Genomic DNA, 222,647 nt, shown 5'->3' with positions numbered 1-222,647 from the left:
GACGAATTCGAGAAACTCGCTATGACCGAGCCGTCCGCGGGCTTCGGCCTGTGTCGCCGTGGTCGCCAGCGCCGCAAGGAGAACGAGCGCCGGAATGGATCTGGGGTGCATGACAGGCTCCAACTCAAACTCAAATAGGCCCGGGCGAGACGCCACGGGCCTATCGAGAATCGCTGTCATTTGCGGCCTGAATAGGGCTCTAACCCGGCAATTGTTTACCGGGCGACCCTCAATCAGGCGTGGATCGCACCGTCACCGCAAGCCAGTGCCGCCTCGCGCACCGCCTCCGAGAAGGTCGGGTGGGCATGGCAGGTCAGCGCCACGTCCTGCGCGGAGGCGCCGAATTCCATCGCCACGCAGATCTCGTGGATCAGGTCGCCGGCGCCGGGGCCGATGATGTGGCAGCCGAGGATACGGTCGGTTTCCTTGTCCGCGATCAGCTTCACGAAGCCTTCCGACTGGAACACCGCCTTGGCGCGGCCATTGCCCATGAAGGAGAACTTGCCGACCTTGTAGGCGCGGCCCTCCTGCTTGAGCGCTTCTTCGGTCTTGCCGACCGAGGCGACCTCGGGGGTGGTGTAGATCACGCCGGGGATCACGTCGTAATTGACGTGGCCGTGCTTGCCGGCGATGACCTCGGCCACCGCCATGCCCTCGTCCTCGGCCTTGTGCGCGAGCATCGGGCCGACGATCGCGTCGCCGATCGCGTAGATGCCCTTCACATTGGTCGCCCAATGCGCGTCGGTCTTGATCTGACCGCGCGGCAGCATCTCGACGCCCGCGCCCTCAAGACCGAGGCCCTCGGTGTAGGGCTTGCGGCCCGTTGCGACGAGCACGGTTTCGGCGTCGAGGGTGGCCTCGCTCTCGTCCTTGCGGAGCTGGTATTTGACGGTCGCCTTGCCGCCTTTGACCTCGACACCCTGCACGGCGGCGCCGAGCACGAATTTGAGGCCCTGCTTGGACAGGATCTTCTGGAAGTTGCGGGCAACCTCGCCATCCATGCCGGGGGTGATCGCGTCGAGATACTCGACCACGGTCACCTCGGCGCCGAGGCGGGCATAGACCGAGCCCATCTCAAGGCCGATGACGCCCGCGCCGATCACCACCATCGACTTCGGCACTTTCGGCAGCGAGAGCGCGCCGGTCGAGGTCACGACGGTCTTCTCGTCGATCTCGATGCCGGGCAGCGAGGCGGGCTCGGAGCCGGTCGCGATCACGATGCTCTTCGCGTTGTGGACCTCGTCGCCGACCTTCACCTGACCGGCAGCCGGGATCGAGCCCCAGCCCTTGAGCCAGTCGATCTTGTTCTTCTTGAACAGGAACTCGATACCCTTGGTGTTGCCGTCGATCACGTCCTGCTTGTAGGCCTGCATCTGCTTCCAGTCGACCGAGGGAGCTTTGCCCTTCAGGCCCATCTTGGCGAAGTTGTGCTCGGCCTCGTGCAGCGAATGGGTGGCGTGCAGCAGCGCTTTCGAGGGGATGCAGCCCACGTTGAGGCAGGTGCCGCCCAGGGTCTCGCGGCCCTCGACACAGGCCGTCTTGAGGCCCAGCTGCGCGCAGCGGATGGCGCAGACATAGCCGCCCGGGCCGCCGCCGATCACGATCACATCATAGTCTGCCATTGGTCTTGCTCCTTGAAGTCTTGGCGCGCGATCTCGGCGCGCGGAGTTTGTCTTTGCGCGGCAGCCCCGCGCGGGTGTCAGTTTTGCGCGGAGACCCGCGCGGGTGTCAGATCAGCGCGGCCACGACCAGCGCCAGGATTGCGAAAAACGAAAAGCCCCAGATGAGCGAGCGCCACGGCACAAGCCCCATCAGATAGGCCGGAATATAAAGGATACGCGCGATCAGGAAGCACACCGCCGCGCCTGCGGTAACCTGGTCGGCCTGACCCGAGAGCACCACGATCAGCACCGCAGGGGTGAAGAGGATCAACCCCTCGAAGGAGTTGTTCACCGTGCGCTGCAACCGCCCCAGCAGGACCGATATCTCAGGTGCTGCCTTGTCGCGCGGGCTCAGCGGGTAGCGCGTGCCCAGCTCGCGATTGGCCGTGATCGAATAGGCGACCATCAGGCCGAGATGGAGAAGCAGCGCAAGGGCGAGGGTGGTGAGTTCGGGGGTCATGTGTCGCTCCCGGTGGAGAGGGCGGACCGGGGGGCTGCCTGCCCCCCGGACCCCCCGGGGATATTTGGACCAAGAGGAAGGGGCAGGGACTGCCGCCTTCGTTCCTGTCTTTACAGATCCATCAGCAGGCGGCGCGGGTCTTCCAGCGCTTCCTTGACGCGCACGAGGAAGGTCACGGCGCCTTTGCCGTCGACGATGCGGTGGTCGTAGCTCAGCGCGAGATACATCATCGGCTTGATGACGATCTGGCCGTTTTCGACCATCGGACGCTCTTGGATCTTGTGCATGCCGAGGATGCCCGATTGCGGCGGGTTGAGGATCGGCGAGGACATCAGCGAGCCGTAGACGCCACCGTTCGAGATGGTGAAGGAGCCGCCCTGCATCTCGGCCATCGACAGCTTCCCGTCGCGCGCACGCACGCCGTATTCGGCGATCTGCTTCTCGATCGAGGCGAAGCTCAGCTGGTCGGCGTCACGCACGACCGGCACGACGAGACCATTGGGCGTGCCCACCGCCACGCCCATATGGACGTAGTTCTTGTAGACGATTTCGTTGCCGTCGATCTCTGCGTTGACTTCCGGCACTTCCTTGAGCGCGTGGCAGCAGGCCTTCACGAAGAAGGACATGAAGCCGAGTTTGACGCCGTGCTTCTTCTCGAAGAGGGTCTTGTACTCGTTGCGCAGATTCATCACGCCCGACATGTCCACCTCGTTATAGGTGGTGAGCATCGCGGCGGTGTTCTGGCTGTCCTTGAGACGCTTGGCGATGGTCGCGCGCAGGCGGGTCATCTTCACGCGCTCTTCGCGGCTGGCATCGTCTGCATTGACCGGCCCGCGCGGAGCCTGTGCCGGGGCCGGGGCCACGGCGACGGTCGCCGGTTTCGGAGCGTCGGCCGCCTTGGCCACGTCTTCCTTCATGATCCGGCCATCCTTGCCAGAGCCCTGAACCGAGGCCGGGTCGATGCCCTTCTCGGCCATCAGCTTCTTGGCCGAAGGCGCATCTTCGACGTCCTTGCCGCCCGCCGACGCCGGAGCGGCTTCGGCCGGAGCGGCGGCGGCGGGTGCAGCAGCCCCAGCCGAGGCGCCCTCGGAGATCACGGCGAGCTTGGCCGAAGCGTCGACGGTCGTGCCTTCCGCGGCGACGATCTCGGTCAGCACGCCCGCGGCGGGGGCGGGAACCTCGACCGAGACCTTGTCGGTCTCGAGTTCGCACAGCATCTCATCGGCCGCGACCGTGTCGCCGACCTTCTTGAACCACGTCGAAACCGTTGCCTCGGTGACCGATTCACCAAGGCTGGGCACCATCACATCGACCATCTTTCCCTCGTTCGATTGGGGTTGGGCGGCTGCCGCCGCCGGTTTGTCTTCCTGCTTCGGAGCGGCGGCCGCAGCCCCCGCCTCTTCGATCGTGGCGAGAAGGGCTGCAACGCCCACCGTGTCGCCTTCGGCGGCGACGATCTCGCCAAGCGTGCCGGCGGCGGGCGAGGGAACCTCGACCGTCACCTTGTCGGTTTCGAGCTCGCAGAGCATCTCGTCGGCGGCGACCGCATCACCCGGTTTCTTGAACCAGGTGGCGACGGTGGCTTCCGTGACGCTCTCTCCGAGCGTGGGAACGCGGACTTCAGTGGACATCGGTTCAACCCTCCAGTGCATCGTTGACGAGCGCGTCCTGCTCGGCCTTGTGGCGGCTGGCCAGACCCGTTGCGGGCGAGGCCGAGGCCGCGCGGCCAGCATAGCGCGCACGTCCGTGTTTCGCGTCGATCTTGGCCAGAACCCATTCGATATAGGGTTCGACGAAGGACCAGGCGCCCTGGTTCTTCGGCTCTTCCTGGCACCAGACGATCTCGGCATCCTTGAAGCGCGTGAGCTCTTTGGTCATCGCCTGGGCGGGGAACGGGTAGAACTGTTCCAGACGCAGCAGGTAGACATCGTCGAGGCCACGTTCGTCGCGCTGCGCGAGCAGGTCGTAATAGACCTTGCCCGAGGAGATCACGACGCGCTTGATCTTGTCGTCCGACTTCAGCTTGAGATCCGAATTGCCCATCTCGGCATCGTCCCACAGAACGCGGTGGAAGGTGGAGCCGGTGGTGAACTCCTCGGCCTTCGACACGCATTTGGGGTGACGCAGCAGCGATTTCGGCGTCATCAGGATCAGCGGCTTGCGGAAGTCGCGATGGATCTGGCGGCGCAGGATGTGGAAGTAGTTGGCCGGCGTCGAGCAGTTCGCGACGATCCAGTTGTCTTCCGCCGAGAGCTGAAGGTAGCGCTCGAGACGCGCCGAGGAGTGCTCGGGGCCCTGACCTTCGAAGCCGTGCGGCAGCAGGCACACGAGGCCCGACATGCGCAGCCATTTGCGTTCGCCCGAGTTGATGAACTGGTCGAACATGATCTGCGCACCGTTGGCGAAATCGCCGAACTGGGCTTCCCAGAGCGTGAGCGCCTTCGGCTCGGCCAGCGAGTAGCCGTATTCGAACCCGAGCACCGCATATTCCGAGAGCATCGAGTCGATCACCTCGTAGCGCGCCTGCCCCTCACGGATATTGTTGAGCGGGTAGTAGCGGTCTTCGGTGTTCTGGTCGATGAAGGCGGAGTGACGCTGCGAGAAGGTGCCGCGCGTCGCGTCCTGACCCGACAGGCGCACCGGGTAGCCCTCGGTCACCAGCGAGCCGAAGGCGAGCGCCTCTGCGGTTGCCCAGTCGAAGCCGGTCCCGGTCTCGAACATCTGCTTTTTGTTTTCGAGCAGACGCGTGACGGTCTTGTGCATCGCGAAGCCATCGGGCGCGGTCACGAGCGCCTTGCCGACCTCCTGGAACGTGTCGGGCGCGATTGCGGTGCTGCCGGGCTCGTATTCGCCCTTCTCCTGCTCCATGCCCGACCAGCGGCCATCGAGCCAGTCGGCCTTGTTGGGCTTGAAGACCTTCCCGGCTTCGAACTCTTCGTTCAGGTGCGACTGGAAGGCGGCCTTCATGTCCTCGATCTCGCCTTCGGGGATCAGCCCGTCAGCCACGAGACGTTCGGTGTAGAGCTGCAGCGTCGTCTTGTGGGTCTTGATCGACTTGTACATCACCGGGTTGGTGAACATCGGCTCGTCGCCTTCGTTGTGACCGAAGCGGCGGTAGCAGAAGATGTCGAGGACAACGTCCTTGTGGAACTTCTGGCGGAACTCGATCGCGACGCGGGCAGCGTGCACGACGGCCTCCGGATCGTCGCCGTTCACGTGGAAGATCGGGGCTTCCACCATCAGGGCGATGTCGGTCGGATAGGGCGAGGAGCGCGAGAAGTGCGGCGCGGTGGTGAAGCCGATTTGGTTGTTCACGACGATATGGATCGTGCCGCCGGTGCGGTGGCCGCGGATGCCCGAGAGCTGGAAGCACTCGGCCACGACGCCCTGGCCCGCGAAAGCCGCATCGCCATGCAGCAGGACCGAGAGCACCTTGGTGCGATGCTCCTGATCGTTGAGCTGGTCCTGCTTGGCGCGCACCTTGCCGAGCGCGACGGGGTTCACCGCTTCGAGGTGCGAGGGGTTCGCCGTCAGCGACAGGTGGACCTTGTTGCCATCGAATTCACGGTCGGCCGACGCGCCGAGGTGATATTTCACGTCGCCCGAGCCGTCCACGTCCTCGGGTTTGAACGAGCCGCCCTGGAATTCGTGGAAGATCGCGCGGTAGGGCTTTTGCAGCACGTTCGCGAGTACCGAGAGGCGGCCGCGGTGCGGCATGCCGACCACGATCTCTTCGAGACCGAGCTGGCCGCCCCGCTTGATGATCTGCTCCATCGCCGGGATCAGCGCTTCGCCACCGTCGAGGCCGAACCGCTTGGTGCCCATGTATTTGACGTGCAGGAACTTCTCGAACCCTTCCGCCTCGACGAGCTTGTTGAGGATCGCCCGGCGTCCGGTCTTGGTGAAGGTGATTTCCTTGCCGTAGCCTTCGATGCGCTCTTTCAGCCAGGCCGATTGCTCGGGGTCGGAAATATGCATGTATTGCAGCGCGAAGGTGCCGCAATAGGTCCGCTTGAGCACGTCGATGATCTGGCGCATCGACGCAATCTCGAGGCCGAGCACGTTGTCGATGAAGATCGGACGATTCATGTCGGCATCGGTGAAGCCGTAGCTCTTGGGGTCGAGCTCGGGGTGATGCTCATGCTCGCGCATGCCCAGCGGATCGAGATCGGCGTTCAAATGGCCGCGAATCCGGTAGGCGCGGATGATCATCAGGGCACGGATCGAGTCGAGCACGGCGCGTTTGACCGCCGCTTCGTCCAGCGCGATACCCGCCTCGGCGGCCTTCTTCTTGATCTTCTCGCCAGCGGCCTTGCCCTCTGCCATCACCGGCCATTCGCCGGTCAGCGCGGCGGTGAGGTCATCGGCGGCGACCGGCGGCCAGTCCGTGCGTTCCCAGCTCGCGCCCGTGGCGGATTTCCTCACATCCTGATCGGGATCGCCGAGCGAGGCGAAGAACGCGGCCCAAGCGGTATCGACCGAGGAAGGATCCTCGACGAATTTCGCATAGAGCTGCTCCACGTACTCGGCATTCGCGCCTTGCAGGAACTGCGAGGCATTGAACTGGTCGTTGGGGGATTGGTCTGTCATTTTCCTCACCTCGGTGCGGTGAACATCAAACTGTGTGGCGGTCCGGTCAGGGATGGGCCGCGTGTGTGAGCGGGGGTGCGATATCGGGTGTCACGTGGTTGCCGCCCGGTGCGATCGCAAGGGGGCACGCAACGGCAAACGGGACAATGTGGATTTGAGCGGAGCAGGGCATGGCAGGGAACTCCGGCGTGCGGCACATCATGACAGGCACTCCACGACGAGCACCTGCACCCCCGGAGCATTGTCCTCCGGACGCGTGATGTAAGAGCTTTGCACCGGGCTGCCGCGCTTCGCGCAGATCCGCGTCGGGGCCTGATCAACCGTGCCGGGCTGGGCTGCGACGGGATCGAACCAGACATAGGCGGGTTTCGTGCCGAGCTGAACGGCCGCGACCGCGTCGCCATTGATGCCCGTCAGGGTCTGGAACATGCCGTGCGAACGCTCGTCGCGCGGCACGGCCGGGGCAGGGGCATGCGCAGTCAGATCAGAGGCCTGCGCGCCTGCGGGAGCGAGAGTGCCCCCCGGCCCGATCGAGGCGGACCGGCTCTCCACGCAACCTGCCAGCAGAGCGCAAGCAACCAGCCCCGTAAGCGGGCGGGTGGTGCGCCGTGCTCTGGCGAGTGGCATGGGTCCGGTCCTTTCGTCGTGAGACCGGAGCCGCGCGAACGCGGCCCCGCTTGTCTTCAGTTCGGGCTTATTCGCCCTTGATCGCCTTCATCACGGCTTCGCCGAGCGTGGCGGGGCTGTCAGCGACGACGATACCGGCCGATTTCATGGCTTCGATCTTCGACTCTGCATCGCCCTTGCCGCCCGAGACGATCGCGCCGGCATGGCCCATGCGGCGGCCCGGAGGTGCTGTGCGGCCCGCGATGAAGCCAGCGGTCGGCTTCCAGCGGCCCTTCTTGCGCTGCTCGGCGAGGAATTCCGCGGCTTCTTCTTCCGCCGAACCACCGATTTCACCGATCATGATGATCGACTGGGTTTCCGGATCGTCGAGGAACATGTCGAGCACGTCGATATGCTCGGTGCCCTTGATCGGGTCACCGCCGATGCCGACGGCCGACGACTGGCCGAGGCCCATGTCGGTGGTCTGCTTCACGGCCTCATAGGTCAGCGTGCCCGAGCGCGACACGACGCCGACCGAACCGCGCTTGTGGATGTGGCCGGGCATGATGCCGATCTTGCAGGCGTCGGGCGTGATGACACCGGGGCAGTTCGGGCCGATCAGGCGCGACTTGGAGTCGATCAGCGCGCGCTTGACCTTCATCATGTCGAGGACCGGGATCCCCTCGGTGATGCAGACGATCAGTTCCATTTCCGCGTCGATCGCCTCGAGGATCGAGTCGGCCGCGAAGGGCGGGGGAACGTAGATCACGGTCGCGTTCGCTTCGGTCACGGCCTTGGCTTCGTGCACCGAGTTGAAGACCGGCAGGTCGAGGTGCTTCTGACCGCCTTTGCCCGGGGTCACGCCGCCGACCATCTTGGTGCCGTAAGCGATCGCCTGCTCCGAGTGGAACGTGCCCTGCGAGCCGGTGAAGCCCTGACAGATGACTTTGGTGTTTTCGTTGACGAGAACTGCCATGATATTAGCCCTTCACCGCTTTGACGATTTTCTCTGCGCCATCCGACAGGTTGTCGGCGGCGATGACGTTGAGGCCGGAATTGGCGATGATTTCCTTGCCCTTCTCGACGTTGGTGCCTTCGAGGCGCACGACGAGCGGGACCTGCAGGCCGACTTCCTTGACCGCGGCGATAACGCCCTCGGCGATGATGTCGCAGCGCATGATGCCGCCGAAGATGTTCACGAGGATGCCTTTGACGTTCGGATCCGACGTGATGATCTTGAACGCCTCGGTCACTTTCTCTTTCGTGGCGCCGCCGCCGACGTCGAGGAAGTTCGCGGGCTCGGCGCCGTAGAGCTTGATGATGTCCATCGTGGCCATCGCGAGGCCCGCGCCGTTCACCATGCAGCCGATCTCACCATCGAGCGCGATGTAGTTGAGGTCGTACTTGGAGGCTTCGAGTTCTTTCGGATCCTCTTCGGTCTCGTCGCGCAGCGCGGCGATGTCCGAGTGGCGGTAGACGGCGTTGCCGTCGAAGCCGAGCTTGGCGTCGAGAACCTTGAGATTGCCGTCGGTCATCACGATCAGCGGGTTGATCTCGAGCATCTCCATGTCCTTCTCGGTGAAGGCACGGTAGAGATTGCCGAGCAGCGCGACCATCTGCTTGACCTGCGGGCCTTCGAGGCCCAGCGAGAACGCGACGCGACGGCCGTGGAAGGCCTGGTAGCCCGTGGCCGGGTCGATCGAGAAGCTCAGGATCTTTTCGGGGGTCGAGGCCGCGACTTCCTCGATGTCCATGCCGCCTTCGGTCGAGGCGACGATCGAGATGCGCGAGGTGGCGCGGTCGACGAGCAGCGCGAGATACAGCTCGCGCGAGATGTCCGAGCCGTCTTCAATATAGATGCGGTTGACCTGCTTGCCGGCCGGACCGGTCTGGTGCGTCACCAGGGTCTTGCCGAGCATCTGCTTGGCCAGCGTCTCGGCCTCTTCGACCGACTTGGCGAGGCGAACGCCGCCCTTTTCACCCGCTTCGGGCTCCTTGAAGTGACCTTTGCCACGGCCGCCGGCGTGGATCTGAGCCTTCACGACCCAGAGCGGGCCGTCGAGCTCGCTCGCGGCGGTTTTGGCTTCTTCAGCCTTGAGAACGACGCGGCCATCCGAGACCGGAGCGCCGTAGCTCTTGAGGAGCTGTTTGGCCTGATATTCGTGGATATTCATCCTTGGATACCCCATGCTGGTGCGATTTGCAGGGGTTCTAGGCGCTTTGAGACTTCACTCAAACTGAAATCGCGACAATTCGCCTCGCTCGGCCTGAAAAAACGACATATGTGATCACAGGCCCAAAATGTGTGATCACAAATGCCAAAATGCTGCACTGTGGCATGCGGGCACTGGCACGACTCGCGAAAATCGAGTCAGTTGCGGGAAAGGGACAGTCGAAGCATGACAGGCGTATGACGCAAAGTGAAGAGATGCCGCGCTGGGGCGTCGTGGCCACCGTGGATGAGCCCGCAGCGCTGGTCGCGGCCTATGTCGCGCATCACCGCGCGATCGGGGCGAGCGAGGTTCATGTGTTCTTCGACCGGCCCAACCCCGAGGCCGAGGCTCTGATCGGCGGGGTCGACGGCGTGTTCGTCCACCATTCGGGCGAAGATGGCTGGGCGCGGGGCTGGCGCAACAAGCGACCGGCGCGCCATCAGGGACGGCAGAAATACAATGCGACCCGGACCCTGGCCGAAACCGATCTGGATTGGCTCATCCATTGCGATGCGGACGAGTTCGTGAGCCTCGCGCGCCCGCTCGAATGGGAACTGGCCAAGACCGGGGAGCAGAAGGCGTGGCTGCGGCTCGAGGTGGACGAGCGCTGTTATCTGAGCAAGGCGCCCGGCGCCGATATCTTCGCGGGTGCCTTCCGCCGACGCTGGGATGGTTTCGCCGAGGAAGGGCTGCTGTTCTATGGTTTGCGCGCGCGCTACCTGCACAAGGGGCTTGCAGGCCATGTCGCGGGCAAGCCGGTGGTGCGCTCGGGGCGCGGCTATGCGATCGGGGTGCATTTCCCGCTCAGCCATTGGGACAGCACGGTCAACGATCTGCCCTATCGACCCAGCTACAACGCGCGGCTGATGCATTTCGACGGGCTTACGCCGCTGCATTTCCTGCTCAAGATGCTGCGTCGGGTGACGACCAAGGTGACGGGGCAGCCGGTGCCCTATGTCAATTCGCGCACCGCCCAGTTCAACGAGGCCGCCTTGCGCGCCGAAGATCCCGATGAGCTGATGCGGCTGTGGTGGGACGTCCAGGGCCTGCGCGATTACGAAGCCGAGGAACTGGCGGCGCATGAGCTGTTGATCCGCCCGCAGCTGGCCATCGCCGAGGAAACACACGCGCTCTTTGGAGATAAGGTCGATCTGAGCCCAGCAGGGTTCGATCGCGCGCTGATCCGTCACGAGGCGGATCTGATCGGCCGGCTGCACGACGCGTTTGGCTTTGACCCCGAGCCGCTCGTCAGTTCAGCGTGACCATCATCGCCCTGACGGACTCGCCGGCCAGAAAACGCAAAGAGCGCGCCCGAAGGCGCGCCCCAAATTCGGATCAGGCTTGATTTTCGATCAGGCGAGGGTGCTGTCGATGCCCTTGCAGGCTTCCACGAGGCCCTTCACCGCGTTGACCGAATTGTCGAACATCGCCTGCTCGTCCTTGTTGAGCTTGATGTCGATGACCTTCTCGATGCCGCCAGCGCCGATCACAGTCGGCACGCCGACATAGAGACCGTCGAGGCCGAGCGCGCCTTTGACGTAGGCTGCGCAGGGCAGGACGCGCTTCTGGTCTTTCAGGTAGGCTTCCGCCATCTCGATCGCCGAGGTCGCCGGGGCGTAGAAAGCCGAGCCGGTCTTCAGCAGGCCGACGATCTCGGCGCCGCCGTCGCGGGTGCGCTGGATGATCGCGTCGAGCTTCTCCTGGGTGGTCCAGCCCATTTCGACCAGGTCGGGCAGCGGGATGCCGCCAACGGTCGAGTAGCGGGCGAGCGGCACCATCGTGTCGCCGTGGCCGCCGAGCACGAAGGCGTTGACGTCGCGCATCGAGACGCCGAATTCGACCGACAGGAAGTGGCGGAAACGCGCGGAGTCGAGCACGCCGGCCATGCCGACGACTTTCTCGGCCGGCAGGCCCGAGAACTGCTGCAGAGCCCAGACCATCGCGTCGAGCGGGTTGGTGATGCAGATCACAAATGCGTTGGGCGCGTGCGCGGCAATGCCTTCGCCGACGGACTTCATGACCTTGAGGTTGATGCCCAGCAGGTCGTCGCGGCTCATGCCCGGCTTGCGCGGAACGCCGGCGGTGACGATGCAGACATCTGCGCCCGCGATGTCGGCGTAATCATTGGTACCCTTGAAGGTGCCGTCGAAGCCTTCGGAGGGGCCCGATTCCGCGATGTCGAGGGCTTTGCCTTGCGGCGTGCCTTCGGCGATGTCGAACAGCACGACGTCGCCGAGTTCCTTGATGGCGGCGAGATGAGCGAGCGTGCCGCCGATCTGACCGGCGCCGATAAGGGCGATCTTGGGTCTGGCCATTTGGTCCTCCGGGTGGGTGGATTGGGTAAATCTGACGCGGTTCAACTAGCTCTTTGGTTCCCAAAGGGCAAGGGTGCTGCGCTGCGGCGGGGCGCGGAAGCGAAAAAATGTATGCAAATGTATGCCGAAGCGGTCCGCTTTCGGACTTTGCTTACATTCTCTTTTCGGGGCTGCGGTTCCCTTCGACCCGTCCCCATGCAACTCAGGGACAACGGTCGGGCAGGGCGATTCTCGATCGGGAGGGAAAACGCGATGTTGGAACTGAGTGTGACGGGCTGGGCCCTGGCACTTCTTGCTGCGGTGATGGTCGGCCTGTCGAAGGGCGGTATCCCGATGGCGGCATCGATCTCGGTTCCGGTGTTGGCGATGGTGATGGATCCGGTCGCGGCCGCGGGGCTCTTGCTGCCGGTCTATATCGTCGCGGACATTTTCGGCCTCTGGGCCTATCGCAAGGCGTTCGACCGGCGTGTGCTCGCGATCATGATTCCCGCCACGACGATCGGGATCGGCATTGGCTGGGCCACCGCCGAGATCGTGTCCGAGCGTTGGGTGACGCTGATGGTGGGGACGATCGGTGCGGTGTTCGCGCTCAACGCGCTGTTCCGGCATCGGCCCGGCGCGCGCCAGGAGGCGAAGGTCGCGCCGGGGCTGTTCTGGGGCACGATTGCGGGCTTCACCAGCTTCGTCAGCCATTCCGGCGCGCCGCCCTTTCAGACCTACACGATCCCCCTCAACCTCCCCAAGCAGGTATTCGCGGGCACAGCGACGGTGCTGTTTTCCTATGTGAATCTGGCCAAGCTCGGCCCCTACATCGCTTTGGGCGAGGTGAACTGGGATTCGTTGGGCACGGCGATGATCCTCGCCGTTCCGGCCTCGGGAGCGGTGTTTCTCGGGGTTTGGCTGGTGAAGCGGATGCCCACCGAGATCTTCTACAAGATCGTGATCTGGGCGCTGCTGCTGATTTCTCTAAAGCTGATCCACCAGGCGATTTTCGCCTAGAGCGCGGTGTCCTGAGCCGGCAGCGTTTCGGCAAGCGCTTCGAACGCTTCACCCGAGGCGATCAGGCAGCTTTGCCCGTTCGCGCGCGTAACGAGGATCGTCCAACTCCCGCTTTCGGAGGCGAAGATCTCGAGCACCGCGTTGTTTTCCGCCAGCGCGATGGCGCGGCGGGTCTCGAGATAGCGGGTCTGGAGTTGCGACACGAGATCGGCGCGCTGGCCGCAAGAGGCGGTTTCGGCGGGCGCGCGCTGCGCAAGCGCAACCACCAAAGCGAAGCCGAGGGAGAGGCCGATCATCTTTTGCAGCATAACGCGCCCTTTCGTCACAGAAGTTCCGAGCCTGCGCCGCGAGATGCGAAAATAGGGTTAACCTCCCGCGCGAGCGCCGCGCAGCGCCCCGCAAAACGGCGATTTTTCTGCGTTGCGGCAAATCGGGGCTTGCCGATTCTGTCTCGTTTGTGCGATCTGGCGAAAGAAAATTGCGAGATGGAGAATCAAATGGCCCGCCCGACCCGTTCCGTGCTCTACATTCCCGGCTCGAAAGAGCGTGCGCTGGAGAAAGCCACGGGGCTGGCCTGTGATGCGATCATCTTCGATCTCGAGGACGCCGTTGCCATTGACGAGAAGGTGAATGCCCGCGCGCTGCTGGCGAAGACGCTGGCCGAGGCCGATTACGGTCCGCGGATGCGGATTGTGCGGGTGAACGGGCTCGACACCGACTGGGGCCGCGAGGACATCCTCGCCTTTGCCGAGGCGATCCGCGCAGGCGCCAAGGTCGATGCGATCCTGATCCCGAAGGTCTCGACGACCGCCGATCTCGACGCGGTGGCCGATCTGATCCCGGGCGTGCCTCTCTGGGCGATGATGGAGACCGCGCTGGGGATGCTCAACGCGGGCGTGATCGCCGCGCATCCGCGGCTCGCGGGCATGGTGATGGGCACCAACGATCTCGCGAAGGAACTCGGGAGCCGCTTCCGCGCCGACCGTCTGCCGATGCAGGCGGGGCTGGGCCTGTGCCTGCTGGCGGCCAAGGCGCATGGCAAGATCATCGTCGATGGCGTCTATAACGCGTTCAAGGATGACGAGGGGCTGAAGGTCGAATGCGATCAGGGTCGCGACATGGGCTTCGACGGCAAGACGCTGATCCACCCGGCGCAACTGACGGTCTGCAACGCCGCCTTCGCGCCTTCGGAAGCCGAGATCGATCTCGCCAAGCGTCAGATCGCGGCCTTCGAAGAGGCAGAGGCCGCGGGGCAGGGGGTTGCGGTCGTGGATGGTAAGATCGTGGAGAATCTGCATATCGTCACCGCGCGGCAGATCCTCGCCAAGGCGGAGGCGATTGCCGCGCTTGGCAGCTAAGAGGCAATCGCAATGGCACTTCTCATCCTCGGCGTCCTGATCTGGTCGCTGGCACATCTCGCGAAACGGATCTTCCCGGGCTTCCGGCGCGCGCTCAAGGGCGCGGAGCGTCCGATGGTGGCCGCACTCGTTCTGATCAGCGTCGTGCTGATGTTCATCGGCTGGCGCGCTGCCGATCCGGTTTTCTATCTCTGGACGCCGAACGCGGCGCTTAAAGGCGTCAACAACCTGCTGATGCTGTTCGCGGTCTATCTGTTCGCGGTCTCGGGCATGAAACTGTGGCTGAGCGGCAAGATCCGTCACCCGCAGCTGACCGGGGTGAAGACCTGGGCGCTCGCGCATCTTCTGGTCAATCCGACTCTGCCGGGGATCGTCCTGTTCGGCGGTCTGCTGGCTTGGGCGGTGCTGGAGGTGATCCTGATCAACAAGCAGAGCAAGCCCGCCAAGCCCAACCCGCAGGTCAATATCGGTAAGGAAATCGGTGGCATCGTCGGCACGCTGATCGTCTATGGCGCGATCGCAGGCATCCACTACTGGTTCGGCTACGCGGTTTTCGGGGCGTAACATGGCATTGATCTATCGTTTGCTTACCGAAGACGACACCTCGGCCTTTTGCCACAAGATCAGCCTCGCGCTGTCGAAGGGCTGGGCGCTGCATGGCGATCCGCAATACGCCTTCGATCAGGCGAAGGGCGTGATGCGCTGCGCGCAGGCCGTGACCAAGGAAATCGCGGGCGAATATCACCCCGACATGAAGCTGGGAGAGCAATGATGGGCAAGACCAATCCGGGCCGTTTCTTCGAGGATTACAAGATCGGCGACGTGATCCGCCACGCCGTGCCGCGCACCGTCGCGGAAGGGGAGCGCGCGCTTTATCACGCGCTCTATCCTGCGCGCCATGCGCTCTATTCCTCGGACGAATTCGCGGGCGCCTGCGGTCTCGACGGCTCGCCGCTCGACGATCTGATCGCCTTTCACGTGGTCTTCGGCAAGACGGTGCCGGATGTCTCGCTGAACGCGGTGGCGAACCTTGGTTATGCGGAAGGGCGCTGGATCAAGCCGGTCTACCCGGGCGATACGCTGCGCTCCGAAAGCGAAGTGATTGGGGTGAAACAGAACTCGAACGGCAAATCCGGGGTGGTCTATGTCCGCACCCGCGGCTTCAACCAGATGGATGAGGTCGTGCTGGAATATGTGCGCTGGGTGATGGTGCGCAAACGCGACTTTGACGCCCCCGCGCCCGAGACAGTGCTGCCCGAACTGGCGAAGGTCGTGGCCCCTGAGGATCTGGTTGTCCCTGAGGGGCTGAGTTTCGAAGGCTACGATTTCGACCTCGCGGGCGAACCGCATCGCTGGGGCGATTACGAGATTGGCGAGAAGATCGACCATGTGGACGGCGTCACGATCGAGGAAGCCGAGCACATGATCGCGACGCGCCTGTGGCAGAACACCGCCAAGGTGCATTTCGACGCCACCTTCCGCGAGGATGGCCAGCGCCTGATCTATGGCGGGCATGTGATCTCGATGGCCCGCGCGCTCTCGTTCAACGGGCTGGCCAACGCGCAGATGATCGTGGCGCTCAATGCCGGCGCACATGCCAACCCGTGTTTCTCGGGCGATACCGTCAAAGCCTGGTCGGAAGTGCTCGACAAGGCAGAGACCGGTGTGCCGGGTGTCGGCGCGATCCGGCTGCGTCTGGTCGCGTTGAAACAGGGCGCGAGCGAGTTCGCCTATAAGGGCGAAGACGGAAAATACCTCCCCGAAGTGCTGCTCGATCTCGATTACTGGGCGCTGATGCCGACCTGATCGCGGCGGGAGACTCACTCGCGGGGGCTGCGGTCTCCGCGAGCGTTAACATGTGATCACGCTCAGAATTTATGTGATCACAAAGCGAATTTTTCACCCCTGTTTGAGCGCAAATCACAGTTTTTCATGCTCTGAGCGCGTGACTTGGGGGAAAATTGCGTTAGTAACAAACCCAATTCCGGCCAGCTCCGCGCAAGCCCGGACCCCGTTCATGGGGCGCTGCTTGCGTCGAGCCCAGCGAACAAAGGGACCGATCATGGCTGAAGTGAAACAGGTTGAGCGCCCGCTTTCCCCGCACCTTCAAATCTACCGCCCGCAGATGACGTCGTTCTCGTCGATCATGACGCGGATCACCGGCAACGGGATCATCGTCGGCGTGCTGCTGCTCGTGTGGTGGCTGCTCGCCGCCGCGACGAGCCCTGCCTATTTCGACTTCGTGAACGCGATCGCGACCTCGTGGTTCGGCGATCTCGTCTTCACCCTGTCGCTGCTGGGCGTCTGGTATCACTACCTCGCCGGGATCCGGCACCTGATCTGGGATACCGGTCGTTACATGGACATCAAGACCGCCGAGATGCTCGGCTGGATCTGTGTCATCGGCTCGGTCGTGCTGACCGCGCTGACCCTCATCATCATTCATCTGTAACGGAGGCCGAGATGCGTTACCTCACCGACCGCAAGCGCGCCGTTGGCAAAGGTGCCTCGGGCACCGGTACCGAGCATCACTGGTGGATGTCGGCATCCGCCGTGGCGCTTGCCTTCATGATTCCGACCTGGCTCTACATCGTCGGCACCACGCTGGGCGCTGACCAGCAGACCGTAATCTCCACCTTCGCGAGCCCCTTCCCGGCGATCCTGACCGCGCTGATTGTGATCGTCGGCATGCAGCACTTCGCGAAGGGCACCGAAGTCTGGATCGAAGACTACGTGCACGGCACCGCCGGCAAGGCGCTCAAGATCGCGATGCATTCGCTGGCTTACGTGATCATGGCGACCGCACTCTATGCACTCGGCAAGATGGTCTTCATCGGCCTTCTGCTGGGCAACTGATAACGGGACGAGGCAAATGGCTGCATACGAATACGAAACCCACAATTACGACGTGGTCGTGGTCGGTGCCGGTGGCTCGGGCCTGCGCGCCACGCTGGGCATGGCCGAACAGGGCCTGCGCACCGCCTGCGTGACCAAGGTCTTCCCGACCCGCTCGCACACCGTCGCCGCGCAGGGCGGTATCGCCGCGTCCCTGGGCAACATGGGCCCGGACAGCTGGCAGTGGCACATGTATGACACGATCAAGGGCTCGGACTGGCTCGGGGATAACGACGCGATGGAATACCTCGCGCGCGAAGCCCCCAAGGCCGTCTACGAGCTCGAGCATTACGGCGTGCCGTTCTCGCGCACCGAAGAGGGCAAGATCTACCAGCGCCCCTTCGGCGGCCACACCACCGAATACGGTGAAGGCCCGCCCGTGCAGCGCACCTGTGCCGCCGCTGACCGCACCGGCCACGCGATCCTGCACACGCTCTACGGACAGTCGCTGAAGAACAACGCCGAGTTCTACATCGAGTATTTCGCGATCGACCTGATCATGTCCGATGACGGGCAGTGTCAGGGCGTCGTCTGCTGGAAACTCGACGACGGCACGATGCATGTCTTCAACGCGAAGATGGTGGTTCTGGCCACGGGTGGCTACGGCCGCGCCTATTTCTCGGCTACCTCGGCCCATACCTGCACCGGCGACGGTGGCGGCATGGTGGCGCGGGCTGGCCTCGCGCTTCAGGACATGGAATTCGTGCAGTTCCACCCGACCGGCATCTACGGCTCGGGCTGCCTCATCACCGAGGGCGCGCGCGGCGAGGGTGGTTACCTGACCAACTCCGAAGGCGAGCGCTTCATGGAGCGTTACGCGCCGACCTACAAGGATCTGGCCTCGCGTGATGTGGTGTCGCGCTGCATGACGCTAGAGATCCGCGAAGGCCGCGGCGTGGGCGAGCACAAGGATCACATCTTCCTCAACCTCAGCCACCTTCCGCCGGAAGCGCTGGCCGAGCGTCTGCCGGGGATCTCGGAATCGGCGAAGATCTTCGCCGGCGTCGACGTCACCAAAGAGCCGATCCCGGTTCTGCCGACCGTGCACTACAACATGGGCGGTATCCCGACGAACTATCATGGCGAGGTCATCAACCCGACCGCCGACAATCCCGATGCGATCGTGCCCGGCCTGATGGCCGTGGGCGAGGCGGGTTCGGCTTCGGTGCATGGTGCAAACCGTCTGGGTTCGAACTCGCTGATCGACCTCGTGGTCTTCGGTCGTGCCGCCGCGATCCGCGCCGGTCAGATCGTCGATCCGAACAGCGCCAACCCGATCATCCCGAAAGCCAAGATCGACGCGATCTTCGACCGCTTCGACAAGGTGCGTTACGCCGATGGCGGCACGCCGACGGCCGAACTGCGCCTCGAGATGCAGCGCACGATGCAGGCCGACGCGGCGGTGTTCCGCACCGACAAGACGTTGGCCGAGGGTGTCGAGAAGATGAAGGTCGTGGCTTCCAAGCTGGACGATCTGAAGGTCACCGACCGTTCGCTCATCTGGAACTCGGACCTGATGGAAACGCTGGAACTCGAGAACCTGATGCCGAACGCTCTGGCGACCATCGTCGGCGCCGAGGCCCGCAAGGAATCGCGCGGTGCGCATGCGCACGAGGATTACCCGGATCGCGACGACGCGAACTGGCGCAAGCACTCGATCATGCATGTCGATGGCAACGAGGTGAAACTCAGCTTCCGCGCGGTCCATCTCGATCCGCTGACGCCCGAGGCCGATGGCGGCATCGAGCTGAAGAAGATCGCGCCCAAGAAGCGGGTCTACTGATGCGCCTCGGACCGGCATATGGGCTGATGGCGGCGGGGCTCGGCCTCGCTGCCTGCGGTCCCATTCCGGTCGAACAGGCCGAACGCCAGTGCTACGCCCAATATGCTCCGAAAGCGCCGGTCACCGGCTCGGCGGGCATGGGCGTCACGAACGAGGGTTTCCACTCCGAAGTGGAACTCGACTTCAATCTCGGCGTCACGGTTCAGGGCGATCCCTCAGAGGCCTACAACGCCTGCGTTTACAGAAAATCCGGCCGGATGCCCACGCGGCCGCTCTATTCGTACTGACGGAAAGGGGACCAATCATGGTTCAGTTCACGCTTCCGAAGAATTCCAAGATCCGCGTCGGCAAGACCTGGCCGAAGCCGGATGCCAAGAACGTCCGCAAGTTCCAGATCTATCGCTGGGACCCGGACACCGGGGAAAACCCGCGGCTCGACACCTATTTCCTTGATATGGACAAGTGCGGGCCGATGGTTCTCGACGCGCTTCTCAAGATCAAGAACGAGATCGACCCGACGCTGACCTTCCGCCGCTCGTGCCGCGAAGGTATCTGCGGCTCCTGCGCGATGAATATCGACGGGATCAACACGCTGGCCTGTATCTATGGCCTCGACGAGATCAAGGGCGACGTGAAGATCTATCCGCTCCCGCATATGCCGGTGGTGAAGGACCTGATCCCGGACCTGACGCATTTCTATGCCCAGCACGCCTCGATCATGCCCTGGCTGGAAACCAAGACGAACCGCCCCGAGAAGGAATGGCGCCAGTCGATCGAGGATCGCAAGAAACTCGACGGTCTCTATGAGTGTGTGATGTGCGCCTCCTGCTCGACCTCGTGCCCGAGCTACTGGTGGAACGGCGACAAATATCTCGGCCCGGCGGCGCTTCTTCACGCCTATCGCTGGATCATCGACTCGCGCGATGAGGCGACCGGGGAGCGTCTCGATGCGCTGGAAGATCCCTTCAAGCTCTATCGTTGCCACACGATCATGAACTGCACCAAGACCTGCCCGAAAGGCCTGAACCCGGCCAAGGCGATCGCCGAGATCAAGCGGATGCAGGTCAACCGCGTGGTTTAAGCCACAGTGCATATAGCGGGTGGCCGAAGTGCTTACCCCAATGGATTGTAGAAGGGCGGCGCAAGTCGCCCTTTTTGCTGCGTTGCAGCGAGCGCATATCGCACATGCGGCATTTTCGGGTTTGATTTTCCGCGGATGAGCCTAAATGTCCTCGCAGGGAGGAACTCGCAACTGGAGAGAGTTCCATGGTGGAAATCGTCAAATTCCCGAAAGGGACGCAACCTGTTCAAGTCGCCGAAGAGCATCTGGCCTATTACACCCCCGAGAAATCCGCGACCGTACTGATCGCGCCGGCAAAGCCGCGCAAGGAAACCGGCCTCGAGGCGGTTGAACTGATGTACGAATATTACAACGCCGCCTGAGCGTTGTAGCGAAAAGCGTTCTGTCGCGACTGCCCCGGTCCTGGACCGGGGTTTTTCTTTACGTTCGGGAAGGGCAGAGTGGCGCAAAAGAGGAGCCTTTCATGCACCCGAGACCCGAACATGAGCCGCCCGAGAACGCAGAAGCGCGCAAGTCCCTCGCCCCGGTGATCTGCTACCCGGTTGAAACCCTACCTGAGCCCGACCTCAGCGCCTATCGCTCTGCCCGGAACGGTTGGGAAAAGGTCGCGGACCTGCGCGTGCCGCCACGCGAAGCCCTGGCCTTCGAGGTTCCCGCCGGACATTTCTTCCGCATCACCTCGCTCGAGGGGCCGCAAGTTGGCGATTTGAACCTGTTTTCCGCGGACCTGTCCGAGCGGTTCTATTCGGGCAAGACCCGCGCGCTGCATGGCACCCATCTCAGCCGGGGTGACCGGATGTGGTCGGGCTTTCCGACGCTTCGGCCCATGGCAACGATCACCGAAGATACGCTCGACTGGTATGGGATCGACCCGTTCGGTGGCTCGGTCCATGACGTGATCGGCACGCGCTGCGATCCCTATACGCATTGCCTGCTTTCCGATGGCGGGCAGTATCACCATTGCTGCCATTCGAACCTGACGCGCGCATTGGCCGAGGCGCGCAACCTTTCGCCGCGCGAGGCGGAGGCGCTGGTGCATGACGTGCTCAACGTCTTCATGTGCACCGGCTTCACCCGCGAAACCGGGCAGTATTTCATGAAGGCCAGCCCCGTTCGGCCCGGCGATTTCCTCGAATTCTTCGCCGAGATCGACCTGCTGGGGGGTCTCTCGGCCTGCCCGGGCGGGGATTGCTCTTCAGAGCACAGCTCGGACACGGCGGCCTGCTACCCTCTGGGCGTGGAGATTTACCGCCCCGCGCACGCGCCCGAGGGCTGGGTCCAACCGGCGGCCAACCGATACGACCGCAGCCACGGGTTGTAAGCGGGCAGGCTCAGCGCGACGAGGTCAGCGAGACGAAGACCTCTTCCAGCCCCGGCTGTTCGCTTGCGATATCGCGGATCTGGATGCCGGCGGCGCGCAGCGCGTCGAGGATATCCTCGGCCGAGGTCTCGTTGCGCGAATAGGAAAATGCCATCTCCCCACCCGCGCGGGTCTCCATGCTCACCCCGTCCGGCAAGCGGATTTCCTGGCTGACAGCGTTGCGCGGCTCGACGACCAGCGCCTTGCGGTCCATGCGCTTGAGAAGGTTCGGCGTGGTGTCGCGGATGATCAATTCGCCGTGGTTGATGATCGCAATCTCGTCGCACATTTCCTCGGCCTCTTCGAGGTAATGCGTGGTCAGGATGATCGTCATTCCCTGCTCGTTGAGCTTGCGCACATTGCGCCAGAGCATCGCGCGCAGCTCGATATCGACGCCTGCGGTGGGCTCGTCCAGCACGAGGATCTGCGGCCGGTGCACCAGCGCCTTGGCCAGCAGGAGCCGCCGCTTCATCCCGCCCGAGAGGTTGCGCGCATAGGCCTCGGCCTTGTCCGTGAGCCCCACCAGTTCGAGGATCTCATCGGTCCAGCGTTCGGATTTCGGCACGCCATAGAGCCCCGCCTGCATCTCCAGCGCGGCACGCGGGGTGAAGAACGGGTCCATGTTGAGCTCTTGCGGCATCACGCCGATCGCCGCGCGCGACTGGCGCGGGTTCACGTCCTGATCGAAGCCCCAGATCACCACGCGGCCCTCGGTTTTCTTCACCAGCCCCGCGAGAATGTTGATCAGCGTCGATTTTCCGGCCCCGTTTGGCCCCAGAAGCCCGAAGATCGAGCCCGCCGGGATCGACAGATCGAGCCCCTTCAGCGCCTCTTTCGGTTCCTGTTTCTTGCCGCCCGCATAGGTCTTGCGCAGCCCGGAGACCTCGATTGCCTGCTGTTCCAACTTGCCCCGCCTTTCGCGATTGCTAGAATGCGCCTGAATGACAGGCGCGGGTTCTCGTGCCTTATATAGACGGAGCTTCCATGACTGCCACCCATTCGCCCAATGCCCCCGAGGCGCCGGAAACCGAGATCGTCACCACCTGGAAAGTCGCCTGCGATGGCGGCGAGGGTGCTTTGGGCCATCCGCGCGTCTGGCTGTCGATCCCGCGCGATACCGGCTTCGTCGAATGCGGCTATTGCGACAAGAAATACGTGATCGACCGCGACCACGCGCATGACGATCACTGAGCCACTCTTGCCGCCCGAGCGGGCGGCTCGGGTGCGTGCGAGTGCCGAACATCTCGACTTCGAAGACCCGGCGCTGTTTCGCGACACTTTCGCGCGGCTTTACGCGGTCCATCCCGAACTTGATCAGCTGCTGCCCAACAGCGAGGGCGGGCAGCAGCTGAAATATGCCGCGATGATGGAGGTGATCCTTGCGACCCTCGATCCGCCCGAGGAGCAGGAACTGGAACTGCCGGGCCTCGGCCAGATGCATGTGCTCTTCGGGGCCGAGCCGGACTATTATGCCTGGCTGTCAGAGGCCGTGATCGCAGGGATCGCGGCCAAGCTGGGAGATCTCTGGACGTCCGAGCTGGAGGCCGACTGGGCCGAGCTTCTGAGCGGGGTGTCGGCAAAGATGATTGCCGGCGCCGAGGCGCTGGAGGCGGACCTCTGAACGCGGGCCCTCACTTGCCCTTCTTCGCCGCCGCCTTCATCCGTGCCAGCAGTTCGGCCTTGGGGTCTTTCTTGCCGTAAGGCGTCTTGTCGGTGCCATAGGCATTGTGCTCGGCGTGCTTGGGCGTGTTCTTGGGCTGTTTCGCCCCGCCCATCTTGGAATAATCCATCGGTTCGATCCTTTGTCGTTGTGGTTGAGATGGGGGATTTCGGGGCGTCTGGCAAGGGCTGTGCGTTCATCCCTTCGCCCGGGCGACCAGCCCCTGGCCGCGCCCGACCCTCACACCGGGAGGGCGCGTTGGCGAAGTTTCGCGGGTTCAAGCGACCTGCGGGCGTTTGAGATAAAGCGCCAAGCCACGCGCGGAACACAGCGCCCACCCGAGGCTATGGCGCGCCCCTTTACGCCCAGCCGCCCCCGATCCTCTTTCCCTCCGCACCCCCCTGTGGCACAACCGGGCCCAACGCGTGAAGGAGGGCCTCGCAATGGCATTCGGCAAAGGTTGTCACCTGCATCTGATCGACGGCTCGGCCTTCATCTTCCGCGCCTATCACGCGCTGCCGCCGCTGACGCGCAAATCCGACGGGCTGCCGATCGGGGCGGTCTCGGGCTTTTGCAACATGCTCTGGAAATATATCGAGGACGCCAAGGGTTCGGACGCGCCCACCCATGCTGCGGTGATCTTCGACAAGGGCAGTCATACCTTCCGCAACGACCTTTACGATCTCTACAAGGCCAATCGCGAAGCGATGCCAGAGGAGCTGCGCCCGCAGATCCCGCTGACCCGGGAGGCAACCAAGGCGTTCAATATCGCCTGCGAGGAACTTGCGGGCTACGAAGCCGATGACATCATCGCGACTCTCTCGCGTCAGGCGCGCGAGGCGGGTGGGCGCGTGACGATCATCTCGTCCGACAAGGATCTGATGCAGCTCGTGGGCGGCGGCGTCCAGATGTTCGACGCGATGAAGAACCGGGCGATCGGGGTCGAGGAGGTCGAGGCGAAGTTCGGCGTCGGCCCGGAGCGCGTGATCGACGTTCAGGCGCTTGCGGGCGACTCGGTCGACAACATCCCCGGCGCGCCCGGGATCGGCGTGAAAACGGCGGCGCTGCTGATCAACGAATTCGGCGATCTGGAAACGCTTCTCGCCCGCGCGGAAGAGATCAAGCAGCCCAAGCGGCGCGAGACGCTGATCGAGAAGGCCGATCAGATCCGGTTGTCGAAGCGGCTCGTGACGCTCGACGAGCAGACCCCGATCGAGTTCACCCTCGACGATCTGGAACTGCGTGAGCCAGATCCCGACCAGTTGATGGATTTTCTCAACCGGATGGAGTTCCGCACGCTGACCCGGCGTGTGGCCGAGAAATTCGGCACCGAGCCGCCACCCGTGCCCGAGGTTTCGGCAGTGCCTGCGAGCCACGACGAACCGGCGCAGGAGATCGAGCAGCCTGCCTTCGAGCCTGACAGCTACACCTGCATCCGCGATGCAGGTGAGCTTGCGAAATGGCTCGACGAGGCGCGCGCGAAAGGCTGGGTTGCGGTCGATACCGAGACCACCTCGCTCGACGAGATGCAGGCCGAATTGGTGGGCGTCTCGCTTTGCATCGAGGCGGGCAGGGCCGCCTATATCCCGCTGGGGCACAGCTCGGGCGGCGACGACCTTTTCGGCGGCTCCGAGCGTGTCGCGGGCCAGATGGATTTCGATGAGGCGTTGACGCTCCTGAAACCCGTGCTCGAAGATCCGGCGATCCTGAAGATCGGGCAGAACATGAAGTATGACTTCAAGATCTTCGCCCGCCACGGCATCCGCGTGGCCCCGATCGACGACACGATGCTGATGAGCTACGCGATGTTCTCGGGGCTGCACGGCCACGGGATGGATGCGCTTTCGGATCGCTATCTCAACCACCAGCCGATCCCGATCAAGGAGCTGATCGGGACAGGGAAAAGCCAGGTCACCTTCGACAAGGTCGAGATCGAAAAGGCCACCCGCTACGCCGCCGAGGATGCCGATATCACCCTGCGCCTGTGGCAGCTGTTCAAGCCGCGCCTGCATCGCGAGCACGTCACCACCGTCTACGAGACGCTCGAGCGTCCGCTCGTGCCGGTGCTGGCCGATATGGAGATGGCGGGGGTGAAGGTCGACGCTTCCGTTCTGGCCCGCATGTCCAATGCGTTCGCGCAGAAAATGGCGCAGCTCGAAGACGAGATCGGCCAGATCGCAGGCCAGCCCTTCAATGTCGGCTCGCCCAAACAGTTGGGCGAGATCCTCTTCGACACGATGGGCGTCGAGGGCGGCAAGAAGGGCAAGACCGGTGCTTACGGCACGGGCGCCGATGTGCTCGAGGACGTGACCACGATGGAGGACACCAACCCGCAAGCTGCGAAACTCGCTGCCCGCGTGCTCGACTGGCGCCAGATCTCGAAGCTGAAATCGACCTATACGGATGCGCTCCAGACCCATGTGAACCCCGAGACGGGCCGCGTGCATACGTCCTATGTGATCTCGGGGGCCAATACCGGGCGCCTCGCGTCGACCGATCCGAACCTGCAGAATATCCCCGTGCGTTCGGAAGAGGGGCGCCGCATCCGCGAGGCTTTCGTGGCGCGCGAGGGCTGCAAGATCGTCTCGCTCGACTATTCCCAGATCGAGCTGCGCATCCTCGCCCATGTCGCAGACCTGCCGGAGATGCGCGAAGCCTTCAAGGAGGGCCTCGACATTCACGCGGCCACCGCCTCCGAGATGTTCGATGTCCCGCTCGATAAGATGACGCCCGAGATCCGCCGTCAGGCGAAGGCGATCAATTTCGGGGTGATCTACGGCATTTCCGGCTTCGGTCTGGCGCGTAACCTGCGCATCCCCCGCGCCGAGGCCCAAGGCTTCATCGACCGCTATTTCGAGCGCTTCCCCGGTATCCGCAAATACATGGACGACACCGTGGCCTTCGCGAAGGAACACAAATTCGTCCAGACGCTGTTCGGCCGCAAGATCCACACGCCGGACATCATCGCCAAGGGCCCCTCAGCAGGTTTCGCCAAACGCGCCGCGATCAACGCGCCCATCCAGGGCGCGGCCGCCGATATCATCCGCCGCGCGATGGTGCGCATGCCCGAGGCGATCGAGGGGCTTCCGGCGAAAATGCTGCTCCAGGTTCATGACGAACTGATCTTCGAGGTCGAGGACACGGCCGTGGAGGACCTGATCACCGCCGCCCGCGCCACGATGGAAGGGGCGGCAGAACCTATGGTGAAGCTCTCGGTGCCGCTGGTCGTCGATGCGGGGCAGGGGGCGAGCTGGGCCGAGGCTCACTGAGCCGCGGTCTGGCGCACGAGCCTGTTGGTCACGCGCCGCGCGATCGGCGCGACGATCAGCACCGCCGGATAGGCCAAAGCCCAACTCGAAAGCCAGCTCGATGCCCAAAGCGCGGCGAAATTCTCGACCAGCCCCGCCGCGCGCAAGGTCGCAATGCCCGATACCAGCAGTGACATGATCCCCGAGAGGATCAGGCTGAAGATGAAATGTGCATAGCGGGCGGGGATCATCGGGTCACCTCTTGAGCGCTCGGAGCGGGAAGCTCTCATTTTGGTGAAGGCGGCGTGAGGGGCAACGCACAAACCCGTGTGAGGATCCGCGCAGAACGCCGCGAACGCATTGACCTCGCGGGCGTGCAATGTTGAGACTGCGGGAGCCTTCGGCGGGGATATTTTGGCCAACTCGAATGAAGCGCCTATGCTTCGCCTTGGCTCAAATATCCCCCGCGGAGCGTCCCACCGCGCCACAGGCGCAGAGGATAGAGAAAGACGTAGATGCCCCACGATCACTCCCACCATCATCTCGACGAAACTGCGAGTGACAATCGCGTGCTTTGGGCCGTGGTCGTCAATGTGGTGCTCACATTCGCGCAGGTCGCGGGGGGCGCGATCGCGGGCTCGATGGCGCTGATCGCGGATGGGGTGCATAATTTCTCCGATGCTGCGGCGCTGGTGATCGACCTTGCGACCGCCGCGCTGACCTATGCGCTCTCGAAGCACAGCCTCAATATTCGTGCCGCCTTCCTGCACAACCTCGCCGATGCGGGGGCCTCGGTCGCGGTCATCATCGGTGGCGTGGTGATCCTGCTCTATGACTGGCGGCTGGTCGATCCGATCCTGACGATCGGGATTTCGGTGTTCATCCTCTGGCATGTGTTCACCGATCTCAAACCGGTGCTGCGCATCCTGATGCTTGGCGCGCCGCCCGAGAAGGATTGCACCGAGGTGCGCGTCGCGCTGGGCGCGGTCGAGGGCGTCGAGAGTGTCCATCACGTCCATCTGTGGCAGATCGACGAGCGCCGGATCTCGGTCGAGGCGCATCTGGTGCTGGCGGAGGGGCAGGATTATGCGCCTGTGATCGCGCGGGCGAAGGGGATGCTGGCGCATCGCTTCGATATCCACCACGCGACGCTGGAGCCCGAAAGCGCGGTCTTGGGCTGCGCCGATCATCCGGCGCATTGAGGGCTCAGGGTCTCGGCAACCAAGCCAGCGTTTCACGCGTGTCCGACTGCGGTGTATATTCGGCCGAGGCATGGCCCGCATAGCCCTCGGCATCGAGGGTCGCGAAAAAGACGGCAAGATCGATCTCGCCCGACCCCGGCCCGCCGCGTCCTGGCGCATCGGCGAATTGCACATGCACCGCGCGGTGCCCGTGCTCGGCCCAGGTTCCCGCCACGTCCTCGGTCAGCATCTGCGCGTGATAGGCGTCGAATTGCAGATGCAGGTTGGGCGCGCCGACCTCCTCCAGAACCTCGGCCGCCAGATCGAAGCTGTTCAGGAAGTAGTCTGGCATGTCGATCGGGTTGATCGGTTCGATGGTGAGAGAGCGCTTGGGCGCACGCGCGGCGGCCCATTTCAGGTTCTCGACATAAGTCTTGCGCGCGACCATCCCCTCGGCCTTGCCTGACATGATGTGGATATGGCGCGGCTTGAGCACATCGGCGAAGCGAATCGCCCGGTCGAAATCGCGCCGGAAGCGCTCCTCGCAACCGGGCACGGCGGCAAAGCCGCGATCGCCGCCCGTCCAGTTCGGCGGCGGCACGTTCATCAGCACGAAGGTCAGATCGTTGCGGATCAGCTCGTGGCGCATTTCCTGCGCCGAGAACTCGTAGGGAAACAGCACCTCGACCGCGTCGAATCCGGCCTGTTTGGCCGCCGCGAACCGCTCGATGAACGGCAGTTCCGTAAAGAGGAACGTCAGGTTGGCGGCGAATTTCGGCACGTTACAGCTCCGCTTCGGGCAGGATCGGGAAGAAGCTGCCACAGGAGATCACGCCGAGCCAGTCCTGCCCCTCATGTTTGCGGGTGACCGCCAGATCGACGAGCCGGTAGAAGCTCTTGCGGTCGATCAGTGCCTCGAGCCCGCGCCGCACATGCAGATAGGGGCGGGGCTCGCCATCTTCGCTATGTTCGACCCGGATCGCATGGTCTGCATCGGCGAGAACCGCGTCGCCCACATTCGTGGTGAAACGAATCGTCTGGGTGTCGCCGTCACCCTCCACTGTGAAATCGACGGCGATGAAGGGCGCGTCCTCGACCTGGATGCCGACCTTCTCGACCGGGGTCACGAGGAAGTATTTCCCGTCTTCGAGTTTCAGAATCGATGAAAATAATCGCACCAGCGCCTCGCGCCCGATCGGGGTTCCCAGATAGAACCAGGTGCCATCGCGGCGGATCTCCATATCGAGATCGCCGCAGAAGGGCGGATCCCACAGATGCACTGGCGGCGGGCCTTTTTTGCTGGCCTTTTTCGCGGCGGAGGCGAGCCCGTCTGCCGTGGGGGAATGGGCGGAAACTGTCTGTTTGTGATCCGTCATGCGAGTTTTGCCGTTGGTCGGAGCGTGGATATCTGCTTTGCTGGCAAAGATAGGCATCAACGGGGAGATTGTCATGGCCGAGCCCGAAAAGCTGATGGAAGATATCGAGCGCCTTGGCGGCAAGCTCGCGCAGGCGCGGGCCTCGATCGACCGGCGCTTCATCGGGCAGGACCGGGTCGTCGAGCTGGTTCTCGCCGCGATGCTCTCGGGCGGACATGCGCTTCTGGTGGGCCTGCCGGGGCTCGGCAAGACGCTTCTGGTCGAGACGCTCTCGACGGTGATGGGGCTGAACTCGAACCGGATCCAGTTCACGCCGGACCTGATGCCCGCCGATATTCTGGGTTCCGAAGTGCTGGAAACCGCACCCGATGGCAGCCGCGCTTTCCGCTTTCTCGAAGGGCCGGTTTTCTGTCAGCTCCTGATGGCCGACGAGATCAACCGGGCCTCGCCCCGCACGCAATCCGCGCTGTTGCAGGCGATGCAGGAGCGCGAGGTGACCATCGCCGGCCAACATCGCCCGCTTGGCCCGCCTTTCCATGTCCTCGCCACCCAGAACCCGATCGAGCAGGAGGGCACCTATCCGCTGCCCGAAGCCCAGCTCGACCGCTTCCTCGTGCAAGTCGACGTGGATTACCCGGACCGCGAGACCGAACGCTCGATCCTGCTGGCGACCACCGGCGTCGTGGCCGAGGGGGCGCATGCCGTCTTCACCCCCGCCGAGCTGATCGAGGCGCAGGGGATCGTGCGGCAGATGCCGGTGGGCGAGAAGGTCGTCGATGCGATCCTCGATCTGGTGCGCGCCTGCCGTCCACGCGAGGCCGAAGCGCCCGAGTTCATCCGCGGTGCGCTGGCGTGGGGGCCGGGGCCGCGAGCCGCGCAGGCATTGATGCTGACGGTGCGGGCACGCGCGCTGATCAACGGTCGCCTTGCGCCGACGATCGAGGATGTGCAGGCGATGGCGCGCCCGGTGCTGATCCACCGCATGGCGCTGAGCTTCGCGGCGCGCGCCCGTGGCGAGACGCTGGGCGATCTGATCGACCGTGCCGTTGCCGAGATCACCGGGCCGAGCGCTGCCGGGGCTGCCGCTTGAGCGTAACGCCCGATACGGAGGCGCCGGGGGTGATCCCGGCGCTGCGTCTGCGCCGCGAGGCGGAAGGGGCAGCCTCTGCGCTGCCGCCTTTGCTGGTCGCGGCCGAGCATCTGGCGGCCACCGTCCAGATGGGCGCGCATGGCCGCAGGCGGGCGGGCTCAGGTGAGGAATTCTGGCAATACCGTCCCGCCCATGCGGGCGACGAGTTGCGCTTTGTCGATTGGCGGCGTTCGGCGCGGTCGGACAATCAATATGTGCGTGAACGCGAATGGCAGCTCGCGCAATCGGTGCATCTGTGGATCGATGACGCGGCCTCGATGGGGTTCACCGGGGCCGAGACAGGCCGCAAAGCGCGGGTCACGAAATCCGAGCGCGCGCGGGTTCTGGGCCTTGCGCTCGCGGTGCTGATGATCCGGGGCGGCGAGCGGGTCGGGCTGACCGGCCCGCTTGCCCCGCCGCGCCCGGGCCGGGCGCAGCTGATGGAGCTTGCAGGGCTCTTGTCGCGCGCAGGCAGCACGCAGGATTACGGCGCGCCCGAGATCGCGGGCGTCACGCCGCAATCGCGTGTCGTGCTGCTGTCGGATTTCTTCGGCGATCTCGGCCCGATCGAGGGGGCTCTGGGCCAGCTTGCCGACCGGGGCGTGTCGGGCGTGATGATGCAGGTGCTCGATCCCGACGAGGAAGCGTTCCCGTATGACGGACGCACGATCTTTCAGTCGATGTCGGGCGCGTTGGTGCACGAGACCCGCAAGGCGGGTGATCTGCGCGCACGTTACCTCGACCGTCTGGCGGCGCGGCGCGATCAACTGGCGGGGCTTGCGCGCAACGCGGGCTGGCAATTCTCGACCCATCACACGGGCGACCCGGCGCAAGGCGCACTCCTGTGGCTTTACTCCGCGCTTGAGAGGGGGCGGTGATGTGGATGCTCGGCCCCATCGGCTTTACCGCACCCTGGCTGTTGCTGGGGCTGATGGCCTTGCCGGTGATCTGGCTGATCCTGCGTGCGGTGCCCCCCGCGCCGATCCGCCGGAGGTTCCCGGGGGTCGCGCTGCTTCTGGGGCTCAAGGATGAAGAAGTCGAGGCCGCCCGCACACCGTGGTGGCTGCTGGTGCTGCGCCTGCTCGCGCTCGCCGCCGCGATCATCGGTTTTGCCGGACCAATCCTGAACCCACAACGTGCGGTGCCGGGGCAGGGACCGCTGCTGATCGTGGTCGATGGCAGCTGGGCCTCGGCGCGCGACTGGCCGCGCCGGATCGAACGGATGGCGACGGCACTTCAGGATGCCCAGCAGGCGGGCCGTCCCGCGGCGGTGATCTCCCTTGCCGATCCGCCGCCTGCGCAGGTGACTTTCTCGGATGCCGGGGCCGTTCTGCAATCGCTGCCAGGGACCAAGCCCGAGCCATGGGCGCCGCAGGCGTTCGACACGGCCAACCTGCCCGAAGGCGGGTTCGAAACGCTCTGGCTCTCGGACGGGCTTGCGCGCGACAGCCGCGCGCCGCTGCTGCAAACCCTTGAAAGCCATGGTCCGGTCAAGGTGTGGCAGCCGCAATTTCCGGTTCTGGCACTTGGCGCGGCCCGGATCGAGGATGGTGCGCTTGTCGTGCCTGCCTATGCCTCCGCCGCCCTGCCAAGCCCGCGCGAGGTGGCTGCGATCGGGCGTGATCCGGCGGGGATCGAGCGCGAACTGGCGCGTGAGCCGCTCGATTTCGCGGACAAGACCGCGACCGAATTGCGCTTCGATCTGCCTCCCGAACTGCGCAATCGGATCAGCCGCATCGAGATTACCGGGGCGCGCTCGGCCGGGGCGGTCAGCCTGACCGACGACGCGGTGAAGCGGCGCAAGGTGGCGATCCTCTCGGCCGCGCGCGACCGCGAAGGCCTCGAGCTTCTCTCGCCCACCCATTACCTGCATCAGGCGCTTGGGCCCACGGCCGACCTGATCGAAGGCACGCTGGCCGATGTGCTGACGGCCGACCCGGATGTGATCATCCTCGCCGATATGGCCGATCTGCCCGAGCAGTCGAAGCTGCAAGACTGGGTCGAGAAGGGCGGGCTCTTGATCCGCTTCGCAGGACCGCGCATGGCCAATTCCGATCTCGATGTCGATACGCTTCTGCCGGTACAACTGCGCGCCGGGGGGCGCTCGCTGGGCGGCACGATGAGCTGGGGCGACCCGCGCGCGCTGGCGCCCTTCCCGGAGGGCTCGCCTTTCGCGGGGCTTGTGATCCCCGAGGACGTGACGGTCAAGGCGCAGGTCATGGCCGAACCCGCGCCGGACCTGTCAGAGCACACGATTGCCGCGCTGACCGATGGTACGCCGTTGGTGACGCGCGCGAAGATGGGGCAGGGGGCGGTTGTCTTGTTCCATGTGACGGCCAATGCCGAATGGTCGAGCCTGCCGCTGTCGCTCCTCTTCCCGCAGATGCTGGAGCGGCTTGCGGTCTCGGCGCGTCCGGCCGCGCCCGAAGAGGCTGATCTGGCGGGGCAAACCTGGGTGCCGCAGAAGCTGCTCGACGGGTTCGGGCGGTTGCAGGATGCCGGCGATGCGCCGGGGGTACCGGGTGAGGATCTGGCCAAGGCGGTTCCGGGGCCGAAGCTGCGTCCGGGCATCTACACAGCCGATGATCGTTCCGTGGCGCTCAATGCCTTGCCGCGCGACGCTGTGCTGTCGCCCGCGACATGGCCCGCGAGCGTCCCCGTCGAAGGAGCGGCGGAACAGCGCGAGATGCCGCTCAAGGGCTGGCTGCTCGCGGCGGCGCTCGCGGCGCTTCTGATCGACATCCTCGCGACGCTTGCGCTTTCGGGCAAGCTCTGGGGGCCGCGCGCGATGAAAGCCACCGCGATGATCGGTGCAATGATCTTCGTGGGTCTCGCGCCCCCTCAGGCGCGCGCGGAAATGGACCCGGCCCGGGCGATCGAGGCTGCCTCCAATGTGGTTCTTGCCGCTATGCCCACCGGCGATCCCGAGATCGACCGGGTTTCGATGGCGGGGCTAACGGGGCTTTCGGGAGTGCTCAATCGTCGCACCACGGTCGAGCCTTCCGAGCCTATGATGGTCGATCTCAAGAATGACGACCTCGCGGTCTACACCTTCATCTACTGGCCGATCACCGCAGATCAGCCCGCGCCCAGCCCGATGGAATACGCCAAGCTCAACCGCTACCTGCGCGGCGGCGGAATGATCCTGTTCGACACCCGCGATGCAGATGTCGCGGGCTTCGGCGAGGCGACCCCCGCCGGCAAGCGCTTGCAGGCGCTGGCCGCACCGCTCGATATTCCGCCGCTTGCGCCGATCCCGGACGATCATGTGCTCACCCGCACGTTCTACCTGCTTCAGGATTTCCCCGGCCGCTATGATGGCACGATCTGGGTTGAAGCCCCGCCCGCCGATGCCGAGCGCGCCGAGGGCATGCCGTTTCGCAATCTCAATGACGGAGTGACGCCGGTGGTGATCGGCGGCAATGACTGGGCAGGTGCCTGGGCGATCGACGCGCGCGGCATGCCGATGTTCCCGGTCGGGCGCGGCCGCACCGGAGAGCGCCAGCGTGAGATCGCGGATCGCTTCGGGGTGAACCTGGTCATGCATGTGCTGACCGGTAACTACAAATCCGATCAGGTCCATGTGCCCGCGCTTCTCGAAAGGCTCGGGCAATGAACGGGTTGTCGGTGATTTTCGCGCCGCTGCTGCCTTGGCCCGTGATCTGGGTCGGGGGCGGAGTGGCGCTGGTGCTGCTGGCGCTGGCGCTCTGGCGCGGGCTGCGCGGCTGGGCGCTGCGGGCTCTGGCCGCGCTTGTGCTGCTCGCGGCGATTGCGCAGCCCTCCCTGCAACGCGAAGAGACCGCGCCCCTTTCCGATATCGTTCTGCTGATCGACGACCGGTCGGCGTCGCAGCGGCTCTCGGACCGGGCGGATCAAACCGATGCGGCGGTCAACGCGCTTCAGGCGCAGCTGGCCGCCATGCCCAATATCGAGACCCGCCGCATCAGCGTGCATGACGGCGCCGACAATGCGGGGACGGAACTTGGTGCCGCGCTGGCCGAGGCGCTTGCCTCCGAGCCGCGCGCCCGGGTGGCAGGCGCGCTGATGGTCACCGACGGGCAGGCCCATGATGCAGCTCTTGCACCTGTGCTCCCCGCGCCGTTGCAGGTGCTTTTGACGGGAAAGCGGTCCGACTGGGATCGCCGCATCCTGATCGAGACCGCGCCTGCTTTCGGCATCATCGGCGAGGAGACCGCGATCCGGCTCAAGATCGAGGATATGGGCGATGTGCCTGCGTCGACCGGCGGCACGGCCCAGATCACCATCTCGATCGATGGCAAGGACCCCAAGAGCTACACCGTGCGCACCGGGCGCGATCTGGAACTGCCGTTGACGCTCGATCACGGGGGGCAGAACGTGGTGCAATTCTCGCTCGCGCCCGTCGAGGGCGAGTTGACGGATCGCAACAATGTCGCCACCGTGCAGATCAACGGCGTGCGCGACCGGCTGCGGGTGCTGCTGGTTTCCGGCCAGCCCCATGCGGGCGAGCGCACCTGGCGCAACCTGCTGAAATCCGATGCGGGCGTGGACCTCGTGCACTTCACCATCCTTCGCCCGCCGGAGAAACAGGACGGTGTGCCGGTCTCGGAGCTGTCGCTCATCGCCTTCCCGACGCAGGAGCTGTTTGTCGACAAGATCGACGAGTTCGACCTGATCATCTTCGACCGCTACGGCGCGCGCGGCATCCTGCCCTCGGCTTATTTCGACAATATCAAGGATTACGTTGAGCGCGGTGGCGCGATCCTCGTGGCCGCCGGGCCGGAATTCGCGACTGTCGAAAGCCTGTTCCAGACCAGCCTCGGGGATATCATGCCCGCCCGGCCGACCGGCCGGGTGATCTCCGAAAGCTTCCTGCCGCGCCCGACCGATATTGGTCTGCGCCATCCCGTGACCGCGGGGCTCAAGGGCGCGCCCAAACCCGAAGGCGAAGGCGACGATACAGGTCCCCATTGGGGCCACTGGCTGCGCCAGATCGAGCTCGCCAATCCGACGGGCGAGGTCGTGATGTCCGGGGCCGAGGGCAAGCCGCTTCTGGTGCTCTCGCGCGAGGGCAAGGGGCGGGTCGCGCTTCTGGCGTCGGATCACGCCTGGTTGTGGGACCGTGGTTACGACGGTGGCGGGCCGCAGCTCGAATTGCTGCGCCGGATCGCGCATTGGGAAATGAAGGAACCCGAGCTTGAGGAAGAGGCCCTTTTTGCCGAGATCGAGCCCGGGTCCCTCTCGATGCAGATCGTCCGCCGCTCGATGGAAGAGAGCGTGCCGCCGGTGACGATCACGCTGCCCGATGGCTCCACGCAGGAGATCACGCTGAACGAGACCGCGCCGGGACGTTTCACCGCTCGCTGGAGCGCGCCCGAGGCTGGGCTCTACCGCCTCAAGGATGGCGATCTGGAGCGCGTCGTCGCGATGGGTCCGGCCTCGCCTCGCGAATTCGAACAGACCATCGCCAGTGCTGACCCGCTCGCCGCTGCGATCGCGGGCTCGGGCGGTGGCGTGACGCGGCTCGAAGATGGCATCCCGCGTATTCGCGAGATCCGTGCGGGACGTCCCTCGGCAGGGCGCGGCTGGATCGGCATCACCCCGCGCGGGGCGACAGCAACAACCGATATTCGCGTCCAGCCCTTGCTGCCGGCTTGGGCGTGGCTGCTGCTCGCAGCGCTTCTGACCGTCAGCGCCTGGCTTGTCGAGGGCCGCAATCGGCGCGGGGAGGGCGGGGCCGCCGCTTGATCCGGGGCCTGATCCGAGGCGGCTGCAGCAGATGAGGGGATTGCCCGACAAGTCCTTCGCGTGTAGCAGATGTTAGCGGTATCGGCCCAAAGATAAGACGGAGGAGACCCCGATGATCCTGAGCTGCGGCGAGGCGCTGATCGACATGCTCCCGCGCGAAAGCGCCCAAGGCGAGGCGGCCTTCGCGCCCTATCCGGGTGGGGCCGTATTCAATACCGCGATCGCATTGGGACGGCTGGGCGCGCGTTCGGGCTTTCTCTCCGGCCTCTCCGAGGATCTTTTCGGTCAGATGCTGATCCGTTCGCTCTCGGATAGCGGCGTCGATGCGGGGCTTGCGGTGCGCTCGGACCGGCCTACGACGCTGGCTTTCGTGACGCTCACCGACGGCCATGCGAGCTACGCGTTCTATGACGAGAACACCGCGGGCCGGATGTTAAAGATCGAGGATATGCCCCGGATCCCGGCCGATGTGACGGCGATGTTCTTCGGGGGGATTTCCTTGCCGGTCGAGCCATGCGGGGCGGCTTACGAGGCACTGATGCTGCGTGAGGCCAAGACCCGCGTGACGATGATCGACCCGAATATCCGTCCCGGTTTCATCCGCGACGAGGCCGCCTATCGCGCGCGGCTCGACCGGATGATCGCTGCGGCCGATATCGTGAAGGTCTCGGACGAGGATCTGCGCTGGCTGGAAGGGCCGGGCGCGATTGCGGATCTGGCGCGGGGGCTGCTGCGCAAAGGGCCGAAGCTTGTCTTCATCACCGAAGGCGCAACCGGCGCGCATGGATTTTCCGCCGAGTGCGAGATCTTCGTGCCTGCGCGCAAGGTCGAGGTCGTCGATACCGTCGGCGCGGGCGATACGTTCAACGCGGGCGTTCTCGCCGCGCTGGATCGGGCCGGGGCGCTCGACAAGGGCCGGATCGCGCGGGCGGATGAGGGGCTGATCTCTGACTGTCTCGAGCTTGGCGTCAGGGCGGCCGCCGTCGTGGTCAGCCGCGCAGGCGCGAACCCGCCCTGGGCGGAGGAACTCGCATGAGGGCTTTGATACAGCGCGTCTCGGAAGCCTCCGTCACCGTCGACGGAAACCGCATCGCCGAGATCGGGCCGGGCCTTCTGATCCTCGCCTGCGCGATGCAAGGCGACGACGAGAAAACCGCCGAAAAGCTGGCCGAGCGAATCTCGAAGCTGCGCATCTTCAAGGATGACGCCGACAAGATGAACCGCGCGGTGGGCGATGTCGGTGGGGCCTGTCTGGTGGTCAGCCAGTTCACGCTGGCCGCCGATACCTCGCGCGGCAATCGCCCCGGCTTTTCCAGCGCAGCGCCGCCCGAGATCGGCAATCGTCTCTATGAGCATTTCGCGGCCCATCTCGCGGGCCTTGGCCTGCCGGTTCAGACCGGAGAATTCGGGGCGGATATGAAGGTGGCCCTGCTCAATGACGGGCCCGTCACGATCTGGATGGACAGCGCTGACCGGCCATAGGCCTCAGATCAGCGTCCCTTCCTCGAGCTTCAGCTTTACTTCGAGCAGCACTTCCTGAAGCGCCTGCGCCTCTTTGAGCATGCGCTTGGCCTCGTTGAGGCTGATCGTGCCGTCGGCGATCGAAGCGTGATATTCGGCCATCAGCATCGCGAAACGCTGGCTGAGCGCGACGACGTCGGAATTGATATTGCCCTCGGAGGAGTTACGCTTGGATTCCTTCCAGCTCACGGTGATGCCCGACAGATCGGCCAGCGCCACCGTCACATGCGGGAATTCGGCTTCGGCCTCGAGCCGGGCGACCACGTCGATCGGCATGAAGCGATCGCCGTTTTCGGGATCGTTCGAATAATAGCGCCCGAGAGTGGCCTTCGACTTGCCACAGAGCGCCGCGGCCTTCTCGATGCCGATGTCCTTCACCAGCGCTTCGCTGTGCTTCTTGAGATAGCTGCCGATGTGATCGCCCATAGCGCGCCTCCAGGGGGGAAAGCCGTTTGCGCTTTCCCCTTAGCCCCCGCGACGAAATTTGTCACATCATAAGTGTTAGGAAATGCGGGATTTCCCGCCTGTAGAGTACGAGTTCGCCCTGGAACCCCCTAACTTCCCGGGGCGGCGGGCTTCGCCGACGGAGCACAGGCCGTCTGGCGAAGCCTTGCCGTACTTTACGGCTTTGGCTAAGCCAAGGCATGGCCAAGCTCTATTTCCATTACTCCACCATGAATGCGGGCAAGAGCACGATCCTCTTGCAGGCGTCCTACAACTACATCGAGCGCGGGATGCAGACCTTGCTCGTCACGGCGAAGCTCGATGACCGGGCTGGGGATGGTCAGATCGCGAGCCGAATCGGGATCGGGGCAAAGGCCTCTTGCTTCACCGGCGAGACCGACATGTTCGAAATGATCAAGTCTCGGCTCGATCGCGGGCCTTGCGCTTGCGTATTTGTGGATGAAGCACAATTTCTGAGCGAGACACAGGTCTGGCAACTGGCCCGTGCGGTCGACGATCTGCGCGTGCCGGTGATGTGCTACGGGCTAAGGGTGGATTTCCAGGGCAAGCTCTTCCCCGGCTCGGCGGCGCTTCTCGCGCTGGCCGACGAGATGCGCGAGGTGCGCACGATCTGCCATTGCGGCAAGAAGGCCACGATGGTCGTGCGCATGGGGGAAGGCGGCCAGGCGTTGCGCGACGGCGATCAGGTTCAGATCGGTGGCAACGAGACCTATGTGAGCCTCTGCCGCCGCCACTGGCGCGAGGCGATGGGCCGCGACTGACCGCCTATTCGGTCGCTATCGGGACGAAGTCCGGGGCGATCACTCCCGACAACGTGTCGAGATATATAGTGCTGCCCGTAATTTCGCGCACGATCGCCTCCACGGCGGGCTCGCCTGTCGCGCCGTCCGCCTTGATCTGGGCGATGGCCTTGTCGAACTGGGTCTTGAAGGCGCGGGTGTCGTAGATCTCGGGCTCACTCTCATAGACCGCGACCATGCCGTAGCGCCGCACGCAGACCTCGCCGATGTCGCAAGGGGTGCCCTGAAGGCGGACGATCCATTTCTTCGAGCCGATCAGGACGGCGGCGTAGAGGATCGCGGCCAGTTCCGGCTCGACATGTGAGTCGAGCAGGACGTCATGGAACATGCGCTGCGTCTGGAGCCAGCCATAGACCGGCCGCACCGATTTCGAATAGTGGTCATGCAGCACCGCCGCAGGCAGGTATCGCAGCGTCATCGGACCACCCACGAAGGGCTGCGCCCATTGCGGGATCGAGGCGCCGTCGGTGCAATCGCCCTTCACGGTCAGCCAGCCGGTGCCGCTTTCATCGATATAGCCGAAGCGCTCCTGCACCTGCCACGGGCCGGGGAAGGTGCATTCCGCGTCTTTCTTCAGCTTGAGTTGACCCACGAACTTGCCCGAGGGCACAAAGGGTTCCGCGCAAGAGGACTGCGCGGTGAGAAAGGGCAGGATCAGGATCGTTCGGACAAAGCGAAGCATCATGGTCACTCCCCCCGCCATCCATTCTGCGGGCGGCGTCATGGGAGTGTAGCACGAGGCAGCCGCTTTCGGCGCTTAGATCCGTTCGACGACGACCGAGCCCACCGAATAGCCCGCCCCGAAGGAACAGATCAGCCCGATCTCGCCCGGCTGGAAATCGTCCGAGTATTTCGCGAAGGCGATGATCGACCCGGCCGAGGACGTGTTCGCGTAATCCTGCAGGATGTTGGGTTGCTCATCCGGTTCAGGGTCGCGGCCCAGCACCTTCTTGCCCAGGAAATCGTTCATCGTCTTGTTGGCCTGATGCAGCCAGAGGCGGTGCAGATCGTCCGGCTTCACGCCGGTCTCCGACAGGTGTTCGTGGATGTGTTTGGCCACCATCGGCATCACTTCCTTGAAGACCTTCCGGCCCTCCTGCATGAACTGCATGTCGCGCCGGTCGGCCACGCCATCGGGGCGGGTGCGGCGCAGGAAGCCGTTGTTGTTGCGGATATTGTTAGAGAATTCGGTGGCGCAACGGGTGGAACGGATGAGGAAGCCGTGCGGCGCATCCTCGCGCCGTTCGATCAGCGTCGCGGTCGCGACATCGCCGAAGATGAAATGGCAATCGCGGTCGCGCCATTCCAGGTGTCCGGAGGTGATCTCGGGGTTCACCACCAGCGCGCGGCGCACCGAGCCCGTCCGGATCATGTCGGCGGCGGCCTGAATGCCGAACGTGGCGGAAGAACAGGCCACGTTCATGTCGAAGGCAAAGCCACCCGCACCGAGCAGTTTCTGGATCTCGATCGCGACAGCAGGGTAGGCGCGCTCCATGTTCGAGGCCGCGCAGATCACCAGATCCACCTCTTCGCCGGTGCGGCCCGCCATCGCCAGCGCCTTGTGGCAGGCGTCGAGCGCGATCTCGGCCATGATGCCCGGCTCGTCATCCGAGCGCTGGCGCAGGCGCGGATACATCCGGGTCGGGTCCAGCACGCCGTCCTTGTCCATCACGTAGCGCTGCTCGATGCCAGAGGCTTTCAGGATGAACTCGACTGAGCTGTGATCCTTCGCCTGCACCTCGCCCGCGGCGATGGCCTCGGCATTCTCGGCGTTGAACAGATCGGCATAGGCGTTGAACGCCTCGACCAGTTCGGCATTGGTGATGACGTCCTGCGGAGTGAAGACCCCGGTTCCGGTAATGACAGGTTGATGCATCGGCTCCTCCTTGGCAGACCCTCCCGCCAAGGAGGCAAAAGATCAAGCCGTGACGCGGTTCGGAGGTTCCTTGCCGTCGCGAAAGGCGATCAGGTTATCGACCGCCATATGCCCCATCGCGTCGCGCACCTCAAGCGCGGCGGTGCCCAGATGCGGGAGCAGCGTGACATTGTCCATCCCGCGCAGCGCTTCGGGCACGAAGGGCTCGCGCTCGTAGACATCGAGGCCAGCCCCCGCGATCGCGTTCGATTGCAGCGCCGCGATCAGCGCGGCCTCGTCGACGATATCACCGCGTGCGATATTGATCAGATGCGCATGGGGCTGCATTTTCGCGATTTCTGCCGCACCGATCAGATGGTGGGTGGCGGGGCTTGCAGGCACCGCGATCACCACGAAATCGGCTGTTTGCAGCAGTTCGTTCTGGCTGACATGTTGCGCGGGGAAGCCCGGATCGGTGGGCGTGCGCTTGGTGTAAAGCACCTCCATTCCGAAGCCGAAATGGCAGCGCCGCGCGATGGCTGTGCCGATCCGGCCCATGCCGATGATCCCCACCTTCTTGCCCGACACGTGATGGCCGAGGAATTGCGTGGGAGTCCAGCCGGTCCAATCGCCGCGCCGCACGTAACGCTCGCCGGCGCTGGCGCGCCGCGCGCTCATCAGGACCAGCATCATCGCGATATCGGCGGTCGCATCGGTCACGGCGCCCGGCGTGTTGGTCACGGTGACCCCATGCGCTTCGGCTGCGGCCACGTCGATATGGTTATAGCCCACCCCGAAATTCGCGACGATCTGGGCGCGGGGAATATCGGCGAAGGCGCGGGCCGAAAGCTTGTCGCCCAGCGTCACCAGAAGCGCGTCGTAATCGGCAAGCGCCTGATGCGCCTCCTCTTCGGTCATCGGGGCCGAGCCGTTGCGGAAGGTCGCATCGAATTCCTTCGCCACACGGGCTTCGACCTCGTCGGTCAGCTTGCGGGTCACGAGCAGTTTCATCAGAACATTCTCCCGCCGATTGGCACATCCTTGTCGGGCGTCAGCAGCACCACCTCGCCCGCCTCATCGGGCACGCCAAGCACCAGCGCCTCGGACATGAAGGGCCCGATCTGGCGCGGCGGGAAATTGATCACGCCGAAGACGAGTTTGCCGACCAGCTCCTCGGGGGCGTAATGCACGGTGATCTGCGCCGAGCTTTTTTTCACGCCGATCTCGGGGCCGTAATCGACCCAGAGCTTGATCGCGGGTTTGCGCGCCTCGGGGAAGGGCTGGGCGTCGGTGATCCGGCCGCAGCGGATATCCACCTTCATGAAGTCATCAAAGGAGATCGTCATTTCCCGAGCTCCCGGTTGCGCGCGATATTCGCGGCGACGGCGCGGCGCATCAGCGGCGGCATGCCGGTCTCCGGATCCATCAGCACCTCGAGCGCCGCAGCCGTGGTCCCGCCCGGAGAGGTCACGTTCTCACGCAGTTTAGACGGGGTTTCGTCGCTGTCCTCGGCCAGCTGACCCGCGCCGCCGACGGTCGCCTTTGCAAGTCGCATCGCAAGATCGGGGTCGAGCCCCTCGGCCACGCCCGCCGCCGCCATCACCTCGATCAGGTGGAAGACATAGGCGGGGCCGGAGCCCGAGACGCCGATCACCGCATCCATCTGGCCTTCATTGTCGAGCCGGACGACCTGACCCACCGCGCCCATCAGCGCCTCGGCCGTGTCGAGATCGGCCGGTGTCGCATTCGGATTGCCGACGATCGCCGTCACGCCGCGCCCGATTGCGGCGGGCGTGTTGGGCATCGCGCGCACCAGACGGGTCTGGCCGCCCAGCATTTTTTCGTATCCTGCGATGGTGATCCCGGCCGCGACGGTCACGAACAGCGTATTTCCCTGCGCCATTGCCGAGAGCCGCGGCAGCGCATCGGCCATCATCTGCGGCTTCACCGCAACGAGCACGACGGCAGGATTTTCAGGCAATTCGGCGTTCAGATGCACGCCCGCGCCGTTCAGCCAGTCGGACGGGTGTGGATCGACCACCCAGACGGAGTTGGCGGAAAGCCCGCCCTTCAACAGCCCCTGAAGGATCGCGCCGCCCATGCGTCCACAGCCCAGAATGACGAGGCCACGGTCGGAAATGTTCTCAAAACTCATGCTTCCGCCTTTGGTTCGAGGGGGAGATTAGGCGCGCCCGTAAGCCTCCGCAATGGCGACCTGCATCGCGTCTTCGGGATCGCGTTCGCCCCAGGTCGCGAGCTGGAAGGCGGGGTAGAAACGCTCGGAAGCGACAACCGCCGCGCCGATCAGCCGGTCGAGCTGTTCGGGGCCGGGCAACTGACCGCCCGAGAGCACCAGCCCGTGCCGCCACACCATCAGGCGTTGATCGGGCCAGAAGGTGAAGGCGCCGGTCCACACCCGGTCATTGACGCGATTGAGCAGGTCATAGAGCGCGCCTTCGCGGGCGCTCGGCGGGTCCATCTCGAAGGTGCAGATCAGGCGCAGCGTCTCGTCCATGTCCGACCAGGCGAGGGTGATCGAATAGGTTCGCCACTGGCCTTCGACCGCCATCGCGATCTGATCGTCGGTAACCCGGTCGAATTCCCATTGATGCGCCTCGGCCAGCGTCTCGACGATGTCGATCGGGTGGAGTTCCTCGGCGTTCAGATAGTCTTCGCTCAGCGCCATGCTCGTATCCCCCTGCCTGTTTTGGCGCCCTGGAGTACAGCTCCCCTAGGGCTTGTCGGCTTTACAAGAAAAGGCGGTGGCAGCCGCCTGTCCCTACCAGATATCGTGTAGGCGGAGGGGCGATCTGTAAAGCAATTTATGGTGGATAAAGTGGGGGTGGCCCACGAAATCTGGGGATAGATCATCCACATTGCAGAGGCGCGGCGCGCGGGTTTGTGGATAAGTCTTTGACAAGGCTTGGAAATGCAAAAAGCGCCCGAATATCGGGCGCTTTTTGGAAGACGGTTTGGTGGAGCCTAGGGGGATCGAACCCCTGACCTCGTCATTGCGAACGACGCGCTCTCCCAGCTGAGCTAAGGCCCCTCACCGTGGCCGGGTATTTCGCGCAAGGCGCCGGGCTTGTCAAGCGGCCCGCCCCGGCTTGCGTGAATTTTTTCGCCCCGGCCGGTGGTTAAGGATCAGGCGGGGATCGAAATCTTCGATTTCACGAAGGCCACGAGATCGGCCGCCGGTCTGGCCCCTGCCGCGCGGGCGGCTTCGCGCCCCTTGTGGAACAGGATGAAGGCGGGGATGCCCTGGATCCTGTAGCGCTGAGTCGCGGTCGGGTTGACCTGGGTGTTGATCTTGGCGAGGCGCACATGCGGCGCCAGAATGCCGGCGGCTTGCTGGAATTGCGGGGCCATCGCGCGGCAAGGCCCGCACCAAGGCGCCCAGAAATCCACCAACAGCGGCAGATCGTCTTTCTCGGCCTTCGCGAGCGTCGCGAAATCGACCTCGGCCACCTTGCCGGAGATCAGCTTGTTCCCGCAGGTGCCGCATTTCGGTCCGGCCGAGAGCTTGTCGGCGGGAACCCGGTTCGCCTGCCCGCAATCGAAGCAGGTCACTCGGTAGGATTGGGTCATGTCACCGGTCCTTTGCATTCAACTTGCACAATATATCAGAATGGCTTGTCGCGAATACAAGGAGACGACATGACGCGCTGGACCGAGCTCACGCCCGAGCGGCAAATGGATCTGCGAGCCGCCTATGAGGTGGAAATGGCGAAGCAGGGCGCGACCTGCTCGCTCGACGAAAAGGTGGTGCGCTTTGCCAATTGGCTCGCGCCGCAGGGCATCGCCTTCGGGATAGAGGATCTGCCGGGGCGGCGTTGAGGCCGTCTCAGCGCTTCAGATAGGCAATCGCCCCGACCACGATCAGCGCCGCAATCACCGCGAAGGCGATCTTCCAAGGCGACCAGGGGCGGTCGCCCTGCACGCGGCCCGTCTGGGCGTTGACGACGAACCGATAGGAGCGGCCGCGGAACTTATAGGCGGCGGTCCAGACCGGTAGCAGGACATGCTTGAAGGTCTCGGCCGAGAATAGCGGATCCATCGAGCCGATGCGCTGTTCGTCGCCGCCGATATCGCGGCGGATGTCGGACTGGATCACGCGGATCATCTCGGCTTGGGCGGCGTGATGACCCTCGTGAAGCTCGACCGTGTAGCCCTCGGCCGAAAAGCCCGCGAGATAGTCGCGCCGGTAGGGTTCGAGCGCGCCGAGATCCCAGGGTTGCAGCGCCTGAACGTAACCGGGCGGCAGCGAGCGCGCGGCATAGATCAGCACGTCGTCGAAGCTCCGCGAGACCTGCCCCGCCACGGGGGTCCAGCGGATCCGGCGCACCTCCTGCGAGTGATAGACCGTGCGGCCGTTTTCACGCACGGCAACCTGACGGGTCTCGAAATAGGCATCCCCACGCTGGCCGGTATAGCGCGTGCGGGTATCAGCATCGAAGGTCCAGAACGGCGCGTAGACCCCAGCCATCTTCCGCCCCTTGCGGGCATATTGCGACAACCCGTTGGGCGCGAACCACAGCGAACCCAGCCATTTGGAGAGCGCAGCCCGGGCCTGATCCTCGGTGATCTGGAATGGCAGAACGCCTTGCGGCTTGATCAGCCGTGTCGTGCCGGTATCGGTGACGACGGGAGTCGCGCAGAACGGACATTCGGTCGCGTGCTCGCCGTTTTGCAGCTCGATCGTCGCGCCGCAATTGGGGCAGGAGACGGTGCGGTGCTCTTCCATTTCCTGCGCTGGCATCTCGCGCCCGAGCGCCTGTTCCAGAGGGATCTCGCGCAGATGCACTTCGCCGCGCCCGGTCGCGGCGGGAATGTCCTGGACGTGACCGCAGTGATCGCAGACGAGCCGCGTCTGGCCCGGCGCAAAGCGCAGGTCCGCGCCGCAGCTTTCACAGTGGTAGTGGCTTTCGCCGCGTGGGTCGGCGGGGACGGGAGACTTGCTCCGCCCCACTTTCGGGATCCCGGTCATGGGCTCAGCCCGCAGGCGGCGCGGCAGGCGGCGGAGGCGGGGGAGCGATGGTGAAGAGCTGCGCCAGTTCGGTCACGTCCTCGGCGCGCATCCAGCCGTTCTGGCCCGGAGTCCAGACGAGGCTGTCGCGGGTCAGCGAGCCCTCGGCGACCATCCGCCCCAGATGCCCACGCCCGTAAGGCCCCTGCGTCTGGCCGTTCACCGCGAGATGCCAGACCTTCTCGACCGGCGGGGGAGGCGGCGGTGCGGCGGCTGCGGGCTGCTGCGGCATCTGCCCCCACGGCCCCATCTGCTGGCCCATCGCCATGCCCATCCCGGCCCCCATGCCCGCGCCCATCGCGGCGCCCATTCCGGCCGAAGCACCCGAGCCAGGCTGGCCCATCGCTTCGGCGGCATTGAACTGCATGTATTTGTTCAGATCACCCACGATCCCCATCGAGGTGCGCTTGTCGAGTACGGCCTCGACCGCCTCGGGCAGCGAGACGTTCTCGATATAGAACTCGGGCAGCTCCAGACCGTAGGCGGCGATCGTCGGCGCGATCGCCTTGGTGATCAGCTTGCCCATATCGGCGGTGTTCGCGGCCATGTCCAAGACGGGAATGCCCGAGCTGGCAATGGCGCGCGAGAACTCTTGCACAATCACGTTGCGCAGCTGGTAGCTGATCTCGTCCGAGGTGAATTCGCCATCGGTGCCGACGATCTCGGTGAGGAACTTGCCCGGATCGGAGACGCGCATCGAATAGGTGCCGAAGGCGCGAATGCGCACCGGACCGAACTCGGGGTCGCGCGCCATGACCGGGTTCTTCGTGCCCCATTTGAGATCGTTGAACCGGGTCGTGTTGACGAAATAGATCTCGGACTGGAAGGGCGATTTGAACCCGTGATCCCAGTGCTGGAGCGTGGTCAGGATCGGCAGGTTGTTCGTTTCCAACATGTAGAGGCCGGGGCCGAACACATCGGCGAGCTGGCCTTCATGGACGAAGACCGCCGCCTGCCCCTCACGCACAGTGAGCTTCGCGCCATATTTGATCGCATGGCCCTCGCGCTCAAAGCGCCAGACCATCGTATCGCGCGTGTCGTCGGTCCAGCCGATGACATCGATGAATTCACCCGAGAGAAAATCGAGAATGCCCATGGTGCGTTATCCTTCCAGCGTTCAGCTCTCGCCGCCCATCAATTCGGTGGCAATGGTGGTCACGATCGGGCGCGCCTCGGCCTCGGTGATGCCGGGGCGCAGGCGCGGGTCATAGAGAATGCGCAGCAACAACTCGTCATGCCGGGTCAGCAGCGAGAATTCCTCGTCGTCATTGAAGATCGAGGGGCGCGCGCGCGGGTAGTCATTGGCAAGCCCGAGGCCTTGTGCGAGCTCTTCGTGGATGCAGCTCGTGCGCAGGCTCGGCGGATGCTCGCCACGGATCACGGCCACGGCCTGAGTGTAGACCGGGCTGTTGCCTTCGGAAAATGCGAAAACCACGCAATAGGTCGAAAGCGGCAGGTTGGTGATCGCCTCGACGCTGGTCTCGTCGATGCCGGGCACCAGCTCGCGCAGGCGCGGGCCGATGGCGCGGCGCTCGTCCTCGGTCAGGAACAGCACGTGGAAGTTACCACCCCCGCGAACAACGCTGACGGGGTGTTTCGACGCCCGCGCGAGTTTGCTGGCATAGGCCGTCACTTCGGCGCGATCCGAGGCGCGATCGGTTTTCGGAATCGCCGCGCCGAATTCGATATCCATGCGCACCGGTTGCTCCCAGCGGCGCAGGCGCGAGGGCGTCTGGCGCGCGACGAACCCACCGCCTTGCGGCGTGTATTCATCATAGAGCGCGATCTGCACGAAATCCTGCACCAGCTGGCGGGTCGTGAAGGGCGCGTCGCGCGGTTCGACATCGGTTCTCAACTGGCCGCGCGCCTCCATTTCAGCGGCGGTCCGGCTGTAATAGGCGTGCATCTCACGCGAGAGCGCGCTGGGCGCCGCGACCCCGGTGCGGTCGAGATCGGCGGGGGCTTCAGGCGGGCGCGCGGCCTGACGCGGGGCGAGCGGCGAACCGCCCATCCCCGGAATACAGCCCGAAAGCGCGAGGGACCCCGCAATCCCGAGCGACCAGCGCCAGACGCGCCCGCGTAGCATCATGCGGCCCCGCCGCCCTGTGCCGAGGATTTTGCCGCCGCCAGCGTGTCGCGCAGCTTGTGCTCCATCTCGACGAGATCCTTTTCTGCCTCGGCGCGCTTGCGCTTGCCTTCGTCCGCGATGCGCAAGGAGTCCTCGATCGTCGCGATCAGATCGGCATTGGCCGCCTTCACCGCCTCGATGTCGAAGACACCGCGTTCCATCTCGGTGCGGATCTCGGCATTGGCCTCGCGCAGGTTCTTGGCATTGGCGCGCAGCAGGTCATTGGTCAGATCATTGGCTTCGCGCACTGCGCCCGCCGCCTCGCGCGAGCGCTGAATCGTCACCGCTTGCGCCAGTTGGGTCTCCCACAGCGGCACGGTGTTCACGAGCGTCGAGTTGATCTTCGTCACGAGGCTCTTGTCGTTTTCCTGCACCAGCCGGATCGAGGGCAGCGACTGCATCGTCACCTGACGGGTGAGTTTCAGGTCATGCACGCGGCGCTCCAGATCGTCACGCGCGGCGCGCAGGTCGCGCAATTCCTGCGCCTTGAGGACCTTCTCCTCTTCGGGCGCATCGGCCACGGCCTGTTCGAGCGCGGGGATGTCGACCGAGTCGATCTGGTGCAGCTTCTCGGTGCCCGCAGCAATATAAAGCGCGAGCTCGTCATAGAAGCGCAGCGTCTTGTCATAGAGCATATCAAGCGACTTGATGTCTTTCATCAGCTTGTGCTCGTGGCTCAGCAGCTCGTCGGTCACGCGGTCGATCTGGCCCTGAACTTCCTCGAAGCGGGCGACGAAATTCGCGAAGGGCGCGGCGCGGCCGAGCAGTTTTTCCCACCAGCTGCGGGTACGGCGCACGTCGAGTTCCGACACCGAGAAGCCGCGGATCGTGGTGACGATGCGGCGCAGACTGTCACCTGCGGGGCCCACATCCTTGTTCTTCACGCCCGAGAGCATCTCCTGGCTGATCGCCTGGAGGTCGGTCTGCGCACGCGAGCCGAACTGCACGATCGAGCCGGTATCGCTCATGTCGAGCTCGGCCATGCGCGAGCGGATCGCCTCGGCCGTCTCCGGCGGGGCCTGATCGAGCGGCACCACCGCCTCGGCAGGGCCCGGCTCGGGCAGGAGGGTGCCGGTCAGCCCCTCAACCTCGGTCATCAGCTCGGTCGCCTTCTGGCGGGTCGTCTCGGTCATCTCAGGCCTCCTTGCGGCATCGGGCAAATCACCCGCTCACACTCTTCAAATGTCACTCTCGCCCGTTGGCGGCGGCAACCCCTTCGCGCGCGAGTCGGTCGCGCAGCACCTCGATCTCGATCTCCAGCCCCTCGCGCCCGTCTTCGAGCATCTTCTTCGTTCGGGCGGTGAAATTGGCCTCGAGGTCGTCAAGCAGGGCCGCGTAATCGTCGCGGGCCTTCGCGTCGCGAGTATTGCGCCAAAGATCGGCGAATTTCACCGTCGCGTCGCGCGCGCCCTCGAGATAGACGGTCATGTAACGGCGTGCCTGGGCAAGGTCGCCGGGATCTTCCTCGACTGCGCGGAACAGATCGCGCGCGGTGGTGGCGAACTGGTCGACACGGGAGATCAACACACGCTCACCCGAAGGGGTAATGGCGCTGCGCATCTGGGTCAGGTAGGCCTCGCCTTCCTTGACGACACGGGCGACGCGCTCCTGCTGGAACGGGTCGATATCCTCCATGCCCTTGTCCTTCATCGGGTCGAGTCCGAAGGCCACGAGCGAGATGATCGTGCCGATCACGCCGATCGCGCCAGCGCCGATCATGCCAAGCTCGGGGGCCTGGGCGCCGAGCGCGAGGCCGATGCCGTAAAGCACCGAGCCCACGATCTTGCGCGGAAAAGCAGGGCGGCGGGCGGCGGCGCGGGCGACATAGGCGAACTCGGCGCGCAGCCCCTCGCGGATCGTCCAGGCGGCACCTGCGATCAGTGCAAAGGCGCCAAGCGCGCGGGCCAGCGCAAACGGGCCCTCGCCGAAGGCGCCCAGCAGGAAGGGCAGGGCGGCCGCCACGATCCAGAACGGGCGGCCCTCTTCGGGATGACGGGTGTCGGGACGACGATGGGCGGGAATGGTGCGCGCATCGCTCAGGTCGGGACCGGTGCGAGGCGTGCCTTGTGGGCTGTATTTTCCGCCGTAACGCTGGGCCATCACACGCTCCCCGTGAGCGCGACCGACAGCGTCAGCGCGATCATCAACCAGAAAGCGATTCTCTTTTGCGCGCTGCGCGACATCGCCAGCCCCCCGTGCCAGCCACACGAGAGCGCGGAATTTCCGCGCCCTACAGGAATTTATAGGCAGGCCAGCGGAGTTGTGCCAGAGGCGGGGTGTGAAATTCGCGCAAAACCGCCGAGGGAAAATGCGCGTGCTTTTCCCCCTCGGCGATTCCCTTTCAATCGATCACTCGCGCGATTTGCCGCGCGGGCCCCCCTTGGGGCCGCTGCCGAAGGGACGGCCACCGGGTTTGCGGTCGCCATCGCGGTGGGATTTGAAGCCCTCGGCGCGCGGTTTGCCGCCCGGTTTTCCACCATGCGACTTGAACCCTTCCGAGCGCGGCTTGCCTCCCGGTTTGCCGCCATGGGACTTGAACCCCTCCGAACGCGGCTTGCCGCCTTCGGGGCGGTCGCCGCGCGGTTTGACGAAACGCGGCTTGTCCCCCTGCGGACGGTCCTCGCGCTTGCGGTCGTAACGTGGCTTGTCGCCTTCGTCGCGATGGGATTTGAACCCGCCCGCCCGCGGTTTGCGCGGCCCGCCGTCGCGTCCGCCTTCACCCTTGCCTTCGAACCGGGGCTTGCCGAAGCGCGGCTTGTCCCCACGGTCGCGGTCGTCACGATCCCGATTGAAACGGGGGCGGTCACCCTGCGGACGGTCGTCCCGATCCTTGCGGAAACGCGGTTTGTCCTCGCCACGATCATCGCGATCACGGTTGAAGCGCGGCTTGTCACCGCGCGGACGGTCGTCGCGATCGCGATTGAAACGGGGCTTGTCACCGCCGTCACGGTCGGACTTGAACCCACCCGTGCGCGGCTTGCGCGGCCGATCCTCGCGACCGCCCTCGTCGCGATCCTTGCGGAAACGCGGCTTGTCATCTCCGCCACGGTCATCGCGGTCGCGGTTGAAGCGCGGTTTGTCGCCACGCGGACGATCATCGCGATCCCGTCCGAAGCGGGGTTTGCCATCGCGTGCGCCCCGCTCGGGGCGGTCGCCATCGCGGCGCGGCTTGCGCTCGGGGCGATCCTCGCCGCCTGTGGGCGCGTCTTCCAGCAGTCCGCCGAGCTGATCGCGCAGCATCCGGCGCTTCACTTCCATCACGTCGCCCGGTTGCATGTCCATCAGACGGAACGGGCCATAGCTGATGCGGATCAGGCGGTTCACCTGCAGGCCGATTTCGGTCATGGCGCGGCGGATCTCGCGGTTGCGGCCTTCGCGGATGCCCACGGTCAGCCAGGCATTCGCACCCTGCTGGCGGTCGAGCGAAACTTCCATCGGCAGGAATTCCTCGCCGTCGATGGTGATGCCCTGACGGAGCGGGTCGAACAGCTGCTCGGTCGGGCGACCGTTCACACGCACGCGGTATTTGCGCAGCCAGCCGGTCTCGGGCAGTTCCAGACGGCGCTTGAGGCCGCCATCGTTGGTCAGCAGCAGCAAGCCTTCGGAGTTGAGGTCAAGACGACCGACATTCAGCACGCGCGGCATGCCCTCGGGCATTTCGTCGAAGATCGTGCGGCGGCCCTGTTCGTCCTTCTCGGTCGTGACCAGACCCAGCGGCTTGTAATAGAGCCAGAGCCGCGTTTCCTGCGGCGCGTCGATCGGCTTGCCGTCGATGGTGATCTTGTCGGTCGCCGCCACGTCGAGCGCGGGCGAGGTGATCTGCTTTCCGTTCACCGCGACCTTGCCGGCGAGGATCATCTTCTCGGCGTCGCGGCGCGAGGCCACGCCGGAGCGCGCGATCACCTTGGCGACGCGTTCGTTGGATGCGGATTTGCTGGGAGTATCGGTCATATCTCTGGTCCTTCAAGGGGAGGGGGCGCCGGACTCACTCGGGCGCGAAGGCTCGGGCTCTACACCTTTCCATCTCGCTTGGGAAGCGTCTTGATAAGGGCTGGTTTGCAAGCGATGAAGGGGCATGAGTTTCCGGTCTTTCATGCAACAGGCGCTGGCGGAGGCGCGCGCAGCCGCAGAGCGCGGCGAGGTGCCCGTGGGCGCGGTCATCGTCTCGCCTATGGGCGAGGTCGTGGCGGCAGCGGGCAACCGCACGCGCGAGCTGGCTGATCCCACAGCCCATGCCGAGATCCTCGCGATGCGCGAAGCCTGCAAGGCAGTAGGCTCCGAGCGGCTGCCGGGATACGACCTCTATGTCACGCTGGAGCCTTGCCCGATGTGCGCCTCGGCCATTTCGCAGGCCCGGATCGCGCGGCTCTACTATGGCGCGGCCGATCCGAAATCGGGCGGGGTCGCGCATGGCCCTCGCGTCTTCACTCACCCGCAAAGCCATCACGTCCCCGAGGTCTATGACGGGATCGGCGCCGCCGAGGCCGAGGCTTTGCTCAAGCGCTTCTTCGCTGCAAAGCGGTAGCGATGCGGCGGGTTCACTCGGCGGCCAGCCGTCGCTCTTCCTCCTCTGTGGCACGGTAAAGATAGTCGCGTGTCAGCGGCACATCACCGACCTCATGGGCGAGTTGATACTGGAACACGACTTGTCCGCCATGTCGGAAGGCCATCTCCGAGGCCACGAGATAGAACCGCCACATCCGGCAGAATCGTTCGTCGTAAAGCGCGCAGGCCTTCTCGATATTCGCCTCGAAGCGGTCGCACCAATGTTTGAGCGTTTCGGCATAATGAAGGCGCCAGACCTCGAGGTCGGTAGTGACGAGGCCTTCGTGTTCGATGGCGTTCGAGGCCTCCGACATCGCCGGACAATAGCCGCCCGGGAAGATGTATTTGGTGATGAAATCCGCCGTCGCGCCGGCCGGTCCCGAGCGACCGATGAAATGGATCAGTGCCACGCCCCCGGGGTTCAATAGGGAGCGCACCTTGCCGAAATATTCGCGGTAATGGGGGACGCCGACATGTTCGAACATGCCGACCGAGACAATCCGGTCGAAGCTCTCTGCCACGTCGCGGTAATCCATCAGCCGGATGTCGATCTTGTCTTCCAGCCCAGCAGCCTTCACCCTCTCGCGCGCCATCGCGTGCTGTTCGGTCGACAGGGTGACGCCGACCACCTGCGCGCCGAAATCACGCGCAAGCGTCAGCGCCATCCCGCCCCAGCCGCAACCGATATCCAGAACGCGCATCCCGGGCTCGATCAAGAGCTTCTTCGCGATATGGCGCTTCTTCGCCTCCTGCGCCTCGTCCAGCGTCATCTCGGGGCGCTCGAAATAGGCGCAGCTGTATTGCCGGTCCTTATCGAGAAAGAGATCGTAGAGCGCGCCCGAGAGATCGTAGTGATGCGCGACATTGGTGCGCGCCTTGTTGACCGGGTTGAACTGTGCGAAACGCCGTCCGAAGAAACGGCTCGCTTCGCGCGGCTTTTCGAACCAGGGCATCCCCGCCCCGGTCTGGTTGCGCACGGCGAGCGCCAGAAATCCCCGCAGGTCGTCATCCTCGATCGTATAGTCGCCGTCGGTGTAGCCCTCACCGACGCCCAGATCAGGCTTCAACACGATCTTGCGCACGACATCGGGGTTGCGGATCGTGATCCGGATCGGCGGGTCCGTCGCATCGCCATATCGTCGCCGGGTGCCATCAGGGTATGTCAGTTCCAGCGTGCCCTTGCGCATCAGGTGGCGCAGCATGCGGTCGAGTAACGCGTCCCAGGCTCTCATTGGCGTCTCCGGGTCTTGCGGGACGCGCCTGCGCCCCACGGGTGGCCGACGATGGGGGAACCGGGAAAGCGGCTCGGGGTTCCCTTCACCGGTCACGTTAACTGAAAGTTTGCGTTTTTTCGACCCGGCGCACCGTGTCGTGACTAAGGGGAGGCTGTGAACTGCTGCACAGCTTGACTTTTGCCCGCTCAACAGGTGTATCGGCGCGACAATACGCAATTCTCGATCCGGGGAGCCTCCCATGCATGCCTTTCGCAGCCATACCTGCGCCGATCTGAGCGCCGCCAATGCCGGTGAGACCGTCCGCCTCGCGGGCTGGGTCCATCGCGTGCGCGACCATGGGGGCGTGCTGTTCATCGATCTGCGCGACCATTACGGCATGACGCAGGTGCTCTGCGACGGCGACTCGGCCGCCTTCAAGGCGATGGAGAAAGTGCGCTCGGAATGGGTGATCCGCATCGACGGCACGGTGAAGCTGCGCGACGCGAGCCTGATCAACCCGAAGATCCCGACCGGTGAGATCGAGGTCTATGTTCGCGACATCGAGATTCTCGGCGAGGCCGAAGAGTTGCCGCTGCCGGTCTTCGGCGAGCTCGACTATCCGGAAGAAACCCGTCTGGCCTATCGCTTCCTCGATCTGCGCCGCGAGAGCCTGCACGACAAGATGATCCTGCGCTCGAACGTGGTAAAGTCGATGCGCAAGCGGATGTGGGAAGCAGAGTTCAACGAATTCCAGACCCCGATCATCACTGCGTCCTCGCCCGAAGGCGCGCGCGATTTCCTCGTGCCCTCGCGCCTGCACCCGGGCAAGTTCTACGCGCTGCCCCAGGCGCCGCAGCAGTTCAAGCAGCTGATCATGGTCGGCGGTTTCGACAAGTATTTCCAGATCGCGCCGTGCTTCCGTGACGAAGACCCGCGCGCCGATCGCTCGCCCACCGATTTCTACCAGCTCGACGTGGAGATGAGCTTCGTCGAGCAGGAAGACATCTTCAACACGATGCAGCCGGTTCTTCAGGGCGTGTTCGAGGAATTCGCCGATGGCCGCACCGTCGATCCGGTCTGGCCGCGCATCCCTTACGCCGAGTCGATGCTGAAATACGGCTCCGACAAACCCGATCTGCGCAACCCGATCGAGATGCAGGTGGTCTCCGATCACTTCCGCGACTCGGGCTTTGCGATCTTCGCGAAACTGCTCGAGCAAGAGGGCACCGAAATCCGCGCGATCCCGGCCCCCACGGGCGGCTCGCGCAAATTCTGCGACCGGATGAACAAATTCGCGCAGGAACAGGGCCTGCCGGGCATGGGCTATATCTTCTGGCGCAAGGCCGAAGACGGCTCGGGTCTCGAGGGCGCGGGCCCGCTGGCGAAGAATATCGGTCCCGAGCGGACCGAGGCGATCCGCCTGCAGCTGGGTCTGGGCGAGGGCGATGCGGCCTTCTTCCTTGGTGGCGCGCCTGCCAGCTTCGAAGCGGTTGCAGGCCGTGCGCGCAACGTGATCGGCGAGGAGCTTGGCCTGACCGACAAGAGCCAGTTCAAATTCGCCTGGGTCGTCGATTTCCCGATGTATGAGGCCGATGACGAGGGCAAGATCGACTTCAGCCACAACCCGTTCTCGATGCCCCAGGGTGGCACGGATGCGCTCGATGGCGACCCGCTGCAGGTCAAGGGCTACCAGTATGACCTCGCCTGCAACGGCTACGAAATCCTCTCGGGCGCGATCCGAAACCACAAGCTCGACATCATGTATCGCGCCTTCGAGATCGCCGGCTATGGCAAGGACGAGGTCGAAAAGCGCTTCGGCGGAATGGTCAAGGCGTTCAAATATGGCGCTCCGCCCCACGGCGGCTGCGCGGCCGGGATCGACCGGATCGTGATGATTCTCGCCGATACCGCGAATATCCGCGAAGTCATCATGTTCCCGATGAACCAGCGCGCCGAAGACCTGATGATGGGCGCGCCCTCCGAGCCGATGAACGAGCAGCTGCGCGAGCTGCGCCTGCGGGTGCTGCCCAAAGAGGACTGATCCGCGCGCCTGCGCCGCACATCAAAAGGCCCCGCTCAGGATCGAGCGGGGCCTTCTTCATTCGACTTGGCGGAAATATCCCGGGGGGCTGGCGGCTCAGTCTTCGAGCGAGTCCTTTTTCTTCTCGTCGACCAGCGACATTTCCTTTTTCTTCCGGGCACGGAATTTCTCGCCGTAATTCTCGATCTCGCTGTTGTCGATCACCTCGCGGGCGCGGGTGAAGACTTCATCTTCTTCCTCGTCCATGTGGTGGTTGTAATCGTGTTCGAGCTTGTGGAACTTGTTGAGCCAGCCGGGGCTCGCCATGTCCATCTCGTTGAGCTCTTCGAGAAGATCGTCGAGCTCGGCATGTTCCTCGACCGAGTGACGCGCAGAATCCTGACCCCAGGTCTTGCTCATCAGCTTCGAATAGAACGTCTCTTCCTCGGCAGCGGAGTGGGACTTGATGTCGTAATAGAATTCGTCCCAGGCTTTCTTGCGGGCCATGCTCGCGCCGGTCGTATCGGCGATGGTCTTGAGCAGCGCGCGGTGATGGTCGTGATCGGCCTTGATCGCATCATAGATCGAGGTCATCGGGGAATCCTCCGTCAAAATGGAATTTGACGGCTTAACGCGAGGCGGGTGCCGCGGGTTCCGGCCAGCCTGCGCGCGTAAGGCGCCTCAGAGTGCGCCCCCCGCCGCGATGCGTGCCTCGAGCAGCCCGCTCACCGCACGTATGTCGGCTTGTGACGGGCCACCCGTGCGCCCCAGTCGCCGCGCGGCCTGATCGAGCGCCGCGTCATGGGCCGAACGCGCGATGCTGGCGAGGAAATGTGCCGCGTAGGGGATCTGCGCACCGTCGCGCCCGGCCTTGAGCACCTCTGCGAGATGCTGGAGGTCGTCGCGCAGCGCGATCGGGTCCGGGATGATGACCGTGTCGCACAGGACGCGCAGCCCCGGCGGGCGCAATTCGGGCGGCAGGGCGGCAAGGATCGCTTCCTGAAAGACCGCGAGGCTCTCGACAGGTTTTTCAAGAAAACCGTCCGCGCCGGCGGCGAGCGCTTCCGCACGCAATGTCGTGTCGCCCGAAGTTCCCAGCACAACCGGCAGCGCGCTGCGCATGCCGCGTATCTCGGCGATCAGCTCGGCGCCCGATCCGTCGGGCAGGCCCATATCGACGATCACGACGCCCGGTCGATAGGTCCTCAGGTGGCGATGGGCCGAGCGCAGGCAATCCGCGCGCCGGATCCGCGCACCCGAGCGCAGGCATAACAGCCGCACCGCCTCCGAGGCGAAGCGGCTGTCTTCGACCAGCAGCACAGTCAACCCGGTCAGCGGGCGCCCGGGCGTCGGCGGTTTGTTGGTGATGGTGTCGATCGTGTCACTCATGTCTAGCCCCCTGGCGAGATTCGCTTGTCTGCTTCAGTAGGGCGTAAACTGCCTAACGCGGCGTTAACGCGAACAGGGGTGACGAGGCTTGCGCGAACCTCTTCGCCCCGCTAGGCAAAGGGCGCACAGTCACGAAGGAGAGCCAGATGATCGGACGCCTGAACCATGTCGCCATTGCCGTGCCCGACCTAGAGGCCGCTTCGGCGCAATATCGCGACACTCTCGGCGCCACTGTCGGCGCGCCGCAGGACGAACCCGATCATGGCGTCACGGTCGTCTTCATCGAGCTGCCCAACACCAAGATCGAACTGCTCTACCCGCTGGGCGAAGACAGCCCGATCAACGGGTTCCTCGAGAAGAACCCTTCGGGCGGCATCCATCACATGTGCTTCGAAGTCGATGACATCCTCGTCGCACGCGACAAACTCAAGGCCGAGGGCGCGCGCGTTCTGGGTGCCGGCGAACCGAAGATCGGCGCGCATGGCAAGCCCGTGCTGTTCCTGCATCCGAAGGACTTCAATGGCTGCCTGATCGAGCTGGAGCAGGTCTGATGAGCCTCACCGGCGGGATCATCCTCTTCGCGGTCATCTGGTTTCTCGTCTTTTTCATGGTCCTGCCGATCAAGCTGAAGACGCAAGGGGACGTGGACCAAATCGTGCCGGGCACCCATGCAGGCGCGCCGCACGAGGCGCATCTGGGCGCGAAGGTGAAGATCACGACGGCGGTGACGGTCGTGCTCTGGGCGATCATCGCCACGGTCCTCCTGTCGGGGATGATCACGCTGGAAGATATCGACTTCTTCGGCCGCCTGCGCCGCTGAGCGCTCGGAACAGAGACCGGCGCTGACGGGTTGGGGGGCTGGAAGAGAGGCCCCATGATCCCGCAATGGTTCACCCTGTTTAGCTGGCTTGCGCTCGCGACGGGCGTGCTGTCTTTTCTCTATCTGCTGCGCGAGATGCGCCGCGATCCGCCCCATATGGCGATCATGGCCTGGGTCTGGCCGATCTGCGGGCTGTTCGCCGGGCCGTTGGCGGTCTGGTTTCACCGGCGCTGGTCGGGCCACCGGAACGCGCCTTTTCCGGTTTCGGTCGCGAAGGGCACGCTGCATTGCGGCGCGGGGTGCACCCTGGGCGACATCGCCGCCGAGAGCCTTGCGCTGGTGATCCCGTCCATCTTGATCCCCTTCGGCTGGCCGGGGTTCTGGAGCGAGAGGATCTTCGCGCTCTGGGGGATCGACTATGTTTTCGCCCTCGCGATCGGGATCGTGTTTCAGTATTTCGCGATCGCGCCGATGCGTGGGCTGGGGCCGGTGGAGGGGCTTAAAGAAGCGGCCAAGGCGGATGTCGCCTCGCTCACCTTCTGGCAAATCGGGATGTATGGGATGATGGCGATCTTCCATTTCGCCGTCTTCAAGGGGCTTTGGGGCGCCGATGTCACGGCAGCCGATCCCGAGTTCTGGTTCGCGATGCAGATCGCGATGCTGCCGGGATTCGTGACCGCCTATCCGGTCAACTGGCTGCTGATCCGCGAGGGCATCAAGGAAGAAATGTGAAGCTCGCGGCGCGGGATTACCCGCGCCGGCCCATGATCGCGTGGAACAGGTGGGTGAAGCCCGCAGCGCCCAGAACCGGCACGAAGAGGTTCAGGAGCGGGATCGAGAGCGGCACCGCCATCAGCGCGCCGGCTGCCCAGACAGTCGCCTTGTTGCGCTCATAAAGCGCGAGCGCCTCGTCACGTTCCATCCGGCGCAGCGCAGCCATCTGGAAATATTCGCGCCCCAGAAGGTAACCGTTGAGCCCGAAGAACAGGAACGGCGCGAGCGGGATCACGAAGGGATAGATCGCCAGTGCGATCAGGTTCGCCACGATGATCACCCCGAAGAAGCGCAGCGTGTCCGAGAGGCTTTCGGAGAGGGTCAGTTTGCGCACCGGGGGCAGGGCGGGGTAATGCGCATCCTCGACCATCTCGGCCACATCCTCGAGGAAGAAACCGGTAAAGGCCGAGGCCACGGGCACCATCAGGAACATGCTCGCGATCAGCATCACGCCCGCCGAGACGATCGAGAGCGCGGTGTCGATATGGCCGATCTCTCCGATGAAGGGCAGCGAGAAGCTGTCGGGCACGAGCCAGCCGATCAGCCAGACCATTGCGACATAGATCGCGATCAGCAGGCCCAGCGACAGTGCAACGCCGATACCCACAACTTTCATCGCGCCGGGGCGCAACAGATCGCCCCAGGCTTTCACGTAACTTGCGAAGATCATTCGGTCATCCAGCTGGTGATCGCATCGAGATCGGGGCGGGGGCGGTCGACCGGGGTGACGGCCTCGGTGCCGAGATGGATGAAGCCCGCGACGCTCTCGCCCGGCTGCAACCCGAGCAGATCTCGCCCGAAGGCCGCGTCATGCGCAGCCCAACCGGTGAGCCAGTTCGCGCCCCAGCCCGCCGCCAGCGCGGCATTGAGAAGGGAGAGGCACACCGCGCCCGCGGAATAGACCTGCTCGATATGGGGCACCTTGTCGCTTTCCTTGGGCGAGAGGATCACCGCCACGCAAAGCTGGCTGTCGAGAAACTGCTTGCCCGCCTTCGCGACCTTGTCCGCCGGCAGGCCCTGAGCTTCGGCGCGGGCTTCGGCTTCGGCACCGAGGCGCAGCGCGGCGTCGCGGGTGATCACCAGAAACCGCCACGGCTCGAGCTTGCCATGATCGGGGCTGCGTGCGCCTGCCGTCAGGATTTCACGCAGCGCCTCGCTGTCCGGCGCGGGCGCCACGAGAGTCTTGGCCGGGCGCGAACGACGGGTGAGCAGAAACTCCACTGCCGCCTCGTTGCGTCGGGCCGGGTTCACGGGGGTCATTTCGGTCATCAGCGTCTCCGTTTCCTGCGCCAGATATCGGGCGAGCGCGGGCGGATTACAACCACATGATCCCGCAACGCCAGCGCGGGCGTCTTGTGCGCAAGATTGCAGCGCCTATGCTGCGCGTCGATGACAGATCTGAGCCACCTCGCCGTGTCCGGCACCGAAATTGCGCTGCGCGTGACGCCCAAGGCCTCGCGCAACGAGATTCGCATGGTCGAGGAGAGGTTGCGCGCCTATGTGACGGTGGTGCCCGAGGGCGGCAAGGCAAATGCGGCCGTGCAGAAATTGCTCGCGAAGGCGCTGGGGGTCGCGAAGACGCGGCTCACGCTGATCCGGGGCGAGACCGCCCGCGACAAGGTCTTCCGTCTCGACTGATCCTCAGCCGTCCTCGGTCGGGGCTTCGCTCTTCTTGAGGCGATAGACCCCCTCGGGCAGGTTGAGCGCCGCGGCCAGTTCGCGCAGCTGCGCATGGCTGAAGGTGATCGTTTGCACCTGATCGGTCTGCTCGTCGAGCTGTTCGACCACCACGCAATCCTCGAAAGAGGAAATCGTGATGTCTTCCTGAAGATAGTCGCGCGGATCGGCCCCCTCGTCGACGAGGGTGATCACGGTCGCGTCGAATTCGTGTTCGATGGTAAACATGAAATGATGCTAGCGCGGCGCTGGCGGCTGCGGAAGCGAAATCGCGCGCGTCGTGTAACAGTTGATCACCGTTGCGCTAGTCGAACGGGCGGGGGCGGGCTAAGCTGACGCAAGAGCGACGAAATTTCACGCTGTTTATGAACCGTTTGTCCGAGTCGATGCCGATCACACGCCCGCTTCGCCTGATCCTTCTGCCTTTTCTGGTCGCACTTGCAGGCTGCGTGGCGACGCCGGTCGCGCAGGTTCCGAACGCGCCACCCCCTTCGCCAGAGATCACCGCACGCGCCGAACAAGCGGTGGATCGACTCGTGGCGGTGGCACAGCGCATGGAGCCGCAGATCGAGGCGGAGTGTCGCGCGCGCACGACCGGGCGCAATTGCGATTATCTCCTCGTGGTCGATGACCGGCTCGACGAGCCACCCAATGCGTTCCAGACCACCGACCGCGCCGGTCGTCCGGTCATCGGGGTCACGCTCGCGCTGGTGGGCGAGGTGCGCAATGCCGATGAGCTGGCCTTCGTGATCGGCCACGAGGCCGCCCATCACATCGCCGACCATATCGCATCGCGCCAGCGCGACGCGGTGATCGGCGCGGTGTTCCTGGGGCGTGCGGCGCAGGCGCAGGGCGCGGATGCGCACACGATCCAGCAGGCGCGGCAACTGGGCGCGGAACTCGGGTCGCGGATCTATTCGAAGGATTACGAGCTCGAGGCGGATCGGCTCGGCACGATCATCACCTGGGATGCGGGCTATGATCCGCTCAAGGGCGCGGCCTTCTTCATGCGCCTGCCCGATCCCGGCGACCGGGTCCTGGGCACGCACCCGCCCAATGCCTTGCGCATCGACGTGGTTCGCGACACCGTGGCCGAACTGCGCCGGGGCGCAGGGGCAGGGAACCTTGCACGCCCTTGAGCGATTGAGGCTGAAACACAAGGGCGCCACGATGCGCCTGACACGGGGGACGGATGGCGATCTTTTCGCAACTGCGCTGGCGGTTGAAGAATGTCTTGCGCGAGATCTGGGTGCGGGTGAGCGCCTTCGGCCTGCTCGGCATCGTGACCGCGCTTGGCGCAGCGGGGTTTGGCTATATCGTGCCGCCCGAACTTGGCATGAAGATGGGGGCGGGCTCGGTCGAGCCGATCCTCCAGATCATCGCCACCGCGATGCTCACCGTCACGACCTTCTCGCTCCAGATTATGGTGACCGCCTTCGGTTCGGCCCAGACCGGCGCCACGCCGCGCGCGATCAAGCTGCTACAGACCGACCGCATCACCCAGAACGTGCTGGCGAGCTTCATCGGCGCCTTTGTCTTCTCGCTGGTGGGCATCATCGCGCTCGAGACCCAGATCTACGACGACTCCGGACGTTTCATCCTGCTGGTGGTGACGCTTTTCGTAGTCGCGATCGTGGTGTTGTCGCTGTTGCGATGGGTGCAGCATCTAAGTGAGTTTGGCCGCTTGGGCGACGTGATCTCGCGGGTGGAGAAGGCTGCGCGTGCGGCGCTTGTTACCCGCTGTGCCGAGCCCTGGCTGCGTGCGCAATTTTGGAAAGACCCGCCAACAGGTGTCTTCGGGGTGGCGTCGGACCGGACCGGCCATGTCCAGCATGTCGATATCGGTGCGCTCGAGAAGATCGCACGTGCTAATGAGTGCCGCATCTGGCTATGCGCGCCGCCCGGCGAGTTCGTTCATCGCGCCGTCGATCTGGTTCTGTGCGACGCGCTTCCCGTCGATGCCGAGGGGCGCGAGGCAATCGAAGAGGCCGTCCGCGACGCCTTCACCATCGACCACGCCCGCGATTTCGATCAGGACCCGCAATTCGGCCTGATCGCTCTGGCCGAGATCGCCTCGCGCGCGCTTTCTCCCGGGATCAACGACCCGGGCACAGGCATCGACATTCTCGGGCGGTTGATCCGCGTGCTGGCCGACTGGCACCCGCCGGGCACCCCGCATCGCGAGTTCGAGCGCGTTCTCGTGCGTCCCATCGCGCCGGGCCAACTGATCGAGGATGCCTTCTCGGCGATCGGTCGCGACGGGGCGGGGATGTTCGAGGTCGCGTTGCGGCTTCAGGAGGTGCTCTCGGCACTGGCGAAGATCCAGCCCGAGCATTTCGGGGAACCGGCGGCAATTCAGGCTTTGCGCGCGGCCGAGCTCTCGCAATCGGCGCTCGTCGTCGAGGCGGAGCGCACGCGCATCACTGCGCTTGCGCAGGAAACCGCCGCGCGATTCGGCGGGCCGGGAGAGACAACCGGAGCTTGATCTGAATCATGGCTGGCTCGCTGACGCCACGGCACAGTGGCCGTATCACACAGGGAGACCGGCCATGTGCGCAGCGAAGAATCTCAACCGTCACGCCGCCATGATGAACCGCATGGCGCAGCTCATGGGGGCCGATCTGAGCGCCGAGATGGCACAGGGCCGATTGAGCGCAGAGGGCTGGAAGGATGCCTTGGTCCGCTGCACCGAATGTCGCGACCCCGAAGCCTGCGTAGTCTGGCTTTCGGAGAACGATCCCGAGCAAACGCCTTTACACGCGCCACCCTCCTACTGTGAAAACCGCCTGATGATGTCCCGGTTGCGCGATGCAGCCCGGGCCCGGACCGAAGGAGTGGAATGATGGGTATGCAAAACAGTATCGACCTGAATTTCTGGCTGACCCGCGGCATGGCGCGGCGGATCGGAGTGAATATCTCCGAGGCAATGCATGACGGTTTTCTGACCCAGGCCGATTTCGCGCAGATGATCACGACATGCCGGACCTGCGGGCGTACCGAGCTGTGCTTGGCGATCCTCGCCGAGAAGGGCGCGGACCCCGAACCGATCCCCGAGGATTGCCCCAATTCCGCGATCCTCAACTCTCTGCGCGCGCTGCACTGAGCGCCGCGCAATCGGTGACGAGGCGATCCGGTCGCCTCTCACTTTTCGTTCGTGTGCTTTCTTCGCTTTTTTAACGACCGGTGCGGCCTGATCGGCTATGCTGATCGCTGCAAGCAGGGCCTTGTCGGATTGGGCACGCTCCGAGCCGTCGGCCGTTGGCAAGTGGTACTGCGCTGTGGCTGAAGATCCCCGAAATTATCCGAAAAAAAAATCCCGCCGCGGCTTAGCTTCCCTAGAAAAGATGCAGCCCATAATTTTCATTCGTAGGCACGTTGACGGGTTGGTGACCCTGTGAGCCCCTTCGCCTCAATGTGCGGGACGGCAAAGACATACTCAACACAACGAAGCCGATACTCTCGAGAAGGCTTGAATTACCCGATGATGGCCCGAGCGCGAAGGCCATCCCTTTCCGACCGTCCCGAGGCGCTAAGGCAAGGCAACGTCCCGACCGGCAAGGGCGGGATTTTGGGGCTGACCAATGGCGCTGAAAGAAGACACCCGGGATTGTTCTCGATGATGAGCAGATTGTCGGCATTGCCGATCTCACGGTGCCCACGGACAAGGCGGATTACTCCCCCGGCTCCAGCGCGATCATCACCACCGAGGGCGTAGAGGTCGGGGGGTGGCGTGACCTTCGAGGTCGATCACACGTTACCGATCCGGTCCCCTATGGCGTCTACGGGACCGCTGACGACATCACAGTCGATCTGGAGCGTGGCGGCCATGGCAGCGGGATGGTGATCGATAGAGACGAGGCCGATCTCGACAGTAAGGCCAAAGGCATCGTCGTCACCGAATGGCATGTGAACCCGGATGCCTCCCTGAATGAGACCTTCCTTCTGAATGCCGCCAGACGAGGTGGTTCCACCAATGCGAGTCTTGCCGATGGGTTGGCTACACTCTCGGCCGGTGGAGGAACGGCCGCAGCGTAATTCCGACGCCGGGTGATGAGCCTGAGGTGAAGGTTGTAGGCCGCGATAGCGATGTCTCGCGCGTTTTTGCGGGCACGCCCTCAGCCTCTGATGGCGTCGGCAGCCAGATCTGCACCCCCCGCTGGGATTACTCCGGAAATGCGTGGCAATCCTTGACGGAAATTTGTCCCGGAACGTGAAGAGCCATGGGCGCGGCTAAGTTCCAGCAGCAAGCTTACGGTGGTCTAAGGTATCACGCCCCGAGGAGCCGCGAAGCGAGCCTGAACGCTATCTCGATGCGCGTGCCCGCAGGCAAGACGCTCGCTTTCATCTCAGGGATGCCTGCCGATTTGACGCTTCAGACCGGGGGGCGCTCGCTCTTCGACTAAATTCTGCGTCCGTTCGCCGACAGCTTGCGTGGCAGCTTCCGGGAAAGCTGATCGCGCTCTTTCGCCCCGACCTTCAGATCCCCTGCGCCACGCGGGCTTTTCGGGTCGAGCTGAGCTTCATGCCCGGCGCGGTCAGCCGCTCTTCCGGGCCAACCCATGCATAGGCGAGCAGACAGGGGTCGATATCGGCTGTTGTGATGCGATGCTCATGATCGGGACGGTTGAGGATCAGCGATCCCGGCGCATGCACGGCGGTGTCGTTTTCCGACCAGGGGCCGGACACGGAAATATAGCTCTCCTCGATCTCACTATGGCTGTGCTGCGGATAGGTCGTCTTCGGCGCAAAAAGCACGAAGCCGAGGATCAGCCGCTCCGAGCGAACCGGGCCGCGGGGGCCAAGCACCTCGCAATAGGCATATTTGCGCGCGAGCGCCTTTGGCACTTTCTCGTAGCCATATTCCCAGGTCAGCGCCGGGGCCACGCGGCCCAGAGCGCGTGCGAGCCCGGCAACCGCGCCTCTCTCGCCCAAGTCGAGCGCGCGCGGCAGATGTGCGGTGACGGGCTTTGCCTCGGGGCGGCGCGGGGTGATCTCGGGATTGGCGTCGATGAGTTGCGAAAGCGTGTCGCGGACCCGTTTGCGATGCGAGCGGATCAGCCGACTGCCACCCGCAGAGCCGTGGCGGTAAAGCGTGTCGAACTCGCGCAGCAAATAAAGCCAGTCCGGCAGGTCGCACAGGTGCGGCGGGCTCTCGGGGGTGGTCTCGGACAGGGGCAGGGTCATCGACAAGATCCAAAGGGCGGGCGCCGGTTGACGGCGGGGTTGCGGGGCGTCTTTTAGGTTAGTGTGCCAGCGCGCGTCGCCAGATCAAGGGAGCGTCGCGTCAGCGCATGAAATCGACACGATGGAAAAAGGGGACCCGAAAGGGAAAGAGACCGGGTCTTGCCGCGTGATCCGGTATTCCGCAAATCGAATGCGGGCCGTGGCGATTTGCCGTAGCGATTTGGCTCGCGATGGTTTCAGGGGGAGACGATGGCAGCCCGTAGGGGAATCGAACCCCTCTTTCCAGGTTGAAAACCTGGCGTCCTAACCGATAGACGAACGGGCCACGCGTCGCTCTTGCAGGATGGGAAGTGGCAGTCCGTAGGGGAATCGAACCCCTCTTTCCAGGTTGAAAACCTGGCGTCCTAACCGATAGACGAACGGACCACGCGAAGCCTTCCGGCAGTACCTGCGTGAGGTGGAGCGGTGTTTAGGCCAGAGAACCGTGACTCGCAAGAGGGTTTTTGCGGATTTGCGGAAAGTTTTTCTTCTCCCGTGACGCCTGCCCGGAAAGCGTTGAAAAACATTGGTTTCGGTGCGGATGCCGAAGCTTCGTCTCAGGCGCGCGCGGCATCCTCGAGACGCAGCTGAACCTTGTTGCGCCCGCCCCAGGAGTTGATCTCGAGCCGCCCCGCGAGGTGGAAGCGCCCGGCCCCGGGCTGGCTCAGCACCGGGCCGAGCGGGCCATCGAACGCGCCAAAGCAAACCGCCTCGATCCGCGCGCCCATCCCGTCGCCAAAATGGAAGCGCAAGTGGCTTTCTCCGATGCGGCGCACGCCGGTGATCTCCATGCCCGCAAAGGCAAAACGTGGGGCAGGGGCGCCCTGTCCGAAGGGGCCGGCGCGCTCGAGGTCTTCGATCAGCTGCGCGCTCGCGGCGCCGGGCATCAGGAGCCCGTCGAGGCGCAGATCACGCGGGCCGATTTCACCCGCGCCCTGTTTGGCCAGCAACTCCGAGAGCCGCGCCATCGCGGCCTCGAGCTTGTCTTCCTCGACGGTCAGCCCCGCCGCCATCTTGTGCCCGCCGCCTTTCAAGAGCAGCCCTTCCGCCGCGACGCGCTGGATCGCCGCGCCGATATCGACGCCCGCGACCGAGCGGGCCGAGCCCTTGCCGATCCCGTCCTCCAGGCCGATCACGACCGAGGGGCGGTTCGTCGCCTCTTTCAGCCTTGCGGCCACGATCCCCACGACGCCCGGATGCCAACCGGGACCGGCGGCCCAGACGAGCGGAGCGTCGGCGCCACGCTCTTCGGCCTGGCTGAGCGCCGCCTCGCGCACGGCGTTTTCGACATCACGGCGCTCGGTGTTGAGTGCATCGAGGCGTTCCGCGATGGATTGCGCCTCATGCGGATCGTCGGTCGCCAGCAATCGCGCGCCCAGATCCGCCGCGCCGATCCGCCCGCCCGCGTTGATCCTGGGGCCCAGCACGAAGCCCAGATGATAGGCGGCAGGCGCCCGGTCGAGCCGCGCCACATCCGACAGCGCCACAAGACCGGGCCTTTCGCGCAACGCCATGATCTTGAGCCCTTGTCGCACGAGCGCGCGGTTGCAGCCTGTGAGTGGTGCCACATCGGCCACGGTCGCCAGTGCCACGAGATCCAAGAGCGCCATCAACGGCGGGCCCTGCACGCCCTCCTCGCGCAGCTGCCGGTTCGCCTCGACCAGCATCAGGAAGACAACCGACGCCGCACAAAGATGCCCCAGTTCGCCGGTTTCGTCCTGACGGTTGGGGTTCACCACGGCCAGCGCCGGGGGCAGGGTCTCGCCGCCAAGGTGGTGGTCGAGAATGACCACATCGGCGGGTTTGGCGGCGGCGACGGGCTCGTGGCTCAGCGTACCGCAATCGACGCAGACGATCAGCGGATGCTCGGCGCCTAGGGCCTCCATCGCCGGGACGTTCGGCCCATACCCCTCGTCGATCCGGTCGGGGATATAAAGCGTGGCCTCACGTCCCATAGCGCGCAGCCAATGGATCAGGAGTGCCGCCGACGAGCCGCCATCCACGTCGTAATCGGCAAAAACGGCGATCTTCTCGCCCGATTTCACCGCCTTGAGGAAACGGGTCGCCGCCGCCTCCATGTCGCGCAAGCTCCGCGGGTCGGGCAGCAGCTCGCGCAGGGTCGGCTCGAGGAACCCCTCGGCCTCTTCCGGGGCTACGCCGCGCGCCACGAGGATGCGCGCCAGCGGCAGGGGCAGGCGCGTCTGTTGCGCCATTGCCTCGGCCAGCCGGTCGGCCTCGGGCGAGGGCCCCACCCAGCGCCGGCCGGTCAGTGATTGGTCGACGGAAAGAAAACTGCTCATGAGCCGGGTTTAGCCAAATCCGATCCGGCCTTCCAGCGCCTAGTCGGGGCGATTTTCCAGCAGTGCCTGACGCGAGTCCGAGGCAAACTCGCGCCGCCAGAGCATGCCGGTGGTGAAGACCACGGCCCCGATCAGCGCGTAAGGCCCCAACAGCCAGGCCAGCGTCGCCAGCGCGAAATAGACCGAGCGCAGCCCGCGATTGAAACTTTTCGCGGCGTTGATGTTGATCTGCGCCGCCTGTGCCGCGCGCGGATAGGCGAGCGGATCCTGAGGATCGTTGGGCACCGCCGCCATCGCGATCGCGGCATAGGAAAAGAGCCGGTGCGACCAGACGAATTTCAAGAACGCGTTCGCCCCGAAGAGAACGGCGGTCAGGATGCGCGCTTCCCAGAGCAGATCCGGCCCGCGATCGAGGGCGAAATCGCTCGCGATATTCGCCAGGGGCTGCGGATTGGCGATCAGCGCAAGCCCCGCGCCGATGGCCAGCAGCGAGGTCGAGGCGAAGAAGGTCGTCGATTGCCGCAGCCCGTCCACCATCGCCGAATCGAAGATGCGCGGCTGGCGCGTCACCAGCTGTCGCATCCACTCGCGCCGGTAACCCGCCATCAACTTGCCCATCGATGGGCGCGACGGGCTCGAATGCTCGGTCATCCAGCCGATCACCATCCAGGAGACCACCAGAAGCGCCAATGCGGCAAGGTCGAGCGGCCCAAGTGGGCCGATTTGCAAGGACTCGGTCATGCTGATCAGTTAGCGTGATGCAGCTTGTCTTGTCACCGGGGCTTATTGGTTATATTTTCTGACCAACCGGGAGGAGTTGCTCATGGAAATGCCCAAGCCGAATGACGATCTGCTGGCGCGCAAGCCGCAGATTATCGCCCGTCTGCGCGAAGTGCTGCCCGCCGATGCGGTGATCGATGACCCGAACGAGACGCGGGCCTACGAATGCGATGCGCTCTCGGCCTACCGCTGCCAGCCTCTGGGCGTGGTGCTGCCGCGCTCGACGGCCGAAGTCGCGTCGGCCCTGAAAGCCTGTCACGAGATGGGCGTTCCTGTAGTGCCGCGCGGCGCGGGCACATCGCTTGCAGGGGGCTCGATGCCGCAGGCGGATTCGGTGGTGCTGGGGCTCGCGCGGATGAATTCCGTGCTCGAGACCGATTACGCGAACCGCTTCATCCGGGTCGAGGCGGGGCGCACGAACCTCTCCGTTACCGGCGCAGTGGAGAGCGACGGCTGGTTCTACGCGCCCGACCCCTCGTCGCAGCTGGCTTGCGCGATCTCGGGCAATATCGCGATGAATTCGGGGGGCGCGCATTGCCTGAAATACGGGGTGACGACGAATAACCTCCTTGGCGTGACGCTGGTCACGATGGAGGGCGAGGTGGTCGAGATCGGCGGGCCGTATCTGGACGCGGGCGGGCTCGATCTTTTGGGCCTCATCTGCGGCTCGGAGGGGCAGCTGGGCGTCGTGACCGAGGCCACGCTGAAGATCCTGCCCAAGCCCGAGGGCGCGCGCCCGGTGCTGATCGGGTTCAATTCGAACGAGGTCGCGGGCGCCTGCGTCGCCGATATCATCAAGGCGGGCATTCTGCCGGTCGCGATCGAGTTCATGGATCGCCCCTGCATTGTCGCGACCGAGGCCTTCTGCCATGCGGGCTACCCCGATTGCGAAGCGCTCCTGATCGTCGAATGCGAGGGCTCCGCGGCGGAGATCGACGAGCAGATCGGCATGATCCGCCAGATCGCGGGACGTCACGATCCGGTCGAGTTCCGCGAAGCGCAATCGGCTGACGAGGCCGCGCGGATCTGGCTCGGCCGCAAATCCGCCTTCGGCGCGATGGGGCAGATCAACGATTACATGTGCCTCGACGGCACGATCCCGGTTTCGGAACTGCCTTTCGTGCTGCGCCGCATTGGCGAGCTGTCGAAGGAATACGGGCTCGATGTGGCGAACGTCTTCCATGCGGGTGACGGCAATATGCACCCGCTGATCCTCTATAACGCCAACAAGCCGGGCGATCAGGAGCTGTGCGAGAAGCTGGGTGCCGAGATCCTCAAGCTCTGCGTCGAGGCGGGCGGCTGCCTGACCGGCGAACATGGCGTGGGCATCGAGAAGCGCGACCTGATGGATGTGCAGTTCGCGCCCGCCGATCTGGAGGCGCAGATGCGGGTAAAGGATGTGTTCGATCCGAAATGGCTTTTGAACCCCGCGAAGGTGTTTCCGCTGGGCGCGAGTGCGAGCCGCCGTGTGAGCTGACGGGGCGCGAGCTGAGGGCGGGGAGGGGCGCTGCCCCGCTCGCTGTCGCGAGCCCCCGGGATATTTTTGCCAAGAGGAAGGCAGATTTCATGAGAGTTGAAAGCGAAGCGCAGCTGGCCGAGGCCGTCCGCGATGCGGGTGGCGCGCTGGCCGTGCGCGGAGGGGGCACGCGGCCGGTGGGGCGCTGTCTGGGCGAGCCTTTGGAAGTCGGGATCACGGGGATCACGCTTTACGAGCCGGGCGCGCTGACGCTGGTGGTCGGGGCCGGGACGCCTCTGGCCGAGGTCGAGGCGGCGATTGCGGCGGAGGGCCAGCGTCTGCCGTTTGAGCCCGCGAATTGGGGGCCGGTTCTGGGGGCTCCGGGCGTGAGCACGGTGGGCGGCGTCGTTGCGGCGAATGTCTCGGGCCCACGCCGGGTGCAGGCCGGGGCCTGTCGCGACAGCCTCATCGGGGTGCGGTTCGTCGACGGGCGCGGTCAGGTGGTGAAGAACGGTGGACGGGTGATGAAGAACGTCACTGGATACGATCTGGTCAAGCTGATGGCCGGGAGCTGGGGCACGCTGGGCGTGATGAGCGAGGTGGCCTTCAAGCTGCTGCCCGCAGCGCCCGCGCAGGCGACCGTCGTGATCGACCTTCCGGCAGGGGCCGCGACTGTGGCGCTGGCGGCGGCGCTGGGTTCGCCCTTCGATGTTTCCGGCGCGGGCTGGGTGCCGGATGTCGGCGCGGTGGTGCGAGTCGAGGGGCTGGCCGAGTCGGTCGCCTATCGCGCGGGTGAGCTTCGCAAGCTTCTGGAGAAATTCGGCCCGGTTCGGATCGAGGAAGAGGGATCGGCCGCGATTTGGGCCAGCCTGCGCGATCTGGAGCCGTTCGTCGGCAAACCGGGCGATCTTTGGCGCTTTTCGGTCAAACCCTCGGAGGCCTCGGAGATTGTGGCACGTCTGGGCGGGGAGGTGCTCCTTGATTGGGGCGGCGGGTTGATCTGGGCGCTATTGCCCGAGGGGGCCGAGGCGCGCGCTCTGGCAGCGCCCTATTCGGGCCATGCGACCTGCATGCGCGGAGCGGCGGGCGTCACCTTCGAACCCGAACCCGCGCCGATCGCCACGCTCACGACCGCGCTTCGGGCGCAATTCGACCCGCGCGGTATTCTGAACCCCGGAAGGATGGGCTGACATGCAGACGAATTTCACGCCCGAACAGCTGGAAGATCCCGGCGTCGCGCGCGCCAACGAGATCCTGCGGGCCTGTGTGCATTGCGGATTTTGTACCGCGACCTGCCCCTCGTATCAGGTGCTGGGCGACGAGCTCGACAGCCCGCGCGGGCGGATCTACCTGATCAAGGACATGCTCGAAAGCGGGCGCCCGGCGGATGAGAAGACGGTCAAGCATATCGACCGCTGCCTGAGCTGTCTGGCCTGCATGACGACCTGCCCGTCGGGGGTACATTACATGCACCTGATCGATCATGCGCGCGCCCATGTCGAGAAGACTTACAAACGGCCGATGATGGATCGGTTGCTGCGCTGGACGCTGGCCAAGATCGTTCCCTATCCGGGGCGCTTTCGTCTGGCGATGGGCGGGGCGAAGCTGGCGAAGCCCTTTGCGGGTCTGCTGCCCGATAAGCGGCTGCGCGCGATGGTGTCGATGGCACCCAAGACCATCCCGCCGGTCAGCCGCAATGACGATCCGCAGGTTTTCGCGCCGATCGGAGAGAAGAAATACCGCGTCGCGCTGCAGATCGGCTGCGCGCAGCGCGCGCTCAACACCGATATCAACGATGCCACGATCCGGCTGCTGCGGCGGTTGGGTTGCGAGGTAGTGATCCCGAAGAACCTTGGGTGCTGCGGGGCGCTCTCGCATCATATGGGCCGGGAAGACGAGAGCCACTCGCAGGCGGCGCGCAATATCCGCGCTTACCTAGGCGAGGGCGATCTGGATGCGGTGATCATCAACACTTCGGGTTGCGGCACGACGGTGAAGGATTACGGGCATATGTTCCGTAACGATCCGCTGGCCGAGGACGCCGCGAAGGTCGCGGGGCTGGCCTGCGATATCTCGGAATTCCTCGTGAAGATCGGCCTGCCCGAAGGCAAGGGCGGGATGCGCGTCGCCTATCACGCCGCCTGTTCGCTGCAGCATGGACAGCAGGTGAAATCTGCCCCGAAGGATCTGTTGAAGCGTGCGGGCTACGAGGTGGTCGAGCCCGCCGACAGCCATCTGTGCTGTGGCTCGGCCGGTACCTACAACCTGCTGCAACCCGAGATCTCGGAGGAGCTGAAACGTCGCAAGGTAGCGACGCTCGAGGCCAAGCAACCAGAGGTGATCGCGGCGGGCAATATCGGCTGCATGGTCCAGATCGGGGGCGGCACCGACGTGCCGGTCGTCCATACGGTCGAGTTGCTGGACTGGGCCACGGGCGGGCCGAAGCCGCCCGCTCTTGCACAAAGCTGATCTGCGCCACAATCTGGCCGTATCGGGGCGTTACGAAAACCGTGACGCCCCTTTTCTATCGGAGCCCTGATGCGCGCGCTTGCCCTGCTGATCTCGCTGCTTTTCGCCGTGCCGGCGCTGGCCGAAGATGTCGGCGCGCCGCTTACGCAGTTGGAGACCGGCGATCAGACGCGCGGCTGGGAGGCGGTCGGGCGACTCGATCTGGGGCAGGGCAGCTTCTGCACGGGCACGCTGATTGCCGCCGATCTCGTGCTGACGGCAGCGCATTGCCTGTTTGATCGGCGCACGGGCGCGATGATCGACGCGCGCGACATGGAGTTTCGTGCGGGCTGGCGCAATGGCCGGGCCGAAGCCTATCGCAAGGTCTCGCGCGCCATGGCGCATCCCTCCTATCGCTATGAGGGACCGCAGGGGATGAAGCGCTCTTCCTTCGATCTTGCGCTGGTCAAACTCGCCCAGCCGATCCGGTTGCCGCAGCTTCAGCCCTTCGCGCTCTCCGACGCAGCCCCCTATAGCGGCGAGCAGGTGGGAGTTCTTTCCTACGCGAAGGGGCGTTCCGAAGCGCCCTCGCTGCAAAAGGCCTGCGCGGTCATCGCGCGCGAGAACGCCACCGTCATCATGAGCTGCTCGGTCGATTACGGGGCGTCGGGCGCGCCGGTCTTCAGCTTTGCCGATGGCACGCCGCGCATCGTCTCGATCGTCTCGGCCAAGGCGGAACTGGGCAAGGAGCCGGTCTCCATCGGATCGCTGGTGAGTGGCGTCGCCGATCTGCGTCAGGAGATCGAGGCGCGCGATACGCCGCGCGGCGCGCAGGAAATCCGCGCGGGCGGGGCAAAATTCGTGCGGCCGAACTGAGGAGGCGAGGATGCGGATCACGGGCCTCATCGCGGGTGTTCTTTTTGTCGGGCTTCTGGGCTCGGCGGCGCAGGCGGAAAGTTCGCTCGACCGGCTGTCGCAACGCGCCGATCTGTTCGGTTGGGAAGCCGTGGGCAAGGTCGCAATCGGAGAAGGCGGTTTTTGCACCGGCGTTCTGATCGCGCCCGATCTGGTTCTGACGGCGGGTCACTGCATCTTCGATCGCTCGCGCAACGCCGCGCGCCCGCCCTCGGAAATCCGTTTCCTCGCCGGTCAGACCGGCGATATGGAAATCGCCGCCCAGCCGGTCGCGCGCATGGTGGCCGATCCCGATTACGCGCCTTTCGTCCCGATTTCCGCCGAGACGGTGCGCCATGACGTGGCGCTGCTGCAACTCGCGCGCCCAATCCCCAGTTCGGTCGCCGCGCCCTTCCGGGTCGGCACCGTCGGGCCCAAAGGCACGCAGGTCTCGGTCGTCTCTTATGCGCGGGGTCGCGCGGACATGCTGTCCTGGCAGAAGAGTTGTTCCGTCTTCGGGCGCGGCGAGGGGCTGGTGGGCTTCGATTGCGATGTGAACCATGGCTCTTCGGGCGCGCCGGTCTTCGATCGCTCGGGCGTGGCTGCGGGAGAGCGTGCGCGTGTCGTCTCGCTCGTTTCCGCGGGCTCGCGCAAGGATGGCGAGGTGAGGGCCTACGGGATGGAGCTGCCGGCCATCGTCGAGACGCTCAAATCGGCGCTGCGCTCCGGGCGCGGCGTGATCGAAGGGACAAGCCCGCAGGCGCAGGCCCCCGCCCCGAGCATCCGCAGTGTCGGGCAGACGGGCAGCGGCACGCGCGTACTGTCGGGCGGCAGCGCCAGCGGCGCGAAATTCCTGCGCCCCTGAACGGGTTTCATGCGCCAGCGCGCCCCTCTTGAAACGCCGTTTTTCCACACCCAAATTCCGTTGTGTCGGGATGCCTGATGAGGGTTCCGGCGCTTCAACTGCCCGGCCCCGCGACAGGGGCGGGTTACCATAGACATCGCTCAAGAGAGGATGACACCATGCGAAGCTTTGATCTTTCGCCCCTTTACCGCGCCACTGTCGGTTTCGATCGCGTGGCTGACCTGATGGACCGCGCACTCTCCACCGACCTCGCGCAGCCGACCTATCCGCCCTACAACATCGAGAAGACCGACGAGAATGCCTATCGCATCTCGATCGCCGTCGCCGGGTTCTGCTCGGACGAGTTGGCCGTCGAACTGAAAGACGGCGCGCTTATCGTGACCGGGCGCAAGGCCGAGGACACGACCGACCGCACCTACCTCCATCGCGGCATCGCAACCCGCGCCTTCGAGCGCCGCTTCGCGCTGGCCGATCATGTGAAGGTGACGGGCGCCACCCATGAAGATGGGATGCTCCACCTTGATCTCGTGCGCGAGGTTCCCGAGGCGCTCAAGCCCCGCCGGATCGAGATCGCCGGGCCGAGCAAGGCCGAGACCAAGCAGGTCGAGACCGTCGACGCCTGAGGCGCATCACGGTTCATGAGACGGGCGCGGGGGATTTCCCCCGCGCTTTTGTTTTGTGGGGGGAAGGTCGACCGTGGCCCCTGGCTAGTCGCCCTGCGCCAGCGTCATAATTGAGAACGGGTAAAACATCTCACAGCGGTCTGAGATCTTTGGTGCTCCGCCCGCGACCTCGGCCTCCGATCTGTCGAAACACATCCTACCAGCGCGCCATCCGCCTTGAAGAGCGGCGTCCCACGTGCGGGATAGCGTCAGCGAGGCTGAGGTCGAACGGACGCCGAGCTGGAAAAAGGGGTAGAGCATGATCCAGGTGCCGCACAGTGGATGGCCGCAGGTCGCGACGCGGGAATTGCCGTCGAAATAATAGCGTAGCGCTCGGGCTGATCGCACGGCATCGCGCGTTCCAGATGACGACCCCGCCGTGTGAAGATCCGGGCGGTGGAACTGGGAAAACGGGTGGATGTCTGGACGGCCTCTCTCAACTCAGCCACGTGGCAGGCCACAGGGTTGCCGGTTCGGAGGAAGCTCCATTTTTCTCGCGCAACTCGCGCCCGGGACAGCGCCTCACGGCGCGATCATGTCGCCGATCAGCTTGATTTCTTCCGCCCCTGCTGCACGGGTCTTTTCCTCGAGACGGCGATAGGCAGCCAGCACCGCCTCGCCCTCAGGGGTCAGTGACGCGCCGCCACCTTTGGCACCCCCGCGCGAGCTTTCCACCAGGGGGGCACGAAAATTCGCGTTCATCACCTCGACGAGGGACCAGGCGCGCTTGTAGCTCATTCCCATCGCGCGACCGGCCGCCGAGATCGAGCCCTCGCGGGCGATTTCTTCGAGCAGCCGCGCCTTGCCCGGGCCCAGCATCGCTTCTCCGAAGTAGAGGCGCAGCATCAGCCGGGTCAGTTCCATCTTGGCGCTCCTTAAGCCTTTCGCGTCCCCAAGCCAGAGTCTGATCCTATCCGCGTGCGAGTTCAAGAGGTCGTCCGGTCACGCGGCCGTGTCGAGATGGCCCATGGTGATTGACCGTCGCGATTGACCGTTACGAAGCGCCCACCCCCCTTGCACTCCCCGCGTGCTTCGGCGAGCGTGGCGCGCACTATTTCGGAGCCTTCATGTACGTCTCGATCGCCTGCCTCGTGGGGGCCTATCTTCTCAGCCAGTTCTACCGCACATGCCTCGCGGTGCTGACCCCGGTTCTGAACCACGAGATCGGGGTGACGGCGGGCGATCTCGCGGTGTCGCTGGGGCTCTGGTACGGGGCGTTCGCACTGATCCAGATCCCGATCGGCGAGGCGCTGGACCGGATCGGGCCGCGCCGGACGGTCGGCGTGCTTCTGGGTCTTGGCGGCGGCGGAGGGGCTGCCGTTTTCGCGATGGCGCAGGGGCCGATGGGCATCCATCTGGCGATGATCCTGATCGGGGCAGGCTGCGCGCCGGTGCTGGTGGGCAGCTATTTCATCTTCGCGCGGGCCTTTGCGCCAGTGCTCTTCGGCACGCTCGCGGCCTCGATGATCGGGGCGGGGAGCCTGGGTAACCTTGCTGGGGCCGCGCCGCTGGCCGCCGCGATCGAGGCATTTGGCTGGCGGCCCTCACTCTGGGCGCTGGCCGCGATCACGCTGGCGGTCGCAGCGCTCATCCTGATTTTCGCGCGCGATCCCGAGCGGGTCGAACAACCCGCAGGCCGCCGCGGCACCGCGCTTGACGTGCTGCGCCTGCCGGGCTTCTGGGTGCTGTTGCCGCTGACGGTCGCGAATTACACCGCCGCCGCCGGTATTCGCGGAGTCTGGGCAGGGCCCTATCTCGCGGATGTCTTCGGGGCGGACGCGCATCTGATCGGCAAGGTGACGCTGGTGATGGGGCTTGCGATGATCGCGGGCAATTTCGCCTATGGCCCGGCCGACAAGATCTTTGGCAGCCACAAGCGCGTAGCGCTTTACGGCAATGCGGTGCTGGCGCTGGCGCTGACGGGGCTGTGGCTGATGCCGGGGCAGTCGCTGTGGCTGGCGACCGCGTTTCTGGCAGCAATCGGGTTTTTCGGCGCCTCTTTCCCGGTGATCATGGCGCATGGGCGCACTTTTTACCCACCGCATCTGACGGGGCGGGGCGTGACGCTGCACAACATGTTCTCGATCACGGGCGTGGCCGCGATGCAGTTTGCCTCGCGGCCCGTCTTTGACGCGGCCTCGGCAGGCCATACCGCGCCGGTGGCCTATGGGATGCTTTTTGCCTTCTTCCTCGCGCCGGTGGTGATCGGGCTGGCCTTCTACGTTTTCGCCCGCGACAGTGGGGACGGGTTGCGCTAGAACCTGCCCATGACCCGGCTCGGATTTTTCATCAATCGCACCCTGCGCCGCGAGGCGCCGTTGGCCGCGCTTTCGGTCTCGCAAGAGGCATTGCTGCGCGAGCTATCCGGCAAATCGGTCGCGCTGGTGGGCAATGCGCGCGCGCTGGCCGAGGGGAAGGCGGGGGCCGAAATCGACGCGCATGACGTGGTGATCCGGATCAATCGCGCACCGATGCCCTCGGCGGCGAGCCACGGGACGCGCACCGACTGGTTGGCACTCGCGACCTCATTGCCGCAGGCCGAACGTGCGCGCATCAATCCGGGCCGCATTCTCTGGATGAGCCACAAGCGCAAACGGCTCGATTGGGAGACCGCCTCCAGCCCCGGGTTCTACCTGCACCCGTTGAGCGAATACGAGGCGCTGAAGGCCCGGCTCGGCGCGCAGCCCACCACCGGCGCGATGCTGATCGACATGCTGGCGCGCTCGGGCCTTGCGCGGCTCGACCTCTACGGGTTCGATTTCTTCGCCTCGCTCTCGCTCTCGGGGCGGCGCACCGCCGACAAGGTCCCCCATGATTTCGCCGCCGAGGCCGAAATGGTCGCGCGGTTGACGGAACGTGATCCGCGCATCATTCGGAACTGATCTGCGACGAATCCCTTTCATTTCCTCAAGCAAAGCGGTAGGAAGCCGCGTTCTTTTGGAGCAAGGAGGTCCTAGATGGGCTATAAAGTCGTCGTTGCGGGCGCCACGGGTAATGTGGGCCGCGAAATGCTGAACATTCTGGCTGAGCGCCAGTTCCCGGTCGATGAGATCGCCGCGCTCGCCTCGCGCCGGTCGCTCGGCACCGAGGTCAGCTTTGGCGACAAGACCCTGACTACCAAGGACATCGAGGGGTTCGACTTCTCGGGCTATGACATCGCGCTCTTCGCGATCGGTTCGGACGCCACGAAGAAATACGCCCCGAGCGCGGCCGCGCAGGGCTGCGTGGTGATCGACAACTCGTCGCTCTACCGCTACGACCCGGAGATCCCGCTGGTCGTGCCGGAGGTGAACCCCGAGGCGGTCGACAACTACAAGAACAAGAACATCATCGCGAACCCGAACTGCTCGACCGCGCAGATGGTCGTGGCGCTCAAGCCGCTGCATGACCGCGCGAAGATCAAGCGCGTCGTGGTTTCGACCTACCAGTCGGTCTCCGGCTCGGGCAAGGAAGCGATCGACGAGCTCTGGAACCAGACCAAGGGCATGTATGTGCCGGGCCAGGAAGTGGAGCCGAAGGTCTACCCCAAGCAGATCGCCTTCAACGTGATCCCGCATATCGATGTCTTCCTCGACGATGGTTCGACCAAGGAAGAATGGAAGATGGTCGCCGAGACCAAGAAGATCGTCGACCCGGCGATCAAGCTGACCGCGACCTGCGTGCGCGTGCCGGTCTTCGTGGGCCACTCGGAAGCGATCAACATCGAGTTCGAGGAATTCCTCGACGAGGACGAAGCGCGCGACATCCTGCGCGAGGCGCCGGGCATCATGGTCGTCGACAAGCGCGAGCCGGGTGGCTACGTCACCCCGGTCGAATGCGTGGGCGAATTCGCGACCTATATCTCGCGGATCCGTCAGGACTCGACGATCGAGAACGGCATCAACCTGTGGTGCGTCTCCGACAACCTGCGCAAGGGTGCGGCGCTGAACGCGGTGCAGATCGCTGAGACGCTGGGCAAGCGCTGCCTGAAAAAAGGCTGAGCTTCGGCCTTGAGAGATTTGGAAACGCCCGGTCGGAAGGCCGGGCGTTTTTCGTTTGAGCGCGAGGGACGCGCCCGATCCTTGGTTGGGCGCTTTGATCCGGTTGTGGCTTGGTGCTTTATCTCAAAAGCCCGAAGGTCGCTTGTGCGCGCACTGACATCACCAATGCGCCCTCCCGGGGGGAGGGTCGGGCGCGGCCCGGGGCTTGTCGCCCCATGCCAAAAGAGCCTACCGCGTCACCCGCTTCACCCCGAGATAGGCCCCGTCGCCCGCGGCCGCGATCCGGGCCTTGCCGGCCTCGATCCCCTCATAGGCCACGCTCATCGTGTGGCCGTTCGCATGGATCATCGTCTCGGCATCGCAGACGAGCGCGATGTGCCCTTTCCAGAACAGCAGGTCGCCCCGTTGGACCGGCGTTCCCTCGGGCAAAACCTCTCCCAGCTCGGCCCATTGCATGTCGGTGTCTCCCGGCACGGATCGGCCGCAGAGCGCATATCCCATCTGCGCAAGCCCCGAACAGTCGATGCCGGTGCGGCTGTTGCCGCCCCACAGGTAGGGCGTGCCCAGAAGCCTCTCGGCAACGGCGACGGGATCGCTCTCGGGGGCATCGAGCGGGCGCAGATGTTGGCGCGGCACATAGCCCTCGGGGGTCACAGCGAACATGCGCTCTTCGCCAGTGACCGCCAACCGCGCGCCCATCGAGAGCGCCATCACCTCGCCGCGCTTGATAGAGGCCTCGCGGTAGAGATGCGTTGCCGGCGCGCTGACCACATGGGTTGCGCCCACCGGCGCGCCAAGGGCTGCATCCGCGACCCAGCCGCAATAGCCGTCCCATGTGGCTTGCACGAAAGTATGCTCCCCGCGCCGGTCGATCATCGTGACCTCGGCACCGAACAAGACCTGCCGATCGCGCAAGCCGCCCGGATCGGGGCAGAGGTCGGTGACGGGGGCAATCACTCGCGCGGGTGCGCCATTGGTGAAACGCGCGGCCTTTAGCTGGCCGCGCAGGGTCTCCAGCGCGACCTCACCGGAAAAGGGCAGGCGGCGGCGATCGCTCATTTCAGCACCTCCGGCAGGGCGGCGAAGATCGCCCGCGCGCCCTGGCCGACCCCGCCTTTGGGTCGGGCTGGGGCATTTGCAGGCTGCCAGCCGTAGATGTCGAAATGGGCGAAACGCGGGGTCTCTGTCACGAAACGGCGCAGGAATAGTGCGGCGGTGATCGAACCGGCCATGCCGCCCGAAGGTGCGTTGTCGAGATCGGCGATGCCGGGCTCGATCTTCGCCTCATAGGGTTCCCAGAACGGCATCCGCCAGAGCGGATCGGCCACCGTTCGCGAGGCCGTCGCCAGCGCCTCGGCCAGCGTGTCATCGTCGGTATAGAAGGGCGGGACATCCGGCCCCAGCGCCACCCGCGCCGCGCCGGTCAGCGTCGCCATGCAGATCATCAGATCGGCCGGGGTTTCATCGGCATAGGCCAGCGCGTCGGCCAGCACCAACCGCCCTTCGGCATCGGTGTTGTTGATCTCGACCGTCAGCCCCTTGCGGCTGGTCAGGATATCGCCGGGGCGGAAACTGTCGCCGCCGACCGAGTTCTCCACCGCCGGGATCAGCACGCGCAGCCGCAACGCCGCGCCCGTCGCCATGATCATATGCGCAAGCCCCAGCACCGTGGCCGAGCCACCCATGTCCTTTTTCATCAGCCCCATCGAGGCGCCGGGTTTGAGGTTCAGCCCGCCGGTGTCGAAACAGACCCCCTTGCCGACCAGCGTCAGCGCCGGGCCTTCGCCGCCCCAGTTCAGCTCGATCAGCCGCGGCGCACGCGGCGAGGCGCGCCCGACCGCGTGGATCATCGGGAAGTTCTGCGCGAGCAGGTCGTCGCCTTTGACGACCTTCACCGTCGCACCGTGCCGTTCGGCCAGAAGGCGCGCGGCCCCCTCCAGCTCATCCGGCCCCATATCGGAGGCGGGCGTGTTGATCAGATCGCGGGTGAAGGCCTCGCCCTCGGCGATCGCCTCGAGCCGCGCCGCGTCGAGTCCCTCCGGGCAGACAAGCCGCGCCTTCGGCGGCGCGCTTTCTGCATAGCGAGCAAAGCGATAGCCCGCGAACAGCCAGCCGAGCGCGGCTTCTTCCGCCATCTCCTTCGGCCAAGCGCCGGTGAATTCCCACGCGCCTTCGGGCAAGGCCTCTGTCGCGCGCGCAAGGGCGAAGCGTTCTCGAGCACGTTTGACGGCTGCGCCGAGCCCCACAAGCGCCCCCTCGACGCCTTCCGCACCGGGCAACAAGATCACCTGACCGGCCCCCGCCTTGAAGCCCTGCGCCGTCACGAAAGCCGCCTGTGCCGGGGGCAGCTCGCCAAGCGCCGCCTCCAACCCGTCGGGCGCGACCGGGATGAGCGGGCGCGATTCCTCACCGCTTTGGGCGAAACGCATCGCGGGACGATCGGAGAGGAAGAAGAATTCGGCGGACATCGCGGCTCCTTGGGCTGTTCGCGCCCAAGCCTAGCGCCCCCGCGCGCGCCCGCAAGGCCCGATCAGACAGGCCCGGTCACGAACTCAGATCGCCCAGATCCCAGACCTCGGTCAGCGACCGTTCGGCAATCCGGCCCAGACGCGCCATGACCGCCGATTGCGCGACCGGATCGTCCTGCTCGACGCATTGCGCGAGGTGGCGCGCTGCGCGGACCATCGAGGTCAGCCCGACCTGCTCTGCCAGTTCGCAGATCTCTGCGATGGTCGCGCGAAGCCGTGCGCGATGAGCGATCTTCGCGGTGTCCTCAAGTGTGGTGAGAAGGCCCGCGAGATCCTCCATCGCCGCTGATATCACCCGCTCTGCCCCGTCCTGTCCAAGCTCTGCGTAAAGCACGACGAGCCGCGCCGGATCGAGCGCCATTGCCTCGTCGCAGCGCAACCTTGAAACCTGTGCCATCCCCGCACCCCTTTCGTCTGATCACTCTCACCGAGGGGCACTCTCGCGTCGACGTCTCAAGATTCGGTTGAGCGATGCGGAAAATCTTCTCGAAACGTCTCGAAAATGCGCATGCTGCACGCTATGTGACGCTGCGGGAGCATGAAACGGAGATCCAAGAACCGATGAGAGACCATGTGAAACCGCTGCCGAGCTATCTGGTGAGCCGCTATCAGGGGTGGCATGCCACCTCCTATGCCGAGAACCGCGCCTGGTATCGCCGCCTTGCCGAGGAAGGGCAGCGCCCGCGCTCGATGATCATCGCCTGTTGTGACTCGCGCGTGCATGTCACCTCGATGTTCGGCGCGGATCAGGGAGAGTTCTTCATTCACCGCAACATCGCGAACCTCGTGCCGGAATTCACCCCCGATGGCGATCACCACGGCACCTCGGCCGCGGTTGAATACGCGGTGACGAGCCTCAAGGTCGCGCATCTGATCGTGCTTGGGCATTCGAATTGCGGTGGCGTTGCCGGCTGCCATGCGATGTGCTCGGGCCATGCGCCGGAGCTGGAAGAAAAGAGCTCTTTCGTCGGCACCTGGCTGAACCTTCTGCGCCCGGGCTATGAGCGCGTGACCGAGCTGCCCGCCGAGGAACAGGTTCTGGCAATGGAACGCGAAGCGGTGAAGATCAGCCTCGAGAACCTGATGACTTTCCCCTTCGTGCGCGAGGCGCTTGATGCCGACCGCATGACGCTGCACGGGCTGCGTCATGACATCGGGGAAGGCACGCTCGAGCAATATGACGCGGCGACCGATCGCTTTGAAGTGATCTGAACCCACCTGTCCTGAACGGGCCGGGATCGCGTTCACCGGGCATTAAGCCCGATGCGCGATGCTCGGCCCATGAAACAGCATCGACTCGTCTCCCTGCGCCTTCCGCTCGACCTGATTGACCAGCTCGGGCGGGAGGCCCGCGCCTTGGGCCTGTCTCCGGCGGAGATGGCGCGACAGGCATTGCGACAGGGGCTGACCTCCGACACGGCAGATGACGAAGAGGCATCGGCGATGCAGCCCGAAATGCGCGCGGTGCAGGAGGCGCTCGATCGCGCTTCCGATTGGTTTGAACTGCAACAGAGATTGCGGAATGCGGGCTTCGTATTGCGGGCAGGTGCGTGCGGGGCGATTGGCTTACACGACTGGCCCGCGAACCGTTTTCTCATTCCGCTTGATGAGGTGGGCACAAGCCCCGCGGAACTTGTGCTGCGTTATCGCGCGCCCTTTCCGGGCAGAGCCGCCGCGCCCGAACTGTCCGTGCCGCCCGCGCAACGAATGCTGGGAATGAAAAGACCCGCAACCCCGGTTTCCACGGCGTTGCGGGCTTACCTGACCAAAGCCGCGCGCGACGCGGCCTGAGTGTGATTAGCGCAGCGTCTTGTCGGTGGGCCAGCGCAGCGTCGTTTCGGTGCGCAGCATCTTCTCGGCCCCGGCCGGCAGGTCGAACCGCCAGGCCAACACGCCGCGCTTGTGATCGTAATCGGTCTCGCTCGCGGGGGGGTCGACCTTCGTGGTGATCTTGAGGTCTTCCTGCTCCGAATAGGGCACGCGGTCGATCACCCGCATCGGCCAGTCCTGCCCGGTCAGGTTGTTCACCTCGATCTCCACCACCTCGCGGCGCTCGTTCGATTTCGTCAGGATCCCGTGATCCCCCTCCATCGTATCGGGCATGCGGCGGCTCACCCGGATCCCCTCGATGGGGCCGAACCCGAGGGTCATCTCGTCGCCGGCGGCCACCATCGGAAGCCAGGTCTGTCCCACCACCGCGCCATCGGCAAAGAGCGTGGCGTTGCCCGGCAGCAGGATCTCCCCGGTCGCGTTGGTCCCTTCGGCGATGCGATAAGCGGTCTCGTCGGACAGCGGTGCGGCCTCGGCGAGCACCTCCATCGGCAGGGTCTTCTCGTCGAGGCTCAGCCGCAGGTCATCCACCCCGTCGCGGATATCGACGGAAGCGGGGTAGTGATAGGTGACCGTTTCGCCCTGCATCTCCATCTCGGCGCGATCGCTCAACATGGCTTCGGCAACCGGCTCGGGGGCGGCACCGGAGGTGCGCGCGAAGGTTTTGGGCGCGGGCGAGATTTCGATCGGATCGCCAATACGGGCAAGGCGCGGATAGACTTCGCCGGGTTCGGCCTGCCCGCCGGGGCGCGCCGTTGAAAGCGTGAGATCCACCCCGCGCCAATCCTCGCCGCTTGCCTGATGCACGGAGACGAAACGCTCCATCTGCACGGCGTCGGCCGCGCGATCTAGGCGCAGATCGTAAGAGGGCTGCCAGCCCGCATCGCCGGTAAACGTAGTGATCGTAAGCGTGCCCGCGCCTTGCACGGTGGCGCGCAGCACGTCGTGATCCTCGGCGGGGTTCAGAAGCGCATCAAGCGCCGCCTGTGCCTGTTTGACTGCCTCTTGCGCTGGCTCCAGCCCGGCCTCGGCCTTGCGGGCTTCGGCCTCGGCTGCGATCGCGGCCTCGCTCGCGGCGAGGATCTGCGTGCCGACCATCTCGGCAAGCGCCTGCAATTGCGCAGGGTCGACGACTTGGGGCTGGGCCCCCTTGAGGAAAGCGATCTGATCGCGCGCGGCCTGGGCCTTGGCGCGGATTGCGGCAAGCCCGTCCTCCTGTGCCGCCAGCGTCTCCTGTGCGGCCTTCAGCGCGGCGCGCGCGGCCTCCACCTGTGGAGAGCCCGCCGGATCGAGCGCGGGCGCGCGCCCCGAGATCAGACTGACTGCGCCCACGCGGACGCCCTCGCCCGCGATCCGGAGGCTCTGGATATCGGTATCCGCGGGCAGGCCTGGCACATAGAGCTCATGCGTGCCCTCAGGCGCTGTGAGCGTAACCTCCCGCACGACCTGCGCGCCGCGCGGGAACAGCGTGACGGCGGTGATTTTCGCGGGCGCTTCGATCGTATCGGCGAAAACGGGCAGTGCGGTCGCGGCCATGAGGGCTGCGGTCAGAGAAATGCGCATCGGGTCCTCCCTAATCGGTTATCGCGAGCCTGCGGCGTGGCGTGGCCTGATGCAAGCGATCTGGTAAGGGCTGGGCGGCATGTCGCTGGGACAGGGCGATATTTTCCCGTTCGGGCGGGGCCTCAGTCGACCGAGCGGATCAGCTTGCGTTCGAGCACGCGCAGAACGGTGCGCAGATCATGGCCGCGCCGCAGGATCTGACCCTGTTGGCCGATCACCGCGTATTGGCCTTGCTTGCTGCGAAGGGCAGGGCGTTTCTCGATGCGGAAAACGGGCACCTCGGCGGTGCGGCGGAAGATCGAGAAGATTGCGACGTCGCGCAGAAAACTCATCCCGTAATCGCGCCATTCCCCCGCAGCGACCGCGCGTCCGTAGAGCGAGAGGATCACCGAAAGCTCGGCGCGGTCAAAGGCGACCTGCTGGGGCTGGCCGGAGGCGTTCGGGAAGGGGGTCGGCGTCTGAACCGTCATCTCGAAATGGTACATCGCGCGGGGCGCAAATCAAGCCTCGCAGCGCGCGCCGCATTCTCGCCGCAAAAAAATCGTGGAATCGCCCCACTCCGCGCGAGTTCCTGCCGATTTTCGGGGCGATAAAGAACTCAGCGGAAAACGCTAAACCCCCGGCGGTGTCGTTAACAGCCCCCACCCAGTTCGCACCGTCGGGGAGCTTTCCGCACTGGCAGCAAAAAGCCCTCGCTCAATTACCGGGACGAGGGCTTTTTCTTGCCCGCAGGCCATCGTCCTCAGTAGCACTTCACCTCGGTAATCACATCGTGTGCGTCGAGCAGGACGTTCACGCGCTCGGCATTGTAATCCATCGTCACCGCCTCGTCCGGACGGATCACGCGCAGCGCGCCCTTGAAATAGATCGCGTCGAGCGCCGCCACATCACGCCCGACTAGCGCCGCGATCGCGGGCGGAGGGCATATGCCGGGATCGCCCGCCTCGCCGGAAGCCGGGCTCTCTCCGGATTTGCAGCCCGACAAGGCAAGCATCCCGGCACACAGGGTGAGCGCCGCCCGCATTCTCAGCCGCAGTCGATATTGTAGATATTGCCCGCCGCATCGAGGCGGAAGACCACGCGCTGCGGGTTGTAGATCTGGTCCTCGACGCCCCGCCACTCGACGACGCGATAGGGGCGGGTGATAGCCAGGGTCTGGATCTGCGATGCCGGCTGACCGAGTACCGAAACGTAATTTACCGCGCCGCAGGTGTCGGGCTCGCGCTCTTCCAAGCCGCCCGCGCCGAGCGTCACGGCCGGCGTCATGTGCGGCGCTGGCGAGGACATGGCCTGATCGGGCGTGTCCTCGAGCGCGGTATCGGGATTGCAGGCTGCCAGTGCCAGAACGGCAGCGATAGCGGAAAACGGTCTCAACATGTCGCACCCTTGATTGCAAACGCCGCGCCGATAGCGCAGTCTCCTGCCAATTCTATACAAGGAGGAAACGCCCATGAGAACCCGTGCCGCAGTCGCCCTAGAGGCGGGAAAGCCGCTCGAAATCATGGAAGTGGAGCTCGAAGGCCCGAAAGCGGGCGAGGTGCTTGTTGAGATCAAGGCCACGGGCATCTGCCACACTGACGAGTTTACCCGGTCGGGCGCGGATCCCGAAGGCATCTTCCCGACGATTCTCGGCCATGAGGGCGCGGGCGTCGTGCTGGAAGTGGGTGAAGGTGTCACCACGCTCAAGCCCGGCGATCACGTCATTCCGCTCTATACGCCCGAATGTCGCGAATGCCCGTCCTGCCTGTCGGGCAAGACGAACCTGTGCACCGCGATCCGCAACACCCAAGGTCAGGGCCTGATGCCGGACGGCACCACGCGCTTCAAGATGCTCGATGGCACGCCGATCTACCACTACATGGGGTGCTCGACCTTCGCCAATCACACGGTGATGCCCGAGATCGCACTGGCCAAGGTTCGTGACGACGCGCCTTTCGACAAGATCTGCTATATCGGCTGCGGCGTGACCACCGGGATCGGTGCGGTAATCAACACGGCCGGCGTCGAGATCGGATCGACCGCCGCTGTGTTCGGCCTCGGCGGGATCGGCCTGAACGTGATTCAGGGGCTGCGCATGGCAGGCGCGGACATGATCATCGGTGTTGATCTGAATGACGGCAAAGAGGAAATGGCGCGCAAATTCGGCATGACCCATTTCGTGAATCCCTCGAAATCGGACGTTCCGGTGGTGCAGCAGATCGTCAACCTCACCAAGACCGAGCGCGACCAGATCGGGGGAGTGGATTACTCCTTCGATGCCACGGGCAATGTGCAGGTGATGCGCGACGCGCTGGAATGCTCGCATCGCGGCTGGGGCGTTTCTGTCATCATCGGGGTGGCCCCGTCCGGTGCAGAGATCTCGACCCGTCCGTTCCAACTCGTCACTGGCCGCACCTGGAAAGGTACCGCGTTCGGCGGCGCGAAAGGTCGCACGGATGTGCCGAAATTCGTCGAGTGGTACATGAACGACAAGATCGAGATCGACTCGATGATCACTCACACCATGCCGCTCGAAGACATCAACAAGGCCTTCGATCTGATGCATGCGGGCGAGTCGATCCGCTCGGTCGTGATTTACTGATCCGACCCAGGAAGTTCCTGCGCGCGCCCGGCGTCACCGCCGGGCGTTTCGCATTTCCGGGTCAGGGAAGGATCGCGAGCCAGGCCCAGATCGTCAGGATCGAGAGCGCCGTGGCGATCAGAACCGCAGAGGCGGCCACCCGTCGTGCCACGCCGTAGATATTGGCGAAGAGGTAGGCGTTCACCCCTGGCGCCATTGCCGCAGTCAACGTGGCCGAGCGCAAGGCAGAACTGTCCACCTTGAAGGCGAAATGAGCCAGCCCGTAGGTGATTGCAGGGTGCAGCAGCAGCGACAGGCCCGTAATCATCGCGATTGCCTTCGCGTCGCCCTCGGGGCGGTAACGATAGAGAACGCCACCGAGCCCGAACAAAGCCGCCGGGAGGGCTGCGCGCGCCATCATGTCCATCGAGACCTGAATCGGATGGGGCAAAGGCAGCCCCGTCAGGCTGGTCACGATTTTGATCGCGAACCCCGTGAGGATGCCGATCACGAGCGGCGTGCGCAGCACCCCCACCAGCGCATTGAGGCCAACGCGCCCAAGGCTCGTGCCGGTGCCCGACGAGCGCACCATTTCCATAGCGAGGATGCCGATGGTGTAAAGGAAGGGCGAATGCACCGAGATGATCGCGAAATTGCCCGAAAGTGCAGCCTCGCCATAGGCTCGCTCGGTGATCGGCACGCCCAGGAGCAGCGAGTTCGAGAACAGGCAGGCAAAACCGATCGCGACACTTTCGGGGCCATTGCGCCCCATCATGCGCGCGCCGCTGATCCCGATCGCGAAGGAGATCAGCGCCCCCGCATAGAACGCCGCCATCATCGGCCAGTTATAGCTTTGCGAGAGGTCGAGATTGGCGATCGAGCGCGCCAGCAGCACAGGCACCGCGAAGTTCTGCGCAAACCGCATCAGCCCATCGACCGCGCTCTCCGAAAAGAGCCCCCGCCACGCCACGACATAGCCGAAACCGATCACGAGGAAGACCGGAAGAATGACGTCGATCAGCGCGCTCATTCGAGCGCGAAGTCCAGCACCATCCCGTCATGGGCCGGGCGCACGTGATCGGGCGTCTCGGCGGCCACGGCATCGTGGTCGAGGTCGATATGCATATTGGTCAGGATCGCGCTGGCAGGCTTGGCGCGCTCGATCCATTCCAGCGCGCGGGCCAGATGGGCGTGGGTCGGATGCGGCGTCCGGCGCAGCGCGTCGAGCACCCAGCAATCGAGCCCCTCCAGATGCGCCCAGGCGGTCTCGGGGATCGCGGAGACGTCAGGCAGATAGGCCAGCCCGCCAATGCGGAAGCCAAGCGCGTCGATATTGCCATGCTCGACTTCGAAAGGCTGGAAGTGGATCGACCCGCCCGCGCCGGTGATCTCGAAGGCGCGCTCGCGGTGGATCGCGTTCAGCTCGCAGATCGGTTTGTAATTGCTGTCGGCGGGCTGCACGAAGGCATAGGCGAAGCGATCGAGAAGGGCGGCTTCGGTATCGGCATCGGCCCAGACGGGCAGGCGGGTGCGCATGTTGAAGACGATCTGGCGCAGGTCGTCGATCCCGTGGACATGGTCGGCATGGCTATGTGTGAAGACCACGGCATCAAGCTCGCCCACGCCCGCATTCAGCAGCTGCTGGCGCATGTCTGGCGTGGTGTCGATCAGCACCCGGGTCGTGCCGGCGGGACTTACCCGCTCGACCAGCATCGAGCAGCGCAGCCGGCGGTTCTTCGGATTGGCCGGATCGCATTCGCCCCAGTGATTGCCGATCCGAGGCACGCCACCCGAGGAGCCGCAACCGAGGATGGTGAAACGCATCCGGTTCATGCGGCGAGGCTCCCCCGTTCGCCATGTTCGGCGGCTTTGCAGAACAGGCGATCGAAATTGGCCTGGGTCGCGGCGGCGAATTCTTCCAGGGGCAGGCCGAACACCTCGGCGCCGACCTTGGCGGTGTGGGCGGTATAGGCGGGCTCGTTGCGCTTGCCGCGATGGGGCGGCGGCGCGAGATAGGGGCTGTCGGTTTCCAAGAGGATCCGATCAAGCGGGGCGGCGGCGAAGATATCGCGGACTTCCTGCGATTTCGGGAAGGTCGCGATGCCCGACATCGACAGGTAGAAGCCCAGATCCACCGAGGCCTGCGCCAGACGCGGGCCCGAGGAATAGCAATGCATGACGCAGCTGTACGGCTTGGCCTTCATGCCCTCGGTCAGGATCGCCTCCATATCCTCGTCTGCATCGCGCGAGTGGATGATGAGCGGCAGCCCGGTCTCCTGCGCGGCCTCGATATGAAGCCGCAGCGAGACCTTCTGCACCTCGGCGCTTTCGGCCGTGTAGTGATAGTCGAGCCCGGTCTCGCCGATGCCCACGAATTTCGGATGCTTGGCCAGCGTCACCAGTTGCTCGAGTGTCGCCATCGGCTCCTCGGCCACGCTCATCGGGTGGGTGCCGGCGGCGTAGAAGACGCCGCGATGCGCTTCGGCGATCGCGCGCACGGAAGGCTCGTTTTTCAGCCGCGTGCAGATCGTCACCATCCGCGTCACCCCGGCCGCATTCGCGCGGGCCACGATCGCGTCGCGCTCGCCGTCGAAATCGGGGAAGTCGAGATGGCAATGGCTGTCTGTGATCTCGGGCGGGAGGGTCAAGTCTGGCTCCTTTCGCGCGGGCTCAGGGCGCCGCGGCTGTGATCTCCAGAACGATATCCATCACGAGCGCGGCAGGGTCAAGGTTGACCGCCCGGCCATGGCGGGCGCGCGCTCCCATTGCATCATGGAGCGTCGCCCATTTCATCGCTGCCTGTTCATCGGGCGAAAGTCGGGCGAGCAGCTCGGCCTCGCCAGGCGCGGCTTCGGGCTGGGGCGGCCCCATCACGCCCGCGCGGGCGGCGCGCGACAGGAAGAGGTCGATCAGGTTCAGCACCAGCTCATAGCGGTTTTCATTGGCCTTGCCGGTGCAGCTTTCGGCCAGCGCCAGTGCGCCCAGCCGGTCGAGCCGGGGCAGGGTGGCCATCAGGCTCACCAGCTTGGCATAGGTCGCCAGCCCGTCCTGATTGATAAGGCGGATCGCGGCCCCCACCGAACCGCCCGACAATGCGGCCAGCGCAAGGTGGTCGATCTCGGGGGGCTCGCCGTCATCCTCGGCGGCAGCGATCGCGGCCTCCATCTGCGCGGGCTCCAGAGTGCCCAGCCGCAATTCGCGGCAACGCGAACGGATCGTTGGCAGCAACCGCGCGGGTTGATGCGCAATCAGCAGAAATGTGACGCGCGCGGGCGGCTCTTCGAGCAGCTTCAATAGCGCATTGGCCGCCTGCACGTTCATCTCGTCGGCGGCGTCGACGATTACCACGCGCCGCCCGCCCTCGGCTGCCGAGAGATGCAGGAAGGATTTCAGCTTGCGCACTTCATCGACGCGGATGTCTTGCGAGAGCGCGGATTCAGTGGCGTTGGGGCCGCGCCTGAGCACGAAAATACCCGGTTCGGACCCTGCATGGATCCGGCTGAGGGCAGGGTGGTTCGGGTCGGGCTCAAGGCTCGCGGGCTTTTCCGGCTCCCCGAAGAGGCCCGGTCCGTCATCCCCGGGCTGGGTCAGCAGAAAGCGCGTGATCCGCCACGCCAGCGTGGCCTTGCCCACGCCGCGCGGGCCGGTCAGCAGCCAGCCGTGATGCAGTCGCCCCATGTTGAACGCGTCGAGAAAATCCTCTTCGGCCCGCGTCTGACCGACCAGCCGCGCCGTGTCGCGCGGATGGCGCGCTCCGGGGGCTAGGGTCGGATCGGGAAGGTCGGCGAGGCTCATGGCGGCACTCTAGTTGCGGGCGCGGGCGGTTTCCAGCGTGGTTTTGGCAGTTGGAAGGCAATTCGGCACGGGCGCGCGGCCGTCAACTTTTCAGTTCGAGCTGCACGACACCCAGCACGTCGGCGGCAATCGCATTCGGCTCCCGCGCGCCATCGATGACGCGGAACCGGCCCGCGAATTCCTTGGCGAGCGACAGGAACCCCGCGCGCATCTTTTCCTGCAAACCGACGCCGAAATCCTCGAACCGTTCCTCGGTGCCTTGCCGACCCTTGGCGCGCGAAAGGCCCACTGAAGGGTCGATGTCGATCAGCACCGTCAGGTCCGGCTCGCGCCCGATCATCAGTGTGTGCAACTGATCCACCACGGCGCGCAGATCGCCGCGCGATAGGCCCTGATACATTCGCGTCGAATCCGCGAAGCGGTCGCAGATCACCACCTTGCCAGCGGCAAGCGAGGGCTCGATCACGCGCTCCAGATGGTCGCGCCGTGCGGCGGTGAACAGCAGGATCTCCGTCTCCGCCGACCAGCGGTCGGGGTCGCCTTCAAGCACGAGCCTGCGGATTTCCTCGGCGCCCGGAGAGCCGCCCGGCTCGCGGGTCAGGACCACCTCGTGGCCCTCATCACGCAACGCCTCTGCCAGCATCCGCGCCTGCGTGGATTTACCTGACCCGTCGATACCTTCGAAGCTGATGAACATGTGGGACTTAGCTGTTGACGCGTTCCATCGCCGCGTCGAAGGCCTTGCCCGAGAGCCGCGCCAGCGCCGCTTTCACGCGCACCACGAAGCCGCCTTTCTTCACGTCTTCGGTGGCGATCAGCGGCACCTCGGTCGGCGCGTCGAGCCCGGGCACGGTGATCACGAGCTTGCCGATCTGCTGGCCTTGCTTGACGGGGGCTGCGATCGGGGCGTCGAAAACCGCCTCTGCCGTCACCTTGTCCTTGGCGCCTGCGGGTATCAGGAGCGAGAGATCCTTCTCCGGCGCAAGGCCCACGGTGGTCTTGTTGCCAAGCCAAACCGGCGCTTCGGCGAGCTTTGTGCCCGCCTTCGCCACATCCTTCATCACGAATTGCCGAAACGCCCAGTTCGCGACGGCCTCACCTTCCTGACGGCGCGCCTGCTCGGACGGCATCCCCGCGAGCACGAAGACGATGCGCCGATCACCCATCACGGCGGACCCGACGAGGCCATATCCGGCTTCCTCTGTGTGGCCGGTCTTCATCCCGTCCGCCTTCCAGTCGGCTGCCTTGATCTCGAGCAGCGGATTGCGGTTCTCGGCATTGGCCGGGGCACGATCCTTGTAATTGAAATGGGTCTCGCTGAAGAAGTGATAGTATTGCGGGAAATGGGTGATGATCCGGCTCGCGATGACGCCCAGATCATGCACCGACATGCGCTGACCGGGATCGGGCCAGCCGCTCGCATTGGCAAACATCGAGTCATTCATCCCGAGCTGATGCGCACGCTCGGTCATCAGTTCCGCGAAGGCGGATTCGGACCCCGCGAGCCCTTCGGCCACCGTCACGCAGGCATCGTTGCCCGAATTGATGATGATGCCCTGGATCAGGTCGCGCACCGCCGGACGGTCGGTGGTGTTGAGAAACATCGTCGAACCACCCATCGATTGCGCATGGGCGGAGACCGGGAAGGTCGTGTCCATCGTCACGCGCCCATCCTCGAGCGCCTCGAAGAGCATGTTGAGCGTCATCAGCTTCGACATCGAGGCGGGTGGGATCGGAATATCCGCGTTCTTGGCCAGAAGCACCGTCTGGGTCGTCAGGTCGTAGACCCAGGCGGCCCGTGCCTTGGTATCGAAGGCGAGGGCGGGCAGCGCGGTCAGGCTCGCGATGAGCGTTGCGGCGATCAGTCGGAAGAAGGTCATGTCTTTCGCACCGGTCCTATTTCGAAACGGGATAGGCGTCGGGATAGCCGAGCCCGTGAATTGTTGTCTCAAGCGACTTGAGGTCGGCTTTCGTGGGTGCCGGTCCCGCGATCACGCGCCAGAAGGTCTTGTCGTGGCTCGTTTCCTTGGTGATCTGGGCGATCACACCGGCCTTGGACATCTGGTCCACGGCCCGCTTTGCATTGGCCTCGACCGAGAAGATCCCGATCTGGATATACATGTTGCCCGCAGGGGCCTTCGGCTTGGCAGGTTGGGCGCTGGCGACCGGTGGCGCGGGGGCGGGCGCCGGGCTGGGCGCGGCACCGATCGCGGGCTTGGCAGGCGTGGGCGCCTTGACCGGTGCAGCCGGTTTCGCGAGGTCCGCCGCAGCGGTGGCCTTGGCGGCTTTCTCGGTCGCTTTGCCCGTCTTGTCGGCCTCTGCCTTGGCGATGCCTGCCGAGGCGGCCGCTTTCACCTCGTCGAGCGATTTCTGCTCGACCGTCTCGGGCTTGGCGATCACCGGCTTGTCGACGAGCGGCTTGGGCTGTTCGACCGGGACCGTCTCGCGACGCAGCGCCACGACCGAAAGCTCGGTCGGCGCGCCTGCGAGCATGCCAAGCGCATCGGCTGCGTCCGAGCTCACCTGCAGCTTCGGCCCCGGATTATCGGTCTCACGCTTGAAGAGCGCGCCGATGACGAACTTGCCATTGGCGGTGTTGCGGATGATGACCCGCTCGGGGTCCTTCACGGTGGGATGCGCGACCCAGACGCCGCCGAGCGAGGGGCGCCCGTCCCACAGGCCCTTCTCGTCGGTCGAGAAGACCTGCGGAGCCTCGATGTCGCGTTCGACCATCTTCTGTTCGGTCTGAGGGGCGACCTCGCCAGCGGACGTCGCTGCCTCACCATCGGGTTTTGCCTTGAGGAACCCGAGACCGCCGCCGCTTTCCTGACACCCGGCGAGTGCGAAGCCCGCCCCCAGCATCAGCGCGAGCCCGGCGATGCGCTTGCCCGTCTTCCCATCCTGCCCCGTCATTTCCGTGCCCCCTCTTCGCGCGGTTGTCCCGCCTCTTGATGCCCGCCTGACCCGCCTCCGCGGGTCTCTCATGCGCCTGCTTGCGCGCAACCTCGCGCGATCCTAGCGATTTGCACAGCCCATGAAAAGCAGGCCCGAGCCCCACGCGCGGAAATCGGCGCGAAACACTTTCAGAATCGCGTGAAGCGGTCTAATCGGGGCGCGTCGGAGGAGTGGCAGAGTGGTTTAATGCACCGGTCTTGAAAACCGACGTAGGTGAAAGCCTACCGTGGGTTCGAATCCCACCTCCTCCGCCACAAAACCTTACGAGGCTTTGGCAAATTGCCAAGCAAAAACAAGACGTTAGGTTGCCGCGCCCCGCGCGCGATCCGTCGTTTTGGCTTGTTTTGCAACACATTTCGCCGCACAATCCGCACACACCACTAGCGGGGAGACGGCCATGACCATCATGAAGCGGGGCAGCACTTACCACCTGCGCAAGCGCGTGCCGCGCCGCTATGAGGGCGTGGAAGAGCGCAAGAGCATCTGGGTCAGCCTGCACACGGACTCCCTTACCGTCGCCCAACAGAAAGCCCCTATCGCGTGGCAGCACATTGTTGAGGGCTGGGAAGCCCGGCTTGCCGGTGACACAAGCGACGCGGAAAAGCGTTTCGAGGCAGCCAAGAATCTCGCCGCCGTCCGGGGCTTCCGCTATCTGCCCGTGGCGCGCGTGGCCGAGCTGCCCCGCAAAGAGCTGGTGCAGCGCATGGAAGGCGTGATCCGCAAAGACGGCGAACCGGACATGCGCGAAGCGGCTGCCCTTCTGGGCGGCGTGAGCGAACCACCGATCACGGTGACTCGGGCTCTTGAACTCTACTGGGGCTTGGTCGCGGACAAGACGCTTGGCAAGAGCCCGGACCAGCTCCGCCGTTGGGAAAACCCACGCAAGAAAGCCGTGAAGAACTTCGTGGACGTGGTAGGCGACAAGGCCATTGGCGAGATTACCGGCGACGATATGCTGGAATTTCGCGACTGGTGGTTTGACCGGATGCGTGACCAAGGACTCACGCCCAACTCTGGCAACAAAGACCTTATCCACCTTGGCGACGTGCTGAAGACCGTGAACCGCATGAAGCGGCTCGGGCTGGTGCTGCCCCTCTCCGATCTCAGCTTCAAGGAAGGCGAGGCACAGCAGCGCCCGCCCTTCTCCGAAAGCTGGATACGCGAAAAGCTCTTGGCCGTCGGGGCGCTGGACGGGCTCAACAAGGAAGCCCGCTGCATCCTTCTGGCAATGGTCAACACCGGGGCGCGGCCGAGCGAGCTGGCGGCCCTCACAAGCGATCAGATACGGCTTGGCGCGGCCACGCCGCACATTTCGATTGAGCCCGTTGGACGCCAGCTCAAGACGCGCAACGCGCGCCGCGTCATCCCCCTGACAGGCGTGAGCCTGAAGGCAATGGCGCAATGCCCCGACGGCTTCCCCAAGTATCGCACCAGCTCCGCCAGCCTCTCGGCCACGGTCAACAAGTATCTCCGGGCCAACAGGCTCTTGGAGACGCCCGGACATTCTCTTTACGGGTTGAGGCATAGCTTTGAAGACCGGATGTTGGCGGCGGGGATTGATGAACGGATCAGGCGCGACCTTTTCGGCCACGCCCTTGACCGTGAACGGTATGGCAAGGGGGCGTCCCTTGCAGACTTGCAGAGGTTGATTCAGCGCGTCGCGCTTTGAATGAGGGCGCGTGCCCGTGCCACCACGTCATTGGCGGCGATAGCTTCCAGCTCGGCAATGTCGGACTCTATGCGCTCGAAGATCGGGACATAGACAGGATCGGCCACCACCAGCTTTGCAGCGACTTCACGAAGCCGCTTCAGTTCTTCCAACTCCATCTGTTGATACCAAGGGCAAGCGCATTGCGTGGAGAGTAGACGCGCCGCACATGGCTGGCGGGATGGTCAGTCCCGCATTGAAAGGCCGAGCGGTCCCATCACCCGGCCCTTTGCTTAGAACGTGCCGTTGAGGCGGACGCGGACGGACCCGGACGGGTTGCCCGCTGCCGAGACGGCCACGCCGATCTTGGTGTTGCCGCTGGCGGTGCTGGTCACAGCCCCGTCGGACGTGCGGAAATAGACCGCATCGCCCACGGCCAGTTCGTCGGTGGAGACTTTTGGCATCTCGAAGACGCCTTCCGTCACCAACACCAGCGGATCGCCAATGGCAGCGTCGCCCGACGCGATGCCGAAGAGATTGCCGAGTTTGACGCCATCGCCAGAGCTGGCGGCGGCCACGGCGGTCACGGTGAGGTTTTCACCGGGTTGCACAAAGTTGCGCATTTCAGGTTCCTTTCGAGGTTCGGAAATGAAGGGTGGCCGGCGTCCGACGCCCGGCCAGCTCGGCAATTTGCCGGTCCAGCGACGCCAGAGCGGCGGCCATCTGGGCGTCGGACTTGTATTCGACTTCCTCGCCATTTTGGTCGCGGAAGCGCCGCACGCCGCCCGCGCGCGCCGTCAGAAGCGCGTCACGGGCTTGCGTGAGTTGGTCGAGCGTCAGGGCCATTACGAAGTCGCCACGCGCTGCGCGCCGCGCCAGTCGAGCCAGCCCGCGCCGAAGTCGAGGAAGCCCCGGAAGGATAGCCCCAGCGTGTCCCAGCTTTCGCGGCGCTGGACTTGGACGCCCTCGGCCCCGCTCAGGTAGGCGTAGCGCAGGCAGGCGAGACGGGCCGGGTCCGCGAAGAGATACCACGTGCCCGACGGCAGACGCGGTTCCACCAGCAGCTTCAGCTTGCCCGCGAAGGGGTTCACGTCCGCCGTGGTGCCGGGCTGGATCGCGGCAAGGATTTCCTCGGCCTCGGTTTCCATATCGGCGGGCACCAGCAGGTAGCGCGGCGGCGCGTCGATGATGGTTTTGCCATCGGTGCCTTTGCGCAGGCGCATGGCTTCGCGGTTCTCGGTCAAGGTCGCCTTGGACGGCAGCCCGGCGGTTTCCCCGATGTTGCCCCGACTGACGTCGAAGACGGGCGTGCCGTCGCGCATATCCGGGTTGCCCGTCAGCATCGCCACCATGATCGCCGCTTCCGTCTGGGCAGCCGCCTCGCCAAAGGCGCGGACGGTGTCGCTCAGAAGGTTCAGGTCGTCATTGATGATGAGATTCCGGGTCAGGTCGATGCGCCGCCCGAAGGTCTTGAGGTTGATGGTCTCGCCCTCTTCGGCCCGGCTGGTGGCAGTGAACTCGCCATTCTCGGCCATCTCTTCCAGCTCGCCCATTTCGCCAAGGCGGATTGCCGTGCTGGTCTTGAAGTCCCGGAGCGTCTGCTTGCGGCAAAGCGCCTTCAGGGGGCTTTCAGCGGCCCGGTAAGACGCCATCGCGGTCTTGCCCGTCGCGTCCATGACGGTCAGGGCGAAGTCGCTTGTGCCGTGCGCGGCGGCGCGGTGCAGCACTTCGTCCCGGCTCATGCCGCGCGTGCTGGTGCCCATGCGCTCCACGGCCTCACGGGCCATGTCCATCAGGCTCACGTCCGCATAGGTGCGCGACGCCTCGGGCAGCTCTTCCAACCCGCCCATGCGATAGGCCAGCGCCTCCGCCTGCCGGGTGCGAATGGTGGCCGGGTCTTCGTTCGAGCCATGCACGCGGACCACGGGGGCCGAGCGGCGGGATTGTTGGGCGTCGAAGACGGCAGCCTTGGCGGCGGTCATGTCGGCTTCGTCGTCAATGAGCTGGTCGGCCAGCTCCGGGCCAAGCCCGGCAGCGCGGACAAGCCCCCGGATGTCGCTCCGGCGTTGCGCTTCCGCCTCTTGCGGCGAAAGGGTTTCGATGGTCTCGGGCATGGGTTCCTCTTTCTGCCGTAGACGGGCGGACGGGTCCGCCGGATTAGAGGTCAACGTGACCTCGGTGAGACGCCACCCGGTCGGGCTCTTCACCCGGCCTTGCGGCGTATTCCGTTCGGTCCAGCCCGAGACGCGATAGCCGATACTGACGCCGCTCACGGTGCCGTCCGCAATCCGCTGGACCACAGGGGCCGCGTCTTCGGCGCTGGTAATTTCAAGGACGGCCACCACGGCGTCGCCTTCCACCGCGATGGACCGAACGCGACCAAGCTGGTCGCGGACAGAGGCGGTGCGATGCGAGTCCAGGACGGGCAGCCCGTCAGCGCCCGACAGGTCCAGCGTGTCGGCGGTCAGCACCTCCAGAAACGCCCCCCGGGCATCGCGCCGGGTCACGGGCGACGGCGTGGCGATCACGGCGGACACGGTGCGCGTCTCAGGGTCGTAGCTGTTGGGGCGAGTCTGGGCGGCCCTCGTAAGCAGGTTATCGAGGGGCATTCGAGACTCCACTACTGAAGGACAGGCCAAGCTCGGATTCCCGCGCCCGGTCGTCGGCAATCTCGCGGTCCAGCTCGGCCACGTTCCAGCCGAGTTGCGCGACGGCTTGGCGGCGGCTGGTCAGCCCCATTTCGAGGGCAGCGCGGGCCGCCTCCATGTCCTTTTGAGGGTCCACCTGCATCGGGCGCGGCGGCAGCCATTCGGCTTTGCGCGCGGCGGCAAGGTCGGCCACGTCCAGACGCCCGGCCACGTATTCGTCGGTGACGAAGCGTTGGAAGACCGGATTCAGGAATTGGGGGACAAGCGTGTGGTAAACGTATTGCTCCACCTTGGCCCGGAACGGCAGAAGCCCGGCCCGCAGGCTGGAATAGTTCGCTTGGCTCAGGTCGCCGTCAACAAGGTGCTGGGGCACGCCAAGCCCGGCGGCAATCTGGCCGAGCGTTAGCTTTGCGAAGGCGATGGACTCCTTGGCTTGCTCGGGCGCGGCGAACTTGATGTCAGTGCCGCCCGGCAGGACGCGCACCACGCCGGGTTCAAGGGAAATGTCGCCGCCATCAGCTTCGGGGAAGGCTTCACCAGCGCCGCCCATGTTCGTGGTGTCGGTGACGAAGCCCGCGAACATGGAAGAGATTTTTAGCCCGACAAGCATGGCATCAAGGGCTTGGTCCAGCTCATTGACGGTCAGCAGGATCGGGGCGAGCTGGGAAATGCCGCGCACTTGGCCCGGGCCGAGCTGGCGGAAAATGTGGATCACGTCTTCAGCCGGAACGCGGATGGACTCCTGCGCGGTCGGGAAAAGATCGGTCGGGCGTTCCGGGCGGAAGTGATAGGCGCGGCGCGTGCCATTAGCGGCGAACTCCACGCCCGCCACCACATAGCCGCCGTCACCCAAGTCGCGGGTGTCGGACTCGTCCAGAGCCTCGGCAGGGTATTGCCGCCAGACGGTGCGCCCGTCGCGGTTCTCGGCCACGAAGAGGGCTTCCCCGTCCACGATCTCGGCCAGCACGGCGGCGGCGGTCATGCCCCGGAAGTCGGTGCGGCCTTCGGCGTCCAGATCGGCGTCGGGAAACGCCTTGTCGATAAGCGCGGCCAGATCCTTGTCAGGATAGGCCGAATTGGCTTCAATGCCCGCCCCCACGGCCTCGGCCACAATCGCGTCCACGGCGTTGCGGATATAGCCGTTGTTGGCATAGGCGTGCCGAGCCCGGGCGCGCACCGGAATGGCGGCGGCCAGCGTCTCGGTGCCATGCGAGCCGAAGTGCCGCCCGAAGCCCGCGCCGCGACGGCCACCGGCAGCCGCTTCGAAGGATCGGACGGCAACCGGGGCCGCGTCGCGTTTGAAGGGATTGAGGCGGGACAGCAGGGACATGGCTTAGTGCGCCTTCCCCATGCGGTCGATACGTGCCGCCAGCTCCGGGAAGAGCGGCGTGACCGGCACCAGAAGGTCGGCCATCGGCTCCACGTCGGGCGCTCGACCGTAATACTCACCGTCGCCAAGCGACAGATAAGCCCCACAATTGACCGCGCCCCGCTTCTCCGCCCAGCGAAGATGCAAAGACACATGAAAATCGGGGGCAGCTTCGTATTCTTCCCACAGCCGAAGCGCCGGGGATTCCGCGGGCGGGTGCGGGAGGTCGGGCCCCACTTCGGCGCGGGCGGGGTTGCGGCTGTCCGTCTTCCACGCCTGAAGACGTGTGGCGGCGGCTTGCATGGCCGCTTTCGACAGGCCGCCAAGGTCCACCATGCGGGACAGGACAGCGGCAGTAAGGGCATCGCCAATCGAGAAAAGTAGCGTGCCCCTGCCATCGCTATCGGAGCGTTGGCGGGTGACGATGTAGCCCTTGGCGACAAAATTCTTGATGCGCAGGCGAGCGGAGTCAGGCGACAGGGTCTCGCTTGCGATGAGTTGCCCGAGCTGGGCAGCGGTAAAGGTCTTGGTCACGGAAACCTCCATAGGTTGCCCCGCCACCATACGAGCAGCAATGTTGGAAGTAAAGGATTCGGAAGTTGTCAAATCCGTTTTTTCAGTTTATGAGTCGAGTCGTGGCCCGGATGCGGAGTGCGGGCCGCGAAAAGCCACAGGCGGCCGGGGATTCCTCACTCCGGCCGCCGCCCGCAAAACAGGACAATCAGATGCACTCGCTTTACCAAAGGCGGCTCGGCCTTGCCGGGCTCGCAACCATGAACGGTTCCCAACGCAAAGGCCAAAATAGCGTCGTGCGGTCCGGTCGCCAGCGGCGCAAGGCGTTCGAGAAAGAACAGGACGCCTTGATTGAAGCGGCGTGGAAGCGGTGGGGCGACGTGGAAAACATGCCGCCGGAAGAGCGGGCTAAACTGCACCGACAGATTGACCGGCTGCACCGTGAGTACTGCGGCCGCCAGTGAAGATTCACTATGACGTCACAAAAACGGCGGGTCATTATGCCCGCCGCCTTGCCATTTCTCGATTTCAGTCTACTCGCTCATTCAGCGATGGAAGCGGCGGCAGCATAATTCCAGAGGCGGAACTATGTTGACTAAATTCCGCACGAAAATATGGGTAGGTTGCAAACCGGCCGACTTTCTCAAAGAAGAACCTAACGTAGCCTTCATCAAAGTCAGCCATTCCGTTGTAGGCAACAAGGTACTCAGAGACGAGCTTAAGAACCTTTTTCCGTCCCAGCTTTATTTCCGCATTCCAACGATACTGACCAATCAGTAGACCCGTCTCTTCATCGAAATAGAAGCCGCTCGGCTCTCCAGAAAAGCCATGAACCATGTTCTCAAGGTCTTCAAGCGCTTCAAAAACCTCTGGTTTGACAGAGTAGTCAGAGCTGATGAGCTTGATGTCTCGCAACCGCGCCGAGACAGTGAGTTTGGCATAGATGTCATTGTCGAACTCGGCGGGATCGCCCGCCGAGACGTCTTGCTCAATACTGGTATTTTCAACCATCACGCGGCCAAATCACGCTTGTTGGGTCCGGTCGAATTAGCTGCCTTTTCCTGCCATACCGACGGGGAAAGGCGCGGATTGACATGCAACACAACGGACCTGAACTCTTTAGCTCTTTCTTCGGGCAACGTTCCGCGAATATCCTGCTTTCTGACCAGCTCGAAGTCATCGCCAAGTGCATGAGCAATGCGCGCGATAGTCTTCAACGTCAGGTTGGGACCATTGCTAGAAAAGATTTGCGAAACGCGTGCAGGCGTCATTCCGAGGCGGTCTGCAAGCTCCCTATTGCTCATCCCCTTACGATTCATTGCCTTCTGAAGTGCCACCTGCGTAGAAAACACCAAAGCCTCGATCGCATAGGCTTCTTCTTCGCCCTTTTGCGGCCCCAGCAGCTCTTTATTGATGGCCATCTCTAATCTCCCACATTCTTCGCCACTCTTTTGAGCAACTTTTGGTCAGCTTTATTGTTCTTCTTGAACACGCCCTCCGAGCACATCAGCGCTCTCGGAGGACCTTTTTGGAAGCACCCGTAGATGCGTAGCTGGTAGGACTTCGCTACGTAAACCATCGCCTTCTTGCCCCCAGAGCAAGCAAAACGCCCCTCAGCCTTGAACTGTTCATTGTTCAAGTCCTGCGGGCCATGCTCGCAAAGGTGATCCAAAATTCGCTCCATCCTTGCTTTGTCTTCTGGCGGGGCATTGTTGTATGTTTCCAGCGCTTTAGGCGCGAACCAGATTTCGCAATGAGCACCCCAGAAGACCTTCTTGTATCCGTCAACCAAACTAGTCTGCCCGACTCTTCGTTAAGCTATAGCTAAACACGGCACACACCGTGTCAATACGACTTTAGCTAAATGCTACTCCTCGTCGCACACAGCGCTGTGAAATTTGCAACACCGCCACGCCTCAAGCAAGCCCACTCAGCCACTTTGACCGCACCACCGTAGCGGGTTTCTTTTCCACCGTCACGGCCTCAACCTCTTCGGCGCGGCGGTCCACGCTGGCGTTCACCAGCGCCCGGACGGCCATGGCGTAAATCACGCAGTCCAGCGACTCCGCGCGTCGGCCGGGCGTGCGCTCCCATTGCCGGACGGGGGCACCGCGCCGATAGCGGACCACCAACCGTTCGGACGCCAGCTCCTCATAGAAGCGCCCTTCCAACGTGTCGGAGAAGCGGACAGAGCGGCCGCGGGTCAGCCGGTTGATAAGCTGCCCTTTGAGCCCGTCCACGCCCACGATGAAGAGCCGCGCGCCCCGCGTGTCGCTGGCCTTGATCGCCTGCCGGTCGCCCGATGCCCCCTTTACGGCATAGATGCGGCGGCCCATACGAGGTCGGCAGAAGCCAAGGACTCGGTCCATTGTCACGCCGTCGCCTGCGTCAATCCCCGTGGCGTCCACCCGTAGGAAGCCGCCCTTGGGGTGCTTCCAGATGGTGCGCAGGGCGTCGTCGAGCTCGACCCACACGTCGTCGCCCATCGGGTCGCCATAGATCACGTCTTGCGCCAAGATGAAGACTTCATCCCTGCCCCAGCCCACGACGACCATTTCCAGCCGGTCGCGCTGCACGTCCACGCCACATGTGACAAAGAGCACGTCCCCCGGGATCGCGTCGGGCAGCCCGAAAGGCTCCGCCCGGGCGGCCAGTGCCGCGTCATCAATCTCTTCGGCGGCCTCGCGCCAGCCTTGGCCCATGAGGGTGTTGGTCCAGACTTGCAGCTTGTCGGGGTGCGCCTTCGATTCAAGAAACTCTTGGGCGATCTTGCCCCAAGAGGCGTTCGCCAGCGTGGACACAAGCGCGTTGAGCCGGAAACCGGCGTGGCCCTCCACCTCAGGCCGCGTGACGCGCCAGCGCCCGGCGGCCACCATCGCGGGCTTGTGCCGCTCTTCGGTCACGGCCCCGCAGCTCGGGCAGACATAGGCAGCTTTCAAGGGCTCGCCCTCGGGCCACTGAATGTCCGCCCACGTGATTTCATGGAAGTCGCCACAGCGCGGGCACGGGCACTCATAAACGCGGGAGTCGCTGTTGCCGTAGCTCCGCAGCACGTTGGACGTGGCCTCAAGCGTCGGGGTGCTGCCAAGCACGATCTTGCGATTGGGGAAGCTCAGGGTGCGGCGCTCGGCCAGCGTGAGGGGCGAGCCCTCGGCCCCCGGCTCCATCGCGTCGGCTTCGTCGATCAGCAGGACGCGGACATTGTGGCGGCGCAGGTTGCGGGGGCTCTTGGCGGCCACCACCTTGAGGCTGCCACCGGGGAAGCGCCGGGACAGCAGCGTGTTGCGCCCGGCTTCGTCGGTCTCGGCAGACATGAGCCCCTTCAGCTCGGGCGTGGCCGAGAAGATCGGTTCCAGATCGCTCACCACGTAGTCGCGGGCGTCCGCCTCGGTCGGCTGCAAGACCATGATCGGCGCGGGTTCATTGGCGATGTAGGCGGCCACGGTGCCCGAAAGCAGCGTGGTCAGTCCGACGCGCACCGGCTTCACCACGGTCACGCGCTCAATGAGCGGGTCGGAAATGGCTTCCGCGATGCCCCGTTGATACGGCCAGAGCGTTACACGCCCGGGGGTGGCCGAGACGCCTTCAGGCAGCCGCATGGTGCCTTCGATCCAATCGGGCAGGCTCAGGCGCGGCGGCGGCTTCAGCGCGGCCATAGCGTTGCGGCGGGTGCGGGTCAGGGTGTCAGTCATGTTCGGCCAGCTCCATCAGCACGTCGCGGACTTCGGCGTCCAGCGCGGCAAGGTCATGCGGGGTCAGGTGGCCGAGCTTGCCAGCGGCCCGGCTCGGCAGAGCGAGGAAGGCGGCGCGCACGTCCCGCAAGACGCCAGCCCATTCACGTTCCACCTCGGCGGCGGCGATCAGCTCGCCACGGGCTCGGGCGTTCTGGAAGGCGAGCTTGTCCGCGTTCTCTTTCGCCAACCGGAGCTTTTCGGCGGCCAGCTCGGCGTCGGCACGGCGGCCAGTGGCCCCGGCGCGGGCGTGGTCGCAATAGGCTTTGACGGCGGCCCGGAGCGGAAACCGCTTGTCCGCGTTCCGGGGGATCACGCCTTCCCGGGCGAGGGCCGAGACGCGGTTAGCGGTCAGGCCGAGCCATTCCGCCAGCTCGCCAGCGGTCACGCCTTCGGGCTCCGGGCCACCCACCAGCGCGTCGATTTCTGCCATTTCAGTCTTGGGGATCATGCGGGCCTCTCGGGAAAGTTGGGAACGGCGGGAACGGCGGTAAATTCGGGAAAAACCGGGTTTCCCATTTGAAATTTCCTGTGCAGCCTGCGGCTTTGGGACTCTCCGCCACCCCCGACGCGCCCAGAGGGGGAAGGACCCACACGGGAACGCCGGTAAAGCCGGGAAATCTGGTAATCTCCCTCAGCTCTGCAATGTCTGGGGCTTGGGCAGACCGGACACCCGGAAACCCCTAAAGGGGTGTGTCCGTGTCTGTCCGGCCTCGCGCCCACCTTTGCCCGGCAGACAAGACTGGACATGTCCGGCAATGTCCGTGTCTGTCCGGTCCTACACATCGTCAAAGTCCTCGGTGAATTGTTCGTTGTCGCGTTTCCGCTCCACGAATTTGCCGTCTGCGAAAATGACCACTCCTTCCCGGGTCAGGCTTTCTACGGCCCGCTTGAAGGCTTTGCGTCGCGAATCCGCATTGTCAGAAGCAGATACTTCGCGCCCGCCAATGCAGGCGTCCCGCCAAGACTCTTCCGGCACGTGCATTGTGCCTCTTCCCAGATCGCGAAGAACGGAAAGAGCCGCGCGGGCGCTGGCGGTAAGTTGCGGACTACGGGCACGGCTGGCATTGTCCGCCTCTTCACAGATCGCCGCCGTGATCGCGTCCCCGTCTTCATCGGTGCCGATTTCCCGGACGCCCACGGTAAAGGCCAACTCTTGTTCGGTCGTGCCGTTGCGGTTCTTGGACGGCTTCACGCTCACCCCGCCGTCTTCCTTCTTGAGGTAGAGCGCCACATCCAGCGCGCCGTTCAAGAGGCTATGACCACGGGGCAGCCCGTCGCCTGCCTTCGTGTCGTGGTGGATCAGCACGACAGCCGCCCCCCACTTGGTCAGGGATCGGGCAGCCGCCACGACTTGCCCCATGCCTTTTGCGTCGTTTTCTTCCAGCCCCGGGAACGCCACGGCCAAGGTGTCGATCACGACAAGCGCAGGCCGCCGCTCCTTGACCGCCCGTTGCAGGGCCTTGAGCTGGCCTTGCTTGCTCAGAAGATCGGAGACTCCTTCCACCACCTTGAAGTCGGGTGCGTCGCCATGCTCGGCTTCCAAAGCCTGCACGCGCCCGCGCATCCCGTGCCCGTCTTCCGCTGCCACGTAGAAGACGCCACCAGCCTTCACGCGCCGCCCGAAGACCTCGGCCCCTTGGGCCACGGCGTAGCCAAGGCGCGGCGCGAAGAGGCTCTTACCCGCCCCCGGAGCGCCCACAATGGCCGCCACGTCGCCTTGAGCAAGGAGTCCCTTGATGATGTAGGAACGGGCTGGCGTGGCGGCACAATCGCTCGGGCTCAGGAACACCAAACTATCGACGCGCTCGGCCCCCGTCTCGGGCATGGGCAAGTCATCGAAGTCGTCAGCAATCTGCCATGCGTCAAAGGCTTCGCTGCACCACCCGGCGCGCTGCGCCACCCGGATCAGCCCCATGACGCTCGCCTTGGCCCCGGTGTGCGTATTGGGTCGGTTCCACTTGTCCTCGGTCTCTTCGAAGCTGTAGCCGCCCCAGCCTTCCGAGAACTTGTGCGCCAGCTCGCGCCCCTCTTCACTGCCGCCCGTTTCGTCGTGAATCGCGCGAATGGCAGCGAACCATGCGCCCTCCGTGCCGTAGAGCTGTTCACGCACCTTTTTAGGGATGGACAACACGGCTTCAGAGAGGATTTCAAAGGGGATGCCCACCGGCTCGAAGGTGGCCCCCTCGGGCCGCGTCTGGGGTTCAAGCCCTTCCGGCCATTGGGGCGCGCAACCGAAGCTCTGAAGGTCGGCCCAGAGGTCCACGTCGCCCGAAACGAAGCGATAGCCGTCAGAGCCCGGTGCAGCCGCCCAGCCACGATTGGCGCGAACGTCAACGCCATCCAGAAGGTCTTGGGCGCTGCATTGCCCCGGCACGTGGGCGCACCAATGGTGCAAGCCGCCGGTGCTGGTCTCGATCACGACGGGCGAGTCCACGGTTATGCCAGCCGCCTCGCAAGCCGCCACGCCGTCCTTCCCATGCTTCCGGTCTAGGTCCACCACGTCGATACCCGAACGCTCGCCCGTGACAAAGCCGACTTGGGCGTCGGGCCACTTGGCGAACCATCGCTCAATTTGCCGGGCGTCGGTCGTCGCTTTGTTCGGCCAATCGGTGATCCGGGGCACCTTCTCTCGCTTCGCGCCGCGATCCACCCAATGCCAAGGCAGAACGGGGATGCCTTTCGCGGCCAGATCAAGGGCGGCCTGAAGGTTGTCAGAGACTTGGCCTTCGTGGGCTTTCGGGTTATATTTAGTCTGCATCGTTCAGCCTTTCTTAGATGCCACGGCGCGGGGACTTGCCGGTCCCGCACGCCAAATTTCAGGTAGTCCGTCCCTTTCGCAGAGGGGGCGGGTTACTCATTTCAGGATAGCGGGAAAGCGGGTTTCGTGTCATCGTGACACGGAAGGTGACAATCAGATTTTGCAACACACACTGCAACACATTTTGCGGCGCGCGAGTTTTCCAAGTATCTGATTTTGCGTTTTTATTTTTACAAACGTCAGGCTTGGAGCGGACACCTCCTCCGCCAACGGTTTCGCCGGGTTTGGTCGGTCAGCCCCGCCCCGAGGCCCCCCCACCACAAGTGCACGAGAAGCTGTCGTTTCAGGGTCCGGGAAATCGATCCGTGCGGATTTCATGTCGCAGATTTGCGTATGCTGTGGTGGGGCGTCTCGTGACAGGTCGGCAAAAGATCAGGGGAATTGGAGTCGTGGACGTCTGGAACGCGCATCGCGAGGAAACGATCGGCGGGAGTTCGGTTGTGGTAAGAGCCTGTTTCGACGGGAGGGCAAGCCCGTACCGATTACGGTGCGGAGCACCCACGCGAAGTAATCTTTGCCGATGCCCGCACCGCGATGCTTCCCCTTCCTGATCGGATGCCTGCGGGAGTTGAGGGTTCCCGCGCGGTTCTGTCGCGCCGCGCGGGAGAGGTGCTTTACTACTTGCGATCGAGGATCGCAGAGAGCACGCGCCGCAGGTCAGCCTGAAGCGCATCGGTCAGGCGATTGGCGCGCCAGACGACACGGTGGTCCGGGCGCACCAACAAGCAGCCGCTATCGGAAATCTCGCGCAGCCGCGCCCAATCCCCGGCATGATCGGCATGGGGCTGGCGTGGCCCGATGAGATGCGCTTCAATCGCGATCCCGAGCTCTTGAGCCAGCGCATGTGTCGCCTCGATCCAGGCCTTTCCGTCGAGCCCCGTCAGCACTGTGAAATGCCCGTGCCCGCAGAGATCAAGCGTGGAGACCCGTTGCCCGCCCGTGCGATAAAGCCATGCATGCGGCAGGGGCGCGCCGGGCCATGCGGTTGGCTGATAATGCAGCTCTGCATCGAGCTCAAAGCTCGGCTCGATCTGACCGTCGGTGACGATCGCCGCTGAGCGGTAGCGCTGGTTCATCTCGACCCCGTGCGCATCGAACTCGTATTTCTTGAATGCGATCGCCTTGCGGATGGCCTCGCGCTGTTTCTCGGCCGCCGGAGTCGTATTGCAGCGCGCTTCGAGATTCTTCTGCATCTGGACGGGATCGACGCCGCCATCCATCCCGAGCGCATCGAAGATCGGGCCGGTTTCGCCGATCGACTGGTTCGCGCGGGTTACGATCTGCTTGGCGACGGGCGCGCGCTCGGCGTCACAGCTTTCCAGAAGTTTTTCGCCCGCCTGGCCCTTCAGGACCATCGCAAGTTTCCAGGCGAAGTTGAAGGAGTCCTGAATGGAGGTGTTCGAGCCGAGGCCGTTTGACGGGGGTGGCGGTGAATCGCGTCGCCCATGCAGAAGACGCGGCCGTTTGAAACCTCTGTCGCATAGTAGTTGTTCACCGTCCAGGTGTTGGCGCTGAGCAGTTCGATCTCCAGCTCCGGGTCGCCGATCGACTGGTTCGCAACTCCTGTCGCGAATTCCTCGGTGACATCAGGTTCGGGTTCGTTGACGTCGTAGCCCCACACGACCAGCCATTCGTTCCACGGGCGCACCATCCGGATCAGCCCCATGCCAATTCCGCCGATATCGGTGCCGGGATGCATGGTTTCGTGAAAGGAGGTCGACTGAAATATCGTTTTCTCTCTGATGATTGCGGCGATTGTCGAGCATCTTGCGTGGGTGCAGCGCTGGGGGCGCATCGGGGCCTCACATGTCGGCCGGCGGGACCCGGGGCCGTCCGATACTGTCAGCACCCTCCCGGATCTGCCCGGAATTGGACGCTGCGTCATCCGCCTCCGCTATCTAGAGTGCCTACAGGGGAAATACGTGGGTGGATGACGATAGATCGTCCCCGGCGTTAAGTGTGGGGACGAAATGTCGAGCAGCGCGAAACGCGATTCCGCTGGCATCCGCCGGGAGCGGAAAGCCGCCATCATGGTCTTTGTGCTAGGCACCACGGTGGGCTTCGGCCCCGCCCTGGCCGATAGCGTGCTCGAGGTGACGGGGGCGACGGGCCAGCCCGGCACGGCGAGTTCGCCCGGCTCTGCAGGCGCCGATCTGGCGCCGGGGGCGTTTAGCTTCGATCTACCCGCAAGCGTCAGTGATTTCGGGTATCTCTTCATCGGCGGGAGCGGCGGGAATGGTTTCGCCGGGGCCGATGGGGCGAATGGCGGCAATGGCGCTCCGGTCTTCTCCTCGGGAACGGATGGGCGTGCCGGATCTCAAGGCGCAGCGGGTGTCGCGGCCACCGATGCGGGCCCTGCGGGGGCGGCATCGGGGATCACGCTTGATCTCAATGCGGATCTGACGACCGGGATGAGCGGCGCCATGGTCGCCGGCGGCACGGGCGGGCTCGGGGCGAAAGGTGGGAATGGCGGCGCTGGGGGGAGCGGCAGCTATGGCGCGGATCAGGCGACGCCCGAACAATCGGGCGGGCTTGGTGGCCGCGGCGCAAATGGCGGTGTGGCTGGCGAGGGCTCGCGCGGGGCGACAGGCGGCGTGGCCAGCGCCAACAGCCTGAGCAATTTCGCGGCGCTGGATGCGGGCGCGGACGGGCTCTCGATCATGGGCGGAGCGGGGGGCGCGGGCGGTGCGGGTGGTCTGGGCGGCGCGGGCGGGTATGGCGGGCAACCCGGCCTGCCCGGACATCCAGGCGTCGCCGGGATCAACTATCTCTACAAGGCCCAGAATGGCGACGAGGTTTATTACGACGGGCTCGGCGCCAGCGCAGGGAGCGGCGGGGCCGCGCGCGGTGGTGGATTGGGCGGCATCGGCGGCGACGTCACGGACAACACCGTCTACAACAGCGGAACGATCGCAGCCGGAGCCAACGCCACGCGGCTGAGCGCCGGTGCAGGCGGCGCGGGCGGAGATGGCGGGCGCGGCGGTGATGGTGGCGTTGGCGGCGACGGGGTGAACGTGCCCTTCTCGGCCGGAAATGGCGCCGCTGGCCCTGCAGGACCAGGGCTTGTCTACCCGGGCACGAACGATTGTTATGGCGACACTGCCTGCGGCGCGCCGGGGGGCGATGGCGGGCATGGCGGCGACGCGAGACTGCGTGGGGCGAGGAGCGGCTATTTCGGAGATAGTTACGGCACCGGCGGCGCGGGCGCGGCTGGGGGCAGTGGCGCGCGCGGCGCGGATGGGGGCGCGCTTGCGCGTAACACGGTGACCAATGACGGCGCGCTGAGCGCCTCAGGCGACGGGATCGCGCTCGCGAGCGGCGATGGCGGTGCGGGCGGCGCAGGCGGCGATGGCGGGAATGGCGGCAGCGGCGGCGACGGCGCCGACGGGGTGAAAGGGGGCGATGGCGGCCGGGGTGGCAATGGCTCTGGCGGGGACGATGGCATCATCGATTCGAGCCTGCATGCCTATCCGGGCGGCAACGGGGGCAATGGCGGCGATGGCGGCTTCGCAGGCCGTTCCTCATCCGGAGCGAATGGCGGACGCGGTGGCAATGGCGGACGCGGCGGCGATGGCGGGCGCGGTGGTGATGCGGGGGACCTGCAGGACAACACCATCACCAATCGCGGCACGATCGACGCAGGCGGTATCGGCATTTCTCTGGCTGGTGGTCAGGGTGGCGCTGGCGGCGCGGCAGGGGTTGGCGGTGTCGGCGGCGCGGGCGGCCTGGGCGGCGCAGGGGCGCCTGCGGCGCTGGCAGGGCCCGGCGGTTCGGGTGGCTCGGGCGGCGATGGGGCTTGCCTTGAGATCGGGGTGCCCCCGCTCGCGGTGACGCTGGTTTGCGCGGATGATGGGTATGACGGGATGCCCGGTTTTGCCGGGCGCCCGGGTGCGGCCACGAGCGCGGGCGCGACAGGGGCTACGGGCGCCACCGGGCAAAGCGGTTTCCTGGGCGATGGCGGCAGCGGCGGCAGCGTTGTCGGCAACACGATCACCAATGACGGCACGATCACCTCGGGCGGGGACGGGATCGCCCTGATCGGCGGTGACGGCGGTGCGAGCGGCAGCCGGATCGGCGATGGCGGCGCGGTCAGCGGCAACACCGTCGCCAATACCGGCGAGATCACGGCGGGCGGCTTCGGCATCCACTTTCAGGGCGGCGCGGGCACGATCGCAGGCGAGGTCTCCGATAACAGCGTGACGAATGACGCGACCGGCGCGATCACGGGCACCACGGGCGTCTACTTCGGGGCGGGCACGAATAACAGCCTCGACACAACGGGGATCTTGCGCGGCACCGGCGGCACGGCGCTGGCCTTCACCTCGGGCAACAACATCGCGACCTTCCAGCACGGCTCGCAAACCTTCGGCGCGCTGCAAGGCGGCACCGGCGACGATCGCTTCGTGCTGAACAACAACGCCCTGATCACGGGCGAGATCGCGGGCAATGGCGGCAATGATACGCTCGAACTGAGCTTTCGCCGCGTGCTGCCCTCGGAATACGCGATGCTGCAGGCGCTGCAGACCGATACGGACAGCTTTACTTTCCGCTTCGAGGATTACGCCTATTCCGGCATCGAGCAGATCGACTTCGGCACGCTGCAACTGTCGGATTTCGGCCAACGCGCCACCTATGCCAACCAGATCGCGGTGGGGCTCGCGCTCGACAATCTGGCGTTCATGACGCGCGACCTCGACACCGCCACCTATGGCATCGACGAACTTTCGCCCGATCTCGACTTGGCGTTGCGCCAGCTCACGCCCGAGCTCTATGATATCCCGCGTGCCACCACGCTCTCCGCGCTCTGGGCGCATCGCGGTGTGGCTTTCGACCGGCTGGATACGGCGCGTGATCAAAAGGGCAGCGCGTTCTGGGTACATCTGAGCGGTCGCCACGCCGTCATCCATCGCTCGAGCGACGTGCTTCTGAACTACACGACGGGGTCGTTCACCCGGATGATCGGGGCCGATCTCCTGGCCGGGGACGGTTACCGGATCGGCATGGCACTGGGCGACGATCATGACGTGTCCTCCGCGCGGGGCTACGGCGCGCCGGATTCCTCGCTCAATAGTGCGCGGCGTTTCGCGATGATCTACGGCGCGACGGATCTGGACACGGGCCTGCGCCTGACCGGCAATATCGAATTCGGCCGTGGCAGTTCCAAGGCCAAGCGCCGGATCGAGATTGCGGGCGCGGGCCGCACCGCCGACGCACGTTTCGTCGATCACTACACCGGGGTGAACCTGCGCTTGCTGTGGCCCGAAACAGGATCGACGGACAGCGGATTGCAATGGGATACAGGGCTGAGCGTTGCTCAGATCCGGCGCGATGCCTTCGAGGAGACCGGCGCGGATGATCTGTCGCTGGCCGTGGCCAAAAAGGTTTCGAATTCGCTCCAGATCTCGGCCGGGCTGACCAAGACCCGGATCCGCCAGCTCGGGAATGGCGGGACCCTGAACGTCAAACTGCGCGGCGGGCTGCGGGCCGAACTGCTCGAGCAGGCTCCCATCAAGGCCGCGTTCCTGGCCGTGCCGGGTAGCGATTTCGAGACCGATGGGAACTATGCCGCCGTGCTCGCGAGCGTCGACCTTTCCGTGAACCGGATCGATCTCGACGGTCGGCGCACGCTCTATTTCGGCGCGCATGGCGATTTCCAGCCCGATACCGGTTCGGCCAGCATCGACATCGCGGCTGGGCTTCGATTGCGCTTCTGAGCCCCTCGGGGGTAGGCTGATGAATTACGCCCGTGGCAGACTGGTTTCTTGCGGGCCGGTACCCAATGGCGGAGTGGCCCCGTGTGGCGCTGAACGCCAAGCGATGCCTTCAGTTTCGGACCGGCCATCCCCCTGCAAGCCGGTCAAACGCGACAAGCTCCGATACGAGTGCTGCAGCCGGACCCGGATCATGTTCGGCCAGCTGAATAGGGCTGATGGAAAGCGGCGCCCCTTGGAGACATCGGCACGACGGTTTTGCGCGCCACCGTCACCTCGTCGCCACCGCGATAGTCCAGCGATGACAGCCGAGCTCGAGAACTCTAGTCATCTGGGAAACATGAAATTCCCAGAGCCACCCAACGTGAGGAGAATCGCCAGGTCCCCCCTGTAGGCTTTCCCGCTCGCTTTCCCTTTGTCGGAGATGAAAACGCGCGCCGGGCAGGACCGGGCGCGCGTCTCATGTCATATGCGATCGGCTCTCATTCCAACTCGATCAGCAGGTCCTTCGCGTCGATCTGGGCACCGGCGGTGACGTGGACCGCTTTCACCACGGCCTCGCGATCGGCATGGATGCCGGTTTCCATCTTCATCGCTTCGATGGTCAGGAGCATGTCGCCCGGCTTGACCTTCTGCCCCACCGAGACCGAGATCGAGGCGACCGAGCCGGGCATCGGCGCGCCGATATGGTTCGGGTTGCCCGCTTCGGCCTTCGGTTTGGCGGCAGTCGTGGCCTTCACGGCGCGGTTGGGCACACGCACGGCGCGCGGCTGGCCGTTGAGCTCAAAATAGACCTTCACCTCGCCCTGATCGTCGGTCTCGCCGAAGGTCAGATAGCGGATTTCCAGAGTCTTGCCGGGGTCGATCTCGGCCGAGATCTCGTCCTGCGGTTCCATCCCGTAGAAGAAGACCGGGGTCGGCAGCGTACGCACGGGGCCGTAGGTCTCGTGGCGCGTGGCGTAATCGGTGTAGACCTTGGGATACATCAGGTACCCCGCGAGATCCTCGTCGTCGATCTCCATTCCGAGCTGTTCGGCGAGATCCTTGCGCGTCTTCTCCAGATCGACCGGAGGAAGGTGCTTGCCCGGTCGCTCGGTCGAGGGTGTCTCGCCCTTCAGGACCTTCGCCACGATCCCCTCGGGCCAGCCGCCGGGCGGTTGGCCGAGATTGCCGCGCATCATGTCGATCACCGAATCCGGGAAGGAGACATCCTTGGCCGGGTCGAGAACATCTTCCTTCGAAAGCCCCTGCGCGACCATCATCAGCGCCATGTCGCCCACGACCTTGGAGGACGGCGTCACCTTCACGATATCGCCGAAGATCTGGTTGGCATCGGCATAGGCCTGCGCCACCTCGTGCCAGCGCTCTTCGAGCCCCAGCGAGCGCGCCTGCGCCTTGAGGTTGGTGAACTGGCCGCCTGGCATCTCGTGCAGATAGACCTCGGAGGCCGGGGCCTCGAGACCGGATTCGAAGGCCGCATATTGATGACGCACGGCCTCCCAGTAGTTCGACATCCTGCGGATCGCGCCGATATCGAGGCCGGTATCGCGCTCGGTATGGGCCAGCGCCTCGACGATCGAGCCGAGACAGGGCTGCGAGGTGCCGCCCGAGAAGGCATCCATCGCCGCATCGACCGCATCGACGCCCGCATCGGCGGCGGCGAGGATCGTCGCGCCCGCGATGCCCGAGGTGTCGTGGGTGTGGAAGTGGATCGGGATGCCCACCTCCTCCTTGAGCGCCGCGATCAGCTGGCGGGCCGCGGCGGGTTTGAGCAGCCCCGCCATGTCCTTGAGGCCAAGCACATGCGCGCCCGCGGCCTCCAGTTCCTTCGCCATGCCGATATAGTATTTCAGGTCATATTTGGCGCGGTCGGGATCGAGGATATCGCCGGTGTAGCAGATCGTGCCTTCGCAGATCTTCCCGCTCTCGATCACCGCATCCATCGCGACGCGCATGTTCTCGACCCAGTTGAGCGAGTCGAAGACGCGGAACACGTCGACGCCGGTTTCGGCGGCCTGCTTGACGAAGAACTGCACCACGTTATCGGGATAGTTCGTATAACCCACGCCGTTGCTGGCACGCAGCAGCATCTGGGTCAGGATATTGGGCATCGCTTCGCGAATGTCGCGCAGACGCTGCCACGGGCATTCCTGCAAGAAGCGGTAGGCCACGTCGAAGGTGGCCCCACCCCAGCATTCGACCGAGAAGAGATCGCCCAGATTCGCGGCATAGGCAGGCGCGGCCTTGATCATGTCGATCGAGCGCATCCGCGTCGCCAGCAGCGACTGGTGGCCGTCACGCATCGTGGTGTCGGTCAGCAGCAGCTTTGTCTGCGCCTTCATCCAGTCGGCGACGGCTTTCGCGCCTTCCTTCTCCAGCAAGTCGCGGGTGCCGGGCTTCACCTCGCCGGTGATCGCAGGCACGCGCGGCGGTTTCGCCTCGGCATGAGGCTTGGCGCGGCCAGCGGTCTCGGGGTGACCGTTCACCGTGATATCCGCGATATAGGTCAGGATCTTCGTGCCCCGGTCACGGCGTTGCTTGAAGTCGAACAGCTCCGGCGTCGTATCGATGAACTTCGTCGTGTAGCTCATGTCGAGGAAGGTTGGATGCTTGAGCAGGTTGATCACGAAGTCGATATTCGTGCTCACGCCGCGGATACGGAATTCGCGCAGCGCCCGGTCCATCCGGCGGATCGCCTGATCGGGGTCCTGCGCCCAGGCGGTGACCTTCACCAGAAGCGAGTCGTAGTAACGCGTGATGACGCCGCCCGCATAGGCCGTGCCGCCATCGAGACGGATGCCGTTGCCGGTGGCCGAGCGGTAAGCGGTCAGGCGGCCGTAATCGGGGATGAAGTTGTTCTGCGGGTCCTCGGTCGTGACGCGGCATTGCAGCGCGTGGCCCGACAGCGAGATTTCATCTTGCGATTTGGCGCGGGTGGCCTCGGCGAGGGTCGCGCCCTCGGCGATCTTGATCTGGGCCTGCACGATGTCGATGCCGGTGACTTCCTCGGTCACGGTATGCTCGACCTGAACGCGCGGATTGACCTCGATGAAGTAGAACTTGTCCGAGTCCATATCCATCAGGAACTCGACCGTGCCCGCGTTCTGATAGCCCACGGCCTGACCGATCCTGAGCGCCAGTTCGCAGACCTCGGCGCGTTGTTCCTCGCTCAGGTAAGGGGCGGGGGCGCGCTCGACGACCTTCTGGTTGCGGCGCTGCACGGTGCAGTCGCGTTCATAGAGGTGATAGAGCCCGCCATGGGTGTCGCCCAGGAGCTGCACTTCGACATGGCGTGCGCGAGTGATCATCTTTTCCAGATAACCCTCGCCATTGCCGAAGGCGGCTTCGGCCTCGCGGCGGCCCTCGCGGACCTTTTCGACCAGTTCATCAGGTCCAAGGATCGGGCGCATCCCGCGCCCGCCGCCGCCCCAGCTAGCTTTCAGCATCAGCGGGTAGCCGATCTCGGCGGCCTCGGCCTTGATCGCGTCGAAATCCTCGCCCAGCACTTCCGTCGCGGGGATGACCGGCACGCCCGCCTTGATCGCGACCTTGCGCGCCGAGGCCTTGTCGCCAAGCGCGCGCATGGTTTCGGCCTTCGGGCCGATGAAGGTGATCCCGGCCTTCGCGCAAGCCTCGACGAAATCGGGATTTTCCGACAGCAGACCATAGCCCGGATGGATCGCGTCCGCGCCCGATTCCTTGGCGACGCGGATGATTTCCTCGATGCTCAGGTAAGCGCCGACCGGGCTCAGCCCCTCGCCGATGCGGTAGGCTTCATCGGCCTTGAATCGATGCAGGCCCAGTTTGTCCTCTTCGGCATAGACGGCGACGGTCTTCTTGCCCAGCTCATTGGCCGCGCGCATCACCCGGATGGCGATTTCGCCACGGTTTGCCACGAGGATCTTGTTGAACATGCGTATCTCCCTGGATGTCGGAATGGCGCAAAACCTAGCGTTGCTGCGGCGCGGCGCAAGGAAAATTTGCGAAATTGAGCAAATTAACTGACCAATATCCCAGAGTTTGCAAAGTCTCTTCCGGGGATTGACTAGCCCCGCGCTCTGGGCAAGGTGGGGCGCATGATCGATCTGCGCCCGGTTGGATATATCATTGGAATGCTGACATCCGTGCTGGGGCTGACGATGCTGATCCCGGCGGCGGTTGATCTGGGTTATGGGGCAGGGCACTGGCTCGTCTTCGTCGAGAGCGCCGTGCTGACGATGACGGCGGGCGCGCTGCTCGCGCTGGCCTCGCGCGATGCGCTCAAGCGGACCCTCTCGATCCAGCAGAGCTTCGTTCTGACGACTGCGGTCTGGATCACCCTGCCGTTCTTCGGTGCGGTTCCCTTCATGCTCGGCGCACCGCATCTGAACCTGACGGATGCCTATTTCGAGGCGATGTCGGGCCTCACCACCACCGGCACCACCGCCATTCAAAAGCTCGACGACCTGCCGCCGGGGGTGAACCTGTGGCGTGGCTTGCTGCAATGGCTGGGCGGGCTGGGCATCATCATCGTCGCGATGATCTTCCTGCCGGTGATGAAGGTGGGGGGGATGCAGTTCTTCCGCTCGGAAGGGTTCGACACGCTGGGCAAGATCCTGCCGCGCGCGATGGATATCTCTTCGGCGCTGATCCGCATCTATGTCGGTCTGACGATCGCCTGTGCGCTGACCTATATGGGGCTCGGCATGACCGGGTTCGACGCGGTGATGCATGCGCTCACAACCATGTCGACGGGCGGGTTTTCCAATTACGATGCAAGCTTCGCCGCCTACAAGGGCGCGCCGGAATATGCCGCCTCGGTCTTCATGGCGCTCGCCGCGATGCCCTTCATCCGTTTCGTCCAGGTCCTGCGCGGCGATGCGGTCCCGCTCTGGCGCGACCCGCAGGTGCGCGCCTTCATTCGCTGGATGGGCTATGCGATCGCGGTCATCGTGCTCTACCGGATGTTCCGCCACGAGGCCGATTTCTGGCCCACCCTGCGCGAAGTGACCTTCAACGTGGTCTCGACCTTCACGGGGACGGGCTACGCCTCGGAGGATATCACGCAATGGGGCCATCTGGCCTTTACCGTGCTGATCATCTCGGGGCTGATCGGGGGGTGCACTTCCTCGACGGCCTGTTCGGTCAAGGTTTTCCGCTACCTGATCCTGCTCGAGGCGATCAAGGCGCAGATCCAGCGGCTCTACTCACCGCATCGGCTGCTCCGTGTGCAATATGACGGGCGCCCGGTCGAGGACAGCGTCGTGAACTCGGTGATGGCCTTCTTCTCGCTCTTCATCCTCAGCTTCGGGGTGCTCATCATCGCGCTGACTTTCACCGGGCTCGAGACCGAGACCGCGATGACCGCCGCATGGACCTCGATCGCCAATATCGGCCCGGCCTGGGGGCCCGAGATCACCGGCAACGGCTCGGTCGCGGCCTTCCCCGAAACCGCGAAATGGCTGATGAGCGTTGCGATGTGCGTCGGGCGGCTCGAGCTGATGAGCGTGCTCGTGCTGATCCTGCCGCGCTTCTGGCGCAGCTGATCACTTCCAGCAGGAAATCTGCACCACCATCCCGTCGGCGAGCGTTTGCAGATCTTCGGGCGTGCGCTGGCCCGAGAAATCCGACGCTTCGGGCGCAAAGCCCCGCGCGGAAAGCCCGGGCGCCATCGCAGAGGCCTGAAGCGCCACTGTCAGCCCGTCGGGCAGTACACGCTGAGGATCCTTTGCGACCGGCAGCAGCATCCCCACCACCGCGCCCGAGCCGTCGAGCACCGGACCGCCCACATCGCCCGCGCGGGTCTTGGCCTCGATGCGGGCCTGGGTTTTCTCGCCTTCGAGCCCCTTCAGCGCCGAGAGCTTGCCGAAATTCAGCACCGGAGCGGGCAGGGCCTCGGGATAGGAAAAGCCCGCCACCGCGACCTGCGTCCCGGAGAAAGGCGCATCCGTGCGGAATTTCGCGACCGCTTTGGGCGCGAGCGTGTCTTTCGGCGTCAGCACCGCATAGCCTTCCGCGCCCGCGTCATAGCTCAGTTCCGCCGGGTGATCCTCGATGGTGATCCGGCCGCATTGCGCAAGCCCTTCTGCGGCGGTCAGCACATGGCCCTCCGCATCGATGAAAAAGCCCGAGCGCGAGAAGACCGGCGCACGTTTCTCGATCCCGGCCATCAGGGCGGCGCGGGTCACCGACATCGGCTGGCCGAGCGTGGCGTCAAGCGCAGCGGTGCCGACCGGCGCGAAGCTTTTCTTCATCGCGTCGAGCACTCGCGTCATGCGCTGATCGTCGGAGGCGGGCCAGACCAGCGTGAAGCCCTTGATCAGCCCTTTCGACAGGTCGGCCTGCGTGTAGGAGTGGATCTTGTCGTTCTGGCCTTCGATGGTGAAACCGCTGGCACCCAGCTTGCGCTCACCGCGAACCGGCACGATCTCGAGCGTCTGCATCGCGTCGTAGAGCCCGCGCAGTCGCGCCGCATCGCCGGGCTGCGAAATCAGCAGAACCTGAACTCCGCTGCCATCCTTGGGCGCGTAATTCACGAAGGGCGCATTGTAGCGCGCGAATTGCACCAGCCCGAGCGGCATGTCGATCTCGATCCCGGCCTCGGATTCGGTGACCTTTTCAAGCCCGAGGGCCGCGCGCTCGCTGGCCACCCGGTCGAGGAGGGCGATTTGTTGGGTCGAGGAGAGAACCCCGGTCGGCTCGTAGCCGTTCTTGAGCTGCCAGTCGGCAATGGACGCCCGCGTGCCGCGCCCGAACAGCCCGTCGAGCGCGCCCTGGTAATGGCCCGTCCATTCCAGCGCGGCCTGAATGTCGCGGCGCTCATCACGGGTGAGGGCGGCCTCCAGGCGGCGGCTCTCGGCCAATGTCTCGATCGGGGCGGGGACCTCGATGGGCGCAGCCTCTGTCAGCGGTTCAGGCTGGGTGTCTGCAACCGGTGGCGCCACCGGGTCTTCGGGCTGGGCCTCGGGCGCGGGTTGCGCCTCGGGCCGGGGCGTCATGCCCAGGCCAGCGCCCACCGGCCAGAACTGCTGGCCGAAATTGCCGCCATCAGCGACGAAACTGTCGCGCGGGATCAGCCCCTCTCCGCGCAGCAAAAGCCTGCGGTCGTCGGCGGTCCGATCGTCGGGGAAGGGGCCGAGCGCGATCGCATACCAGCCCGAATCCAGCCGGAAGCCCGAGACATCGGGGAACATTCCCGCCCACTCGCGCGCCCGCGCCTCGGCCTGCGCCAGAGAGTTCTTCGCCTCGATCTGCACCCAGGCCTCCGCCCAGGCGCTTCCCGTCCAGACCATGCCGGTCAGGCTGGCCCCAACAACGATCGAAACTGTGCGCGAAACGGCCCGCATTGCTCACCCCATAATGACTGCTTTTGCGGCGACCTTACCGAAACCACGCCGCGCGTCACCCCTTAAATGCCGCTTTTGCGGTCAGGTTTTCCCCCGCCATGCGGAGAACACCACGCAAGCCGCCGCGCAACGCTCTTCGAGGCGTTGACGCCCCCGCGCCCCTTGCCTAGAGAGGAGGCGCTTTTCAAGGAAGGTGCGAGACATGGCCAAAGCGGACGCCCCCAAGTCGTTTCAGGAAATCATCCTGCGACTGATGAGCTACTGGGCCTCGAAAGGCTGCGCGGTGCTGCAGCCCTATGACATGGAGGTCGGCGCGGGCACGTTCCACCCGGCGACCACGCTGCGCGCGCTCGGATCGAAGCCCTGGGCCGCGGCTTATGTCCAGCCCTCGCGCCGCCCGACCGATGGCCGCTATGGCGAGAACCCGAACCGCCTTCAGCACTACTATCAATACCAGGTGCTCATCAAACCGAGCCCGCCGGACCTGCAGGACCTCTATCTCGGCTCGCTCCGCGCGATCGGCATCGACACCGAGCTGCACGACATCCGTTTCGTGGAAGACGACTGGGAAAGCCCCACGCTCGGCGCTTGGGGGCTGGGCTGGGAAGTCTGGTGCGACGGCATGGAAGTCAGCCAGTTCACCTATTTCCAGCAAGTCGGCGGCCATGACTGCAAGCCGGTTTCGGGCGAACTGACCTACGGGCTCGAGCGTCTGGCAATGTATGTGCTGGGCATCGATCACGTCATGGACATGCCCTATAACGACCCCTCGGCCCCGATCGCGCTGAAATACGGCGACGTGTTCCGCCAGACCGAGCAGGAATACTCGCGCTGGAACTTCGACGTGGCCGATACCGACATGCTGCTCAAGCATTTCGAGGATGCCGAGGCCGAATGCGAACGCATCCTCGCCTCGCCGGATACCGATGATGCGGGCCGCAAGATCATCATGGCGCACCCGGCCTACGACCAGTGCATCAAGGCCTCGCATCTCTTCAACCTGCTCGACGCGCGCGGCGTGATCTCGGTCACCGAACGCCAGGCCTATATCGGCCGCGTCCGGGCGCTGGCGAAGAAATGCGCCGATGCCTTCGTGCAGACCGAGGCGGGCGGGGCAGCGGCGGGGGATGCCGCCTGATGCACCCGGCCATGCGCCCCTCGCTGTCAGCCGAGCCCCGGCAACAGGGTTCTGAGCCCCGTCGCGATCATCTCGATCGCGATGGCCGCGAGGATCATGCCCATCAGGCGCGTCGTGATGGTGCGCAGGGTCTGGGACATGTGATGGCCGATATCGGCGGCGAACCACATCACCAGCGCAACCATCGCCAGAACCAGCACCAGCGCGGTGATCAGCGCTATATAGCCCGCGCCGTCCTGCGCGCGCCCGCTGAAGACGATCAGCGTCGTGATCGTGCCCGGTCCGACCAGCATCGGGAAGGCCAGCGGATAGAAGGCGATATCCTCCCTCTGGGCCTGATGCGCCTGCTCGGCGGGCGTGCCGCTATGGGCCGGACTTCCCGAGCCATTGAGCATTCCCAGCGCGATCGTCAGCAAGACCAGACCGCCCGCGACGCGGAAATCGTCTACCGAGATGCCGAACAGCTTCAGGATCGGCGTGCCCGCGGCCACGATCACGGCACTCAGCCCCGCGGAATAGAGCGTCACCTGAAGCGCGGTGCGCCGCTGGGCCGCGCGTTCCATGCCATCGGTGAGGCCCAGAAAGACCGGCAGGTTGACGAAGGGATTCATGATCGCGAAGAGCGCGCCGAAGGCTTTGATGAACAGGGCGGTTTCCATGGGCCTCTTTCCGTGATGCGCGCCGATCATATCCGCTCGGCGGGCGCGCGAAACCCCCGGAGGGGCTCGGCATGAACGGAAAGCTCATCGGAGGTGGCATCGTGGTGATCGCACTCGTCTTCGGCGCGGTGGTCTACTATTCGCAGGAATACGGCTATTACGATCAGGTCGCGCCCGGCTCCGAGGCGGCGAAGATCTCGCTCGTCGAACTCGACGGCACCACGCTCGACCCGCTTGACGCTCGCGGTTTCGAAGGGATCGACGCGGACAGCTCGCCCCTGCGTTACCGGGCCTGCTTCAACACCGATCTCTCGATCGCCACCGCGACCGAAACCTACGAGGTCTATGACAAGGCCGCCCCGCTGATCGGTCCGAACTGGTTCGACTGCTATGACGCGAAGACCATCGGCGCCGATCTCGAGGCCGGTCGCGCGGTGGCGTTCCTGTCGCAACACAACATCCGCCCCGGCGTCGATCGCGTCGTGGCTCTTTATCCCGATGGCCGGGCCTTTGTCTGGCACCAACTGAATGACGAAGCGGAGAAGTGAGATGCCCGATCTTCTGATTGAACTGTTCTCCGAAGAGATCCCGGCGCGGATGCAGCCCAAGGCCCGCGAGGACCTGAAGAAGCTGATCACCGATGGCGTGGTCGAGGCCGGTCTGACCTATGCCTCCGCCGGGGCGTTCTCGACCCCGCGCCGCCTGACGCTGACCGTCGAGGGGCTGACCGCGAACTCGCCCACCCTGCGCGAAGAGCGCAAGGGCCCGCGCACCGACGCGCCCGAAAAGGCGATCGAGGGCTTCCTGCGCTCGACCGGCCTCACGATGGATCAGCTCGAGACCCGCGACGACAAGAAGGGTCAGGTCTATTTCGCGGTGATCGAAAAGCCCGGCCGCCCCGCCACCGAGATCGTGGCCGAGGTGCTGGAGAAAACGATCCGCAACTTCCCCTGGCCGAAATCGATGCGCTGGGGCGAGGGCGCGCTGCGCTGGGTCCGCCCGCTGCACTCGATCCTCGCGATCCTCTCGGACGAGGCGGGCGCCACGATCGTCCCGCTCGACGTGGACGGGATCACCGCAGGTGACGCCACCCGCGGCCACCGCTTCATGGCCCCCGACACCATCCAGGTCGGCGGGTTCGAGAGCTACGCCAAGCAGCTCAAGGCCGCCAAGGTCATGCTCGACCCGGCCGAGCGCGAAGCCGCAATCTGGCACGATGCCGAGCAGATGGCCTTCGCCAAGGGCTGGGAAGTGGTGCCGGACAAGGGCCTTCTGGCCGAGGTCGCGGGCCTCGTCGAATGGCCTGTCACGCTGATGGGCGAGATCGACGCTCAATTCCTCGACCTGCCGCCCGAGGTGCTGCAGACCTCGATGAAAGAGCATCAGAAATTCTTCTCGGTGAAGAACCCCAAGACCGGCCGGATCGAGGGCTTCGTCACCGTCGCCAACCGCGAAACTGCCGATCACGGCGCGACCATCCTCGCGGGCAACCAGAAGGTGCTCTCGGCACGCCTTTCGGACGCCAAGTTCTTCTGGGAAAACGACCTGCGCACCGTGGCCGCCCACGGTCTCGAGGGCATGGGCGCGGGGCTCGACGCCGTGACCTTCCACAACAAGCTCGGCAGCCAAGGCGACCGCATCCGCCGCATCGAGGCGCTGGCGCGCGAAATCGCCCCGCTGGTGAAGGCTTCGCCCGATCTCGCCGCCGAGGCCGCCCGCGTCGCCAAATCCGACCTGCGCTCGGAAATGGTCTATGAATTCCCCGAGCTGCAAGGCGTAATGGGCCGCTACTACGCGCAAAAGGCGGGGCTGCGCGATGCCGTCGCCGATGCCTGCCGCGACCACTACGCGCCGCTGGGGCCCTCCGATGATGTGCCCACCGAGCCCGTTTCGGTCGCCGTCGCGCTCGCCGATAAGATCGACACGCTGACCGGCTTCTGGGCGATCGACGAGAAACCCACGGGCAGCAAGGACCCCTTCGCGCTGCGCCGCGCCGCGCTGGGGGTGATCCGGTTGGTGTTGGGGAATGATCTTCGTGTTTGTCTCTCTGATCTGATCGAAAATGGTTTTGAGCAACATCGCCAACCGGTGCTTGAGGCTGAGCGCAAACGTACGTTCATCGCAATTCTCAACGATTTCGAGCGCGGCCAAGAGGTTTCTTCAGAGATCGCTGAGTTCATCGGTTCGTCTGGCGAAGCCCACGTCGAAAATATCAATTCTGCGATTTCTCTACAGCCAGCAATTAAGGAGCGGCATATCCGAAATGCGGCCGAAGCCATTGCCGAGATCTATGTGTCGCAGCGAAGTGGAATTGAGTGGCGATCCGTCTTCGTGCCAGCCAGAGATAACCTCCTCTCCTTCTTCCACGACCGCCTCAAGGTCCACCTGCGCGACGCGGGCATCCGCCATGACGTGATCGACGCCGTGCTCGCCATGCCGGGCTCGGACGATCTCACCCTCGTCGTCAAACGCGCCGAGGCGCTGAGCGAGACGCTCAAGACCGACGATGGCGAGAACCTGATCCAAGGCTTCAAGCGCGCGAACAACATCCTCACGCAGGCGGAAGAAAAAGACGGGGTCGAATACAGCTTCGGCGCCGATCCCAAATTCGCCGAGACCGAGGAGGAAAAAGCCCTCTTCGCCGCCCTCGACGCCGCCGAAGCCAAGATCGCCCCGGCGATGGAAGCGGAAGATTTCGCCGCCGCCATGTCCGCGATGGCGGCCCTGCGCGGTCCGATCGACGCCTTCTTCGAGGCCGTCCAGATCAATGCCGAGGCCGAGGTGATCCGCCGCAACCGGCTCAACCTGCTCTCCCGCATCCGCCAGATCTGCCTCGACGTGGCCGATCTCACCAAGATCGAAGGCTGATCCTTCCTCTTGGCCTAAATATCCCCGCCGGAGGCTCCCGCCGGCCCCGATTGTCCCGGGGCCGGGACCTGGCGTGGCGGTGACGCTGGGTTAATTGGCCAAATGACACACTTGCGGGGGCGGGGAATCGGCCTATTCTGCCACGGTGGAGAAGGCGCGCTGCAATGCAGAAACCCGTTGAAATCGCTGATTTTGTAACCCTGACGCCCACCGCCGAGGTGGATAAGGCGCGTCATGGCTGGCGTGCGAAATGCCTCCAGCGGCTGATCCGGCTCGACCTGCCGGTGCCCAAGACTGTCGCCTTGCCCGCCGATACGGTGCGCGCGATCGCCGCCGGGCAGGTCTTCGACGCGCAGGCGCTGGCCGCGGTTTTCGGCCCCGAGATGCTCGTTTCCGTGCGCCCGAGCCCCGAGAACCCCGAATGGGGCGGGCCGGGCACCGTGCTCAATGTGGGCATGAATGACGACATGCACGCGGTGCTCTCGAACACGCATGGCTCCGAGGCTGCCGACGCGCTCTATCTGCGTTTCGTGCAGCTCTATTCGATCCATGTCGCGCGCCTCGACCCGGACATGTTCCAGCAGGAGCCGGGACCGGGATCGCTCGAGGCCGCGCTCGACGCTTACGAGGAAGAGACCGACGAGCGGTTCCCGCAATCGGGCGCGCGGCAACTCGCCGAGGTGTTGCGTTCGATGGCGCGCGCCTGGGAGGGCACGACCGCGCGCCTGCTGCGTCAGGCCAAGGGCGCGCCGCCCGATGCGGTGCTCGGGCTTCTCGTGCAGGAGATGGCGCTCGGGATCGGGCCGGGGCTGTCGGGCTCGGGAACGATCCAGTTCGTCGATGGGGTGACCGGCGGGCCGCAGATCACCGGACGCTTCCGCGGCCAGAGCCAGGGACGCAAGGCCGCTGTCGAGACGCTTTACCTGACCCGCGATCCGCGCGGCGCCTCGCTTGAGGAGGCAGACGCCACGGTCTTCGATACGCTCAAGGAATTCGGCGCGCGCTGCCGGGTGAAGCTGCGCGAGGAGATGCAGATCGAGTTCACCATCGAAAGCGGCGAGGTCCATGTGATCGACGCCGTGCGGGTGCCGCGTTCGTCGCGCGCCGCCGTGCGCATCGCGGTGGCGCTGGCGCAGGACGAGGTGATCTCGCGCGAGGATGCGCTCTTGCGGGTCGAGCCGCGCGCCATCACCGAACTTCTGCACTATCAGGTCGATCCGCGCGCGCCGCGCGACGTGTTGGCGCGTGGCATCGCGGCCTCTCCCGGGGCGGCCACCGGCAAGATCGTCTTTTCGGCCGCGGCCGCGCAGGCCTCGGCCGCGCGTGACGAGCCCTGCATCCTCGTGCGCCGCGAAACCTCCCCCGAGGATATCCGGGGCATGCATGCCGCCGTCGCCGTGCTGACCGAACGCGGCGGCATGACCAGCCACGCGGCGGTGATCGCGCGCGGTCTCGGTTTGCCCTGCATCGTGGGCGCCGAGATCGAGATCAACGGCCGCGAGCGCCAGTTCCGCGGGCCCAAGGGCCGGATCTTCCGCGAGGGCGACACGATCACCCTCGACGGCACCAATGGCGAGGTGCTGGTGGGGGCCGCCGAGATGCTCGAACCCGCGCTCGATGACGGGTTCCGCACGCTGCTGCACTGGGCCGATCTGGTGCGCGATATCGGCGTGCGCGCCAATGCCGACACGCCCGATGACGCACGCACCGCGCTGATGTTCGAGGCCGACGGGATCGGGCTTGCGCGCACCGAACACATGTTCTTCGATGAAGATCGCCTGACGGTGATGCGCGAGATGATCTTCGCCGACAGCCCCGAGGACCGGCGCACCGCGCTCGATCGGCTGCTGCCGATGCAGCGCGCCGACTTTCTGATGCTCTTCGAGTTGATGAAGGGCGAGCCGGTCTGCATTCGCCTCTTCGATCCGCCGCTGCACGAGTTCCTGCCCCATGACCGCGAGGGGATGCGCGAGCTGGCCGAGGCGCTCGACCGGCCGCTCTCGGAAGTGACGCGCCGCGTCGAGGCGCTTTCTGAATACAATCCCATGCTCGGGATGCGCGGCGTGCGTCTCGGCGTCACCGTGCCCGAGATCTACGACATGCAGGCACGTGCGATCTTCGAGGCGACCGTCGAGGCGATCCGCCGTGGCGCCGAGGTCGTTCCCGAGATCATGATCCCGCTCGTCTCCGCCTCGCGCGAAGTCGAGATCGTGAAGACCCGGATCGACGCGGTGGCCGCCGCGGTCCGTACCGAGACCAAGGCCAATTTCACCTATCGCCTCGGCGTGATGGTCGAGACGCCGCGTGCGGCTCTGCGCGCAGGCGAGATCGCCGAGCACGCGGCCTTCCTGTCCTTCGGTACGAACGACCTCACGCAGATGACCTACGGGCTCTCGCGCGACGATGCGGGCCGTTTCATGTCCACTTACGTCAATCAGCAGGTCTATAGCGAAGATCCGTTCCACATCCTCGATGTCGAAGGGGTGGGGGAGCTCTTGCTGATCGGCGCGGGGCGCGGTCGGGGGGCACGTCCCGATATCACGATCTCGGTCTGCGGCGAGCATGGCGGCAACCCCGAATCAATCGCCTTTTGCCGGGCAGCGGGCTTCGATTACGTCTCCTGTTCGCCGTTCCGGGTGCCGGTGGCGCGTCTTGCAGCGGCACATTTCGCGCTTCTTGCTCCGCGCGGACGCGCGGTGCCGTAAAGGTAAACTCAGAGCGGCGAGAAATCGCGCATTTTTATCAAATACCGTTGGCAAATCACGTCCGCGCGCGCTATCCGATTCGAGAGGGATATCGCACGCGATCTTCCGCGTATTTGAGCAGGATTTCGCCGCAACTTTCATCAGGGTTGCGCGATCTTGTGGCATTTTCTGGACACATTCGCTCTCGTCGGGTAAGGGAGCGCGGTCGCGGCTCAATGGGGGGACGCGGCGATTGTCCTTATCGGAAGATAAACATGTCAGTGCTGAAAAGCTGGACGGGGGGCGCGATCGTCCTCCTGGCCCTGGCCGGAGGCTTGCGTGCCGAAGTAACGGTAAGCCAGTCGAACGACCCCGGAGAGGTCGCCGAACAGGGTCTGATGTCGGTTCTATGGCAGGAGCGCTCCGCGATGAGCGCGATCGACAAGCGTCGGGTCACCGCGCTTACCATGGCACCCGCCCGGTCCAAGAACGTTGCGAGTCAAAAGAACCTGCCGCCGGTCCTCTCGGCCGATTGGCTGGCCAAACAGCCCGCCGCCACCGGTGACGCGCAATTCCAATGTCTGTCCAAGGCCCTCTACTTCGAGGCCCGCGGCGAGGGCGTGAAGGGCCAGCAGGCCGTGGCCGAGGTCATCCTCAACCGCGTCGACGATCCCCGTTTCCCGGGGTCGATCTGCGGCGTGGTTCATCAGTCGAACCGCCGTGGTTGCCAGTTCAGCTGGTATTGCGACGGCAAGGCCGACCGGGTCAACAATTCCGCCGCCTATGCCAAAGTGGCGAAAGTCGCGCGCGCGATGATCGACGGCGCGCCGCGCTCGCTCACGGTCGGTGCGACGTATTTCCATACCCGTACCATCCGCCCGAGCTGGTCGCGCCGCTTCGACAAGACCGCCTCGATCGGCCATCACGTCTTCTACGCCGATCCGATCCGCACCGCCGAAAACTGAGCGGGTGGCCGTCGCGAGCGGGCGATGAAATGACGCTTGAGGGTGGGCTTCGGTCCGCCCTTTTTCTATGCTCGACATGACCCAAGAATTCCCGAGGCGCGCATGAGTTCCGACATTTCGCTGGCTTTCTCGCATCCCGAAGCGCGGGCCGAGGCCTCCGCGCCCGCCGATCCGCGCGACCGGATCAGCTTGCGCGACCATATCGTCGAGGCCGATATCGGTGCCTTCCAGCAGGAACGCGGCCACACGCAGCGGCTGCAATTCAACGTGGTCGTCGAGGTCCGTCCCGTCACCGAGCCGCTCGAAGACGACGTGGACCGCATTCTCAGCTATGACCGTATCACCGAGGCGATCGCGGCCGAACTGGCCGAAGAGCGCGTGAACCTGCTCGAAACCCTCGCCGCCAAGGTGGCCGAGCGCATCCTCGCCAGCCCTCAGGCGATGCGCGTCTTCGTCCGCATCGAGAAACTCGATCGCGGCCCCGGCGCGCTCGGCGTGGAAATCGTGCGCTCGCGCGCCTCGGTGCCAGTGAAAAACGTCGATGCGAGCGGCGCGGAGCAAACTCTCCACCCGGTCGTGGCCTATCTCTCGAACGCGGCGATCGACGCGCCCGATCTCGCGGCCCGGCTCGATACGCTGCAAGGCGCGGGGCACCCGGTGATCCTCGCCGTGGGTCTGCCTGACGGCCCGGTCCCCGAAAGCGGCCAGAACCCCACCCAGCGCCGCATCGACCTGCTCGCCATCGAGCAGAATGCCTGGCGGCTCGCCGCGCGCGACAATCGCTGCGTCGTCGTCGCCACCCGGACCGAGATCGACTGGGCGATGCGCCACGGCGAGATGGTGGTCTGGGCACCCTCCAAGATCGTGCTCGACGCCACCGACGGGCCCAAAAGCCCCGCGCGCAACGCGGTGGCGCTGGCGCTTTGGCTGGCCGAGCAGATGGCCGCGACCCGGCTGGAACTTCACGGGGATGTTTCAGCCCCGGCAGGAAGCCGCGTGCCGATCGAGACGCACCCGCTCTGAGCGTCTTGAAAAGACCCGCGCAATCGGGTGAATGGGGCGCATGGAGAAGATCTATTACCGCCCGCTTCTGCGGACCGATGCCGCCCGTCCCGAAACCGCGCTGACCCTCGCAGGAGGCTGGTGCTGGTTCGACGAGGTCGAGCTGATGCGCCGCGACGCCGAGCCCGAGATCGTGCCCGCGTCGCACCTGCCCGAAGAGATGATCGAACGGCTGTGCGCCCCCCGCACCCCTCTGGCCGGTCTCACGATGGACGCCCCGCGCATCATGGGCATTCTCAACGTCACGCCCGACAGTTTCTCCGATGGCGGCCGCTTCGACGTGGAGGATGCCGCGATCGAGCGCGCCTTCGCTCTGCGCCAGATGGGCGCCGATATCCTCGACATCGGGGGCGAGTCGACGCGCCCCGGCGCGACCGAAGTCGATGAGGACGAGGAAATCGCCCGCACCGCCCCCGTGATCGCGGCGCTGCGCGATGCCGATTTCGACGCGCCGATCTCCATCGATACCCGCAAGTCGCTGGTTGCCGATCAGGCGCTTGAGGCGGGGGCCGCGATGCTCAACGATGTCTCCGCGATGGAGTTCGACCCGGCGATGGTCGAGGTCGCGCAGGTCTCCGGCGCGCCGATCTGCCTGATGCATGCGCAGGGCCTGCCCGAGACGATGCAGGACGACCCGCGCTACACCGATGTGCTGCTCGACGTTTATGACTACCTCGAGGACCGTATCGCGCTGGCCGAGGATTACGGCATCGCCCGTGAGGCGATCATCGCCGATCCCGGCATCGGCTTTGGCAAGACCGTTCAGCACAACCTCGCCCTGATCCGCGGCCTGAGCCTCTTTCACGGGCTCGGCTGCCCGCTCCTGCTGGGTGTGTCGCGCAAGCGCTTCATCGGCACGGTCGGCGGCGCGGAAGACACCGACTCCCGCATGCCCGGCACGCTTGCCGTGACGCTCGCGGGCCTCGATCAGGGCGTTCAGATTCACCGTGTCCACGACGTGGCCGAGATCGCCCAAGGCATCCGGCTCTGGGACGCGATCACGAGAGGATTTGAAGAATGAGCAGAAAGCTTTTCGGCACCGATGGCGTGCGTGGCGAGGCCAATTCCGGCAAGATGACCGCCGAGATGGCGCTGCGTCTGGGCGCCGCCGCGGGCCGCTATTTCCGTCAGGACGACTCGCGCGGCCACCGTGTGGTGATCGGCAAGGATACGCGGCTCTCGGGCTACATGTTCGAAAACGCGCTGACCGCGGGCCTGACCTCGACGGGGATGAACGTGCTGCTGCTCGGCCCCGTCCCGACGCCCGCGGTGGGTTACCTGACCCGCTCGATGCGCGCCGATCTGGGCATCATGATCTCGGCCAGCCACAACCCGGCCAAGGATAACGGCATCAAGTTCTTCGGCCCTGACGGGTTCAAGCTGTCGGACGAGGCCGAAGCCGAGATCGAGGCGATGCTGGACGCCGAGATCCGCCTCGCGCGGCCCGAGAATATCGGCCGCGCCAAGCGGATCGACGACGGTCTGGGCCGCTATGTCGAATATGCCAAGACCACCTTCCCGAAACTGCACAAGCCCGAGCTGAAAGTCGTGGTCGATTGCGCAAATGGCGCGGCCTACCGCGCGGCCCCCGACGTTCTGTGGGAGCTTGGCTTCGACGTGATCCCGGTCGGCGTCTCTCCCGACGGGCGCAATATCAACCTCAATTGCGGCTCGACCCATACCCAGACCTGCGCCGAGGCTGTCGTCGCCCATGGCGCGGATCTGGGTATCTCGCTCGATGGCGATGCGGACCGGGTGATGATCATCGACGAGACCGGCCATGTCGCCGATGGCGATCAGATCATGGCGCTCTTCGCGAAACGCTGGGCCGGTTCGGGCCAGCTCGCTGGTGGCGCGCTGGTCGCGACCGTGATGTCCAATCTCGGGCTCGAACGCTTCCTTCAGGGCGAAGGCCTGCGCCTCGAGCGCACGGCGGTCGGCGACCGTTACGTGGTCGAACGGATGCGCGAAGGCGGCTTCAACCTCGGCGGCGAACAGTCGGGCCACATCGTGATGACCGATTACGCGACGACCGGCGACGGGCTGATGGCGGGGCTGCAATTCCTCGCCGCGATGGTCGAGACCGGAAGCCGCGCCTCCGAATTGGTCCGCCAGTTCGAGACTGTGCCGCAAATGTTGAAAAACGTAAGATATCAGGCGGGGCAAGAGCCCCTCAACGCCCCGAATGTTGAAAAACTGATCGCCGCGACCGAGGCAAAACTGGCAGGCCAAGGGCGCTTGCTGATCCGTAAGTCGGGTACCGAGCCGTTGATCCGCGTGATGGCGGAATGCGAGGATGAGGCGCTTCTCATCGAAGCCGTCGATGGGATCGTCGCGGCGGTCGAGGCGGAAACCGCGTAAGGGGGCGCTGCCCCCTCTTTCCTAACGGAAATTCACCCCCGGGATATTTCGACCAATTCGAAACGGAAAACCCTGTCTTTTCGAGTTGGTGAAAAAATCCCGGGGGAGGCCGCATCGCGGCCGGGGGCAGAGCCCCTTCTTGCGGGCCGTGACGCGGGGAGATCAGCCGCCGATGAGGCGCAACCCGAGCCAGATCAGGATCGCGGCTTCGAACACAGTCCAGAGCAATCCGAAGATCCGCCAGCCCTTCGGGCCGGGCGTGCGCGCGACGCTGCGAAACAGGCCGATCAGAACCGCTATCCGGTACAGCCCGGCGAGGATCGCGGTGCCCCCGAACAACGGGCCGAGATGACCGGGGGACGCCATGGCGGTAAAGAGCGCGATCAGCACCAGCGCCGGGACCACCACCATCGCGGGCCCGTAATTGCCGATCCAGAACGTATCGCCCGGGCTTAGCCGACCCGCGAAGAGGTCGCCGAACCAGCGTGGGGTGAAGAATTTCGCGCGCTCTGCCTGGATCGCGTCGAGCTCGCTTTGCGGCATGTCCTGCATGGGGCCTCCGATCTTTCGCGGGAGAGTGACAAGAAAAGGGGCGCCCCGCAAGGCGCCCCTCCTGATGCATCCGGTCGCAGATCAGTTGCGCGACTTGTCGACCATCTTGCCCTTGGAGATCCAGGGCATCATGGCGCGCAGCTTCTCGCCGACCTGTTCGATCTGGTGCTCGTCGTTGATACGACGGGTCGCCTTGAAGAAAGGCTGGCCGACGGCGTTTTCCTGCATGAAGTCACGCACGAACTTGCCGGTCTGGATGTCGGTCAGAACCGCTTTCATGCGCGCCTTGGTCTCTTCGTAAGGCAGGACGCGCGGGCCCGAGACATACTCGCCATATTCGGCGGTGTTCGAGATCGAGTAGTTCATGTTCGCGATGCCGCCTTCATAGATCAGGTCGACGATCAGCTTCACTTCGTGGAGGCACTCGAAATAGGCCATTTCCGGCTCGTAACCGGCTTCCACAAGGGTCTCGAAGCCCATGCGGATCAGTTCGACGAGGCCGCCACAGAGAACCGCTTGCTCGCCGAAGAGGTCGGTTTCGCATTCCTGGCGGAAGTTGGTCTCGATGATGCCCGAGCGGCCGCCACCGATGGCCGAGCAGTAGCTCAGTGCGATGTCCTGAGCCTTGCCGGTCGCGTCGTTTTCGACCGCGAAGAGGCAGGGCACGCCGCCGCCCTTGGTGTATTCGCCGCGCACGGTGTGACCCGGGCCTTTCGGCGCCATCATGATCACGTCGATGCCGGGCTTCGGCTCGATCAGGCCGAAATGCACGTTCAGGCCGTGGGCAAACGCGATCGCCGAGCCTTCTTTCAGGTTGTCATGGACGTATTTCTTGTAGGTCTCGGCCTGAAGTTCGTCGGGCATGGTGAACATGATCACGTCACACCAGGCCGCCGCTTCGGCGATGCCCATCACCTGAAGGCCTTCGCCTTCGGCTTTCGCTTTCGAGGGCGAGCCGTCGCGCAGCGCAACGGTGACGTTCTTCGCACCCGAGTCGCGCAGGTTCAGCGCGTGGGCGTGGCCCTGCGAGCCATAGCCCAGAATGGCGACTTTCTTGTCCTTGATCAGGTTCACATCGCAATCGCGATCATAATACACGCGCATGGCGTTCCTCCTTCTTGTCTGATGGTGAGAATAGGGAGATCTGCGCGTGAATGGTTTCAGAAGTTGATAAGTTTACGCCTATTGCGTAAAAATCATTCTCGATAAATTCATAAATCGGATAAATCATGCAACTTGACGACACCGACCGCCGGATCCTGCGCCAGATGATGGCCGAGCCGGGGCTGCCCACGGCCGAACTGGCCGAGCGCGCGGGCGTGACCTCGGCCACCTGCTGGCGGAGGATCGAGCGGTTGCGCGAAGGCGGCGTGATCCGGGGCGAGCAGGCTTTGATCGACTGGCACGCGCTTGGCTGGGAGGTCGAGGTCAGCCTGCGCTTCACCCTCGACAAGACCAACCCGCGCGCCTTTGACGAGTTCATCGCCGCCGCACGAGAGGTGCCGGAAGTACTTGAGATCCAAAGCTTCCTCGGGTCAACCGATATGCGTCTGCAGGTCATCGCCCGCGACATGGCGCATTACCAGGAGATCTATCGCAACCGCATTCTGACCCTGCCGCATATCTCCGAACTCGACGCGCTGATGCTGATCTCGACCATCAAATCCAGCGCGGAGCTGCCGGTATGAGCCTCGATCTTGACGATCTCGACCGCCGCATCCTGCGCGCGCTCAGCCGCGATTCGACGCAAAGCGCAGGTGCGCTCGGGCGCAAACTTGGTCTCTCGCAGCCCGCGACATGGCGCCGGATTCGGCGGTTGGAAGAGGCGGGCGTGATCGCAGGGCGGCGCGTGGTTGTCGAACCGGAGGCGCTCGGCTTCGGCGTGACCGTCTTTCTAGGCGTGAAGCTCGCCGCAAAAGGCCGCGTCAGCCTCGAGGATTTCGAGCGCGCGGTCACGGCGATCCCCGAGGTGCAGGTAGTACAGCACGTGCTTGGCCTTTTCGATTACCGCCTGCGCGTCACCGCCCGCGATCTCGCCGATTTCGAACGCGTTTTACGCCGCCGGATCATGACCTTGCCCGGCGTGGGGCAGGTCGAGGCGAATGTCCTGCTGAGTGAGGAACGCCGCCCCGGCCCGCTGGGCTGATTTATTTACTGTTGAAACTTTAGGCGTGATGCGCCCCAAATGGGCGCAACGCTTGCGGCGCGCTTCTCAGGTGATCCGTCGGGGTCGGAAGGCATGGACCACCCTGCCGGAGAAGTCTTGGATCGGGATGGAGGGATTGATGCTCGACGCCACTGTTCAGACCAAAGCTGTGCCAAAGATGCAGCGCTCGCGCGGGGCCGCGCGGGCGGGCTTCGATGGCGCGCGGCTGATCGGGTTGCATCAGAGCGGGTCCGCGAAGGCGATCCTCCCGCGTGTTCCGGGCGCAACCGAGGTCGTTTTCCTCAATACATCCGGCGGGTTGACCTCTGGCGACCGGCTTTCCTACGAAACCGATCTGACCAATGGTGCGCGGCTCGTAGCGACCACGCAGGCCGCCGAGCGCGCCTATCGCGCCGAAGATGCGCGCGCCGAGGTCACAGTCCACCACCGCGTCGGGTCGGGCAGCCATCTGGATTGGCTGCCGCAGGAAACCATCCTGTTCGACCACTCGAAACTCGTGCGCGAGACGACGATCGAGCTGGCCGCCGACGCCTCTTGCCTGATGCTCGAAGCGGTGGTTCTGGGCCGTATCGCGATGGGCGAGCGGGTGCGTGAATTGCAGTTTTTCGACAGTCGCCGCATCGAAAGGGCGGGAAACCCGGTGTTTTTCGAGCCGTTCGCGCTCGATTCCAACATTCTCGCCAAAGGCGCGCGCGGGGCGATCCTTGGCGAGGCCCGCGCTTTCGCGACGATGGTGCTCTGCGCTCAGGGTGCCGAGGACGCGACCGAGGCTGCCCGGACGGTGCTGGATGAGCCCGGCGTCGAGGGCGCCGCCTCGGGTTTCGACGGGAAATGCGTGATCCGATTGCTGGCGCGGGAGGGCTGGCCGATGCGCCGCCAGATCCTGCGCCTGATGGAAACCTTGCGGCGCGGGCAATCGGCCCCGCGCGTCTGGCAGATCTGAGGAACCAAGATGAACCTGACACCGAGGGAAAAGGACAAGCTGCTCATCAGTCTCGCCGCGATGGTCGCGCGGGGGCGGCTGGAGCGCGGCGTGAAGCTCAACCATCCCGAAGCCATCGCGATCATCTCGGATTTCGTGGTCGAGGGCGCCCGCGAGGGCCGCTCGGTCGCCGATCTGATGGAGGCGGGCGCGGGCGTGATCTCGGCCGATCAATGCATGGAGGGCATCCCCGAGATGATCCATTCGATCCAGGTCGAGGCGACGTTCCCGGATGGGACCAAGCTCGTCACCGTCCACCACCCGATCCGCTGAGATAAGCGCAGCTTATGCAGGCGCTCCGAAAATAAGTTTTGCTAATGAAAGGCAGCCCGATGAAGAAACTCGCAGCTCTCGCCCTTCTCGCGCCGACTGCGGCGCTCGCTCATCCCGGTCACAGCGCGGGCACGACCTGGTTTTTCCATGACGGTCCGCTGATCGGTTTGCTGGCGTTGGCCGCCCTTGCCTATATCGGCCCGGAACTCGCCCGGGCGCTGCGCCGTAACAAGGATTGAGCCGATGATCCCCGGGGAAATCCTGCCCGCCGCGGGCGATATCACCCTCAACGAGGGCTGCGAGGCGATCACGCTGATGGTCGCCAATACCGGCGACCGTCCGGTGCAGGTCGGCTCGCATTACCATTTCGCGGAGACCAACCCGGGGCTGGAGTTCGACCGCGAGGCCGCGCGCGGCTACCGGCTCGATATCGCGGCAGGGACGGCGGTGCGCTTCGAGCCGGGGCAAAGCCGTGAAGTGCGGCTCGTGCCCTATCGCGGATCGCGCGAAGTCTATGGATTCAATCAGAAAGTTATGGGGGCGCTTTGATGCCGGCCACGATCTCGCGCAGCACCTATGCCGATATGTTCGGCCCCACGACCGGCGATCGGGTGCGGCTTGCCGATACCGATCTGATCATTGAGGTCGAGCGCGACCTGACCACCTACGGGGAGGAGGTCAAGTTCGGCGGCGGCAAGGTGATCCGCGACGGGATGGGCCAGAGCCAGATTTCCCGCGCCGGCGGCGCGGTTGATACGGTCATCACCAACGCGCTGATCGTGGACCACTCGGGCATCTACAAGGCGGATGTCGGCCTCAAGGGCGGGCAGATCGTCGCGATCGGCAAGGCGGGCAATCCCGATACCCAGCCGAATGTCGACATCATCATCGGGCCGGGCACTGAAGCCATTGCGGGCGAAGGAAAAATTCTGACCGCGGGCGGGTTCGACGCGCATATCCATTTCATCTGCCCGCAGCAGATCGAGGACGCGCTGGCCTCGGGGATCACCACGATGCTGGGCGGCGGCACGGGCCCTGCGCATGGCACGCTGGCCACGACCTGCACGCCGGGGCCGTGGCATATCGCGCGGATGTTGCAGGCGTTTGACGCGCTGCCGGTGAACCTCGCGCTCTCGGGGAAGGGCAATGCCTCGAAGCCCGAGGCGCTGGTCGAGATGGTCGAGGGTGGTGCCTGCGCGCTGAAGCTGCACGAGGATTGGGGCACGACGCCGGGCGCGATTGATTGCTGCCTGAGCGTGGCCGATGACATGGACGTGCAGGTGATGATCCACACCGACACGCTCAACGAATCCGGCTTCGTCGAGAATACGCTGGCCGCGATCAAGGGTCGCACCATCCACGCGTTCCATACCGAAGGCGCGGGCGGCGGTCATGCGCCGGACATCCTGAAAGTGGTGAGCGCGCCGAACGTGATCCCGTCTTCGACCAACCCGACACGGCCCTACACCGCGAACACGGTCGAAGAGCATCTGGATATGCTGATGGTATGCCATCACCTCGACAACAAGGTGCCCGAGGATGTGGCCTTCGCCGAGAGCCGGATCCGCAAGGAGACGATCGCGGCCGAGGATATCCTGCATGACATGGGCGCGATGTCGATCATCAGCTCGGACAGTCAGGCGATGGGCAGGGTGGGCGAGGTCATCATCCGCTGCTGGCAGACTGCCGACAAGATGCGCAAGCAGCGCGGGCGTCTCCCGGAAGAGCAGGGCGACAACGACAACGTTCGCGTCAAACGCTTCATCGCGAAATACACGATCAACCCGGCGATCACCCATGGAATGAGCCAGCATATCGGCTCGGTCGAGGTCGGGAAACGCGCCGATCTCGTGCTGTGGAGCCCGGCCTTCTTCGGGGCGAAACCCGAGATGGTGCTGATCGGCGGCATGATCGTCTCGTCCCAGATGGGCGATCCGAACGGCTCGATCCCGGCGCAGCCTTTCTACACGCGCAACATGTTCGGGGCCTTGGGCGGCGCGCGTCATGCCTCGTCGGTGACCTTCATCAGCCAAGCGGCACAGGCGAACGGACTGGCGGGGAGCCTTGGCTTGCAGAAAACGACACTCGCGGTCGAGGGTACGCGCGGCATCGGCAAGGCGCAGATGATCCACAACGCGGCGACGCCGAAGATCGACGTGCATCCCGAGACCTACGAAGTGCGTGCAGATGGTGAGCTGCTAGTGTGCGAGCCGGCCGAGGTTCTGCCTTTGGCGCAGCGCTACTTCCTGTTCTGAGGGGTCAATGTGCGGCGAGCATCGACATCTCCCCTTGCGGGGCCGCGCTGATCTGCTCGGACGCCACGAGCGGCGGCAAGTGACGGCCCGCTCGGGCATGCGGCATTGTGCGCAGCAACCGCGTCACCTTTTCGCGCTGGAAAGCCGGGTCGAGGCGGATATCCTCGGGCAGGAGGCGCGGTTCGAAGATCTGTCGGCTGTGGGTCACGATCTCGACCTTCGTCCAGCGGCCGAGCCGCGGCATGTCGGGCTGCGTCAGGTAAGCCTCGCGCAGCTGCGCCTCGCGGCGCTTGAGCCGCGCGATCTCGGCGCGGATATGGGCCAGTTCATCGGCGGGGGAGCGGTGGTCGAACATGCGAAATCTCCTCTGGTCCGCGTCTGACGATGCGGCCCCAAGTTTGAGAAAACGTTAAAGGAAGCAAGACAATGAGCGATTATCCGAAAGCCGGGAAAGTGGTGCCGAAGGGCGCGTGGCAGGCGGCGGCGGATTTCGTGGCGCTCGATTACGAAGGGCGGTTCCTGCGGCGCAAGCGGCTGGTGGCGGGCTCGGGCACGGGGTTTCTGGTCGACCTGCCGGAGGTGACGAATCTCTCGGGCGGCGAGGCCTTCGTGCTGGAGGATGGCCGCTTCATCGAGGTGCGCCCGGCGCTGGAGCCCGTGCTGGAGGTGAAGGGCGATCTGCCCAAGCTCGCCTGGCATATCGGCAACCGCCATACGCCCTGCCAGATCGAGGCCGAGCGGCTGGTGATCCGGGCCGATCATGTTCTCGAGGGGATGCTCAAGGGGCTTGGCGCGGAGGTACGTCCCGGTGTCGAGACCTTCCAGCCCGAGGGTGGCGCCTACGGGATGGGCCGGACGATGGGACATGACCACGGCCATTCGCATCACCATGGCCATTCCCATTCGCACGATCATGACCACGGGCATGACCACCATCATCATCACGACCATGCCTGATCCGACCGCGCCTCTTTCGCTCATGCAATGGCTGTCCCCGGCGTTCCCGACCGGGGCCTTTGCCTATTCGCATGGGCTTGAGCAGGCGGTGGCGGTGGGCGAGGTGCGCGATGCGGAGAGTTTCGCGGCCTGGCTGGGCGACGTGCTCGAGCTCGGGGCGGGCTGGGGCGATGCGGTGTTGCTGGGCTGCGGGCTGCGCGGTGAGGATCTGGCGAAGCTCGACGCGCTCGGGCGCGCGATGGCCGGGTCGGCCGAGCGGCTGCGCGAGACGGTTGAGCAGGGCGCGGCCTTCACGCTGGCGCAGGCGGGGCTGCGCGGTCAGGAGCTGCCTGCGCGGATATTGCCGGTCGCCGTGGCCGAGGCGGGGCGGGATCTTGAAATGCCCGCAGCGCAGATAATTGCACTTTTTCAACATTCATTCGCGTCCAACCTGGTCTCTGCGGCGGTCCGGCTTGTCCCTTTGGGACAAATCGCGGGGCAGAGGGTGTTGGCGGGATTGCATGACAAGATCGCTGAGATCTCGGCCCGCGCGGCAAGCGCGGAGCTGACAGACCTGTCGCTCAGCGCATTTCGCGCCGAGATCGGGGCGATGAAACACGAGACGCTCGATGTGCGTCTTTTCAAGACGTGAGGTGAGGATATGGGCAACGGGCCTTTGCGGGTTGGGATCGGCGGGCCGGTGGGCGTGGGAAAGACCACGCTGACCGAGCAACTGGCGCGGGCGCTCGCGGCGCGCGTGTCGATGGCGGTGGTGACGAACGACATTTACACCCGCGAGGATGCCGAGGCGCTGATGCGCGCGCAGGTTCTGCCGGGAGATCGAATTCGTGGCGTCGAGACGGGCGGCTGCCCGCACACGGCGATCCGCGAGGATGCGTCGATCAACCTCGCCGCCATCGCCGATCTGAGCGCCAAGATCCCGGATCTGGAGCTGGTGCTGATCGAGAGCGGGGGCGACAATCTGGCCGCAACCTTTTCGCCGGAACTGGCCGATCTGACGATCTATGTGATCGACACGGCTGCCGGTCAGGACATCCCGCGCAAGCGCGGGCCGGGGGTGACGAAATCCGATCTGCTGGTGGTGAACAAGGTGGAGCTCGCGCCCTATGTGGGGGTTGATCGGGAGCTGCTCGAAGCCGATACGCGACGCGCCCGGGGTGAGCGGCCCTACGTGATGGCCAACTTGCGGCAGGGTGAGGGGGTCGACGAGATCGTGGCATTTCTCGTGCGCGAGGGCGGGCTCGTCCTGCATCCGATTCCCGCCTGATTACGACTGCCTGATTGTTTTTTGGGCATTCGGCCATTTCCTTTGCGCAAAACTCCGGCAAGCCCGCCTTTCGAGGCGGGTTTTGGCTGCGTGGACGCGGATTGTTTTGCCGCGACGCAGCGTCAAGGTTTGGATGTCGTGGGTAGCCGAAAACGGCGCGCCCGGGCCTTAGTGGGGAATGGTCCCGGCCCATCCAAAAGTGGAGGTTCAGCCGCCGAGAGAGCCCGAAAAACGGGCCCGTGTGCAGGCTGACGGAACGAGGGAAATGAAATGATCACACGGCGTAAACTGATGATGTCCGCGGCGCTTGCCGGTGCCATGTCGATGAGCGGGGGCATTGCCTTCGCCGAAGAGGACAAGATCAAGGTCGGCGTCCTGCACTCGCTGTCGGGCACGATGGCGATCTCGGAAACCACGCTCAAGGACACCGTCCTGATGCTGGTCGAGGAGCAGAACAAGAAGGGCGGCATCAACGGCAAGATGCTCGAGGCGGTCGTGGTCGACCCGGCTTCCGACTGGCCGCTGTTTGCCGAAAAGGCGCGCGAGCTGATCACCGTGGACAAGGTCGACGTGATCTTCGGCTGCTGGACCTCGGTGTCGCGCAAATCGGTGCTGCCGGTGCTCGAAGAGCTCAACGGTCTGCTGTTCTACCCGGTGCAATATGAGGGCGAGGAAAGCTCGCGCAACGTGTTCTACACCGGCGCCGCCCCGAACCAGCAGGCGATCCCGGCGGTGGATTACTTCCTCGAGGAGCTCGGCGTCGAGAAATTCGCCCTTCTGGGCACCGACTACGTCTACCCGCGCACCACCAACAACATCCTCGACGCCTATCTGAAATCGAAGGGCATCGCCGAGAGCGATATCTTCGTGAACTACACCCCGTTCGGTCAGTCGGACTGGTCGAAGATCGTGGCCGACGTGAAGGCGCTGGGGGCGGACGGCAAGAAGGTCGGCGTGATCTCGACGATCAATGGCGACGCGAATATCGGCTTCTACAAGGAGCTTGCGGCTTCCGGCATTACCGCTGACGACATCCCCGTCGTCGCCTTCTCGGTCGGCGAAGAGGAACTGTCGGGCCTTGGTGAAGCGGATCTGAAGAACCTCGTCGGCCAACTCGCCGCCTGGAACTATTTCGAGAGCGCCGACACCCCCGAGAACGCGGCCTTCATCGAGCAGTGGCACGCCTTCACCGGCGACGATACCCGCGTGACGAACGACCCGATGGAAGCCACCTATATCGGCTTCAACATGTGGGTGCAGGCGGTGACGCAGGTCGGCTCCACCGATATCGACAAGGTGATCGAGGCGATGCCGGGGCAGGAATTCCCGAACCTCACCGGCTCGACCGCGAAGATGCTGCCGAACCACCACCTGACGAAGCCGGTGCTGATCGGCGAGATCATGGAAGACGGCCAGTTCGACATCATCTCGCAGACCGATCCGGTGCCGGGCGATGCCTGGACCGATTTCCTGCCGGAATCGGCGGTGCTGAAATCGGATTGGCCGGGCCTCGATTGTGGCATGTACAACACCGAGACGAAGACCTGCGTGCAGAAGAAGTCGAATTACTGATCGACCTTCGGGCGGGAGGGCACAGGCTCTCCCGCCTTTTTCCATCCATGGGGGCAGGATGCGCAAGTTTCTGATCGCGCTTGGGCTTTTGCTTGCGTTTGCCTTGCCGGGGCAGGCGCAGGAGACCGGCATCACCGCGCCGCAGGCCGAGGCCGCGCAGGCTCAGATTACGGGGCTGGCGGCGGTACTCGCCGAGTATTCCAAGGAAATCGCCAAGCCGTCGCGGCGCACCATCGGCCCGGTCATTGCGGCGATCGCCGCCTCGGGTAAGGGGGCGTCGCGATTCCTCCAAGCCTATGCCGACAAGCGCGTGGGCCAACGCGAAAGCGATGGGGCGTTTTTCATCATCGAGAAAAAGGGCGGTGATTACGCTCTGTCCGATCCAGCGACGGGCGCACCCGCAGGCACCGCGCCGAAATCGGATATCAAGGAGATCAAACCCAATTCCGGTGTGCGCGCCGAGATCGGCGCGGCGCTGGTACGCTTTCTGCTGAGCGATCCCGACCCGAAGAAGCGCCGCGACGCCCTGACCGCGATCGAGCGGGACGGCGAGGCTTCGCATCTCGAACCCCTGCGCGCCTCGATCCCTGACGAACCCGATCCCGCGATCAAGGCAGAGATGGAGCGTCTGGAGCGTCTGCTGACCATCCGCTTTGGCAAGGATGCCCCCGAGCGCGTGGCCGCGATCGAGAGCTTCGGCTCCGATCTGGGCCTCGATTTCCGCGCCACGCTGAACCCTCTGGTGGCCACGACCCGCACAGCCTTCGCCGGCGCGCCGGAGGGCAATGTCGCGAAGGCGCTCAAGCCCGGTCGCGATATCTCCAAGGATGAAGCCTATGCGATGCTCGTCGCCGCCAAGATCGCGCCCGCGCGGATCTCGGCCTCCGAGATGCAGCAGGCCCTGGCGGCGCATGTGGAGGGCGGTCAGGTGGGCGGGCTGCCGCTGGCCGCAATGGCCGATCCTGCCAAGCGCGAAGAGGCCTACGCGACGCTCGCCGCCGCGGGCATCGTCCCGCAGCGCCTGACCGATGCCGAGGCCGACAAGCTCGTCACCGATCACCAATATGCCGATATCTATGCCGAGCCCGACCCGGAGGTCACGACCGCCGCCTATGCCGCACTGACCCGCGTCGGGCGCACGGTGGCGGCGATGCAGACGGTCGATCTCGGCCTCGATGCGCTCTCGCTCGCCTCGATCTATTTCCTCGCGGCCATCGGTCTGGCCATCACCTTCGGGGTGATGGGGGTGATCAACATGGCGCATGGCGAGTTCATCACGATGGGCGCCTATACCGGCTATGTCGTGCAGCTCTTCGTGCCCGATTACACGGCATCCATCCTGATCGCGCTGCCCTTGGCCTTCGCGATCACCTTCGGGGCGGGCGTCGCGATGGAGCGGCTGGTGATCCGCTGGCTCTACAAACGCCCGCTCGAGACTTTGCTGGCGACCTTCGGGATCTCCATCGCGCTGCAACAGCTCTTCAAGAACATCTTCGGCACGCAGGCGCGCCCGCTGACCTCGCCGCCCTGGCTCGACGGGGCCTGGACGCTCAACGATGTGGTGTCGATCAGCTATATCCGCATCGCGATCTTTGTCCTCGCGCTGATCTTCCTCGCCCTCTACCTCTGGGTGATGCGCCGCACCCGTCTTGGCCTCGAAGTCCGCGCGGTGACGCAGAACCCCTCGATGGCGGCCTCGATGGGGATCAACCCGGACCGAATCAACATGCTCGCCTTCGGCTTCGGCTCGGGTATCGCGGGCATCGCGGGCGTCGCCATCGGCCTCTTCGCGAAAGTCACCTCCGAGATGGGGCAGGACTATATCGTCCAATCTTTCATGACGGTCGTGGTAGGCGGCGTCGGCTCGATCTTCGGCACGCTCGCGGGGGCTGGCCTCATCGGCGTGCTGCAAAAGGGGATCGAATGGCTGAATCCGTCGAATACGCTGGCAGCCCAGACCTACATGATCCTCTTCATCATCATCTTCATCCAGTTCCGCCCGCGCGGCATCATCGCGCTCAAGGGCCGGGCCGCGGGGGATTGAGCATGAGACAGAGCCTTATACCTTCCTCTTGGTCCAAATATCCCGCGGGGGTGCGGGGGTGCGTAACCCCCGCTGCAACCTCGGAGGCCCGCGCATGAGATCCGGTTTTCTCGCCAAGAACCCCTCCGTCCTGTGGTTCCTGCTGATCCTCGCGGTCTTCACGCTGGGTGTCACTTTTCTCTCTCACGCCTACGGACCCGGGATGATCTCGACTTCGATGGTCAAAACGCTGGGCAAGACGCTGTGCCTGTGCCTGATCGCCATCGCGATGGATCTGGTCTGGGGCTATACGGGCATCCTGAGCCTCGGCCATTTCGCCTTCTTCGGACTGGGCGGCTACATGATCGGCATGTGGCTGATGTATGAGCGCACCCGCGACATCGTTCTCAGCTCTGCGGGCGAGTTCCCGATGACGCCGCAAGAAATCAATGACGCCATCGGCACGCAGATCTTCGGCGTGGTCGGCGGATCGGATCTGCCCGCGATCTGGCATTTCGCGGGCAACCTGCCGATGCAGCTTCTCTTCGTGGTGCTGGTGCCGGGACTGCTGGCGCTGATCTTCGGCTGGCTCGCGTTCCGCTCGCGGGTCACGGGCGTTTACCTGTCGATCCTGACGCAGGCCATGACGCTGGCGCTGTCGCTCTACCTCTTCCAGAACGAGAGCGGGCTGCGCGGCAACAATGGCCTATCGGGGCTGCAGAACATCCCCGGCGTGAGCGCAAATCAGGATCACCTCTCGGTCTGGTTCCTCTGGGCCTCGGCCGTGGCACTCGGGCTGGGCTATATCGCCGCCGCCTTCATCGTCTCGGGCAAGTTCGGCTCGGTCATTCGCGGCATCCGCGATGATGAGGCGCGGGTGCGCTTTCTGGGCTACTCGGTCGAGGGCTACAAGCTTTTCGTCTTCACTCTCACTGCCATCATCGCGGCCATCGCGGGCGCGCTTTATTATCCGCAGGCCGGGATCATCAACCCCGGCGAGATGGCGCCCATCGCCTCGATCTATCTCGCGGTCTGGGTCGCGATCGGCGGGCGCGGACGGCTTTACGGCGCGGTCATGGGCGCGGCTTTCGTCTCGATCGTCTCGAGCTGGTTCACCGGGGGGCGGGTGCCCGATATCCCGCTGGGTTTCTACACGATCCAATGGGTCGACTGGTGGCAGGTGCTCCTGGGGCTGGCCTTCGTGCTGGTGACGCTGCTCGCGCCGAAGGGGCTGTCGGGGATCGTCGATCTCCTCGAGGGGATCCGCAGCCCGAAGCGCCATGGTGCGCCGCTCGGGCCGGACAAGGGCGCCTTCCGCGAAGGGGAGGCGCAGGAATGAGCGATCGCGTCATTGGTGCTCAGCCGGGCAATGCGCAGCTCGAGGTTTCGGGGATCTCGGTCACCTTCGACGGCTTCCGCGCGATCAACAACCTGAGCTTTGCGATCGGTCCGGCGGAACTGCGCGCGGTGATCGGTCCGAACGGTGCTGGCAAGACGACTTTCATGGATATCGTTACCGGCAAGACCCGCCCCGACGAGGGCCGCGTTCTCTGGGGCGAGACGCACCAGAACCTGCTGAAGATGAACGAGGCGCAGATCGCCCGGGCGGGGATCGGGCGCAAGTTCCAGAAACCCACCGTTTTCGAGGATCAATCCGTCACCGAGAACCTGATGATGGCGCTCAAGGCCAATCGCAGCCCATTCTCGGTTCTGGTCTGGAAGGCCGGGGCGAAGGATCGTGCGCGGGTCGAGGAGATCGCCGCGCAGGTGGGGCTGGGCGATCACTTGCCGCGCAAGGCGGGCGAACTGAGCCACGGGCAGAAGCAATGGTTGGAAATAGGGATGCTGCTCGCGCAGGAGCCGCGCCTTCTGCTGGTGGATGAACCGGCGGCGGGCATGACGCTGGCCGAGCGCGAACAGACCACGGCCCTTCTGGTGGAACTGGCGAAGACCCGCGCGGTCGTGGTGGTCGAGCATGACATGGAATTCGTGCGCCGTCTGAACTGCAAGGTGACGGTGTTGCATGAAGGGTCGGTGCTGGCCGAAGGCACGCTCGACCATGTGACGGCGGACCAAAGAGTGATCGAGGTGTATCTTGGGCGCTGAGATGCTGAAAGTTTCGGGGCTGACGCTGCATTACGGCGGCTCGCAGATCCTGCACGGGATCGACATGGTGGCCCGCGCGGGCGAGGTGACCTGCATCATGGGCACGAACGGGGTGGGCAAGACTTCGCTTCTCAAGGCGATCTCGGGCACACATATCCGGTCGGGCGGCGAAGTGGTGCTCGATGGCGAGGCGATGGGGCGGGTGCCGCCGCAGGCGATGGCGAAGGCAGGGCTGGGCTACGTCCCGCAGGGCCGGATGATCTTTCCTCTGCTGACGGTGCGCGAGAATATGGAGACGGCTTTCGCCTGCCTGCCGAAATCCGAGCATTTCATTCCCGACGAGATTTACGAGCTCTTCCCGATACTCAAGGACTTCCTGCATCGCCGGGGCGGGGATCTCTCGGGCGGGCAACAGCAGCAGCTCGCGATCGCGCGGGCGATGCTGATGAAGCCCAAGCTCTTGCTTCTCGACGAACCGACCGAGGGCATCCAACCGAACATCATCCAGCAGATCGGGCGGGTGATCTCTTACCTGCGCGAGAAGGGGGATATGGCGATCGTGCTGGTCGAGCAGTATTTCGACTTCGCCCACGATCTCGGGGACCGCTTCTATGTCCTCAAGCGTGGCGAGGTCGCGATGGAGGGCACGAAAGAGACCCTCACGCGCGAGGCGCTACGCGAGGTGGTGAGCGTCTGATCCGCACAAGCCGGTGCGGGGCGAGCGCCCGTCATTCTTTTGGCTCACTTGCCCGACTCGGCCCCCTGGTCGCACACTTCCTCCGGGTCCGGTCCCGAATGTGGCGGCGTGTAGAGGAACGGCCGGATCGCGGGGGGTGGTCCCCTGAGGGGCGCGCCCGTTCATAGGGGAAGGGGAGAAACCCATGAGACATGTCTTTGTATTGGCCGCGCTTGGCGCGCTGGCCAGTTCTTCGGGCGTTGTGGCGCAGGAGATCTCCGTCGCGCGTGGCGAGCTGATCTCGATCACCTCGGGATGCCATGACTGTCACACTGCGGGCTATAACGAATCCGGAGGCAAGATCGATCCGGAGGCGGCGCTGAGGGGCGTGCCGCTTGGCTGGCAGGGGCCATGGGGGACGACATACGCGGTCAACCTGCGAGACGAGATCAAGGAGATGGATGAGGAGGCCTTCGTCAAATATGCGAAGACCTTCACCGCCAAGCCGCCGATGCCGTTCTACAACATGCACGCGATGCCCGAGAGCGACCTGCGTTCACTCTATCGCTACATCAAGTCGCTCGGCGCGCCGGGCGATCCGATGCCCGAGGCGTTGCCGCCCGGAGAGACGCCCAGAACGCCCTATATCGTGATGGCGCCGCCGATCATGCCGCAGTGAGGAAGGGACGAGGGAGGCCCGTGGCGGTTCGATCGAGAGCGATCCGTTAGGGGGCGGTTTTTGCATGGGCGCGGACGCCTTGCGCCGGAGGACCGCAGTCGGATCGCCATCGCGGCTTGGTTTCTTGCCGTGGCATTTGCGGCCGCTTTTCTTCCGGCTGGCGGCTAGGGGCGTAGTTCGGGGGATAGGTGGCGCGGTCCCGTCGCTCGACGACAAACCTCTGCGTCAGCCGCCTGCGCCCAGCCGCTCGGCCTTCTTGCGCACGAGCACCGTGCGCAAGTCGTGCATCGTCAGCAAAAGCGTGTCGGTGATCTCTTCGAGCTGAGCATCGGTCGCCTTCGACTGCGCCCATTGCGTGACAAGGTTGAGATGGTCGACCGCGCGCAGGATGTCGTCGACATCTCGCTGGGCGAGCACCTCGCGGCGATGGGCGATCCAGGCCTCGATCTCGGCGCGGTCCGTGGCGGACAATTCCCGATCGCCTTGCGGTTTGATCTCGCCATTGCGGATGTTGACGTTGGCGATGGGGTCCATCTCGATCCGGCGCTGCCGGTTCTCGGTGTCGACGCGGAACACCGTCGCGCCGTTTTCCTTCACCCGGAAATAGTACTCCGGCAGATCACCCATTCACCAACCTCCCGGGCCGTTCGCCCTCACGACAGCCCTTCGCAGAACGCCTTGATGCGCGCGCAGGCCTCGTTGAGCGCTGCGTCGGATGTAGCGTAGCTGATGCGGAAATTGGGCGAAAGGCCGAAGGCCGCGCCGAAAACCACGGCCACGTCGTTCTCTTCGAGAAGGGCTGTGGCGAAATCCTCATCCGTCTCGATCTTGCGCCCGCCAGCCGAGGTCTTGCCGATGCACCCGGCGATCGAGGGATAGACGTAGAACGCGCCTTCGGGGGTGGGGCAGGTGATGCCCGGGCAGGCATTGAGGCCCGCGACCACCAGATCGCGGCGGCGCTTGAAGGCCTCACGCGAGGTGGTGACGTAATCCTGCGGGCCGTTCAGCGCCTCAACCGCCGCCCATTGCGAGATCGTGCAGGGGTTCGAGGTGGACTGGCTTTGCACCTTGCGCATCGCCGCGATCAGCTCTTTCGGGCCCGCCGCATAGCCGATCCGCCAGCCGGTCATCGCGTAAGCCTTCGACACGCCGTTCACGGTCAGCGTGCGGTCATAAAGGCCCGGCTCGACCTGCGCGGGGGTGGTGAATTCGAACCCGTCGAAGACGAGATGTTCATACATGTCGTCGGTCATCACCCAGACATGGGGGTGGCGCATCAGAACATCGGTCAGCGCGGTCAGCTCATCGCGCGAATAGGCGGCTCCCGAGGGGTTCGAGGGCGAGTTGAAGAGGAACCACTTGGTCTTGGGCGTGATCGCGGCTTCCAGCGCCTCGGGGCTGATCTTGTAGCCCGTCGCGGGATCGCCCTCGACGAAAACGGGCGTGCCGCCGCCGATCAGCACCATGTCGGGATAGCTCACCCAATAGGGCGTCGGGATGAGCACCTCGTCGCCGGGGTTGAGCGTCGCCATCAGCGCGTTGAAGAGCACCTGCTTGCCACCCGAGGAGACCGAAACCTGCGCGGGCTCGTAGGACAGACCGTTCTCGCGGGCGAACTTGTCGCAGATCGCCTGCTTCAGCTCCGCGATGCCGTCGACGGCGGTGTATTTCGTCTTGCCCGCGTCGATGGCGGCCTTTGCGGCGGCCTTGATATTGTCGGGCGTGTCGAAATCGGGCTCGCCCGCGGAGAGGCCGATCACGTCGCGACCCTGCGCTTTCAGTTCGCCAACCTTCCCGGTCATCGCCACGGTGGGCGAGGGTTTGACGCGGGCGAGAGTGTCGGAAAGAAATGCCATCGGGTCGCCTCCGATTTGTAACTTGGTCCCCGACCTCTTAGGCTTGGGCCAACCGGCATTCAAGCGAAAGCGGAGGAAACCATGGCCGAAGACTGGTATGGCGAGGCGAGCGCGACCTTCGGGGATCGTCTGGCTGGCGCACGCGAGGCGGCGGGGTTGAACCAGGAGGAATTGGCGAAGCGCCTGGGCGTGCGGCTGGAGACGCTGGCCGCCTGGGAGGACGACGTGGCCGAGCCGCGGGCAAACCGGCTCCAGATGCTCTCGGGCATGCTGAACGTGACGCTGATGTGGCTCATGACCGGCGAGGGCGAGGGGCTTGACGGGCCGCCCGATCAGGTGGCAGAGGCGCAGGAGGATCGCGCTCTGGTGCGCGAGATCCGCGAAGTGCGGGCCGGGCTCGAAGAGCTCGACGCGCGTTTGGGCCGGCTCGAGAAGCGGCTGATGGCAGGAGAAGACGCATGAGCGAGACGCGCGAGGCACGGCTGAAACGGATGCGGATGCGCAGCTGGCGGCGCGGGATCAAGGAAATGGACCTGATCCTCGGCCCCTATGCCGATGCGCGCCTGCCCGAACTCGATGCGCCGACGCTCGATCTCTACGATCAGCTTCTCGAGGAAAACGACCAGGATCTTTACCCCTGGGTCTCGGGCGCGCAGCCTTGCCCGCCGCACTATCTCGGCCTGCTCGCCGAAATCGGACAGTTCGCGCGTGAGCGCCACATCACCAAGAGCTGAGGCCCGATCGCGTCGTTATGGCGTGGCTATCGCGACGAACTAGCGCAAAGCCCGGGTGGCTTAACGTTATATTTCCCATTTCCCGCCAAGGTCGCCTGTCAGGGGCAGCGAAACTGGCGGAGAATGAAATGACCGTGCAGAAATCTGCAAACGACATGATGCCCGCGCCGGCGACGCCGGGGCTGATGGCAGGATATCTGGACAGCCTTTCGCTGCTGGAACGGCTGCACCGGCTGCTTCTGGATGTGATCAAGGACGAGTTCGAGCGGCTGGGTATCCTCGAGATCAACCCGGTGCAGGCGCTTTTGCTCTTCAATGTGGGCGAGAACGAGGTGACCGCGGGGGAGCTGAAATCGCGCGGCTACTATCAGGGCTCGAACGTGTCCTACAATCTCAAGAAGCTGGTCGAGACGGGCTACATGCACCATCAGCGCTGTGAGATCGACCGGCGTTCGGTGCGGGTGCGGCTGACCGTCAAGGGGCGCGAGCTGCGGGACAATGTTGCGGGCCTGTTCGAGCGGCACGCATCGGGCATGGAGACGCGCGGGGTCATCACCTTCGAAACGATGGAGGAGATGAACCACACCTTGCGCCGGATGGAGCGTTACTGGACCGACCAGATCCGCTATATCTACTAAGCCCCTTGCCCGCCGTGCCTTCTGCGAGGATTGCGCGGTGACGCGTCGTAGGCCTTGATAGGGCGCGGGCTGCATGCTTCCTTTTCGGAAACGAAAGGGAGGCACGGCATGAAGGGTCTGGCACGCTGGGCGATACGGGCAGGCATGGCGGCGGCACTGCCGGTCGCGGGGCTGGCCTGGTGGAAACGTGACGAAATCGCGCGGCTGCGCGAGGTGAACCGTCTGTTCGAGCCCGACCGGATCGTGTCGAATTTCTCCAACATGCCGGCGCTTTTCCATTCGCGGGTGATCGATCGCGGAAATGGCCCCGTCTCGGAGCTTGCGCGCGGTGACGATGACGGGTTGCCCGCCGGGGTCGGGGACTGGATCGAACGGCGCTCAGTGACGGCACTGGTCAAGCTGCGCCACGGCCAGATTACCCATGAGAGCTATTTTCTTGGCACGAAACCCGAGGATCTGCGGATTTCCTGGTCGATGGCGAAGAGCTTTCTCTCGGCGACCTTCGGTATCCTGCACCATCAGGGCGTGATCCCCGATCTCGACGCGCCGCTCACCCGTTTCGCGCCGGACCTGAAAGCCACGGCCTATGACGGCGTGTCGATCCGCGATGCGCTGATGATGTCCTCGGGCGTGGCCTTCAACGAGGACTATCTGGATTTCCATTCCGATATCAACAAGATGGGCCGGGTTCTGGCGATGGGGCGGTCGATGAACGCCTTCGCCGCCTCGCTCAAGACCCGCGAGGCCGACCCGGGCGCGCGGATGCTCTATGTCTCGATCGACACCCATGTTCTGGGCATGGTGATCGCGGGCGGGACCGGGGCGGATCCGGCCGAGGTGATGGGCGAGTTGCTGATCGAGCCGATGGGCCTGGAGGCCTCGCCGGTGATGCTCACCGATGGCAAGGGTGTCAGCTTCGTCCTTGGCGGGCTGAACCTGCGCACGCGCGATTACGCCCGCTTCGGCCAGATGTTCCTGCAAAAGGGCTTCTGGAACGGGCGCCAGATCGTGCCCGAAGCCTGGGTTGCCCAATCGACCGTTCTGCAGGCCCCCAAGGGGGAAGGTTACGGCTATCAATGGTGGGTGCCCGTCGACACGGCCGAGCATGGCGGCGACTATTTCGCACGCGGCATCTACGGCCAGCATGTCTATATCAGCCCCGCCCATGACGTCGTCGTCGCGATCAATGCCGCCGACCGCCTTTTCAAACAGGAAGGCGTGGAAGAGGAAAACCTTGCCATGTTGCGCCGCATCGCCGAAATTTCCTGAAAGGGGAGGGGCGCGTATGCAGATGTACGAGGCGGTGAACGTCCTGGGGGGAACCTTGCAGCCCTGTTCGCTCCGGCCCCGCGCCGGGTTCTTTCGCGATGGCAGCTGCAATACCTGCTGGGAGGATTCCGGCTCTCACACGGTCTGCGCGATCATGACGGCGGAATTCCTCGCCTGGTCGAAATATGTCGGAAACGACTTGTCGACCCCGCGTCCGTTCCATGATTTCCCCGGCCTCAAACCCGGAGATCGCTGGTGCCTGTGCGCGTCGCGCTTTCTCGAGGCGGTCGAAGAAGGCTGCGCGCCCAAGGTGATGCTTGCCTCGACCCACCGCGACGCGTTGGGCATCGTGCCGATGGCGGTTCTCGTGGCGAATGCGGCGGAGAGCAAGGAACGCTAGTGGTGCGGGCTCAGGCCCGAGCTGCCCCTTTCAGACCGAACCGACCGGCACCCAGAGCACATCCTCGATCTTTGGCGCCCCTGTCGCCAGCATTACCAGCCGGTCGAAGCCAAGTGCGATGCCGGAGGCTTCGGGCATGATCTCGAGGGCGGTGAGGAAATCCTCGTCGATCGGGTAACGCTCGCCGTAGAGCCGCTCTTTCAGGTCCATATCCGCCTCGAAACGGCGGCGCTGTTCGGCGGCGTCGGTCAGCTCGCCGAAGCCATTGGCCAGCTCCACCCCGCAGGCATAAAGCTCGAACCGTTCCGCCACGCGGGCGTCGTCGGGGGCAGGGCGCGCGAGCGCCGCCTCGGCCAGCGGGTAGCGATCAAGGATCGTCGCGCGCCCGTGGCCCAGATGCGGCTCGACCTTGGCCACGAGCAGTTTCGAGACCATGTCCGACCAGCTGTCATCCTCGGCAACCGGAAACCCAGTCGCCGCGCATTGGGCGCGAAGTGCAGCCGCATCGGTTTCGGCCCCCTCGCAGGAGGCGAACAGGTCGACACCGGCATGGCGCGCGAAGGCGTCTGCGACCGAGAGCCGCTCGGGCGTGGCGAAGGGATCGCATTCGGCCGCCCCATAGCGCAGCACTGATGTCCCGGCAGCCTCCGCCGCCATGTGCAGCATCGCCGCGCAATCTTCCATGAGCACGGTGTAATCCTCGCCCGCGCGATACCATTCCAGCATCGTGAACTCGGGCGAATGGCGCTTGCCCGCCTCGCGGTTGCGCCAGACATGGGCGAAGGACGCGATGCGCGGCTCGCCTGCCGCCAGCAGCTTCTTCATCGCGAATTCGGGCGAGGTGTGCAGATACATCCGCCGCGCCTGCCCGTCATTGCCGATCAGATCGGTTGCGAAGGCGTGCAGATGGGCCTCGTTGCCGGGCGAGACCTGAAGCGCACAAGGGTCGACCTCGACGAACTCCTGCGCGGCCAGCCAGCCCCGGATCGTCGCCTGAATACGGTTGCGCGCGAGAAGTGCTGGGCGGCGGTCGGCGTGGCGTTCGGGGCTCCAGAACGGGGGCATGGCAAGCCTTTCAGGCTGGAAATCGGGGCGCAAATGGTTTAGGCGACCTGCAACCCGGGCGCTAGAGCCCGTTTCGAAGATCCACAAGGAAACTCCATGGTCAAAGTCATCGCTTCCTCGGTCCGCAAGGGCAACGTTCTCGAAATCGACGAGAAGCTCTATGTCGTGCTCTCGGCGCAGAACATCCACCCCGGCAAGGGCACGCCTGTCACCCAGGTCGACATGCGCCGCATCTCGGATGGCACGAAGGTTTCGGAACGCTGGCGCACCACCGAGCAGGTCGAGCGCGCCCATGTCGAGGAAAGCGAATACGATTTCCTCTATGACGACGGCGAAGGCTACCACTTCATGGAGCCCAACACCTACGAGCAGATCGCCGTGCCGGAAGACGTGATCGGCGATGCGAAAGTGTTCCTGCGCGACGGGATCCGGGTTTACCTGAAGACCTTCCAGGGCGCCGCAATCGCGATCGAACTGCCGCAGAAAGTGACCGTCGAAGTCGAAGAGACCGAGCCGGTCGTGAAGGGCCAGACGGCCTCGTCGAGCTACAAGCCTTCGACCTGCACCGGCGGGATCCGCGTGATGGTGCCGCCGCATATCGGCGTGGGCACCCGCATCGTGATCAACACCGAAGACAGCACCTATGTGGAGCGCGCGAAGGACTGATCCTTTTCGCGGATTCGGAATTGGGAAAGGCGCCCTCGCGGGGCGCCTTTTTCTTTGTTGGTTTGGCGGCCGGTCAGTGCGCGCGCAGGAAAGCGGGCCCCTCGGCGATGACACCGATCCGGGCGGCACGGTAGCCAGCGGCTGTGAGCGCGGCCAGCAGGTCTTCCGCCTGAGCCCGAGGCACCGTGGCCAGCAGCCCGCCCGATGTCTGCGGGTCGTTGAGAAGATCGGTGCGCGGCCCGGGCGGGGCGGTCATCCGGCCTGCGCAATTGGCGATATTCTGGGGCAGGAGCGTCGAACGCTCTCCCGCCGCCGCCAGCGCTTCGGCACCCTCCAGCATCGGGATCGCGGCGAGATCGAGCTCGGCGGAAACGTGTGACGCCTCGCAAAGCCCCAGCAGATGCCCGGCCAGCCCGAACCCCGTGATATCGGTCATTGCACTTGCCACGGGGGCGAGGATCGCAGAGGCGGCAGCGGAGCTCTGCGACATGCTTGCCAGCGCGCCCGCCACGGCATCACCGGGGGCGTGTTTGGCCATTTCGGCGGCGAGGATCACGCCGGTGCCAAGCGGCTTGGTCAGGATCAGCGCCTCGCCCGGGCGGGCGCCGTCCTGCCCGAGCGGACGTTCTGTCAGGCCCGTCACCGTGAAGCCAAGCGTCAGCTCGGCCCCCATCGAGGTATGCCCGCCGACCAGATCGCATCCTGCCTCGCGGAAGGCTTCGGATGCCGCGCCCAGCATCTCGCGCAGCGCGCGCGCGCCGAGTTCCTCGGACTGGCGGGGCAGGGTGACCTGCGCCAGCGCGGCCTGTGGGGCGGCACCCATCGCCCAGGCATCGCTCATCGCATGCAGGGCGACGATTCGGCCCAGCATCCACGGGTCTTCGCTAAAGGCGCGCACATGATCGGTGGTGAAGACCTGGGTTTGCGTGCCGCAGGACAACACCGCCGCATCGTCGCCCGGACCGCTCAGGACATCGGCTCGCGCGGGCGCGGGCAGGTCGGCCAGCGCGTCACGCAGCGCCTGACCGCCGAGCTTCGCACCGCAGCCGCCGCACATCGGCTTGGTGCCCAGCACTTCCTCGATCCCCTGCGCGCGTTCGGCCGGCAGCGCGGGCGTTGGCATCGCGGGCAGGTCATGGACTTTCTCCATGAATTTCAGGTCGATGCGGTTCTTCCAGCGCCAGAGCCATTTGCCGTCGAGCGGCAGCCCCCATTTATCCGCGACCGCGTGCTTGCCGCCGACCGAGATCAGTTTCAGGTAATCGCGCTGCGGCTGGTAATGCTGCATCGCCCGGCCTGTCACCGCGGCCCGCAGATTGGCGAAAAGCGGCTTGGCCTCGCGCACCGCATAGACGCCCGCCTTGGGGCGCGGCGCGTGGCTGAGATGGGCGATGTCTCCTGCGGCGAAGATCGACGGATCCGAGCTTTGCAGCGTCGGGCCGACGGTGACGAAGCCGTCAGTCAGATCGAGCCCGGTTTGCGCCAGCCAGTCGGCGGGTTTCGTGGCCCCCGTGCCGATGACGAAATCGGCCTCGGCCACGCGACCACCTTCGAGCAGCAGCCGCCCCGCCTCCGCCCCGGTCAGCGCCGCCCCGGTCTCGATCGTGACGCCGAGGCGCGCGCAGTGGCGCAGCATGGCGTTGCGCGCCCCTGTTCCGAGGGCGCGCAGCGCTTCGGGCGCGGCCTCGTAGACGGTGACGTTTGCTTGCGGCAGGCGATGCGCACAGGCTAGCGCCAATTCGACCCCGGCCACGCCCCCCCCCACGACGGCGACACGCGGGTTCTCGGGCGGGGCGCTCGCGAAAGCCTCCCAGGCGTCGGCAAAGGCATCGAGGGGCTTGGCGGGGGTGACATGGTCGAGAAAGCCCGGCAGTTGCGGCATCTCGGCGGTGATCCCGATATCGATCGAGGCCACGTCATAGGCGATCGGCGCGCGCCCCGGAATTTCGATCAATTTTCGCGCCCGGTCGATGCCTGTCGCGCGCCCAAGCACCAGCCGCGCGCCCGCGTGGCGTGCGAGCTTCACCAGATCGAGCTGCAACTCCGACCGCGCATAATGACCCGCGACATGGCCCGGCAGCATGCCCGAATAGGCGGCGGTCGGCAGCGGGTTGATGACCGTCAGCCGCACGCCCGGCAGCGGCTTCATCCCCCACATCCGCAGCACCAGAGCGTGCGAATGCCCGCCTCCGATCAGAACGATGTCGCGGGTGAGCGGCAGGGTGGGGGCGGCGTGCATGATCTCTCCTCTTCCCCTCATGCCTAGCCTTTGCGCGCCGCTTCGCCAATTCCCATTCTGTCGCATCGGAGTGCTTGCGATTTTTCGACGAAAACGCCCTTGACGGGGACGGACAGTTTTCTTAGTTAGCCCCGCAGTGGCTAGGTAGCTCAGCTGGTTAGAGCACACGACTCATAATCGTGGGGTCGGGGGTTCAAGTCCCCCCCTCGCCACCAACTTCCCCCTCCTTGGGGAAAACGCGAAAAAGGGCGCCTTCACAGGCGCCCTTTTCCTTTTCGGTCTCGGGGAGGTTCGGGGCTTCAGTTCGAGGCCATGCGCAGCAGGTCGGTGATGCGACGCACCACGGCGCGACGGTTTTGCTCGGACGGGCCTTCGGTCGGCACCTTGAGATATTGCTCGCCGTAGCCCTGCACCACGAGGTTTTCGGCCGGGACGCCGAAATATTCGCTCAGCGCCAGCGCCACGGTTTCCGCGCGGCGGTCCGAGAGCGCGAGGTTATAGGCGGCATTGCCCACCGCATCGGTATGACCTTCGATCAGGAACAGCTCGCGCGGGTTTTCCGCGATACGCTGCTGAATCGCCTGACCGAGTGCGGAAAGCGCACGGGCCTGGTCGGGCTGGATCGCGGCCGAGCCGGTCTCGAAGGTGATGTTCTCGACCGTGACGGCGGGGGCGAGATCGCGGACCTGCTCGATATTGCGCACCTGCGAGAGGGTGAAGGCGCGGTTGGTGTCGCTTTGACGCGAGAGCGCCTCACGCAAGGCCGCCTCGTTGCTCGAACTGATCGTGGCAACCGGCTTTGCCTTGGGCAGGGTCGTCACATCGACCGGCTCTGCGCCGCGCGCATCGTCGATCAGCAGATATTGCGTGCCGTCGGGCTGGATCAGCGTGCGCTTGAGGATACGGCGTTGCGCGTCGTAGATCGTCACGATCTGCGAGCCGTCCTCTTTGGTCACGATGGTGCGCGAGGAGCCGTCCGCGAAATCCTGCGTGCGGATCGTCGAGCCCGGTTGGCGCAACAGGGCGTTGTCGTCCTTGACCAGCGCATAGGAGCCGTCGGGGTTCTGCACCACGACCCGGTCGCCCGAATTCACGGCGACTTTCGAGCCGTTATTGAGCAGCGCGCCAACAGCGAGCGCCCCGAGCCCAGCAAGCGCTGCGGTCTCAAGCGGGCTCACCCGGTCCTTTTTCTTCTTTTTCGTGTCGCTGGCAGTGACCTCGCCGGTGGGCGTGGCCGTGACCTTGGTCGAGAAATCCTCGGAGGCGCTGCGCGCGGTCTCTTCGGTCACAGTCTCCTCGGTGCTGGCCGTCTCGTCGATTGGGGCATCGGCCGGGGCGGCGAGCGCCTGATTTTCCACCGGTGCACCTTCCGACGCGCTTTGCTGCGCCGCGATGGCCTGTTCGAGCACCTTCGCCTCTTCCGGGGCGATGAACTTGGCCGAGGTTTCGTTCGGATCGTTCTCGGTGGCCTGCGGCTGGGTCTGGGTTTCAGCCTGAGACGCCGTCTGCGTATCGGTCTGGGTTTCAGTCTGGGCTTCGGTCTGGGGGACCGGCTGAACCTCGGTCTGCGCGGCCGCTTCCCCGGTTGCGTCTGCTTCGGGCGTGATCGTCTTCGCCTCGGCCGTCGGTTGCGGCGCAGGCGCCGTCCCGCCCTCGACGCTTGCCTTGGCATCGGCATCCGCCGAAGCCTCCGGGGTGACTACGGGCTCGGAGGCCGCGCTTTCGGCCGGGGTTTGTTCCGCCGGGGGCGTCGTGCCCTCGATCGCCGCCTTGGCTGCCTGATCGGCCTGCGGATCGGTCATCGGGGCGGGATCGGCCGGTGCCATCGTTTCAGGCGCGGGCTCTGCGCCGGTGCCTCCTTCCGCGGGCGGCACGATTTCGGCCGGGTTGACCGGGGCCGACCCGTCAACGGCGTCGGCCGCGTCGACAGGAGGGGATCCGTCGACCGGCGCGGCGCCTTCGACGGGCTGAGCGGTATCGGAAGCCGGCGCGGGTGTATCCTCGGCTGCCTTGGCTTGTTCCTCGCAGTTCTTGCGGGCTTGTTCCTCGGTTTGGCCCGCAGAGATTTCCTGCGCAATGCAGGCGGTGTCAGCGGTCGTCTCGGCGAGGGCCGCGACAGGCACGATCGCGGGGGTGAGGGCGGCAAGACCGGCAATCAGTGCGGTCGACGTTCTCAAGCGGTTCATGTTATCTCCCTTCGTCGCGGCATCAGGCCGCGTGTCGGGGGAGTGAACGTCTCACTAAGGCGTGTGTTCCCGTGCACCAGGCCGGTGAGCGAAAAACGGCAAAGGGGCGAACCCGCGGGCCCGCCCCTCGATCACTGTGAAAACCCTGGGTTTTCCATAGCTCAGTGGGTCTTCTTGACCGCCTTGAGCTTGTCGATGCCCAGCATCTTCATCGCCGTCTTTTCGTAGAAGGGCTCGGAGGTGCCCTTGCGCAGCTTGCGCATGAAGTATTTCTCGAAGCCGATCTTGGCGAGGTGGACCCATTTGCCTTGGCTCGACCAGTTCACGTTGCGCGGCGGGAGCTGCGGCTGAGCGACGAAAGCGATGCCCGAGTCGCCGAAATCGGCCAGACAGATCGCGTTCCAGGTGCCGGTTTCGTCGGGCTCCTTGTCGCGGAGGATATTGCCGATGTTATGCGCCGTCGCAGTGACCATCGATTCAATCATGAAACCGGTCTTCGGAACGCCGACCGGCACCGGGGTCGGACCCATGGGCGGAATGGCGATGCCGACACCGATGCCGAAGACATTCGGGTATTTCGGGTTGCGCTGGTGCTTGTCGACGATGACGAAGCCGCGCGGGTTCACGAGGCCCTCGATGCCCATCACGGCCGGGATGCCACGGAAGGGGGGCAGCATCATCGAGTATTTGAACGGCATCTCGTGGGTCGCCTTGACCGAACCGTCATCGGCGATTTCCTCGACATGCATCACGCCGTCCTCGACCTTCTTCACGCGGCTCGAGACCATCCACTTCATGTGCTTCTCGCGCATCGCGGATTCGAGCAGACCCTTGGTGTCGCCGACGCCGTCGAGGCCGAGATGGCCGACATAGGGTTCAGAGGTCACGAAGGTGATCGGAACCTGATCGCGGATCTTGGCGCGACGCAGCGCAGTGTCGAGGATGAAGGCGAACTCGTAGGCGGGGCCGAAGCAGGATGCGCCCTGCACGGCGCCCACGATGATCGGGCCGGGGTTTTCGCAGAAACGCTTGAACGCGGTGCCGGCATCTTCGGCGTGATCGACATGGCAGACCGAATGGGTGAACCCGTCCGGGCCCAGACCCTCGATCTCGTCGAAAGCCAGTTCCGGGCCGGTGGCGAGCACGATGTAATCGTAGGAAATCTCGCGGCCATCCTCGAGTTCGACCTTGTTGTCATCGGGATGAAGACGCTTTGCGGCGACGGGGACGAAGTTGATGTTCTTCTTCTTCATCGTCGGTTCGAGATCGACGGTGATGTCCTTGCGGTCACGCCAGCCGACGGCAACCCAAGGGTTCGAGGGCACGAAGTGATACTTCGGGTCCTTGGTGATGACGGTGATTTCGTCTTCCTTGCGGATCTGGTCACGCAATTCATAAGCCATGATGGCGCCACCAAGACCTGCGCCAAGCACCACGATATGTGCCATTTCTCTTCCTCCCGTTCCCCGGTTGTCAATTTCTATTGACTCATTCGTTAGATGCAAATGTTTGAATGTGTCAAGCGGACCGGCCCTGCAATTCTTGCGCCTAATTCTCCTTTGGGACAAGTCTGACGGTAACGTGAAGCGAACACCTTCGGCTGAAACAATGTGAAAAGGGCCGGCTCCGGGCCGGCCCTTCAGGGTTTTGTCTCCGTCTTGCGGATTATTTCGGCGGCTCGGCGGTGATGCCTTCGACGTAGAAGGTCATCGAGTGGAGCAGCTCGTCGGTCGCCATTTCGCCATCGGCGAGGAAGGCGGACCCGTCCTGCTTCTTGAGCGGGCCGGTGAAGGGGTGCACCTTGCCCGAGGCGATATCTTCCTTGAGCTGAAGGGCCTCGGCCTTGACCTCGGCGGGAACCGCGTCCGAGATCTCGCCGATCTCGACCATCCCGGTATCGATGCCGCCCCAGGTCGCCTGCGAGGCCCAGGCACCGTCCATCATCGCGCCCGCGCGCTTGACGTAATAGGGCGCCCAGTTGTCGATGGTCGAGGACACGCGCGGCATCGGCGCAAAGGAGGACATGTCGGAGGCCTGACCGAAGGTGATGACGTTGCCCGCTTCCTGAGCTTTCGCCTGCGGTGCGGTCGAGTCGGTATGCTGGAGCAGCACGTCCACGCCATCGGCGATGAGGGCTGCGGCCGCGTCGGCCTCTTTCGCCGGGTCGAACCAGGTGTAGGCCCAGACGACTTTCATCTCGACATCGGGGTTGACCTTCTTCGCGGCGAGATAGGCCGCGTTGATGCCCTGGTAGACCTCGGGGATCGGGAAGGAGGCGATGTAGCCGATCTTGTTGGTCTTGGTCATGCGACCGCCGATCGTGCCCTGAATGGCGCGGCCCTGGAAGAACTTCGCGTCATAGATCGCGACGTTGTCAGAGAGCTTGTAGCCGGTGGCGTGCTCGAACTTCACATCCGGGAATTTCTTCGCCACGTTCATCACGGCGTCCATGAAGCCGAACGAGGTCGCGAAGATCAGCTTGTTGCCTTCCAGCGCGAGCTGGGTCAGGGCGCGCTCGGCGTCGGGGCCTTCGGGAACGTTCTCGATGAAGGAGGTCTGGACCTTGTCGCCATAGGCGGCTTCGATCGCCTGACGGCCCTGATCGTGCTGGTAGGACCAGCCCATGTCGCCCACGGGGCCGACATAGATGAAGCCGATCTTCAGCGGCTCGTCGGCGGCGAATGCGGGCAGGCTGCCCGCACCCGCGACGATGGCTGTCGCGGCGGTGGTTTTCAGAAAGGATCTGCGGTTCATCGCGTAACTCCCAGGTTGTTGCGCCCTCTTGCGGGGGCTTGGATGGATGCCTCAGCTCGAGGCATGGAAGGATTTGCCAAGGCTGGCAGGGGCTGCCTGCACGCCGTGGCGGTGAATGGCCGAGAGGATCACCAGAACGACGATGGTGATCACGTAGGGCGCCATGGAGAGGATGTGAACGGGGATCGCGTAACCCGCAGCCTGAAGCTGGAGCTGGAGCGCCGTGATGCCGCCGAAGAGATAGGCGCCGAGCAGCACCCGCCACGGCCGCCAGCTCGCGAAGACGACGATGGCGAGCGCGATCCAGCCCGCGCCAGCAGTCATGCCTTCGGTCCATTGCGGAACGCGCACGAGGCTGAGATAGGCGCCGCCCAGCCCCGCCAGCGCGCCTCCGAAAGCGAGCGCAGCGAAGCGCACCGCCACGACCCGGTAGCCGAGTGCGTGGGCGGCGTCGTGGCTTTCGCCGACCGCGCGCAGGATCAGGCCCGCGCGGGTCGAGCGCAGCACATACCAGACCACCGCCACGAGGATGAGCGAGAGATAGACCATCCAGTCATGCGAAAAGAGGATGCGCCCGAGCACGGGAATATCCGAGAGCGGACCGAAATCAATCTTTGCGGTCGGCGGCGGGCGCACGCCCTCGTAGCCCTTGCCGATCAGCGCGCTCAGCCCCAGCCCGAACAGCGTCAGTGCAAGACCGGTCGCGACCTGGTTCGAGAGCAGCTTCTGCGTGAGGAAGGCGAAAAGCGTCGCCATCAGCGCGCCCGCGGCCGCCCCCATCGCAAAGCCCAGCACCGGGTTGCCGGTAGCGACGGCTGCGGCAAAACCCGCGACCGCGCCCATGATCATCATGCCCTCGACGCCAAGGTTGAGCACGCCCGATTTCTCGGCCACCAACTCGCCCGTGGCGGCCAGAAGGACGGGGGTCGAGGCCCCCATCAGCGTCGCCGTCAGGCTGACGATGTCGATTCCACCGACGATCATGCGCCGCCTCCCTGTTGCCAGATCAGAACCGGTCCCCAGACCGCATAGCCGCAGCCGAGCCCCGCCACCAGCCCGCCGATTGCGGCAAATCGCTCGCGCCCGCGCAGGCGCGGCAGGTGGGCCTCTTCCTCATCGGGACGTGCGCCCATCCGGTAGACCAGCGCCCGCGACGCCCGCAGCGCGGTTTCGAAGACCAGCAGCAGAACGATCCCCATCAGCACCATCGCCCAGATCACGTCGAGCAGCGCGAGTAGGTAATAAATCCCGAGCCCGAGCAGCAGCCCCGCAAGGGCGATCACCGGCAGATGGAGCGAAGGCAACCTCATGCGCCAGCCCTCCCGAAACGGATGTGGAAGTTGGTCAGCACATCGAAGGCCAGCAGGAAGAACAGCAACATCCCTTGGAAGACCTGGATCGCCGCCGAGGGCAAGCCAAGTACAAGCTGCGCCATGTCGCCCCCGATATAGGTCAGCGCCATCAAGAGCCCCGCAAGCAGGATGCCGATCGGGTGGAGGCGGCCGAGGAAGGCCACGATGATCGCGGTGAAACCGTATCCCACGTTGAAACTGTCGGTGATCTGGCCGGAGGGGCCGGAGACCTCGAACATCCCTGCAAGCCCCGCGAAAGCGCCGCCGAGGCCAAGACAGAAGATCACGAGCCGCGCCGGGATCACGCCCGCGAAGCGCGCCGCCCGCGGGGCCTCGCCCGCGACTCGGATCCGGAAGCCGGTGATGTGGCGATGCATCAGGATGTATGTTGCGATCACGGCAACAAGCGCGGTGACCACGCCCCAGTGAACGCCCGTGCCCGCGAAGAGCTCCGCGTTATAGGCCGAGGGGTAGTCCTGCAGGTTGCGCGAGCCGGGAAACCCGTAGCCTTCGGGGTTCTTGAGCGGGCCGAAAGACATGTAGGCCAGCAGGTTTTCGGCCACGTAAACCAGCATCAGAGACACGAGGATCTCGGAGGTGCCGAACACCACCTTCAAGAGCGCCGGGATCATCGCCCAGAGCAAACCACCGAGCGCGCCGAGCACGATCATGGCGGGGAAAAGCCAATGGCTTTCAGTGGGATACATCTTCAGCGCGAGCCATGCGGAGAAAAGCGCCCCCATGATATATTGCCCTTCGGCCCCGATGTTCCAGATCCCGGCCCGGAAACCGATCGCGAGACCGGCGGCGATCAGGATCAACGGTCCTGCCTTGACCAGCAACTGCCCCCTGAAATAGCCGGCGTTGGCACCAAAGAGCGGATCCCAGAAGATCACGCGGATCGCCTCGACCGGGTGTTTGCCCAGCACGGCAAAGAGAATACCCCCTGCAATCATTGTTGCGATGACGGCGACAATCGGGGTCGCGTAGGTCCAGAGTTTCGACGGGGTCGGGCGACGGACGAGGGTGATCATGCCGTGGCCTCCTGCATCCCGTGCGCGCCACCCAGCATCAGGCCGATCTCCTCGATGGTGAGACCTTGCGTCGGGCGCGGTGCGCTGAGTTTGCCCTCGTTGAGCGCGGCGAAATTGTCGGCGATCTCCATCAGTTCGTCGAGATCCTGACTGATCGCAATGACCGCCGCGCCCTTGGCCGCCAGATCGAGCAGGGCCTGCCGGATCGCGGCGGCAGCCGCCGCGTCGACACCCCAGGTCGGCTGGTTGACGATCAGGACGGCCGGATTTTGCAGAACTTCGCGGCCGATCACGTATTTTTGCAGGTTCCCGCCCGACAGCGCGCGGGCCGCGACATGGGAACCGGGCGTGCGCACGTCGAAGGCGGCAATGATCTCGTCGGCGAAACGCTTGGCGGCCGCCTGATCGACGAAACCGTTCTTCGTCAGCGGTTTGCGCATCGTGCCCGTCAGGATCGCATTCTCGATCAGGCTCATCGCCGGGACGGCGGCATGGCCAAGCCGTTCTTCGGGGGCCGCGAGCAGCCCCATCGCGCGGCGGCCATTGGGCCCAAGCGAGGAGATGTCCTTGCCCATCAGCGTCACCGTGCCGGGGATGGAGGGTTTCTCCCCCGACAGCGTGGCCAGCAATTCTTCCTGCCCGTTCCCGGCGACCCCGCCGATCCCGAGCACTTCGCCTGCACGCAGGTCGAAGCCGACATCCTTCAGCGCGGGACCGAATTGCGACATCGGCGGCAGCGAGAGACCGGCGACCTTGAGTACGACCTCACCGAAACTGCGCTCGGCGCGATCGGTCACCTTCAGCTCGGCGCCGACCATCATCTCGGCCAGCTCGCGCGCGGTTTTCTCGCGCGGGTTGCACGAGCCCACGACCTTGCCGCCGCGCAGGATGGTGGCGCCTTCGCAAAGCGCCCGGATTTCCTCGAGCTTGTGCGAGATATAGAGGATCGCGGTGCCCTCGGAGGAGAGCTTGCGCAGGGTGTGGAAGAGGATATCGACCTCCTGCGGGGTCAACACCGAGGTCGGCTCGTCCATGATCAGGAGTTTCGGATCCTGCAACAGGCAGCGCACGATCTCGACGCGCTGACGCTCACCCGCGGAGAGATCACCGACGAGGCGGGCCGGATCAAGCGGGAGGCCGTAAGCCTTGGAAATCTCGCGGATCTTTCCCGAAAGCTGGCGCATCGGTGGCGGATTCTCCATGCCGAGCGCGACATTTTCGGCCACGTTGAGCGCCTCGAAGAGCGAGAAATGCTGAAACACCATCGCCACACCGGCAGTACGCGCGGCACGTGGATCCGTCGGGGCATAAGGGGCGCCTGCGAAATGCATCGTGCCGGCATCGGGCTTCACCAGCCCGTAGATCATCTTCACCAGCGTTGATTTGCCCGCGCCGTTCTCGCCCAGAAGCGCGTGAACCTCGCCGGGACGCACGGAAAAGCCGACACCGTCATTTGCCACGACACCGGGATAGGCCTTGGTCAGCCCTTCGATCTTCAACAGCTCGCTCACCCGGCGCGCGTCCCTCTTTCTGTGGCAGCTTGCGCTGCGGTCAGCTCTTTCACTAGCCCGGTCGCGACCCCGAGGGCAATGGCCTGGGGGTGCTTGCCAAGGGTCGGATCGCCTATCGGGCAGGCAATGCGTGAAATTTGTGCGGCGGTGTGGCCAAGCATGCCCAGCCGTTTGCGAAACCTCACCCATTTCGAGGCCGAACCGATCAGCCCGAGCCCGGTGAAACCGTGGGTCAGCAGGCGGTGACAGAGCTCGAGATCGAGCGCATGGGAATAGGTGAGAATGAAATGGCGGGCATTGCTTGGGGCGAGCGGCACCAGATCGGCGGGGTTTTCCGCGATCAATGGCGTGACGCCCTCTGGAGTCGCTTCAGGGAAGCGCTCGACCCCACTATCGGCCCAGCTGATCGCGAGGCCGGGCAGGGGGGCGAGCGTGCTGACGAGCGCTCGCCCGACATGACCCGCGCCCCAGATCCAGACGGGTGTCGCAGGGGCCGTAACACGCTCGATCAGCCAGTCGCCGATCAGCATCGGAGGTGTTTCCCCTCGATCGCGGGCCCGCGAGAGCGCGCGCGTGAGGGCGAGCGGCGGATTGGTGGTGCGCCCAAGCGGACGGGCGTGCCAGTCGCCTGCGATCCGCGCGACGGAACTCGCATCGAAGGTTTCATAGGCCAACGTCACCGCCCCGCCGCAGCATTGCGCCATCGCTGGGCCGAGTGGAATTTTCTCGATCCCGGTCAATCCCTTGCGGGCTTTTTCGACCGCGGCGTATTCCAATGCTCCGCCGCCGATCGTGCCTTCGATCCGGTCAGGCCAGACGAGCATCGCGGCCCCTTCCTCGCGCGGGACAGACCCTTGCGCACGCGCCACCACGACCCGTGTGAACGCGCCGCGTTGGGCCATGCGGGCCAGATATGCCAGGTCGAGACTCACGCATCCCCCCGTGCACGATGCACCGCCGCCAGCACCGACTCGGGTGTGGCGGGCGCTTGCAGATCGGGCCAGTTCGGTCCGCAGGATTTGCACGCATCTTCCAGTGCGAGGAAGGCCGATATCGCCAGCATGAAGGGCGGCTCGCCCACGGCTTTCGAGCGGTAGATCGTGTCTTCCCGGTTCGGTTCATCCCACAGATTGACATTGAAGATGCGCGGCCGGTCCGAACAGGCGGGGATCTTGTAGGTCGAGGGCGCATGTGTGCGCAGACGTCCCTTGTCGTCCCACACCAGTTCCTCGGTCGTGAGCCAGCCCGCGCCCTGGACGTAGCCGCCCTCGATCTGCCCGATATCGAGCGCCGGGTTCAGCGAGGCCCCCGCGTCATGCAGGATATCGGTGCGCAGGATGCGGTTCTCGCCGGTCAGCGTGTCGATCACCACCTCGGTCACCGCCGCGCCATAGGCGAAGTAGAAGAACGGGTGCCCCTGGCCCTTGATCCGGTCCCAGCTGATCTTGGGGGTGGCGTAGAAACCGGTGGAGGAGAGCGAAATGCGCGCCTCATGGGCCAGTTTCGCGAGCTTGGCGAAGGGCAGGGATTGGGCGCCCGCGCGGACCTCACCATTGCTGAATTCCACGTCCTCGGGCGCGCAGCCCACGCTCTCGGCAAAAAACGCAGCCAGACGCGCCTTGATCGTCTCGCAGGCGGCTTTCACCGCCATGCCGTTCAGATCTGCCCCCGACGAGGCTGCGGTGGCCGAGGTGTTGGGCACCTTGTCGGTCGCGGTCGCGGTGATACGCACATCCTCGTCACTCACACCGAAGATCGAGGCCGCGACCTGACAGACCTTGCGGTGCAGGCCCTGACCCATCTCGGTCCCGCCGTGATTGAGCTGGATCGAGCCGTCGGAATAGACATGCACGAGCGCGCCCGCCTGATTGAGTTGGGTCAGTGTAAACGAGATCCCGAACTTCACCGGCGTCAGCGAGATCCCCCGCTTCAAGGTTGCATTATTACTATTCCAGACCGCAACTTGCGCCTTCCGTGCCGCGAATTCGGCAGATTTCTGCAATTCCGCTGTCATCTCGGGCAGGAGGAAATCCTCGACCGGCTGACCATAATGCGTGCTCTGCCCGCCTTCGGGGTCGTAGTAATTCCTCTTGCGCAGATCGAGCGGGTCGAGCCCCATCGCGTGGGCCAGATGATCCAGCGCGACCTCGGTTGCAATCATCCCCTGCGGGCCGCCGAAGCCCCGGAAGGCGGTGGCGCTTTGGGTGTTGGTGCGCAGGCGGTGGCTCTCGATCCGAATATTGGGCAGGAAATAGGAGCTGTCGGCATGGAGCATCGCGCGGTCGCAGACCGGAAGGCTCAGGTCCGGCGACCAGCCGCAGCGCGCGAGATGGGTGAACTCGGCGGCGACGATCTTTCCCTCGGCATCCGCGCCAAGCCGGTATTTGATTTTGAAATCATGGCGTTTGCCCGTGATCATCATGTCGTCGTCACGGTCGTAGCGCATCTTGCAGGGTCGACCCGTGGCGCGCGCCATCACGGCGCAGGCGATGGCGAGATGGTTGCCTTGGCTCTCCTTGCCGCCGAAGCCGCCGCCCATCCGGCGCATCTCGACGCGCACGTCATGCATCGCGCAGCCCAAGGCGTCGGCCACCTTGTGCTGGATCTCGGACGGGTGTTGCGATGAGCAGCGGATCACCATGCCCTGATCCTCGGGCAGCGCCAGCGCGGCCTGACCTTCGAGGTAGAAATGCTCCTGTCCGCCCATGTCGAAGCTGCCTTCGACGATGTGCTCGGCTTTGGCAAAACCCTCCTCGGTATCGCCGCGCGCCCAGGTGACGGGGCCGCCCTCGAAATGGCTCTTTGCCTCCAGAGCGTCTTCGACAGTCAGGATCGCGGGACGCGGGGCATAGTCGATCTTGGCGAGACGCGCCGCCTTGCGCGCGGCAAGGTGGCTGGTCGCGGCGATCACGAAAATCGGCTGGCCGACAAACTTCACGACGCCCTCGGCCAGAACCGGTTCGGGCTCGGGCGCGGGGGAGGCATTGTTGGCGAAGGGCATGTCTTCGGCGGTCATCACCGCGATGACGCCAGGGGCTGTGCGCACGGCACTCAAATCGAGCGCGGTGATCTCGGCATGGGCCTCTGTCGAAAGCCCGAAGGCGAGGTGCAGCGTGGTCGCGGGGCAGGGGATGTCATCGACATAGCGCGCGGCACCGGTGACGTGAAGCTGTGCCGAATCATGGGGTTTTGGGGTTCCGACACTCATGGCTGAACCTCCAGGATCGAAAGCTCGCCTTGGGCTTCGAGGAGATACCGGAGCAGCAACGCTTTCGCGGCCTCCATCCGGTAGGCATCCGAGGCGCGCATATCGGTGAGCGGGGTGAAATCCTGTTCCAGCGCGGGCAGCGCGGCCATGATCGCCTCTTCGGTGAAGGGCTGGCCGTCAAGCGCGGCCTCAAGTGCCGCAGCGCGTTTCGGAGTGCCCGCCATGCCCCCGAAGGCGATACGCGGGGCCGCGATCGTCCCGCCATTACGCGGGATGTTCAGCGCGCCGCAGACGGCGGAGATGTCCTGATCGAAGCGTTTCGAGAGCTTGTAGCAGGCGAGATCGGGCACGGATTTCGGGATCGTGACGCTTTCGACGAATTCGCCGGGCGTGCGGTCCTGCTTGCCGTACTCGAGGAAGAAGGCCTCGAGCGGGATCGTGCGGCGGGTGCCGCCCTTGCGCAGGGTCAGCTCTGCCCCCATCGCGATCAGCGCGGGCGGGCTGTCGCCAATGGGCGAGCCGTTCGCGATATTCCCGCCGATGGTCGCGGCTTGCCGGACCTGTTCGGAGGCGAAGCGGCGCAGGAGTTCCGCGAAGGCGGGATGGGGATCGGCCATCGCTTCGCGCAAGGCGGCAATGGTAACGCCAGCGCCGACGATATAGCTGTCCTCGGTTTCCTCGATCACCTGCAAGTCCTTGCAGTTGTTCAGGAAGGCGACCGTTTTGAGCTCGCGGAGCTGTTTCGTGACCCACAGGCCGACATCGGTGGCGCCTGCGATCAAGGTGGCCTCCGGATGGGCGAGATACCACTCGGCGAGTTCGTCCGAGCCGGTCGGCAGGAAGGGGGGCTGTCGGCCCCCCTCTGGTCCTGCGGACCATTCACCCCCCGAGGATATTTCATGCAGTTGGATGGGGGTGTCGCGCATCCAATTCGGCACAGGTGCGGCTTCGGCGGCTTTCGCGGCGCGGATGATCGGGGCGTAGCCGGTGCAGCGGCAGAGATTTCCGGCGAGCAGATCGTTGTGATCGGTGCGCCCGTTCAGATGGCCCGCGGCCATCGAGGCGATGAAGCCCGGCGTGCAGAAGCCGCATTGCGAGCCGTGATGGTCGATCATCGCCTGCTGGACGGGGTGGAGCGCGCCATCGGGGCCTCCGATCCCCTCGACGGTGCGCAGGGCGCGACCGTGCAGATGGGGCATCATCATCAGGCAGGCATTGAGCGGCTTGGCGCCGCTATCATCCGTCACGATCACCGAACAGGCGCCGCAATCGCCCTCGTTGCAGCCCTCCTTGGTGCCGGTCAGCCCCTCGGTGCGCAGCCAATCGAGCACGGATTGCGTCGGGTCCGACACCTCGACGCTGCGGGTTTCTCCGTTGAGAAGAAACGTGATTTCCATACGAAAGATCCGCCGCCTTACCAGTATGTCCCGGTCGTCCCGCTCGATGCGGCGTAGAACGGGACCGGGCCAGCAAAGCCGATGCGGATGGGGATTGGCAAGGGATTCGCAGAGGCACCCCGCCTGAAACTTGATCTGGTGATCAATTTTTGGGCGGGTGTCTGCCGGAACACGCGGGCGAGACGTCGCGAGAGGCTGGCGCGGACCTGCGCGCGGCGCTAGCTTGGCGCCATGACCAGCCCCCGATTCATTCATCTGCGCGTCCATACCGAGTATTCGCTGCTCGAAGGCGCCGTGCCCGCGAAGAAACTTGTAAAGATGTGCGAGGCGGCGGGGATGCCTGCCGTGGCCGTCACCGATACGAATAACATGTTCGCGGCGCTGGAATTTTCCGTCACCGCGATCGGGGCCGGGTTGCAGCCGATCATCGGCTGTCAGGTCTCGCTGGAATACGATCCCGCGAAACCGGGCGAGAAGCCGCGTCTGCCCGCGCCGGTCGTGCTGCTGGCGCAGACGGAGCGCGGATACGAGAACCTGATGAAGCTGAACTCGTGCCTCTATCTCGACAAGCACGGGGCGCAGGTGCAGGTGACGATCGAGGAGTTGGAGCGCTATTCCGAGGGGCTGATCTGTCTGTCGGGTGGGCCCGACGGGCCGGTCGGGCGGCTCATTCGCAACGGGGGGAAGGACCGCGCGAAGGCGCTGTTGCAGAAGCTCGCCGGGATCTATCCCAACCGGCTCTATGTCGAGTTGCAGCGCCACCCGGGCGAGGGCGGCGCACTGACCGAGGCGGAAGTGGCGACCGAGCGCCCCTTCGTCGAATGGGCCTACGAGATGGGTCTGCCGCTGGTCGCGACCAATGACGTCTATTTCCCGAAGACCGAGATGTATGAGGCCCATGACGCGATGATCTGTATCGCGGAAGGCGCCTATGTCGATCAGATCGAGCCTCGCCGCCGTCTGACCCCGCAGCATTATTTCAAGTCCGAAGGTGAGATGGTCGCGCTTTTCGCCGACCTGCCCGAGGCGATCGAGAACACGGTCGAGATCGCGAAACGCTGCGCCTTCGCCGCCTACAAGCGCGCGCCGATCCTGCCGAAATTCGCCGATGACGAGGTGGAGGAACTGCGCCGTCAGGCCTGGGACGGGTTGCGCGCGCGTCTCGACGTGATCCCGCATGCCGCCCCGGTTGAAGAGTATGAGAAACGCCTGCAATTCGAGCTCGACATCATCGAGCAGATGGGCTTCCCGGGCTACTTCCTGATTGTTGCGGACTTCATCAAATGGGCCAAGGATCACGATATTCCGGTCGGGCCGGGGCGGGGCTCGGGCGCGGGCTCGCTGGTCGCCTATGCGCTCACCATCACCGACCTTGATCCGCTGCGCTATTCGCTGCTGTTCGAACGTTTCCTCAACCCCGAACGTGTCTCGATGCCGGACTTCGACATCGACTTCTGCATGGATCGCCGCGAGGAGGTGATCCAATACGTGCAGAAGAAATACGGGCGCGAGAAGGTGGGGCAGATCATTACCTTCGGTGCGCTTCTGTCCAAGGCCGCCGTGCGCGACGTGGGCCGTGTGCTCCAGATGAGCTACGGCCATGTCGACAAGCTCTCGAAGATGATCCCGGTCGAGGGGGTGAAGCCCGTCTCGATTGAAAAGGCGCTGGCCGACGAGCCGCGCCTGCGCGAGGCCGCGAAGAACGAAGAGGTCGTGGCGCGACTTCTGGATTACGCCAAGGCGATCGAGGGGCTGCTCCGGAACGCCTCGACTCACGCGGCGGGGGTCGTGATCGGGGATCGTCCGATTGACGAGCTGGTGCCGCTCTATCAGGACCCGCGCTCGGACATGCCCGCGACCCAGTTCAACATGAAATGGGTGGAACAGGCCGGTCTGGTGAAGTTCGACTTTCTCGGGTTGAAGACGCTGACGGTGATCCAGTCGGCGATGAACCTGATCTTCAAATCGGGCCGCCCGCTGCATGTCGATGCGGCAGGCAATCAGCTCTACGAGCCCGCGGAGGGCGCGGAGAACCTCATCAACGCGATCCCGCTCGATGATGAGAAGACCTACAAGCTTTACGCCGACGCGAAGACGGTCGCGGTGTTCCAGGTGGAATCGGAGGGCATGAAATCGGCCCTGCGCCAGATGAAACCCACCTGTATCGAGGACATCGTGGCGCTCGTGGCGCTCTATCGTCCGGGGCCGATGGAAAACATCCCGACCTATTGCGAGGTGAAGAACGGGCTGCGCGACATTACCTCGGTCCACCCGACCATCGACCATATCCTGGAAGAGACGCAGGGCATCATCGTCTATCAGGAGCAGGTGATGCAGATCGCGCAGGTCATGGCGGGCTACTCGCTTGGCGGCGCGGACCTTCTCCGTCGCGCGATGGGGAAAAAGATCAAGGAGGCGATGGACGCCGAGCGCCCGAAATTCGAAGAGGGCGCGGCCAAGAACGGGGTCGACAAGAAGAAGGCCTCGGAGGTCTTCGACCTCTTGGAGAAATTCGCCAATTACGGCTTCAACAAATCCCACGCCGCGGCCTATGCGGTGGTCAGCTATTACACCGGCTGGCTGAAGGCGAACCACGCGGTCGAGTTCATGGGCGGGGTGATGAATTGCGATATTCATCTGACCGACAAACTCGCCGTCTATGCTGATGAAGTACAGAAGAAGCTCGGGATCGAGATCATCCCGCCTTGCGTGAACCGCTCGCTCGCGACCTTCGACGTGGTCGATCAGAAGCTGGTCTATGCGCTTGGCGCGCTGAAAAATGTCGGCGTCGAGGCGATGCAGATGATCGTCGAGGCGCGCGGCGACGAGCCCTTTGCGGACCTGTTCGATTTCGCCCGCCGGGTCGACATGAAGCGGGTCGGCAAGCGGCCGCTGGAGATGTTGGCGCGGGCCGGTGCCTTCGATCTGCTCGATCCGAACCGCAAGCGGGTCTTCGAATCGCTGGAATCGCTGATGGCCTGGTCGGGCGCCGTGATCGAGGCGCGCGAGTCGGCGCAGGTTTCGCTCTTCGGCGAAGCGGGTGACGATCTGCCCCCGCCGCGTCTGGCCGATACCGATGACTGGCTACCGGGCGAGCGTCTGGCTGAGGAACACAAGGCCATCGGCTTCTACCTCTCGGGCCACCCGATCGAGGACTACCTTCCCGCGCTCAAGCGCAAGAACGTGCTGAGCTGGGAAGAGGTGCAGGCCAAGGCTGTCGGTGGTCCGTTCATCACCAAGATCGCGGGCGAGGTGGCCTCCGTGCGCGAGAAGAAATCCGCGAAAGGCAATCGTTTTGCCTTTGTAGCGCTTTCCGACGCCTCGGGCCCCTATGAGGTCGCCTTCTGGTCGGAAGCGTTGGAGGCCTGCCGTGACGTGCTGGAGACCGGCAACCTTCTGGTGCTGACCGTGAAGGTCGAGGTCGATGGCGAGTCGGTGCGCATGGTCGCGAACGCTGCCCAGACCGTGGACAAGGCGACTGCGGATGCGGGATCGTCCGGGCTTCTCGTCCATATCGACGACACGCAGGCGGTGGCTTCCGTCGCGAGCCTGCTCGACCGGGTTGCGCGCGAGGGCAAGGTACAATCGCGCGGGCCGGTGAGCTTCATGGTTTACGATACCGAACGCAATTGCCGCTACCAGATCACCGCTCTGCGCGAGGCTCCGGTCAATGCGCAGGTGAAGGGCGCGTTGCGCAGCCTGCGCGGGGTTAGCGAGGTGCAGGAGGTCTGAGCCTCAAAGCTTGCGTGCGCTCCACCCCAGCCGCAACACGATCGCCGCCATCATTGCCAGCGCGAACTCGCCCCAGCGCAGCAGCGCCAGCCCCCTCAGCCGATCCTGCGCGTTGACCGACTCGCGGATCGCGCTTTCGATCTGGGATAGCTCCAGCCAGCCGCTCGCGGCCAGCAGCGCCGTGCAGAGAAAGCCGAGCCCGACCAGCGCCTGTGCCTGCCGGTGCACCCGCATCCGCCAGATCAGCGCGCTTAGCAGAGGCAGGGCGAAAAAGATCTGCAAGGTCAGCATGCCGCTGTCCTGCCAGGTCTCGAACCGGGTCACCACCGCGCGCAGATCGACCCCTGCAGGCCAGATCAGCAGCGCGGCATAGACAAGCGCCTGCACGCCCACGAAGACCCCGGCCAGTCCCCAGAGCGCGGCGCCCATCACCAGTGCGGCGGTTTCTGATCGGCCAGCGGGATGGTGCCGCCGCCCTCGTATTCACGCTCGGCCTCGCGCTCCATCAGCAGGCCGAGTTGGCGTTCCAGCCGCTCGATCCGGCGGCCCTGTTCGACCACCACATCCGACAGATCTTCGACCGTTTTGGTGAGATAGGCGATCTGTTCTTCCGCCCGTTCGATGCGATCTTGCATGAATCGTCCCTATCGCTTGCCGGGGCCAGCCCCTTGGGCTACACCCTCGCGCGAGATCAGATCAGGTGCAAGCCGATGGCCAAAGAGAAAAAACAGCCCCGCCCCAAGGCCGAGACGCCCAAGGGCTTCCGCGACTATTTCGGCGCGGAGGTGACCGAGCGCGCCGACATGCTGGCCAAGATCGCCGAGGTTTATCGCGCGCATGGCTTCGAGGCGCTGGAAACCTCGGCCATCGAGACCGTCGAGGCGCTGGGCAAGTTCCTCCCCGATGTGGACCGCCCGAACGCGGGTGTGTTTGCGTGGCAGGAGGAAGATGACGGCAAGTGGCTGGCGCTGCGCTATGACATGACGGCGCCTCTGGCCCGCGTCGCCGCCCAATATCGCAACGATCTGCCCACGCCTTACCGTCGCTTCACCATGGGCCCGGTCTGGCGCAACGAAAAACCTGGCCCGGGGCGGTTCCGCCAGTTCTACCAATGCGATGCCGATACCGTGGGCGCGCCCTCGGTGGCGGCTGACGCCGAGATCTGCGGGATGCTCTCGGATGCGCTGGAAGCGGTCGGCATTCCGCGCGGCGATTATGTGGTGCGGGTGAACAACCGCAAGGTTCTGAACGGGGTGATGGAAGTCGCGGGCGTGCTCGACCCGTCCGACCCGTCGAAGTTCGAAGAGGAACGCGGGATCGTCCTGCGCGCGATCGACAAGTTCGACAAGTTCGGCGAGGAGGGCGTGCGTCTTCTGATGGGCGCGGGTCGGATGGACGAGTCGGGCGATTTCACCAAGGGCGCGGGGCTGTCCGAGGCTCAGGCCGACACGGTCATGGGTTTCATGGAGGCCAAGCGCGATGACAACGCCGCCACCGTCGCCCGCCTGCGCGAACTGGTCGCCGGCTCGGCGCTCGGAGCGGAGGGCGTGGACGAACTCGAACAGATCGCCTCGCTGCTCGACGCGCAGGGCTACGGCCCCGACCGCATCGTCATCGACCCCTCGGTCGTGCGGGGCCTGGGCTATTACACCGGCCCGGTCTTCGAAGCCGAGCTGACCTTCGAGATCACCGACGAAAAGGGCCGCCCGCGCCAGTTCGGCTCGGTCGCAGGCGGCGGACGCTATGACGACCTCGTCAAGCGCTTCACCGGCCAGGTCGTCCCGGCCACCGGCGTCTCGATCGGCGTCGACCGCCTGCTGGCTGCACTGCGCGCCAAGGGCCGCATCGGCGGCACGGCACAAGGCCCGGTCGTCGTGACCGTGATGGATCGCGACCGCATGGCCGATTACATGGCACTCGCCTCGACGCTCCGCACCGCTGGCATCCGCGCCGAGGTCTATCTCGGCAACCCGAAGAACTTCGGCAACCAGCTCAAATACGCGGATAAACGTGAAAGCCCGGTCGCAATCATCCAGGGCTCGGACGAGGCGCAACGCGGCGTCGTCCAGATCAAGGACCTGATCCTCGGTGCGAAGATCGCTCAGGACGCGACGGTTGAGGAATGGAAATCCCAACCCGCGCAATTCGAGGTTCCGACCGGCGAAATGGTTGCAAAAGTGCAAGAGATCCTTGCGCGCTACGAGGCCGAATAATGGCGGACAAGGCGCAGTCGCGGGCGCAGGCGGGCCGTCTGCTGGAACAATTCCTCGCCGCCGGCGCGGTCGAGGTCACGCCCGACATCCTGCAACCCGCCGAGGCGCTTCTCGACCTTTACGGCGAGGATATCCGCGCCCGCGCCTATGTCACCGCCGACCCGCTGCGCGGCGAGATGATGCTGCGTCCGGACTTCACCGTGCCGGTCGTGCAAGAACACATGGCCAATGGTGCCGAACCCGCGCGTTACGCCTATGCTGGTGAGGTTTTTCGCCGTCAGGACCATCGCGGACCGGCACGCTCGAACGAGTATTTCCAGGCCGGTTTCGAGATCTTCGACCGCGCCGACCCGGAAGCCGCCGACGCCGAGGTTTTCGCGCTCTTCTCCGGGCTGCTGTCCAAGCTCAAGCTTTCCGCCACGATCGGCGATATGGGCCTGTTGCGCGCCGCCGTCGATGGGCTCGACACGCTGCCCGAACGCAAGGCCGCTCTCGCCCGTCACATCTGGCGGCCCAAGCGGTTCCAGCACCTGCTTGCCCGCTATTCCGGTCAGATCGAGGTGCCCAAGGCCCGCGCCGATCTGCTGACAGGACAACGCTCCGGCGCGCCTTGGATCGGATTGCGCTCGCGCGAGGAGATGGAGGCGCGGATCGCAGCGCTCGAAGCCGATGCGAAGGCCCCGCCGCTCGCCTCCGACGCGGTCGCTGCGCTCAACGCTCTGGCCGAACTGCGCTGCCCGGCCGTGGCTGCGCCCGCCGCCTTGCGCACACTTGCGATCCCGGCGCTCGAACCCGCCATCGTGCGGCTCGAACGCCGCCTGTCGGCGCTCGCCGCGAAAGGCATCGACCTCGCCACCCTGCAATTCGACGCCAGCCACGGCCGCTCGACGATGGAATATTACGACGGCTTCGTCTTCACCTTCACCGCTGCCAATCCCGACCTGCCGCCGGTCGCCTCGGGCGGGCGCTACGACGCGTTGACCCGGCAGCTGGGGCAGGGGCGCGAGATCCCGGCCGTGGGCGGCGTGATCCGCGCAGGGCTGATGGCCGATCTGGAGGGAAAGGCATGATCAAGCTCGGTGTGCCCTCCAAGGGCCGTCTGATGGAGAAGACCTTCGACTGGTTCGCGCAAGCTGGCATCACGCTCAAGCGCACCGGCTCGGAGCGCGAATATGCAGGCGCGGTCGAAGGGGCCGAGGGCGTGCAGCTGGTGCTGCTTTCGGCGGGGGAAATCCCGCGCGAGCTGGCCGCGGGGCGTATCCATCTTGGCGTCACCGGCTCCGATCTCGTGCGCGAAAAGCTCGCCGATTGGGAAAGCCAGGTCGTCGATCTCGCGCCGATGGGCTTCGGCCATGCCGATCTGATCATCGCCGTGCCGGCTTGCTGGTCGGATGTCGACAGCCTCGAAGATCTCGACGCCGCCGCCCACCGCTTCCGCGCGACGCATGGCTTTCGCCTGCGCATCGCCACGAAATATCACCGGCTGGTGCGCGAGTTTCTGACGCGGCAGGGCGTCGCCGACTGGCAACTGGTCGACAGTCAGGGCGCGACCGAGGGCACGATCGCCAATCTCACCGCCGAGGCCGTGGCCGATATCACCTCGAGCGGCGAGACGCTGCGCGCCAACCACCTGAAGATCCTCTCCGACGGGCTGATCCACCAATCGCAGGCAACCCTGTTCGCCTCGCGCGCCGCCGACTGGTCCGGCCAGGAAACGCGCCTCGCGGATCTCGCACGGCAACTCGAACTCGACGCGCCCGCGCTCTGATCTTCCTCTTGGCCTAAATATCCCGGGGGCTCGCGTCAGCGAGCGGGGCAGCGCCCCTCGGCGTTCAATAGCCGCGCGAACGGTCGACCAGGTATAGGAACGGCTCACCGGCCTCGCCGCGCCGGATATTCTCGGCGATCACTTCCGAGGCGGTCTCGGCCCGGCTTTCGGCGGCGATATGGGGCGTGACCGTCACGTTGGGATGCGCCCAATAGGGGTGCTCGGGGGGCAGAGGCTCGGTGCGGAAGACATCGAGCGTCGCATGACTGACCTGCCCGCGATCCAGCGCCGCCAGCAGCGCCTCGTCGTCGATCAGCGTGCCGCGACCGGGGTTGATGATCCGCGCGCGTTCCGGCAGCAGCGCCAGCGTCTCGGCATTCAGAAGATCGGTCGTCTCGGGCGTATCGGGCAGGATCGAGACGAGGATTTCGGCGCGCGACAGTGCCTCGCGCAGACCCTCTTCGCCGCTCAGACAGGTGATCCCCGCAATCTCCTTTGGCGTCCGGCTCCAGCCTGTCACGGCGAAGCCCAGCCCCGCCAGCGCCTCGGCGCAGGCCTTGCCCAAGGCCCCGAGCCCCAGCATCACAACCGAGCGGTTGCGCGCCAACGGTGGCACGCCCCCGTCATGGCGCCAGACCCCGTCTTGCTGCGCCAGTGTCGCATCTATTCCGAGGTGATAGCGCAGCACATGGCCGGTCACGTATTCGACCATGCCGCGTTCCAGCCCCTGATCGACCATCCGGCAGAGCGGCTGCGTCAAGGTGGTGTTGCCCACCACACGCTCGACCCCGGCCCAGAGGTTCAGCACGGCTTTCGCCTTGGTATAGGCGGTGAAATCCTGCACCGGGCCTTGCGGCGAATAGACGATGTAATCGACGGTTGAGGAATCGGCCTCGCCGGGTTGGACGATCTCGGCTTCGAGGCTGGTTGCGGCGATGGCGTCGCTCAGCGGCCCCTCGTAACGCGGCCAGTTCGAGGGTTTGTCGGCGAAAAGAACCCGGATCATCTTTGCCTCGGTCGGTGAATATGGGCGCTTTGGACCAGCCCGAAGGCGGCCAGAAGGATCATCATCGCGGTGCCACCGTAAGAGACAAGCGGCAAGGGCACGCCCACCACCGGCATCAGCCCCATCACCATCGCCATGTTGATCGCGAAGAAGAAGAAGAATGTCCCAGCCACCCCGAAACTGAGAAGCGAGGCGAAGCGGTCCTTCGTGGCCATCGCAGTATAGAGGGCGAAGCCGATGATCCCGGCATAGAGCATCAGCAGCGAGAAGGCACCGACGAAGCCGAACTCTTCGGCGAGCGTGGTGAAGATGAAATCGGTATGCTTCTCGGGCAGGAAGTTCAGGCGGCTCTGCGTGCCCTGCATGAAGCCGCGCCCCGACCAGCCGCCCGAGCCGAGCGCAATCTGCGCCTGCATGATGTTGTAGCCCGCGCCGAGAGGGTCCGAGCCGGGATCGAGGAAGGTGTCGATCCGCTTGTACTGGTAGTCATGGAGCAGCTGATACTCGGTCCCGCGGCTCTCCATCACGCCGAAGACCAGCGCCACGACCAATGCCAGAACGGTCCCGAAATACCAAAGGCTCACCCCGGCGGCGAACATCACGAAAGCACCGCCGAGCACCAGCATGACGGCGGTGCCGAGGTCGGGCTGGGCCAGCACGAGGAAGGTGGGCGTGAGAATGATCACGGCAGGGATGAACACCCATAGCGGGCGCGAGACCTTCTCGACCGGCAGCCAGTCGTAATAGGCTGCAAGCAGCATCACGAGGGTGATCTTCATCAGTTCGGAGGGCTGGATTCGCAACGGGCCGATCTCCAGCCAGCGCTGAGCGCCCATGCCGATCGCGCCAAAGAACTCCACCGCGACCAGCAACAGCAGGGCCACGAAATAGGCAGCCGCCGAAACGTTGCGCCAGAACCAGATCGGGACGAAGGCCACGGTGAACATCGCCACCATGCCGAGCGCGAAGCGTTTCATCTGCGGTTCGGCCCAGGTCCTGAGATTGCCGCCCGCCACCGAATAGAGCATCAGGAAGCCCGCGCAGGCGACTGCCGTCAGCAAGATGACCAGCGGCCAGTTCATGTAGAGGATCTTGCGCCATCCCACGGGGACGGTCTTGAGATTGCTCTCGAGATAGCTCATGCGCGTGACCTCGCCTGCGGCTTTTGCACCGTTTCCGGGTCGACCAGATTGAGCGAGTTGTTGAGGTCCTTCGCCTTCGCGCGCGCCGAGGACGGGTAGGCGTCATCCGGGGGCAGTCCGCCAGCCAGCGCAAAAAGAAGTACGTCGCGCGCAATCGGGGCTGCGGCGGTCGAGCCGCCCGAGCCGTGCTCGACCACGACCGAGACCGCGTAGCGCGGATTGTCGACTGGAGCAAAGGCCACGAACAGCGCGTGGTCGCGGCGGTTCCAGGGCAGCTGCTCGTTGCGGATCACGCCGCGCGCCCGTTCGGCCTTGGTGATGTTGCGCACCTGCGAGGTGCCGGTCTTGCCCGCCATCTTCCATTCGGTCATCGCGATGCGCGAACCGCGCGCGGTGCCGCGCGCGGAGTTCACCACCGCTGTCATGCCGCGGCGCACATCGGCGAGATGCTCTTTCGCGATGCCCAGATCGTCGCTCACCCGCACCGGCTGTTCGACCCCATCGCGCGCCCGGATCAGCCGTGGTTCGACCTTCTTGCCGCTCGCGATGCGCGCCGCCATGATCGCGAGATGCATCGGCGAGGCGAGAACATAGCCCTGACCGATCGCGGCGTTCGCCGTGTCGCCGATCAGCCAGTCCTTGCCGTAACGCTCCTGCTTCCATTCCTTCGTGGGCGCCACGCCTTCCTTGACCGCCGACATCGGCAGGTCGGGCTTCACGCCGACACCCAGTCGGCGCGCCATATCGCTCATCTTGTCGATGCCGACGCGTTGCGAGAGTTCGTAGTAATAGACGTCGCAGGACTGCTCGAGGCTCTTGGTCATGTTCACATGGCCATGACCCGCGCCTTTCCAGCAGTGGAAACGGCGCCCCGCGATCTCGACATAGCCCGGGCACCAGACGGTCTCCTCGGGTGTCACCAGCCCGGCTTCGAGAGCGGCTAGCGCGGTGACCATCTTGTAGGTCGAGCCGGGGGGGTAAAGGCCCTGCACGGTTTTATCGGCCAACGGGCGGTGATCGTCCTGCGTCAGTCGGCGGTAATCGGAGACCGAAATTCCACGCACGAAGAGGTTCGGGTCGAACGAGGGGGCGGAGGCGCAGGCCAGCACATCGCCATTGGTCACGTCGATCACGACGGTCGCCGCCGATTCCTCTTCGAGCCGCTGCAAAGCGTAATTCTGCAGCCGGTAATCGATGGTGAGCTGGATATTCTCGCCCGGCTTGCCCGGCTCGCGCGACAGCTCGCGCATCTCGCGACCGGCCGAGTTCACCTCGACCCGGCGCTGGCCCGCTTCGCCGCGCAACACGTCCTCTTCCTTCGCCTCGATGCCGGATTTTCCAAGCTGGAATTTCGGGATCAGCAAGAGCGGATCGGGATCTTCCATCTTCGAGAGATCGAAATCCGAAACCGGGCCGACATAGCCGATCACATGGGCGAAATCGTCCTGGCGCGGATAGAGGCGCGAGAGGCCCACATCGGGGTTCACACCCGGCAGGGACGGGCCGTTGACAGCAACGCGCGAGAACTCGTCCCAGGTCAGGCGGTCGGCCACGGTCACCGGCGTCGTCGGCGGGCGGCGGCGAATGTCGTGCAGGATATCGGCGGCATCCGCATCGGTGATCGGGATCAGGCGGCGCAGCTCGGTCAGTGTCGCATCGACATCGTCGGTATCCTCGCGGGTGATGGTGACGCGGTAATTCTGTTCGTTGCCGGCAAGCAGCACGCCGTTGCGGTCGAAGATCAAACCGCGCGCGGGCGGGATCAGGCGGATCTTCACCGAGTTTCCCTCGGCCAGTAGTCGATACTGATCGGCATCCTCGAGCTGCATCTTGCGCATGCGGGCCGCGAGGACGGCCATCACCGCAACCTGTGCGCCGCCCAGCATCAAGCCGCGGCGCGTGATGCGGCGAGTGCTTTCTTCCGTGTCTTTCGGGGATCGTCTCATGGCACCCCTCTCACAACCTGTGCCCGAAGGCGTCGACCTCGCCCGGCGCGGCACGTCGAAGCCCGAAAGCGATCCGCGAGACCACCACGACAACCGGATAGGCCGCCAGCGTCATCAACATGCGGAACAGCTCCAGACCGAGAGCCGGCTGCTCGACCATCACGATCATCAGCATGAACCGCTTGAGCGACATCATAACCACCAGCAGCACCGCAACCAACGCCCATTCCAGCGCGAATGGCAGATCGCGCAACGCGTTCTCCCGGGCACGCAGGAATTCGGTCGCGCCGAGCACGATCAGGGTCCAGAGCCCGATCGGCCGCCAGAACAGGATATCCTCGAGCAGGAAAACGACAACGATCAGCAGTGCGGGAACGTATTCAGGGCGGCGCAGCACCCAAGCCAGCGTCAGCGCCAGCATCAGATCGGGGCCGGGCAGGGCGCCGGGCGTATGGCTCAGTGGCAGCAGACGCACGAAGATCAGCACGATCCCGATGCCGATGAAGAGCGTGCGATAGCCAAGCCGGCGGCGGGTGAGCGGGTCGATCATTGACCTGCCCCCGTCGCGCCGTCCGTCGCTTCGGGGCCGTCGCCGGTTTCGATCGAGCCCTCGGCGGCCTCGGCGCGCGCCTTCTCGGCGGCTTCCTGTTCGATCAGTTCCGGATCCGGGGCGATCAGCCCGCCCGAGCTGTCGATGCGGTCCACCGGATAGGAGCGTAGTACGCGCAGGAAATCCAGGCGCTCGTAATCGGCCGAAAGGCGCACCCGCAGGCGCTTGCTGCGATCTTCGAACACTTCGCCCACCAAGAGACCAGCCGGGAAGACGCCGCCATCGCCCGAGGAGATCACCCGGTCGCCCGGACGCACACGGTCGGAATGCTCAAGGAAGTCGATCACCGGGTAGGGGGAGTTGTCGCCCGCGAGGATCGCGTTCTGGCCAGAGGCGGGGATGCTCACCGGGATCCGGCTCGAGGCATCGGTCAGCAACAGCACGCGCGATGTCGAGGCCCCCACGCCCGAGATCCGTCCCACGAGGCCCAGCCCGTCCATCGTGGCCCAGCCATCCACGATCCCGTCGCGCTTGCCGACATTCAGCAGCACCGATTTGCGAAACGGCGAGCCGCTATCGGCCAGCACTCGTCCCGAAACGGAGGTGAGCTTCGGATCAAGCCGCACCTTGTTCAGCGCGAGCAGCTTGGCGTTTTGCTGATCAAGCTGACCGGCCGTCTCGCGCCAGGCCTTCATTTTCTGAAGCTCGCGGCGAAGTTCTTGGTTTTGTTCGTAGATCCGGGAGTAGGACTGAAAACCCTCGATCATGTCGGTGATCTTGGTCACCGGCGCCATCGCCCAGTCGAAGCTTGGCACGAAGCGGTCGACGAGGGCCGAGCGCACGCGCTCCATCCGCGGGCTGTCGATGCGCCAGATCAGGAAGAATGTCAGAAGCAGCAACGCGAGAACCGCCACACCCAGACGGCGCAGCGGTCCGATATAGTCCTGATCGTCGCGGTTTCTGGCCAATTCCGTCTCCGGTCAGCTCTCTGGCCGGGCGTTATGCGTTCCCGGGCCCAACTCAGCTGTCGTAATCAATCACGTGGCGAAGCTGTTTTTCGTATTCAAGCGCCTTGCCGGTGCCGAGCGCAACACAGTTGAGCGACTGATCGGCAATCGAGATCGACAAGCCGGTCTGCTCGCGCAGCGCCAGGTCCAGCTCGCCCAGAAGGGCGCCGCCGCCGGTCAGCATCACGCCGCGATCAACGATGTCTGCGGCCAGATCCGGGGGCGTGGTCTCGAGCGCCTGCATCACCGCGTCGCAGATCGACTGCACCGGTTCGGACAGAGCCTCGGCGACCTGCGCCTGAGTGATCTCGGTCTCTTTCGGCACGCCGTTCAGCAGGTCACGGCCGCGCACGTGAAGGCTCATGCCGCGCCCATCATCGGGCATACGCGCGGTGCCGATCGTGGTCTTGATCCGCTCGGCGGTGGATTCGCCCACCAGAAGGTTCTGGTTGCGGCGCAGATAGGAGATGATCGCCTCGTCCATGCGGTCGCCGCCCACGCGCACCGAGCGCGCATAGACGATATCGCCCAGCGAGAGAACGGCCACCTCGGTCGTGCCGCCGCCGATATCGACCACCATCGAGCCCGTGGGATCGGTGATCGGCATGCCCGCGCCGATGGCCGCCGCGATCGGTTCCGCGATCAGGCCGGCGCGACGGGCGCCTGCCGAGAGAACCGACTGGCGGATCGCACGTTTCTCGACCGGGGTCGCGCCATGGGGGACGCAGACGATGATCTTCGGCTTCGAGAAGGTCGAGCGCTTGTGCACCTTGCGGATGAAATGCTTGATCATTTCCTCGGCGCTGTCGAAATCGGCGATGACGCCGTCGCGCATCGGACGGATTGCTTCGATCGAGCCGGGGGTGCGGCCGAGCATCAGCTTGGCGTCCTCACCGACCGCGAGGACCTGCTTCTTGCCGTCCTTGACGTGATAGGCGACCACCGAGGGTTCGTTCAGCACGATGCCCTTGCCCTTCACGTAGACCAGCGTGTTCGCCGTCCCGAGGTCGATCGCCATGTCGGAAGAGAAGATCCCAGCTACCATTTGTCCGCCTGTCCCGTCGCAAAAGTCGTGAAAACCCCGACTCGCGCCCGTCGTGGTCCGGGCTTCGTATAGTCAAAGCGGCGCTGGCGTGGAAGCGGATTTGCGCTGCGGCAACAGGTGGCCTGCGGTTATCCGCGCAAGGGCGATCAAGCGATTGACCTTTTTCAACATTTCTGCCTGTCCAGGGGGCAAAAACCGACCTGAAAAATCCAGATTATCAACCTGTCACGAAATCGTGCTGATTTGCGGATTCCGCAGGTGCAGGAGGGGGGGGATGTTCAAAGGGCAGCCCGCGTGGGGCTGCCCGATTGTCGCCGACTCGCCAGTCGCGGATCAGAGTTTGTAGCTGACCTGTTTCACATCCGCATCCGGCGCGGTCTTCTGGCTGCGCACCCGCAGGCGGTTGAGCGCGCCGACATAGGCCTTCACCGAGGCGAGGATCGTGTCGGTATCGGCAGCCGAGCCGGTCACGATGCGCCCATCCTCCTCCAGACGTACGGACACGGTCGCCTGCGCGTCGGTGCCCTCGGTCACTGCATGGACCTGATAGAGCTTCAGCTTCGCCTTGGTCGGGTAGATCGACTTCACGCAGTTGAAGACTGCATCAACCGGGCCGTCGCCTTCGGATTTGCAGCTTTTCTCTTCGCCATCGACGAGCATCTTCAGCTCGGCTTCCTGGCCGTCCGAACCGCAGACCACGCGCAGCCATTTCACTTGCAGGTAGTCGTCCGCCGTGTTCGCGGCGGTGTCCGACATCAGCGCGATCAGGTCGTCGTCGTAGATCTCTTTCTTGCGATCGGCCAGCGCCTTGAAGCGCACAAAGACATCGTTGAGCTGGTTGTCGGCCAGATCATAGCCGAGATCGTTGAGCTTCGAGCGCAGCGCGGCGCGGCCCGAATGCTTGCCCATCGCGATATTGGTCTCGGTGATGCCGATATCGGAGGGTTTCATGATCTCGAAGGTCTCGACGTTCTTCAGAACGCCGTCCTGGTGGATGCCGCTTTCATGCAGGAAGGCGTTCTTGCCGACGATCGCCTTGTTGAACTGCACCGGGAAGCCCGAGACCTGCGCCACGCGGCGCGAGATGTTCATGATCTTGGTGGTGTCGATGCCGGTGTCGTAGGGCATGATGTCGTGGCGCACCTTCATCGCCATCACCACCTCTTCGAGCGCGGTATTGCCCGCGCGCTCGCCCAGACCGTTGATCGTGCATTCGATCTGACGTGCGCCGGCGTCGACTGCGGCCAGCGCGTTCGCCGTCGCCATGCCCAGATCGTTGTGGCAGTGAGTGGCGAAGATGATCTCATCGGCGCCCGGCACGCGCTCGAGCAGCATGCGGATCAGTGCAGCGGACTCGGCCGGTGCGGTGTAACCCACCGTGTCGGGGATGTTGATCGTCGTGGCCCCCGCCTTGATCGCGATCTCGACGACGCGGCAGAGGTAATCATGTTCGGTCCGGGTCGCATCCATCGGCGACCACTGCACGTTGTCGCACAGATTGCGCGCATGCGTCACCGTTTCGTGGATCACTTCTGCCATCTGGTCCATGTCGAGGTTCGGGATCGCACGGTGCAGCGGCGAGGTGCCGATGAAGGTGTGGATGCGCGGCGATTTGGCGTGCTTCACCGCTTCCCAGCAGCGGTCGATATCGGGCAGCTTCGCGCGTGCAAGGCCGCAGATCGTGGAGGTCTTCGCCCGTTTCGCGATATCGCTCACCGCCTCGAAGTCGCCGATCGAGGCGATCGGGAAACCGGCTTCGATGATGTCGACGCCCATCTCGTCGAGCAGGTCGGCGATCTCGAGCTTCTCGTCATGGGTCATCGTCGCACCCGGCGATTGCTCGCCATCGCGCAGGGTGGTGTCGAAAATCAGAACGCGGGATTTGTCGGTCATGGTCTGGGCCATCTGCTGTCTCTTTCGTCTTGGCTCTTAGCGTCAGTTGGTCCCGAAGGCCAGCATTGCGCGGTGGCTTTCGGAAGTTGTCCGGGCGCTGGATACCCCTGAGCGTTCGCGCCCGAAGGCACGCTCAGAGGCTGCTAAGAAGAAGGAGACCACGGGAGATCGCGCCACGGGCGCTGGCCCCGGCGGTCTGGATCTGGATATGAAAGTCCCGTGTCATGGGGCGCACTATAAGCGCCGAGCCCCAAATGGAAAGCAAAAAAGAAACCGCGCGGGGGGAGGCTGCGTAGCCTTGAGCGAGCAAAAAAGGGAGGTAGGCGTGACCCCTCAGGCAATCGTGATCGGAGATACGGGCGGGATCGGGGCTACGATCCGTGCCGAGTTGGAGGCGCGCAGCTACCGGGTGCGCGGTCTGTCGCGGTCGCGCGACGGCTTCGACGTGACGGACGAGGCGTCGATCGAGGCGGGGCTCGCCGGGATTGAAAGTCCGGTCGATCTGGTATTCGTGGCCTCGGGCGCGCTTGGCACGCCGGAGAAATCGCTCTCGCAGCTCACGCCCGGGGAACTCGCCAGCCAGTTCGCGGTGAACGCTATCGGGCCGGCGCTGGTTCTGAAACACGCAGCCCGCCTGCTCCCCCGTGACCGGCCCGCGCGCTTCGCGGCGCTCTCGGCACGGGTGGGCTCGATCGGAGATAACCGGCTGGGCGGGTGGTATAGCTACCGCACCTCCAAGGCCGCACTGAACCAGCTTTTGCACGGGGCTGCGATCGAACTGGCCCGCAGTCACAAACATCTCGTGGTCGCGGCCCTCCATCCCGGCACGGTCGACACGCCCTTCACCGCCGATTACCCGCGCGACAAACTCGCCCCCGCCGAGGCCGCGCGGCGTCTGCTCGATGTGCTCGACGGCCTGAGCCCGGCGCAAACCGGTGGCTTCTTCGACCATGCGGGCAAGGAGATCCCCTGGTGAGCGACGGTAAACCCTGCCTGATCGCGGTGCTCGGCGATCAGCTCAGCCCTGAGGGCGCGGCTTTGCGCGCGGGGGACAAGGCGCGCGACGTGGTGGTCATGGCCGAGGTGCGCGAGGAGGCGACCTATACCGGCCATCACAAGCAGAAACTCGCCCTGACCTTCGCCGCGATGCGCCGCTTTGCCGATGAGCTGGAGCGCGACGGCTGGCGCGTTCTCTATACGAAGCTCACCGATGCTGAGAACGCGGGCTCTCTCGTCGGAGAATTCGCGAGGCGTGCCGAGGAGGTCGGGGCAGAGGAGGTCCTGACCCTCGCGCCCGGTGAATGGCGCCTGCGCGAGACGTTCGACAGCGCGCCCATTAAGATCCGCCAGTTGCCCGACGACCGCTTCATCTGCTCGGAGAAACGCTTTGCGGATTGGGCCAAGGGTCGCAAGGAGCTGCGCATGGAGTGGTTTTACCGCGAGATGCGCCGCGAGACCGGCCTACTGATGGAGGGTGACGATCCGGCGGGCGGCACCTGGAATTACGACAAGGAGAACCGCAAGCCCGCCCAGCCAGATCTCTTCCGCGAGCCCGCGCCCACATTCCGCAAGGATACGTTGGTGCAAGAGGTACTCGACATGGTCGCGGCGGAATTTCCCGACAATTTCGGCACGCTGGAGGAATTCAACTGGCCCGTCAGCCGCGCGCAGGCGGAACGCGCGCTGGAGCATTTCATCTCCCACAACCTTTGCGATTTCGGCCCCTATCAGGATGCGATGCTGGAGGATGATCGGCTCCTCTATCACTCGCTCCTGTCTTCGTGCCTCAATCTCTGCTTGCTTACCCCGCGCGAGGTGTGCGACGCGGCCGAAGCGGCCTACAGGGCGGGCAGGGCCCCGATCCAGTCTGTCGAGGGGTTCATCCGTCAGATCCTCGGCTGGCGCGAATATGTCCGCGGGATCTATTTCCTCGAAGGGCCCGATTACACGTCCCGCAACGCGCTGAACCACAAACGCGACCTGCCATGGTTCTACTGGTCGGCCGAAACCGACATGGCCTGCATGAAAGCCGCGATCATCCAGACACGCGATCTCGCCTATGCCCATCACATCCAGCGGCTGATGGTGACAGGGAATTTCGCGCTGCTGGCGGGCATCGATCCGCGCCAGGTGCAGGATTGGTATCTCGCCGTCTATATCGACGCTTATGAATGGGTGGAGGCGCCCAATACGGCAGGGATGAGCCAGTTCGCCGATGGCGGGGTCATCGCCTCGAAACCCTATATTTCCTCGGGCGCCTATATCGACAAGATGTCGGATTATTGCGGGGGCTGCGCCTATGCGGTGACGGCGAAGGAGGGCGAAGACTCCTGCCCGTTCAACAGCCTCTACTGGCATTTCATCGACCGCCATCGCGCCCGGTTCGAAGGGAATGCCCGAATGAAACTCGTCTACCGCAACTGGGACAAGCAGGACGAAGCGACGCGCGAAGGCAAGCTGAAGACGGCCGAAGCCATTCTCGCCAAGCTCGACGCCGGTGCGCGGATCTGATCGTCCGCTACCCCTTCGAGTTGGTAAAAATATCCCCGCCGGAGGCTCCCGCAGCTGTCACGAGCGCACGGGCCGGGAGTTGCGCGCTCAATTGCCCGCGGGCGTGTCCTGCGCGGGCGCGCTCTCGGCGGTGTCGGGGCTGGGCGGCGCGCTCGTCTCCGCGCCTGTCCCCCCGCCGGTCGCGAGCGCATCATTCGTCCACTGGCCCTCGGCGGTCTTGCCCGAAGCATAGGTCATCTTGCCTTGCCCCTCGCGCTTGCCATTGGTGAAATTGCCCTCGTAGACATCGCCATTGGCATAGACCGCCCGGCCTGCGCCGTCGATCGCACCATTGCGCCACTCACCCTCGTAGACGAACCCGTCGGGCATCGTCAGCTTGCCCGTTCCGTCGCGCTGGCCGCGCTTGAACCCGCCCTCATAGATCGTGCCGTCGGCATAGTGCGCGATACCCTGGCCGTCGCGCTGGCCATCGGCCCAGTCGCCCTCATAGGTATAGCCGTCGGGATAGGTCATCTTGCCGCGCCCGTCATTGCGCGCGTTCTTGAACTCGCCCTCATAGACGAGCCCGTTGGCGTAATGCGCGATGCCGGTGCCCTCGATCACTCCCGCGACCCAGCCGCCCTCGTAGCTCGAGCCGTCGGGATAGGTGATCTTGCCTTGGCCGTCGGGCTGGTCGTTGAGGAAATGGCCCTCGTAGATCGAGCCGTCCGGGTAGGTGGCGCGGCCTTCGCCTTCGATCCGGCCCTCGTTCCAGTCGCCGGCATAGACATAGCCATCGGTGCCGCGGAAGGTCCCGGTGCCGTGGCGTTTGTCGAGCAGGAACTCGCCGGTATAGATATCGCCATTGGCATAGGTCACGCGGCCCCTGCCGTGGCGCTTGCCGCCCGCCATCTCGCCTTCGTAGACATCGCCATTGGGTTGGGTCAGCGTTCCCATCCCGTTCATTTGCCCGTCTTTCCACTGCCCGACATAGCTCAGCCCGTCGGTCATCGTCAGCGTACCCTCGCCATCGCGCTGGCCGTTTGCCATCTGGCCTTCATAGGTCGAGCCGTCGGGATAGGTGATCTTGCCCACCCCCTGCTTGATCCCGCCCAGCCAGTCGCCCTCGTAGCGATAGCCGTTCGCACTCTCGAGCGTGCCCTTGCCGTCATGCATCGCATCGCGGAACTGGCCGGTATAGGTTGAGCCGTTGGCGTAACGGGCGGTCCCGGTGCCGGTGATCTGGCCGTTGAGCCAGTCGCCCTCATAGGTGCCGCCGTCGGCAAAGGTGATCTTGCCCTTGCCATTGGGTTTGCCGCGGGCGAATTCGCCCTCGTAGACGGAGCCGTTGGGAAAGCGTGCGCGGCCCTGACCGCGGATCTCGCCCATCACCCATTCGCCCTCGTATTCATAGCCCGAGGGAAGCTTGTAGGTGCCGTAGCCGTCCTGCTTGCCGTCGGTGAAGGTGCCCTCGTAGAGCCCGCCATCCTCGTATTGCTTGGTGATCACGTCCTTTGCGAGCGCGGCCTGAGTGCCGAGCCCGACGAGAAATGCCAATGCGACGGTGCGAAGCTGCGCCCCTGCCATGCCTGCCCTCGATCCTGCTGCCCTCGGCTGCGCGGCGGATTCGTCCCGCGCGGCCCTTTTGCAAAGGTTAAATGCCGCGCCCGGGGGTGACAAGCGCGCAAGGTGCCGTCCGCTTGGCCAGGCGTTCGGCAGGCCGCTCACGCCAGGAGTAGCGGTGCGCCAAGCCAGTCGCGCAGCCCTTGGGTAATCTTCTCGGGCTGTTCGAGCGGGCTCATGTGGCCAGCGCCCAGGATCAGCCGGTATTCCGCATGGGGCATCAGCTCGGCAAGGAATTCATGGCGGCGCGGCGGGCAGATGCGGTCATATTCGCCGCACATCAAAAGCGCCCGCGTCTTGGTGTTGCGCAGTGTGCGTTGCAGATCGGGGCGGCGCATCAGCGCGCGCGACTGGCGCTCGAACGCGTCGGGGCCGAGAGCGGCCGCCATTTCCAGCATCAGCGCCTGTACGGTGGCGCGGCCCGCGCCGGGGGCGAGCGAGTCGGAGGGGATCTCGTCGAGCATCATCTCGTCGAGCCGCCCCGTGCGCGCCCCCACGATCCGGGTCTCGCGGCTGGCGGCGACCTGCGGCGTCTCGGGTAAGGGCGAGACATCGATCAGCGCGAGTTGGCTGACGCGCTCGGGCGCGCGGCGCAGGATCTCGATTGCCACCACGCCGCCCAGCCAGTGTCCGGCGAGCGCAAAGCGTGTGGGGGCATCGGCCAGTACCGCCTGCGCCATCTCCTCGATGGTAGAGCCGCGCAACCGCGCGACCATCACGCTGCGTTCACTCGACAGGTCCTGCAACTGGTGCCAGAACAGGCGTGCATCGCACATGAAACCGGGCAGGAAGACCAGCGGGTCGTTGGGCATGGCTCGAAACCTCTTTCGCGGCGCTTTTGCGCTCTGTTGAGGCGGAGTGTGCCGCAAGCCCGCTGGGCTGGCAAATTGAAAACCGCTGGGCGGCGGATCACAGCCGCTCGATCACCTCGGCAAGCGCCGTCTCGATCAGTGCCAGACACTCGGGCGTCGAGAACCGGTGATCGGCGCCCTTCACCAGCGTCAGCCGCATGTCGTCGCCCTCGGCATGATCGAGAAGGCGGATCGCGGTTTCGGTGCTCACAGCATCGTCGGCCGTACCTTGCAGGAAGCGGGTCGGGAAGGGGAGCGACAGGGGCGTGCGCAGCACGAGCCGGCTGCGCCCCTCGTTGATCAGGCGGCGCGTGATCACATAGGGCTCGCCGTATTCCGATGGCACCGCGACCGAGCCTTCCGATTCGAGCTTGTGGCGCGTCTCCTTGTCGAAGCTCGCCCAATAGCCGTCTTCGGTGAAATCGGGCGCGGCGGCGATGGTCACGAGGCCGGCAACCCGCTCGGGATGCTCGCGTGCCATCAGCAGCGATATCCAGCCGCCCATCGATGAGCCCACGAGAATTTGCGCCCCCTCGGTCAGCGCCATGATCGTATCGCGCGCGTCCTCGAACCAGTCACCGATCGCGCCGTCCTCGAACGCGCCGCCCGAGGCGCCGTGGCCGGAATAGTCGAGGCGCAGGAAGGCGCGGCCCTCGCGCTTGGCCCACTCCTCGAGTGCGATCGCCTTCGTGCCTTCCATGTCCGATTTGAACCCACCCAGGAACACGACGCCCGGGCCTTTGCCGGGGGTGCGGTTATAGGCGATGCGGCGGCCCTCGGGCGTGTCGAGATAATCGGTCATGCGCTCCTCCGTGGCAAAGTCGCGCCCAGCCTAGCGCCGGGCGCGAGAGGCCTCAAGCCACGCTCCGCGATCCTCCCGATGGGCCGAGAGCCGCACGCTACGACCAAGGTCTAATTGCCGCGACGGGCCTGTGTGGGTGCTAATGGTCGACATTCTTGAGTCACTAGGGAGGATATCATGGCCTGGGCGAAACCCGTTCTGCGCGCAATCGACTGCGGTATGGAAATCAACATGTACGGTCCGGATTCGGGCGACGAGGGCGGCGTCCTCTTCTGAGGCGTGCTTTCGGCGCGGGGAGGGCCGAATGACACTTCACGCGCGGATCCTGGGGGCGGCAGCCGGAGGCGGCCTTCCCCAGTGGAATTGTGGTTGCACGAATTGCAATCTTGCGCGGGCCGGGGAAATCCCGGCCCAGACGCAAAGCTCGGTCGCGGTCAGCGGCAACGGGCGGGACTGGGCGATCCTGAACGCCTCTCCAGATATTCGCGAACAGATGGCGCGCACCGCCGAGCTGCACCCGACGGGGCTGCGCGACCTGCCGCTTCGCTCGGTGCTGGTCACCAATGGCGATATCGACCATGTGGCGGGCCTGCTGGTGCTGCGCGAAAGCCAGAACTTCACGCTTTTCGCCACGCCCGAAATCCATGCGGTGCTCGGGGCGAACCCGATCTTCGATGCGCTGCGGCCCGATTGCGTGGCCCGCGCGCCGGTCGCGCTCGATACGCCATTCGAGCTTGCGCCCGACCTGAGCGCGCAGCTCTTTGCTGTGCCGGGCAAGGTGCCGCTCTATCTCGAGGGCGCCGAGGTCGTGACCGATCTGGAGGGCGAGCAGACCGTGGGGGTGGAGTTGCGCGCAGGAAAAACCCGCGCGTTCTACATTCCGGGCTGCGCGAAACTGACCCCGGCGCTTGCGGCGCGGCTGAAGGGCGCCGATCTCGTGATGTTCGACGGCACGCTCTGGTCGGATGACGAGATGATCGCCGCGGGACTGAGCGCCAAGACCGGGCGGCGCATGGGGCATATCTCGATCTCGGGGCCCGAGGGCAGTCTCGCCGCTTTCGAAGGGCTCGGCATCGCCAAGCGCATCTTCGTGCACATGAACAACAGCAACCCCGTGCTGCGCCCGGATTCGCAGGAACGCGCCCGCGTCGAGGCGGCGGGCTGGATGATCGGGCAGGACGGGATGGAGGTAAGGCTATGACCCAGACACGCGAGGCCTTCGAGGCCCGCCTGCGCCAGATCGGTGCGGAGCGCTACCACGACAAGCACCCGTTCCACGATATGCTCCACTCGGGTCGTTGCACCCCCGATCAGGTGCGCGCCTGGGTGATCAACCGCTATTACTATCAGCATACGATCCCGATGAAGGATGCCGCCTTCATGTCGCGTGTCGAAGAGCCGGCGCTGCGAAGGGCATGGCGCTCGCGCATTGAGGATCACGATGGAACTGCCGAGAACGAGGGCGGGATCGAGCGCTGGTTGCGGCTGGCCGATGCGGTGGGACTCGACCGCGACTACGTGGCCTCGCGGCAGGGCGTGCTTCCCGCGACGCGGTTCGCCTGTGACGCCTATGTCCGGTTCGTGCGCGACAAGACGCTGCTCGAGGCCGTGGCCTCCTCGCTGACCGAACTTTTCGCGCCCGCGATCCATGCCAACCGGATCGAGGGGTTGCTCGCGCATTACGATTTCGCCGATGACCGGTCGCTGTCCTATTTCAAGCGTCGCCTGTCGGAGGCGCCCAAGGATGTGGCCTTCGGGCTGAAATGGGTGCTCGATCATGCCGATACGCAGGAAAAGCAGGATGCGGCGGCGGCGGCGCTCGAGTTCAAGACCGATGTGCTCTGGGCCCAGCTCGATGCGCTCCATTCGGCCTATGTCGCGCCTGCGCGCATCCCGCCCGGGGGCTGGCAGCCCGGCACGCATCTGATCCGGGTCGCGGCATGATCGCCCAAGGCGCGATCCCGGTGATCCCGCGCGGGGTCCGGCTGCATCGCGATGCGGTGCGCGACCGCTGGGTGCTGCTTGCGCCGGAGAAGACCATCGCCCTCGACGAGATCGGCCACGCCATCCTCTCGCGCATCGACGGGCGGACGGATTTCACCACGCTGATCGACCGACTCGCAGCGGATTATGCCGCTCCGCGCGAACAGATCGCGCCGGATGTCTCGGGCTTCATCGAAGCGCTGGCCGAGCGTCGCATCCTGGAGGTCGCATGAGCCGCATTCCGCCCCCGATGGCCATGTTGGCCGAGCTGACCCACCGCTGCCCTCTGGCTTGTCCTTATTGTTCGAACCCGCTCGAACTCGAGGCGCAGGAGCGCGAATTGTCGACCGAGGACTGGACGCGGGTCTTTGCCGAGGCCGCAGAGCTGGGCGTGCTGCAACTCCACCTTTCGGGGGGCGAGCCCGCGACCCGGCGCGACCTGACCGATCTGGTGCGCGCCGCGCGCGAGGCGGGACTTTACACCAATCTCATCACGTCGGGGATCGGGCTGACGCGGCGCAGGCTCGAGGAACTCGACACGGCGGGGCTTGATCATGTCCAGCTGTCCTTGCAGGGGATGGATGCGGAACTGGCCGACAGGATCGGCGGCTACAAGGGCGGGTTCGCGCGCAAGATGCAGGTAGCGGGCTGGATCGGCGAGATCGGCTTTCCGCTTACGCTCAACGCGGTGCTGCATCGCCAGAACCTGCATCAGCTGCCGCGCGCGCTGGAGATGGCGCAGGAGATGGGCGCGCGTCGGATCGAGGTGGCGATCGTGCAATTCTACGGCTGGGCGATGAAGAACCGCGCCGCCCTGATGCCGACACGCGAACAGGCCCGCGAAGCCGAGGCGCTTGTGGCCGAGGCGCGCGAGTCGCTCAAGGGTAAGCTGGTGATCGATTTCGTCCCCGCCGACTACCATGGCGACTATCCCAAACGCTGCATGAATGGATGGGGGTCGGTCGGGCTCAACATTGCACCAGACGGCTTGGTCCTGCCCTGCCATGCGGCGCGCACCATTCCGCATCTGGAGTTCTGGACGGTGCGGGATCGTTCGCTGCGCGAGATCTGGTACGACAACCCCGCCTTCAACGCCTATCGCGGCGATGACTGGATGAAGGAGCCCTGCCGCAGTTGCGAGCGCAAGGCAATCGACCTTGGAGGCTGCCGCTGTCAGGCGCTGGCCATCGCGGGCGATCCCGCGGCGGCTGATCCGGTCTGCGTGAAATCGCCAGCTCATGCGAAGATGCGGGCGATGGCGGAGGCGTTCAACGCCGAGGGCGAGAGCGCCGAGCTGACCTATCGCCATTACGCCTGAGGTACGTTTCTCCTCGCGGCCCCGAGGGGATCGTTCCGGGTTTCGGAACTCAGCGAGCGCGCCTGCCGCACCCGCTCACCTGCGCGATTGCAAGGGGCGCGCGGTCAGGATAAACGAGCGCGCATGAGCAACCGTCCCGCCCTCCCGCCCGAAATCGCCCGTCGCCGCACCTTCGCGATCATCTCGCACCCGGATGCGGGCAAGACCACCCTGACCGAAAAGTTCCTGCTTTTCGGCGGCGCCATCCAGATGGCCGGACAGGTGCGCGCCAAGGGCGAGGCACGGCGCACGCGCTCGGACTTCATGAAGCTCGAGCAGGATCGCGGGATCTCGGTCTCGGCCTCGGCGATGTCGTTCGAATACGGCACCTATCGCTACAACCTCGTCGACACGCCCGGCCACTCGGATTTTTCGGAAGATACCTACCGGACGCTGACCGCCGTGGACGCCGCGATCATGGTGATCGACGGGGCGAAGGGCGTGGAGAGCCAGACCCGCAAGCTCTTCGAGGTCTGCCGCCTGCGCGACCTGCCGATCCTGACCTTCTGTAACAAGATGGACCGCGAGAGCCGCGAGACCTTCGAGATCATCGACGAGATCCAGGAAAACCTCGCGATCGACGTGGCCCCGGCCTCCTGGCCGATCGGCGTGGGCCGCGAATTTCTCGGCTGCTACGACATGCTGCATGACCGGCTGGAACTGATGGACCGGGCGGATCGCAACAAGGTGGCCGAGTCGATCAAGATCAGTGGTCTGGACGACCCGAAACTGGCCGAACATGTGCCTGCCGATCTGCTGGAAAAGCTGCGCGAAGAGGTCGAGATGGCCCGCGAGCTGCTGCCGACCTTTGACCGCCAGAGCTTCCTCGAAGGGCATATGACCCCGATCTGGTTCGGCTCTGCGATCAACAGCTTCGGTGTGAAGGAGCTGATGGACGGGATCGGCGAATTCGGCCCCGAGCCGGAGGTCTTCCACACCGCCGAACGCGACGTGGCCCCCGAGGAGAAGAAGGTCGCGGGCTTTGTCTTCAAGGTGCAGGCCAATATGGACCCCAAGCACCGCGACCGCGTGGCCTTCGTGCGCCTCGTCTCGGGGCATTTCGAGCGTGGCCAGAAACTCTTCCATGTGCGTTCGAAAAAGCCGATGGCGGTGTCGAACCCGGTTCTGTTCCTTGCCGCCGACCGCGAGCTGGCCGAAGAGGCCTGGGGCGGCGACATCATCGGTATCCCGAACCACGGCCAGCTGCGCATCGGCGATGCGCTGACCGAGGGCGAGACGCTGCGCTTCACCGGCATCCCGAGCTTCGCGCCCGAACTGCTGCAATCGGTGCGCGCGACAGACCCGATGAAGGGCAAGCACCTCGAAAAGGCGCTGATGCAATTCGCCGAGGAGGGGGCTGCGAAGGTCTTCAAACCCGCGATCGGCTCGGGCTTTATCGTGGGTGTCGTCGGCGCGCTGCAATTCGACGTGCTGGCAAGCCGGATCGAGCTGGAATATGGCATCCCCGTGCGTTTCGAGCCCTCGCAATTCACCTCCGCGCGTTGGGTGCAGGGCGACAAGGTGGCGGTCGAGAAACTGGTGAACGCCAACAAGCAGCACATCTCCTACGACCATGACGGCGACATCGTCTTCCTGACACGCCTGCAATGGGACATCGACCGCGTGGTGCGCGACTATGAGGGTGTCACGCTGAGCGCGACCAAGGAGATGATGCAGTGACCACCACCCCGCTGCCCCCCGAGCTTGTGTCGATCCTGTGCAACGAGGCCAGCGCCCCAGATGATGTGCGCACGGTCGAGGCGTTGGTGGCGTTGTGGCTTGCCGACAACGAGGTCGAGCCGGAGGATGAGAGCTTCCCCTGGTCGGTGCTCTGCGTCTTCGAGCTGCGCGAACATCCCGAAGTGCTTTGGGGGTTCATCCGCAAGGCGCTGACGGATGCCACGACCGTCTGGCAGGTCGTGATGCTGGCCGCGGGGCCGCTCGAGGATCTGATCGCCGATCATGGCGCGGAGTTCATCGACCGGATCGAGCGCGAAGCCCGCCATTCCGCGCGGTTCCGTTTCGCGCTGACCGGCGTCTGGCCGCAGGGCGAGGGTGATCCCGAACTGTGGGCGCGGATCGAGAAAGCCCGTGCTCTGGCGATGGATACCGGCATCGACATGGGCGGCCCGCTGCCCGCGAAGTGATGCGCACCTGCTCGGGCGTCAGTTGGCGTAAATCACAGTTCCGCGCCTGACCTGTGCACCTGCGCGCCTCCGACCTAGCTCTGAAACAGGAGGAGGTCATGGCGCAAATCTCTCGTTTCTTGGGGAAAAGGATCGCGCGGTTTCTGCAAAAGCAGACGCGGTACTACAAACCGTTCGGTGTGATCCCGACCCGCGCGCTGCGCGCCACGCTGCGCCCCGGTGACGTGCTTCTGGTCGAGGGCGACCGGCGGATTTCGGCGGCGATCAAATATCTGACCCATTCCACCTGGTCGCACGCGGCCTTCTACACCGGAGGCCCGCCGGGGGGCGAGCTGATCGAGGCCGATCTGGAGGCGGGCGTGCGGATCACGGGCCTGTCCGAATATGCGCATCTCAACACCCGGATCTGCCGCCCCATCGGGTTGGAACATGCCCAGCTGGAAGCAGTCATCGACTACATGCAGGCCGCGGTCGGGCGCAGCTATGATCTGAAGAACGTGGTCGATCTCGCGCGATACCTGCTGCCGCGCCCGCCCGTGCCGCACCGGTTCCGGCGCCGGATGCTGGCGTTAGGCTCAGGCGATCCGACGCGGGCGATCTGCTCGACCGTGATCGCCGAGGCCTTCCATTCGGTCCACTACCCGATCCTGCCCGATATCGAGCAAAGCTCGGAAGATGCGCAGCGCGAGATCCTGCATATCCGGCATTACTCGCTTTTCACGCCGCGCGATTTCGACCTCTCACCCTATTTCGAGGTCATCAAGCCGACGCTGGAGGCGGGGTTTGATTTCCGCAAATTGCCCTTGGCGGAGTGAGGTGGAGGGTTCGGGAGCCTCCGGCGGGGATATTTGAAGCAGTTGGAAGATCTGTTTCCACACATTCCAACTGCTTCAAATATCCCCCGCGGAGCGTCCTGCCACCACCACGGGCGCAGGCTTACATCGAGAAGGAGATACCGCAGCCGCAGGAACTCGAGGCGTTCGGGTTCTCGATCACGAAACGCGCGCCGATCAGCTCGTCGGTGAAATCGATGGTGGCGTTTTCGAGGAAGGGCAGGGAGACCGGGTCGATCAGTACCTTCTGGCCCGCGCCTTCGAGCACGATATCGTCGCTGGCCGCACTCTCTTCGAGCTTGATGTCATATTGAAAGCCCGAACAGCCGCCACCCTCGACGGCCACACGCAGCGCTTGGGGTGCATCACGACCTTCGTTGATTTCCGCCAGCCGCGCGAAGGCGCGATCGGTCACTTTGGGGGGCAGTTGCATCGGAGTGGCCTTCCTGGCCCCGCAGGGCCTGTATTTCCGTCACATCCGAGATATAGGAGGGGCGAGGCGTGCCGACAAGACGAGGTTTTTCCAGTGCTCAAGCCCTATGCCTGCCAGCCCGGCGAGAGCCGCGGGCGGCTTCATCCCGAAAGCATGTCCACCTTCCGCTCGCCCTTCCAGCGCGATCGCGACCGGATCATCCATTCCTCGGCGTTTCGGCGGCTCAAGCACAAGACGCAGGTTTTCGTCGAGCATGAGGGCGATTATTACCGCACGCGACTGACACACACGATCGAGGTGGCGCAGGTGGCGCGCACCATCGCGGGGGCCTTGGGGCTCAATACCGATTTGGCCGAGGCGGTGGCGCTGGCGCATGATCTGGGGCACCCGCCCTTCGGGCATACGGGCGAGGACGCGCTGGCCGAGCTGATGGCGCCTTACGGCGGGTTCGATCACAACGCGCAGGCGCTGCGGATCGTGACCAAGCTCGAAAAGCACTATGCCGGGTTCGACGGGTTGAACCTGACCTGGGAAACGCTCGAGGGCATCGCCAAACACAACGGGCCCGCGATTTCCGACAAGGGCGGCTCGCACAGCTTTCCCAGCCGCGATCAGCTTCCCTACGCGCTGGCCGAGGTCGATGCGCAATGGGATCTGGAGCTGGAGACCAATGCGTCGGCCGAGGCGCAGGTGGCGGCGGTCGCCGATGACGTGGCCTATAACCACCACGACCTGCACGATGGCTTGCGCGCGGGGCTCTTCACCGAAGAGGACCTTTGCGAGTTGCCGATGATCGGCGAGTGTTTCGCGGAAGTGGATCGCCTGCATCCCGGGCTTGATCGCTCACGCCGCCAGCACGAGGCGCTGCGCCGGGTCTTCGGCGTCATGGTCGAGGATGTGATCCATGTGGCCGAGAACCGTCTGACCTCGCTCGGGCCGCAATCGGTCGACGATATCCGACACATGGACGGTCCGATCATCCGCTTCTCGAAGCCGCTCTATCAAAGCCTCAAGGTGCTCAAGCAGTTTCTGTTCCAGCGCATGTATCGCGCGCCCTCGGTGGTGGTGGAGCGCAAGCGCGTGACCGAAATGGTCAACGCGCTCTTCCCGCTGTTCATGGAGCGCCCCGAGCTTCTGCCCGAGGATTGGCAGGACGAGGTGGCGCTTGCCCGGATCGCGGGCGGGGATCGCACGCGCCCGGAGGCAAAGCAGGCGCTGGCGCGGGTGGTGCTCGATTACGTGGCCGGGATGACCGACCGTTTCGCGATTCAGGAATATGAACGGCTGATCGGACGCAATATCTGAGCGGAACAACTTTCCTGTGGTTTCTGTTAGTCTGGTGACGAACAGCAACAGGAGGGAACGCCATGATCCGCAAACACGCATCCGCCCATTGGGAAGGCACGATCAAGGGGGGCGGCGGCACCATCTCGACCGAGAGCGGCGCGCTCGACGCTCAGCCCTACGGGTTCAACACGCGGTTCGAGGACAAACCGGGCTCGAACCCCGAAGAGCTGATCGGGGCGGCGCACGCGGCGTGCTTCTCGATGGCGCTGTCGCTCGGGCTGGAAGAGGCCGGGGTAAGCGACGTTGTGATCGACACCAAGGCAGAAGTCTCGCTTGAGAAAAAGGACGATGGGTTCGCCGTGACGAAATCGGCCTTGAGCGCGACGGTGAAGGGCACAGGCGACGAGGCCGCGATCCGCAAGGCGGCGGAAGACGCGAAGGCCGGCTGTCCGATCTCCAAGCTGCTGAAGTGCGAGGTCACGCTGGATTTGACGATCGGCTGAGGCCGGTTCGTGTGAGAGGAGAGGGCGCCCCGCGGGGCGCTTTTTCGTTTTCCGGGGGGAGGGTCGGGCGCGGCCCGGGGCTGGTCGCTCCGCGCGATCAGAAATTCTGGGTGGGCTTCTTTAGTCTGCGGTTGATTGTATTGGCCCGGCCTGGATCAGTCCCGTCAGCGGTCCAGGCAGCGAACCCCGCCCTTGTCTCCCGGCCCGGCTTGACGCTACACCCGTGCCAGACCCAAGCCGGAGCTGCCGACCATGAAAATCGCCACGTTCAACATCAACGGCATCAAGGCCCGTCATCAGGCGCTGGTTGACTGGCTCAAGGAAGCCGAGCCCGACGTGGCGCTGCTCCAAGAGATCAAATCGGTCGACGAGGCCTTCCCGCGCGAGCTGTTCGAGGAGCTGGGCTATCAGGTCGAAACCCACGGCCAGAAGAGCTTCAACGGGGTGGCGATCCTGTCGAAGCTGCCGCTCGAGGATGTGACGCGCGGCCTGCCGGGCGATGACAGTGACGAGCAGGCCCGCTGGATCGAGGCGACGGTGGTGGGCGTGCGCGCGGTGCGGCTGTGCGGGCTTTATCTGCCCAACGGCAATCCGGTCGAGTTCGACGACACGGGCGCTCCGCTCGAAGGCGGTAAATACGCCTACAAGCTGAACTGGATGGCGCGGATGAAAGCGCGGGCCGAGGAATTGCTCGCCACTGAAGAGCCGGTCGTGATGGCGGGCGATTACAACATCATCCCGCAGGACGAGGATGCGGCGAAGCCCGAAGCCTGGCGCGGTGATGCGCTGGCGCTGCCGCAAAGCCGGGCGGCTTTTCGCGAGATCCTCAATCTCGGCTTCACAGAGGCTTTCCGTGCTCGCGTGCAGGGGCCGGGGCATTATTCGTTCTGGGATTATCAGGCGGGGGCCTGGCAGAAGAATAACGGCATCCGGATCGACCACCTCCTTTTGTCGCCGCAAGCGGCCGACCTGATGCGAGAGGTGGGCATCGACAAGGAAACCCGCGGCCGCGACAAGCCCTCCGATCATGTCCCGGTCTGGATCGAGCTCGACGCCTGATCCGAATTGCCGCAACGTCACTTCCTCGGCCTCGTCGCGACTGTGCATAGTGGCGGCGGGAGAGAGGAGACCCTGAATGCAAGACAAGATCAGTCGGCACCCGGTGCCGCAACTCGCCGATATGCCCGAGGATATCCGCACGCGGATCGAGGCGGTTCACGAGAAGGCCGGGTTCATCCCGAATATCTTCCTCGCGCTGGCGCACAGGCCCGATGAATTTCGTGCCTTCTTCGCCTATCACGACGCGCTGATGGAAAAGCCCGGCAACCTGACCATTGCCGAGCGCGAGATGGTCGTGGTGACGACTTCGGCGGCCAACGAGTGCCAGTATTGCGTGATTGCCCATGGGGCGATCCTGCGGATCCGTGCCAAACACCCGCTGATCGCGGATCAGGTCGCGGTAAACTACCGCAAGTCCGAGATCACGCCCCGGCAGCGCGCGATGCTCGATTTCGCGATGAAGGTGAGCCTGCGGGCCCAAGAAGTCGAGGAGGCCGATTACGAGGCGCTGCGCGCGCATGGGTTCACCGACGACGATATCTGGGATATCGGCGCGATCACCGCGTTTTTCGGCCTGTCGAACCGGTTGGTGAACATGGCCGCGATCCCGCCGAACCCCGAGTTCTACGCGATGGGGCGCTGAGCCCCTCTGGTCTTTGCCCATCCGCGCGGTCTAGGCTCCGGCGAAACCAGCCAGAGGAAACGCGCGATGGGCGAGATCTTGATCCGGGGCGCCGAGGTGATCGTCACGATGGACGGCACCCGGCGCGAGCTGAAGGGCGCGGATCTGCTGATCCGAGACGGGAAGATCGTGGCGGTCGGTCCGGGGCTGCGAAGCGCGGGCGAAGTGGTCGAGGCCAAGGGGTGTGTCGTCACGCCGGGGCTCGTGAACACCCATCATCACCTCTACCAGACGCTGACCCGCGCGGTGCCGGGAGGGCAGGATGCGCTGCTCTTTGGCTGGCTCCAGACGCTCTATCCGATCTGGGCGAAGATGGGCCCCGAGGAGATCCGCGTCTCGGCACAGGTGGGCCTCGCGGAACTGGCTCTGACAGGCTGCACGACCAGCTCGGATCACCTCTACATGTATCCCGGGGGCGCGCGGCTGGAGGATACGATCGAGGCCGCCGCCGAACTGGGCCTGCGTTTTCACCCCACGCGCGGCGCGATGAGCATCGGCGAGAGCGACGGGGGCCTGCCGCCCGACAGTCTGGTGGAGCGCGAAGAAGCGATCCTGAACGACTGTATTCGCGTGATCGACGCTTTCCACGATGCCGGCGAGGGCTCGATGTGCCGGGTTGGGGTCGCGCCGTGCTCACCCTTCTCGGTTTCGCGCGAGCTGATGCGCGATGCGGCCCTGCTGGCGCGCGACAAGGGCGTGATGCTGCACACCCATCTGGCCGAGAATGACGAGGATATTTCCTATTCGCTGGAACAGTTTGGCTGCCGTCCGGGGCAATATGCCGAGGATCTGGGTTGGACGGGTGACGATGTCTGGCACGCGCATTGCGTGAAACTGGATGGGGCCGAGATCGACCTCTTCGCGCGCTCGCGCACGGGTGTCGCCCATTGCCCGTGCTCGAATTGCCGTCTGGGTTCGGGGATCGCGCCGGTGCGCCAGATGCGCGATGCGGGGGTGAAGGTGGCGCTGGGCGTCGATGGCTCGGCCTCCAACGATGCCGGGAACCTGATCGGCGAGGCGCGCATGGCGATGCTGTTGCAGCGGGTGCAGAACGGCGCCGATGCGATGGCCGCGCGCGAGGCGCTGGAGATCGCGACGCTGGGCGGCGCGCAGGTTCTCGGTCGGCCCGATTGCGGCGTGCTCGCGCCCGGCAAACGCGCGGATGTGGCGATCTGGGATATCTCGGGGCTGGAGGCGGCAGGCGCATGGGACCCGGTCGCGGCGCTGGTGCTGTGCGGGCCGCCCAAGGTGAAACATCTCTTCGTCGAGGGCCGTCAGGTCGTGCGCGACGGGCAGGTCACCACCATCGACCTGCCTCGGGTGATCGAGATGCAAAACCGCCTCGCCACGCGCCTCATGGGCTGAATTTCTCGCGCCTCACGCCACCTGCGGCGCTTGCAATCCGCAGCAGGCGACGGCGGTCACCGGCAAGGGCGGCCTCCATCATTCCCGACAGCCCTCCGCGCGCTTTCAGATGCGGGGCGAGCTCGGAATGGCCGAGTTCGGGAAATATCAGGTGATCGATATGGTCCGCTTGCGGGAAGGGCAGAGCCTGCGCGAGATCATCGCGCGCGCCGTGACACAGGATCGTCCAGCAGCTCTCGGGCGGGACCGGCGCGGTGGGCCATCGGAAATGTGTGATCCTGCACGTCCAGCGCGCCCAGCGTCTTTCTAGGGGTATGCCGTCGGGCGCCACGGAGTATTGCGGCCCCAGAGCGAGCACCGTGTCGATCTTGAGAACCTGCGTTGCCGCGAGCGCCGAGAAGGCTCCCATGGAAAGCCCCACCGCCGCGACGCGCCGAACCGGGCGGCGCGCGGTGACCTGCTCCAGCGCCGTCCGCAGGGCCGCGGCAAAGCCCGGATCATTCGCCCAGCTGCGGTGCGTATCCACCACGAACAGTGCCCGGCGCGGATGGACTGGCGTGCCGCGCCCGGTGGCGGTCGCCACGAATTCGGGCGAGGGCGGGCGGTCCGCATCATGGCCGATCGAGGAGAAGGCGATCACCAGATCCTCGCCAGTGCCATCGAGAAAATCGACGCTGTAGGGGGCGCTGTGATGGAGGCGCTCGAACTGCATCCGGCCTCAGCCCAGCACCGCAGGCAGAAGGAGCCGCACGCGCAGCCCCGGCGCGATGTTTTCCAGCTCCAGCGCGCCGCCCACGGCCTCGGCGATCTCCGCCGAGATCGAGAGACCCAGCCCATGTCCGCCCTGATCGGCCCGCGCTCCGCGCTTGCGCATCTCGTCGATCCGCGAAGGCTCGATCCCCGGCCCGTCATCCTCGACCGCAATCTCGATCTGCGCGCCCAGATCGCGGGCGCGGATCGTGACGTGGCTCTTGGCGTGGCGGCTCGCATTCTCGACGATCGCGCCAAGCGCCTCGGTCAGGTCGTCGGAGTCGATCGCGGCGAGAGGGGCGCCGTTCGCATCGATCTGCCAGCTCAGTTCCGCGCCTTGCGGAGTGCGGCTGACGACCGAGACGACGCGTTCGATCACCGGGCCCACCCGCGTTTTCGCCGCCCGGCTGCGTCCTGCAAGGCGCGTTCGGGTCAGCTCGCGGTCGACATGGCGGCTCATCGCGGCGGCGATTTCCTCGATCGAGTGGGCCGCGCCGTCCTGCCCGCTCTCGCGTAGCCGATCGGCCTCGCCCAGAAGCGCCTGAAGCGGCGTCTTGAACCCATGCGCGAGATCGGCGGCGCGGCGGCGGGCGCGGTCGAGCTCGTCTTCGCGGGCCGCGATCAGCGCATCGACCTCGGCCACGAGCGGGGCCACCTCCTTCGGGAAATCCTCTCCCATCCGGTTCTGCTTGCCCGAGCGCACCGCCGCGACGCGCTCTCCGATCGTTGCGAGCGGGCGCAGGCCGATGAACAGCTGGGCCCAGCCTGCCGCGATCAGCGCCGCCGCGAGGATCGCGTTATAGGGCAGAAGGTCACGCAGGAAAGCGCGTCGGGCCTCTTCGAGATCGGCGGTGGTCAGCGCGACCGCCACGCGGCTCACACCGCCGCCAAGGCGGTCGGGAAGTGTCACGATCCGCTCAAGCGTCAGCAACGCGCCGTCCGACGGGTCGGGCAGGATATGGGTGTGGATCTGCCCGTCGGGCAGCTCATCGGGGGGCAGCGGCAGCACGTAGTCCCACAGCGAGCGCGAGCGCAACACCGCCGTCCCGGTATCGACCTGCCAGTAGAGGCCGCTTAACGGCTGCTCGAAACGCGGATCGGTGGGAGGTGTCTCAAGCCCGAGCGCGCCCTGCGCATCGCGCCCGAGCCCAGCCACGACCTGATCGAGCTGAACCGAGAGTTCCGCCTCGGCGCGGCGCTGGACATGGGCCGCGAAAAGTGTGGTCAGCGCCGCCGAGGTGAAGGCCAGCGCCACGACCACCGCCACCGCCCCCGCAAGCGCAAGCCGCAGGTGCAGCGAGGGCCGCGTCACGCGCCGCTCCCTTCGAGGAAATAGCCAAATCCGCGCCGGGTGCCGATCACGCCGGGGCCGAGTTTGCGCCTGAGCCGCGCGATCACCGCTTCAAGCGCATTCGCCTCGCGCGCGTCATCGTCGCCATAGAGATGTTCGAGCAGCTCTGTCGGCGGCACCACCCGGTCGCGATGGAGCATCAGGTAAGACAGTAGCCGATATTCGAGTGCCGTGGCAGGCACGGGAACACCGTGGATCGAGACGCTCATGCGGTTTGCATCGAGCATCAGCTCGCCCGCGCTCTGCATCGCGGTGGCGCGACCGGCCGAGCGCCGGATCAGCGCGCGCGCCCGCGCGATCACCTCCTCCATGCGGAAGGGTTTGGGCAGGTAGTCGTCCGCGCCCGCGTCGATCCCCTCGACCCGCTCGGTCCAGGCGCCGCGTGCGGTCAGCACCAGCACCGGCATATCGCGACCATTGGCGCGCCATTTCTTGAGAACGCTCAGCCCGTCCATTCCGGGCAGGCCGAGATCGAGGATCACGAGGTCATAGGATTCGGTGTCGCCGAGGAACCACGCGTCCTCGCCATCGTCGCAGATCTCCACGAGGAAGCCCGCCGCCTCCAGCGCCGTTTTCAGATCTGCCGCGATCCGCTGGTCATCCTCGACCGCCAAGACGCGCATCAATTCCCCTCGTCGAGACCGCTTTTCCCTGCCTTAGCAATCGGCAAACCGGTGGCGGCGTCAACCTCGAGTTCAAGAAGACGGCCTTCGGGGGTGATTAGCTTGAGCGCGTAGATGTAGCGGTCCGCAATCTGTTCGAGATCGACCTTGATGACGCGCCCGCGCTGATATTCACGCAAGGTGGCGAGGATGCGGTTGAGCGGCAGGATCTCGTTGCGTTCCACCGCCGAGCGGGCGCGGTCATGATCCGCTGCGCTCGCACCGCCACCATTGCCCCCGCCATTGCCGCCTCCGCCATTGCCCGCGCCGCCGCCCGAACGCTGGGCGAGGGCCGGACTGGCCAGCAGCAATACAAGAAGGAAGGTGACGACGGATTTCATCCGGACTCCATAGCCAAACGGACCTGACAGGACGCTGACAGCGCGCGTCAGGATGGTGTCAGGGCGAGCATGGCAGAACGGGGTCATCGAGGCAAACACGCCTCACAGCGATTCGTAGGAGTACGACATGAAACGCACCATTCTCTTCACCACCGCGCTCACCGCGGCCCTCGGTCTGGCCTCGCTCTCGCCCGCTCTGGCGCAAGGGCCGAACGGATCGGGCGGCGGCAAGGGCGCTGGCGGCGGAGCCGGTGTCTCGGCGCAATCGGGCGATGTGCTGCAGCTCAAGACGCAGACCCGCACCCGCACCCAGACGCAGACGCAAAATCGCTACCAGATTCGCGATGGCGAACTGGGTCTGGGCACGGTGAGCGCCTATCGCGACCAACTGCGCGATGCGGTCCGCATCCGGAATTCCTGGGTGACCGACACGATCGAGACCGTCGAGGAGTGATCGCCGGTGACGGTCGCGCCGTCCGCCCCCGGCCGTGATGCGGCGAGAGGCACCCGCTCGGCCAGAAGCCGGGAAGGTTAGGGAGGGCGCGACCGTTGCCGTCCGGACGCCGCTGCGGCGTGCCGGGACATAGGGGCCGTTGGTGATGCCCGTCATCACCTGCGCGACGCGAGGAGTGCCCGCCCGGCTCTCTTTCCTCGCGGCGGCGGTCCTGACCCCGGCAGCCGCGATGCGGCTCCTGCGGGGGGCTGCGGAGCGTCGCTTGGCGCGCTCCGCAAGCCTGCCTCCGATCCTGACCCACCCGCTGGGCTCCCCCGAGGGGGCGTCTTGCAGGCGCGTCAGGCGCCAGATCGATACCATGCACGGGCCTCGTTCCCCGGGCCTTCAGGCCCTCACCCCACCCCTGGCCGCGCATGGTCGGGCAAGCCCCCAACCCCTGTCCCCCGGGGCTTGCCCGAAAATTCCTTCGCAATCTTCGAGGCAGTCGGGCCGTGGTTCCATCCTGTTCGCGATTGCCGCCTGCGTCTCGCGGCGATGCTCCATCCCGATCTCTGCGCTTTTCGGTGCTGCGGCAGAATGAACTCTTGCGTTCACCCGTCGCATTCTTAATCTCTCACCCGAATGCGAGGTTTCGTGAGGGACGCGTGAGACGCTCGACAGAACGAATGGCCCGATGGTTGGTTTCGGGGCGGGTGCTTGCACTCGTCGCGATGCTGCTTCAGGCCCTGTTCTATGCCGACCATATCGGCGCCGCGGCAGCGGCCGAGTTCGGGCGCGCAGCGCCCGGTGCGCGTCTCGGTCTCCTCCAGATCTGTACGGGCGAGGGGATCGTCCTGATGACGCCGGACGGGCGGGTCGTTTCGAACCCGACCGCGCCCGCCGGGTCGACGGGACATGGCCATGGCTCCAACAGCGATTGTGCCGTCTGCTCGAGTGCGAGCGTGTGCGGTTTCGACGCGCCGAAGGCCACTCCCCTGCCGATCTTCGCGGCCCAGCTGGCCCCCGCGCCCTTCTTGTCCCTTCGGGCGCAGGCCGGGCTCAAGCTGCACCGCGATACCCAGACCCCGATCCGGGCTCCTCCCGTAGGCTGATCGCGGCCCTTCGCGACCCGTTATCCGTGGGCGCGCATGAACCGCATGCACATCAAATCGTGACATTCAGCTTAATGACATCGGCTTTGCCGGGTACCGACATGCCCCGCGTTCAAGGCCTAGGAGGAAAACCATGAACCGCCGTACCTTCCTGCTCACCACCTCGACCGGGGTCGCTCTCGCCGCCGCACAAAGCGCGCATGCCGAGGGCCAGATGATGCAGCAGATGCCCTGGGAATGGACCGACGAGAACGGTCTCGCCCGTTTTCTGAAGAAAGACACCAACCCGCTCGAGAACGAGTTCGAGAAATATCCGCGCTGCCCCTATTGCGGCATGATGCGCCAGATGTTCAGCCATACCCGTCAACTCATCGTCTATGAGGACGACACGGTTGACGGAACCTGCTCGATCCACTGCTCGGCGATCTCGCTGTCGATCAACATGGATCGCGGTCCGAAGACGATCTACGCCGGCGATGCAGGCTCGGACGAGAAGATCAAGCCGCTGGCCGATACCGCCACCATGACCTTCGTGATCGACAGCACCAAGCCCGGTACGATGACCGGCTCGTCGAAATGGGCCTATGCCGACAAGGCCAAAGCCGAGGCGGCCGCATCGGCTGGCGCCCAGTTGACCGATTTCGACGGAGCGCTGACGGTGGCCTATGTCGACATGGCCAAGGACACGATCAACATCCGCAAGCGCCGCGCCGAGCGTCGCCTGAAAGCGGGCGAGATGAAAAAGCCCGAGTAAGGCCGCGTCCCTCGACGAGCGGGGCCGGAGAGATCCGGTCCCGTCTCCCTGCCGACACGATCCGCGAGGTCCGCCGCCCCGGCGATGACCGCCCCGCGCCCGAAAGGAAACTCCCCTGATGTGCAATCACCAGAACCCGCGCCCCTCGCGCCGCCGGATGCTGAGCCTGATGGCCGCCTCGACCGCGGCGCTGGGGCTGGGTGTGCGCCCGCGCCTCGCGCAGGCCGCCGCCACCCCGATCGACCTGCCGAAACCCGGCCCCAAGGATACCTGCCCGGTCTGCGGCATGTTCGTGGCCAAATATCCCGAATGGGTCGCGACCGTGCTTTATGCCGACGGCCATGCCGATCACTTCGACGGGGCGAAGGATTTCTTTAAATACCTGCACGATATGGAGAAATACGCGCAGGGTCGCACCGCCGATCAGATCACCGGGATGGGCGTGACCGAGTATTACTCGCTCAAGATGATCGAGGCGCATGGGGCGATCTACGCGATCGGCTCGGATGTGCTCGGTCCGATGGGGCATGAACTGATCCCGCTGATGAACGAGGCCGATGCGAGCGACTTCCTGAAGGACCATAAGGGCAAGCGGACGCTCGCCTTTGACGAGGTCAAGGACGATCTCCTGACACGTCTCGATAACGGCCAGACCGACTGATGCAGGTCCGCCGTCTCACGACCCCGGTGTTCCTCGCTCTCGGTGCGCTTGGCGCGCTGTTGGCGATCGAACTCTATTACACCGCTTTCGCCAGTGCTGCGCGCAACACGCGGCTGGCGAAGGAAGCGGGGCTCGTGCGGGCGCTGGGTTTGACCGACACGGCGCTGTTCACCGAGGCGCGCTATACCCGCCATCCCGCGCTTGCCGATCTCAATACCCCCTTTCAGGATCACCCGATGGGCTTTGACCACTTTCCCTCGGGCACGATCGTGCCGGTGCCGGATCTGCCCGGGAATGGCTGGCTGATCTTCCAACCGGAGGCCAAGAAATGACCCCGTGGCTTCGCCGCCAGCGCGCGCTGGCCGATTACACGCTCGCATCGCTCGCGCGGCGCAAAGGCAAGAATATCGCGCTGGTCGCTGTCTATGCGATCGTCGTTTTCGTGCTGGCCTCGGCGATGTTCTTCGCGGCCTCGCTGCGGTTAGAGACCTCTGCGGTGCTGCGCGACGCACCCGAGGTGACGGTGCAGAAGATCACGATGGGACGGCAGGATCTGATCGACGGCGCGGTGGCCGACGAGATCGGCAAGATCCGTGGCGTGACTTCGGCCAAGCCCCGGCTCTGGGGCTATTATTATGACCGGATCGTGGGGGCCAATTACACGGTGATGGTGCCCGACGATCCCGAGATGATCCCCGAACCCGGTTCGGTCATCGTGGGCGAAGGCATCCCGCGCGCGCGTGGCTTCAAATGGTCCGGCGCGCCCTTGTTCCTCTCGCGCTACGAGGGCGATCTGAAACGTTTCAACGTCGCGCGCGCCTTCGAGAGCGACTCCGCGCTGATGACCTCGGATCTGATGCTGATGAACGAGACCGATTTCCGCGATTTCTTCGAGATCCCGGCCGGCCTTTATACCGATGTCGTGGCCACGGTCCGCAACCCCAACGAGGTCGCCACCATCGTCGAGAAGGGTTCGAACGCGCTGCCGCAGATGCGCTTCGTCACCCGCAGCGATATCGAGCGCACCTATCAGAAGCTCTTCGATTGGCGCGAGGGCTTGCTGGCCGCTCTGGCCGCCGCGGGCATCCTCGCCTTCGTGATCTTCGCGGCTGAAAAGGCCTCGGGCCTCTCGGCCGAGGAAATGCGCGAGATCGGTATTCTCAAGGCGGTGGGCTGGGACACGCGCGACGTGATCGCGATGAAGCTCTGGGAGGGTGGGTTGGTCTCGCTCGGGGCGTTCCTGCTCGGCACCGTGACCGCCTTTGCTCATGTGTTCTTCTTCGGCGCGCCGCTCTTTGCGCCGATCCTGAAAGGTTGGGCGGTGATCTATCCCGATTTCGCCCTCGCGCCGCATGTGGATGGGCTCGAGCTTCTGACCTTGGCGCTTCTGACCATCGTGCCTTACATCGCCGCGACGCTGGTGCCGATCTGGCGCGTGGCCTCGGGCGATCCCGATGCGGTCATGCGGTGAGGAGGGAACGATGATCACACTCACATCCGTCACCAAGCTCTATAACGAGGGCCGCCCGAACGAGGTGCAGGCGCTCAAGGGGATCGACCTGGAGATCGCGCGCGACGCGATCACTGTGCTGAAAGGGCCGTCGGGCTCGGGCAAGACGACGTTGCTGTCGATCGTGGCCTGCATGGCGCGGCCCACCACGGGGCGCGTGACGCTCGACGGCGAGGTGGTCTCGGGCTTGCCCGAACGCTTCCTGACCGAGCTGCGCCGGACCACTTTCGGTTTTGTCTTCCAGCGCTTCAACCTGATCCGGGGCATTTCGGTGATCGAGAACGTGATGCTGCCTGCGGCACCCTTGGGGGGCGATCATGCCACGGTGCGCGAGCGTGCGCTGGAGCGGCTCGCGGCGCTCGATCTGGCCGACAAGGCCACGATGCCGGTCGAGTTCCTCTCGGGCGGCGAGACCCAGCGCGCCGCCATCGCCCGCGCCCTCATCAACGACGCGCCCATCGTGATTGCGGACGAACCCACCGCGAATCTCGACACGGAACTGACAATGCGTTTTCTCGAGATCGTCCGCGCTCTTCGGGCCGAGGGCAAGACCGTCATCATGACCTCGCATGACCCGCGTATCTGGGATGCGGAAGGGGTGGATGCGGTGGTCGAGATGCGCGACGGCGCGATCTTCGGAGAATTCGCATGATCTTCCAGACCCCGATCATGGCGCTTTTGCTGGTGGCGGGACTGGCTAGCCTCACCGCGCTCTGGTCCGGCGGCTTCGCGGTACAGGTGCTGCGGCGCTGGAACCTCGCCGATATGAGCCGCGCGCAGCTGCAACGCGAACGCGCGACCGAGCTGGTCTCGACCCTCTTCGCCGCCGTGATGCTGGCGGAGCTGGCGGCGCTTTTGCTGTTCGTCTTCAATGCCGACCGGATGGCGTCGCTCTTCGTGGGCGCGATGTGCGCGGTGGGCACGCTGAACGTGAACGGCTATGGCTTCCCGGCGCTGTATCTCAAGATCGGGGTGTTCTTTGCGGCCGTGCTCTGGCTGATGCTGGACCGCGCCGACCGGATGGGTCGCGACTATCCGCTGACCCGTGTGAAATACGGCGTGCTGCTGGCCATCGTGCCGCTGGTGCTGGCCGATGCTGGCACGGAGCTCGCCTATTTCCTCAACATGCACACCGACGTCATCACCTCCTGTTGTTCCAAGCTGTTCACGCCTGCCAATGCGGGGCTCGCCAATGAGATGGCTTCGATCGGGCCGGGCGCCTCGCTGTGGCTGCTGGGCGGAGCCGGAGTGTTCGTTGCAGCAACGGGGGGCTTCGCGCTCTGGCGGGGCAGGGGGTTCGGGCTTTATGCGCTGGCCTCGGTACTGATGTTTGCGCTGGCGCTGACGGCGGTGGTCTCGGTGATCTCGCCCTATATCTACGAATACCCCAACCACCATTGCCCGTTCTGCATCCTCAAGCCGGAATACAATTATTACGGCTACGCGCTTTACATCCCTCTGTTTCTTGGCACGGGGCTCGGCGTGGGCGCGGGGATGCTGTCGCTGTTTCGCAGCCGTGAGAGCCTCGCGGAAAAGCTGCCCGCGATGATCCGGCGGCAGGTGATCTGGTCGATGGCGGGGTTCGCGGGCTTCGGGCTGGCGACGCTTTATGCGATTGCCTCCTCGAACCTCATCATCTTCGGGTGAGCTTCCTGCGGGAAACCCCACTCACGGGCTTTTCCCTAGTCAGGCCAAACCTTTTGGGCTAGATTCCTCCCTAGACCCGGCAAACGGGCGCATTCGAGGCAGAAACGGCAGTATAGCCCATGACAGAAATGGCATTCGGCACCGTCCCCGTGCGGGCCGGTGAACCCATCCTTCCAAAGTGGTGGCGCACCATCGACAAATGGGCGCTTGGCGCAGTGATGATGCTTTTCGGCCTTGGCATGTTGCTGGGGCTCGCGGCTTCGGTGCCGCTGGCCGAGCGCAACGGGCTCGAGCCCTTCTACTACGTCAAGCGACAGGCCGCGTTCGGTACGCTCGCGCTGGTGGTGATGTTCGCGATGTCGCTGCTTGATCCCAAGCAGATCCGCCGCATCGGCGTGATCGGCTTTGCCGGCGCCTTCATTGCGGTGCTGATGCTACCGGTGCTGGGCACGGATTTCGGCAAGGGGGCCGTGCGCTGGTATTCCTTCGGCTTTGCCTCGATCCAGCCTTCGGAGTTTCTCAAGCCCGGTTTCGTTATCATTTCAGCATGGTTCATGGCTGCGGCCCATGAACTCGGCGGCCCCAAGGGGCGGCTCTATTCCTTCCTGCTGATGGCGATCATCGTGGTCGCGCTCGCGCTGCAACCGGATTTCGGGCAGGCGTCGCTCGTGCTGTTCGCCTGGTCGGTGATGTATTTCATCTCGGGAGCGCCGATCGCGCTGCTGACGGGGATCGGGGCGCTCACCGTCGCGGGGGGCTTCTTCGCCTATAACGTCTCGGAGCACTTCGCGCGCCGGATCAACGGGTTCCTTTCGACCGAGGTCGATCCGCGCACCCAGATCGGCTACGCCACGAACGCCATTCAAGAGGGTGGGTTCTTCGGCGTCGGCGTGGGGCAGGGATCGGTGAAATGGTCGCTGCCCGATGCGCATACCGATTTCATCATCGCGGTCGCGGCCGAGGAATACGGGCTGATCCTCGTGCTGTGCATCATCGCGCTCTACGCGACGGTGGTGATCCGCTCGATGCTGCGCTTGATGCGCGAGCGCGACCCGTTCACCCGTCTGGCGGGCGCGGGTCTGGCCTGCGCTTTCGGCGTTCAGGCGATCATCAACATGGGCGTCGCGGTGCGTCTTCTGCCCGCGAAAGGCATGACTTTGCCGTTCGTCAGCTACGGGGGCTCTTCGGTCATTGCCTCGGGGATCGCGGTGGGTATGTTGCTCGCGCTGACTCGCACCCGGCCGCAAGGGCAGATTTCGGATATTCTCGCCCGGCGCGGTCGCTAACACCTCGAGGGAGGGGGATATGGCCAAGGACACGACCCCGCTACTTCTGATCGCCGCGGGCGGAACGGGTGGGCACATGTTCCCCGCACAAGCCCTGGCCGAGGCGATGGTGCGCCGCGGCTGGCGGGTGAAACTTTCGACCGATGCGCGGGGTGCGCGCTATGCAGGCGGCTTTCCCCATGTGGTGACGGTCGAGCAGATCGCTTCGGCGACCTTCGCGCGGGGCGGCGCTCTGGGCAAGATCGCTGTGCCCTTCAAGATCGCGGGCGGCGTGGCTTCGGCCATCGGTCGCAACCTCTCGGACAAGCCGAGCGTGGTGGTGGGCTTTGGCGGCTACCCGACGATCCCGGCGTTGTCCTCGGCGGTGTTCCTCGGCATCCCGCGCGCGATCCACGAACAGAATGGCATCATGGGCAAGGTGAACCGGGTGTTCGCCAAGAAGGTGAACCGTTTCGCCTGCGGCACCTGGCCCACCGATGTTCCCGAAGGTGTTCAGGCCGAGCATACCGGCAACCCGGTGCGCGCCGCTGTGCTCGAGCGCGCGGGCGCTGCCTATATCCCGCCCGGCGATTACCCGATGTCGGTGCTCGTGATTGGCGGCTCCCAGGGCGCGCGGATCCTGTCGGATACGGTCCCGGCCGCGCTTGCGAGCCTGCCCGAGGCTGCCCGCGCCAATCTCCGTGTCGCCCATCAGGCACGCCCCGAGGATCTCGACCGGGTCGTGGCCGCCTATGAGGCCGCGGGCATCGCCGCCGAGGTCGAGCCCTTCTTCAGGGACGTGCCGCGCCGTCTGAGCGAATGTCAGCTGGTGATCTCGCGCGCGGGCGCCTCTTCGGTTGCCGATATCTCGATCATCGGGCGGCCCGCGATCCTGATCCCTTACGCGGCGGCGGCGGGCGATCATCAGACGGCGAACGCACGCGGACTGGCGCAGGCGGGCGGGGCGATCGTGATCCCTGAAAGCCAGCTCTCGCCGCAGAGCCTAGCAGAACAAATCTCACTGGTGCTGGACAACCCCCATGGCGCGTTGCAGATGTCGCGCGCGGCCCTCTCCTACGGGGTGCCCGATGCCACCGAGCGGCTTGTGGCCCTCGTCGAAGACCTAGCAGGAAAGAATAAATGAACGCGACCAAACTGCCCGGAGAACTCGGCCCCATCCATTTCGTCGGTATCGGCGGGATCGGTATGTCGGGTATCGCGGAAGTGCTGATGACCCAAGGGTTCACGGTGCAGGGCTCGGATGCGAAAGCCTCCAAGATCACCGACCGTCTGGCGACGCTGGGCGCGACGATCTTCGAGGGCCAGCGCGCCGAGAATATCGGCGATGCGGGCGTGGTGGTGATCTCGACCGCGATCAAGCCGGGCAACCCGGAGCTGGAAGAGGCGCGCCGTCGCGGCCTGCCGGTCGTGCGCAGGGCCGAGATGCTGGCCGAGCTGATGCGGCTGAAGTCGAATATCGCGATCGCGGGCACGCATGGGAAGACCACCACGACGACGATGGTGGCGACGCTTCTGGACAAGGGCAATTTCGACCCGACCGTGATCAATGGCGGCATCATCCATGCCTATGGATCGAACGCACGCGCCGGCGCGGGCGAATGGATGGTGGTCGAGGCCGACGAGTCCGACGGCTCGTTCAACCGTCTGCCCGCGACGATCGCCATCGTCACCAATATCGACCCCGAGCATATGGAGCACTGGCACTCCTTCGACGCGCTGCGCAAAGGGTTCTACGATTTCGTCTCGAATATCCCCTTCTACGGGCTCGCGGTCTGCTGCACCGATCACCCCGAAGTGCAGACGCTGGTCGGCAAGCTCAACGACCGCCGCGTCGTGACCTTCGGCTTCAATGCGCAGGCCGATGTGCGGGCGCTGAACCTGCGCTACGAGGCGGGCGTCGCGCATTTCGACATCGCGCTGCAAGGCGAAGAGGGCAAGCCGGTGATCGAGGGCTGCACGCTCCCGATGCCGGGCGATCACAACGTCTCGAACGCGCTGGCTGCTGTGGCTGTCGCCCGCCATCTGGGCATGAAGAAAGACGAGATCCGCGAGGCGCTGGCGAATTTCGGCGGCGTGAACCGGCGCTTCACCAAGGTGGGCGAGGTTCTGGGCGGCGTCACGATCATCGACGACTACGGGCACCATCCGGTCGAGATCGCCGCCGTTCTGAAAGCCGCCCGACAGGCGGTGAAGCCCGGCGCGCGGGTGATTGCCGTGCATCAGCCGCACCGCTATTCGCGCCTGCACTCGCTGTTTGACGATTTCTGCACCTGTTTCAACGAGGCCGACGTGGTCGCCATCGCCGAGGTCTTCTCGGCCGGCGAGGACCCGATCGAGGGCGCGACCCGCGACGACCTGGTGGCCGGGCTGATCGCGCATGGCCACCGTCATGCGCGCGCCATCATCTCGGAAGAGGATCTGGCCCGGCTGGTGCGCGAACAGGCGCGGCCGGGCGATATCGTCGTCTGCCTCGGGGCAGGGACGATTTCGGCCTGGGCGAACAACCTGCCCGCGAAGCTGGGGGGCTGAGCGGGCGCCGGGCGCGTCCCGGCGGGAAACGGAACTGCGGCGCTGCCACGTCGAGGGATTGGGCAAGGATAGCCGCGTTATGCGCAACGAGACCCATTTGAAACGTCGCCTCGGGCCTGTTCTGATGATCGGCTACGGGGTCGGCGTCATGGTCGGTGCGGGGATCTACGTGCTCGTGGGGGCGGTGGCCGCGCAGTCCGGGATCTGGGCTCCGCTGGCCTTTGCGCTGGCCGGGCTCATCGCGACTCCGTCGGCGCTGTCTTATGCCGAGCTGTCCTCGCGTATTCCCGAAGCCGCGGGCGAGGCCGCCTATGTCGAGGCGGGGTTGGACAGCCGCGCGCTCGGCGTTCTCGTGGGGCTTGCCATCGTCGCGGCAGGCACGATCTCGGCGGCGGCGGTGCTGCGCGGGGGCGCGGGGTATCTCACGTTGCTTCTGCCCCTGCCGAACGAGGTGGTGATGGTGGTGCTCGGGCTCGCTCTGATCGGTGTGGCTTGCCTTGGCGTGCTGGAATCCGTGGGCTTTGCCGCAGTGCTGACCCTGATCGAGGTTTGCGGGTTGGCACTGGTGATCTGGGCCGGGTTCTCGGTCGCTCCGAGCCCGGATCTGACCCCGCTTCCCGCGCCCTATTGGCCGGGGATTGCGATGGCTGCGTCATTGGCTTTCTTCGCCTTCATCGGCTTTGAGGACATGGTGAACATGTCCGAGGAGATGCGTGATCCCACCCGTGACATGCCGCGCGCAATCCTGGGTGCGCTGGCGATCACCACGGTGCTCTATCTCGGCGTCTCCTGGGCGGCGGTGCGCGCAGTGCCGCTGGCCGAGCTGAGCGCCTCCGAGCAGCCGCTGGCCCTTGTATGGCAAGCGGCGGGGCACGGGCCGCAGCTACTGGCCGCGATCGCGGTGGCTGCGGCGCTGAACGGGGTGCTGGCGCAGGTGGTTATGGCGGCGCGGGTGCTCTACGGTCTGGGGCGCCGCACGCCTGCTCTGAGCGTTTTTCACGCCGCCCATCCGCGCTTTGGCACGCCAGTTCTCGCAACGGTGCTTTCGGGCGCCGGAATGATCGCGCTGGCGCTCTCGGCCCCGATCGAGCAACTCGCCGGCGCGAGTGCGATCGTTCTTCTTGGCGTCTTTCTGCTTGTCAATCTTGCGCTCATCGTGCTTAAGCGCCGCTCCGCCTTCGCGCCGTTCCGTGTGCCGATGGCGGTTCCGGTGCTGGGCGCGAGCGTCGCGGGCGCCGCCTTGATCGCCGCTCTGGGAGGTTTCGCATGACGATTTCGCTGATCCTCGCCTGCCTCTGGGCCCTGCTGGCAACCCGCATCGCGATTGGTCCGCGACGGTTCCACTGGCCCGCCGCCTGGGGGCTGATCGCGCTTGGCGTGCCGATCCTGGGCTGGGTGACCTATGAGAATGGCCCCGTTTGGGGGCTGGTGGTGCTTGCGGGCGGCATGTCGGTGCTGCGCTGGCCGGTGATCTTCCTGTTTCGCGCCCTGCGCCAGCCGCGCGATCAAGCGGGCGAGTGAGCGTCTGCTTGCCCTGAGCGGCAGGCGCGGCTAGGAGACTAGCCATGAGTGATTGTCCTTCGAGCTATACTCCGCGCGGCGCGCTGACGCCGAACCGGCCGTTGGCCGATCTGACCTGGCTGCGTGTCGGCGGCCCGGCAGACTGGCTGTTCCAGCCTGCCGATGAAGACGACCTAGCGGCCTTCCTGAAGGGGCTGCCCAAGGAGGTGCCGGTCTTCCCGATGGGGGTGGGTTCCAACCTGATCGTGCGCGATGGCGGCATCCGGGCGGTGGTGATCCGGCTCGGGCGGGGCTTCAACGGGATCGAGGTGCAGGGCGAGACGGTGATTGCAGGCGCCGCGGCGCTCGATGCCCATGTCGCGCGGCGCGCGGCGCAAGCGGGGCGCGACTTGACCTTCCTGCGCACGATTCCCGGCGCGATCGGCGGCGCAGTGCGGATGAATGCGGGCTGCTACGGCTCTTACGTCGCCGATCACCTGATCGAGGCCCGCGCGATCACGCGCGAGGGCGAGCGGGTGACGCTCACGCCCGAGGATCTGAACTTCGCCTATCGCCAGTCCGATCTGCCCGAAGGCTGGGTGCTGACCGGGGCCACGTTCCGTGCCGAGGTGGGCGACCCCGACGCGCTGGGAGCCCATATGGCCGAACAACTCGCAAAGCGCGACGCCACCCAACCCACCAAGGACCGCACCGCTGGATCGACCTTCCGCAACCCGGCGGGGTTTTCCTCGACGGGACGCGCCGATGATACGCATGAGCTGAAGGCCTGGAAGGTCATTGACGATGCCGGAATGCGCGGCGCACGGATCGGTGGCGCGCAAATGTCCGAAAAACACAGCAATTTCCTGATCAACACCGGTGACGCTACGGCCGCAGACCTCGAAAATCTCGGGGAAGAGGTGCGCAAAAAGGTTGTGCAATCGAGCGGAATTTCGCTAGAGTGGGAAATCATGCGCGTGGGAGAATTCGAGGCATAAGACCTCTGCCCTTAAGCGCGATTTCCAGACGGGGGCCAACCCCCGCATGAGGCGAAAGTGGCGGGTATGTCGAGCAGGGCATCCCATCGTGTGGCGGTCCTTTTGGGCGGCCCTTCCGCAGAGCGGGAGGTGTCTTTGTCCTCGGGGCGCGAATGCGCCAAGGCGCTGCGCACGGCGGGTTTCGAAGTGATCGAGATCGACGCGGGAGAGGATCTTCCGCAGCGTCTGGCGGACGCCCGGGCCGATTGCGTTTTCAACGCCCTGCATGGCCGCTGGGGCGAGGATGGCTGCGTGCAGGGCCTGCTCGAATGGCTGCGTATTCCCTACACCCATTCCGGCGTGCTGGCCTCTGCGCTTGCGATGGACAAGGCCCGTGCCAAGCAGGCCTATGCCGCCGTTGATCTGCCGATCGTGCAATCGGTGATCGCGGTGAAAGAAGAGGTGATGGCGCGCCATGTGCTGCCCGCGCCTTATGTCGTGAAACCGAATAACGAGGGCTCTTCCGTCGGGGTCTATCTGGTGATGGACGGGGCAAATTCGCCGCCGAAGCTGTCCGAACAGATGCCCGCCGAGGTGATGGTCGAGACCTATGCGCCCGGCCGCGAGCTGACCGTGTCGGTGATGGGCGACCGCGCGCTTTGCGTGACCGAGATCATCACCGAGGGCTGGTATGACTATGACGCGAAATACCGCCCCGGCGGGTCGCGCCATGTGCTGCCGGCCGAATTGCCGAATGAAATCACCGAGGCCTGCCTCGACTACGCTCTGCGTGCCCATCAGGTACTGGGCTGCCGGGGCCTGTCGCGCACCGATTTTCGCTGGGACGAGGGCAGGGGGCTTGCAGGGCTCGTGCTGCTTGAAACCAACACCCAACCCGGGATGACGCCCACCTCGCTCGCCCCCGAACAGGCCGCGCATTGCGGCATCGACTTCCCCGCGCTCTGCGCCTGGCTGGTGGAGGATGCCTCATGCGACCGCTGACCCCGCATCCCCCGAGCGAGGCCTCGGGCCATCGCGGCGGTCCCGTCACCGGCATGGCGCCGCGCGTCTATCAGCGTGCGCGCACGCCGCGCCGCGACCCCGCTCCGTCGCGTCTGTCCTTCAGGCTTCAGCGCCTTTGGCTCACCCCGGCGGTGCGCGCCTTCACCCGGATCGGGGTTCCGGTCTTTGTCGTGGTGTTGGGGCTTGGGCTCTGGCTCGGGGATCAGGGGCGCCGCGCCGATCTGGTCGCCAAGGTGCAGGACGCGAAGGAGGCGATCGAGCATCGCCCCGAATTCATGGTGAAGATCCTCAAGATCGAGGGCGCGAGCCCCGAGGTCGCCCATGCCGTGCGCGCGATGATGCCCGTGGGCTTGCCCGCTTCGAGCTTCGATATCGATCTCGAGGCCTACCGCGACACGATCCGTCGGCTGGATGCGGTGGCCGATGTGAGCCTCGTGATCCGCGCGGGCGGCATTCTCGAAGCCGACGTGACCGAGCGCATTCCGGCGATCCTGTGGCGCAAGCCGACGGGGCTCGAGATGCTCGACACATCCGGTCACCGGGTCGCGACGCTCCTGACCCGCGAGGCGCGGCCGGATCTGCCGGTGATTGCGGGCGAGGGTGCGGACAAGGCGGTCCCCGAAGCGCTTCAGATCCTCGCGGATGCGGGCCCGATCCTTCCACGCCTGCGCGGTTTGGAGCGTGTGGGCGAGCGGCGCTGGGATATGGTGCTCGACAATGACCAGCGCATCATGCTTCCCGAGAAAGATCCTGTCCCGGCTCTCGACCGCATCCTTGCGCTCAACACGGCCGAGGATCTCCTCGCGCGCGATTTCACCGTGATCGATTTCCGCAACAAGGACCGCCCGACGATCCGGCTGAGCGATGACGCGCTCGCCGAGTTCCGCCGCGTCCAATCCGACATTCTCAAAGCGAGGGCCACGCAATGACCGATCTCTACGAGTTCCAGCGCGCGATGCGCAACATGCGCAAGGCCGCGATGCAACGCGGGGTGATCGCGCTTCTCGATATCGGGACATCGAAGATCGCCTGCCTCGTGCTGCGGTTCGACAGCCCGAACGGGCCCGAGGACGAAGGCTCGCTCGCCGGTCATGCAGCGGTGCGGGTGATCGGGGCCGCGACGACCCGCTCGCGCGGGGTCCGTTTTGGCGAGATCGACGCGATGGCCGAGACCGAGCGTGCGATCCGCACCGCCGTTCAGGCGGCGCAGAAGATGGCCAATACCCGCGTCGATCACGTGATCGCCTGTTTCGCCGGGGCCGAGCCGCGCTCCTATGGTCTGGCGGGCGAGATCGAGGTGCAAGGTGATCAGGTCACCGAATGTGATGTCAGCCGGGTGCTGGCGGCCTGCGACATGCCGCCGATCGGGGCAGGGCGCGAGGTGCTTCATGCGCAGCCTGTGAATTTCGCGCTCGATCACCGCTCGGGTCTGGGTGATCCGCGCGGCCATGCGGGCCAGCGCCTCGCGGTCGATATGCATCTGCTGACGGTCGAAGAGACGGCGATCCAGAACCTGATCTATTGCATCCGTCGCTGCGATCTCGAACTCGCGGGTATTGCGAGCTCGGCCTATGTCTCGGGCATCTCCAGCCTCGTCGAGGACGAGCAGGAACTGGGCTCGGCCTGCGTGGATATGGGGGGTGGCGCAACCGGCGTGTCGATCTTCATGAAGAAACATATGATCTATGCCGATGCGGTGCGCCTGGGCGGCGATCACGTCACCCGCGACATCGCGGCGGGGCTTCAGGTGCCGATGTCGGTGGCCGAGCGGATCAAGACCTTCCACGGCGGCGTCGTCGCGACCGGCATGGATGATCGCGAGATGATCGAGCTGGGCGGCAATTCCGGGGATTGGGAGAAGGACCGCCGCCAGATCAGCCGCGCCGAACTGATCGGCATCATGCGTCCGCGCGTCGAGGAAATCCTCGAAGATGTGCGCGCGATCCTCGACGGGGCCGGGTTCGAACACTTGCCCTCGAAGCAGATTGTGTTGACCGGCGGCGCGAGCCAGATCCCCGGTCTCGACGGTCTCGCGGCTCGAATCCTCGGCCAGAACGTGCGCCTCGGGCGTCCTATGCGCGTGCAGGGACTGCCGCAGGCGGCGACCGGTTCGGGCTTCTCCTCGGTGGTGGGGCTCGCGCTTTTCGCGGCCCATCCGCAAGACGAATGGTGGGATTTCGAGATGCCGCCGGAGACGATGGGCGGGCGCTCGCTGCGCAGGGCTATCCGCTGGTTCCGCGACAATTGGTGAAATGTTGAAAAAGTGAAACTCTGGCGATCTCAGGCACCTGCCATGCGACCTTAAAGCGATCGCAGGGGCGGCAGTGATGCCGCCTGCTCAACACCATATTCTGAGACCTGCGCGAAATACCGCTTGTCACGCAAAAGCGAACTCCAGATTTTGTGGTTTGGGGCGGTTTTTTGCGTGACGATGCGGCGATTCATCGCTAAAATCAGCCTAATTTCCATTCAATTCGGTCTGGGACAGGGCCGGGCAGCAACAACAGGCGGACAAACCACATGGCGTTGAATTTGATGATGTCAGAGCAGCAGGACCTCAAGCCCCGGATCACCGTGTTTGGCGTCGGTGGCGCGGGCGGCAATGCGGTCAACAACATGATCGAGAAGCAGCTCGAAGGTGTCGAGTTCGTCGTGGCGAATACCGATGCCCAGGCGCTCCAGCAGTCCAAATCTCAAGCCCGCGTCCAGATGGGTACGAAAGTGACTGAAGGTCTCGGCGCAGGCGCTCGTCCCTCGGTGGGTGCGGCCGCCGCCGAAGAGAGCATAGAGACCATCGTCGATCACCTGGCCGGCGCGCATATGTGCTTCATCACCGCCGGTATGGGCGGCGGCACCGGCACGGGCGCCGCTCCGATCATTGCTCAGGCGGCGCGGGAACTCGGCGTCCTGACCGTGGGAGTCGTCACCAAGCCCTTCCAGTTCGAAGGCGCCAAGCGGATGCGTCAAGCCGACGAGGGCCTCGATGCGCTGCAGAAGGTCGTCGACACGCTGATCGTGATCCCGAACCAGAACCTGTTCCGCCTCGCCAACGAGAAGACCACCTTCACCGAGGCCTTCGCGATGGCAGATGACGTGCTCTATCAGGGCGTCAAGGGCATCTCTGACCTGATGGTCCGCCCGGGCCTGATCAACCTCGACTTCGCCGACGTCCGCTCGGTGATGGACGAGATGGGCAAGGCGATGATGGGCACCGGCCAGGCCGACGGCGAAGACCGCGCCGTTCAGGCCGCCGAGAAGGCGATCGCCAACCCGCTGCTCGACGAGATCTCGCTCAAGGGCGCGAAAGGCGTTCTCATCAACATTACCGGCGGCTACGACCTCACGCTGTTCGAACTCG

Annotated in this window: 222 protein-coding genes, 5 tRNA genes and 1 pseudogene (2 of these 228 running past the window's edge); 121 read left to right on the top strand and 107 right to left on the bottom strand. The window is 65.0% G+C overall.

Going from position 1 to position 222,647, the window contains the following annotated elements; translation table 11 throughout:
* The 8 genes from BMI90_RS13220 to sucC form a co-directional block, all read right to left on the bottom strand.
* Positions 1–111: the 5' portion of a TerB family tellurite resistance protein gene (locus BMI90_RS13220; protein WP_168172779.1), read on the bottom strand. Its footprint begins 732 nt before the window's first position; 111 of the gene's 843 nt are visible here — the first part of the coding sequence; its start codon is at positions 109–111; its stop codon lies beyond the left edge, outside the window.
* Between the two features lie 122 nt (positions 112–233).
* Entirely contained in the window at positions 234–1,622 is a 1,389-nt protein-coding gene (gene lpdA, locus BMI90_RS13215; RefSeq protein ID WP_078529950.1) for a dihydrolipoyl dehydrogenase, read from the bottom strand.
* Positions 1,623–1,728: 106 nt separating this feature from the next.
* Positions 1,729–2,121: an MAPEG family protein gene (locus BMI90_RS13210; protein ID WP_078529949.1), complete on the bottom strand. Its 393-nt coding sequence runs from the start codon at positions 2,119–2,121 to the stop codon at positions 1,729–1,731.
* A gap of 110 nt (positions 2,122–2,231) precedes the next feature.
* Entirely contained in the window at positions 2,232–3,752 is a 1,521-nt protein-coding gene (gene odhB, locus BMI90_RS13205) for a 2-oxoglutarate dehydrogenase complex dihydrolipoyllysine-residue succinyltransferase (protein WP_078529948.1), read from the bottom strand.
* A gap of 4 nt (positions 3,753–3,756) precedes the next feature.
* Positions 3,757–6,711, bottom strand: coding sequence for a 2-oxoglutarate dehydrogenase E1 component (locus tag BMI90_RS13200; protein WP_078529947.1), 2,955 nt, complete (start codon positions 6,709–6,711; stop codon positions 3,757–3,759).
* Between the two features lie 198 nt (positions 6,712–6,909).
* Positions 6,910–7,338, bottom strand: a complete 429-nt coding sequence (locus tag BMI90_RS13195; protein WP_078529946.1) for a hypothetical protein — start codon at positions 7,336–7,338, stop codon at positions 6,910–6,912.
* A gap of 67 nt (positions 7,339–7,405) precedes the next feature.
* Positions 7,406–8,293, bottom strand: a complete 888-nt coding sequence (gene sucD / locus BMI90_RS13190; protein WP_078529945.1) for a succinate--CoA ligase subunit alpha — start codon at positions 8,291–8,293, stop codon at positions 7,406–7,408.
* A 4-nt stretch (positions 8,294–8,297) separates the two neighbouring features.
* Positions 8,298–9,491 carry an ADP-forming succinate--CoA ligase subunit beta gene (gene sucC, locus BMI90_RS13185; RefSeq protein WP_078529944.1) on the bottom strand — a complete coding sequence of 398 codons (1,194 nt, stop codon included), beginning with the start codon at positions 9,489–9,491 and terminating at the stop codon, positions 8,298–8,300.
* Positions 9,492–9,727: 236 nt separating this feature from the next.
* On the opposite strand from sucC, the gene BMI90_RS13180 reads away from it, so the two are divergent.
* Positions 9,728–10,792: a glycosyltransferase family 2 protein gene (locus BMI90_RS13180; RefSeq protein WP_158521716.1), complete on the top strand. Its 1,065-nt coding sequence runs from the start codon at positions 9,728–9,730 to the stop codon at positions 10,790–10,792.
* Positions 10,793–10,882: 90 nt separating this feature from the next.
* Here BMI90_RS13180 and mdh read toward each other — a convergent pair whose 3' ends face one another.
* Positions 10,883–11,845, bottom strand: a complete 963-nt coding sequence (gene mdh / locus BMI90_RS13175; RefSeq protein WP_078529942.1) for a malate dehydrogenase — start codon at positions 11,843–11,845, stop codon at positions 10,883–10,885.
* Positions 11,846–12,097: 252 nt separating this feature from the next.
* On the opposite strand from mdh, the gene BMI90_RS13170 reads away from it, so the two are divergent.
* Positions 12,098–12,844 carry a sulfite exporter TauE/SafE family protein gene (locus tag BMI90_RS13170; RefSeq protein WP_078529941.1) on the top strand — a complete coding sequence of 249 codons (747 nt, stop codon included), beginning with the start codon at positions 12,098–12,100 and terminating at the stop codon, positions 12,842–12,844.
* On the opposite strand, the gene BMI90_RS13165 is transcribed toward BMI90_RS13170, so the two are convergent.
* Positions 12,841–13,152 carry a hypothetical protein gene (locus BMI90_RS13165; protein WP_078529940.1) on the bottom strand — a complete coding sequence of 104 codons (312 nt, stop codon included), beginning with the start codon at positions 13,150–13,152 and terminating at the stop codon, positions 12,841–12,843. The two genes, BMI90_RS13170 and BMI90_RS13165, sit on opposite strands and share 4 nt — an antisense overlap.
* Positions 13,153–13,329: 177 nt before the next feature.
* On the opposite strand from BMI90_RS13165, the gene BMI90_RS13160 reads away from it, so the two are divergent.
* The 11 genes from BMI90_RS13160 to BMI90_RS13115 all read left to right on the top strand — a co-directional run bounded on the left by BMI90_RS13160 (position 13,330) and on the right by BMI90_RS13115 (position 21,282).
* Complete coding sequence (locus tag BMI90_RS13160) at positions 13,330–14,202, top strand: CoA ester lyase (protein ID WP_146671287.1); 873 nt, start codon at positions 13,330–13,332, stop codon at positions 14,200–14,202.
* A gap of 12 nt (positions 14,203–14,214) precedes the next feature.
* Positions 14,215–14,766, top strand: coding sequence for an NnrU family protein (locus BMI90_RS13155; RefSeq protein ID WP_078529939.1), 552 nt, complete (start codon positions 14,215–14,217; stop codon positions 14,764–14,766).
* 1 nt (position 14,767) lies between these two features.
* Complete coding sequence (locus BMI90_RS13150; RefSeq protein ID WP_078529938.1) at positions 14,768–14,974, top strand: DUF1737 domain-containing protein; 207 nt, start codon at positions 14,768–14,770, stop codon at positions 14,972–14,974.
* On the top strand, positions 14,974–16,008 hold the full coding sequence (locus BMI90_RS13145; protein ID WP_078529937.1) for a MaoC family dehydratase: 1,035 nt from the start codon (positions 14,974–14,976) through the stop codon (positions 16,006–16,008). The genes BMI90_RS13150 and BMI90_RS13145 overlap by 1 nt, the downstream gene beginning before the upstream one ends.
* Positions 16,009–16,264: 256 nt before the next feature.
* On the top strand, positions 16,265–16,654 hold the full coding sequence (gene sdhC, locus BMI90_RS13140) for a succinate dehydrogenase, cytochrome b556 subunit (protein ID WP_078529936.1): 390 nt from the start codon (positions 16,265–16,267) through the stop codon (positions 16,652–16,654).
* A gap of 11 nt (positions 16,655–16,665) precedes the next feature.
* Positions 16,666–17,058, top strand: coding sequence for a succinate dehydrogenase, hydrophobic membrane anchor protein (gene sdhD, locus BMI90_RS13135; RefSeq protein ID WP_078529935.1), 393 nt, complete (start codon positions 16,666–16,668; stop codon positions 17,056–17,058).
* 16 nt (positions 17,059–17,074) lie between these two features.
* Positions 17,075–18,880, top strand: coding sequence for a succinate dehydrogenase flavoprotein subunit (gene sdhA, locus BMI90_RS13130; protein WP_078529934.1), 1,806 nt, complete (start codon positions 17,075–17,077; stop codon positions 18,878–18,880).
* The gene (locus BMI90_RS13125; protein WP_078529933.1) at positions 18,880–19,167 is read left to right on the top strand and encodes a hypothetical protein; all 288 of its coding nucleotides are present in this window, start codon (positions 18,880–18,882) and stop codon (positions 19,165–19,167) included. The genes sdhA and BMI90_RS13125 overlap by 1 nt, the downstream gene beginning before the upstream one ends.
* Before the next feature lie 17 nt (positions 19,168–19,184).
* A complete protein-coding gene (locus BMI90_RS13120) occupies positions 19,185–19,961 on the top strand; it encodes a succinate dehydrogenase iron-sulfur subunit (protein ID WP_078529932.1) in 777 nt (258 codons plus the stop codon).
* A 185-nt stretch (positions 19,962–20,146) separates the two neighbouring features.
* Positions 20,147–20,323, top strand: coding sequence for a hypothetical protein (locus BMI90_RS18765; protein ID WP_168172778.1), 177 nt, complete (start codon positions 20,147–20,149; stop codon positions 20,321–20,323).
* Between the two features lie 101 nt (positions 20,324–20,424).
* Positions 20,425–21,282: a DUF1989 domain-containing protein gene (locus BMI90_RS13115; RefSeq protein WP_078529931.1), complete on the top strand. Its 858-nt coding sequence runs from the start codon at positions 20,425–20,427 to the stop codon at positions 21,280–21,282.
* 10 nt (positions 21,283–21,292) lie between these two features.
* Here BMI90_RS13115 and BMI90_RS13110 read toward each other — a convergent pair whose 3' ends face one another.
* Positions 21,293–22,225: an ABC transporter ATP-binding protein gene (locus tag BMI90_RS13110; RefSeq protein WP_078529930.1), complete on the bottom strand. Its 933-nt coding sequence runs from the start codon at positions 22,223–22,225 to the stop codon at positions 21,293–21,295.
* Positions 22,226–22,305: 80 nt separating this feature from the next.
* Here BMI90_RS13110 and BMI90_RS13105 point away from each other — a divergent pair, with 80 nt between their 5' ends.
* Both BMI90_RS13105 and BMI90_RS13100 read left to right on the top strand, forming a co-directional pair.
* Positions 22,306–22,512 carry a zinc-finger domain-containing protein gene (locus BMI90_RS13105; protein ID WP_038077533.1) on the top strand — a complete coding sequence of 69 codons (207 nt, stop codon included), beginning with the start codon at positions 22,306–22,308 and terminating at the stop codon, positions 22,510–22,512.
* Complete coding sequence (locus tag BMI90_RS13100; protein WP_078529929.1) at positions 22,499–22,942, top strand: globin domain-containing protein; 444 nt, start codon at positions 22,499–22,501, stop codon at positions 22,940–22,942. Before BMI90_RS13105 ends, BMI90_RS13100 begins: the two co-directional genes overlap by 14 nt.
* 10 nt (positions 22,943–22,952) lie before the next feature.
* Here BMI90_RS13100 and BMI90_RS18760 read toward each other — a convergent pair whose 3' ends face one another.
* On the bottom strand, positions 22,953–23,111 hold the full coding sequence (locus BMI90_RS18760; protein ID WP_168172777.1) for a hypothetical protein: 159 nt from the start codon (positions 23,109–23,111) through the stop codon (positions 22,953–22,955).
* A gap of 313 nt (positions 23,112–23,424) precedes the next feature.
* Here BMI90_RS18760 and polA point away from each other — a divergent pair, with 313 nt between their 5' ends.
* Positions 23,425–26,250 (top strand): DNA polymerase I, encoded by a 2,826-nt coding sequence (gene polA / locus BMI90_RS13095; RefSeq protein WP_078529928.1) that lies wholly within the window; start codon positions 23,425–23,427, stop codon positions 26,248–26,250.
* Here the strand turns inward: polA and BMI90_RS13090 are convergent.
* Positions 26,244–26,480, bottom strand: coding sequence for a DUF2798 domain-containing protein (locus tag BMI90_RS13090; RefSeq protein ID WP_078529927.1), 237 nt, complete (start codon positions 26,478–26,480; stop codon positions 26,244–26,246). The two genes, polA and BMI90_RS13090, sit on opposite strands and share 7 nt — an antisense overlap.
* 264 nt (positions 26,481–26,744) lie before the next feature.
* Here BMI90_RS13090 and BMI90_RS13085 point away from each other — a divergent pair, with 264 nt between their 5' ends.
* Positions 26,745–27,431: a cation diffusion facilitator family transporter gene (locus BMI90_RS13085; RefSeq protein WP_078529926.1), complete on the top strand. Its 687-nt coding sequence runs from the start codon at positions 26,745–26,747 to the stop codon at positions 27,429–27,431.
* 4 nt (positions 27,432–27,435) lie between these two features.
* Here the strand turns inward: BMI90_RS13085 and BMI90_RS13080 are convergent, their stop codons facing one another.
* Both BMI90_RS13080 and BMI90_RS13075 read right to left on the bottom strand, forming a co-directional pair.
* Complete coding sequence (locus tag BMI90_RS13080) at positions 27,436–28,191, bottom strand: TIM barrel protein (protein WP_078529925.1); 756 nt, start codon at positions 28,189–28,191, stop codon at positions 27,436–27,438.
* Position 28,192: 1 nt separating this feature from the next.
* Complete coding sequence (locus BMI90_RS13075; RefSeq protein ID WP_078529924.1) at positions 28,193–28,786, bottom strand: DUF1285 domain-containing protein; 594 nt, start codon at positions 28,784–28,786, stop codon at positions 28,193–28,195.
* Positions 28,787–28,859: 73 nt separating this feature from the next.
* On the opposite strand from BMI90_RS13075, the gene BMI90_RS13070 reads away from it, so the two are divergent.
* The 6 genes from BMI90_RS13070 (at position 28,860) to dtd (ending at position 37,124) form a co-directional block, all read left to right on the top strand.
* Positions 28,860–29,876 (top strand): MoxR family ATPase, encoded by a 1,017-nt coding sequence (locus BMI90_RS13070; RefSeq protein WP_078529923.1) that lies wholly within the window; start codon positions 28,860–28,862, stop codon positions 29,874–29,876.
* A 29-nt stretch (positions 29,877–29,905) separates the two neighbouring features.
* Positions 29,906–30,793 (top strand): DUF58 domain-containing protein, encoded by an 888-nt coding sequence (locus BMI90_RS13065; RefSeq protein ID WP_168172784.1) that lies wholly within the window; start codon positions 29,906–29,908, stop codon positions 30,791–30,793.
* A complete protein-coding gene (locus BMI90_RS13060) occupies positions 30,793–33,531 on the top strand; it encodes a DUF4159 domain-containing protein (RefSeq protein ID WP_078529922.1) in 2,739 nt (912 codons plus the stop codon). Before BMI90_RS13065 ends, BMI90_RS13060 begins: the two co-directional genes overlap by 1 nt.
* Complete coding sequence (locus BMI90_RS13055) at positions 33,528–35,642, top strand: hypothetical protein (protein WP_078529921.1); 2,115 nt, start codon at positions 33,528–33,530, stop codon at positions 35,640–35,642. The genes BMI90_RS13060 and BMI90_RS13055 overlap by 4 nt, the downstream gene beginning before the upstream one ends.
* Positions 35,643–35,754: 112 nt before the next feature.
* Positions 35,755–36,678 carry a carbohydrate kinase gene (locus BMI90_RS13050; protein WP_078529920.1) on the top strand — a complete coding sequence of 308 codons (924 nt, stop codon included), beginning with the start codon at positions 35,755–35,757 and terminating at the stop codon, positions 36,676–36,678.
* On the top strand, positions 36,675–37,124 hold the full coding sequence (gene dtd / locus BMI90_RS13045; protein WP_078529919.1) for a D-aminoacyl-tRNA deacylase: 450 nt from the start codon (positions 36,675–36,677) through the stop codon (positions 37,122–37,124). Before BMI90_RS13050 ends, dtd begins: the two co-directional genes overlap by 4 nt.
* A gap of 3 nt (positions 37,125–37,127) precedes the next feature.
* Here the strand turns inward: dtd and BMI90_RS13040 are convergent, their stop codons facing one another.
* Positions 37,128–37,589 carry a phage regulatory CII family protein gene (locus BMI90_RS13040; RefSeq protein WP_078529918.1) on the bottom strand — a complete coding sequence of 154 codons (462 nt, stop codon included), beginning with the start codon at positions 37,587–37,589 and terminating at the stop codon, positions 37,128–37,130.
* A gap of 218 nt (positions 37,590–37,807) precedes the next feature.
* Here BMI90_RS13040 and BMI90_RS13035 point away from each other — a divergent pair, with 218 nt between their 5' ends.
* Positions 37,808–38,389 carry a thymidine kinase gene (locus BMI90_RS13035; protein ID WP_078529917.1) on the top strand — a complete coding sequence of 194 codons (582 nt, stop codon included), beginning with the start codon at positions 37,808–37,810 and terminating at the stop codon, positions 38,387–38,389.
* Between the two features lie 4 nt (positions 38,390–38,393).
* Here BMI90_RS13035 and BMI90_RS13030 read toward each other — a convergent pair whose 3' ends face one another.
* The 8 genes from BMI90_RS13030 to trxC form a co-directional block, all read right to left on the bottom strand.
* Entirely contained in the window at positions 38,394–39,113 is a 720-nt protein-coding gene (locus tag BMI90_RS13030; RefSeq protein WP_168172776.1) for a DUF1353 domain-containing protein, read from the bottom strand.
* A 72-nt stretch (positions 39,114–39,185) separates the two neighbouring features.
* Positions 39,186–40,304, bottom strand: a complete 1,119-nt coding sequence (locus tag BMI90_RS13025; protein WP_078529915.1) for a beta-ketoacyl-ACP synthase III — start codon at positions 40,302–40,304, stop codon at positions 39,186–39,188.
* 42 nt (positions 40,305–40,346) lie between these two features.
* Entirely contained in the window at positions 40,347–41,294 is a 948-nt protein-coding gene (locus tag BMI90_RS13020) for a D-glycerate dehydrogenase (RefSeq protein WP_078529914.1), read from the bottom strand.
* Positions 41,294–41,629, bottom strand: coding sequence for a tRNA-binding protein (locus BMI90_RS13015; RefSeq protein ID WP_078529913.1), 336 nt, complete (start codon positions 41,627–41,629; stop codon positions 41,294–41,296). Before BMI90_RS13015 ends, BMI90_RS13020 begins: the two co-directional genes overlap by 1 nt.
* Positions 41,626–42,438: a pyrroline-5-carboxylate reductase gene (proC, locus tag BMI90_RS13010; protein ID WP_078529912.1), complete on the bottom strand. Its 813-nt coding sequence runs from the start codon at positions 42,436–42,438 to the stop codon at positions 41,626–41,628. The genes BMI90_RS13015 and proC overlap by 4 nt, the downstream gene beginning before the upstream one ends.
* Before the next feature lie 27 nt (positions 42,439–42,465).
* The gene (locus BMI90_RS13005) at positions 42,466–42,969 is read right to left on the bottom strand and encodes a YbjN domain-containing protein (protein WP_078529911.1); all 504 of its coding nucleotides are present in this window, start codon (positions 42,967–42,969) and stop codon (positions 42,466–42,468) included.
* Between the two features lie 287 nt (positions 42,970–43,256).
* Positions 43,257–43,332: transfer RNA gene (locus BMI90_RS13000), tRNA-Ala, on the bottom strand.
* Between the two features lie 95 nt (positions 43,333–43,427).
* Positions 43,428–43,871 (bottom strand): thioredoxin TrxC, encoded by a 444-nt coding sequence (gene trxC / locus BMI90_RS12995; protein ID WP_078529910.1) that lies wholly within the window; start codon positions 43,869–43,871, stop codon positions 43,428–43,430.
* 69 nt (positions 43,872–43,940) lie between these two features.
* On the opposite strand from trxC, the gene BMI90_RS12990 reads away from it, so the two are divergent.
* Entirely contained in the window at positions 43,941–44,120 is a 180-nt protein-coding gene (locus BMI90_RS12990; protein WP_078529909.1) for a hypothetical protein, read from the top strand.
* A 7-nt stretch (positions 44,121–44,127) separates the two neighbouring features.
* Here BMI90_RS12990 and BMI90_RS12985 read toward each other — a convergent pair whose 3' ends face one another.
* The 6 genes from BMI90_RS12985 to BMI90_RS12960 form a co-directional block, all read right to left on the bottom strand.
* Positions 44,128–45,270: a primosomal protein N' (replication factor Y) - superfamily II helicase gene (locus tag BMI90_RS12985; RefSeq protein ID WP_168172775.1), complete on the bottom strand. Its 1,143-nt coding sequence runs from the start codon at positions 45,268–45,270 to the stop codon at positions 44,128–44,130.
* Positions 45,271–45,274: 4 nt separating this feature from the next.
* Complete coding sequence (locus BMI90_RS12980) at positions 45,275–46,405, bottom strand: SPFH domain-containing protein (protein ID WP_078529908.1); 1,131 nt, start codon at positions 46,403–46,405, stop codon at positions 45,275–45,277.
* A gap of 21 nt (positions 46,406–46,426) precedes the next feature.
* Complete coding sequence (locus tag BMI90_RS12975; RefSeq protein WP_078529976.1) at positions 46,427–47,395, bottom strand: DUF2927 domain-containing protein; 969 nt, start codon at positions 47,393–47,395, stop codon at positions 46,427–46,429.
* Positions 47,395–48,570: a toxic anion resistance protein gene (locus tag BMI90_RS12970; RefSeq protein ID WP_078529907.1), complete on the bottom strand. Its 1,176-nt coding sequence runs from the start codon at positions 48,568–48,570 to the stop codon at positions 47,395–47,397. The genes BMI90_RS12975 and BMI90_RS12970 overlap by 1 nt, the downstream gene beginning before the upstream one ends.
* A 52-nt stretch (positions 48,571–48,622) precedes the next feature.
* Positions 48,623–49,537, bottom strand: coding sequence for a 5-bromo-4-chloroindolyl phosphate hydrolysis family protein (locus BMI90_RS12965; protein ID WP_078529906.1), 915 nt, complete (start codon positions 49,535–49,537; stop codon positions 48,623–48,625).
* Positions 49,538–49,786: 249 nt separating this feature from the next.
* On the bottom strand, positions 49,787–51,388 hold the full coding sequence (locus BMI90_RS12960) for a pseudouridine synthase (protein ID WP_078529905.1): 1,602 nt from the start codon (positions 51,386–51,388) through the stop codon (positions 49,787–49,789).
* Positions 51,389–51,512: 124 nt separating this feature from the next.
* On the opposite strand from BMI90_RS12960, the gene BMI90_RS12955 reads away from it, so the two are divergent.
* Positions 51,513–51,962 carry a nucleoside deaminase gene (locus tag BMI90_RS12955; RefSeq protein ID WP_078529904.1) on the top strand — a complete coding sequence of 150 codons (450 nt, stop codon included), beginning with the start codon at positions 51,513–51,515 and terminating at the stop codon, positions 51,960–51,962.
* Positions 51,963–51,975: 13 nt separating this feature from the next.
* Here BMI90_RS12955 and BMI90_RS12950 read toward each other — a convergent pair whose 3' ends face one another.
* Positions 51,976–53,214, bottom strand: a complete 1,239-nt coding sequence (locus tag BMI90_RS12950; RefSeq protein ID WP_078529903.1) for a cyclopropane-fatty-acyl-phospholipid synthase family protein — start codon at positions 53,212–53,214, stop codon at positions 51,976–51,978.
* 241 nt (positions 53,215–53,455) lie between these two features.
* Here BMI90_RS12950 and aspS point away from each other — a divergent pair, with 241 nt between their 5' ends.
* Positions 53,456–55,237 (top strand): aspartate--tRNA ligase, encoded by a 1,782-nt coding sequence (gene aspS / locus BMI90_RS12945; RefSeq protein ID WP_078529902.1) that lies wholly within the window; start codon positions 53,456–53,458, stop codon positions 55,235–55,237.
* Positions 55,238–55,333: 96 nt separating this feature from the next.
* Here the strand turns inward: aspS and BMI90_RS12940 are convergent, their stop codons facing one another.
* Complete coding sequence (locus BMI90_RS12940; RefSeq protein ID WP_078529901.1) at positions 55,334–55,810, bottom strand: hemerythrin domain-containing protein; 477 nt, start codon at positions 55,808–55,810, stop codon at positions 55,334–55,336.
* An 87-nt stretch (positions 55,811–55,897) separates the two neighbouring features.
* On the bottom strand, positions 55,898–56,605 hold the full coding sequence (locus BMI90_RS12935) for a response regulator (RefSeq protein WP_078529900.1): 708 nt from the start codon (positions 56,603–56,605) through the stop codon (positions 55,898–55,900).
* A 146-nt stretch (positions 56,606–56,751) separates the two neighbouring features.
* Between BMI90_RS12935 and mce the strand changes: the two genes are divergently transcribed.
* From mce to BMI90_RS12920, 3 genes are read left to right on the top strand one after another with little or no spacing between them, the layout of a single operon-like run.
* Positions 56,752–57,156: a methylmalonyl-CoA epimerase gene (gene mce / locus BMI90_RS12930; protein WP_078529899.1), complete on the top strand. Its 405-nt coding sequence runs from the start codon at positions 56,752–56,754 to the stop codon at positions 57,154–57,156.
* Positions 57,156–57,425 (top strand): DUF1467 family protein, encoded by a 270-nt coding sequence (locus BMI90_RS12925; protein ID WP_078529898.1) that lies wholly within the window; start codon positions 57,156–57,158, stop codon positions 57,423–57,425. The genes mce and BMI90_RS12925 overlap by 1 nt, the downstream gene beginning before the upstream one ends.
* A 54-nt stretch (positions 57,426–57,479) precedes the next feature.
* The gene (locus BMI90_RS12920; RefSeq protein ID WP_078529897.1) at positions 57,480–58,157 is read left to right on the top strand and encodes a DUF4396 domain-containing protein; all 678 of its coding nucleotides are present in this window, start codon (positions 57,480–57,482) and stop codon (positions 58,155–58,157) included.
* 16 nt (positions 58,158–58,173) lie between these two features.
* Here the strand turns inward: BMI90_RS12920 and BMI90_RS12915 are convergent, their stop codons facing one another.
* Positions 58,174–58,869, bottom strand: a complete 696-nt coding sequence (locus BMI90_RS12915) for an EI24 domain-containing protein (protein ID WP_078529896.1) — start codon at positions 58,867–58,869, stop codon at positions 58,174–58,176.
* Positions 58,866–59,468 carry a nitroreductase gene (locus tag BMI90_RS12910; protein WP_245795020.1) on the bottom strand — a complete coding sequence of 201 codons (603 nt, stop codon included), beginning with the start codon at positions 59,466–59,468 and terminating at the stop codon, positions 58,866–58,868. Before BMI90_RS12910 ends, BMI90_RS12915 begins: the two co-directional genes overlap by 4 nt.
* 120 nt (positions 59,469–59,588) lie before the next feature.
* Between BMI90_RS12910 and BMI90_RS12905 the strand changes: the two genes are divergently transcribed.
* The gene (locus BMI90_RS12905) at positions 59,589–59,837 is read left to right on the top strand and encodes a DUF167 domain-containing protein (protein ID WP_078529895.1); all 249 of its coding nucleotides are present in this window, start codon (positions 59,589–59,591) and stop codon (positions 59,835–59,837) included.
* Between the two features lie 3 nt (positions 59,838–59,840).
* Here BMI90_RS12905 and BMI90_RS12900 read toward each other — a convergent pair whose 3' ends face one another.
* Positions 59,841–60,104: a hypothetical protein gene (locus BMI90_RS12900; RefSeq protein ID WP_078529894.1), complete on the bottom strand. Its 264-nt coding sequence runs from the start codon at positions 60,102–60,104 to the stop codon at positions 59,841–59,843.
* Between the two features lie 137 nt (positions 60,105–60,241).
* On the opposite strand from BMI90_RS12900, the gene BMI90_RS12895 reads away from it, so the two are divergent.
* The 5 genes from BMI90_RS12895 (at position 60,242) to BMI90_RS18590 (ending at position 63,911) form a co-directional block, all read left to right on the top strand.
* On the top strand, positions 60,242–61,015 hold the full coding sequence (locus BMI90_RS12895; RefSeq protein WP_245795019.1) for a M48 family metallopeptidase: 774 nt from the start codon (positions 60,242–60,244) through the stop codon (positions 61,013–61,015).
* A gap of 53 nt (positions 61,016–61,068) precedes the next feature.
* Complete coding sequence (locus tag BMI90_RS12890) at positions 61,069–62,361, top strand: DUF2254 domain-containing protein (RefSeq protein WP_078529893.1); 1,293 nt, start codon at positions 61,069–61,071, stop codon at positions 62,359–62,361.
* Between the two features lie 64 nt (positions 62,362–62,425).
* Positions 62,426–62,719 carry a DUF6455 family protein gene (locus BMI90_RS12885; protein ID WP_078529892.1) on the top strand — a complete coding sequence of 98 codons (294 nt, stop codon included), beginning with the start codon at positions 62,426–62,428 and terminating at the stop codon, positions 62,717–62,719.
* Positions 62,719–62,979 carry a DUF6455 family protein gene (locus BMI90_RS12880; protein ID WP_078529891.1) on the top strand — a complete coding sequence of 87 codons (261 nt, stop codon included), beginning with the start codon at positions 62,719–62,721 and terminating at the stop codon, positions 62,977–62,979. Before BMI90_RS12885 ends, BMI90_RS12880 begins: the two co-directional genes overlap by 1 nt.
* Positions 62,980–63,527: 548 nt before the next feature.
* Positions 63,528–63,911 (top strand): hypothetical protein, encoded by a 384-nt coding sequence (locus BMI90_RS18590; RefSeq protein WP_146671286.1) that lies wholly within the window; start codon positions 63,528–63,530, stop codon positions 63,909–63,911.
* A gap of 441 nt (positions 63,912–64,352) precedes the next feature.
* On the opposite strand, the gene BMI90_RS12875 is transcribed toward BMI90_RS18590, so the two are convergent.
* From BMI90_RS12875 to BMI90_RS12855, 5 genes are all read right to left on the bottom strand, one after another.
* Positions 64,353–65,060 (bottom strand): dimethylsulfonioproprionate lyase family protein, encoded by a 708-nt coding sequence (locus tag BMI90_RS12875; protein ID WP_078529890.1) that lies wholly within the window; start codon positions 65,058–65,060, stop codon positions 64,353–64,355.
* A 250-nt stretch (positions 65,061–65,310) separates the two neighbouring features.
* Positions 65,311–65,385, bottom strand: a tRNA-Glu gene (locus tag BMI90_RS12870).
* A gap of 26 nt (positions 65,386–65,411) precedes the next feature.
* Positions 65,412–65,486, bottom strand: a tRNA-Glu gene (locus BMI90_RS12865).
* Between the two features lie 170 nt (positions 65,487–65,656).
* A complete protein-coding gene (gene recJ, locus BMI90_RS12860) occupies positions 65,657–67,399 on the bottom strand; it encodes a single-stranded-DNA-specific exonuclease RecJ (protein ID WP_078529889.1) in 1,743 nt (580 codons plus the stop codon).
* Positions 67,400–67,438: 39 nt separating this feature from the next.
* Positions 67,439–68,140, bottom strand: a complete 702-nt coding sequence (locus BMI90_RS12855) for a DUF599 domain-containing protein (RefSeq protein ID WP_078529888.1) — start codon at positions 68,138–68,140, stop codon at positions 67,439–67,441.
* Between the two features lie 82 nt (positions 68,141–68,222).
* Here BMI90_RS12855 and BMI90_RS12850 point away from each other — a divergent pair, with 82 nt between their 5' ends.
* From BMI90_RS12850 to BMI90_RS12825, 6 genes are all read left to right on the top strand, one after another.
* Positions 68,223–69,656: an FAD-linked oxidase C-terminal domain-containing protein gene (locus tag BMI90_RS12850; RefSeq protein ID WP_078529887.1), complete on the top strand. Its 1,434-nt coding sequence runs from the start codon at positions 68,223–68,225 to the stop codon at positions 69,654–69,656.
* 89 nt (positions 69,657–69,745) lie between these two features.
* Positions 69,746–70,825 (top strand): FAD-binding protein, encoded by a 1,080-nt coding sequence (locus BMI90_RS12845; RefSeq protein WP_078529886.1) that lies wholly within the window; start codon positions 69,746–69,748, stop codon positions 70,823–70,825.
* Between the two features lies 1 nt (position 70,826).
* Positions 70,827–72,104: a glycolate oxidase subunit GlcF gene (glcF, locus tag BMI90_RS12840; protein ID WP_078529885.1), complete on the top strand. Its 1,278-nt coding sequence runs from the start codon at positions 70,827–70,829 to the stop codon at positions 72,102–72,104.
* A gap of 69 nt (positions 72,105–72,173) precedes the next feature.
* On the top strand, positions 72,174–72,959 hold the full coding sequence (locus BMI90_RS12835) for a trypsin-like serine protease (RefSeq protein ID WP_078529884.1): 786 nt from the start codon (positions 72,174–72,176) through the stop codon (positions 72,957–72,959).
* Positions 72,960–72,969: 10 nt separating this feature from the next.
* Positions 72,970–73,842 (top strand): trypsin-like peptidase domain-containing protein, encoded by an 873-nt coding sequence (locus BMI90_RS12830; RefSeq protein ID WP_146671285.1) that lies wholly within the window; start codon positions 72,970–72,972, stop codon positions 73,840–73,842.
* Positions 73,843–74,000: 158 nt separating this feature from the next.
* Positions 74,001–74,465, top strand: coding sequence for an Hsp20 family protein (locus BMI90_RS12825; RefSeq protein ID WP_078529883.1), 465 nt, complete (start codon positions 74,001–74,003; stop codon positions 74,463–74,465).
* Positions 74,466–75,026: 561 nt separating this feature from the next.
* On the opposite strand, the gene BMI90_RS12815 is transcribed toward BMI90_RS12825, so the two are convergent.
* Positions 75,027–75,368: a LysR family transcriptional regulator gene (locus BMI90_RS12815; protein WP_078529881.1), complete on the bottom strand. Its 342-nt coding sequence runs from the start codon at positions 75,366–75,368 to the stop codon at positions 75,027–75,029.
* A gap of 203 nt (positions 75,369–75,571) precedes the next feature.
* Here BMI90_RS12815 and BMI90_RS12810 point away from each other — a divergent pair, with 203 nt between their 5' ends.
* The 3 genes from BMI90_RS12810 to BMI90_RS12800 all read left to right on the top strand — a co-directional run bounded on the left by BMI90_RS12810 (position 75,572) and on the right by BMI90_RS12800 (position 78,484).
* A complete protein-coding gene (locus BMI90_RS12810) occupies positions 75,572–76,762 on the top strand; it encodes an MFS transporter (protein ID WP_078529880.1) in 1,191 nt (396 codons plus the stop codon).
* 9 nt (positions 76,763–76,771) lie between these two features.
* Positions 76,772–77,386: a glycosyltransferase family 29 protein gene (locus BMI90_RS12805; RefSeq protein ID WP_078529879.1), complete on the top strand. Its 615-nt coding sequence runs from the start codon at positions 76,772–76,774 to the stop codon at positions 77,384–77,386.
* A 75-nt stretch (positions 77,387–77,461) separates the two neighbouring features.
* Positions 77,462–78,484, top strand: coding sequence for an aspartate-semialdehyde dehydrogenase (locus BMI90_RS12800; protein ID WP_078529878.1), 1,023 nt, complete (start codon positions 77,462–77,464; stop codon positions 78,482–78,484).
* A 228-nt stretch (positions 78,485–78,712) separates the two neighbouring features.
* Here BMI90_RS12800 and BMI90_RS12795 read toward each other — a convergent pair whose 3' ends face one another.
* From BMI90_RS12795 to BMI90_RS12785, 3 genes are all read right to left on the bottom strand, one after another.
* Positions 78,713–79,543, bottom strand: coding sequence for an NlpC/P60 family protein (locus tag BMI90_RS12795; RefSeq protein WP_078529877.1), 831 nt, complete (start codon positions 79,541–79,543; stop codon positions 78,713–78,715).
* Positions 79,540–80,952, bottom strand: coding sequence for a leucyl aminopeptidase family protein (locus BMI90_RS12790; protein ID WP_078529876.1), 1,413 nt, complete (start codon positions 80,950–80,952; stop codon positions 79,540–79,542). Before BMI90_RS12790 ends, BMI90_RS12795 begins: the two co-directional genes overlap by 4 nt.
* A gap of 76 nt (positions 80,953–81,028) precedes the next feature.
* Positions 81,029–81,409 (bottom strand): hypothetical protein, encoded by a 381-nt coding sequence (locus tag BMI90_RS12785; RefSeq protein WP_078574418.1) that lies wholly within the window; start codon positions 81,407–81,409, stop codon positions 81,029–81,031.
* Positions 81,410–81,573: 164 nt separating this feature from the next.
* Here BMI90_RS12785 and BMI90_RS12780 point away from each other — a divergent pair, with 164 nt between their 5' ends.
* Entirely contained in the window at positions 81,574–82,224 is a 651-nt protein-coding gene (locus tag BMI90_RS12780; RefSeq protein WP_078529972.1) for a carbonic anhydrase, read from the top strand.
* A 69-nt stretch (positions 82,225–82,293) separates the two neighbouring features.
* Complete coding sequence (locus tag BMI90_RS12775; RefSeq protein ID WP_168172774.1) at positions 82,294–82,803, top strand: CopG family transcriptional regulator; 510 nt, start codon at positions 82,294–82,296, stop codon at positions 82,801–82,803.
* 6 nt (positions 82,804–82,809) lie between these two features.
* On the opposite strand, the gene BMI90_RS12770 is transcribed toward BMI90_RS12775, so the two are convergent.
* The 4 genes from BMI90_RS12770 to BMI90_RS12755 all read right to left on the bottom strand — a co-directional run bounded on the left by BMI90_RS12770 (position 82,810) and on the right by BMI90_RS12755 (position 85,782).
* Entirely contained in the window at positions 82,810–84,405 is a 1,596-nt protein-coding gene (locus BMI90_RS12770; RefSeq protein WP_078529873.1) for a DUF4139 domain-containing protein, read from the bottom strand.
* A 122-nt stretch (positions 84,406–84,527) separates the two neighbouring features.
* Positions 84,528–84,875: a DUF2794 domain-containing protein gene (locus BMI90_RS12765; protein WP_078529971.1), complete on the bottom strand. Its 348-nt coding sequence runs from the start codon at positions 84,873–84,875 to the stop codon at positions 84,528–84,530.
* A gap of 272 nt (positions 84,876–85,147) precedes the next feature.
* Positions 85,148–85,429, bottom strand: a complete 282-nt coding sequence (locus BMI90_RS12760) for an I78 family peptidase inhibitor (RefSeq protein WP_078529872.1) — start codon at positions 85,427–85,429, stop codon at positions 85,148–85,150.
* 2 nt (positions 85,430–85,431) lie between these two features.
* Positions 85,432–85,782 (bottom strand): I78 family peptidase inhibitor, encoded by a 351-nt coding sequence (locus BMI90_RS12755; RefSeq protein WP_078529871.1) that lies wholly within the window; start codon positions 85,780–85,782, stop codon positions 85,432–85,434.
* Positions 85,783–85,855: 73 nt separating this feature from the next.
* Here BMI90_RS12755 and BMI90_RS12750 point away from each other — a divergent pair, with 73 nt between their 5' ends.
* Complete coding sequence (locus BMI90_RS12750; RefSeq protein ID WP_078529870.1) at positions 85,856–86,986, top strand: S-(hydroxymethyl)glutathione dehydrogenase/class III alcohol dehydrogenase; 1,131 nt, start codon at positions 85,856–85,858, stop codon at positions 86,984–86,986.
* A gap of 61 nt (positions 86,987–87,047) precedes the next feature.
* Here BMI90_RS12750 and BMI90_RS12745 read toward each other — a convergent pair whose 3' ends face one another.
* From BMI90_RS12745 to BMI90_RS12715, 7 genes are all read right to left on the bottom strand, one after another.
* On the bottom strand, positions 87,048–87,995 hold the full coding sequence (locus tag BMI90_RS12745; protein ID WP_078529869.1) for an AEC family transporter: 948 nt from the start codon (positions 87,993–87,995) through the stop codon (positions 87,048–87,050).
* Entirely contained in the window at positions 87,992–88,798 is an 807-nt protein-coding gene (locus tag BMI90_RS12740; RefSeq protein WP_078529868.1) for an MBL fold metallo-hydrolase, read from the bottom strand. The genes BMI90_RS12745 and BMI90_RS12740 overlap by 4 nt, the downstream gene beginning before the upstream one ends.
* Complete coding sequence (locus tag BMI90_RS12735; protein WP_078529867.1) at positions 88,795–89,613, bottom strand: TatD family hydrolase; 819 nt, start codon at positions 89,611–89,613, stop codon at positions 88,795–88,797. The genes BMI90_RS12740 and BMI90_RS12735 overlap by 4 nt, the downstream gene beginning before the upstream one ends.
* A 22-nt stretch (positions 89,614–89,635) precedes the next feature.
* Complete coding sequence (locus BMI90_RS12730) at positions 89,636–90,760, bottom strand: DNA polymerase III subunit delta' (RefSeq protein ID WP_078529866.1); 1,125 nt, start codon at positions 90,758–90,760, stop codon at positions 89,636–89,638.
* A gap of 82 nt (positions 90,761–90,842) precedes the next feature.
* Positions 90,843–91,457, bottom strand: coding sequence for a dTMP kinase (gene tmk / locus BMI90_RS12725; RefSeq protein WP_078529865.1), 615 nt, complete (start codon positions 91,455–91,457; stop codon positions 90,843–90,845).
* A gap of 7 nt (positions 91,458–91,464) precedes the next feature.
* The gene (locus BMI90_RS12720; RefSeq protein WP_078529864.1) at positions 91,465–92,640 is read right to left on the bottom strand and encodes a D-alanyl-D-alanine carboxypeptidase family protein; all 1,176 of its coding nucleotides are present in this window, start codon (positions 92,638–92,640) and stop codon (positions 91,465–91,467) included.
* Positions 92,641–92,656: 16 nt separating this feature from the next.
* Positions 92,657–93,673, bottom strand: coding sequence for an SPOR domain-containing protein (locus BMI90_RS12715; protein ID WP_078529863.1), 1,017 nt, complete (start codon positions 93,671–93,673; stop codon positions 92,657–92,659).
* 206 nt (positions 93,674–93,879) lie between these two features.
* Between BMI90_RS12715 and BMI90_RS12710 the strand changes: the two genes are divergently transcribed.
* Positions 93,880–93,969, top strand: a tRNA-Ser gene (locus BMI90_RS12710).
* Between the two features lie 143 nt (positions 93,970–94,112).
* Positions 94,113–95,384: a tyrosine-type recombinase/integrase gene (locus BMI90_RS12705; RefSeq protein ID WP_078529862.1), complete on the top strand. Its 1,272-nt coding sequence runs from the start codon at positions 94,113–94,115 to the stop codon at positions 95,382–95,384.
* Here the strand turns inward: BMI90_RS12705 and BMI90_RS18755 are convergent.
* From BMI90_RS18755 to BMI90_RS12680, 6 genes are all read right to left on the bottom strand, one after another.
* Positions 95,366–95,536, bottom strand: coding sequence for a hypothetical protein (locus tag BMI90_RS18755; protein WP_168172773.1), 171 nt, complete (start codon positions 95,534–95,536; stop codon positions 95,366–95,368). The genes BMI90_RS12705 and BMI90_RS18755 overlap by 19 nt on opposite strands.
* A gap of 120 nt (positions 95,537–95,656) precedes the next feature.
* Positions 95,657–95,986 (bottom strand): DUF2190 family protein, encoded by a 330-nt coding sequence (locus tag BMI90_RS12700; protein WP_078529861.1) that lies wholly within the window; start codon positions 95,984–95,986, stop codon positions 95,657–95,659.
* 1 nt (position 95,987) lies between these two features.
* On the bottom strand, positions 95,988–96,209 hold the full coding sequence (locus BMI90_RS12695) for a hypothetical protein (RefSeq protein WP_078529860.1): 222 nt from the start codon (positions 96,207–96,209) through the stop codon (positions 95,988–95,990).
* A complete protein-coding gene (locus BMI90_RS12690) occupies positions 96,209–97,972 on the bottom strand; it encodes a prohead protease/major capsid protein fusion protein (RefSeq protein WP_078529859.1) in 1,764 nt (587 codons plus the stop codon). Before BMI90_RS12690 ends, BMI90_RS12695 begins: the two co-directional genes overlap by 1 nt.
* Positions 97,959–99,341 carry a phage portal protein gene (locus BMI90_RS12685; protein ID WP_078529858.1) on the bottom strand — a complete coding sequence of 461 codons (1,383 nt, stop codon included), beginning with the start codon at positions 99,339–99,341 and terminating at the stop codon, positions 97,959–97,961. Before BMI90_RS12685 ends, BMI90_RS12690 begins: the two co-directional genes overlap by 14 nt.
* A 3-nt stretch (positions 99,342–99,344) precedes the next feature.
* Positions 99,345–99,914, bottom strand: a complete 570-nt coding sequence (locus BMI90_RS12680) for a hypothetical protein (RefSeq protein ID WP_146671284.1) — start codon at positions 99,912–99,914, stop codon at positions 99,345–99,347.
* Between the two features lie 191 nt (positions 99,915–100,105).
* Here BMI90_RS12680 and BMI90_RS12675 point away from each other — a divergent pair, with 191 nt between their 5' ends.
* Entirely contained in the window at positions 100,106–100,357 is a 252-nt protein-coding gene (locus tag BMI90_RS12675; protein ID WP_078529856.1) for a hypothetical protein, read from the top strand.
* A 64-nt stretch (positions 100,358–100,421) separates the two neighbouring features.
* Here the strand turns inward: BMI90_RS12675 and BMI90_RS12670 are convergent, their stop codons facing one another.
* From BMI90_RS12670 to BMI90_RS19135, 8 genes and pseudogenes are all read right to left on the bottom strand, one after another.
* Positions 100,422–100,904 carry a hypothetical protein gene (locus BMI90_RS12670; RefSeq protein WP_078529855.1) on the bottom strand — a complete coding sequence of 161 codons (483 nt, stop codon included), beginning with the start codon at positions 100,902–100,904 and terminating at the stop codon, positions 100,422–100,424.
* Positions 100,904–101,314: a helix-turn-helix transcriptional regulator gene (locus BMI90_RS12665; RefSeq protein WP_078529854.1), complete on the bottom strand. Its 411-nt coding sequence runs from the start codon at positions 101,312–101,314 to the stop codon at positions 100,904–100,906. The genes BMI90_RS12670 and BMI90_RS12665 overlap by 1 nt, the downstream gene beginning before the upstream one ends.
* Positions 101,315–101,316: 2 nt before the next feature.
* Positions 101,317–101,685, bottom strand: coding sequence for a hypothetical protein (locus BMI90_RS12660; RefSeq protein WP_146671283.1), 369 nt, complete (start codon positions 101,683–101,685; stop codon positions 101,317–101,319).
* 124 nt (positions 101,686–101,809) lie between these two features.
* Positions 101,810–103,585 (bottom strand): phage terminase large subunit family protein, encoded by a 1,776-nt coding sequence (locus BMI90_RS12655; RefSeq protein ID WP_078529852.1) that lies wholly within the window; start codon positions 103,583–103,585, stop codon positions 101,810–101,812.
* Positions 103,578–104,075: a hypothetical protein gene (locus BMI90_RS12650; RefSeq protein ID WP_078529851.1), complete on the bottom strand. Its 498-nt coding sequence runs from the start codon at positions 104,073–104,075 to the stop codon at positions 103,578–103,580. Before BMI90_RS12650 ends, BMI90_RS12655 begins: the two co-directional genes overlap by 8 nt.
* Before the next feature lie 327 nt (positions 104,076–104,402).
* The gene (locus BMI90_RS12645; protein ID WP_078529850.1) at positions 104,403–106,385 is read right to left on the bottom strand and encodes an AAA family ATPase; all 1,983 of its coding nucleotides are present in this window, start codon (positions 106,383–106,385) and stop codon (positions 104,403–104,405) included.
* A 677-nt stretch (positions 106,386–107,062) separates the two neighbouring features.
* Positions 107,063–107,521: a hypothetical protein gene (locus BMI90_RS19140; protein WP_348638927.1), complete on the bottom strand. Its 459-nt coding sequence runs from the start codon at positions 107,519–107,521 to the stop codon at positions 107,063–107,065.
* Between the two features lie 249 nt (positions 107,522–107,770).
* Positions 107,771–108,096 (bottom strand): annotated as a pseudogene (locus BMI90_RS19135) (FAD-dependent monooxygenase); the annotation flags it as partial.
* 379 nt (positions 108,097–108,475) lie between these two features.
* On the opposite strand from BMI90_RS19135, the gene BMI90_RS18750 reads away from it, so the two are divergent.
* The gene (locus BMI90_RS18750; protein ID WP_168172772.1) at positions 108,476–112,159 is read left to right on the top strand and encodes an autotransporter outer membrane beta-barrel domain-containing protein; all 3,684 of its coding nucleotides are present in this window, start codon (positions 108,476–108,478) and stop codon (positions 112,157–112,159) included.
* A gap of 479 nt (positions 112,160–112,638) precedes the next feature.
* On the opposite strand, the gene pyc is transcribed toward BMI90_RS18750, so the two are convergent.
* Positions 112,639–116,076, bottom strand: coding sequence for a pyruvate carboxylase (gene pyc / locus BMI90_RS12630; RefSeq protein ID WP_146671291.1), 3,438 nt, complete (start codon positions 116,074–116,076; stop codon positions 112,639–112,641).
* Positions 116,077–116,232: 156 nt separating this feature from the next.
* Here pyc and BMI90_RS12625 point away from each other — a divergent pair, with 156 nt between their 5' ends.
* The gene (locus BMI90_RS12625; protein WP_078529847.1) at positions 116,233–117,681 is read left to right on the top strand and encodes a TrkH family potassium uptake protein; all 1,449 of its coding nucleotides are present in this window, start codon (positions 116,233–116,235) and stop codon (positions 117,679–117,681) included.
* Here the strand turns inward: BMI90_RS12625 and BMI90_RS12620 are convergent, their stop codons facing one another.
* On the bottom strand, positions 117,682–119,481 hold the full coding sequence (locus BMI90_RS12620) for a trypsin-like peptidase domain-containing protein (protein WP_078529846.1): 1,800 nt from the start codon (positions 119,479–119,481) through the stop codon (positions 117,682–117,684). It abuts the gene before it with no gap.
* A 202-nt stretch (positions 119,482–119,683) separates the two neighbouring features.
* On the opposite strand from BMI90_RS12620, the gene BMI90_RS12615 reads away from it, so the two are divergent.
* Entirely contained in the window at positions 119,684–120,619 is a 936-nt protein-coding gene (locus BMI90_RS12615) for a glycine--tRNA ligase subunit alpha (protein ID WP_078529845.1), read from the top strand.
* A gap of 26 nt (positions 120,620–120,645) precedes the next feature.
* Here the strand turns inward: BMI90_RS12615 and BMI90_RS12610 are convergent, their stop codons facing one another.
* The gene (locus BMI90_RS12610) at positions 120,646–121,278 is read right to left on the bottom strand and encodes a MarC family protein (protein ID WP_078529844.1); all 633 of its coding nucleotides are present in this window, start codon (positions 121,276–121,278) and stop codon (positions 120,646–120,648) included.
* 71 nt (positions 121,279–121,349) lie between these two features.
* Here BMI90_RS12610 and BMI90_RS12605 point away from each other — a divergent pair, with 71 nt between their 5' ends.
* The 7 genes from BMI90_RS12605 to glmM all read left to right on the top strand — a co-directional run bounded on the left by BMI90_RS12605 (position 121,350) and on the right by glmM (position 131,218).
* The gene (locus BMI90_RS12605) at positions 121,350–121,826 is read left to right on the top strand and encodes a DUF6446 family protein (protein WP_078529843.1); all 477 of its coding nucleotides are present in this window, start codon (positions 121,350–121,352) and stop codon (positions 121,824–121,826) included.
* A gap of 1 nt (position 121,827) precedes the next feature.
* Entirely contained in the window at positions 121,828–124,146 is a 2,319-nt protein-coding gene (gene glyS, locus BMI90_RS12600; RefSeq protein WP_078529842.1) for a glycine--tRNA ligase subunit beta, read from the top strand.
* A 164-nt stretch (positions 124,147–124,310) separates the two neighbouring features.
* Entirely contained in the window at positions 124,311–126,851 is a 2,541-nt protein-coding gene (locus BMI90_RS12595) for a putative PEP-binding protein (RefSeq protein WP_078529841.1), read from the top strand.
* 254 nt (positions 126,852–127,105) lie between these two features.
* Positions 127,106–127,795 carry a cell wall hydrolase gene (locus BMI90_RS12590; protein ID WP_093470066.1) on the top strand — a complete coding sequence of 230 codons (690 nt, stop codon included), beginning with the start codon at positions 127,106–127,108 and terminating at the stop codon, positions 127,793–127,795.
* A 102-nt stretch (positions 127,796–127,897) separates the two neighbouring features.
* Positions 127,898–128,818: a dihydroneopterin aldolase gene (locus BMI90_RS12585; protein ID WP_078529840.1), complete on the top strand. Its 921-nt coding sequence runs from the start codon at positions 127,898–127,900 to the stop codon at positions 128,816–128,818.
* Positions 128,819–128,858: 40 nt separating this feature from the next.
* A complete protein-coding gene (gene folP / locus BMI90_RS12580) occupies positions 128,859–129,878 on the top strand; it encodes a dihydropteroate synthase (protein ID WP_078529969.1) in 1,020 nt (339 codons plus the stop codon).
* Positions 129,875–131,218 carry a phosphoglucosamine mutase gene (gene glmM / locus BMI90_RS12575; protein WP_078529839.1) on the top strand — a complete coding sequence of 448 codons (1,344 nt, stop codon included), beginning with the start codon at positions 129,875–129,877 and terminating at the stop codon, positions 131,216–131,218. Before folP ends, glmM begins: the two co-directional genes overlap by 4 nt.
* Positions 131,219–131,380: 162 nt before the next feature.
* Here glmM and BMI90_RS12570 read toward each other — a convergent pair whose 3' ends face one another.
* Together BMI90_RS12570 and ilvC are read right to left on the bottom strand one after the other, a co-directional pair.
* On the bottom strand, positions 131,381–131,770 hold the full coding sequence (locus tag BMI90_RS12570) for a hypothetical protein (RefSeq protein ID WP_078529838.1): 390 nt from the start codon (positions 131,768–131,770) through the stop codon (positions 131,381–131,383).
* Positions 131,771–131,851: 81 nt separating this feature from the next.
* On the bottom strand, positions 131,852–132,934 hold the full coding sequence (gene ilvC / locus BMI90_RS12565) for a ketol-acid reductoisomerase (RefSeq protein WP_078529837.1): 1,083 nt from the start codon (positions 132,932–132,934) through the stop codon (positions 131,852–131,854).
* A 65-nt stretch (positions 132,935–132,999) separates the two neighbouring features.
* On the opposite strand from ilvC, the gene BMI90_RS12560 reads away from it, so the two are divergent.
* The 7 genes from BMI90_RS12560 to ureC all read left to right on the top strand — a co-directional run bounded on the left by BMI90_RS12560 (position 133,000) and on the right by ureC (position 137,447).
* Complete coding sequence (locus tag BMI90_RS12560) at positions 133,000–133,458, top strand: Lrp/AsnC family transcriptional regulator (RefSeq protein ID WP_078529836.1); 459 nt, start codon at positions 133,000–133,002, stop codon at positions 133,456–133,458.
* On the top strand, positions 133,455–133,916 hold the full coding sequence (locus tag BMI90_RS12555) for an Lrp/AsnC family transcriptional regulator (RefSeq protein ID WP_078529835.1): 462 nt from the start codon (positions 133,455–133,457) through the stop codon (positions 133,914–133,916). Before BMI90_RS12560 ends, BMI90_RS12555 begins: the two co-directional genes overlap by 4 nt.
* Before the next feature lie 139 nt (positions 133,917–134,055).
* Positions 134,056–134,880 (top strand): urease accessory protein UreD, encoded by an 825-nt coding sequence (locus tag BMI90_RS12550; protein ID WP_210401951.1) that lies wholly within the window; start codon positions 134,056–134,058, stop codon positions 134,878–134,880.
* Positions 134,881–134,889: 9 nt separating this feature from the next.
* Entirely contained in the window at positions 134,890–135,192 is a 303-nt protein-coding gene (locus BMI90_RS12545; protein WP_078529833.1) for an urease subunit gamma, read from the top strand.
* Between the two features lie 59 nt (positions 135,193–135,251).
* Positions 135,252–135,431 carry a hypothetical protein gene (locus tag BMI90_RS12540; RefSeq protein ID WP_078529832.1) on the top strand — a complete coding sequence of 60 codons (180 nt, stop codon included), beginning with the start codon at positions 135,252–135,254 and terminating at the stop codon, positions 135,429–135,431.
* 4 nt (positions 135,432–135,435) lie between these two features.
* Positions 135,436–135,741, top strand: a complete 306-nt coding sequence (locus tag BMI90_RS12535; RefSeq protein ID WP_038079281.1) for an urease subunit beta — start codon at positions 135,436–135,438, stop codon at positions 135,739–135,741.
* Complete coding sequence (gene ureC / locus BMI90_RS12530; RefSeq protein WP_078529831.1) at positions 135,741–137,447, top strand: urease subunit alpha; 1,707 nt, start codon at positions 135,741–135,743, stop codon at positions 137,445–137,447. The genes BMI90_RS12535 and ureC overlap by 1 nt, the downstream gene beginning before the upstream one ends.
* A gap of 4 nt (positions 137,448–137,451) precedes the next feature.
* Here ureC and BMI90_RS12525 read toward each other — a convergent pair whose 3' ends face one another.
* Positions 137,452–137,802 carry a hypothetical protein gene (locus tag BMI90_RS12525; RefSeq protein WP_078529830.1) on the bottom strand — a complete coding sequence of 117 codons (351 nt, stop codon included), beginning with the start codon at positions 137,800–137,802 and terminating at the stop codon, positions 137,452–137,454.
* A gap of 71 nt (positions 137,803–137,873) precedes the next feature.
* On the opposite strand from BMI90_RS12525, the gene BMI90_RS12520 reads away from it, so the two are divergent.
* From BMI90_RS12520 to BMI90_RS12480, 9 genes are all read left to right on the top strand, one after another.
* The gene (locus BMI90_RS12520) at positions 137,874–138,404 is read left to right on the top strand and encodes an urease accessory protein UreE (protein ID WP_078529829.1); all 531 of its coding nucleotides are present in this window, start codon (positions 137,874–137,876) and stop codon (positions 138,402–138,404) included.
* Positions 138,397–139,035, top strand: coding sequence for an urease accessory UreF family protein (locus tag BMI90_RS12515; RefSeq protein ID WP_078529968.1), 639 nt, complete (start codon positions 138,397–138,399; stop codon positions 139,033–139,035). The genes BMI90_RS12520 and BMI90_RS12515 overlap by 8 nt, the downstream gene beginning before the upstream one ends.
* Before the next feature lie 9 nt (positions 139,036–139,044).
* Positions 139,045–139,671 carry an urease accessory protein UreG gene (gene ureG, locus BMI90_RS12510; RefSeq protein WP_078529828.1) on the top strand — a complete coding sequence of 209 codons (627 nt, stop codon included), beginning with the start codon at positions 139,045–139,047 and terminating at the stop codon, positions 139,669–139,671.
* Positions 139,672–139,941: 270 nt separating this feature from the next.
* Complete coding sequence (gene urtA, locus BMI90_RS12505) at positions 139,942–141,243, top strand: urea ABC transporter substrate-binding protein (protein WP_078529827.1); 1,302 nt, start codon at positions 139,942–139,944, stop codon at positions 141,241–141,243.
* A gap of 58 nt (positions 141,244–141,301) precedes the next feature.
* Positions 141,302–143,287: an urea ABC transporter permease subunit UrtB gene (gene urtB / locus BMI90_RS12500; protein ID WP_078529826.1), complete on the top strand. Its 1,986-nt coding sequence runs from the start codon at positions 141,302–141,304 to the stop codon at positions 143,285–143,287.
* A gap of 94 nt (positions 143,288–143,381) precedes the next feature.
* Entirely contained in the window at positions 143,382–144,605 is a 1,224-nt protein-coding gene (gene urtC, locus BMI90_RS12495; RefSeq protein WP_078529825.1) for an urea ABC transporter permease subunit UrtC, read from the top strand.
* On the top strand, positions 144,602–145,372 hold the full coding sequence (urtD, locus tag BMI90_RS12490) for an urea ABC transporter ATP-binding protein UrtD (RefSeq protein WP_078529824.1): 771 nt from the start codon (positions 144,602–144,604) through the stop codon (positions 145,370–145,372). The genes urtC and urtD overlap by 4 nt, the downstream gene beginning before the upstream one ends.
* Position 145,373: 1 nt before the next feature.
* Positions 145,374–146,069, top strand: a complete 696-nt coding sequence (urtE, locus tag BMI90_RS12485) for an urea ABC transporter ATP-binding subunit UrtE (RefSeq protein ID WP_078529823.1) — start codon at positions 145,374–145,376, stop codon at positions 146,067–146,069.
* A gap of 184 nt (positions 146,070–146,253) precedes the next feature.
* The gene (locus BMI90_RS12480) at positions 146,254–146,727 is read left to right on the top strand and encodes a c-type cytochrome (protein ID WP_078529822.1); all 474 of its coding nucleotides are present in this window, start codon (positions 146,254–146,256) and stop codon (positions 146,725–146,727) included.
* Between the two features lie 225 nt (positions 146,728–146,952).
* Here BMI90_RS12480 and BMI90_RS12475 read toward each other — a convergent pair whose 3' ends face one another.
* Positions 146,953–147,354 (bottom strand): hypothetical protein, encoded by a 402-nt coding sequence (locus BMI90_RS12475; protein WP_078529821.1) that lies wholly within the window; start codon positions 147,352–147,354, stop codon positions 146,953–146,955.
* 26 nt (positions 147,355–147,380) lie between these two features.
* Positions 147,381–148,583 carry a pyridoxal phosphate-dependent aminotransferase gene (locus BMI90_RS12470; RefSeq protein WP_078529820.1) on the bottom strand — a complete coding sequence of 401 codons (1,203 nt, stop codon included), beginning with the start codon at positions 148,581–148,583 and terminating at the stop codon, positions 147,381–147,383.
* Between the two features lie 81 nt (positions 148,584–148,664).
* On the opposite strand from BMI90_RS12470, the gene BMI90_RS12465 reads away from it, so the two are divergent.
* From BMI90_RS12465 to BMI90_RS12445, 5 genes are all read left to right on the top strand, one after another.
* Positions 148,665–149,045, top strand: coding sequence for a helix-turn-helix domain-containing protein (locus tag BMI90_RS12465; protein WP_078529819.1), 381 nt, complete (start codon positions 148,665–148,667; stop codon positions 149,043–149,045).
* A complete protein-coding gene (locus BMI90_RS12460) occupies positions 149,042–149,317 on the top strand; it encodes a succinate dehydrogenase assembly factor 2 (RefSeq protein WP_078529818.1) in 276 nt (91 codons plus the stop codon). The genes BMI90_RS12465 and BMI90_RS12460 overlap by 4 nt, the downstream gene beginning before the upstream one ends.
* 155 nt (positions 149,318–149,472) lie before the next feature.
* Positions 149,473–149,955 (top strand): winged helix DNA-binding protein, encoded by a 483-nt coding sequence (locus BMI90_RS12455; protein WP_146671288.1) that lies wholly within the window; start codon positions 149,473–149,475, stop codon positions 149,953–149,955.
* A gap of 108 nt (positions 149,956–150,063) precedes the next feature.
* Positions 150,064–151,224, top strand: a complete 1,161-nt coding sequence (locus tag BMI90_RS12450) for a serine hydrolase (RefSeq protein ID WP_078529817.1) — start codon at positions 150,064–150,066, stop codon at positions 151,222–151,224.
* A 16-nt stretch (positions 151,225–151,240) separates the two neighbouring features.
* The gene (locus BMI90_RS12445; RefSeq protein ID WP_078529816.1) at positions 151,241–151,624 is read left to right on the top strand and encodes a DUF2237 domain-containing protein; all 384 of its coding nucleotides are present in this window, start codon (positions 151,241–151,243) and stop codon (positions 151,622–151,624) included.
* Between the two features lie 30 nt (positions 151,625–151,654).
* Here the strand turns inward: BMI90_RS12445 and epmA are convergent, their stop codons facing one another.
* Positions 151,655–152,689 (bottom strand): EF-P lysine aminoacylase EpmA, encoded by a 1,035-nt coding sequence (epmA, locus tag BMI90_RS12440; RefSeq protein ID WP_078529815.1) that lies wholly within the window; start codon positions 152,687–152,689, stop codon positions 151,655–151,657.
* 96 nt (positions 152,690–152,785) lie between these two features.
* Here epmA and efp point away from each other — a divergent pair, with 96 nt between their 5' ends.
* Positions 152,786–153,355 carry an elongation factor P gene (gene efp / locus BMI90_RS12435; RefSeq protein WP_078529814.1) on the top strand — a complete coding sequence of 190 codons (570 nt, stop codon included), beginning with the start codon at positions 152,786–152,788 and terminating at the stop codon, positions 153,353–153,355.
* Positions 153,356–153,428: 73 nt separating this feature from the next.
* Here efp and selD read toward each other — a convergent pair whose 3' ends face one another.
* Positions 153,429–155,594 (bottom strand): selenide, water dikinase SelD, encoded by a 2,166-nt coding sequence (gene selD / locus BMI90_RS12430; RefSeq protein WP_078529813.1) that lies wholly within the window; start codon positions 155,592–155,594, stop codon positions 153,429–153,431.
* Positions 155,595–155,732: 138 nt separating this feature from the next.
* Here selD and BMI90_RS12425 point away from each other — a divergent pair.
* Positions 155,733–155,809: transfer RNA gene (locus tag BMI90_RS12425), tRNA-Met, on the top strand.
* Between the two features lie 84 nt (positions 155,810–155,893).
* Here BMI90_RS12425 and BMI90_RS12420 read toward each other — a convergent pair.
* The 10 genes from BMI90_RS12420 to xdhA all read right to left on the bottom strand — a co-directional run bounded on the left by BMI90_RS12420 (position 155,894) and on the right by xdhA (position 169,036).
* Complete coding sequence (locus BMI90_RS12420; protein ID WP_078529812.1) at positions 155,894–157,780, bottom strand: OmpA family protein; 1,887 nt, start codon at positions 157,778–157,780, stop codon at positions 155,894–155,896.
* Positions 157,781–157,941: 161 nt separating this feature from the next.
* Complete coding sequence (locus BMI90_RS12415; protein WP_078529811.1) at positions 157,942–159,228, bottom strand: FAD/NAD(P)-binding oxidoreductase; 1,287 nt, start codon at positions 159,226–159,228, stop codon at positions 157,942–157,944.
* 217 nt (positions 159,229–159,445) lie between these two features.
* Positions 159,446–160,534 carry a BMP family ABC transporter substrate-binding protein gene (locus BMI90_RS12410; protein ID WP_078529810.1) on the bottom strand — a complete coding sequence of 363 codons (1,089 nt, stop codon included), beginning with the start codon at positions 160,532–160,534 and terminating at the stop codon, positions 159,446–159,448.
* Between the two features lie 51 nt (positions 160,535–160,585).
* Positions 160,586–161,518, bottom strand: a complete 933-nt coding sequence (locus BMI90_RS12405) for an ABC transporter permease (protein ID WP_078529809.1) — start codon at positions 161,516–161,518, stop codon at positions 160,586–160,588.
* On the bottom strand, positions 161,515–161,844 hold the full coding sequence (locus tag BMI90_RS12400) for a hypothetical protein (protein WP_078529808.1): 330 nt from the start codon (positions 161,842–161,844) through the stop codon (positions 161,515–161,517). The genes BMI90_RS12405 and BMI90_RS12400 overlap by 4 nt, the downstream gene beginning before the upstream one ends.
* The gene (locus BMI90_RS12395) at positions 161,841–162,920 is read right to left on the bottom strand and encodes an ABC transporter permease (protein WP_078529807.1); all 1,080 of its coding nucleotides are present in this window, start codon (positions 162,918–162,920) and stop codon (positions 161,841–161,843) included. Before BMI90_RS12395 ends, BMI90_RS12400 begins: the two co-directional genes overlap by 4 nt.
* Positions 162,917–164,431, bottom strand: coding sequence for an ABC transporter ATP-binding protein (locus tag BMI90_RS12390; RefSeq protein WP_078529806.1), 1,515 nt, complete (start codon positions 164,429–164,431; stop codon positions 162,917–162,919). The genes BMI90_RS12395 and BMI90_RS12390 overlap by 4 nt, the downstream gene beginning before the upstream one ends.
* Entirely contained in the window at positions 164,428–165,363 is a 936-nt protein-coding gene (gene xdhC, locus BMI90_RS12385; RefSeq protein WP_078529805.1) for a xanthine dehydrogenase accessory protein XdhC, read from the bottom strand. The genes BMI90_RS12390 and xdhC overlap by 4 nt, the downstream gene beginning before the upstream one ends.
* Positions 165,360–167,639 (bottom strand): xanthine dehydrogenase molybdopterin binding subunit, encoded by a 2,280-nt coding sequence (gene xdhB / locus BMI90_RS12380; protein WP_078529804.1) that lies wholly within the window; start codon positions 167,637–167,639, stop codon positions 165,360–165,362. The genes xdhC and xdhB overlap by 4 nt, the downstream gene beginning before the upstream one ends.
* Positions 167,636–169,036 carry a xanthine dehydrogenase small subunit gene (xdhA, locus tag BMI90_RS12375; RefSeq protein WP_078529803.1) on the bottom strand — a complete coding sequence of 467 codons (1,401 nt, stop codon included), beginning with the start codon at positions 169,034–169,036 and terminating at the stop codon, positions 167,636–167,638. Before xdhA ends, xdhB begins: the two co-directional genes overlap by 4 nt.
* A gap of 231 nt (positions 169,037–169,267) precedes the next feature.
* Between xdhA and dnaE the strand changes: the two genes are divergently transcribed.
* Positions 169,268–172,768, top strand: a complete 3,501-nt coding sequence (gene dnaE / locus BMI90_RS12370) for a DNA polymerase III subunit alpha (protein WP_078529802.1) — start codon at positions 169,268–169,270, stop codon at positions 172,766–172,768.
* A gap of 3 nt (positions 172,769–172,771) precedes the next feature.
* Here dnaE and BMI90_RS12365 read toward each other — a convergent pair whose 3' ends face one another.
* Positions 172,772–173,197 carry a hypothetical protein gene (locus tag BMI90_RS12365; protein WP_078529801.1) on the bottom strand — a complete coding sequence of 142 codons (426 nt, stop codon included), beginning with the start codon at positions 173,195–173,197 and terminating at the stop codon, positions 172,772–172,774.
* Positions 173,197–173,403, bottom strand: coding sequence for a SlyX family protein (locus BMI90_RS12360; protein ID WP_038079341.1), 207 nt, complete (start codon positions 173,401–173,403; stop codon positions 173,197–173,199). Before BMI90_RS12360 ends, BMI90_RS12365 begins: the two co-directional genes overlap by 1 nt.
* Positions 173,404–173,478: 75 nt before the next feature.
* Between BMI90_RS12360 and hisS the strand changes: the two genes are divergently transcribed.
* From hisS to hisG, 3 genes are read left to right on the top strand one after another with little or no spacing between them, the layout of a single operon-like run.
* On the top strand, positions 173,479–174,981 hold the full coding sequence (hisS, locus tag BMI90_RS12355) for a histidine--tRNA ligase (RefSeq protein WP_078529800.1): 1,503 nt from the start codon (positions 173,479–173,481) through the stop codon (positions 174,979–174,981).
* Positions 174,981–176,051, top strand: coding sequence for an ATP phosphoribosyltransferase regulatory subunit (locus BMI90_RS12350; RefSeq protein WP_078529799.1), 1,071 nt, complete (start codon positions 174,981–174,983; stop codon positions 176,049–176,051). Before hisS ends, BMI90_RS12350 begins: the two co-directional genes overlap by 1 nt.
* On the top strand, positions 176,048–176,749 hold the full coding sequence (gene hisG / locus BMI90_RS12345) for an ATP phosphoribosyltransferase (RefSeq protein ID WP_078529798.1): 702 nt from the start codon (positions 176,048–176,050) through the stop codon (positions 176,747–176,749). The genes BMI90_RS12350 and hisG overlap by 4 nt, the downstream gene beginning before the upstream one ends.
* Positions 176,750–176,813: 64 nt before the next feature.
* On the opposite strand, the gene BMI90_RS12340 is transcribed toward hisG, so the two are convergent.
* From BMI90_RS12340 to BMI90_RS12310, 7 genes are all read right to left on the bottom strand, one after another.
* Positions 176,814–177,755: a glyoxylate/hydroxypyruvate reductase A gene (locus tag BMI90_RS12340; protein WP_078529797.1), complete on the bottom strand. Its 942-nt coding sequence runs from the start codon at positions 177,753–177,755 to the stop codon at positions 176,814–176,816.
* Positions 177,752–178,897: a rod shape-determining protein RodA gene (gene rodA, locus BMI90_RS12335; protein WP_078529796.1), complete on the bottom strand. Its 1,146-nt coding sequence runs from the start codon at positions 178,895–178,897 to the stop codon at positions 177,752–177,754. Before rodA ends, BMI90_RS12340 begins: the two co-directional genes overlap by 4 nt.
* On the bottom strand, positions 178,894–180,843 hold the full coding sequence (mrdA, locus tag BMI90_RS12330) for a penicillin-binding protein 2 (RefSeq protein WP_078529795.1): 1,950 nt from the start codon (positions 180,841–180,843) through the stop codon (positions 178,894–178,896). Before mrdA ends, rodA begins: the two co-directional genes overlap by 4 nt.
* 10 nt (positions 180,844–180,853) lie before the next feature.
* Positions 180,854–181,393 (bottom strand): hypothetical protein, encoded by a 540-nt coding sequence (locus BMI90_RS12325; protein ID WP_078529794.1) that lies wholly within the window; start codon positions 181,391–181,393, stop codon positions 180,854–180,856.
* Positions 181,390–182,361 (bottom strand): rod shape-determining protein MreC, encoded by a 972-nt coding sequence (mreC, locus tag BMI90_RS12320; protein WP_078529793.1) that lies wholly within the window; start codon positions 182,359–182,361, stop codon positions 181,390–181,392. The genes BMI90_RS12325 and mreC overlap by 4 nt, the downstream gene beginning before the upstream one ends.
* Before the next feature lie 52 nt (positions 182,362–182,413).
* On the bottom strand, positions 182,414–183,445 hold the full coding sequence (locus tag BMI90_RS12315; protein ID WP_078529792.1) for a rod shape-determining protein: 1,032 nt from the start codon (positions 183,443–183,445) through the stop codon (positions 182,414–182,416).
* Between the two features lie 333 nt (positions 183,446–183,778).
* Positions 183,779–185,338, bottom strand: coding sequence for a 2-isopropylmalate synthase (locus BMI90_RS12310; protein ID WP_078529966.1), 1,560 nt, complete (start codon positions 185,336–185,338; stop codon positions 183,779–183,781).
* A gap of 325 nt (positions 185,339–185,663) precedes the next feature.
* Here BMI90_RS12310 and BMI90_RS12305 point away from each other — a divergent pair, with 325 nt between their 5' ends.
* Entirely contained in the window at positions 185,664–186,314 is a 651-nt protein-coding gene (locus BMI90_RS12305) for an SDR family NAD(P)-dependent oxidoreductase (RefSeq protein WP_246831548.1), read from the top strand.
* Positions 186,311–187,849 carry a cryptochrome/photolyase family protein gene (locus tag BMI90_RS12300; protein ID WP_078529790.1) on the top strand — a complete coding sequence of 513 codons (1,539 nt, stop codon included), beginning with the start codon at positions 186,311–186,313 and terminating at the stop codon, positions 187,847–187,849. Before BMI90_RS12305 ends, BMI90_RS12300 begins: the two co-directional genes overlap by 4 nt.
* A gap of 87 nt (positions 187,850–187,936) precedes the next feature.
* Here BMI90_RS12300 and BMI90_RS12295 read toward each other — a convergent pair whose 3' ends face one another.
* The 3 genes from BMI90_RS12295 to BMI90_RS12285 form a co-directional block, all read right to left on the bottom strand.
* Positions 187,937–189,415, bottom strand: a complete 1,479-nt coding sequence (locus tag BMI90_RS12295; RefSeq protein ID WP_078529789.1) for a 2-isopropylmalate synthase — start codon at positions 189,413–189,415, stop codon at positions 187,937–187,939.
* 137 nt (positions 189,416–189,552) lie between these two features.
* The gene (locus BMI90_RS12290; RefSeq protein ID WP_078529788.1) at positions 189,553–190,263 is read right to left on the bottom strand and encodes an alpha/beta hydrolase; all 711 of its coding nucleotides are present in this window, start codon (positions 190,261–190,263) and stop codon (positions 189,553–189,555) included.
* Positions 190,264–190,360: 97 nt separating this feature from the next.
* Complete coding sequence (locus tag BMI90_RS12285; protein ID WP_078529787.1) at positions 190,361–191,104, bottom strand: alpha/beta hydrolase; 744 nt, start codon at positions 191,102–191,104, stop codon at positions 190,361–190,363.
* A 177-nt stretch (positions 191,105–191,281) separates the two neighbouring features.
* Here BMI90_RS12285 and pqqA point away from each other — a divergent pair, with 177 nt between their 5' ends.
* The 8 genes from pqqA (at position 191,282) to BMI90_RS12245 (ending at position 197,406) form a co-directional block, all read left to right on the top strand.
* A complete protein-coding gene (gene pqqA, locus BMI90_RS12280) occupies positions 191,282–191,380 on the top strand; it encodes a pyrroloquinoline quinone precursor peptide PqqA (protein ID WP_038079365.1) in 99 nt (32 codons plus the stop codon).
* A gap of 28 nt (positions 191,381–191,408) precedes the next feature.
* The gene (gene pqqB / locus BMI90_RS12275; protein ID WP_078529786.1) at positions 191,409–192,305 is read left to right on the top strand and encodes a pyrroloquinoline quinone biosynthesis protein PqqB; all 897 of its coding nucleotides are present in this window, start codon (positions 191,409–191,411) and stop codon (positions 192,303–192,305) included.
* On the top strand, positions 192,302–193,048 hold the full coding sequence (gene pqqC / locus BMI90_RS12270; protein ID WP_078529785.1) for a pyrroloquinoline-quinone synthase PqqC: 747 nt from the start codon (positions 192,302–192,304) through the stop codon (positions 193,046–193,048). Before pqqB ends, pqqC begins: the two co-directional genes overlap by 4 nt.
* Positions 193,045–193,320: a pyrroloquinoline quinone biosynthesis peptide chaperone PqqD gene (gene pqqD / locus BMI90_RS12265; RefSeq protein WP_078529784.1), complete on the top strand. Its 276-nt coding sequence runs from the start codon at positions 193,045–193,047 to the stop codon at positions 193,318–193,320. Before pqqC ends, pqqD begins: the two co-directional genes overlap by 4 nt.
* Positions 193,317–194,405 (top strand): pyrroloquinoline quinone biosynthesis protein PqqE, encoded by a 1,089-nt coding sequence (pqqE, locus tag BMI90_RS12260; protein ID WP_078529783.1) that lies wholly within the window; start codon positions 193,317–193,319, stop codon positions 194,403–194,405. Before pqqD ends, pqqE begins: the two co-directional genes overlap by 4 nt.
* Before the next feature lie 123 nt (positions 194,406–194,528).
* On the top strand, positions 194,529–196,124 hold the full coding sequence (locus BMI90_RS12255) for a peptide chain release factor 3 (protein WP_078529782.1): 1,596 nt from the start codon (positions 194,529–194,531) through the stop codon (positions 196,122–196,124).
* Positions 196,121–196,591, top strand: coding sequence for a DUF6869 domain-containing protein (locus BMI90_RS12250; RefSeq protein ID WP_078529781.1), 471 nt, complete (start codon positions 196,121–196,123; stop codon positions 196,589–196,591). Before BMI90_RS12255 ends, BMI90_RS12250 begins: the two co-directional genes overlap by 4 nt.
* A 98-nt stretch (positions 196,592–196,689) precedes the next feature.
* A complete protein-coding gene (locus BMI90_RS12245; RefSeq protein ID WP_078529779.1) occupies positions 196,690–197,406 on the top strand; it encodes a lipo-like protein in 717 nt (238 codons plus the stop codon).
* A 121-nt stretch (positions 197,407–197,527) separates the two neighbouring features.
* Here the strand turns inward: BMI90_RS12245 and BMI90_RS12240 are convergent, their stop codons facing one another.
* The gene (locus BMI90_RS12240) at positions 197,528–197,857 is read right to left on the bottom strand and encodes an iron-sulfur cluster assembly accessory protein (RefSeq protein WP_078529777.1); all 330 of its coding nucleotides are present in this window, start codon (positions 197,855–197,857) and stop codon (positions 197,528–197,530) included.
* 93 nt (positions 197,858–197,950) lie between these two features.
* Between BMI90_RS12240 and BMI90_RS12235 the strand changes: the two genes are divergently transcribed.
* From BMI90_RS12235 to BMI90_RS12215, 5 genes are all read left to right on the top strand, one after another.
* Entirely contained in the window at positions 197,951–199,162 is a 1,212-nt protein-coding gene (locus BMI90_RS12235) for a deoxyguanosinetriphosphate triphosphohydrolase (protein ID WP_078529775.1), read from the top strand.
* A 62-nt stretch (positions 199,163–199,224) separates the two neighbouring features.
* Positions 199,225–199,647 carry an OsmC family peroxiredoxin gene (locus BMI90_RS12230; RefSeq protein WP_078529773.1) on the top strand — a complete coding sequence of 141 codons (423 nt, stop codon included), beginning with the start codon at positions 199,225–199,227 and terminating at the stop codon, positions 199,645–199,647.
* A gap of 252 nt (positions 199,648–199,899) precedes the next feature.
* Complete coding sequence (xth, locus tag BMI90_RS12225) at positions 199,900–200,706, top strand: exodeoxyribonuclease III (protein ID WP_078529771.1); 807 nt, start codon at positions 199,900–199,902, stop codon at positions 200,704–200,706.
* Positions 200,707–200,782: 76 nt separating this feature from the next.
* Positions 200,783–201,349: a peroxidase-related enzyme gene (locus BMI90_RS12220; RefSeq protein WP_078529769.1), complete on the top strand. Its 567-nt coding sequence runs from the start codon at positions 200,783–200,785 to the stop codon at positions 201,347–201,349.
* A gap of 66 nt (positions 201,350–201,415) precedes the next feature.
* Positions 201,416–202,753, top strand: coding sequence for an 8-oxoguanine deaminase (locus BMI90_RS12215; RefSeq protein WP_078529767.1), 1,338 nt, complete (start codon positions 201,416–201,418; stop codon positions 202,751–202,753).
* On the opposite strand, the gene BMI90_RS12210 is transcribed toward BMI90_RS12215, so the two are convergent.
* The 4 genes from BMI90_RS12210 to BMI90_RS12195 are packed head-to-tail and all read right to left on the bottom strand — an operon-like array spanning position 202,743 to position 205,857.
* The gene (locus BMI90_RS12210; RefSeq protein ID WP_078529764.1) at positions 202,743–203,465 is read right to left on the bottom strand and encodes a hypothetical protein; all 723 of its coding nucleotides are present in this window, start codon (positions 203,463–203,465) and stop codon (positions 202,743–202,745) included. The genes BMI90_RS12215 and BMI90_RS12210 overlap by 11 nt on opposite strands.
* A 6-nt stretch (positions 203,466–203,471) precedes the next feature.
* Entirely contained in the window at positions 203,472–204,815 is a 1,344-nt protein-coding gene (locus BMI90_RS12205) for a HAMP domain-containing sensor histidine kinase (protein ID WP_078529762.1), read from the bottom strand.
* The gene (locus BMI90_RS12200) at positions 204,812–205,477 is read right to left on the bottom strand and encodes a response regulator transcription factor (RefSeq protein ID WP_078529760.1); all 666 of its coding nucleotides are present in this window, start codon (positions 205,475–205,477) and stop codon (positions 204,812–204,814) included. The genes BMI90_RS12205 and BMI90_RS12200 overlap by 4 nt, the downstream gene beginning before the upstream one ends.
* Positions 205,477–205,857: a PepSY domain-containing protein gene (locus BMI90_RS12195; RefSeq protein WP_146642600.1), complete on the bottom strand. Its 381-nt coding sequence runs from the start codon at positions 205,855–205,857 to the stop codon at positions 205,477–205,479. Before BMI90_RS12195 ends, BMI90_RS12200 begins: the two co-directional genes overlap by 1 nt.
* 127 nt (positions 205,858–205,984) lie before the next feature.
* Between BMI90_RS12195 and BMI90_RS12190 the strand changes: the two genes are divergently transcribed.
* The 18 genes from BMI90_RS12190 to ftsZ form a co-directional block, all read left to right on the top strand.
* A complete protein-coding gene (locus tag BMI90_RS12190; RefSeq protein ID WP_078529758.1) occupies positions 205,985–206,311 on the top strand; it encodes a hypothetical protein in 327 nt (108 codons plus the stop codon).
* 665 nt (positions 206,312–206,976) lie between these two features.
* Positions 206,977–207,402, top strand: coding sequence for a DUF2946 family protein (locus tag BMI90_RS12185; protein ID WP_078529756.1), 426 nt, complete (start codon positions 206,977–206,979; stop codon positions 207,400–207,402).
* A gap of 133 nt (positions 207,403–207,535) precedes the next feature.
* Positions 207,536–208,156 (top strand): nitrous oxide reductase accessory protein NosL, encoded by a 621-nt coding sequence (locus tag BMI90_RS12180; RefSeq protein WP_078529754.1) that lies wholly within the window; start codon positions 207,536–207,538, stop codon positions 208,154–208,156.
* Positions 208,157–208,274: 118 nt separating this feature from the next.
* Complete coding sequence (locus BMI90_RS12175) at positions 208,275–208,817, top strand: nitrous oxide reductase accessory protein NosL (RefSeq protein ID WP_078529752.1); 543 nt, start codon at positions 208,275–208,277, stop codon at positions 208,815–208,817.
* Positions 208,817–209,149, top strand: coding sequence for a hypothetical protein (locus tag BMI90_RS12170; protein ID WP_078529750.1), 333 nt, complete (start codon positions 208,817–208,819; stop codon positions 209,147–209,149). Before BMI90_RS12175 ends, BMI90_RS12170 begins: the two co-directional genes overlap by 1 nt.
* On the top strand, positions 209,146–210,288 hold the full coding sequence (locus tag BMI90_RS12165) for an ABC transporter permease (protein WP_078529748.1): 1,143 nt from the start codon (positions 209,146–209,148) through the stop codon (positions 210,286–210,288). The genes BMI90_RS12170 and BMI90_RS12165 overlap by 4 nt, the downstream gene beginning before the upstream one ends.
* Before the next feature lie 10 nt (positions 210,289–210,298).
* Positions 210,299–210,979 (top strand): ABC transporter ATP-binding protein, encoded by a 681-nt coding sequence (locus BMI90_RS12160; protein ID WP_078529746.1) that lies wholly within the window; start codon positions 210,299–210,301, stop codon positions 210,977–210,979.
* The gene (locus BMI90_RS12155) at positions 210,976–211,974 is read left to right on the top strand and encodes a hypothetical protein (RefSeq protein ID WP_078529744.1); all 999 of its coding nucleotides are present in this window, start codon (positions 210,976–210,978) and stop codon (positions 211,972–211,974) included. Before BMI90_RS12160 ends, BMI90_RS12155 begins: the two co-directional genes overlap by 4 nt.
* Before the next feature lie 119 nt (positions 211,975–212,093).
* Positions 212,094–213,260 carry a putative peptidoglycan glycosyltransferase FtsW gene (locus BMI90_RS12150; RefSeq protein ID WP_078529742.1) on the top strand — a complete coding sequence of 389 codons (1,167 nt, stop codon included), beginning with the start codon at positions 212,094–212,096 and terminating at the stop codon, positions 213,258–213,260.
* Positions 213,261–213,279: 19 nt separating this feature from the next.
* On the top strand, positions 213,280–214,383 hold the full coding sequence (locus tag BMI90_RS12145; protein ID WP_078529740.1) for a UDP-N-acetylglucosamine--N-acetylmuramyl-(pentapeptide) pyrophosphoryl-undecaprenol N-acetylglucosamine transferase: 1,104 nt from the start codon (positions 213,280–213,282) through the stop codon (positions 214,381–214,383).
* The gene (gene murC / locus BMI90_RS12140) at positions 214,380–215,789 is read left to right on the top strand and encodes a UDP-N-acetylmuramate--L-alanine ligase (protein WP_078529738.1); all 1,410 of its coding nucleotides are present in this window, start codon (positions 214,380–214,382) and stop codon (positions 215,787–215,789) included. Before BMI90_RS12145 ends, murC begins: the two co-directional genes overlap by 4 nt.
* Positions 215,790–215,868: 79 nt before the next feature.
* Positions 215,869–217,059, top strand: coding sequence for an APC family permease (locus BMI90_RS12135; protein WP_078529736.1), 1,191 nt, complete (start codon positions 215,869–215,871; stop codon positions 217,057–217,059).
* The gene (locus BMI90_RS12130; protein WP_078529734.1) at positions 217,056–217,310 is read left to right on the top strand and encodes a DUF2484 family protein; all 255 of its coding nucleotides are present in this window, start codon (positions 217,056–217,058) and stop codon (positions 217,308–217,310) included. The genes BMI90_RS12135 and BMI90_RS12130 overlap by 4 nt, the downstream gene beginning before the upstream one ends.
* 44 nt (positions 217,311–217,354) lie before the next feature.
* Positions 217,355–218,287, top strand: a complete 933-nt coding sequence (gene murB / locus BMI90_RS12125; RefSeq protein ID WP_078529732.1) for a UDP-N-acetylmuramate dehydrogenase — start codon at positions 217,355–217,357, stop codon at positions 218,285–218,287.
* 57 nt (positions 218,288–218,344) lie between these two features.
* Positions 218,345–219,268 (top strand): D-alanine--D-alanine ligase, encoded by a 924-nt coding sequence (locus tag BMI90_RS12120; protein WP_078529730.1) that lies wholly within the window; start codon positions 218,345–218,347, stop codon positions 219,266–219,268.
* Complete coding sequence (locus tag BMI90_RS12115; protein ID WP_078529728.1) at positions 219,256–220,218, top strand: cell division protein FtsQ/DivIB; 963 nt, start codon at positions 219,256–219,258, stop codon at positions 220,216–220,218. The genes BMI90_RS12120 and BMI90_RS12115 overlap by 13 nt, the downstream gene beginning before the upstream one ends.
* The gene (gene ftsA / locus BMI90_RS12110) at positions 220,215–221,540 is read left to right on the top strand and encodes a cell division protein FtsA (protein ID WP_078529726.1); all 1,326 of its coding nucleotides are present in this window, start codon (positions 220,215–220,217) and stop codon (positions 221,538–221,540) included. The genes BMI90_RS12115 and ftsA overlap by 4 nt, the downstream gene beginning before the upstream one ends.
* A gap of 269 nt (positions 221,541–221,809) precedes the next feature.
* A protein-coding gene (ftsZ, locus tag BMI90_RS12105) for a cell division protein FtsZ (RefSeq protein WP_078529724.1) crosses the window boundary here: on the top strand, positions 221,810–222,647 show its 5' portion. 845 nt of this gene lie beyond the right edge of the window; 838 of the gene's 1,683 nt are visible here — the first part of the coding sequence; it begins with the start codon at positions 221,810–221,812; its stop codon lies off the right edge, out of view.

The sequence above is a fragment of the Thioclava sp. L04-15 genome (assembly GCF_002020275.1).
GTDB classification, from domain to species: domain Bacteria; phylum Pseudomonadota; class Alphaproteobacteria; order Rhodobacterales; family Rhodobacteraceae; genus Thioclava; species Thioclava marina.
Note: the sequence above shows the minus strand (reverse complement) of the source record. Positions and strands in the feature narration are given on the sequence as shown.

Excerpts from the sequence above, each read along its gene's own strand:
- lpdA (WP_078529950.1), bottom strand. The coding sequence starts at position 1,622 with ATGGCAGACTATGATGTGATCGTGATCGGCGGCGGCCCGGGCGGCTAT.
- BMI90_RS13210 (WP_078529949.1), bottom strand. The coding sequence starts at position 2,121 with ATGACCCCCGAACTCACCACCCTCGCCCTTGCGCTGCTTCTCCATCTC.
- odhB (WP_078529948.1), bottom strand. The coding sequence starts at position 3,752 with ATGTCCACTGAAGTCCGCGTTCCCACGCTCGGAGAGAGCGTCACGGAA.
- BMI90_RS13200 (WP_078529947.1), bottom strand. The coding sequence starts at position 6,711 with ATGACAGACCAATCCCCCAACGACCAGTTCAATGCCTCGCAGTTCCTG.
- BMI90_RS13195 (WP_078529946.1), bottom strand. The coding sequence starts at position 7,338 with ATGCCACTCGCCAGAGCACGGCGCACCACCCGCCCGCTTACGGGGCTG.
- sucD (WP_078529945.1), bottom strand. The coding sequence starts at position 8,293 with ATGGCAGTTCTCGTCAACGAAAACACCAAAGTCATCTGTCAGGGCTTC.
- sucC (WP_078529944.1), bottom strand. The coding sequence starts at position 9,491 with ATGAATATCCACGAATATCAGGCCAAACAGCTCCTCAAGAGCTACGGC.
- BMI90_RS13180 (WP_158521716.1), top strand. The coding sequence starts at position 9,728 with ATGACGCAAAGTGAAGAGATGCCGCGCTGGGGCGTCGTGGCCACCGTG.
- mdh (WP_078529942.1), bottom strand. The coding sequence starts at position 11,845 with ATGGCCAGACCCAAGATCGCCCTTATCGGCGCCGGTCAGATCGGCGGC.
- BMI90_RS13170 (WP_078529941.1), top strand. The coding sequence starts at position 12,098 with ATGTTGGAACTGAGTGTGACGGGCTGGGCCCTGGCACTTCTTGCTGCG.
- BMI90_RS13165 (WP_078529940.1), bottom strand. The coding sequence starts at position 13,152 with ATGCTGCAAAAGATGATCGGCCTCTCCCTCGGCTTCGCTTTGGTGGTT.
- BMI90_RS13160 (WP_146671287.1), top strand. The coding sequence starts at position 13,330 with ATGGAGAATCAAATGGCCCGCCCGACCCGTTCCGTGCTCTACATTCCC.
- BMI90_RS13155 (WP_078529939.1), top strand. The coding sequence starts at position 14,215 with ATGGCACTTCTCATCCTCGGCGTCCTGATCTGGTCGCTGGCACATCTC.
- BMI90_RS13150 (WP_078529938.1), top strand. The coding sequence starts at position 14,768 with ATGGCATTGATCTATCGTTTGCTTACCGAAGACGACACCTCGGCCTTT.
- BMI90_RS13145 (WP_078529937.1), top strand. The coding sequence starts at position 14,974 with ATGGGCAAGACCAATCCGGGCCGTTTCTTCGAGGATTACAAGATCGGC.
- sdhC (WP_078529936.1), top strand. The coding sequence starts at position 16,265 with ATGGCTGAAGTGAAACAGGTTGAGCGCCCGCTTTCCCCGCACCTTCAA.
- sdhD (WP_078529935.1), top strand. The coding sequence starts at position 16,666 with ATGCGTTACCTCACCGACCGCAAGCGCGCCGTTGGCAAAGGTGCCTCG.
- sdhA (WP_078529934.1), top strand. The coding sequence starts at position 17,075 with ATGGCTGCATACGAATACGAAACCCACAATTACGACGTGGTCGTGGTC.
- BMI90_RS13125 (WP_078529933.1), top strand. The coding sequence starts at position 18,880 with ATGCGCCTCGGACCGGCATATGGGCTGATGGCGGCGGGGCTCGGCCTC.
- BMI90_RS13120 (WP_078529932.1), top strand. The coding sequence starts at position 19,185 with ATGGTTCAGTTCACGCTTCCGAAGAATTCCAAGATCCGCGTCGGCAAG.
- BMI90_RS18765 (WP_168172778.1), top strand. The coding sequence starts at position 20,147 with ATGGTGGAAATCGTCAAATTCCCGAAAGGGACGCAACCTGTTCAAGTC.
- BMI90_RS13115 (WP_078529931.1), top strand. The coding sequence starts at position 20,425 with ATGCACCCGAGACCCGAACATGAGCCGCCCGAGAACGCAGAAGCGCGC.
- BMI90_RS13105 (WP_038077533.1), top strand. The coding sequence starts at position 22,306 with ATGACTGCCACCCATTCGCCCAATGCCCCCGAGGCGCCGGAAACCGAG.
- BMI90_RS13100 (WP_078529929.1), top strand. The coding sequence starts at position 22,499 with ATGACGATCACTGAGCCACTCTTGCCGCCCGAGCGGGCGGCTCGGGTG.
- BMI90_RS18760 (WP_168172777.1), bottom strand. The coding sequence starts at position 23,111 with ATGGATTATTCCAAGATGGGCGGGGCGAAACAGCCCAAGAACACGCCC.
- polA (WP_078529928.1), top strand. The coding sequence starts at position 23,425 with ATGGCATTCGGCAAAGGTTGTCACCTGCATCTGATCGACGGCTCGGCC.
- BMI90_RS13090 (WP_078529927.1), bottom strand. The coding sequence starts at position 26,480 with ATGATCCCCGCCCGCTATGCACATTTCATCTTCAGCCTGATCCTCTCG.
- BMI90_RS13085 (WP_078529926.1), top strand. The coding sequence starts at position 26,745 with ATGCCCCACGATCACTCCCACCATCATCTCGACGAAACTGCGAGTGAC.
- BMI90_RS13075 (WP_078529924.1), bottom strand. The coding sequence starts at position 28,786 with ATGACGGATCACAAACAGACAGTTTCCGCCCATTCCCCCACGGCAGAC.
- BMI90_RS13070 (WP_078529923.1), top strand. The coding sequence starts at position 28,860 with ATGGCCGAGCCCGAAAAGCTGATGGAAGATATCGAGCGCCTTGGCGGC.
- BMI90_RS13060 (WP_078529922.1), top strand. The coding sequence starts at position 30,793 with ATGTGGATGCTCGGCCCCATCGGCTTTACCGCACCCTGGCTGTTGCTG.
- BMI90_RS13055 (WP_078529921.1), top strand. The coding sequence starts at position 33,528 with ATGAACGGGTTGTCGGTGATTTTCGCGCCGCTGCTGCCTTGGCCCGTG.
- BMI90_RS13050 (WP_078529920.1), top strand. The coding sequence starts at position 35,755 with ATGATCCTGAGCTGCGGCGAGGCGCTGATCGACATGCTCCCGCGCGAA.
- dtd (WP_078529919.1), top strand. The coding sequence starts at position 36,675 with ATGAGGGCTTTGATACAGCGCGTCTCGGAAGCCTCCGTCACCGTCGAC.
- BMI90_RS13040 (WP_078529918.1), bottom strand. The coding sequence starts at position 37,589 with ATGGGCGATCACATCGGCAGCTATCTCAAGAAGCACAGCGAAGCGCTG.
- BMI90_RS13035 (WP_078529917.1), top strand. The coding sequence starts at position 37,808 with ATGGCCAAGCTCTATTTCCATTACTCCACCATGAATGCGGGCAAGAGC.
- BMI90_RS13030 (WP_168172776.1), bottom strand. The coding sequence starts at position 39,113 with ATGATGCTTCGCTTTGTCCGAACGATCCTGATCCTGCCCTTTCTCACC.
- BMI90_RS13025 (WP_078529915.1), bottom strand. The coding sequence starts at position 40,304 with ATGCATCAACCTGTCATTACCGGAACCGGGGTCTTCACTCCGCAGGAC.
- BMI90_RS13020 (WP_078529914.1), bottom strand. The coding sequence starts at position 41,294 with ATGAAACTGCTCGTGACCCGCAAGCTGACCGACGAGGTCGAAGCCCGT.
- BMI90_RS13015 (WP_078529913.1), bottom strand. The coding sequence starts at position 41,629 with ATGACGATCTCCTTTGATGACTTCATGAAGGTGGATATCCGCTGCGGC.
- proC (WP_078529912.1), bottom strand. The coding sequence starts at position 42,438 with ATGAGTTTTGAGAACATTTCCGACCGTGGCCTCGTCATTCTGGGCTGT.
- BMI90_RS13005 (WP_078529911.1), bottom strand. The coding sequence starts at position 42,969 with ATGGCGCTGAGCGAAGACTATCTGAACGCCGAGGAACTCCACCCGATC.
- trxC (WP_078529910.1), bottom strand. The coding sequence starts at position 43,871 with ATGACCCAATCCTACCGAGTGACCTGCTTCGATTGCGGGCAGGCGAAC.
- BMI90_RS12990 (WP_078529909.1), top strand. The coding sequence starts at position 43,941 with ATGACGCGCTGGACCGAGCTCACGCCCGAGCGGCAAATGGATCTGCGA.
- BMI90_RS12985 (WP_168172775.1), bottom strand. The coding sequence starts at position 45,270 with ATGACCGGGATCCCGAAAGTGGGGCGGAGCAAGTCTCCCGTCCCCGCC.
- BMI90_RS12980 (WP_078529908.1), bottom strand. The coding sequence starts at position 46,405 with ATGGGCATTCTCGATTTTCTCTCGGGTGAATTCATCGATGTCATCGGC.
- BMI90_RS12975 (WP_078529976.1), bottom strand. The coding sequence starts at position 47,395 with ATGCTACGCGGGCGCGTCTGGCGCTGGTCGCTCGGGATTGCGGGGTCC.
- BMI90_RS12970 (WP_078529907.1), bottom strand. The coding sequence starts at position 48,570 with ATGACCGAGACGACCCGCCAGAAGGCGACCGAGCTGATGACCGAGGTT.
- BMI90_RS12965 (WP_078529906.1), bottom strand. The coding sequence starts at position 49,537 with ATGGCCCAGCGTTACGGCGGAAAATACAGCCCACAAGGCACGCCTCGC.
- BMI90_RS12960 (WP_078529905.1), bottom strand. The coding sequence starts at position 51,388 with ATGACCGATACTCCCAGCAAATCCGCATCCAACGAACGCGTCGCCAAG.
- BMI90_RS12955 (WP_078529904.1), top strand. The coding sequence starts at position 51,513 with ATGAGTTTCCGGTCTTTCATGCAACAGGCGCTGGCGGAGGCGCGCGCA.
- BMI90_RS12950 (WP_078529903.1), bottom strand. The coding sequence starts at position 53,214 with ATGAGAGCCTGGGACGCGTTACTCGACCGCATGCTGCGCCACCTGATG.
- aspS (WP_078529902.1), top strand. The coding sequence starts at position 53,456 with ATGCATGCCTTTCGCAGCCATACCTGCGCCGATCTGAGCGCCGCCAAT.
- BMI90_RS12940 (WP_078529901.1), bottom strand. The coding sequence starts at position 55,810 with ATGACCTCGATCTATGATGCGATCAAGGCCGATCACGACCATCACCGC.
- BMI90_RS12935 (WP_078529900.1), bottom strand. The coding sequence starts at position 56,605 with ATGAGTGACACGATCGACACCATCACCAACAAACCGCCGACGCCCGGG.
- mce (WP_078529899.1), top strand. The coding sequence starts at position 56,752 with ATGATCGGACGCCTGAACCATGTCGCCATTGCCGTGCCCGACCTAGAG.
- BMI90_RS12925 (WP_078529898.1), top strand. The coding sequence starts at position 57,156 with ATGAGCCTCACCGGCGGGATCATCCTCTTCGCGGTCATCTGGTTTCTC.
- BMI90_RS12920 (WP_078529897.1), top strand. The coding sequence starts at position 57,480 with ATGATCCCGCAATGGTTCACCCTGTTTAGCTGGCTTGCGCTCGCGACG.
- BMI90_RS12915 (WP_078529896.1), bottom strand. The coding sequence starts at position 58,869 with ATGATCTTCGCAAGTTACGTGAAAGCCTGGGGCGATCTGTTGCGCCCC.
- BMI90_RS12910 (WP_245795020.1), bottom strand. The coding sequence starts at position 59,468 with ATGACCGAAATGACCCCCGTGAACCCGGCCCGACGCAACGAGGCGGCA.
- BMI90_RS12905 (WP_078529895.1), top strand. The coding sequence starts at position 59,589 with ATGACAGATCTGAGCCACCTCGCCGTGTCCGGCACCGAAATTGCGCTG.
- BMI90_RS12900 (WP_078529894.1), bottom strand. The coding sequence starts at position 60,104 with ATGTTTACCATCGAACACGAATTCGACGCGACCGTGATCACCCTCGTC.
- BMI90_RS12895 (WP_245795019.1), top strand. The coding sequence starts at position 60,242 with ATGAACCGTTTGTCCGAGTCGATGCCGATCACACGCCCGCTTCGCCTG.
- BMI90_RS12890 (WP_078529893.1), top strand. The coding sequence starts at position 61,069 with ATGGCGATCTTTTCGCAACTGCGCTGGCGGTTGAAGAATGTCTTGCGC.
- BMI90_RS12885 (WP_078529892.1), top strand. The coding sequence starts at position 62,426 with ATGTGCGCAGCGAAGAATCTCAACCGTCACGCCGCCATGATGAACCGC.
- BMI90_RS12880 (WP_078529891.1), top strand. The coding sequence starts at position 62,719 with ATGGGTATGCAAAACAGTATCGACCTGAATTTCTGGCTGACCCGCGGC.
- BMI90_RS12875 (WP_078529890.1), bottom strand. The coding sequence starts at position 65,060 with ATGACCCTGCCCCTGTCCGAGACCACCCCCGAGAGCCCGCCGCACCTG.
- recJ (WP_078529889.1), bottom strand. The coding sequence starts at position 67,399 with ATGAGCAGTTTTCTTTCCGTCGACCAATCACTGACCGGCCGGCGCTGG.
- BMI90_RS12855 (WP_078529888.1), bottom strand. The coding sequence starts at position 68,140 with ATGACCGAGTCCTTGCAAATCGGCCCACTTGGGCCGCTCGACCTTGCC.
- BMI90_RS12850 (WP_078529887.1), top strand. The coding sequence starts at position 68,223 with ATGGAAATGCCCAAGCCGAATGACGATCTGCTGGCGCGCAAGCCGCAG.
- BMI90_RS12845 (WP_078529886.1), top strand. The coding sequence starts at position 69,746 with ATGAGAGTTGAAAGCGAAGCGCAGCTGGCCGAGGCCGTCCGCGATGCG.
- glcF (WP_078529885.1), top strand. The coding sequence starts at position 70,827 with ATGCAGACGAATTTCACGCCCGAACAGCTGGAAGATCCCGGCGTCGCG.
- BMI90_RS12835 (WP_078529884.1), top strand. The coding sequence starts at position 72,174 with ATGCGCGCGCTTGCCCTGCTGATCTCGCTGCTTTTCGCCGTGCCGGCG.
- BMI90_RS12830 (WP_146671285.1), top strand. The coding sequence starts at position 72,970 with ATGCGGATCACGGGCCTCATCGCGGGTGTTCTTTTTGTCGGGCTTCTG.
- BMI90_RS12825 (WP_078529883.1), top strand. The coding sequence starts at position 74,001 with ATGCGAAGCTTTGATCTTTCGCCCCTTTACCGCGCCACTGTCGGTTTC.
- BMI90_RS12815 (WP_078529881.1), bottom strand. The coding sequence starts at position 75,368 with ATGGAACTGACCCGGCTGATGCTGCGCCTCTACTTCGGAGAAGCGATG.
- BMI90_RS12810 (WP_078529880.1), top strand. The coding sequence starts at position 75,572 with ATGTACGTCTCGATCGCCTGCCTCGTGGGGGCCTATCTTCTCAGCCAG.
- BMI90_RS12805 (WP_078529879.1), top strand. The coding sequence starts at position 76,772 with ATGACCCGGCTCGGATTTTTCATCAATCGCACCCTGCGCCGCGAGGCG.
- BMI90_RS12800 (WP_078529878.1), top strand. The coding sequence starts at position 77,462 with ATGGGCTATAAAGTCGTCGTTGCGGGCGCCACGGGTAATGTGGGCCGC.
- BMI90_RS12795 (WP_078529877.1), bottom strand. The coding sequence starts at position 79,543 with ATGAGCGATCGCCGCCGCCTGCCCTTTTCCGGTGAGGTCGCGCTGGAG.
- BMI90_RS12790 (WP_078529876.1), bottom strand. The coding sequence starts at position 80,952 with ATGTCCGCCGAATTCTTCTTCCTCTCCGATCGTCCCGCGATGCGTTTC.
- BMI90_RS12785 (WP_078574418.1), bottom strand. The coding sequence starts at position 81,409 with ATGGCACAGGTTTCAAGGTTGCGCTGCGACGAGGCAATGGCGCTCGAT.
- BMI90_RS12780 (WP_078529972.1), top strand. The coding sequence starts at position 81,574 with ATGAGAGACCATGTGAAACCGCTGCCGAGCTATCTGGTGAGCCGCTAT.
- BMI90_RS12775 (WP_168172774.1), top strand. The coding sequence starts at position 82,294 with ATGAAACAGCATCGACTCGTCTCCCTGCGCCTTCCGCTCGACCTGATT.
- BMI90_RS12770 (WP_078529873.1), bottom strand. The coding sequence starts at position 84,405 with ATGCGCATTTCTCTGACCGCAGCCCTCATGGCCGCGACCGCACTGCCC.
- BMI90_RS12765 (WP_078529971.1), bottom strand. The coding sequence starts at position 84,875 with ATGACGGTTCAGACGCCGACCCCCTTCCCGAACGCCTCCGGCCAGCCC.
- BMI90_RS12760 (WP_078529872.1), bottom strand. The coding sequence starts at position 85,429 with ATGCGGGCGGCGCTCACCCTGTGTGCCGGGATGCTTGCCTTGTCGGGC.
- BMI90_RS12755 (WP_078529871.1), bottom strand. The coding sequence starts at position 85,782 with ATGTTGAGACCGTTTTCCGCTATCGCTGCCGTTCTGGCACTGGCAGCC.
- BMI90_RS12750 (WP_078529870.1), top strand. The coding sequence starts at position 85,856 with ATGAGAACCCGTGCCGCAGTCGCCCTAGAGGCGGGAAAGCCGCTCGAA.
- BMI90_RS12745 (WP_078529869.1), bottom strand. The coding sequence starts at position 87,995 with ATGAGCGCGCTGATCGACGTCATTCTTCCGGTCTTCCTCGTGATCGGT.
- BMI90_RS12740 (WP_078529868.1), bottom strand. The coding sequence starts at position 88,798 with ATGAACCGGATGCGTTTCACCATCCTCGGTTGCGGCTCCTCGGGTGGC.
- BMI90_RS12730 (WP_078529866.1), bottom strand. The coding sequence starts at position 90,760 with ATGAGCCTCGCCGACCTTCCCGATCCGACCCTAGCCCCCGGAGCGCGC.
- tmk (WP_078529865.1), bottom strand. The coding sequence starts at position 91,457 with ATGTTCATCAGCTTCGAAGGTATCGACGGGTCAGGTAAATCCACGCAG.
- BMI90_RS12720 (WP_078529864.1), bottom strand. The coding sequence starts at position 92,640 with ATGACCTTCTTCCGACTGATCGCCGCAACGCTCATCGCGAGCCTGACC.
- BMI90_RS12715 (WP_078529863.1), bottom strand. The coding sequence starts at position 93,673 with ATGACGGGGCAGGATGGGAAGACGGGCAAGCGCATCGCCGGGCTCGCG.
- BMI90_RS12705 (WP_078529862.1), top strand. The coding sequence starts at position 94,113 with ATGACCATCATGAAGCGGGGCAGCACTTACCACCTGCGCAAGCGCGTG.
- BMI90_RS12700 (WP_078529861.1), bottom strand. The coding sequence starts at position 95,986 with ATGCGCAACTTTGTGCAACCCGGTGAAAACCTCACCGTGACCGCCGTG.
- BMI90_RS12695 (WP_078529860.1), bottom strand. The coding sequence starts at position 96,209 with ATGGCCCTGACGCTCGACCAACTCACGCAAGCCCGTGACGCGCTTCTG.
- BMI90_RS12690 (WP_078529859.1), bottom strand. The coding sequence starts at position 97,972 with ATGCCCCTCGATAACCTGCTTACGAGGGCCGCCCAGACTCGCCCCAAC.
- BMI90_RS12685 (WP_078529858.1), bottom strand. The coding sequence starts at position 99,341 with ATGTCCCTGCTGTCCCGCCTCAATCCCTTCAAACGCGACGCGGCCCCG.
- BMI90_RS12675 (WP_078529856.1), top strand. The coding sequence starts at position 100,106 with ATGCACTCGCTTTACCAAAGGCGGCTCGGCCTTGCCGGGCTCGCAACC.
- BMI90_RS12670 (WP_078529855.1), bottom strand. The coding sequence starts at position 100,904 with ATGGTTGAAAATACCAGTATTGAGCAAGACGTCTCGGCGGGCGATCCC.
- BMI90_RS12665 (WP_078529854.1), bottom strand. The coding sequence starts at position 101,314 with ATGGCCATCAATAAAGAGCTGCTGGGGCCGCAAAAGGGCGAAGAAGAA.
- BMI90_RS12655 (WP_078529852.1), bottom strand. The coding sequence starts at position 103,585 with ATGACTGACACCCTGACCCGCACCCGCCGCAACGCTATGGCCGCGCTG.
- BMI90_RS12650 (WP_078529851.1), bottom strand. The coding sequence starts at position 104,075 with ATGATCCCCAAGACTGAAATGGCAGAAATCGACGCGCTGGTGGGTGGC.
- BMI90_RS12645 (WP_078529850.1), bottom strand. The coding sequence starts at position 106,385 with ATGCAGACTAAATATAACCCGAAAGCCCACGAAGGCCAAGTCTCTGAC.
- BMI90_RS19140 (WP_348638927.1), bottom strand. The coding sequence starts at position 107,521 with ATGAACCAGCGCTACCGCTCAGCGGCGATCGTCACCGACGGTCAGATC.
- BMI90_RS18750 (WP_168172772.1), top strand. The coding sequence starts at position 108,476 with ATGGTCTTTGTGCTAGGCACCACGGTGGGCTTCGGCCCCGCCCTGGCC.
- BMI90_RS12625 (WP_078529847.1), top strand. The coding sequence starts at position 116,233 with ATGATCGATCTGCGCCCGGTTGGATATATCATTGGAATGCTGACATCC.
- BMI90_RS12620 (WP_078529846.1), bottom strand. The coding sequence starts at position 119,481 with ATGCGGGCCGTTTCGCGCACAGTTTCGATCGTTGTTGGGGCCAGCCTG.
- BMI90_RS12615 (WP_078529845.1), top strand. The coding sequence starts at position 119,684 with ATGGCCAAAGCGGACGCCCCCAAGTCGTTTCAGGAAATCATCCTGCGA.
- BMI90_RS12610 (WP_078529844.1), bottom strand. The coding sequence starts at position 121,278 with ATGGAAACCGCCCTGTTCATCAAAGCCTTCGGCGCGCTCTTCGCGATC.
- BMI90_RS12605 (WP_078529843.1), top strand. The coding sequence starts at position 121,350 with ATGAACGGAAAGCTCATCGGAGGTGGCATCGTGGTGATCGCACTCGTC.
- glyS (WP_078529842.1), top strand. The coding sequence starts at position 121,828 with ATGCCCGATCTTCTGATTGAACTGTTCTCCGAAGAGATCCCGGCGCGG.
- BMI90_RS12595 (WP_078529841.1), top strand. The coding sequence starts at position 124,311 with ATGCAGAAACCCGTTGAAATCGCTGATTTTGTAACCCTGACGCCCACC.
- BMI90_RS12590 (WP_093470066.1), top strand. The coding sequence starts at position 127,106 with ATGTCAGTGCTGAAAAGCTGGACGGGGGGCGCGATCGTCCTCCTGGCC.
- BMI90_RS12585 (WP_078529840.1), top strand. The coding sequence starts at position 127,898 with ATGAGTTCCGACATTTCGCTGGCTTTCTCGCATCCCGAAGCGCGGGCC.
- folP (WP_078529969.1), top strand. The coding sequence starts at position 128,859 with ATGGAGAAGATCTATTACCGCCCGCTTCTGCGGACCGATGCCGCCCGT.
- glmM (WP_078529839.1), top strand. The coding sequence starts at position 129,875 with ATGAGCAGAAAGCTTTTCGGCACCGATGGCGTGCGTGGCGAGGCCAAT.
- BMI90_RS12570 (WP_078529838.1), bottom strand. The coding sequence starts at position 131,770 with ATGCAGGACATGCCGCAAAGCGAGCTCGACGCGATCCAGGCAGAGCGC.
- BMI90_RS12560 (WP_078529836.1), top strand. The coding sequence starts at position 133,000 with ATGCAACTTGACGACACCGACCGCCGGATCCTGCGCCAGATGATGGCC.
- BMI90_RS12555 (WP_078529835.1), top strand. The coding sequence starts at position 133,455 with ATGAGCCTCGATCTTGACGATCTCGACCGCCGCATCCTGCGCGCGCTC.
- BMI90_RS12550 (WP_210401951.1), top strand. The coding sequence starts at position 134,056 with ATGCTCGACGCCACTGTTCAGACCAAAGCTGTGCCAAAGATGCAGCGC.
- BMI90_RS12545 (WP_078529833.1), top strand. The coding sequence starts at position 134,890 with ATGAACCTGACACCGAGGGAAAAGGACAAGCTGCTCATCAGTCTCGCC.
- BMI90_RS12540 (WP_078529832.1), top strand. The coding sequence starts at position 135,252 with ATGAAGAAACTCGCAGCTCTCGCCCTTCTCGCGCCGACTGCGGCGCTC.
- BMI90_RS12535 (WP_038079281.1), top strand. The coding sequence starts at position 135,436 with ATGATCCCCGGGGAAATCCTGCCCGCCGCGGGCGATATCACCCTCAAC.
- ureC (WP_078529831.1), top strand. The coding sequence starts at position 135,741 with ATGCCGGCCACGATCTCGCGCAGCACCTATGCCGATATGTTCGGCCCC.
- BMI90_RS12525 (WP_078529830.1), bottom strand. The coding sequence starts at position 137,802 with ATGTTCGACCACCGCTCCCCCGCCGATGAACTGGCCCATATCCGCGCC.
- BMI90_RS12520 (WP_078529829.1), top strand. The coding sequence starts at position 137,874 with ATGAGCGATTATCCGAAAGCCGGGAAAGTGGTGCCGAAGGGCGCGTGG.
- BMI90_RS12515 (WP_078529968.1), top strand. The coding sequence starts at position 138,397 with ATGCCTGATCCGACCGCGCCTCTTTCGCTCATGCAATGGCTGTCCCCG.
- ureG (WP_078529828.1), top strand. The coding sequence starts at position 139,045 with ATGGGCAACGGGCCTTTGCGGGTTGGGATCGGCGGGCCGGTGGGCGTG.
- urtA (WP_078529827.1), top strand. The coding sequence starts at position 139,942 with ATGATCACACGGCGTAAACTGATGATGTCCGCGGCGCTTGCCGGTGCC.
- urtB (WP_078529826.1), top strand. The coding sequence starts at position 141,302 with ATGCGCAAGTTTCTGATCGCGCTTGGGCTTTTGCTTGCGTTTGCCTTG.
- urtC (WP_078529825.1), top strand. The coding sequence starts at position 143,382 with ATGAGATCCGGTTTTCTCGCCAAGAACCCCTCCGTCCTGTGGTTCCTG.
- urtD (WP_078529824.1), top strand. The coding sequence starts at position 144,602 with ATGAGCGATCGCGTCATTGGTGCTCAGCCGGGCAATGCGCAGCTCGAG.
- urtE (WP_078529823.1), top strand. The coding sequence starts at position 145,374 with ATGCTGAAAGTTTCGGGGCTGACGCTGCATTACGGCGGCTCGCAGATC.
- BMI90_RS12480 (WP_078529822.1), top strand. The coding sequence starts at position 146,254 with ATGAGACATGTCTTTGTATTGGCCGCGCTTGGCGCGCTGGCCAGTTCT.
- BMI90_RS12475 (WP_078529821.1), bottom strand. The coding sequence starts at position 147,354 with ATGGGTGATCTGCCGGAGTACTATTTCCGGGTGAAGGAAAACGGCGCG.
- BMI90_RS12470 (WP_078529820.1), bottom strand. The coding sequence starts at position 148,583 with ATGGCATTTCTTTCCGACACTCTCGCCCGCGTCAAACCCTCGCCCACC.
- BMI90_RS12465 (WP_078529819.1), top strand. The coding sequence starts at position 148,665 with ATGGCCGAAGACTGGTATGGCGAGGCGAGCGCGACCTTCGGGGATCGT.
- BMI90_RS12460 (WP_078529818.1), top strand. The coding sequence starts at position 149,042 with ATGAGCGAGACGCGCGAGGCACGGCTGAAACGGATGCGGATGCGCAGC.
- BMI90_RS12455 (WP_146671288.1), top strand. The coding sequence starts at position 149,473 with ATGATGCCCGCGCCGGCGACGCCGGGGCTGATGGCAGGATATCTGGAC.
- BMI90_RS12450 (WP_078529817.1), top strand. The coding sequence starts at position 150,064 with ATGAAGGGTCTGGCACGCTGGGCGATACGGGCAGGCATGGCGGCGGCA.
- BMI90_RS12445 (WP_078529816.1), top strand. The coding sequence starts at position 151,241 with ATGCAGATGTACGAGGCGGTGAACGTCCTGGGGGGAACCTTGCAGCCC.
- epmA (WP_078529815.1), bottom strand. The coding sequence starts at position 152,689 with ATGCCCCCGTTCTGGAGCCCCGAACGCCACGCCGACCGCCGCCCAGCA.
- efp (WP_078529814.1), top strand. The coding sequence starts at position 152,786 with ATGGTCAAAGTCATCGCTTCCTCGGTCCGCAAGGGCAACGTTCTCGAA.
- selD (WP_078529813.1), bottom strand. The coding sequence starts at position 155,594 with ATGCACGCCGCCCCCACCCTGCCGCTCACCCGCGACATCGTTCTGATC.
- BMI90_RS12420 (WP_078529812.1), bottom strand. The coding sequence starts at position 157,780 with ATGAACCGCTTGAGAACGTCGACCGCACTGATTGCCGGTCTTGCCGCC.
- BMI90_RS12415 (WP_078529811.1), bottom strand. The coding sequence starts at position 159,228 with ATGGCACATATCGTGGTGCTTGGCGCAGGTCTTGGTGGCGCCATCATG.
- BMI90_RS12410 (WP_078529810.1), bottom strand. The coding sequence starts at position 160,534 with ATGAACCGCAGATCCTTTCTGAAAACCACCGCCGCGACAGCCATCGTC.
- BMI90_RS12405 (WP_078529809.1), bottom strand. The coding sequence starts at position 161,518 with ATGATCGTCGGTGGAATCGACATCGTCAGCCTGACGGCGACGCTGATG.
- BMI90_RS12400 (WP_078529808.1), bottom strand. The coding sequence starts at position 161,844 with ATGAGGTTGCCTTCGCTCCATCTGCCGGTGATCGCCCTTGCGGGGCTG.
- BMI90_RS12395 (WP_078529807.1), bottom strand. The coding sequence starts at position 162,920 with ATGATCACCCTCGTCCGTCGCCCGACCCCGTCGAAACTCTGGACCTAC.
- xdhB (WP_078529804.1), bottom strand. The coding sequence starts at position 167,639 with ATGAGTGTCGGAACCCCAAAACCCCATGATTCGGCACAGCTTCACGTC.
- xdhA (WP_078529803.1), bottom strand. The coding sequence starts at position 169,036 with ATGGAAATCACGTTTCTTCTCAACGGAGAAACCCGCAGCGTCGAGGTG.
- dnaE (WP_078529802.1), top strand. The coding sequence starts at position 169,268 with ATGACCAGCCCCCGATTCATTCATCTGCGCGTCCATACCGAGTATTCG.
- BMI90_RS12365 (WP_078529801.1), bottom strand. The coding sequence starts at position 173,197 with ATGGGCGCCGCGCTCTGGGGACTGGCCGGGGTCTTCGTGGGCGTGCAG.
- BMI90_RS12360 (WP_038079341.1), bottom strand. The coding sequence starts at position 173,403 with ATGCAAGATCGCATCGAACGGGCGGAAGAACAGATCGCCTATCTCACC.
- hisS (WP_078529800.1), top strand. The coding sequence starts at position 173,479 with ATGGCCAAAGAGAAAAAACAGCCCCGCCCCAAGGCCGAGACGCCCAAG.
- BMI90_RS12350 (WP_078529799.1), top strand. The coding sequence starts at position 174,981 with ATGGCGGACAAGGCGCAGTCGCGGGCGCAGGCGGGCCGTCTGCTGGAA.
- hisG (WP_078529798.1), top strand. The coding sequence starts at position 176,048 with ATGATCAAGCTCGGTGTGCCCTCCAAGGGCCGTCTGATGGAGAAGACC.
- BMI90_RS12340 (WP_078529797.1), bottom strand. The coding sequence starts at position 177,755 with ATGATCCGGGTTCTTTTCGCCGACAAACCCTCGAACTGGCCGCGTTAC.
- rodA (WP_078529796.1), bottom strand. The coding sequence starts at position 178,897 with ATGAGCTATCTCGAGAGCAATCTCAAGACCGTCCCCGTGGGATGGCGC.
- mrdA (WP_078529795.1), bottom strand. The coding sequence starts at position 180,843 with ATGAGACGATCCCCGAAAGACACGGAAGAAAGCACTCGCCGCATCACG.
- BMI90_RS12325 (WP_078529794.1), bottom strand. The coding sequence starts at position 181,393 with ATGATCGACCCGCTCACCCGCCGCCGGCTTGGCTATCGCACGCTCTTC.
- BMI90_RS12315 (WP_078529792.1), bottom strand. The coding sequence starts at position 183,445 with ATGGTAGCTGGGATCTTCTCTTCCGACATGGCGATCGACCTCGGGACG.
- BMI90_RS12310 (WP_078529966.1), bottom strand. The coding sequence starts at position 185,338 with ATGACCGACAAATCCCGCGTTCTGATTTTCGACACCACCCTGCGCGAT.
- BMI90_RS12295 (WP_078529789.1), bottom strand. The coding sequence starts at position 189,415 with ATGGCAGGGGCGCAGCTTCGCACCGTCGCATTGGCATTTCTCGTCGGG.
- BMI90_RS12290 (WP_078529788.1), bottom strand. The coding sequence starts at position 190,263 with ATGCCCAACGACCCGCTGGTCTTCCTGCCCGGTTTCATGTGCGATGCA.
- BMI90_RS12285 (WP_078529787.1), bottom strand. The coding sequence starts at position 191,104 with ATGACCGATTATCTCGACACGCCCGAGGGCCGCCGCATCGCCTATAAC.
- pqqA (WP_038079365.1), top strand. The coding sequence starts at position 191,282 with ATGGCCTGGGCGAAACCCGTTCTGCGCGCAATCGACTGCGGTATGGAA.
- pqqB (WP_078529786.1), top strand. The coding sequence starts at position 191,409 with ATGACACTTCACGCGCGGATCCTGGGGGCGGCAGCCGGAGGCGGCCTT.
- pqqC (WP_078529785.1), top strand. The coding sequence starts at position 192,302 with ATGACCCAGACACGCGAGGCCTTCGAGGCCCGCCTGCGCCAGATCGGT.
- pqqD (WP_078529784.1), top strand. The coding sequence starts at position 193,045 with ATGATCGCCCAAGGCGCGATCCCGGTGATCCCGCGCGGGGTCCGGCTG.
- pqqE (WP_078529783.1), top strand. The coding sequence starts at position 193,317 with ATGAGCCGCATTCCGCCCCCGATGGCCATGTTGGCCGAGCTGACCCAC.
- BMI90_RS12255 (WP_078529782.1), top strand. The coding sequence starts at position 194,529 with ATGAGCAACCGTCCCGCCCTCCCGCCCGAAATCGCCCGTCGCCGCACC.
- BMI90_RS12245 (WP_078529779.1), top strand. The coding sequence starts at position 196,690 with ATGGCGCAAATCTCTCGTTTCTTGGGGAAAAGGATCGCGCGGTTTCTG.
- BMI90_RS12240 (WP_078529777.1), bottom strand. The coding sequence starts at position 197,857 with ATGCAACTGCCCCCCAAAGTGACCGATCGCGCCTTCGCGCGGCTGGCG.
- BMI90_RS12230 (WP_078529773.1), top strand. The coding sequence starts at position 199,225 with ATGATCCGCAAACACGCATCCGCCCATTGGGAAGGCACGATCAAGGGG.
- xth (WP_078529771.1), top strand. The coding sequence starts at position 199,900 with ATGAAAATCGCCACGTTCAACATCAACGGCATCAAGGCCCGTCATCAG.
- BMI90_RS12220 (WP_078529769.1), top strand. The coding sequence starts at position 200,783 with ATGCAAGACAAGATCAGTCGGCACCCGGTGCCGCAACTCGCCGATATG.
- BMI90_RS12215 (WP_078529767.1), top strand. The coding sequence starts at position 201,416 with ATGGGCGAGATCTTGATCCGGGGCGCCGAGGTGATCGTCACGATGGAC.
- BMI90_RS12210 (WP_078529764.1), bottom strand. The coding sequence starts at position 203,465 with ATGCAGTTCGAGCGCCTCCATCACAGCGCCCCCTACAGCGTCGATTTT.
- BMI90_RS12200 (WP_078529760.1), bottom strand. The coding sequence starts at position 205,477 with ATGCGCGTCTTGGCGGTCGAGGATGACCAGCGGATCGCGGCAGATCTG.
- BMI90_RS12195 (WP_146642600.1), bottom strand. The coding sequence starts at position 205,857 with ATGAAATCCGTCGTCACCTTCCTTCTTGTATTGCTGCTGGCCAGTCCG.
- BMI90_RS12190 (WP_078529758.1), top strand. The coding sequence starts at position 205,985 with ATGAAACGCACCATTCTCTTCACCACCGCGCTCACCGCGGCCCTCGGT.
- BMI90_RS12185 (WP_078529756.1), top strand. The coding sequence starts at position 206,977 with ATGGCCCGATGGTTGGTTTCGGGGCGGGTGCTTGCACTCGTCGCGATG.
- BMI90_RS12180 (WP_078529754.1), top strand. The coding sequence starts at position 207,536 with ATGAACCGCCGTACCTTCCTGCTCACCACCTCGACCGGGGTCGCTCTC.
- BMI90_RS12175 (WP_078529752.1), top strand. The coding sequence starts at position 208,275 with ATGTGCAATCACCAGAACCCGCGCCCCTCGCGCCGCCGGATGCTGAGC.
- BMI90_RS12170 (WP_078529750.1), top strand. The coding sequence starts at position 208,817 with ATGCAGGTCCGCCGTCTCACGACCCCGGTGTTCCTCGCTCTCGGTGCG.
- BMI90_RS12165 (WP_078529748.1), top strand. The coding sequence starts at position 209,146 with ATGACCCCGTGGCTTCGCCGCCAGCGCGCGCTGGCCGATTACACGCTC.
- BMI90_RS12160 (WP_078529746.1), top strand. The coding sequence starts at position 210,299 with ATGATCACACTCACATCCGTCACCAAGCTCTATAACGAGGGCCGCCCG.
- BMI90_RS12155 (WP_078529744.1), top strand. The coding sequence starts at position 210,976 with ATGATCTTCCAGACCCCGATCATGGCGCTTTTGCTGGTGGCGGGACTG.
- BMI90_RS12150 (WP_078529742.1), top strand. The coding sequence starts at position 212,094 with ATGACAGAAATGGCATTCGGCACCGTCCCCGTGCGGGCCGGTGAACCC.
- BMI90_RS12145 (WP_078529740.1), top strand. The coding sequence starts at position 213,280 with ATGGCCAAGGACACGACCCCGCTACTTCTGATCGCCGCGGGCGGAACG.
- murC (WP_078529738.1), top strand. The coding sequence starts at position 214,380 with ATGAACGCGACCAAACTGCCCGGAGAACTCGGCCCCATCCATTTCGTC.
- BMI90_RS12135 (WP_078529736.1), top strand. The coding sequence starts at position 215,869 with ATGCGCAACGAGACCCATTTGAAACGTCGCCTCGGGCCTGTTCTGATG.
- BMI90_RS12130 (WP_078529734.1), top strand. The coding sequence starts at position 217,056 with ATGACGATTTCGCTGATCCTCGCCTGCCTCTGGGCCCTGCTGGCAACC.
- murB (WP_078529732.1), top strand. The coding sequence starts at position 217,355 with ATGAGTGATTGTCCTTCGAGCTATACTCCGCGCGGCGCGCTGACGCCG.
- BMI90_RS12115 (WP_078529728.1), top strand. The coding sequence starts at position 219,256 with ATGCGACCGCTGACCCCGCATCCCCCGAGCGAGGCCTCGGGCCATCGC.
- ftsA (WP_078529726.1), top strand. The coding sequence starts at position 220,215 with ATGACCGATCTCTACGAGTTCCAGCGCGCGATGCGCAACATGCGCAAG.